At 64.6% G+C, this 228,242-nt stretch carries 217 protein-coding genes, 3 tRNA genes and 2 pseudogenes (2 of these 222 only partly in view); 93 read left to right on the plus strand and 129 right to left on the minus strand.

The features are described from left to right. Positions 1-568: the 3' portion of a YtxH domain-containing protein gene (locus GMOLON4_RS06265; protein WP_146137424.1), read on the plus strand. 161 nt of this gene lie to the left of the window's left edge; only the last 568 of its 729 coding nucleotides appear in the window; the start codon falls outside the window, past its left edge; its stop codon occupies positions 566-568. Between the two features lie 3 nt (positions 569-571). Continuing rightward, on the plus strand, positions 572-1,813 hold the full coding sequence (locus GMOLON4_RS06270) for a toxic anion resistance protein (protein ID WP_051266303.1): 1,242 nt from the start codon (positions 572-574) through the stop codon (positions 1,811-1,813). Between the two features lie 174 nt (positions 1,814-1,987). Here GMOLON4_RS06270 and GMOLON4_RS06275 read toward each other — a convergent pair whose 3' ends face one another. From GMOLON4_RS06275 to GMOLON4_RS06290, 4 genes are all read right to left on the minus strand, one after another. After that, positions 1,988-2,599 carry an MBL fold metallo-hydrolase gene (locus tag GMOLON4_RS06275; RefSeq protein ID WP_026936128.1) on the minus strand — a complete coding sequence of 204 codons (612 nt, stop codon included), beginning with the start codon at positions 2,597-2,599 and terminating at the stop codon, positions 1,988-1,990. Then, entirely contained in the window at positions 2,600-3,703 is a 1,104-nt protein-coding gene (locus GMOLON4_RS06280) for an S-(hydroxymethyl)mycothiol dehydrogenase (protein ID WP_026936129.1), read from the minus strand. A gap of 148 nt (positions 3,704-3,851) precedes the next feature. After that, the gene (locus GMOLON4_RS06285) at positions 3,852-4,055 is read right to left on the minus strand and encodes a CsbD family protein (RefSeq protein ID WP_026936130.1); all 204 of its coding nucleotides are present in this window, start codon (positions 4,053-4,055) and stop codon (positions 3,852-3,854) included. A gap of 127 nt (positions 4,056-4,182) precedes the next feature. Next, positions 4,183-5,820, minus strand: a complete 1,638-nt coding sequence (locus GMOLON4_RS06290) for an SAM-dependent methyltransferase (protein ID WP_026936131.1) — start codon at positions 5,818-5,820, stop codon at positions 4,183-4,185. A 66-nt stretch (positions 5,821-5,886) separates the two neighbouring features. On the opposite strand from GMOLON4_RS06290, the gene GMOLON4_RS06295 reads away from it, so the two are divergent. After that, positions 5,887-6,468 carry a helix-turn-helix domain-containing protein gene (locus GMOLON4_RS06295; RefSeq protein ID WP_026936132.1) on the plus strand — a complete coding sequence of 194 codons (582 nt, stop codon included), beginning with the start codon at positions 5,887-5,889 and terminating at the stop codon, positions 6,466-6,468. An 18-nt stretch (positions 6,469-6,486) separates the two neighbouring features. Here the strand turns inward: GMOLON4_RS06295 and GMOLON4_RS06300 are convergent, their stop codons facing one another. Further along, the gene (locus GMOLON4_RS06300) at positions 6,487-6,882 is read right to left on the minus strand and encodes a YchJ family protein (protein WP_026936133.1); all 396 of its coding nucleotides are present in this window, start codon (positions 6,880-6,882) and stop codon (positions 6,487-6,489) included. 113 nt (positions 6,883-6,995) lie between these two features. On the opposite strand from GMOLON4_RS06300, the gene GMOLON4_RS06305 reads away from it, so the two are divergent. The 3 genes from GMOLON4_RS06305 to GMOLON4_RS06315 all read left to right on the plus strand — a co-directional run bounded on the left by GMOLON4_RS06305 (position 6,996) and on the right by GMOLON4_RS06315 (position 10,690). After that, entirely contained in the window at positions 6,996-7,631 is a 636-nt protein-coding gene (locus tag GMOLON4_RS06305) for a TetR/AcrR family transcriptional regulator (protein ID WP_211222674.1), read from the plus strand. Continuing rightward, the gene (locus tag GMOLON4_RS06310) at positions 7,619-9,307 is read left to right on the plus strand and encodes an MDR family MFS transporter (protein WP_051266308.1); all 1,689 of its coding nucleotides are present in this window, start codon (positions 7,619-7,621) and stop codon (positions 9,305-9,307) included. The genes GMOLON4_RS06305 and GMOLON4_RS06310 overlap by 13 nt, the downstream gene beginning before the upstream one ends. A gap of 105 nt (positions 9,308-9,412) precedes the next feature. Next, positions 9,413-10,690 carry an ATP-binding protein gene (locus GMOLON4_RS06315; RefSeq protein WP_026936134.1) on the plus strand — a complete coding sequence of 426 codons (1,278 nt, stop codon included), beginning with the start codon at positions 9,413-9,415 and terminating at the stop codon, positions 10,688-10,690. Between the two features lie 93 nt (positions 10,691-10,783). Here GMOLON4_RS06315 and GMOLON4_RS06320 read toward each other — a convergent pair whose 3' ends face one another. Then, a complete protein-coding gene (locus GMOLON4_RS06320; protein ID WP_051266310.1) occupies positions 10,784-12,178 on the minus strand; it encodes a sensor histidine kinase in 1,395 nt (464 codons plus the stop codon). 86 nt (positions 12,179-12,264) lie between these two features. Here GMOLON4_RS06320 and GMOLON4_RS06325 point away from each other — a divergent pair, with 86 nt between their 5' ends. Together GMOLON4_RS06325 and GMOLON4_RS06330 are read left to right on the plus strand one after the other, a co-directional pair. Next, positions 12,265-12,909, plus strand: a complete 645-nt coding sequence (locus GMOLON4_RS06325; protein ID WP_026936135.1) for a response regulator transcription factor — start codon at positions 12,265-12,267, stop codon at positions 12,907-12,909. 180 nt (positions 12,910-13,089) lie between these two features. Beyond that, positions 13,090-15,330 carry an MMPL family transporter gene (locus GMOLON4_RS06330; protein WP_169516455.1) on the plus strand — a complete coding sequence of 747 codons (2,241 nt, stop codon included), beginning with the start codon at positions 13,090-13,092 and terminating at the stop codon, positions 15,328-15,330. 72 nt (positions 15,331-15,402) lie between these two features. Here GMOLON4_RS06330 and GMOLON4_RS06335 read toward each other — a convergent pair whose 3' ends face one another. Continuing rightward, a complete protein-coding gene (locus GMOLON4_RS06335) occupies positions 15,403-15,981 on the minus strand; it encodes an NADPH-dependent FMN reductase (protein WP_026936136.1) in 579 nt (192 codons plus the stop codon). Between the two features lie 173 nt (positions 15,982-16,154). Here GMOLON4_RS06335 and GMOLON4_RS06340 point away from each other — a divergent pair, with 173 nt between their 5' ends. Next, a complete protein-coding gene (locus GMOLON4_RS06340; RefSeq protein WP_026936137.1) occupies positions 16,155-17,744 on the plus strand; it encodes an aspartate:alanine exchanger family transporter in 1,590 nt (529 codons plus the stop codon). A 31-nt stretch (positions 17,745-17,775) separates the two neighbouring features. Here GMOLON4_RS06340 and GMOLON4_RS06345 read toward each other — a convergent pair whose 3' ends face one another. The 4 genes from GMOLON4_RS06345 to GMOLON4_RS06360 all read right to left on the minus strand — a co-directional run bounded on the left by GMOLON4_RS06345 (position 17,776) and on the right by GMOLON4_RS06360 (position 23,010). After that, positions 17,776-20,127 (minus strand): ABC transporter permease, encoded by a 2,352-nt coding sequence (locus GMOLON4_RS06345; protein ID WP_026936138.1) that lies wholly within the window; start codon positions 20,125-20,127, stop codon positions 17,776-17,778. Beyond that, a complete protein-coding gene (locus GMOLON4_RS06350; RefSeq protein WP_026936139.1) occupies positions 20,127-20,900 on the minus strand; it encodes an ABC transporter ATP-binding protein in 774 nt (257 codons plus the stop codon). The genes GMOLON4_RS06345 and GMOLON4_RS06350 overlap by 1 nt, the downstream gene beginning before the upstream one ends. Before the next feature lie 128 nt (positions 20,901-21,028). Next, on the minus strand, positions 21,029-22,291 hold the full coding sequence (locus GMOLON4_RS06355; protein WP_051266314.1) for a HAMP domain-containing sensor histidine kinase: 1,263 nt from the start codon (positions 22,289-22,291) through the stop codon (positions 21,029-21,031). Then, positions 22,288-23,010 carry a response regulator transcription factor gene (locus GMOLON4_RS06360; RefSeq protein WP_051266316.1) on the minus strand — a complete coding sequence of 241 codons (723 nt, stop codon included), beginning with the start codon at positions 23,008-23,010 and terminating at the stop codon, positions 22,288-22,290. The genes GMOLON4_RS06355 and GMOLON4_RS06360 overlap by 4 nt, the downstream gene beginning before the upstream one ends. Before the next feature lie 172 nt (positions 23,011-23,182). On the opposite strand from GMOLON4_RS06360, the gene GMOLON4_RS06365 reads away from it, so the two are divergent. After that, positions 23,183-24,052 carry a DUF1206 domain-containing protein gene (locus GMOLON4_RS06365; protein ID WP_084147342.1) on the plus strand — a complete coding sequence of 290 codons (870 nt, stop codon included), beginning with the start codon at positions 23,183-23,185 and terminating at the stop codon, positions 24,050-24,052. Positions 24,053-24,095: 43 nt separating this feature from the next. Here the strand turns inward: GMOLON4_RS06365 and GMOLON4_RS06370 are convergent, their stop codons facing one another. The 4 genes from GMOLON4_RS06370 to GMOLON4_RS06385 form a co-directional block, all read right to left on the minus strand. Beyond that, positions 24,096-25,433 (minus strand): L,D-transpeptidase family protein, encoded by a 1,338-nt coding sequence (locus tag GMOLON4_RS06370; protein WP_169516457.1) that lies wholly within the window; start codon positions 25,431-25,433, stop codon positions 24,096-24,098. A 261-nt stretch (positions 25,434-25,694) separates the two neighbouring features. Beyond that, a tRNA-Met gene (locus tag GMOLON4_RS06375) sits at positions 25,695-25,768 on the minus strand. A gap of 79 nt (positions 25,769-25,847) precedes the next feature. Beyond that, positions 25,848-28,898 carry a UPF0182 family membrane protein gene (locus GMOLON4_RS06380; protein ID WP_026936140.1) on the minus strand — a complete coding sequence of 1,017 codons (3,051 nt, stop codon included), beginning with the start codon at positions 28,896-28,898 and terminating at the stop codon, positions 25,848-25,850. A gap of 103 nt (positions 28,899-29,001) precedes the next feature. Next, entirely contained in the window at positions 29,002-30,135 is a 1,134-nt protein-coding gene (locus tag GMOLON4_RS06385; RefSeq protein ID WP_035731997.1) for a YlbL family protein, read from the minus strand. Positions 30,136-30,268: 133 nt separating this feature from the next. Between GMOLON4_RS06385 and GMOLON4_RS06390 the strand changes: the two genes are divergently transcribed. After that, complete coding sequence (locus GMOLON4_RS06390) at positions 30,269-31,678, plus strand: zinc-dependent metalloprotease (protein WP_026936141.1); 1,410 nt, start codon at positions 30,269-30,271, stop codon at positions 31,676-31,678. Between the two features lie 57 nt (positions 31,679-31,735). After that, a complete protein-coding gene (locus GMOLON4_RS06395; protein ID WP_026936142.1) occupies positions 31,736-32,608 on the plus strand; it encodes a hypothetical protein in 873 nt (290 codons plus the stop codon). Here GMOLON4_RS06395 and GMOLON4_RS06400 read toward each other — a convergent pair. Beyond that, positions 32,490-34,259 carry an ATP-dependent helicase gene (locus GMOLON4_RS06400; protein ID WP_084147344.1) on the minus strand — a complete coding sequence of 590 codons (1,770 nt, stop codon included), beginning with the start codon at positions 34,257-34,259 and terminating at the stop codon, positions 32,490-32,492. The genes GMOLON4_RS06395 and GMOLON4_RS06400 overlap by 119 nt on opposite strands. Then, positions 34,240-35,178 (minus strand): NAD(+) diphosphatase, encoded by a 939-nt coding sequence (gene nudC, locus GMOLON4_RS06405; protein ID WP_035732000.1) that lies wholly within the window; start codon positions 35,176-35,178, stop codon positions 34,240-34,242. Before nudC ends, GMOLON4_RS06400 begins: the two co-directional genes overlap by 20 nt. Positions 35,179-35,257: 79 nt before the next feature. Here nudC and GMOLON4_RS06410 point away from each other — a divergent pair, with 79 nt between their 5' ends. Continuing rightward, complete coding sequence (locus tag GMOLON4_RS06410) at positions 35,258-36,490, plus strand: phosphotransferase (RefSeq protein WP_051266320.1); 1,233 nt, start codon at positions 35,258-35,260, stop codon at positions 36,488-36,490. On the opposite strand, the gene GMOLON4_RS06415 is transcribed toward GMOLON4_RS06410, so the two are convergent. Together GMOLON4_RS06415 and GMOLON4_RS06420 are read right to left on the minus strand one after the other, a co-directional pair. Beyond that, positions 36,487-39,840: an ATP-dependent helicase gene (locus GMOLON4_RS06415; protein WP_051266322.1), complete on the minus strand. Its 3,354-nt coding sequence runs from the start codon at positions 39,838-39,840 to the stop codon at positions 36,487-36,489. The two genes, GMOLON4_RS06410 and GMOLON4_RS06415, sit on opposite strands and share 4 nt — an antisense overlap. Beyond that, positions 39,837-43,112, minus strand: a complete 3,276-nt coding sequence (locus GMOLON4_RS06420) for a PD-(D/E)XK nuclease family protein (RefSeq protein ID WP_026936144.1) — start codon at positions 43,110-43,112, stop codon at positions 39,837-39,839. Before GMOLON4_RS06420 ends, GMOLON4_RS06415 begins: the two co-directional genes overlap by 4 nt. A 93-nt stretch (positions 43,113-43,205) precedes the next feature. On the opposite strand from GMOLON4_RS06420, the gene GMOLON4_RS06425 reads away from it, so the two are divergent. Both GMOLON4_RS06425 and GMOLON4_RS06430 read left to right on the plus strand, forming a co-directional pair. Further along, complete coding sequence (locus GMOLON4_RS06425) at positions 43,206-43,424, plus strand: DUF3107 domain-containing protein (protein WP_026936145.1); 219 nt, start codon at positions 43,206-43,208, stop codon at positions 43,422-43,424. Between the two features lie 2 nt (positions 43,425-43,426). Continuing rightward, on the plus strand, positions 43,427-43,753 hold the full coding sequence (locus GMOLON4_RS06430; RefSeq protein ID WP_026936146.1) for a hypothetical protein: 327 nt from the start codon (positions 43,427-43,429) through the stop codon (positions 43,751-43,753). A 47-nt stretch (positions 43,754-43,800) separates the two neighbouring features. Here GMOLON4_RS06430 and GMOLON4_RS06435 read toward each other — a convergent pair whose 3' ends face one another. Next, positions 43,801-44,427, minus strand: a complete 627-nt coding sequence (locus GMOLON4_RS06435; RefSeq protein WP_026936147.1) for a hypothetical protein — start codon at positions 44,425-44,427, stop codon at positions 43,801-43,803. A 177-nt stretch (positions 44,428-44,604) separates the two neighbouring features. Between GMOLON4_RS06435 and GMOLON4_RS06440 the strand changes: the two genes are divergently transcribed. Next, the gene (locus GMOLON4_RS06440) at positions 44,605-46,089 is read left to right on the plus strand and encodes a DEAD/DEAH box helicase (RefSeq protein WP_026936148.1); all 1,485 of its coding nucleotides are present in this window, start codon (positions 44,605-44,607) and stop codon (positions 46,087-46,089) included. 153 nt (positions 46,090-46,242) lie between these two features. On the opposite strand, the gene GMOLON4_RS06445 is transcribed toward GMOLON4_RS06440, so the two are convergent. Continuing rightward, positions 46,243-47,100 carry a PHP domain-containing protein gene (locus GMOLON4_RS06445; RefSeq protein WP_026936149.1) on the minus strand — a complete coding sequence of 286 codons (858 nt, stop codon included), beginning with the start codon at positions 47,098-47,100 and terminating at the stop codon, positions 46,243-46,245. Positions 47,101-47,169: 69 nt separating this feature from the next. Between GMOLON4_RS06445 and GMOLON4_RS06450 the strand changes: the two genes are divergently transcribed. Both GMOLON4_RS06450 and GMOLON4_RS06455 read left to right on the plus strand, forming a co-directional pair. After that, positions 47,170-48,210, plus strand: a complete 1,041-nt coding sequence (locus tag GMOLON4_RS06450) for an endonuclease/exonuclease/phosphatase family protein (protein ID WP_051266324.1) — start codon at positions 47,170-47,172, stop codon at positions 48,208-48,210. A 36-nt stretch (positions 48,211-48,246) separates the two neighbouring features. Further along, positions 48,247-49,608: an aminopeptidase P family protein gene (locus GMOLON4_RS06455; protein ID WP_026936151.1), complete on the plus strand. Its 1,362-nt coding sequence runs from the start codon at positions 48,247-48,249 to the stop codon at positions 49,606-49,608. On the opposite strand, the gene GMOLON4_RS06460 is transcribed toward GMOLON4_RS06455, so the two are convergent. From GMOLON4_RS06460 to GMOLON4_RS06470, 3 genes are all read right to left on the minus strand, one after another. Next, complete coding sequence (locus GMOLON4_RS06460; RefSeq protein ID WP_026936152.1) at positions 49,605-50,600, minus strand: permease prefix domain 1-containing protein; 996 nt, start codon at positions 50,598-50,600, stop codon at positions 49,605-49,607. The genes GMOLON4_RS06455 and GMOLON4_RS06460 overlap by 4 nt on opposite strands. Positions 50,601-50,632: 32 nt before the next feature. Then, a complete protein-coding gene (locus GMOLON4_RS06465) occupies positions 50,633-50,959 on the minus strand; it encodes a PadR family transcriptional regulator (protein ID WP_026936153.1) in 327 nt (108 codons plus the stop codon). Between the two features lie 111 nt (positions 50,960-51,070). Then, a complete protein-coding gene (locus tag GMOLON4_RS06470) occupies positions 51,071-52,081 on the minus strand; it encodes a general stress protein (protein ID WP_156892031.1) in 1,011 nt (336 codons plus the stop codon). Positions 52,082-52,139: 58 nt separating this feature from the next. Between GMOLON4_RS06470 and GMOLON4_RS06475 the strand changes: the two genes are divergently transcribed. Genes GMOLON4_RS06475 through GMOLON4_RS06485 form a run of 3 tightly spaced genes read left to right on the plus strand, consistent with a single transcriptional unit; the run spans position 52,140 to position 55,204 of the window. Then, positions 52,140-53,447 carry a magnesium transporter MgtE N-terminal domain-containing protein gene (locus GMOLON4_RS06475; protein WP_026936154.1) on the plus strand — a complete coding sequence of 436 codons (1,308 nt, stop codon included), beginning with the start codon at positions 52,140-52,142 and terminating at the stop codon, positions 53,445-53,447. Then, positions 53,440-54,099 carry a DUF1003 domain-containing protein gene (locus GMOLON4_RS06480; protein ID WP_106486558.1) on the plus strand — a complete coding sequence of 220 codons (660 nt, stop codon included), beginning with the start codon at positions 53,440-53,442 and terminating at the stop codon, positions 54,097-54,099. The genes GMOLON4_RS06475 and GMOLON4_RS06480 overlap by 8 nt, the downstream gene beginning before the upstream one ends. Continuing rightward, the gene (locus GMOLON4_RS06485; protein WP_026936155.1) at positions 54,092-55,204 is read left to right on the plus strand and encodes an Mrp/NBP35 family ATP-binding protein; all 1,113 of its coding nucleotides are present in this window, start codon (positions 54,092-54,094) and stop codon (positions 55,202-55,204) included. Before GMOLON4_RS06480 ends, GMOLON4_RS06485 begins: the two co-directional genes overlap by 8 nt. Positions 55,205-55,721: 517 nt before the next feature. Here GMOLON4_RS06485 and GMOLON4_RS06490 read toward each other — a convergent pair. After that, a complete protein-coding gene (locus tag GMOLON4_RS06490) occupies positions 55,722-56,186 on the minus strand; it encodes a Sec-independent protein translocase family protein (protein WP_265576775.1) in 465 nt (154 codons plus the stop codon). 52 nt (positions 56,187-56,238) lie between these two features. Here GMOLON4_RS06490 and GMOLON4_RS06495 point away from each other — a divergent pair, with 52 nt between their 5' ends. After that, positions 56,239-56,871: an O-methyltransferase gene (locus tag GMOLON4_RS06495; protein WP_026936157.1), complete on the plus strand. Its 633-nt coding sequence runs from the start codon at positions 56,239-56,241 to the stop codon at positions 56,869-56,871. Positions 56,872-57,016: 145 nt separating this feature from the next. Here the strand turns inward: GMOLON4_RS06495 and GMOLON4_RS06500 are convergent, their stop codons facing one another. Then, positions 57,017-57,187 carry a DUF3117 domain-containing protein gene (locus GMOLON4_RS06500; RefSeq protein WP_084147346.1) on the minus strand — a complete coding sequence of 57 codons (171 nt, stop codon included), beginning with the start codon at positions 57,185-57,187 and terminating at the stop codon, positions 57,017-57,019. Between the two features lie 185 nt (positions 57,188-57,372). Here GMOLON4_RS06500 and GMOLON4_RS06505 point away from each other — a divergent pair, with 185 nt between their 5' ends. After that, on the plus strand, positions 57,373-57,969 hold the full coding sequence (locus GMOLON4_RS06505; RefSeq protein WP_026936158.1) for a superoxide dismutase: 597 nt from the start codon (positions 57,373-57,375) through the stop codon (positions 57,967-57,969). A 400-nt stretch (positions 57,970-58,369) separates the two neighbouring features. Here the strand turns inward: GMOLON4_RS06505 and GMOLON4_RS06510 are convergent, their stop codons facing one another. Both GMOLON4_RS06510 and GMOLON4_RS06515 read right to left on the minus strand, forming a co-directional pair. Beyond that, positions 58,370-60,181 (minus strand): AMP-binding protein, encoded by a 1,812-nt coding sequence (locus GMOLON4_RS06510; protein WP_035732003.1) that lies wholly within the window; start codon positions 60,179-60,181, stop codon positions 58,370-58,372. A gap of 68 nt (positions 60,182-60,249) precedes the next feature. Continuing rightward, on the minus strand, positions 60,250-61,539 hold the full coding sequence (locus tag GMOLON4_RS06515; protein WP_051266327.1) for a hypothetical protein: 1,290 nt from the start codon (positions 61,537-61,539) through the stop codon (positions 60,250-60,252). Between the two features lie 58 nt (positions 61,540-61,597). Here GMOLON4_RS06515 and GMOLON4_RS06520 point away from each other — a divergent pair, with 58 nt between their 5' ends. Beyond that, positions 61,598-62,506, plus strand: coding sequence for a DapH/DapD/GlmU-related protein (locus GMOLON4_RS06520; protein ID WP_026936161.1), 909 nt, complete (start codon positions 61,598-61,600; stop codon positions 62,504-62,506). 24 nt (positions 62,507-62,530) lie between these two features. Continuing rightward, positions 62,531-63,091 (plus strand): MogA/MoaB family molybdenum cofactor biosynthesis protein, encoded by a 561-nt coding sequence (locus GMOLON4_RS06525; RefSeq protein ID WP_245575363.1) that lies wholly within the window; start codon positions 62,531-62,533, stop codon positions 63,089-63,091. A 43-nt stretch (positions 63,092-63,134) separates the two neighbouring features. Here GMOLON4_RS06525 and mobA read toward each other — a convergent pair whose 3' ends face one another. Further along, positions 63,135-63,737, minus strand: a complete 603-nt coding sequence (gene mobA, locus GMOLON4_RS06530) for a molybdenum cofactor guanylyltransferase (protein ID WP_026936163.1) — start codon at positions 63,735-63,737, stop codon at positions 63,135-63,137. Positions 63,738-63,941: 204 nt separating this feature from the next. On the opposite strand from mobA, the gene GMOLON4_RS06535 reads away from it, so the two are divergent. The 5 genes from GMOLON4_RS06535 (at position 63,942) to narI (ending at position 72,054) form a co-directional block, all read left to right on the plus strand. Further along, complete coding sequence (locus GMOLON4_RS06535) at positions 63,942-65,153, plus strand: MFS transporter (RefSeq protein ID WP_026936164.1); 1,212 nt, start codon at positions 63,942-63,944, stop codon at positions 65,151-65,153. 69 nt (positions 65,154-65,222) lie between these two features. Beyond that, complete coding sequence (locus GMOLON4_RS06540) at positions 65,223-68,903, plus strand: nitrate reductase subunit alpha (protein ID WP_051266361.1); 3,681 nt, start codon at positions 65,223-65,225, stop codon at positions 68,901-68,903. A gap of 28 nt (positions 68,904-68,931) precedes the next feature. Further along, the gene (narH, locus tag GMOLON4_RS06545) at positions 68,932-70,542 is read left to right on the plus strand and encodes a nitrate reductase subunit beta (protein ID WP_035732013.1); all 1,611 of its coding nucleotides are present in this window, start codon (positions 68,932-68,934) and stop codon (positions 70,540-70,542) included. A gap of 1 nt (position 70,543) precedes the next feature. Further along, entirely contained in the window at positions 70,544-71,332 is a 789-nt protein-coding gene (narJ, locus tag GMOLON4_RS06550) for a nitrate reductase molybdenum cofactor assembly chaperone (protein WP_084147347.1), read from the plus strand. Continuing rightward, positions 71,329-72,054 carry a respiratory nitrate reductase subunit gamma gene (gene narI / locus GMOLON4_RS06555; RefSeq protein WP_026936166.1) on the plus strand — a complete coding sequence of 242 codons (726 nt, stop codon included), beginning with the start codon at positions 71,329-71,331 and terminating at the stop codon, positions 72,052-72,054. The genes narJ and narI overlap by 4 nt, the downstream gene beginning before the upstream one ends. 142 nt (positions 72,055-72,196) lie before the next feature. Here the strand turns inward: narI and GMOLON4_RS06560 are convergent, their stop codons facing one another. The 4 genes from GMOLON4_RS06560 to typA all read right to left on the minus strand — a co-directional run bounded on the left by GMOLON4_RS06560 (position 72,197) and on the right by typA (position 76,389). Then, positions 72,197-73,516: a citrate synthase gene (locus tag GMOLON4_RS06560; RefSeq protein WP_084147348.1), complete on the minus strand. Its 1,320-nt coding sequence runs from the start codon at positions 73,514-73,516 to the stop codon at positions 72,197-72,199. A gap of 136 nt (positions 73,517-73,652) precedes the next feature. Further along, positions 73,653-73,976 carry a ferredoxin gene (fdxA, locus tag GMOLON4_RS06565; RefSeq protein ID WP_026936168.1) on the minus strand — a complete coding sequence of 108 codons (324 nt, stop codon included), beginning with the start codon at positions 73,974-73,976 and terminating at the stop codon, positions 73,653-73,655. A 67-nt stretch (positions 73,977-74,043) separates the two neighbouring features. Further along, entirely contained in the window at positions 74,044-74,463 is a 420-nt protein-coding gene (locus GMOLON4_RS06570) for a DUF1129 domain-containing protein (protein WP_026936169.1), read from the minus strand. Positions 74,464-74,472: 9 nt separating this feature from the next. Next, positions 74,473-76,389, minus strand: a complete 1,917-nt coding sequence (gene typA / locus GMOLON4_RS06575) for a translational GTPase TypA (protein WP_026936170.1) — start codon at positions 76,387-76,389, stop codon at positions 74,473-74,475. 138 nt (positions 76,390-76,527) lie between these two features. On the opposite strand from typA, the gene GMOLON4_RS06580 reads away from it, so the two are divergent. Then, positions 76,528-77,301, plus strand: a complete 774-nt coding sequence (locus GMOLON4_RS06580) for a CPBP family intramembrane glutamic endopeptidase (RefSeq protein ID WP_245575364.1) — start codon at positions 76,528-76,530, stop codon at positions 77,299-77,301. On the opposite strand, the gene malQ is transcribed toward GMOLON4_RS06580, so the two are convergent. From malQ to GMOLON4_RS06605, 5 genes are all read right to left on the minus strand, one after another. Next, a complete protein-coding gene (malQ, locus tag GMOLON4_RS06585) occupies positions 77,298-79,523 on the minus strand; it encodes a 4-alpha-glucanotransferase (RefSeq protein WP_026936172.1) in 2,226 nt (741 codons plus the stop codon). The two genes, GMOLON4_RS06580 and malQ, sit on opposite strands and share 4 nt — an antisense overlap. A 32-nt stretch (positions 79,524-79,555) precedes the next feature. Then, positions 79,556-80,035, minus strand: coding sequence for a QcrA and Rieske domain-containing protein (locus tag GMOLON4_RS06590; RefSeq protein WP_084147350.1), 480 nt, complete (start codon positions 80,033-80,035; stop codon positions 79,556-79,558). Positions 80,036-80,161: 126 nt separating this feature from the next. Then, on the minus strand, positions 80,162-81,508 hold the full coding sequence (locus GMOLON4_RS06595; protein WP_026936174.1) for an MFS transporter: 1,347 nt from the start codon (positions 81,506-81,508) through the stop codon (positions 80,162-80,164). 66 nt (positions 81,509-81,574) lie between these two features. Then, the gene (locus GMOLON4_RS06600) at positions 81,575-82,123 is read right to left on the minus strand and encodes a hypothetical protein (RefSeq protein WP_146137425.1); all 549 of its coding nucleotides are present in this window, start codon (positions 82,121-82,123) and stop codon (positions 81,575-81,577) included. 59 nt (positions 82,124-82,182) lie between these two features. Further along, positions 82,183-82,698, minus strand: a complete 516-nt coding sequence (locus tag GMOLON4_RS06605; protein WP_051266332.1) for a hypothetical protein — start codon at positions 82,696-82,698, stop codon at positions 82,183-82,185. Positions 82,699-82,885: 187 nt separating this feature from the next. Between GMOLON4_RS06605 and GMOLON4_RS06610 the strand changes: the two genes are divergently transcribed. Next, positions 82,886-83,794 (plus strand): patatin-like phospholipase family protein, encoded by a 909-nt coding sequence (locus GMOLON4_RS06610; RefSeq protein ID WP_035732015.1) that lies wholly within the window; start codon positions 82,886-82,888, stop codon positions 83,792-83,794. A gap of 72 nt (positions 83,795-83,866) precedes the next feature. Here the strand turns inward: GMOLON4_RS06610 and GMOLON4_RS06615 are convergent, their stop codons facing one another. After that, positions 83,867-84,085: a dodecin gene (locus GMOLON4_RS06615; protein WP_026936177.1), complete on the minus strand. Its 219-nt coding sequence runs from the start codon at positions 84,083-84,085 to the stop codon at positions 83,867-83,869. A 47-nt stretch (positions 84,086-84,132) separates the two neighbouring features. After that, positions 84,133-84,651, minus strand: a complete 519-nt coding sequence (tpx, locus tag GMOLON4_RS06620) for a thiol peroxidase (protein ID WP_026936178.1) — start codon at positions 84,649-84,651, stop codon at positions 84,133-84,135. A gap of 142 nt (positions 84,652-84,793) precedes the next feature. Between tpx and GMOLON4_RS06625 the strand changes: the two genes are divergently transcribed. Together GMOLON4_RS06625 and GMOLON4_RS06630 are read left to right on the plus strand one after the other, a co-directional pair. Continuing rightward, entirely contained in the window at positions 84,794-85,843 is a 1,050-nt protein-coding gene (locus GMOLON4_RS06625; RefSeq protein ID WP_051266334.1) for a DUF808 domain-containing protein, read from the plus strand. A 116-nt stretch (positions 85,844-85,959) separates the two neighbouring features. Next, positions 85,960-86,919, plus strand: coding sequence for a diaminopimelate dehydrogenase (locus GMOLON4_RS06630; protein WP_026936179.1), 960 nt, complete (start codon positions 85,960-85,962; stop codon positions 86,917-86,919). 59 nt (positions 86,920-86,978) lie between these two features. On the opposite strand, the gene GMOLON4_RS06635 is transcribed toward GMOLON4_RS06630, so the two are convergent. Together GMOLON4_RS06635 and GMOLON4_RS06640 are read right to left on the minus strand one after the other, a co-directional pair. Further along, entirely contained in the window at positions 86,979-88,358 is a 1,380-nt protein-coding gene (locus GMOLON4_RS06635) for a hemolysin family protein (RefSeq protein ID WP_051266336.1), read from the minus strand. A gap of 34 nt (positions 88,359-88,392) precedes the next feature. Beyond that, positions 88,393-88,974: a hypothetical protein gene (locus tag GMOLON4_RS06640; RefSeq protein WP_026936180.1), complete on the minus strand. Its 582-nt coding sequence runs from the start codon at positions 88,972-88,974 to the stop codon at positions 88,393-88,395. A 124-nt stretch (positions 88,975-89,098) separates the two neighbouring features. Between GMOLON4_RS06640 and GMOLON4_RS06645 the strand changes: the two genes are divergently transcribed. The 3 genes from GMOLON4_RS06645 to GMOLON4_RS06655 are packed head-to-tail and all read left to right on the plus strand — an operon-like array spanning position 89,099 to position 91,594. Beyond that, a complete protein-coding gene (locus tag GMOLON4_RS06645; RefSeq protein ID WP_084147351.1) occupies positions 89,099-89,902 on the plus strand; it encodes a CDP-alcohol phosphatidyltransferase family protein in 804 nt (267 codons plus the stop codon). Further along, a complete protein-coding gene (locus tag GMOLON4_RS06650; RefSeq protein WP_035732017.1) occupies positions 89,899-90,570 on the plus strand; it encodes a lysophospholipid acyltransferase family protein in 672 nt (223 codons plus the stop codon). The genes GMOLON4_RS06645 and GMOLON4_RS06650 overlap by 4 nt, the downstream gene beginning before the upstream one ends. Positions 90,571-90,583: 13 nt before the next feature. Continuing rightward, positions 90,584-91,594 carry a phosphatidate cytidylyltransferase gene (locus GMOLON4_RS06655; protein WP_245575365.1) on the plus strand — a complete coding sequence of 337 codons (1,011 nt, stop codon included), beginning with the start codon at positions 90,584-90,586 and terminating at the stop codon, positions 91,592-91,594. Positions 91,595-91,599: 5 nt separating this feature from the next. Here GMOLON4_RS06655 and GMOLON4_RS06660 read toward each other — a convergent pair whose 3' ends face one another. From GMOLON4_RS06660 to GMOLON4_RS06670, 3 genes are all read right to left on the minus strand, one after another. After that, on the minus strand, positions 91,600-92,430 hold the full coding sequence (locus tag GMOLON4_RS06660) for an alpha/beta fold hydrolase (RefSeq protein ID WP_026936183.1): 831 nt from the start codon (positions 92,428-92,430) through the stop codon (positions 91,600-91,602). Between the two features lie 97 nt (positions 92,431-92,527). Then, the gene (locus GMOLON4_RS06665) at positions 92,528-93,295 is read right to left on the minus strand and encodes a PIG-L deacetylase family protein (RefSeq protein ID WP_051266369.1); all 768 of its coding nucleotides are present in this window, start codon (positions 93,293-93,295) and stop codon (positions 92,528-92,530) included. A 93-nt stretch (positions 93,296-93,388) separates the two neighbouring features. Beyond that, on the minus strand, positions 93,389-93,766 hold the full coding sequence (locus GMOLON4_RS06670; RefSeq protein WP_026936185.1) for a PH domain-containing protein: 378 nt from the start codon (positions 93,764-93,766) through the stop codon (positions 93,389-93,391). 341 nt (positions 93,767-94,107) lie between these two features. On the opposite strand from GMOLON4_RS06670, the gene GMOLON4_RS06675 reads away from it, so the two are divergent. Together GMOLON4_RS06675 and GMOLON4_RS06680 are read left to right on the plus strand one after the other, a co-directional pair. Beyond that, positions 94,108-95,754, plus strand: coding sequence for an amidohydrolase (locus GMOLON4_RS06675; protein WP_026936186.1), 1,647 nt, complete (start codon positions 94,108-94,110; stop codon positions 95,752-95,754). Between the two features lie 107 nt (positions 95,755-95,861). Continuing rightward, positions 95,862-96,323, plus strand: coding sequence for a hypothetical protein (locus tag GMOLON4_RS06680; RefSeq protein ID WP_026936187.1), 462 nt, complete (start codon positions 95,862-95,864; stop codon positions 96,321-96,323). A 35-nt stretch (positions 96,324-96,358) separates the two neighbouring features. On the opposite strand, the gene GMOLON4_RS06685 is transcribed toward GMOLON4_RS06680, so the two are convergent. From GMOLON4_RS06685 to GMOLON4_RS06695, 3 genes are read right to left on the minus strand one after another with little or no spacing between them, the layout of a single operon-like run. Next, positions 96,359-96,937, minus strand: coding sequence for a TetR/AcrR family transcriptional regulator (locus tag GMOLON4_RS06685; RefSeq protein ID WP_026936188.1), 579 nt, complete (start codon positions 96,935-96,937; stop codon positions 96,359-96,361). A 23-nt stretch (positions 96,938-96,960) separates the two neighbouring features. Further along, positions 96,961-97,710, minus strand: coding sequence for an IclR family transcriptional regulator (locus GMOLON4_RS06690; protein WP_051266337.1), 750 nt, complete (start codon positions 97,708-97,710; stop codon positions 96,961-96,963). Continuing rightward, positions 97,707-98,495, minus strand: a complete 789-nt coding sequence (locus GMOLON4_RS06695) for an IclR family transcriptional regulator (protein WP_026936189.1) — start codon at positions 98,493-98,495, stop codon at positions 97,707-97,709. Before GMOLON4_RS06695 ends, GMOLON4_RS06690 begins: the two co-directional genes overlap by 4 nt. A 204-nt stretch (positions 98,496-98,699) precedes the next feature. On the opposite strand from GMOLON4_RS06695, the gene GMOLON4_RS06700 reads away from it, so the two are divergent. From GMOLON4_RS06700 to GMOLON4_RS06715, 4 genes are all read left to right on the plus strand, one after another. Continuing rightward, complete coding sequence (locus tag GMOLON4_RS06700; protein ID WP_026936190.1) at positions 98,700-100,106, plus strand: MBL fold metallo-hydrolase; 1,407 nt, start codon at positions 98,700-98,702, stop codon at positions 100,104-100,106. A 146-nt stretch (positions 100,107-100,252) separates the two neighbouring features. After that, positions 100,253-100,531, plus strand: a complete 279-nt coding sequence (locus tag GMOLON4_RS06705; RefSeq protein WP_026936191.1) for a metal-sensitive transcriptional regulator — start codon at positions 100,253-100,255, stop codon at positions 100,529-100,531. A 74-nt stretch (positions 100,532-100,605) separates the two neighbouring features. Beyond that, positions 100,606-100,767 carry a hypothetical protein gene (locus tag GMOLON4_RS06710; protein ID WP_106486559.1) on the plus strand — a complete coding sequence of 54 codons (162 nt, stop codon included), beginning with the start codon at positions 100,606-100,608 and terminating at the stop codon, positions 100,765-100,767. Positions 100,768-100,938: 171 nt separating this feature from the next. After that, on the plus strand, positions 100,939-102,333 hold the full coding sequence (locus GMOLON4_RS06715) for a DHA2 family efflux MFS transporter permease subunit (RefSeq protein WP_026936192.1): 1,395 nt from the start codon (positions 100,939-100,941) through the stop codon (positions 102,331-102,333). A gap of 31 nt (positions 102,334-102,364) precedes the next feature. Here GMOLON4_RS06715 and GMOLON4_RS06720 read toward each other — a convergent pair whose 3' ends face one another. The 3 genes from GMOLON4_RS06720 to GMOLON4_RS06730 all read right to left on the minus strand — a co-directional run bounded on the left by GMOLON4_RS06720 (position 102,365) and on the right by GMOLON4_RS06730 (position 103,541). After that, positions 102,365-102,760 carry a type II toxin-antitoxin system VapC family toxin gene (locus GMOLON4_RS06720; RefSeq protein ID WP_026936193.1) on the minus strand — a complete coding sequence of 132 codons (396 nt, stop codon included), beginning with the start codon at positions 102,758-102,760 and terminating at the stop codon, positions 102,365-102,367. Beyond that, entirely contained in the window at positions 102,757-103,011 is a 255-nt protein-coding gene (locus GMOLON4_RS06725) for a type II toxin-antitoxin system Phd/YefM family antitoxin (RefSeq protein WP_035732019.1), read from the minus strand. Before GMOLON4_RS06725 ends, GMOLON4_RS06720 begins: the two co-directional genes overlap by 4 nt. A 98-nt stretch (positions 103,012-103,109) precedes the next feature. After that, the gene (locus GMOLON4_RS06730) at positions 103,110-103,541 is read right to left on the minus strand and encodes a VOC family protein (RefSeq protein WP_026936194.1); all 432 of its coding nucleotides are present in this window, start codon (positions 103,539-103,541) and stop codon (positions 103,110-103,112) included. Between the two features lie 153 nt (positions 103,542-103,694). Here GMOLON4_RS06730 and GMOLON4_RS06735 point away from each other — a divergent pair, with 153 nt between their 5' ends. Beyond that, positions 103,695-104,072 (plus strand): cupin domain-containing protein, encoded by a 378-nt coding sequence (locus GMOLON4_RS06735; RefSeq protein ID WP_035732021.1) that lies wholly within the window; start codon positions 103,695-103,697, stop codon positions 104,070-104,072. Positions 104,073-104,102: 30 nt separating this feature from the next. Then, on the plus strand, positions 104,103-104,402 hold the full coding sequence (locus tag GMOLON4_RS06740) for an MmcQ/YjbR family DNA-binding protein (protein ID WP_035732023.1): 300 nt from the start codon (positions 104,103-104,105) through the stop codon (positions 104,400-104,402). A gap of 113 nt (positions 104,403-104,515) precedes the next feature. On the opposite strand, the pseudogene GMOLON4_RS06745 reads toward GMOLON4_RS06740, so the two are convergent. Next, positions 104,516-104,776 (minus strand): annotated as a pseudogene (locus tag GMOLON4_RS06745) (NUDIX domain-containing protein); the annotation flags it as partial. A 189-nt stretch (positions 104,777-104,965) separates the two neighbouring features. On the opposite strand from GMOLON4_RS06745, the gene GMOLON4_RS06750 reads away from it, so the two are divergent. Together GMOLON4_RS06750 and GMOLON4_RS06755 are read left to right on the plus strand one after the other, a co-directional pair. After that, positions 104,966-106,033, plus strand: a complete 1,068-nt coding sequence (locus GMOLON4_RS06750) for a hypothetical protein (protein WP_026936198.1) — start codon at positions 104,966-104,968, stop codon at positions 106,031-106,033. Next, a complete protein-coding gene (locus GMOLON4_RS06755) occupies positions 106,033-107,106 on the plus strand; it encodes a hypothetical protein (RefSeq protein WP_026936199.1) in 1,074 nt (357 codons plus the stop codon). The genes GMOLON4_RS06750 and GMOLON4_RS06755 overlap by 1 nt, the downstream gene beginning before the upstream one ends. A gap of 23 nt (positions 107,107-107,129) precedes the next feature. On the opposite strand, the gene GMOLON4_RS06760 is transcribed toward GMOLON4_RS06755, so the two are convergent. The 7 genes from GMOLON4_RS06760 to GMOLON4_RS06790 all read right to left on the minus strand — a co-directional run bounded on the left by GMOLON4_RS06760 (position 107,130) and on the right by GMOLON4_RS06790 (position 112,963). After that, on the minus strand, positions 107,130-107,432 hold the full coding sequence (locus GMOLON4_RS06760) for a putative quinol monooxygenase (RefSeq protein WP_026936200.1): 303 nt from the start codon (positions 107,430-107,432) through the stop codon (positions 107,130-107,132). Positions 107,433-107,713: 281 nt separating this feature from the next. Then, positions 107,714-108,400 (minus strand): SDR family oxidoreductase, encoded by a 687-nt coding sequence (locus GMOLON4_RS06765; protein WP_026936201.1) that lies wholly within the window; start codon positions 108,398-108,400, stop codon positions 107,714-107,716. A gap of 166 nt (positions 108,401-108,566) precedes the next feature. Further along, positions 108,567-109,352, minus strand: a complete 786-nt coding sequence (locus GMOLON4_RS06770; RefSeq protein WP_211222676.1) for a GNAT family N-acetyltransferase — start codon at positions 109,350-109,352, stop codon at positions 108,567-108,569. Then, entirely contained in the window at positions 109,352-110,026 is a 675-nt protein-coding gene (locus tag GMOLON4_RS06775) for a lysoplasmalogenase (protein WP_026936202.1), read from the minus strand. Before GMOLON4_RS06775 ends, GMOLON4_RS06770 begins: the two co-directional genes overlap by 1 nt. 7 nt (positions 110,027-110,033) lie before the next feature. After that, on the minus strand, positions 110,034-110,840 hold the full coding sequence (locus GMOLON4_RS06780; RefSeq protein WP_026936203.1) for an SDR family oxidoreductase: 807 nt from the start codon (positions 110,838-110,840) through the stop codon (positions 110,034-110,036). Between the two features lie 40 nt (positions 110,841-110,880). After that, a complete protein-coding gene (locus GMOLON4_RS06785) occupies positions 110,881-112,347 on the minus strand; it encodes a succinic semialdehyde dehydrogenase (RefSeq protein ID WP_051266342.1) in 1,467 nt (488 codons plus the stop codon). A gap of 73 nt (positions 112,348-112,420) precedes the next feature. Next, positions 112,421-112,963: a protein-L-isoaspartate O-methyltransferase family protein gene (locus GMOLON4_RS06790; protein WP_035732118.1), complete on the minus strand. Its 543-nt coding sequence runs from the start codon at positions 112,961-112,963 to the stop codon at positions 112,421-112,423. A 146-nt stretch (positions 112,964-113,109) separates the two neighbouring features. On the opposite strand from GMOLON4_RS06790, the gene GMOLON4_RS06795 reads away from it, so the two are divergent. From GMOLON4_RS06795 to GMOLON4_RS06805, 3 genes are all read left to right on the plus strand, one after another. Beyond that, a complete protein-coding gene (locus GMOLON4_RS06795; RefSeq protein ID WP_026936205.1) occupies positions 113,110-113,382 on the plus strand; it encodes an acylphosphatase in 273 nt (90 codons plus the stop codon). 65 nt (positions 113,383-113,447) lie between these two features. Then, positions 113,448-114,986, plus strand: coding sequence for an MFS transporter (locus GMOLON4_RS06800; protein ID WP_026936206.1), 1,539 nt, complete (start codon positions 113,448-113,450; stop codon positions 114,984-114,986). Continuing rightward, entirely contained in the window at positions 114,983-115,558 is a 576-nt protein-coding gene (locus tag GMOLON4_RS06805) for a TetR/AcrR family transcriptional regulator (RefSeq protein ID WP_051266344.1), read from the plus strand. The genes GMOLON4_RS06800 and GMOLON4_RS06805 overlap by 4 nt, the downstream gene beginning before the upstream one ends. On the opposite strand, the gene GMOLON4_RS06810 is transcribed toward GMOLON4_RS06805, so the two are convergent. From GMOLON4_RS06810 to GMOLON4_RS06820, 3 genes are all read right to left on the minus strand, one after another. Continuing rightward, positions 115,488-116,624 carry a tellurite resistance/C4-dicarboxylate transporter family protein gene (locus tag GMOLON4_RS06810; RefSeq protein WP_084147354.1) on the minus strand — a complete coding sequence of 379 codons (1,137 nt, stop codon included), beginning with the start codon at positions 116,622-116,624 and terminating at the stop codon, positions 115,488-115,490. The genes GMOLON4_RS06805 and GMOLON4_RS06810 overlap by 71 nt on opposite strands. 25 nt (positions 116,625-116,649) lie before the next feature. After that, entirely contained in the window at positions 116,650-117,318 is a 669-nt protein-coding gene (locus GMOLON4_RS06815; RefSeq protein WP_026936207.1) for a DUF1801 domain-containing protein, read from the minus strand. Between the two features lie 68 nt (positions 117,319-117,386). After that, positions 117,387-118,778, minus strand: coding sequence for an MFS transporter (locus GMOLON4_RS06820; RefSeq protein WP_245575367.1), 1,392 nt, complete (start codon positions 118,776-118,778; stop codon positions 117,387-117,389). Positions 118,779-118,989: 211 nt separating this feature from the next. Here GMOLON4_RS06820 and GMOLON4_RS06825 point away from each other — a divergent pair, with 211 nt between their 5' ends. After that, entirely contained in the window at positions 118,990-119,493 is a 504-nt protein-coding gene (locus GMOLON4_RS06825) for an SRPBCC family protein (RefSeq protein WP_026936208.1), read from the plus strand. Here the strand turns inward: GMOLON4_RS06825 and GMOLON4_RS06830 are convergent. Next, complete coding sequence (locus GMOLON4_RS06830; RefSeq protein ID WP_084147355.1) at positions 119,435-120,295, minus strand: helix-turn-helix domain-containing protein; 861 nt, start codon at positions 120,293-120,295, stop codon at positions 119,435-119,437. The two genes, GMOLON4_RS06825 and GMOLON4_RS06830, sit on opposite strands and share 59 nt — an antisense overlap. 79 nt (positions 120,296-120,374) lie before the next feature. Here GMOLON4_RS06830 and merB point away from each other — a divergent pair, with 79 nt between their 5' ends. Further along, positions 120,375-121,127 (plus strand): alkylmercury lyase family protein, encoded by a 753-nt coding sequence (merB, locus tag GMOLON4_RS06835; protein WP_245575369.1) that lies wholly within the window; start codon positions 120,375-120,377, stop codon positions 121,125-121,127. A 64-nt stretch (positions 121,128-121,191) separates the two neighbouring features. Here the strand turns inward: merB and GMOLON4_RS06840 are convergent, their stop codons facing one another. Continuing rightward, positions 121,192-122,049 (minus strand): aldo/keto reductase, encoded by an 858-nt coding sequence (locus tag GMOLON4_RS06840; RefSeq protein ID WP_026936212.1) that lies wholly within the window; start codon positions 122,047-122,049, stop codon positions 121,192-121,194. 158 nt (positions 122,050-122,207) lie between these two features. Next, positions 122,208-122,654: a DUF6220 domain-containing protein gene (locus GMOLON4_RS06845; RefSeq protein ID WP_026936213.1), complete on the minus strand. Its 447-nt coding sequence runs from the start codon at positions 122,652-122,654 to the stop codon at positions 122,208-122,210. Between the two features lie 277 nt (positions 122,655-122,931). Between GMOLON4_RS06845 and GMOLON4_RS06850 the strand changes: the two genes are divergently transcribed. After that, positions 122,932-124,977, plus strand: a complete 2,046-nt coding sequence (locus GMOLON4_RS06850) for a sensor histidine kinase (RefSeq protein ID WP_146137426.1) — start codon at positions 122,932-122,934, stop codon at positions 124,975-124,977. Beyond that, a complete protein-coding gene (locus GMOLON4_RS06855) occupies positions 124,974-125,648 on the plus strand; it encodes a response regulator transcription factor (RefSeq protein ID WP_245575371.1) in 675 nt (224 codons plus the stop codon). Before GMOLON4_RS06850 ends, GMOLON4_RS06855 begins: the two co-directional genes overlap by 4 nt. 10 nt (positions 125,649-125,658) lie before the next feature. Here the strand turns inward: GMOLON4_RS06855 and GMOLON4_RS06860 are convergent, their stop codons facing one another. Next, positions 125,659-126,585 carry an alpha/beta fold hydrolase gene (locus tag GMOLON4_RS06860; RefSeq protein WP_026936215.1) on the minus strand — a complete coding sequence of 309 codons (927 nt, stop codon included), beginning with the start codon at positions 126,583-126,585 and terminating at the stop codon, positions 125,659-125,661. 190 nt (positions 126,586-126,775) lie between these two features. Here GMOLON4_RS06860 and GMOLON4_RS06865 point away from each other — a divergent pair, with 190 nt between their 5' ends. Both GMOLON4_RS06865 and GMOLON4_RS06870 read left to right on the plus strand, forming a co-directional pair. After that, positions 126,776-127,114, plus strand: a complete 339-nt coding sequence (locus tag GMOLON4_RS06865) for a PadR family transcriptional regulator (RefSeq protein WP_026936216.1) — start codon at positions 126,776-126,778, stop codon at positions 127,112-127,114. Further along, positions 127,111-128,061: a DUF1700 domain-containing protein gene (locus tag GMOLON4_RS06870; RefSeq protein ID WP_051266349.1), complete on the plus strand. Its 951-nt coding sequence runs from the start codon at positions 127,111-127,113 to the stop codon at positions 128,059-128,061. Before GMOLON4_RS06865 ends, GMOLON4_RS06870 begins: the two co-directional genes overlap by 4 nt. Here the strand turns inward: GMOLON4_RS06870 and GMOLON4_RS06875 are convergent. Together GMOLON4_RS06875 and GMOLON4_RS06880 are read right to left on the minus strand one after the other, a co-directional pair. Further along, complete coding sequence (locus GMOLON4_RS06875) at positions 128,058-128,621, minus strand: dihydrofolate reductase family protein (protein ID WP_026936217.1); 564 nt, start codon at positions 128,619-128,621, stop codon at positions 128,058-128,060. The two genes, GMOLON4_RS06870 and GMOLON4_RS06875, sit on opposite strands and share 4 nt — an antisense overlap. A 124-nt stretch (positions 128,622-128,745) precedes the next feature. Then, complete coding sequence (locus GMOLON4_RS06880) at positions 128,746-130,494, minus strand: SulP family inorganic anion transporter (protein ID WP_026936218.1); 1,749 nt, start codon at positions 130,492-130,494, stop codon at positions 128,746-128,748. 109 nt (positions 130,495-130,603) lie between these two features. Here GMOLON4_RS06880 and GMOLON4_RS06885 point away from each other — a divergent pair, with 109 nt between their 5' ends. Beyond that, on the plus strand, positions 130,604-130,999 hold the full coding sequence (locus GMOLON4_RS06885) for a VOC family protein (protein ID WP_026936219.1): 396 nt from the start codon (positions 130,604-130,606) through the stop codon (positions 130,997-130,999). 90 nt (positions 131,000-131,089) lie between these two features. Here the strand turns inward: GMOLON4_RS06885 and GMOLON4_RS06890 are convergent, their stop codons facing one another. Then, positions 131,090-131,335 carry a DUF2798 domain-containing protein gene (locus tag GMOLON4_RS06890; RefSeq protein WP_026936220.1) on the minus strand — a complete coding sequence of 82 codons (246 nt, stop codon included), beginning with the start codon at positions 131,333-131,335 and terminating at the stop codon, positions 131,090-131,092. 447 nt (positions 131,336-131,782) lie between these two features. On the opposite strand from GMOLON4_RS06890, the gene GMOLON4_RS06895 reads away from it, so the two are divergent. From GMOLON4_RS06895 to GMOLON4_RS06910, 4 genes are all read left to right on the plus strand, one after another. Continuing rightward, on the plus strand, positions 131,783-132,349 hold the full coding sequence (locus tag GMOLON4_RS06895; protein WP_026936221.1) for an NADPH-dependent FMN reductase: 567 nt from the start codon (positions 131,783-131,785) through the stop codon (positions 132,347-132,349). 2 nt (positions 132,350-132,351) lie between these two features. After that, positions 132,352-134,778 carry a flavocytochrome c gene (locus tag GMOLON4_RS06900; protein WP_026936222.1) on the plus strand — a complete coding sequence of 809 codons (2,427 nt, stop codon included), beginning with the start codon at positions 132,352-132,354 and terminating at the stop codon, positions 134,776-134,778. A 140-nt stretch (positions 134,779-134,918) separates the two neighbouring features. After that, positions 134,919-135,830: an FAD:protein FMN transferase gene (locus GMOLON4_RS06905; RefSeq protein ID WP_035732133.1), complete on the plus strand. Its 912-nt coding sequence runs from the start codon at positions 134,919-134,921 to the stop codon at positions 135,828-135,830. Between the two features lie 39 nt (positions 135,831-135,869). Continuing rightward, entirely contained in the window at positions 135,870-137,171 is a 1,302-nt protein-coding gene (locus GMOLON4_RS06910; protein ID WP_026936224.1) for a hypothetical protein, read from the plus strand. 64 nt (positions 137,172-137,235) lie between these two features. On the opposite strand, the gene GMOLON4_RS06915 is transcribed toward GMOLON4_RS06910, so the two are convergent. After that, a complete protein-coding gene (locus GMOLON4_RS06915; protein ID WP_026936225.1) occupies positions 137,236-138,039 on the minus strand; it encodes an SDR family oxidoreductase in 804 nt (267 codons plus the stop codon). 265 nt (positions 138,040-138,304) lie between these two features. Here GMOLON4_RS06915 and GMOLON4_RS06920 point away from each other — a divergent pair, with 265 nt between their 5' ends. Next, on the plus strand, positions 138,305-139,558 hold the full coding sequence (locus GMOLON4_RS06920; RefSeq protein WP_051266351.1) for an MFS transporter: 1,254 nt from the start codon (positions 138,305-138,307) through the stop codon (positions 139,556-139,558). Between the two features lie 21 nt (positions 139,559-139,579). Here GMOLON4_RS06920 and GMOLON4_RS06925 read toward each other — a convergent pair whose 3' ends face one another. The 3 genes from GMOLON4_RS06925 to GMOLON4_RS06935 form a co-directional block, all read right to left on the minus strand. Next, positions 139,580-141,373 carry a multicopper oxidase family protein gene (locus GMOLON4_RS06925; protein WP_051266353.1) on the minus strand — a complete coding sequence of 598 codons (1,794 nt, stop codon included), beginning with the start codon at positions 141,371-141,373 and terminating at the stop codon, positions 139,580-139,582. A gap of 64 nt (positions 141,374-141,437) precedes the next feature. After that, complete coding sequence (locus GMOLON4_RS06930) at positions 141,438-141,896, minus strand: type II toxin-antitoxin system VapC family toxin (RefSeq protein WP_026936227.1); 459 nt, start codon at positions 141,894-141,896, stop codon at positions 141,438-141,440. Continuing rightward, complete coding sequence (locus GMOLON4_RS06935) at positions 141,893-142,126, minus strand: FitA-like ribbon-helix-helix domain-containing protein (protein WP_026936228.1); 234 nt, start codon at positions 142,124-142,126, stop codon at positions 141,893-141,895. Before GMOLON4_RS06935 ends, GMOLON4_RS06930 begins: the two co-directional genes overlap by 4 nt. A gap of 313 nt (positions 142,127-142,439) precedes the next feature. On the opposite strand from GMOLON4_RS06935, the gene GMOLON4_RS06940 reads away from it, so the two are divergent. Continuing rightward, positions 142,440-143,705 (plus strand): hypothetical protein, encoded by a 1,266-nt coding sequence (locus GMOLON4_RS06940; protein WP_265415410.1) that lies wholly within the window; start codon positions 142,440-142,442, stop codon positions 143,703-143,705. Between the two features lie 76 nt (positions 143,706-143,781). Here the strand turns inward: GMOLON4_RS06940 and GMOLON4_RS06945 are convergent, their stop codons facing one another. From GMOLON4_RS06945 to GMOLON4_RS06955, 4 genes are read right to left on the minus strand one after another with little or no spacing between them, the layout of a single operon-like run. Continuing rightward, entirely contained in the window at positions 143,782-144,330 is a 549-nt protein-coding gene (locus GMOLON4_RS06945; protein WP_245575372.1) for a YtoQ family protein, read from the minus strand. Beyond that, positions 144,225-144,824 carry a pyridoxamine 5'-phosphate oxidase family protein gene (locus tag GMOLON4_RS16390; protein WP_407648538.1) on the minus strand — a complete coding sequence of 200 codons (600 nt, stop codon included), beginning with the start codon at positions 144,822-144,824 and terminating at the stop codon, positions 144,225-144,227. The genes GMOLON4_RS06945 and GMOLON4_RS16390 overlap by 106 nt, the downstream gene beginning before the upstream one ends. After that, positions 144,811-145,188, minus strand: a complete 378-nt coding sequence (locus GMOLON4_RS06950) for a hypothetical protein (protein WP_026936231.1) — start codon at positions 145,186-145,188, stop codon at positions 144,811-144,813. Before GMOLON4_RS06950 ends, GMOLON4_RS16390 begins: the two co-directional genes overlap by 14 nt. 55 nt (positions 145,189-145,243) lie before the next feature. Then, positions 145,244-145,639, minus strand: coding sequence for a RidA family protein (locus tag GMOLON4_RS06955; RefSeq protein WP_026936232.1), 396 nt, complete (start codon positions 145,637-145,639; stop codon positions 145,244-145,246). 254 nt (positions 145,640-145,893) lie between these two features. Here GMOLON4_RS06955 and GMOLON4_RS06960 point away from each other — a divergent pair, with 254 nt between their 5' ends. The 3 genes from GMOLON4_RS06960 (at position 145,894) to GMOLON4_RS06970 (ending at position 147,591) form a co-directional block, all read left to right on the plus strand. Next, positions 145,894-146,367 carry a hypothetical protein gene (locus GMOLON4_RS06960; protein WP_026936233.1) on the plus strand — a complete coding sequence of 158 codons (474 nt, stop codon included), beginning with the start codon at positions 145,894-145,896 and terminating at the stop codon, positions 146,365-146,367. Positions 146,368-146,529: 162 nt separating this feature from the next. Beyond that, the gene (locus GMOLON4_RS06965) at positions 146,530-146,892 is read left to right on the plus strand and encodes an SbtR family transcriptional regulator (RefSeq protein WP_051266355.1); all 363 of its coding nucleotides are present in this window, start codon (positions 146,530-146,532) and stop codon (positions 146,890-146,892) included. A gap of 300 nt (positions 146,893-147,192) precedes the next feature. Beyond that, positions 147,193-147,591 carry a polyketide cyclase gene (locus tag GMOLON4_RS06970; RefSeq protein ID WP_026936234.1) on the plus strand — a complete coding sequence of 133 codons (399 nt, stop codon included), beginning with the start codon at positions 147,193-147,195 and terminating at the stop codon, positions 147,589-147,591. Between the two features lie 148 nt (positions 147,592-147,739). Here GMOLON4_RS06970 and GMOLON4_RS06975 read toward each other — a convergent pair whose 3' ends face one another. From GMOLON4_RS06975 to GMOLON4_RS06990, 4 genes are all read right to left on the minus strand, one after another. Then, complete coding sequence (locus GMOLON4_RS06975; protein WP_026936235.1) at positions 147,740-148,099, minus strand: HepT-like ribonuclease domain-containing protein; 360 nt, start codon at positions 148,097-148,099, stop codon at positions 147,740-147,742. Then, on the minus strand, positions 148,099-148,572 hold the full coding sequence (locus GMOLON4_RS06980) for a nucleotidyltransferase domain-containing protein (RefSeq protein ID WP_026936236.1): 474 nt from the start codon (positions 148,570-148,572) through the stop codon (positions 148,099-148,101). Before GMOLON4_RS06980 ends, GMOLON4_RS06975 begins: the two co-directional genes overlap by 1 nt. A 101-nt stretch (positions 148,573-148,673) precedes the next feature. Then, complete coding sequence (locus GMOLON4_RS06985; protein WP_106486560.1) at positions 148,674-148,976, minus strand: hypothetical protein; 303 nt, start codon at positions 148,974-148,976, stop codon at positions 148,674-148,676. Positions 148,977-149,302: 326 nt separating this feature from the next. Beyond that, the gene (locus GMOLON4_RS06990; RefSeq protein ID WP_051266357.1) at positions 149,303-149,911 is read right to left on the minus strand and encodes a TetR/AcrR family transcriptional regulator; all 609 of its coding nucleotides are present in this window, start codon (positions 149,909-149,911) and stop codon (positions 149,303-149,305) included. Between the two features lie 167 nt (positions 149,912-150,078). On the opposite strand from GMOLON4_RS06990, the gene GMOLON4_RS06995 reads away from it, so the two are divergent. Both GMOLON4_RS06995 and GMOLON4_RS07000 read left to right on the plus strand, forming a co-directional pair. Then, positions 150,079-151,320 (plus strand): DDE-type integrase/transposase/recombinase, encoded by a 1,242-nt coding sequence (locus GMOLON4_RS06995; RefSeq protein WP_181244158.1) that lies wholly within the window; start codon positions 150,079-150,081, stop codon positions 151,318-151,320. Positions 151,321-151,444: 124 nt separating this feature from the next. After that, positions 151,445-152,644 (plus strand): MFS transporter, encoded by a 1,200-nt coding sequence (locus tag GMOLON4_RS07000; RefSeq protein WP_084147380.1) that lies wholly within the window; start codon positions 151,445-151,447, stop codon positions 152,642-152,644. A gap of 202 nt (positions 152,645-152,846) precedes the next feature. Here GMOLON4_RS07000 and GMOLON4_RS07005 read toward each other — a convergent pair whose 3' ends face one another. The 6 genes from GMOLON4_RS07005 to GMOLON4_RS07030 all read right to left on the minus strand — a co-directional run bounded on the left by GMOLON4_RS07005 (position 152,847) and on the right by GMOLON4_RS07030 (position 158,149). Next, on the minus strand, positions 152,847-154,340 hold the full coding sequence (locus tag GMOLON4_RS07005) for a hypothetical protein (protein WP_026936341.1): 1,494 nt from the start codon (positions 154,338-154,340) through the stop codon (positions 152,847-152,849). Continuing rightward, positions 154,337-154,966 carry an ABC transporter ATP-binding protein gene (locus GMOLON4_RS07010; RefSeq protein ID WP_051266450.1) on the minus strand — a complete coding sequence of 210 codons (630 nt, stop codon included), beginning with the start codon at positions 154,964-154,966 and terminating at the stop codon, positions 154,337-154,339. The genes GMOLON4_RS07005 and GMOLON4_RS07010 overlap by 4 nt, the downstream gene beginning before the upstream one ends. A gap of 102 nt (positions 154,967-155,068) precedes the next feature. After that, entirely contained in the window at positions 155,069-155,896 is an 828-nt protein-coding gene (locus GMOLON4_RS07015) for a nucleotidyl transferase AbiEii/AbiGii toxin family protein (RefSeq protein ID WP_026936339.1), read from the minus strand. After that, on the minus strand, positions 155,893-156,435 hold the full coding sequence (locus GMOLON4_RS07020) for a type IV toxin-antitoxin system AbiEi family antitoxin domain-containing protein (RefSeq protein WP_026936338.1): 543 nt from the start codon (positions 156,433-156,435) through the stop codon (positions 155,893-155,895). The genes GMOLON4_RS07015 and GMOLON4_RS07020 overlap by 4 nt, the downstream gene beginning before the upstream one ends. A 52-nt stretch (positions 156,436-156,487) precedes the next feature. Beyond that, positions 156,488-157,561 (minus strand): redox-regulated ATPase YchF, encoded by a 1,074-nt coding sequence (gene ychF / locus GMOLON4_RS07025; RefSeq protein WP_026936337.1) that lies wholly within the window; start codon positions 157,559-157,561, stop codon positions 156,488-156,490. Positions 157,562-157,588: 27 nt separating this feature from the next. After that, a complete protein-coding gene (locus tag GMOLON4_RS07030; protein ID WP_026936336.1) occupies positions 157,589-158,149 on the minus strand; it encodes a hypothetical protein in 561 nt (186 codons plus the stop codon). Between the two features lie 123 nt (positions 158,150-158,272). Here GMOLON4_RS07030 and GMOLON4_RS07035 point away from each other — a divergent pair, with 123 nt between their 5' ends. The 3 genes from GMOLON4_RS07035 (at position 158,273) to rmuC (ending at position 161,374) form a co-directional block, all read left to right on the plus strand. Beyond that, positions 158,273-158,887, plus strand: coding sequence for an exonuclease domain-containing protein (locus GMOLON4_RS07035; protein ID WP_026936335.1), 615 nt, complete (start codon positions 158,273-158,275; stop codon positions 158,885-158,887). Between the two features lie 30 nt (positions 158,888-158,917). Further along, positions 158,918-160,126 (plus strand): hypothetical protein, encoded by a 1,209-nt coding sequence (locus tag GMOLON4_RS07040; protein WP_026936334.1) that lies wholly within the window; start codon positions 158,918-158,920, stop codon positions 160,124-160,126. Positions 160,127-160,204: 78 nt separating this feature from the next. Continuing rightward, positions 160,205-161,374, plus strand: coding sequence for a DNA recombination protein RmuC (rmuC, locus tag GMOLON4_RS07045; RefSeq protein WP_051266421.1), 1,170 nt, complete (start codon positions 160,205-160,207; stop codon positions 161,372-161,374). A 9-nt stretch (positions 161,375-161,383) separates the two neighbouring features. Here the strand turns inward: rmuC and glpX are convergent, their stop codons facing one another. Further along, positions 161,384-162,328 carry a class II fructose-bisphosphatase gene (glpX, locus tag GMOLON4_RS07050; RefSeq protein ID WP_051266448.1) on the minus strand — a complete coding sequence of 315 codons (945 nt, stop codon included), beginning with the start codon at positions 162,326-162,328 and terminating at the stop codon, positions 161,384-161,386. 183 nt (positions 162,329-162,511) lie between these two features. Between glpX and fbaA the strand changes: the two genes are divergently transcribed. After that, positions 162,512-163,540, plus strand: coding sequence for a class II fructose-bisphosphate aldolase (fbaA, locus tag GMOLON4_RS07055; protein WP_026936332.1), 1,029 nt, complete (start codon positions 162,512-162,514; stop codon positions 163,538-163,540). Continuing rightward, positions 163,540-164,028 carry a DUF6264 family protein gene (locus tag GMOLON4_RS07060; protein ID WP_146137467.1) on the plus strand — a complete coding sequence of 163 codons (489 nt, stop codon included), beginning with the start codon at positions 163,540-163,542 and terminating at the stop codon, positions 164,026-164,028. Before fbaA ends, GMOLON4_RS07060 begins: the two co-directional genes overlap by 1 nt. A gap of 2 nt (positions 164,029-164,030) precedes the next feature. Here the strand turns inward: GMOLON4_RS07060 and GMOLON4_RS07065 are convergent, their stop codons facing one another. Beyond that, positions 164,031-165,065, minus strand: coding sequence for a 4-hydroxy-3-methylbut-2-enyl diphosphate reductase (locus GMOLON4_RS07065; RefSeq protein ID WP_245575382.1), 1,035 nt, complete (start codon positions 165,063-165,065; stop codon positions 164,031-164,033). Positions 165,066-165,158: 93 nt separating this feature from the next. Between GMOLON4_RS07065 and xseA the strand changes: the two genes are divergently transcribed. The 3 genes from xseA to GMOLON4_RS07080 are packed head-to-tail and all read left to right on the plus strand — an operon-like array spanning position 165,159 to position 167,269. Beyond that, entirely contained in the window at positions 165,159-166,367 is a 1,209-nt protein-coding gene (xseA, locus tag GMOLON4_RS07070; RefSeq protein ID WP_026936328.1) for an exodeoxyribonuclease VII large subunit, read from the plus strand. A 5-nt stretch (positions 166,368-166,372) separates the two neighbouring features. After that, positions 166,373-166,624 carry an exodeoxyribonuclease VII small subunit gene (locus GMOLON4_RS07075; protein WP_026936327.1) on the plus strand — a complete coding sequence of 84 codons (252 nt, stop codon included), beginning with the start codon at positions 166,373-166,375 and terminating at the stop codon, positions 166,622-166,624. 6 nt (positions 166,625-166,630) lie between these two features. Continuing rightward, complete coding sequence (locus tag GMOLON4_RS07080) at positions 166,631-167,269, plus strand: DUF4245 family protein (protein ID WP_026936326.1); 639 nt, start codon at positions 166,631-166,633, stop codon at positions 167,267-167,269. A 146-nt stretch (positions 167,270-167,415) separates the two neighbouring features. On the opposite strand, the gene GMOLON4_RS07085 is transcribed toward GMOLON4_RS07080, so the two are convergent. The 6 genes from GMOLON4_RS07085 to mca all read right to left on the minus strand — a co-directional run bounded on the left by GMOLON4_RS07085 (position 167,416) and on the right by mca (position 173,090). Further along, on the minus strand, positions 167,416-168,777 hold the full coding sequence (locus GMOLON4_RS07085; protein ID WP_051266445.1) for a class II fumarate hydratase: 1,362 nt from the start codon (positions 168,775-168,777) through the stop codon (positions 167,416-167,418). 85 nt (positions 168,778-168,862) lie between these two features. Then, positions 168,863-169,309: a prepilin peptidase gene (locus GMOLON4_RS07090; RefSeq protein ID WP_051266417.1), complete on the minus strand. Its 447-nt coding sequence runs from the start codon at positions 169,307-169,309 to the stop codon at positions 168,863-168,865. Between the two features lie 67 nt (positions 169,310-169,376). After that, complete coding sequence (locus GMOLON4_RS07095; RefSeq protein WP_051266443.1) at positions 169,377-170,711, minus strand: PhoH family protein; 1,335 nt, start codon at positions 170,709-170,711, stop codon at positions 169,377-169,379. A gap of 339 nt (positions 170,712-171,050) precedes the next feature. Next, positions 171,051-171,839, minus strand: a complete 789-nt coding sequence (locus GMOLON4_RS07100) for an isoprenyl transferase (protein ID WP_084147377.1) — start codon at positions 171,837-171,839, stop codon at positions 171,051-171,053. Between the two features lie 9 nt (positions 171,840-171,848). Further along, complete coding sequence (locus GMOLON4_RS07105; protein WP_051266415.1) at positions 171,849-172,217, minus strand: hypothetical protein; 369 nt, start codon at positions 172,215-172,217, stop codon at positions 171,849-171,851. Continuing rightward, on the minus strand, positions 172,218-173,090 hold the full coding sequence (gene mca, locus GMOLON4_RS07110) for a mycothiol conjugate amidase Mca (protein ID WP_026936322.1): 873 nt from the start codon (positions 173,088-173,090) through the stop codon (positions 172,218-172,220). 100 nt (positions 173,091-173,190) lie between these two features. On the opposite strand from mca, the gene GMOLON4_RS07115 reads away from it, so the two are divergent. Further along, a complete protein-coding gene (locus GMOLON4_RS07115) occupies positions 173,191-173,604 on the plus strand; it encodes a DUF4307 domain-containing protein (RefSeq protein ID WP_035732183.1) in 414 nt (137 codons plus the stop codon). Positions 173,605-173,718: 114 nt separating this feature from the next. Continuing rightward, positions 173,719-174,207: a transcription elongation factor GreA gene (gene greA / locus GMOLON4_RS07120; RefSeq protein WP_026936321.1), complete on the plus strand. Its 489-nt coding sequence runs from the start codon at positions 173,719-173,721 to the stop codon at positions 174,205-174,207. 81 nt (positions 174,208-174,288) lie between these two features. Here the strand turns inward: greA and ilvA are convergent, their stop codons facing one another. The 4 genes from ilvA to GMOLON4_RS07140 all read right to left on the minus strand — a co-directional run bounded on the left by ilvA (position 174,289) and on the right by GMOLON4_RS07140 (position 178,038). Further along, positions 174,289-175,545 carry a threonine ammonia-lyase gene (gene ilvA, locus GMOLON4_RS07125; RefSeq protein ID WP_026936320.1) on the minus strand — a complete coding sequence of 419 codons (1,257 nt, stop codon included), beginning with the start codon at positions 175,543-175,545 and terminating at the stop codon, positions 174,289-174,291. Continuing rightward, the gene (locus GMOLON4_RS07130) at positions 175,542-176,762 is read right to left on the minus strand and encodes an AI-2E family transporter (RefSeq protein WP_051266413.1); all 1,221 of its coding nucleotides are present in this window, start codon (positions 176,760-176,762) and stop codon (positions 175,542-175,544) included. The genes ilvA and GMOLON4_RS07130 overlap by 4 nt, the downstream gene beginning before the upstream one ends. 5 nt (positions 176,763-176,767) lie before the next feature. Further along, positions 176,768-177,343, minus strand: coding sequence for a LemA family protein (locus tag GMOLON4_RS07135; RefSeq protein WP_035732181.1), 576 nt, complete (start codon positions 177,341-177,343; stop codon positions 176,768-176,770). A 71-nt stretch (positions 177,344-177,414) separates the two neighbouring features. Beyond that, entirely contained in the window at positions 177,415-178,038 is a 624-nt protein-coding gene (locus GMOLON4_RS07140) for a TetR/AcrR family transcriptional regulator (protein ID WP_051266411.1), read from the minus strand. 140 nt (positions 178,039-178,178) lie between these two features. On the opposite strand from GMOLON4_RS07140, the gene GMOLON4_RS07145 reads away from it, so the two are divergent. Beyond that, a complete protein-coding gene (locus GMOLON4_RS07145; protein ID WP_084147375.1) occupies positions 178,179-179,687 on the plus strand; it encodes a DHA2 family efflux MFS transporter permease subunit in 1,509 nt (502 codons plus the stop codon). Between the two features lie 62 nt (positions 179,688-179,749). On the opposite strand, the gene GMOLON4_RS07150 is transcribed toward GMOLON4_RS07145, so the two are convergent. From GMOLON4_RS07150 to GMOLON4_RS07180, 7 genes and pseudogenes are all read right to left on the minus strand, one after another. After that, positions 179,750-179,822 (minus strand) — tRNA-Leu (locus tag GMOLON4_RS07150). Between the two features lie 75 nt (positions 179,823-179,897). Beyond that, the gene (locus GMOLON4_RS07155) at positions 179,898-181,256 is read right to left on the minus strand and encodes an NAD(P)/FAD-dependent oxidoreductase (protein ID WP_026936318.1); all 1,359 of its coding nucleotides are present in this window, start codon (positions 181,254-181,256) and stop codon (positions 179,898-179,900) included. A 104-nt stretch (positions 181,257-181,360) separates the two neighbouring features. Beyond that, entirely contained in the window at positions 181,361-181,888 is a 528-nt protein-coding gene (locus GMOLON4_RS07160) for a DUF501 domain-containing protein (protein WP_026936317.1), read from the minus strand. Further along, entirely contained in the window at positions 181,885-182,307 is a 423-nt protein-coding gene (locus GMOLON4_RS07165) for an FtsB family cell division protein (protein ID WP_169516476.1), read from the minus strand. The genes GMOLON4_RS07160 and GMOLON4_RS07165 overlap by 4 nt, the downstream gene beginning before the upstream one ends. An 18-nt stretch (positions 182,308-182,325) precedes the next feature. Further along, a pseudogene (gene eno, locus GMOLON4_RS07170) lies at positions 182,326-183,614 on the minus strand (phosphopyruvate hydratase). A 94-nt stretch (positions 183,615-183,708) separates the two neighbouring features. Further along, positions 183,709-185,025: a histidine--tRNA ligase gene (hisS, locus tag GMOLON4_RS07175; protein WP_026936315.1), complete on the minus strand. Its 1,317-nt coding sequence runs from the start codon at positions 185,023-185,025 to the stop codon at positions 183,709-183,711. Positions 185,026-185,032: 7 nt separating this feature from the next. Beyond that, entirely contained in the window at positions 185,033-185,767 is a 735-nt protein-coding gene (locus tag GMOLON4_RS07180) for a MazG family protein (protein WP_084147373.1), read from the minus strand. Between the two features lie 51 nt (positions 185,768-185,818). On the opposite strand from GMOLON4_RS07180, the gene GMOLON4_RS07185 reads away from it, so the two are divergent. Further along, entirely contained in the window at positions 185,819-186,355 is a 537-nt protein-coding gene (locus GMOLON4_RS07185) for a hypothetical protein (protein WP_026936314.1), read from the plus strand. Here GMOLON4_RS07185 and mfd read toward each other — a convergent pair. Beyond that, complete coding sequence (gene mfd, locus GMOLON4_RS07190) at positions 186,352-189,948, minus strand: transcription-repair coupling factor (protein ID WP_026936313.1); 3,597 nt, start codon at positions 189,946-189,948, stop codon at positions 186,352-186,354. The two genes, GMOLON4_RS07185 and mfd, sit on opposite strands and share 4 nt — an antisense overlap. 242 nt (positions 189,949-190,190) lie before the next feature. Here mfd and GMOLON4_RS07195 point away from each other — a divergent pair, with 242 nt between their 5' ends. Next, positions 190,191-191,024 carry an enoyl-CoA hydratase-related protein gene (locus tag GMOLON4_RS07195; RefSeq protein WP_106486606.1) on the plus strand — a complete coding sequence of 278 codons (834 nt, stop codon included), beginning with the start codon at positions 190,191-190,193 and terminating at the stop codon, positions 191,022-191,024. A 27-nt stretch (positions 191,025-191,051) separates the two neighbouring features. Further along, entirely contained in the window at positions 191,052-191,936 is an 885-nt protein-coding gene (locus tag GMOLON4_RS07200; RefSeq protein ID WP_026936311.1) for a 3-hydroxyacyl-CoA dehydrogenase family protein, read from the plus strand. Between the two features lie 55 nt (positions 191,937-191,991). Here the strand turns inward: GMOLON4_RS07200 and dtd are convergent, their stop codons facing one another. From dtd to GMOLON4_RS07220, 4 genes are all read right to left on the minus strand, one after another. Next, positions 191,992-192,429, minus strand: a complete 438-nt coding sequence (gene dtd / locus GMOLON4_RS07205; RefSeq protein WP_026936310.1) for a D-aminoacyl-tRNA deacylase — start codon at positions 192,427-192,429, stop codon at positions 191,992-191,994. 68 nt (positions 192,430-192,497) lie between these two features. Next, the gene (gene pth, locus GMOLON4_RS07210; protein ID WP_026936309.1) at positions 192,498-193,085 is read right to left on the minus strand and encodes an aminoacyl-tRNA hydrolase; all 588 of its coding nucleotides are present in this window, start codon (positions 193,083-193,085) and stop codon (positions 192,498-192,500) included. Positions 193,086-193,097: 12 nt separating this feature from the next. Continuing rightward, entirely contained in the window at positions 193,098-193,706 is a 609-nt protein-coding gene (locus GMOLON4_RS07215; protein ID WP_035732178.1) for a 50S ribosomal protein L25/general stress protein Ctc, read from the minus strand. Between the two features lie 144 nt (positions 193,707-193,850). Then, positions 193,851-194,816 (minus strand): EscU/YscU/HrcU family type III secretion system export apparatus switch protein, encoded by a 966-nt coding sequence (locus GMOLON4_RS07220; protein WP_146137468.1) that lies wholly within the window; start codon positions 194,814-194,816, stop codon positions 193,851-193,853. A gap of 115 nt (positions 194,817-194,931) precedes the next feature. Between GMOLON4_RS07220 and gndA the strand changes: the two genes are divergently transcribed. From gndA to GMOLON4_RS07235, 3 genes are all read left to right on the plus strand, one after another. Continuing rightward, positions 194,932-196,395, plus strand: a complete 1,464-nt coding sequence (gene gndA, locus GMOLON4_RS07225) for an NADP-dependent phosphogluconate dehydrogenase (protein ID WP_035732175.1) — start codon at positions 194,932-194,934, stop codon at positions 196,393-196,395. Further along, on the plus strand, positions 196,392-196,802 hold the full coding sequence (locus tag GMOLON4_RS07230) for an ankyrin repeat domain-containing protein (protein WP_026936305.1): 411 nt from the start codon (positions 196,392-196,394) through the stop codon (positions 196,800-196,802). Before gndA ends, GMOLON4_RS07230 begins: the two co-directional genes overlap by 4 nt. A gap of 87 nt (positions 196,803-196,889) precedes the next feature. Next, positions 196,890-197,918: an LLM class flavin-dependent oxidoreductase gene (locus GMOLON4_RS07235; protein ID WP_026936304.1), complete on the plus strand. Its 1,029-nt coding sequence runs from the start codon at positions 196,890-196,892 to the stop codon at positions 197,916-197,918. A 115-nt stretch (positions 197,919-198,033) separates the two neighbouring features. Here GMOLON4_RS07235 and GMOLON4_RS07240 read toward each other — a convergent pair whose 3' ends face one another. The 3 genes from GMOLON4_RS07240 to GMOLON4_RS07250 form a co-directional block, all read right to left on the minus strand. Continuing rightward, a complete protein-coding gene (locus GMOLON4_RS07240; protein ID WP_245575381.1) occupies positions 198,034-198,981 on the minus strand; it encodes a ribose-phosphate diphosphokinase in 948 nt (315 codons plus the stop codon). Between the two features lie 115 nt (positions 198,982-199,096). After that, complete coding sequence (glmU, locus tag GMOLON4_RS07245) at positions 199,097-200,572, minus strand: bifunctional UDP-N-acetylglucosamine diphosphorylase/glucosamine-1-phosphate N-acetyltransferase GlmU (RefSeq protein ID WP_026936302.1); 1,476 nt, start codon at positions 200,570-200,572, stop codon at positions 199,097-199,099. 32 nt (positions 200,573-200,604) lie between these two features. Continuing rightward, positions 200,605-200,676, minus strand: a tRNA-Gln gene (locus GMOLON4_RS07250). A 78-nt stretch (positions 200,677-200,754) separates the two neighbouring features. Between GMOLON4_RS07250 and GMOLON4_RS07255 the strand changes: the two genes are divergently transcribed. After that, positions 200,755-201,270, plus strand: a complete 516-nt coding sequence (locus GMOLON4_RS07255) for a MarR family winged helix-turn-helix transcriptional regulator (protein WP_026936301.1) — start codon at positions 200,755-200,757, stop codon at positions 201,268-201,270. Positions 201,271-201,286: 16 nt separating this feature from the next. Next, complete coding sequence (locus GMOLON4_RS07260) at positions 201,287-203,164, plus strand: ABC-F family ATP-binding cassette domain-containing protein (protein WP_026936300.1); 1,878 nt, start codon at positions 201,287-201,289, stop codon at positions 203,162-203,164. 31 nt (positions 203,165-203,195) lie between these two features. Here the strand turns inward: GMOLON4_RS07260 and GMOLON4_RS07265 are convergent, their stop codons facing one another. The 4 genes from GMOLON4_RS07265 to GMOLON4_RS07280 all read right to left on the minus strand — a co-directional run bounded on the left by GMOLON4_RS07265 (position 203,196) and on the right by GMOLON4_RS07280 (position 205,738). Further along, the gene (locus GMOLON4_RS07265; RefSeq protein WP_245575380.1) at positions 203,196-203,960 is read right to left on the minus strand and encodes an MIP/aquaporin family protein; all 765 of its coding nucleotides are present in this window, start codon (positions 203,958-203,960) and stop codon (positions 203,196-203,198) included. Beyond that, the gene (locus GMOLON4_RS07270; protein WP_051266406.1) at positions 203,957-204,634 is read right to left on the minus strand and encodes an arsenate reductase ArsC; all 678 of its coding nucleotides are present in this window, start codon (positions 204,632-204,634) and stop codon (positions 203,957-203,959) included. Before GMOLON4_RS07270 ends, GMOLON4_RS07265 begins: the two co-directional genes overlap by 4 nt. After that, positions 204,631-205,047: an arsenate reductase ArsC gene (locus tag GMOLON4_RS07275; RefSeq protein ID WP_026936299.1), complete on the minus strand. Its 417-nt coding sequence runs from the start codon at positions 205,045-205,047 to the stop codon at positions 204,631-204,633. Before GMOLON4_RS07275 ends, GMOLON4_RS07270 begins: the two co-directional genes overlap by 4 nt. A 70-nt stretch (positions 205,048-205,117) precedes the next feature. Then, positions 205,118-205,738: a phosphoribosylanthranilate isomerase gene (locus tag GMOLON4_RS07280; RefSeq protein WP_026936298.1), complete on the minus strand. Its 621-nt coding sequence runs from the start codon at positions 205,736-205,738 to the stop codon at positions 205,118-205,120. A gap of 103 nt (positions 205,739-205,841) precedes the next feature. Here GMOLON4_RS07280 and GMOLON4_RS07285 point away from each other — a divergent pair, with 103 nt between their 5' ends. Continuing rightward, positions 205,842-208,496, plus strand: a complete 2,655-nt coding sequence (locus GMOLON4_RS07285; RefSeq protein WP_051266436.1) for a cation-translocating P-type ATPase — start codon at positions 205,842-205,844, stop codon at positions 208,494-208,496. Here GMOLON4_RS07285 and GMOLON4_RS07290 read toward each other — a convergent pair. Next, a complete protein-coding gene (locus tag GMOLON4_RS07290; protein WP_026936297.1) occupies positions 208,493-209,053 on the minus strand; it encodes an RNA polymerase sigma factor in 561 nt (186 codons plus the stop codon). The genes GMOLON4_RS07285 and GMOLON4_RS07290 overlap by 4 nt on opposite strands. A gap of 220 nt (positions 209,054-209,273) precedes the next feature. Here GMOLON4_RS07290 and GMOLON4_RS07295 point away from each other — a divergent pair, with 220 nt between their 5' ends. From GMOLON4_RS07295 to GMOLON4_RS07310, 4 genes are all read left to right on the plus strand, one after another. Further along, entirely contained in the window at positions 209,274-210,176 is a 903-nt protein-coding gene (locus GMOLON4_RS07295; protein ID WP_026936296.1) for a hypothetical protein, read from the plus strand. Between the two features lie 101 nt (positions 210,177-210,277). After that, on the plus strand, positions 210,278-211,177 hold the full coding sequence (locus GMOLON4_RS07300) for a hypothetical protein (protein ID WP_084147372.1): 900 nt from the start codon (positions 210,278-210,280) through the stop codon (positions 211,175-211,177). A 104-nt stretch (positions 211,178-211,281) separates the two neighbouring features. Further along, entirely contained in the window at positions 211,282-212,589 is a 1,308-nt protein-coding gene (locus GMOLON4_RS07305) for a hypothetical protein (protein ID WP_026936295.1), read from the plus strand. Between the two features lie 103 nt (positions 212,590-212,692). Next, positions 212,693-213,262, plus strand: coding sequence for a hypothetical protein (locus GMOLON4_RS07310; protein ID WP_026936294.1), 570 nt, complete (start codon positions 212,693-212,695; stop codon positions 213,260-213,262). A gap of 46 nt (positions 213,263-213,308) precedes the next feature. Here GMOLON4_RS07310 and GMOLON4_RS07315 read toward each other — a convergent pair whose 3' ends face one another. The 10 genes from GMOLON4_RS07315 to GMOLON4_RS07360 all read right to left on the minus strand — a co-directional run bounded on the left by GMOLON4_RS07315 (position 213,309) and on the right by GMOLON4_RS07360 (position 227,348). Continuing rightward, on the minus strand, positions 213,309-214,739 hold the full coding sequence (locus GMOLON4_RS07315) for a dynamin family protein (protein WP_051266404.1): 1,431 nt from the start codon (positions 214,737-214,739) through the stop codon (positions 213,309-213,311). Positions 214,740-214,765: 26 nt separating this feature from the next. Continuing rightward, positions 214,766-217,000: an Hsp70 family protein gene (locus GMOLON4_RS07320; protein ID WP_051266401.1), complete on the minus strand. Its 2,235-nt coding sequence runs from the start codon at positions 216,998-217,000 to the stop codon at positions 214,766-214,768. A 64-nt stretch (positions 217,001-217,064) separates the two neighbouring features. Further along, positions 217,065-218,924, minus strand: coding sequence for a GTPase (locus GMOLON4_RS07325; protein ID WP_026936293.1), 1,860 nt, complete (start codon positions 218,922-218,924; stop codon positions 217,065-217,067). Positions 218,925-219,077: 153 nt separating this feature from the next. Beyond that, positions 219,078-220,142, minus strand: a complete 1,065-nt coding sequence (locus GMOLON4_RS07330) for a glutathione S-transferase family protein (protein WP_035732215.1) — start codon at positions 220,140-220,142, stop codon at positions 219,078-219,080. A gap of 107 nt (positions 220,143-220,249) precedes the next feature. Next, positions 220,250-221,167, minus strand: coding sequence for a 4-(cytidine 5'-diphospho)-2-C-methyl-D-erythritol kinase (locus GMOLON4_RS07335; RefSeq protein ID WP_106486607.1), 918 nt, complete (start codon positions 221,165-221,167; stop codon positions 220,250-220,252). An 11-nt stretch (positions 221,168-221,178) separates the two neighbouring features. Next, entirely contained in the window at positions 221,179-222,018 is an 840-nt protein-coding gene (rsmA, locus tag GMOLON4_RS07340) for a 16S rRNA (adenine(1518)-N(6)/adenine(1519)-N(6))-dimethyltransferase RsmA (protein ID WP_026936291.1), read from the minus strand. Beyond that, positions 222,011-222,958, minus strand: a complete 948-nt coding sequence (locus GMOLON4_RS07345) for a TatD family hydrolase (protein ID WP_026936290.1) — start codon at positions 222,956-222,958, stop codon at positions 222,011-222,013. Before GMOLON4_RS07345 ends, rsmA begins: the two co-directional genes overlap by 8 nt. Before the next feature lie 7 nt (positions 222,959-222,965). After that, positions 222,966-224,525 carry a methionine--tRNA ligase gene (metG, locus tag GMOLON4_RS07350; RefSeq protein ID WP_026936289.1) on the minus strand — a complete coding sequence of 520 codons (1,560 nt, stop codon included), beginning with the start codon at positions 224,523-224,525 and terminating at the stop codon, positions 222,966-222,968. Positions 224,526-224,768: 243 nt separating this feature from the next. Beyond that, positions 224,769-225,590, minus strand: a complete 822-nt coding sequence (gene rsmI / locus GMOLON4_RS07355; protein ID WP_026936288.1) for a 16S rRNA (cytidine(1402)-2'-O)-methyltransferase — start codon at positions 225,588-225,590, stop codon at positions 224,769-224,771. A 60-nt stretch (positions 225,591-225,650) separates the two neighbouring features. Then, on the minus strand, positions 225,651-227,348 hold the full coding sequence (locus tag GMOLON4_RS07360) for a dolichyl-phosphate-mannose--protein mannosyltransferase (RefSeq protein ID WP_169516473.1): 1,698 nt from the start codon (positions 227,346-227,348) through the stop codon (positions 225,651-225,653). A 97-nt stretch (positions 227,349-227,445) separates the two neighbouring features. Here GMOLON4_RS07360 and hrpA point away from each other — a divergent pair, with 97 nt between their 5' ends. Further along, a protein-coding gene (gene hrpA, locus GMOLON4_RS07365) for an ATP-dependent RNA helicase HrpA (RefSeq protein WP_026936287.1) crosses the window boundary here: on the plus strand, positions 227,446-228,242 show its 5' portion. Its footprint extends 3,274 nt past the window's final position; 797 of the gene's 4,071 nt are visible here — the first part of the coding sequence; it begins with the start codon at positions 227,446-227,448; the stop codon falls past the right edge of the window.

Below are 228,242 nucleotides of genomic sequence, written 5' to 3' on the forward strand. Positions count from 1 at the left end.
CGCGCCCTCGAAGCTCGAGATCGTGCACGCGACGCCGGTGACGGTCGAGGATTCGCTGAACGCCGTCCTCGACAGCGTCACCGCGATGTCAAACACGATGCGGCGGCTGCAGAGCCGCCCGCTTTGGGCGAATTCGGGTGTGGATGAGCGCATCAACCAGTTGCTCGGACGTGTTCGCTCGCTCGCGATGCTCCCCGAGCTGCGCTCGCGCAAGCAGGTCGACGGCGACGTTCACATGCTCTACGTGATCGGCACCGATTACCTCCCCACGGTCGTCAATCACGCGATCGAGAATGATCGGATGCACTCATCGTTCTCCGGCGCGAGCTCGCGTGCCCAGGTCGAGCAAAACGTTCAGTCGTTGGATGATCAGCTCGGCGTACTGTCAGAGGTGCTCGATCGCATCGAAAACGACATCGCGCGCGGTAAGACCCAAAGCATCCAGGAACACGCGGCATTCTTGAAGATGCGTTTCGAGCAGTCCGGCACGACCTCGGTGCTCGACCTCCAGCAACCGCTTGAGGCGCCGTCCGCCCATGAACTCCCGTCCAATCGCAAAAGTGAGTGATGAATGAACCAGAAGCTGCAGCCCCCGTCGCCCGAGGATCTTGAGCCCATCGAGGCCGCCCCGCCCGTGCAAGAGGTTGAGCCGGCCAAGGCCCACTCGATGCTCCCCGATGTCGACCCGAACACTGCCCTCGATCTCCAGCACCGCGCAGACACCTGGGTGGGCCACCTCGCCACGCTCAAGCCGAAGACACCCGAGTACACCGAGCAGGTGCGTGCGATCTCGCAGGTCGCCCGTCAGGAAATCCAGCAGACGACCAATGCCACCGGTCGCTTCTTCGAGCGGAGCCTGAACCAGGCCAAGACCGAGGGCGACGGCGGTCAGGCCGTCGAGGTCTCGAAGTCGCTCGTTGACCTCCGCAATGTGGTCGAAGAGCTGCAGCCCGAGCAGCAGAACGCGGTGGGCCGATTCTTCGGCAAGCTGCCCGGTTCGCGCGGGGTGAAGCGCTACTTCCGTCAGTACGAATCGAACCAGGACCAGCTCAACGCGGTGCTGCACGCGCTTGAGCGCGGCCAAGACAACCTTCGCAAAGACAACGCTGCGCTCTCGCTCGAGCGACGCACGCTGTGGGATGCGATGGGCGAGCTCAACAAGCTCAGCGCCCTTCTGACCGAGCTCGACCAGTCGGTGCTGCGCAAGATGGACCAGCTCAGCGCCCAGGGCCAGGTCGAGGAGGTCAAGGCGCTCGAGCAGGATGTGCTCTTCGCCATTCGCCAGCGCCACATGGATGTGCAGACCCAGCTCGCGGTGAGCGTGCAGTCGTACCTGTCAATGGATCTCATTCAGGACAACAACCTGAAGCTCGTTGACGGCGTCGAACGCGCGAAAACCACGACGATGACCGCGCTCCGCACTGCGGTGGTCGTGGCGCAGGCACTCGAGAACCAGCGGCTCGTCCTCGACCAGATCGACGCCGTGAACGCGACGACGAACTCGATGATCGAGAAGACCTCGGGGATGCTGCGCGATAACTCCGCGCGCATCCAGGAGCAGGCGGTCACTTCCGGCGTCACGATGGAGACGCTGCAGAAGGCGTACGACAACGTCTTCGCCGCGATCGACCAGGTCGAGCAGTTCCGGTCGACCGCGAACAAGAACTTCGCGACGTCGATCGAGTCCCTGAGCCAGCAGCTCGAGCGCGCGACCCCGTACATCGAGCGCTCCCGCGAGAACGAGCTCTCCCGCGAGGCCGAGAACAGCGGCCAGGTCGGCGCCGGCAAGCTGCCTCCGGAACTCACGCTCTAGCGCTGGTTAAGTAGCCGCAAAGCGGCGTATTGTAGCCCCGCAGCGCACAACGCGGGCCGAACGAGACTTCTCGTTCGGCCCGCGTTGTTTGTCTCTGCTGGTTTCGCCACAGGGCCGGTTTCGATACACGGCCTCCGGCCGCACTCAACCAGCGGGGCTCAGCCAGCGGGGTTGCTACACCCAGTCGCCCTGCTTCTCGGCGCCGATGGTGGTGTCGGGGCCGTGGCCCGTCTTCACGACGACGTCATCGCCGAGCGAGAAGAGCTTCTCGCGGATCGAGTCCTCGATCGTCGGTCGGTCGCTGTAGCTGCGTCCGGTCGCACCGGGCCCGCCCTCGAATAGCGTGTCGCCGCTGAACAGAACACCAAGTTCGGGCGCCCATAGGCACACCGCGCCGGGCGCGTGCCCGGGGGTTGCGATGACCTCGAGTCGCGTGCCACCAATCTCGATGACCTGACCGTCCGTGAGGTCGCCGTCAGGCTGACGCTCCGGGTGGGTCATGTCCCACAGCACGCGGTCCTCGGGGTTCAGCAGGATGGGCGCACCGGTCGCGTCTGCGACCTCCGGGGCGAAGCGGACGTGGTCATCGTGCGCGTGCGTGCACACGACGGCCTTCAGCGTGCGGTCGCCCACGAGCGCGAGGACGGCCTGCGGATCGTGCGGTGCATCGATCACGATGCATTCGCTGTCGTCGCCGACGACCCAGACATTGTTGTCGACATCAAAGGTCTGGCCGTCGAGCGAGAACGTGCCGCTCGTGACGACGTGGTCGATACGCGCGGTCATTTACTTCGCCTCCGCTGCATCCTCGAGGATGACAACCGACCGTAGGACCTCGCCGCGGCCCATCTTCTCGAATGCCGCGTCGATGTCGTTGATGCCGATCGTTTCCGACACGAACTTGTCGAGCGGGAAACGGCCCTGGAGGTAGAGATCCGCGAGCATCGGGAAGTCGCGCTCTGGCAGGCAGTCGCCATACCAGCTCGACTTCAGCGCACCGCCGCGACCGAAGACCTCCGCGAGCGGGAGGGTGATTTCCATGTCCGGGGTCGGAACGCCGACGAGCACGACACGACCGGCGAGGTCGCGCGCGTAGAACGCCTGCTCGTACGTCTCAGGGCGGCCCACCGCCTCGACGACGACGTCGGCACCAAAGCCGCCGGTGAGCTCGCGGATAGCCTCAACCGCATCCTCGACCTTCGAGTTCACCGTGTGGGTCGCACCGAACTCGCGTGCCTGCTCGAGCTTGCGGTCATCGACGTCGACCGCGATGATCTTGGTCGCGCCAGCGATTTCTGCGCCGGCGATTGCCGCGGTGCCAACGCCACCGCAGCCGATAACTGCGACAGACTCGCCGCGACGGACAGCCGCGGTGTTGATCGAGGCTCCGACACCGGCCATGATGCCGCAGCCGATGAGGCCAGCCGCTGCGGGCTCGACGCCTTCATCCACCTTGGTGCACTGGCCCGCGGCCACGAGCGTCTTCTCGATGAACGCGCCGATGCCGAGCGCGGGCGAGAGCTCCGTGCCGTCTTCGAGGGTCATCTTCTGCTCGGCATTCTTCGTCGCGAAGCAGTACCAGGGCTCGCCACGGTCGCACGCACGGCAGTCGCCGCACACCGCACGCCAGTTGAGAACGACATAGTCGCCAACCTCGACGTTGGTGACTCCCTCTCCGACCTGCTCGACGATGCCCGCGGCCTCGTGGCCGAGCAGGTACGGGTAGTCGTTACCGATGCCGCCCGAGACGTAGTGATAGTCGGTGTGGCAGACGCCGCACGCCTGAATGCGGACCACTGCCTCACCGGGGCCTGCGTCGGGAACATTGATGTTGACCAGTTCGACAGGGGCATCCTTGGCCCGCGAAATTACACCTTTAACCTGCTGCATCCTTGCTCCTTCAGTAGTCGTAACGACCCATTTTCTCGCGGGCGCGAAGATCGAGACGCGTCCGATGAGGGCGGGGTCAGGCCGGTTCCATCCTCGCATGCGAAACGGCCCCCACATTGCTGCGAGGGCCGTTCCATTGAGAGATTAATTAGTTGTTCTTCCCGCGAAGATTGTCGATAGCGTCGGTCACGCCGTCCTTGACGTCTTCGACCTTATCCTTTAGGCCAGCAGATGCTTGATCTGCCTTGCCTTCACGACGGAGCTCGTCGTTGTCGCTCGCGGCACCGAATGCCTCCTTGGCACGGCCACCGAGGTCTTCGCCCTTGTTCTCTAGACGGTCTTCGAAACTCATTTAGCTCCTCTCGATCCAGCGGTTGACGCAACTGCGTCATGAATAAGGTTTAGCTTCCCAGGCCCTCCTTGGCGTCACGTTTGGGCGCGGTGGGAATGACTGAGACTTGTCGCCTCAACTTGCATTTTCAGCTTCGCTGCAGCAAAAGTACGCCGTCTTCGAGTTCTGCCGGTGCTCCGTCTGGTGCCATCGCTGAGCGGATGCGCGCCTCGGCAATCACGACGCGCCAAGATGCAGGGTCGAGCGCCAGCGCCTCGAGCTCCTGTTCAGGGCTGAGGAAGGTGTGGTGATGGTTGTGCTTGTGCTTGTGCTTGTGCTTGTGCTCATGCTCGGCTTGGTCGGCGCCGCCAAACCACGGCGGCGGTGCGGCGTGGGTAATGACGAGAAGGTGTCCGCCCTGGCCTACAAGCTCACTCGCGCTGCGCAGGATCTCGGTGCGCGGCAGCGCCAGGGTCGAGTGCAGGAAGCTCGCGGTCACAAGGTCGAAGCGCTCGTCCAGTTGCAACGCGTCCGGGGATGCGAGGTCGACCACGCGGAAGCTTGCTCGGCCTCGCGCTGCCGACGTATCGGGCGCAGCCGAAGCGCCGAACGCAGCCGCCGCCTGTTCGGCCCGGGCTACCGCCACGGAGGAAATGTCGAGCCCGAGCGCATCCCAACCCTGGCTGGCGAGCCAGACCACATCCGCACCCTCTCCCGATCCAAGGTCGAGCGCGGCACCTGGTGCGAGGTCCGCCACGACGTCGACGAGCGTGGCGTTGGGACGACCCGACCACATCGCGGGCTTTTCGCCGTATCGACCGTTCCAGTAGTCGGCGGTCGCCTCCGAGGGCTCATTCGAAGCCGCCACCGCAAGATCGAAATCTTCCTCAACCAACGCCATGTTCAGCTGCGCCGCAGCGAACGCGGCATCGCCCGCGGCCTGCGGGACGGCGGCCCCTGGGTTCACGACGTTTCCGGCTGCCCACACTCGATTCGCACTAGTCTTGCCCGTCGCGTCCACCGCGATGAACGACCCCAACGGGGTGTCGTTACGCGTGAGTTCGAGGTCGGCCAGGAAACCATCATTCGGGGTCGCTTGCCCGAACGTGAAAATGGCGTCGAGCGGATAGCTCTCCCCCGAGGCCGTTCGCACCTCGTCGATGGTGTCGCCCTCGCCAAGCACTTCCGTGATCGGCGACTCGACGATGCGGATGCCCCGGGCCCGCAGCCTCTCGCCGAGCGGCTCGGGAAGCCGGACACCATCACCGAGGAACACCGTGAGGTCGTCGCTCCATTGGCGGATCATCTGAGCCTGATGGAAGCCGAACTCTGAGAGTACGAGAACGCCGAGCCGACCGTCGCGCACTTCCCAGCCGTGGCAGTACGGGCAGTGCAGCACCGTCTTGCCCCACCGCGAGCGCAGCCCAGAAATATCGGGCAGGATGTCGGTGAGCCCGGTTGTCACGACGGCCGCGCGAGCCTCGTGAATGTCACCCTCGGCGGTCTGCACTCGAACGCCGCGCTCGCGCTCGGTGACTCCCGCCACGCGCGCCTCGAGGAATTCGACGCCATACTCACCCGCTTGCTCGCGACCGGTGCGCACGATCTCGAGCGGCGGCACGCCGTCGAGACCGAGAATATTGTGCGCGTGGTCGGCGAAGCGGTTCCGTGGCAGGCCGCCATCGATCACGAGTGTTCGTCGGCGCGAGCGCCCGAGCGCGAGTGCTGCGCTGAGCCCTGCCGCGCCTCCGCCGATCACGATCGCGTCCCAAGTAGTTGTTGTCATGCATCAAGCTTGAGACTATGGTGCGATTATCGCAATCTAATTTGCCAAAACAGCAAGGAACCCCCGATGCCTCATTCAACGTTGGACCAGCTGGGCCCGCGGCTGCGCGCCGCGCGACAGGCGCGCGAGCTCACGCTGGCCGAACTCGCCGAACGGGCAAGAGTCTCCGTGAGCACGCTCTCCCGGCTCGAATCCGGCAAGCGGCAGGCGACGCTCGAGCTCCTGCTGCCCATCACCCGCGTCCTCGACATCCGCATCGACGACCTCCTCGCGGCGCACACGGCCGACCCGCGAGTTCGGCGCACTGCCGTCACCCGCAACGGCCACACGATCACGCCACTCTCCCCCGCGGCTTCCCCGATCGACACCTACCGGGTGACCTACCCGCCCGTCGACGAGCTCCCGACCCTGCGCGTGCACGACGGCTACGAGTGGCTCTACGTGCTCGACGGTCGCTTGCGACTGCGGTTGGGCGACCAGGACCTCGTGCTACAGCCCGGCGAGGCAGCCGAGTTCGACACGCGGGTACCTCACGCGATGTCGGCCGACGGCGATGAGCCGGCCCGAGTCATCAGCATCTTCAATTCCGCGGGGATGCGGATGCACACGCATGTCGCTGAGGCTGCGGTAGGAGGCGACCAAGGATAGCGAATCCCATCCCAGTCGCTAGGCCTCGCTCACGTAGTACCAGCGACCCGATTCGCGCACGAAACGGCTGACCTCGTGCTGCACGCCGCGTTCGATATCGCCCGACGCGGCGATTCCGCGATAGCACGCTTCGAACTCGACCACGCCGTCCGTGTCGAACGGGCCACCCGCATCCACCCGCACGACGTCTAGGCGACGCCACTGCACGACCGGATCCAGCTCGATGTGGGGCGGTCGCGTGGTTCGGTGCCAGGTCTCAAGGAGGTAATCCGGCAGGCCGAGTGCGAACGCCGAATAGCGCGACCGCATGAGGGCCTCTGCCGTAGGCGCCGCCTCCCCGCGATGCCAGCGGGCGCAGCATTCCCCATAGACGAGGCCAGTCCCGCACGGGCAACGCGTCGAGTCGTCAATCATGCATCCGAGTTTAGGAGCAACAACTAATGCTTGCAGCGCACATGGAACACCAAGCATGCACGCCTGCACCCTTTGCACTTGTGCAAACTTGCACGACTGCATACTCTGTATCAGTGCAAACTTCTGACTTAAGCCTTCGCGAACGTAATCGCGCCGACACGTGGGAGAGAATCCACAACGCCGCGGCAGAGCTTGCCCTCGAGCTCGGCTGGACAGCCACAACGATCGACATGATCGCGACACAGGCAGGTATTTCGAAGCGGACGTTCTTCAACTACTTCCCCAGCAAAGAGGACGCGATCCTCGGCGCGCTCGAACCGTCGATACCGGACGCCGCACTCGCGGCGTTCTATAAAAGCGACGAAGACCTCATCCACCGCACCGTGACGCTGACCCTCGCCGTCATGCGCGCGAGTTACCCGCACGAGGCTGGTCGCACCCGACGCCAAAAGCTCATCCAGCGGATGCCCGAGCTCAGTTCCCGCCTCAAGCATCTCTCTATGGGATTCGAACGGGTCATTGAGCCCGTCGTCCTCGGCGAAGTGAAGCGCATTGGGGAGGAAACCCAGCAGCAGTTCCGCAATACGCCGGAAGATGCGGCTCACGCGCTCACGCTCTATGCGCTCACGATCATCCGTTTCGCATTCACCAAAAACCCGGCATCCCTCTCAGAAGAGGGCGACGCGGCAGTGTCGTCGGCCATCACTATTTTTCGAGAGGTAATTCAGAGTTCAACATGGCTGAGTTAGAGAAATCAGGGTCGTCTTCGCAGAACGCGACCAATACGGAAAAATCGACCAGGCGATCGACTTCCGATACGCCCTCGGCCCGCAGCATTGTTCCGCTGTTCATCACCTTAATGGTGATCATGCTGCTCGCATCCCTGAGCCAGATGGTGCTCTCGAGCGCCCTGCCGACGATTGTCGGTGAGCTGCACGGCGTCGAACACATGATGTGGGTGACGACGGCATATCTGCTTGCCGCGACCATCATGATGCCGATCTACGGCAACGTCAGTGACCTCCTCGGTCGCAAGCCCGTGCTCATCGGCGCAATCACGCTCTTCCTCGTGGGCTCGATCATCGGTGGCGTCGCACCAACGATGGAATGGCTCATTGTCGCCCGCCTCGTGCAGGGCCTCGGAGGCGGTGGCCTGATGATCCTCTCGCAGGCCGCCATCGCCGACGTCGTCCCGGCACGAGACCGCGGCAAGTACATGGGCATCATGGGCGGCGTGTTCGCGTTTTCCTCGGTGGCTGGCCCGCTACTCGGCGGCTGGCTGACGGAAGGCCCCGGTTGGCGCTGGGCATTCTGGATGAACGTGCCCCTCGGCGCAATCGCGCTGGTGGCGACCATCGTGCTCCTGAAGCTTCCGAAACGCGCTCAGGATGAGCGTCCCAAGCTCGACTACCTCGGCATGGCACTGCTCGCGATCGCGACGAGCTGCCTCATCCTGTTGGCAACCTGGGGCGGTTCGACCTACGAGTGGGTCTCCCCGCAGATTATTGGCCTCGGCATCGGCGTTGTCGTATTCGGAGCGCTCTTCGTCTGGGCCGAGTTCAAGGCCGAATCCCCGATCATCCCCATGTCGATGTTCAAGAAGCGCAACTTCACGCTGCCCACGATCGCAGGTCTCCTCATCGCGGTGCCGATGTTCGGCGTGATCGGATACATGCCGACCTACTTCCAGATGGCGGTAGGCGCGAGCCCGCAAGAAGCCGGGTTCCTCATGATTCCGATGATGGCGAGCATGCTGATCGTCTCGATCATCATTGGTGCGTTAATCTCGAAGACGGGTCGGTATAAGATTTGGCCGTTGATCGGCATGATTGTGCTCGCCGCCGGCATCACCGGCATGTCGTTCATCACGGTCGAAAGTCCGGTCTGGGTCATCAGCATAGGGCTCGCCATGATCGGTATCGGTCTCGGCATGTCGCAACAGGTCCTGACGCTCATCGTGCAGAACACGTTCCCCAACCGGATCGTCGGCACCGCGACCGCGGCGAACAACTATTTCCGCCAGGTTGGCGGCAGCCTCGGCTCCGCGATCGTTGGTTCGCTGTTCGTCGGTCGGCTCAGTTCTATCCTCTCCCAGGATCTTCCCGCGGGCTCGACGCCAAATGACGGTGTAAATTCGCTCACTCCCGAGATCGTGAACTCGCTCCCAGAAGGCATCCGCTCGATCGTGGTGAACGGCTACAACGAGGCGCTGATGCCAATCTTCCTCTACATGGTGCCGCTCATCATCGCGGCGATCATCATGATGGTGTTCGTCCAGGTGGTTCCGCTCGCCACCAAGATCGAGCGCGATGAGGTAGTCCCGGAGAGCCTCGCAGATGGCCACCTTCCGGTTGCCACGGGAGCGATCCACATTAAAGAGAACATCACCTACGGTGAGGCAGAAGAGCGCGGCGTAGACAAATAGTCTTCGCGTAGCGCTCGCGCGAACCCTCGAGCGTCATGTGGCCCCACATTTCGTCGTACCCTAACGAGAACAACTCTCGAGCTACGACGAAGTATGGGGCCACACGTGACTAACTGGCGAATTCGCGACCTGCAGCCGACCGATGTTGACGGATTTCTCAAGCTCTGGGAGGAATACCGCGCGAGTGGCAATGAACTTGTCTACTCCCTCAGCGAGGTGCTCGCGTCCATCCGCGTTGATACCGCCGTCGCAGCCGTCGTTGGCGAGGAAGTCGTCGGCGTCACGGTCGCCCGGGCCGCGCACGACCAGGGCTGGATCGTCTTCAACGGCGTCAGCAAGCCCTGGCAGCGGCGCGGCATTAGCCGGGCAATGCTCGGAGCCGTCGAGCAGCGGCTCGCGACCCAGGGCATCCAGCGTGTGTCGATCCTCGTGCCCGATGGCGAAGAGCACGTGCAGTCGCTCACGCGCTCCGGGTTCGCGGACAAGGCGCACCTGCGGTACTTCGAGCGCACGATTCCGGTGAGCCAGCAGGAACTCGCGTTGCTTCGCGACCTGGGCGGGCGGATGCTCGCCCGCGACCGCTGGGACAATATCGGCGGGATGCAGGAAGAGAAGAACATCCTCGAGCGTCGGCTCGTGCTGCCGCTATCTGACCCGGAGCTCGCGCAGGGCTTCGGCGTGGTGCCGCCCCGTGCCATCGTGCTGTTTGGCCCTCCGGGAACCGGCAAGACCACGTTTGCGAAGGGCATCGCCTCGCGGCTGGAATGGCCGTTCGTCGAGGTCTTCCCCTCGCGCCTCGCGGCATCCCCCAAGGGACTCGCGGGCGAGCTGCGCGAGACCTTCGAGAAGATCGAACACCTCGACCATGCCGTCGTCTTCATCGACGAGGTGGAGGAGATCGCGGTGCGTCGCGGCGGCGAGCCGCCCTCGCCGATGCAGGGCGTGACGAATGAGCTGCTGAAGCTCATCCCGGCATTCCGCGAAAAGCCGGGTCGTCTGCTCATCTGCGCGACGAACTTCATTCGTGCGCTCGACCCCGCGTTCCTGCGCCACGGCCGCTTCGACTACGTCATTCCCATCGGGCTTCCGGATGCGGCGGCACGTCACGCGATCTGGGTCGGCTTCGTACCCGAGAAGGCCGCGGAGGGGCTCAACTTCGACGCGCTTGTGCAAGCTTCCGAGGGCTTCTCCCCCGCCGACATCGAGTTCGCAGCGCGAAGCGCGGCGCAGACCGCACTTGAGCGTGCCGTCACAACCGGAGACAAGTCCTCCGGACCGACGCTTGACGACTACCTGAACGCGACGGCACAGACACGCACAACAGTCTCGAGCGAGGTCAACGCCGAGTTCCAGGAAGACATCGAGGAGATCGCGCGGCTTTAGCGCCCCGGGAGTAGCCCAAAGAGCGTATCGACCGGTCCGGGAGTAGCCCGCAGGGCGTATCGACCGGCGCGACCTCGATACGTCCCTGCGGGACTACTCGGCCGGCGAGGGGAACGACTCGGTCAGCGACGGGGGCCGCTCGGCCAGCGGCGTCGCCAAGATGCGCGGGGAGTCGATCGTGATCACGGTCGGTCCGCCGCTCGGGCTGACGACCGTGAGGGTCGCGTCGAACGTGTCGAGGCGCCGGCGCACGCCGGCGAGTCCGCCCGCGCGATCCGGCGAAGCCTCCGCATCCATACCGCCGATCCCGTCGTCGATAACGAGGACCCGCACCGCATCGGCTCCGGCTCCGGCACGATCCTGGACATCCACCCGGATCGAGGATGCCCGGGCGTGCTTGGTGGCGTTCGTCACCAGTTCGGTGACCGCGAAATAAAGCGCCGACTCGAGCGGAGCCGCGAGGCGCACCTCGAGATTCGAGGTGACGGTCGTCGGCACGATCGCGTCCGCAGCCAGCGAGCGAAGCGCATCCACGAGGCCGCGATCGGCGAGGACCGGCGGCATGATGCCTCGGACGAGGTGCCGCAGCTCCCCGAGCGCCGCCGCCGACTCGTCCTTGGCCTGTTGCAGCAGTTCGATGGCCGCATCCGGGTCGTCGCGCACGAGCCGCGTCGCCTCACCAATCGTGAGCCCCGTCGCGACGAGTCGCATCTGCGCGCCGTCGTGGAGGTCGCGTTCGATGCGGCGCAGCTCGGCCTGCTCGAGGTCGAGTGCGTCGGCCCGCGTAGTCTCGAGCCGCGCGACCCGCCGCCGGAGCGCCTCGGTGTTCTCGACGTGCAGCACGGCACGGGTCCAAGCGCCAAGCGCCCGGAGCGTGGGTCGGGCGAGCCACCAACCGAGCAGAATCTGGAGGATCGACGCGATCGTCGTGGCGACCGCCAGAAGCGGGAGGCTGTCGGTCCAGAGTTCAAAGAGAAGCAGGTACGAGCCGGGGCGAAAGGCCGGGAAAGCGAGCTCAAACTGGAGCGCGGCAAGCTGCCACACGCCGTCGAGGGCGAGGCCGAACGCGAGCAGCCCGAGGAAGAGACCCACCACTGGGTTCGTGAGCTGCCACAGCAGGTCGCGGAGTACCGCGGGATCCCGCAGTCGCTGCCAGGAGTGGCGCACACCGGCGAACCCCGGCTCGCCTTCGACCGGCCGATACTCCGCGCGGACGTCGACATTCGCGAACTTTCGCGCGAGCCGCCGCGAGCGCTCCGCATTCTCGCGCGCGAACTGCAGCGCGCTTGGGACGAGCCACAGCCCCACCACGACGAAACAGAGCACGAGCACGATCGTGCTCCAGATAAGGCCCGCGAGGTCGAGCAGCGCCTGCACCGCGAAGCGCAGGTCTCGCCCCCACGCCCGGGGCGCCTTGGGGAGCGGTTCGTTCTCCGCGGGTCGCGCCGCCGCGTCGCGGTACGATGTGTCGGAAATCACAGTGTTCATAGCCCCAAGCTTGTCGCGGTAGTCGCGGCAGCTCGATGGTGCCAGCACCACTGTTCACCACGACATCTGATTCGAGGGTAGTGCCGTTGCGTGTCTTCATCGCGGAAGATCAACTGCTGATTCGGCGCGGGATCGAACAGCTCCTGCGGTCACATGGCATCGAGGTCGTCGGCACCGCCGAGAGTGCCGAGGGGCTCGAGGATGCGGTGCTCGCCTCGGGTGCGACGCTCGCGCTCTTCGATATTCGGATGCCCCCGACCCAGACTGACGAGGGGATCCGGGTGGGGGTCGAGCTGCGGCGACGCTCGCCCGGGTTTCCTGTCGTCGTGCTGTCGCAGTACGTCGAGCAGCTGTACTTCAACGAGCTCCTCGCCGATGACCGCGACGCAGTCGGGTACCTCCTCAAGGACCGGGTCTTCGATGACCGGCGCTTCGTGGGCATCCTGCGCGCCGTGGAGGCGGGCGATACCGCCGTCGACCCCGAGGTGGTCGCGCGCCTCGAGTCGCGACGGCCCGCATCCGGCCGCTTGGCCGAGCTCACCGATCGCGAGTATGAGGTGCTCGGCCACATGGCCAGCGGCTCGGCGAATCTGGAAATCGCCGAGCGGTTGTTCGTGACCGAAAAGGCCGTCGCGAAGCACATCAACGCCATCTTCGCGAAGCTCGGGCTAAGCGACCACAGTGTGAGTTCGCGCCGCGTCGAAGCGGTGCTGACGTACCTGCGGCGGTAAACGCGAGCGCCGCTCCGTTCGCGGGCAGTGGAAGTAGCCGCGAGCGCCGCGTGGTTCGCAGGCCCAGGTGGTGCTGGCACCACCCTTCGACCGAGGTGGTGCTGCCACCACCGCGCGAGCATTGCCTGGCGGCTGAGATCGGAAGTGACCCACTCGATCTCGCACGAACGGATGCAGCCCATGTTTTCCACTCGCACACTGCCGCACCCCACCACCGCCGAAATACCCAGCCCCCGCCGCGCCCCGAAGCCCAGTAGCTCACTAACCCGCAAGCCTCCGCCCTACGTCCGACTCGCCACCTGGAGCGCCGATCACCCGCGCTGGGCGCTCCTCGTGTGGGCGGTGCTCATCGCCGTAACTTTCTCGATCTCGATGTTCGCCGACACCCGGCAGGCCACCGAGCTCGAAATGATGACCGGCGAATCGCAGCGGGCGGCGATCCTCGCCGACGAGGCGGGGTACGTTGCGCCCGCGACCGAACTCATCCTGATTCGCGGCGACGCGAGCCCGCAGACGGCGCAGCACATCCAAGATGAGCTCGCCGCGACTCCGCACGTCGACGCGGTGCACGGACCGGTTCAGGAGGGTGGCGCCATGCTCTTCCAAGTCGAGCTCAGCGGCGACCCCGAGACGGCGGCCGACCGGGTCGGCCCGCTGGCCGCCACAACCGAGATGCTCGCGGATGCGCATCCTCAACTGGACATCTCGCGAACCGGTGACGTCTCAATCACCGAGGGATTCCAGACTTGGCTGGGTGACGAGCTCGACCGCGCCATGATCCTCACACTGGTCTTGACCCTCATCATCCTGCTCGTGGTGTTTGGCGCGGTATTCATGGCCCTGTTGCCGGTCGCGGTTGGGGCCGCAGCGGTACTTTCCGCCCTCGGGCTCTGGGCAACCGCCTCGCAACTCGTGCCGGATCAGGGCATCGTGCCCCACGTGATCGCGCTGATCGGCCTCGCCGTGGGCATCGACTACGCGCTGTTCTACTCGCGGCGATATCGCGAAGAGGTGCATGCACTCGAGTCCGGTCGACAGGGCGAGGCGCACCGGGATCGCACCACCGCGCAAATTGCCACCGAGATCGCCGCGCGCACCGCGGGCCACTCGATCCTCGTGTCCGGCACCGCGGTGTCCCTCGCGATGGCAGGGCTCTTCTTCCTCGGCGAGACGATCTACACGGGCATCGCGATCGGCGCCATCCTCGTCGTGCTCGTGGCCATGGCGTCGGCGGTGACCGCGATGCCCGCGCTCATGCGGCTGCTTCACCGCTTCATCGACCGGCCGCGCATACCATTCGTCTGGCGAATCACCGGCCGCGAGATTGCCGATGGCCGCCCGAACCCACTTGGTCGCATCCTGCATCGGGTCGCGCGACGTCCGTGGCTCGCGCTGGGGGCGACCCTGCTCATCCTCGCGATGCTTGCGGCACCGGCAGTCGGGATGCGGCTGACGAACACCACGATCGACGATTTCCCTCGCGCGTTCCCCGCGATGACGACGTACGACGAGGTCCTGGATGCGTTCCCCGACAATTCGAGCTCGGTCACCGTGGTGCTCCGCGCAGACGAGGCGGGAGATGCGTCGGCCGACGGCGGTACCCTCACGCTCGGCGCAGGCGACCTCGCGGAGGCTGTCGGCGCGCATCCCGAGCTATTCGGCGCGGTAGGCGGCCTCTGGCAGAGCCCTGCGGAATCCTCCGCCCAGATCGTCGTGATGACGATCCCTGTGCCACACGAGACCACCTCGCCCGGGGCCCGCGATGCGCTCGAGACGCTGAGGAGCGACGTGCTCCCGGATCTCCTTGCCGCGCATCCCGACATCGAATCGGCCGTGGGCGGACCGATCGCCGCGAACGTCGACGCATCCGCCAGCATTGCCCAGAAGATGCCGTGGGTGATCGGGATCGTCGTGTCGCTGACGTTCCTCTTCATGCTCGTCACCTACCGCTCGTTCGCGGTCGCGGGCATCACCGTGGTGCTCAACATCGCCTCAACGCTTGCCTCGTTCGGGATTCTGATGTTCATCTTCCAGGGCTCCTGGGCGGAGGATGCGCTGGGCTTTACCTCGAACGGCGGGCTCGTGTCCTGGGTGCCGCTGCTCCTTTTCGTCGTTGTCTCTGGACTGTCGCTCGACTATCACGTGCTCGTCCTGGGCCGCGTGCGCGAGTTTGCGGTCGCAGGCTTTTCGGCTCGGGATGCGGTGATCGCGGGGCTGTCGAAGACCGCGGGTATGGTCACCGCCGCGGCCGCGATCATGATCGTCGTATTCGCGGTCTTCGGTTCGATGTCCTTCATCGAGCTCAAGCAGATCGGCGTCGGGCTCGCGATCGCGACGCTTCTTGACGTCACGCTAGTGCGCGTCGTGGCGCTGCCGGCCGCGCTCCTGGCTTTCCGCCGCCAGCTGTGGTGGAAGTCGTAGCGGAATCGAAAAAAGCGAATCCCGGTGTCGGAGAGTCGACACCGGGATTCGCTGCGTGCGAGGAAGACGCGATTAGGCGTTCGCACCCTCGAGCGCGAACTGACCTGCGCGGACCGCCTCCATCGCCTTGGTCCAGACGATGAGCTGGTCGAGCATCGGCGCGAGCGATGCGGCGCCCATGTCGGAAGGCTTGAAGGTCGAGAAGTTCTCGATGTCGGTGAAGAGCGAGAACTGTGCGGCGTTGCGGACGTGCGCAACCTGTGCCTCGGAGAGCACGACGCGGAGGTTCTCGACCGCGCGGACACCCATTGCCGAGCCGTAGGACGCGAAGCCGGCGGCCTTGTTGTGCAGCTCAGGCTGGAGGTAGTCAAGCGCGTTCTTGAGCGCGCCCGAGATGCCGTGGTTGTACTCGCTCACGACGAAGACGAAGCCGTCAAACTCGGCCATCTTTGCGCTGAATGCCTTGCCCTGCTCGTTCGGAGCCTCGGCACCCGGAGCACCATCCCAAACCGGCAGGTTGAATTCCTTGATGTCGACGATCTCGTAGTCGGCGTCGCCGCGCTTGTCGGCTTCGGCCTTGATCCATTCGGCAGCCTGGATGCTGAGGCGGTTCGGGCGGATGCTCGAGGTGACGATCGCAATCTTGGTCATTGGGGCTCCTTGAAACTCAGTGAAGTGATTCGACCGGCGCGCGTTTCGTGCGCCGACAGAGAAGGTAACTACTTGCGCCTTTAACTTATTCCATGAATTTGCATCCAACAAGTTAGTTTCCGAAATTCGTCGCCGTTCACGTCTTCGTGACCGCGTGCCACTAGCGTAGAAACGTGGTCGATCTCCTTATCGCGTCACCGCTTCTGACACTGTTTCTCACCGCCGCGCTCGGCACCCTCCTCGGTGCCGTCCCGTTCGGCCCGCTGAAGTTCGGTGCCGCCGGCGCGCTCTTCGTCGGCCTCGCGATCGGTGCGCTCGATCCCCAGCTCGGCCAGGGGCTCGAGCTCGTCCAGTCGATCGGTCTCGCGCTGTTCGTCTACACCGTGGGACTCGCCTCCGGCGCGTCGTTCTTCCAGGACCTGCGCCGACAGACGCCACTCATCATCGGCGGCGTGGTGCTCATCCTTCTGTTCGCCGTCACCGCCGTTGCCGCAAACCGCGTGTTTGGGCTCGGAGGCGAGCTCGCCGCCGGCATGATGGCTGGCGCGCTCACCTCGACCCCAGCCCTCGCTGCAGCGACCTCCGCGGCCGGTGGCAGCGCCGAGCCCGCGGTTGGCTACGCCATCGCCTACCCGGTCGGAGTCATCGTCACCATGATCATCGTCACGATCGTCGCCCGCAGGCCGCTCCCGGCCAAGAACGACCCCAACCCCAACAACCTTGACGGGCTCGAGGCATGCACCGTCGCGGTCGAGCATCCGATGCGGGTCTCCGAGATTCCCGGCATTGCCGAGATTCCAGGGAGCGACACCGGCGAGGTGCGGGTCTCGTACCTGCAGCGGGCCGGAGAGGTGTCGGTCGCATCCCCCTCGGAGCTGCTCCGCGAGGGCGACCGCGTCGTGGTGGTTGGGGTACCGGATGCGGTGCGCACCGCCCAGGAGGCGCTCGGCAGCCGGGTCGAGGAGAACCTCGTCCATGACCGCTCGGTCGTCGACTACCGGTACTTCATCGTGTCGAATCACGAGCTGGTCGGGCGCACCGTGGCCGAGCTACTCATCCCGCTTCGCTTCGATGGGAAGATCACGCGTATCCGCCGCGGCGACCACGACCTTCTGCCCACCGCCGAGATGACCCTGCAGCTCGGCGACCGTGTGCTCGTCGTCGTCCCGCGCGAGCGCTTCGGCGAGGTCTCGAAGTTCTTTGGCGACTCCGAGCGCAGCATTACCGAGGTCGACTTCTTTTCAATCGGGCTCGGCATCGCGATCGGTGTTGCCATCGGCCTGATCTCTGTGCCGCTCGGTGGCGGGATGGGCATCGCACTCGGCAGCGCGGCCGGTCCGCTGCTGATCGGTCTCATCCTTGGTCGCATGGAGCGCACCGGGCCGATCGTGTGGACCATGCCGATGGCCGCCAACCTCACGATCCGCCAACTCGGTCTCGTGATCTTCCTCGCCGCGGTGGGGCTCGCATCCGGACAGGCCTTCGCACAGACGGCATTCACGCTCACCGGGCTCACCATCGCCGTCATTGCCACGGTGGTGCTCACGGCCATCCTGTTATTGCTGTGGTGGTGGAACCGCGTCACCGGCATGTCCTCCGCGCGCGCCGCGGGCGCCATCGCCGGATTCGTCGGTCAGCCCGCGATCCTTAGCCACGTGAATTCGCTGGTCGATGACTCGCGCACGAACTCGGGCTACGCGGCCCTGTTCGCGGTCGGCATCATCGTGAAGATTCTGCTGGTGCAGGCGGTCGTCGCGCTGTAGGTCGCGGTTGGAGACGGTCGGCCTCCCGACGTCAGGTTCGGACGAGTTCCACCGGGCTGATGCGGCGGATGCGCGAGGCCAGCGCGAAGACCAGCACAAAGGCGAGCAGAATGAGCGCCAGCACGAGCACAATCGCCCACGACACATCCACCGGGAGGGATGCTTGCACGAGGCCGATGCCGCTCAGCATTGCCGAGACGAGCGAATCGAGGAAGCCGAAGCCAGCCAAGGCACCGAGCACTCCCCCGAGCGCGACCACGGGCACGTACGCGAGGGCGGTCTGCACCGCGAGCTCGACCCACGTGTACCCGATCGCCCGACGGACGCCGAAATCGCGTCGCTGCTGGACCAACAGGGTGCTCACCATCAGGCTCAGGATGATCGCGATCACGGCGATGGTGATCCCGAGGATCGCTGCCGAGAGCCCCGCGGCCATCGACACGTAGGTGACCGATTGTCCCTGCACGTTGGCCCGGTAGTCGATGATTTCCGCGACCTCGGACGCGTACTGCTCCTCGATGTCGTCGATCACGGGGCCGGTCTCGTAGCCCTCCTCGAGGTAGATCGCGACGGTGTTGTGCTCGAAGGTGGCGTCGGCGCGGACCGCACCGGCCGTGGTCAAGCTGCCCTCCATACCGAGCGACCTACTCGACTGCGTGAGGCCGGTGATCAGGTAGTCCTCGGTGCCACTGTTGATCGTGACCGGAATCGTGTCCCCGACTCCCGCATCCAACACCTCGCTCGCCTTCGCGCCGATCGCGATCTCGTTATCGTGAAGGGGATAACGACCCTCAAGAATCGTCGAGAGGTCGAGCAAGTCGTAGTCGTCGGTCACCATGAGCGCGATCTGAGTCCCCTCGCTCGTGCCGTTGGCCGTCGATTTCGGGAAGGCCTTGCGCACGCCCTCCATCTGCGCGAGGTCGTCGGCGAAGGCGTCTTCCGCCGCGATGCCCTCTGCCGGGTACACGGAGACTGCCTCGTAGTCGCCCGCGATGAGGTGCGTGAACCCGACCGGGTCGTTCGCGATGTTTTTCACCGCGGCGAGTGCGAACATCGAGGCGAACGTCACGAGCGCGACGATGACCGTGATCGACACGACCTGCGCGGGGTTCTGCAGGAGCTGCTTGAGCCCGAGCGTCCCCAGCAGCGGCCCTCGCGTCGTCTCGAGCGGCAGAGGGTTGCGCTTGAAGCTGTGGGTGAGGATCCCGCCACGCAGCGCGGTCACCGGTGGGATGCGCTTGACTCGTCGGGTCGACAGCAGGGTCGAGACGACAATGGTGCCGACCAGGATGACGATCGCGAGTGCGAGCCCCAGCGGATTGAAGCTCGATTGCCACAGGATGCCGGACTGCGTCGAGAGCATGTTCTCGACGATCGGCATGAACGCGTACGACAATCCGACCCCGAGAAACACCGCGAGCAGACCGACCCCGGCAAACGTCACGAGGAAGCTCCCGCGGATCTGCGCCACGCTCACGCCGATCGCTTTCATCGTGCCGATACCCTGGAGGTCACGCTCGATCGTATTGCGGCAGACATATCGCAGCACGAGCGCGGTGACGGCCGCCAGGATGACCGCAAACGCGGTGAGGATGGCCGAGGTGACGTTGGAGCCGATCGTTGCCGCCATGCGCATCGTGTCGAGCGTGCTGCCGCTGAACGGCAGTTGCGTGTTCGCTGGAAGCGCCGCCAGAATCTCTTCGGACACGTCGGCGAGCACCGCCTCGGCGTCGGCGGGATCGTGGGTCATGGCGCTGATGAACGAGCCCATCGGCGGCGATTGCTCGGCCAGAAAGTCATCGTAGGCGTCAGTGTGGAGCGCGAGTCCCTGGTTCCCCATCGAGATGCTCCCGAGCGATGGGCTCTCGAAGAACCCCTGCACGGTAAACCGGTACGTCGCGCCGATCCCCTCGACCTTGAACGCGTCGCCCAGCGCATACCCGCCGCTATCGCGCCACTGCACCGGCACGTAGGCACCGTCCGCGAATTCCTCCGTCGCAGCCTCGACGACGCCAAGCCTCGAGAGCCCGCGGAACGCGTCCACGTCGAGCGCGGTCATGAGGGCGGTCTGCTCCGAGTCACCGAACGAGAAGGTGCCGAGAAAAACGGGAGCTGACTCAACCTGATACTCGGAGACACGGTCGTCGCCAGCGAGCGCATCCTCGGCGATCTCGGCCGATTCGTCATCGACCAGCAGCATTTCGAGGTCGGGGGTGCGCAGTTCGTCGAAGCGTTCCTCGAGCCCGCGCGGAAAGTCGACCGCGGTGACCACCCCGAGGTTGATGAGGGCGGCCGCCAACAGCGTCAATAGCCCCATGGCAATCACCTGCATGGGTTGCTTGCGCAGACTTCGCAGCGCCAGGAGCCACGTGGTGCCCATCATTACCAGCCCATCTCGTCGAGAAATCGAGTCAGCGCGTCGACGCGCGGCGAGTCGTCGGTGAGCGATCGCGGCAGCTCAAGCTCGCCGTTGATGACGCCGTCCCGGAGATAGCAGATGCGGTTTCCGCGAATCGCGGTGCGCACGTCGTGCGTGACCATGACGATCGTCTGGCCGCGGCCGTTGATGTCGGTCAAGAGGTCCAGCACCATCTCGCTCATCGCGGAGTTCAGCTGCCCGGTGGGTTCGTCCGCGAATACCACCTCCGGCTCGTTGATCAGCGCCCGCACAATCGCGGCCCGCTGCGCCTCACCGCCCGAGAGCATCCCGGAGAACTTGCCCCGCGCATCCTGATCGAGCCCGACGAGGTCGAAGAGCTCGTGAGCGCGCGCAACGACCTCCTTACGGTCACGATCGCCAAGGAGGCCAGCGGTGAGGACGTTGTCCATCACGCTCATCCCGTCGAGGAGGTACACCTGCTGAAACACGAAGCCACACCTGCTGCGGCGGAAGCGCGCGAGCTGCGATTCGCTGCGGTCGGTGAGCTCGGTCTCCCCGAAGCGCACGGAGCCGAGCGTCGGTCGGTCCATGCCCGATAGTGCGTACAGGAGCGTCGATTTTCCGGCGCCGGACGGGCCCATGAGCACCGTGAAGTCGCCCTCGCGGATGCGTAGGTCGAGGTTGCGCAGGACATGCTGCTGGACGCCACCGTGGCTGAACGTCTTCGAGAGCTTGTTCGTGACGATGACGTCGCGCGGTGCAGTTTGCGTGTCCATCGGGCTTCCTCCGGTCGGCGAATCGGACTGGGATTCGATTACCCTCACCGTATGTCGGGCCGAGATGAACAGTCCTTGCCAAATTCCTACGAGACTCTTAACGGCGCGGCGGCTTAACGATGCGGCGGCTAACGACTCAGTGGCAGCGCGAGGTCGACCTCGAAGCCGCCACCCTCGGCGGGCCTCGTCGCGAGCGAGCCACCCATCCGTTCCATGAGCCGCGCCGCCGTGTAGAGCCCGAGGCCGAAGCCCGGCACATCCGCCGCGTTCGAGCCCCGCACGCCCTTTCCCACCAGAACCGGATGCTCGTGCGCGGGCACGCCCGGGCCGAAGTCTCGCAGGCGCAACGCGAGATGCTCGCCCTCGATGTCGCGCTCTAGTCGCATCACGGTGCCGGCATACTTCGAGGTATTCGCGAACACGTTATCGAGCACCTGCGCCAGGCGCCGCGGGTCGACGTCGACGAGCGCGTCTGGGAGGGTGAATTCGCGAAGCAGCTGATTGACGTCGGCGGCCCGAATGATCGTGGCCAACTCCTCGCTCGAAATCGTTTCGGGGGTGATCGGGAGCTGCTCGATCTCGTCTGCATTCGCTTGGAAGAGCGTGGACATAAGCTCGTCGATCTGCCGTGTCTTCTCGACGACGAGCCGCAGTTTTGCCGCGCGGTCGTGGTCTGACTCCCCCAGTTCGAGCAGCTCCGCGGTCGCCCCGATCGTCGCCACAGGCGTCCGGATGTCGTGGCTGAGCTGGGCGATGAGGTCCTGCTTGTCGGCCCTCGCCTTCCGCTCGGCGCGGCGCGCCGCCGCGAGTTCAGTGCGCATGAGGTCAAATGCCTCGGTGAAAGCCCCGAAATGGTTTCCGCGATCCATCTCTAGTGGCACGCCGAGATCGCCGTCGGCGACGTGTGCCGCGAACTCGCGCAGGCGACGAAACGGCCAGAGAATGCGTCGCTCGATCCACACGAAGACGCGGATCAGCAGTATCGCTGCGCCAGCCAAAACACTCGCGATAATGCCGACGAGCATTCGTGTTTGCGCCTCGTAGACCTGCGTATCGGTGGATGCCACGAAGAGCTGGCCGACGGGCTCCCCACCGACCTCGACGGTGAGAGATCGCGCCCGCTCGCGCACGGCGGCCAACTCGTTTTCGATGAGGTCTCCGCGGCTGTAGACGACCGCACCGCTCACGTCGACAACCGTTAGGCTCGGCGCATCCGGCGGGTAGGAATCGTCGGTGAGCTCGCCCCAACCCGACTCCGTCCGGGCGAGCAGGTCATTTACCGCGGCGACGTCAGGGCCTGGGAGCGACCTCGTTGCGAAGCTCACCACCGCGAAGCCGCCGCCTACCAGCATCACAAGTGCCAGCGCCAAGACGATCAGCCGTGCCCTCACGCGCGAGCCTCGAGTCCGCGCCCTTCGAATCCGCGCCCTTCGAATCGATACCCCCTGCCCCACACCGTCTTGATGTATCGAGGATGCTCCGGGTCGGGTTCGATCTTCTTCCGCAACCGTCGCACGTGGACGGTCAGTGTACCGTCACCGACGAACGCATCCTCCCAAACGTGCTCGAAGAGCTCGTCCTTCGTCAGGACCCGGTCTTGCTCGCGCACGAAGTAGTCAAGCAGCCGGTACTCCATCGCCGTGAGCTCAAGCTCGAGATCCTCCACGAAGAAGCGCTGACCATCTGCGTCGAACCGCAGGTGGCCGTCGTCGTAGCCGGCCCGCGCATCCGTGTTGGGGCCCGTGTTATCGAGTCGTTCGAGAATGCGACGAATCTTCGCCACGAGGACACTGAGCGACACCGGTTTGCGGAGGTAGTCGTCCCCGCCGAGCGTCAGCGCGAGGATCTCATCGTCGTCGCTACCGCGCGCGCTGAGAAACACGATGGGAAGGGACTTGGACTCACGAACCTTGCGGCAAAACTCGAAGCCGTCCATGCCCGGCAGCCCCACATCGAGCAACAGCATCCGGGTGGGATGCGCGGCCAGGAACTCGAGCGCCGCCTCGGCCGAAGCGACCCAATCGGCTCGGATGCCGAAGGCGGCCAAATACTCCGTCGTGCTCGACGCGAGGGCCTCCTCGTCGTCGACCATCAACACGTCATATTCCATGCCACGCTCCCGGCGTCATCCCACTCAACCCAGAGTAGTGGCGCCGGGTAGCGTGCTCGTCAACGCCCACGCAGGACGGTGGCGACGCAGGACGGTGGCTACGTGCGGGCCAGCTCCTGCGCCCCGCCTCATCTTCGAGAAAAGTGGCAGTGTGCCGTTCTAAGCTGCCCGTATGGCTCACGGCTCGGCTTCCGGATCAGACTCCGATTTCTCAGCACAGCGCGCAAAGGATGCGGCCTCGCGCGCGCTCGGTGACGCCGCCGACAAGGCCGAGGAGGCGTCAAAGCATCCTTGGTTCCGACGAGCGGCCCGGGCGGGATATATCGCTAGCGGCCTGCTCCACATGGTGATCGGCGTCATCGCACTCAATCTCGCGTTCGGATCGGCGCCAGAGGATGCGGATCAGTCGGGGGCCATCGAGCTGCTGGCTTCGAGCCCGCTCGGGATCATCCTGGTCAGCCTGTGTGCCCTCGGCTGCGCGCTCCTCGGGCTCTGGCATCTCAGCGAGGCGATCTGGGGCAGGGACTCCGCCGTCAAGGACCGGCTCAAGGCTGCGGGCGAGGCGGTGATGTACTTCGCGATCGGTGGCGCGTTCCTGATCGCCGCATTCGGCGGCGATCAGGATTCCGGCGAGACCACGAGCGCGCTGTCCGCGCGGCTCATGTCGAATCCGTTTGGTGCGGTGTTGCTCATCCTCGTCGGAATCGCGATCGTTGTCATCGGTGCCTATCACGTGTACAAGGGCGTCTCGCGCAAGTTCATGGAGGATTTGCGGTCGTCGCGTAAGGACGAGATCAGGCTCGCGATCAAGATCGTGGGTATCGTCGGCTTCATCGCCAAAGGTGTTGTGCTTGCGCTTATCGGCGTGCTGTTCATCGTCGCGACGGTGCGCCACGACCCCGAGGACGCGACGGGAATGGACGGCGCCCTGCGCGCCCTCTTGGACCAGCCCTATGGCGAGTGGATGCTCGCAGCGATCGGCGTCGGCCTGATCTTTTTTGGCGTGTACTGCGTGATGCGCTCGCGCTACGAACGGCAGTAGCCGAGGCGATTGCCCCGGCTACTGGTTCATGTTTGTGATTTCGCTATTTGCGGATGATGACGTCGGTGCCCTCAGGCGCCCAGTCGTAGATCTGCTTCGCGCGGTCTTCCGGCATGCCCACGCAGCCGTGGCTCATCGGAGTGCCCCAGTTGTCGTGCCAGTACACGCCGTGGAAGGCCTCGTCACCGTTGAAGTACATCGGCCACTTCACATCCGGCTGCACATAGTCGTCCCCGTACATGGTCTGGATTTCCTGTCGCCAGCCAATCGAGTAGTGGCCGAGTGTCGTCGGGGTCAGGTCCGTCCCGGTTGAGACGAGCCAGGAGTCAACGACCTGCCCGTTTTCCTTCACGTAGAGCTTCTGCTCGCTGAGGTCTACCTCGAGCGTGTACTCCACCGTGGCGGTTTCCGCCGGAACCACGGTCGGTTCGACCGTGAACGCACTGTTGTGCTCCGCGAGCTGGGCGACAAATGCATCCGCGAGTCCGTCTGTGCTCTCGAGCGACATGCCGTCCACCGTGGGCTCGAGCGTCTCGAGGAACTCTCCGGCAGAGTTCACGATCGCCTTGCCTTTGACTGGTTCCTGATAGATGAGGTCGGGAAGCTGCTGCGCCAGCGAGTCGAGGGTCGCGGCGTCCGCGGTCACGGAGTATTCGAATACGCCCGCCTCGGGGTTGGGCGTGAGCTCAACCCAGGTCTCGAAGTCGGCCGACTCGATGGCAAGGATGCGCTCGTCGCCAACGTAGTATCCGGCGTCGCCAACCAGCGTGTTGAGTTCGCCCGCCGTCTCTTCTGCCGAAGCCGTCGTGATGTCGGCCTCGTGGGTGGTTACGGAAACTTCAGCGGCCGTTGCGCCACCGTCCAGCGCCACAGTGAACGCATCCTGCACCGTGGCCGGGTCAACGCCCTTGCCCTCCGATGCCGGGGTCACGACGTATTCGCCGTCCTGGAACGTGATCGACGCATCCACCGGGTCGATGGACTGGCTCGGGAACGCATCCCGGAGCGTGGAGTTGGTGGCGGTGTCATCGAAGGTCACGGCTGGGCGGATCTCCTCGCCCGACCAGGAGCCGATGTTCCAGAGCGGCCGCTCGGCCATCGTCTGATCGACGACGTTCTGCGCGTCAACGCTCGCGCCGAGGGCCGAGCCCGCAACGGCGACCGTGTTGTCGGCGACGGTGATTGAGGTCTCCGTGCCAGCGACGTGTTGCGTCACGCTTTCGGCGGCCGCCTGAGGCGTCATGAAGCTGACATCAACGCCGGCGATCTTCGTGCCGGGCGCGATGAGCGACATTCCGGCCCACGCGGCGACACCCGCAACGGCCAAAGTTGGGATGCCGACGGCGAGTAAGACGAATCCTGGTCGACGTGTTTTCGGCATTTCAGCTCCTTCCGAGCGTGATCTCATTCTTTTCAGTGTATCGACTACACCAAATTTCGCGAGACATCCAGGCGAAATTCATCCGAAAATCGTTACGTTCAGCATTCTGGTGGATGACGACGCCAACGGGCACGGGATCCCTGAGGCGTCTCCTGACAGTATTTCTGGGGTGCGCACTGTAGTGCAAGTTTTATCGACGGAAAGCAAAGAACCCGATCCCTCGAAAGGGATCGGGTTCCGGTGCCGCATCTGCGGTTTTCGTTGCGGGGGCAGGATTTGAACCTACGACCTCCGGGTTATGAGCCCGGCGAGCTACCGAACTGCTCCACCCCGCGGCACAAGAGATAACATTACCCGACGTTTACGAACTTGTCTAGTCGGCGTCAAAATCTCTTTGCCGCGAGGTCACCAAACCTACGGATTCAGCCGCGCCTCGGCCTCTGCGGCACGCTGCAGCGCCTCGGTCATCCGCGCATCCGCCTCGGCTGCGCCCACAAGGTCGTTGTTGGCGTAGGCGTCGGTGCGGTCCTGCAGCGCCTGGCTGGCGTCGTCGAGCGCGTTCTGAAGGTCGGTGTAGGCGTCACCCGAGCCTGCCGGCGGAGCGGTCGTCTCCGTCGGCGCGGTCGTTTCCGTCGGCGCGGGGGTCTCGGTAGCCGCAGGCGTTTCGGCCGGCGCAACCGACTCGGTCGGCACATCCGCTGGTGCATCCTCAGCCTGAGGCACCTCGACGTTCGGGTCCTGCATCACCTCGTCGATGTTGCCGTCACCGGCCTCTGCACCCGAGTCGCCCGCGAACAGCTTGTCAAGCGCCGCATCCAGGGTGTCTTCGAACGCGATCCGGTCACCGAAGGCGACGAGCACTCGGCGCAGCAGCGGGTAGCTGGTCTCACCAGTCGACTGCACGTACACCGGCTGGACGTAGAGGAAGCCCTCACCGACCGGCAGCGTGAGCAGGTTGCCTCGCAGCACCTGCGTTTGGCCACCGCGCTCAAGCAGGCTCAGCTGGTTCGCGACTGTCTCGTTCGAGTTGAAGATGTTCTGGACCTGACCGGGACCGTTGACCGAGTCGTTCTCGATCTCAAGCAGCGTCAGGGTGCCGTAATCCTCGGCGATCTCGCCATCGACGTTACCGGCGTTCGCGTTCGCCGACAGATATCCGGTCAGCACGTTTCGCGTACCCGATCCTGAAACCATCGGAATGAACGTCGAGTACAGCGAGAACGCGGGCTCCTGTCCAGGCATCTGCATGGTCAGGTAGTACGGAGGCTGACGTAGCTGCGCATCCGAGGATTCGGTCGGGTCAAGCGGCAGCTCCCAGGCGTTCGTCTGGTTGTAGTACTCGGCCGCGTCGGTCACGTGATAGGTCGAGAGGATCTCACGCTGCACCTTGAAGAGGTCTTCCGGGTACCGCACGTGGCTGAGGAGGTCACCCGACATTTCGGAGACCGGCTTCAACGTGTTCGGGAAGATCTTCTGCCAGGTCTGCAGGATGGGGTCTTCCGTGTCCCACGCGTAGAGTGTGACGCTACCGTCGTAGGCGTTCACCGTCGCCTTCACCGAGTTACGGATGTAGTTGACGGGCTTCGTCGGCAGAGTGGGGGCCGGGGTGTTCGAGTCGGCCGCGGCCTCCTCGATCGATACCTGCGTCGAGTACGGATATGCATCCGAGGTCGTGAAGCCATCGACGATCCAAACGAGCTGGCCGTCGACTACGGAGGCATACGCATCCGAATCAATCGTCAGATACGGGGCGGCAGCCTCGACGCGCTGAATCGGGTCACGGTCGTAGAGGATCTGCGACTCGGAGTTGATCGCGTCCGAGAGCAGGATCTGCTCCGACTGGAACTTGATCGCGTACACGAGGCGGTTGAAGAGGTTACCGAGCGATGGGCCACCGTCGCCGGTAAAGGTGGTGTACGTCTGCGAGGCGTCGCCTTCGCCCGAGATGTGGTCGAACTCCACCGGAGTCGAATCGGCCGGGGCGCCCACGATCGAATACGCGGGAGAGTTCTCACCAAAGTAGACGCGCGGCTCAAACTTCGGCAGTGCCTCGGCCTGCTGCGGCATACCGGATGCGAAGAACAGCGGCTGCCCGTCCGGGCCGCGCTGGTTGCCGTAGCCGGCGACGAGCCCGTAGCCGTGCGTGTAGACGATCGTCCGGTTCACCCAGGACTGCGCATCCGCGCCGAGACCGTCGACGTTGATCTCGCGAACTGCGGTCACCGCATCCTGCGTCTTGTCCTGGATCTGATAGCGGTCAACGTCGAGCTCGCCGGAGAACTGGTAGTACGCACGCTCCTGCTCGAACTGGGCGTAGGTCGGGCCCACGATCGAGGGGTCGAGGATGCGGATGTTCGCGGTCGTCTCGGCATCCTCACGAAGCTGGCCCGACTCGGCGGTCGTGACGCCGGCGTACGGCTGCACGTTGATCTCGCTGACGCCATAGGCGTCGCGCGTCGCGTCGATGTTGTTCTTGATGTACTCGGTCTCGAGCGACTGCTCGTTCGGTCCGACCTGCAGCTGCTGCACCGCCCACGGGTAGACCGCGCCGGCAACCAGACCGACGACGAGCAAACCCGCAACACCCACGACTGGGAGCGTCCAGCGACCCGCGATCGCGGCGAAAAAGAAGAGGAGCGCGACGATCACCGCGGCACCCGCGAAGATCGCGAGACCCGGGATGGATGCGTGCACATCCGAGTACAGCGCACCGGTCCACCGACCGTTCGACTCGGTCAGCGAGTTGTAGCGGTCGAACCAGAAGCTCACGCCCTGGCTCAGGACGAACAGGCCCGCGAGGATCGCGATCTGGATGCGCGCGGCCTTCGAGATGACGACCTCGCGACCCGTGACGCGGATGCCGCCGTAGAGGTAGCTCACCGCGACGGAGATGATGAGTGCGAGCAAGATCACCGCGCTCGCGAATGCCACGACGCCGCGCCAGAACGGCAGCTGGAAGACGTAGAACGCGATGTTGTTGTTGAAGACTGGATCCGAGTTCGTGAACGACGTCGCGTTGAAGAACTGAATCACCGTCTCCCACGACCCCGCCGTGCTGAGCCCAGCAAGCAAGCCGAGGAAGGCCGGAATCACGATGAACACGACCTTGCGAACCGGCTCGAGCGCGCGCTGATACTCGTTCAGCTGCTGCGAGAGCTTGGCGTACACCGGCCGGTTCCGATACGCGAGCTGCAGCACCAAATAGATGGGCGCTGCCATACCGATGAATCCGACCAGGAACATCACGGTCGTCGCGATCCACCGCGTATAGAGGACTTCCGAGTAGCCGAGCTGGTTATACCAAAGAATGTCGGCGTAGAACCCGGTGAACCAGAAGAAGACCAGGATCAGCGCGACGACAATGGCGATTGTTGCGGCGAGGGGGCCGAATCTACGGCCGCTGGTTTCTGATGACCCGGATGGCGGTTTGGCGGAACTTGGCTGTGGTGCTGCGGTAGAACTCACTGATTACCCGTCGTGCTCGAGAATGTAAGGTGCCGCACCGCGTGAAGTTCGTCGCACGGTGGCGGCGTTGCGGCAAGTCTACCCGGCGGGATGCGCCGCCAATTTACACCTGCGGCACGTTCGCGGCCAGCGCATCCTCACACGTGCGAATGCCGTCGAGCTGGTCCGTGCCCTCGGCCTTGACGGTCGCGAGTGCTTCGTCGAGGTCGGCGATCGCGTAGATCGGAATCTCGTCGGCGACGCTAGCCTGCAGCGCCTCCTGACAGTTGGCCTCTGGCGCGAGGAAATAGTCCGAGTCGATCTCCACAGCGGTGTGCACCTTCTGGCGGATGCCACCGATCGGCCCCACTGTGCCGTCGGCCGCCATCGTGCCGGTGCCCGCGATGCTCTCGCCCGAGGTGAGGTCGCCCTCCTCGAGCAGGTCGATCGTCGCGAGCGTGAAGATGAGTCCCGCGCTCGGTCCGCCCACGTCGCCGAGCTCGATGTCGACGTTGATCGGGAACTTGAAGCCGTCCTGCACCAGGATCCCGAGGATCGGGGTGTCGCTCGTGTCGGTCTTCTTCGGCGTGATCGTGACCGTCTGCGCTTTGCCGTCGCGCAACACGGTCACGTCGGTTGGCTCTTCGGTGAACGGCTCCGCCTGCAGCGACGCGTAGTCGGTGATGGTGCGATCCCCCACCGCGGTGATCACGTCGCCCTCGGCAAGAATGCCGTTCGCGGGGCCATCCTCGTTGACGCCCATTACCGTGAGCTCGGCTTCGACCTCGTACCCCTGCTCGGTGAGCGCGGCCGCGATCGCGGCGCCCTGCGACTGCGTCATCATCGCCGCGTTCTCCTCGCTGCGCTGCTCTGCCGTCACGCCGTCCGGGTAGTACGCCTCGATCGGCAGCACATCCTTGTCGGGCTGTAACCATGCCGCGGCCGCGGTAAACCAACTCGGCTGGTACTGCGGCGTACCCGTGACGTTGACCGTCATCACCGACAGCGTGCCCGCATCGGGGGCGATACGATCCGCGCCGTCGATGCTGATCACATCCACTTCCTGGGTCTCGCCCGCGTCGTCCTTAACCTCGGTCGTACCGAGCGCGTCGAACGACGGCCCGGGTGTGCGGATTACGTACGGTGAGGGCGAAAACGCCAGCACTACAAGCAGGACGAGGCCTACTGCCAAGAGGCTCAAGCCCACCCGCGTGCGCTTAGGTTTGGGTTTGGCTGCAGGCTCAGAAAATTGGCTCATATAAGGGGTCTTGGCTTTCGACAGAGGCGGGGATGCGCGTGAGTCCGCTATCAGTGAAATGGCCGCGCCTCGCGGCCGATGCACGGAACTCCAAAGCTACTCTAGAACCGACCCCCTGAGAGGAGTGGCGCTAATGAGCGACCAGGATACGCCCCGTAACAATGAGGGCAACCAACCTGACGACGAACTTCGTCGCATGCTTGAGCAGCTGCTCGGCGGCGGAATGATCAACCCCGACCAGCTCGCTGGCGTCGCGGGGCTGCCCGCCGACCCCCAGGCACTCTCTCAGATGCTGATGCAGCTGCAGCAGGCCATGCGCAACCCCACCGAGGGCATCAACTGGCAGGTCGTGCGCGACGCAGCGCGCCAGACTGCGGCCGAAAACCGCGAGGTATCGGCCGAGGAAGAAAAGGAATACGAGCAGGCATTTGGGCTCGCCCAGCTTTGGCTAACCGAAGTCACGACCGTGGGCTCAACGGTCCTCCCCGAGCAGCCGCGCGCGATCACGCGCTACGAATGGCTGAACCTCAGCCACGACACGTGGGCCGAGATCAGCGGTCCGGTGGCGGAGAGCATCTCGCGCGCCCTCGTCGACATGATCAACGAGCAGGCGCCCGAGGAATACAAGTCCATGATCAATCAGTCGCTGCCGATGGTGCGCTCCATCGGCCAGGCGATGTTCGGGATGCAGCTCGGGCAGGTCCTCGGCCAGCTCGCCAAGGAAGTCCTCTCCGGCGGCGACATCGGTATGCCCGTCCTCGAGCACGGCAAGGCGGCGCTTCTCCCCCAAAACCTCTCGTCGTGGTCCGAAGGCCTCGAGATCAAGCCCTCCGAGATCCTGCTGTACTTCGCGGTGCGCGAGCTCGCGCACGCCCACCTCTACATGCACGCCCGCTGGCTGCGCCTTCATCTCGTCAATGCCGTGACGGAGTTCGCCCGGGGAATCCGCATCGACACCGAGCAGATCGAGGACACCGTGCGCGGTATGGATGTCTCGAACCCGGAGGAGCTGAAGAAGGTCCTCCAGTCTGGGCAGCTCATCCCGCCGCGCACCCCCGAGCAGGAAATCGCGCTCGAACGCCTCGAGACGATGCTCGCGCTCATCGACGGCTGGGTCGACGTCGTGACGCAGGATGCGACCTCCCGCCTGCCAAACGCGGATGCGATCGCCGAGATGGTGCGTCGTCGGCGCGCGACCGGGAACCCCGCCGAGAAGGCATTCGGATCCCTCGTAGGCCTCGAGTTGCGCCCACGCCGACTGCGCGAGGCGACGAGCATGTGGCGGCTGGTCACCGAGAAGCTCGGCGCGGATGCTCGCGATGCGCTGTGGGACCACCGCGACGCCCTGCCGACCGGCCAGGACATCAGCGACCCGTTCGCCCTCGTCGAGCGGCTCAGCGGCTCGAGTGAAAACGTCATCACGGACGAACTCGATGACGAGCTCGCGCGCCTCCTCGGCGATCCAGACTCCTTCGGTGAGGCGCCGCAGGGTGGCGAGGATCAGGGCGACGCGGGTTCCGGCCACGAGAAACCACGCGGCTAGCGCGCGGATTGTGGATAACTCCGGTACCGAGTACCGGAGTTATTTCATGATGGAGGCGTGCGCTATCAACTGCCCGTCGGGGTCCCCGTCACCTGGTCGAGTTCGGCCGAAGTCCGCGTTGGCGGCAGCCACCTCGGTCGCGTCTTCCCCGACCACCCGGCGGTGCACGCGATGCTCGATGCGCTCAAGCTCGGCACCGACGAGAAATTCCTCCGCATCCTGGCGAAGTCCCACGGGCTAGGACGCGAGCGCGTCGATGCGGTCGTCGAGGGGCTCATCGCTATCTCGGTTCCGGTGACCGTGCCCACGACCGGTTCGCGACGCGTCATCGTACGAACGCCACCTTCCGCGGAGTCGTTCGCGCGCATTGTGGTGCGCGAGTTTGCTCGCCGCCACCACGGCACAGCGCTCGTCGGAGCCGATTCTCGCGATGGCCTCGATGCCGCAGACCTCGTCGTCGAGGTCGCCGAATTCGTTATTCCAACCCGCCGCTATCTGCCGCTGCTCGCCGCGGATGTGCCCCACCTCGCGCTGATCCGGGATATCGATGGCCTGCAGGTTGGGCCGCTCGTCGTGCCCGGCCAGACGCCGTGCCTGCGCTGCGATGACCTGTGTCGCTTAGCCGAGCATCCCGAGTGGCCAGCCGTCGCGACGCAACTCGTTGACTCCCCACCGGTCACGTTGCCCGCCGAGATCGACTGGCTCGGCGCCTTGCATGCGGGACTCATCGGCGGTGCCTACCTCGGACCGGGCGAGGATGCCCCACCCCTCGGCACGCGCCGAACGCTCATCCACCCAAAGACCGGCGAGGTCAGCGTGCTCCCGCGAAGTTTCCACGCTGGATGCGGTTGCCAAGTTCCGCCAAGTACCGAGACTGTGGCCCCACCGACTGCGGATACGAAAGGTACAGGTATTTCCGTGCTCGCGTGAGCGCGACGTAGAAGAGTCGCCGTTCCTCGTGGATATTCTCGGCCGTGACCGCCTGCGCGATCGGCATCCTGCCCTCCGCAAGCCCCGTCACGAACACCCGATCCCACTCGAGGCCCTTGGCGCCGTGCATCGTCGAGATCGTGACCGCCGCCACCTCGGGTTCGTGCTGATGCTTGGCCCGGCTCATGAGGTCGTTCGTGAACTGCTCGAGGGTGGTGCCCGGCGCGGCGCCGTCGGCGAGGCGCATGATGGCGTCGAGCGCACCCCACGCCTCGCGGGCCGGGCCCGCCTCGCGTGGCGGCTCGACCGTCCAACCGCGACCACGCAGGACGTCACTCACGGATTTGAAGAGCGGTCCCGCATCCTGGCTTGCCACCACCGCGGCGCGCAGGCCCGCCACCGCCGCGCGAACCTCGGGTCGCTTGAAGAACGGCTGCCCGCCGGCGACGCGATAGGGCACCCCGACGTTCTGAAAGGCCTGCTCGAGTGGTGCAGACTGGGCGTTCGTGCGCACCAAGACCGCGACCTGTGCGGGCTGCTCCCCGGCCGCGATCGCGTCGGCAACGCGCTGCGCGATGCCGCGCGCCTCCGAGAACTCGTCCGGGTACTCGAAGAGCTCGGGGAGCGGCGAACTCGTCTCGGTCTCGACCGCGCGCTCGAGCTGCAGGGCATGCGGGATGTGCTTCGCGAGCGAGTTCGCGACCGCGATGATCGGCATCGTGGAGCGGTAGGAGCCCTCGATCTTGACGGTGCGCGCATCCGGAAACTCGTGCCCGAAGTCGATCAAGTAGCGGTTAGTCGCGCCCGTGAACGAGTAGATCGTCTGGGCCGGATCGCCCACGACGCACAGGTCGCGGCGTTGCCCGAGCCACAGCGTCAGCAGCTTGTGCTGCAGTGGCGAGATGTCTTGGTACTCGTCGACCACGAAGAAGCGATACTGCTCGCGCACCTGCTGGGTGATCCAGGGTTCCGATTCGAGCATCCCCGCGGTCGCGAGCAGGATGTCCTCGAAATCGATGACGTGGCGATCATCCTTCACCTGCTCGTAGGCGCGGATCACCTCGACCGCCTGCTCCGGCTTCAGGCGTGCCGGAGGAGTGCGCGCCCCTGACTCGAGCGCCGCGGCGTACTGCTCATACGTGAGTTCGGAGACTTTGCGCCATTCGACGTCCTCCGCGATGTCCCGCACGTCGGTCGGATTGACCCGCAGCTTCACTCGCTCGGCCGCCTCGGCCACCACGCGCGACTTGGATGCGGAGATCTGCGGCATCTCGCCGCCGATGGCGTGCGGCCAAAAATAGCCGAGTTGCCGCAGCGCGGCGGAGTGGAAGGTGCGCGCCTGCACCGCGTGTGCGCCGAGCCGCGCGAGCCGGCCGCGCAACTCCCCCGCAGCGCGGTTCGTGAAGGTCAGCGCGAGCACGCGCTCCGGCGTGTACACCCCGGCCTGTACGCCGTAGGCGATGCGGCGGGTAATCGTGTGGGTCTTGCCCGTTCCGGGCCCGGCGAGGATGCACACCGGGCCCACGACCGACAGCGCGGCCTCGCGTTGCTGCGGGTTGAGGTCCGCGAGCAGACTCGCGCCTGCGCTTCGCGGGCTGGGCTCGGTTGAATCGCCGGGGAGGTCGCTCTCGCTAGTCGAGGGGGCCGCCATACCACTCCTCGATGATGGCTCGAGAAATCGAGATTCGAGGGGGCAGCAGGTCGATGTTCTCGCGGATTTCCTCGCGGGTGAACCAGCGCACCTCGGCGATCTCCTCGTTATCGGGCCGAACGGTTGCCGGGTCCTGCTCGGGGTCGAGCTCGCCGAGGAAGCCGATCATGACGCTCGCCGGGAACGGCCACGGCTGCGAGCCGAGGTACCGGTGGTTCACGATTCGCGCGCCGGCCTCTTCCATGACCTCGCGGGTCGCGGCCTGTTCGAAGGATTCGCCCGGCTCGACGAAGCCGGCGAAGGTCGAGTACCGCTTCGGTTTCCAGTTCACGTTCGCGCCGAGCAGGATGCGGTCGTCCTTGTCGACCACGCCGATGATGATCGCGGGATCCACGCGCGGAAACACCGGCTGCCCGCCGTCCTCGGGCCGCACGACCCAGCCGCCGTGCTCCATCGCGAGCCGCTCGCCCGTCAGCGGGGAGTGCTGGTGGTTGCGATGAAAATTACGGATGGCGAGCGCCTCCGCATACAGACTCGCGTCAGTGCGGTCGAGCTGCAGGCCGCTCTCGTTGAGCATCGGCCAGCGGTCCGCCTCGGGCTCGAGCTGGCTCGCCTCGAAATCCTCGATGGCGACGGCGACGATCGGCGTACCCGTTTCGTCAACGCGACCGTCCGGGTTCTCGCGGGGCTCGACGAGCTTGCCGAGGTAGATCGGGTCGCGATACGACGGCAGGTTCTTGTTCTCGCGCAGGTCGAGCGCGAGTCCCCCGCCTCGCGGAGCGACGAGCGCGGTGTCGCGCCGCTGCACGAGGATGCGCGTCCCCGGGTTCTCGAGGAGGCCATCCGCCGACTTGCGGCCGAGGTCATCACGGTCGATGCCGCTGAGGGCGAAGGGCAAGCGCTGCACGAAGTCATTCATATTCAAGCCATCATAGGTTCGCTCGCCTGCGCGGTGTGGCAGTTCCTCGATTCTCTGTCGGCCTCGTAGTCTGGCGCCTATGGGTGCGCACTATTTGGAGTTGGCCGGCTACGCGACCGCGGCGATTGACGACCTTGCCGTGGTGGGCGCGAACGAGTGGACCTTCGGCGCCAATGGCGACTACGACTCGGCCATCCTGCGCACGGCGGATGACCGGATGCTCATCGCCCGATGCCCCAACTCCGCCGCGGCCGCCGGCGAACAGGCCGCGATTTCGCGATCCCTCGCGAGCCTCACGCCGGGCCTTCGCAGCCGACTCCCGTTCACCATCCCAACCGAACTCGGTCGGCTCGACGGCGCCGACGGTCAGCTCGCGGTGTACGAGTTCATCCCGGGCACAACGTGTGACCGCGTGCGGCTTGAGCACGACTCTATGCTCGTCGCCGACATCGGTCGCGCCGTCGCCGCGATTCACTCGCTGCCGAGGCAGTACGTCGAGTCGGCCGGGTTGCCGGTGCAGAGCGCGAACGATTCGCGGGATGCGGTCGAGCAGCTGATGGCTAAGGCTCGCGACACGGGTCGGCTACCCGCCGCGCTCGATGACCGCTGGGGTGGCGCGGTTGATGACGTCAGCCTGTGGAGCTTCGTCCCGAGCGTAATTCACGGCTCGCTCGAGCGCGGCTCGTTCCTCACCAACGGTGCGGGCGTCGTAGGCGTGCTCGGGTGGGGCGACTTGCGCATCGGGGATCCCGCGCGCGACATGTCTTGGCTGCACGCCCTCGACGGCGCCGTCACCCGCGCGGTGTTCGACGAATACGTCGAGTCACGTGGTGCCACGGTCGACCGGCAGTTGCGGCAGCGTTCGACGCTCTACGCCGAGCTCGAGCTCGCACGCTGGCTCGTGCACGGCGTCGAGACCGGGAACGACGCGATCATTGCCGACGCCGAGCAGCTGCTCGACAGCCTCGTCAACCGCGTGCGCGCGCTCGAGCAGACGGAGCTGCGCCACGAGACGCTGCCTGTGCTCGATCTCGTCGAGGTACAAGAGCTGCTCGCGGACGCCGGCTCGAAGAATCGCCACCCCGAGCAGCGGCTTCTTCGGCCCGAGGACGCCGAGCATCCTTCGGGCGAACTGCAGCCGGGCGAGGACTTCGAGGGCGCCGACGGCTACGAGGCCGAGGAGCTCGACGAGGAATCGACCTTCGAATCCGACGACGAGCTGCACGCCGAGGTCAACGCCGAGCAGGAGGCCGGGAGCCGTTCCGACCACGATCTCGGCATCGACCCGGCCCTCCGCCCGCCGCGCGCCTAGCTCCGCGAAACCTTTCGCTGCGCATCCTCGAGCTTCTGGATGAGCGCCTCGCGGCTGAGCATGTCCTCGACCGTGATCTCCTCGTCGCTCGAGACGTAGTAGAGCGTTGCGCGGATGCGCTCGAGCGGCACGTCAAAGCCCGCCGAGTAGGCGTGCGCGTAACACATAAGCTGCAGCTCGCGGCCTTCGCGCTCGTCGGCGGAGCGGGGCGCACGACCGGTCTTCCAGTCGACGATCTCGACCTCCCCAGTTGCTTCGTCGACGTACACGGCGTCGAGCTTGCCGATGATCGTGTGGGCGCCGAGCGGGCTGTTGATCGCCAGCTCGACCGCGCTCGGCCGCTTACCGTCCGCCGCGAACCGGCTGCGTAGGAACGTCGCCTTGAACTGCTCGAGGCGCTCCCGGTCGGCCTCGCCCGCGGTCGTGAGTCCCGCATCCGCCCGGTCTTCGTCGTCGAGATCAGCACCCTCGAGGGTGGCGCCGCCACCACCGACGTCCGTATAGAGCGACTCGACCCAGCTGTGGAACAGGTTGCCGATGAGCGTCGCGCGGAACGGTTCCTGCGGCATCGGGCGACGCCGCTGGCGCGCGATCGCGACCGGGTCGTCGAGGAGGTCGTGCAGCAGGGATGCGCCGAATCGCTCGGGCAGCCGCAGCTCGGCCTCGTCGTCACCCGCGTCGCGCTCGGCGAGCAACAGGTCGATGAGCGGGTCAAAGGCGTGGCTTCCCGAGGGTTCTGCCGCCTGCCCTTGAGCCGCGAGTTCCACGACGCGTTCGCCCGCGGCACGGAGCCGCGCGAGTCGCGGCGCGGCCATCGGCGGCCGCGGCCAGACCTGATACTTGCCGCCCTCGTTGGGATTGACCGCGAGGGTGTCGTTGATTTCCGCACGCTCGTCTGCCGTCTGAGCCGCGGTAAACACGACTCGTTCGTCGTCGATGAGCGCGTATGGCTCGCTGCCGGGCGGGCACGCGAGGGTCACGTCGCCAACTATTTCGTGGAAGAAAGGCGAGGGGAAAAACGGTCGGGAGTTGCGACCGCGCCAGCGTGCACCGGTCAGCATCAGCCGCGAACGGGCACGCGTGACGGCCACATAGGCGAGCCGGCGGTCCTCGTTCAACGAGTGAATGCGCTTCTGCGTCGCGAATGACGGCCGCTCGCCTACCGGGGGTGGCAGCACGCGGGTCTTGTTCTCGTTCAGCTCGTGCTTGATCTCGTCCAGGGTTTCGGCGTGCTCCCAGTCGAACTGCGGGAGGTCGCGGTGGTCGTCGCGGAGCTCGTAGGGCAGTGCATCCGAGGGAATCCATGTCGAGCTTCCTGATGAGCCTGGCAAGACCTTATCGTTCAGCTGCGGGATCGAGACGTAGTCCCACTCGAGCCCCTTCGCCGAGTGCATCGTCGTGAGCTGTACGACACCCTTCTTTTCGGCGACCTCCGTGACCTCGGCGTGCTTGTCGTCGCGCTCGGCGAGATCAACCCAGTCCAGGAACTCGTGGATGTCAGCGCTCGGGTTCGCCGCCGTGTAGCCCGCCACCGCGTCGACATACGCCTCGAGATTCGCGCGGCCGACGGCTCGGCTCGGGTTCGCGACTGTCTCAATATCGAGCCGCGCCCGGCGAATCGTGAAGTCGACCAGGTCGGTGAGCGGCAGCGTGAGCCGGATGCGCACCTCGTGGAGGAGCTCGGCCGCTTCCCGCATCCGCGCCTCGCCCAGCTCGCTGAGGCCCCACTCACGGAAGGCACCCGGCTTCGAGCTGCGCACCACGTCCAGGGCGTCGACCAGGCTTTCGCCGCGGTCCTCCGTCTTGGCGTCGCTCCGTTCCACGGCAATGCGCTCCTTGGAAAGGGGTCTGCCATCAGCGTCGCGCTTCGCTTCTCGCCGCGCGATCGAATTCAGCGCCACGATGTCCGCGAGGCCCACCTCGAATTGCGCGCCCACGAGCAATCGAATCAGCTCGTTCCCTGCCTGCTCGTCGGCGGCGGCTCGGAGGATCGAGTTGAGGTCGACGATCTCGGGCGTGCTAAACAGTCCCCCGAGCCCGAGCACCTGGAACGGCACATCCGCGTCACCCAGCGCCTTCGCGATGATGGCCATGTGGGACCTCGCGCGGACGAGCACCGCGGCCGTGCGGTCTTTGCCAGCCTCGTCCTCGACGAGCAGCCCCCTGAACCATCCCGCGATGTGCGCCGCCTCGTCTCCATCCGTCAGCAGATACTCGTGTTCCACGGTGCCTTGTCCGGCGCCCGGCCGCGGACCAAGTTCCTTCGCGCCGATCGCCTCGGGCAGAGGCGCCGCGACCCGGTTGGCAGCCTCGAGGATGCGCTCGTCATTGCGCCATGACACCGACAGTTCGAACCGCTGCCCGCGGCGCGTGCCGTAGAAGTCGTCACCGAACCGCTTCATATTGGCGGCACTCGCGCCCCGCCACCCGTAAATCGACTGCTTCGGGTCCCCGACCGCCATAACGTTGTGGCCTTTGAACAGGTTCGAGAGGAGTCGGATCTGCCCCACCGAGGTGTCCTGGTACTCGTCGAGGATGACCACTTCGGCCTGTTCGCGTAGCTCCCCCGCAATCGATGGATCGAGCTCGAGAATCTCTGCGGCGGTCGCCACCTGATCGCTGAACTCCACGACACCAGCGTCTCGCTTCCGCGCCTCGTACCTGTCCGCAATACCGGCGTAGAGCTTCAGTCGCTCGAGACGCTCCAAGATCTCGTCTGTCGCTTTCGTCGTGCGGCCGGGCAGCGTCGGGAGCCGCTCGAGAACGGGATCAACGCGAATCCGGACCTCAGCCGCGTCGAGCCGCATCTCGCGCATCCCGCGAGCGATGCTGAGTGCGACCCCGGCCATGTGGCCGACCGACGGCTTGTCGAATGAACGTAACGCCGCGTCGTCGTGCTCGAGCAGCGTCTGGCGCATCAGCGAGAACGCTCCGGGCTCGTCGAGCAGGACGGCATCCGGGTCGCGGCCGACGAGCAGCGCGTACTGCGAGTAGATGGCATTCGCGTAGGAGTTATACGTCGACACCTGCGGCATGTCGAACTCGTCGATGGTGATGAGCTTCGCCGACCGCAGGCCGTCGAGACCCGTTTCGATGCGTTCTTGCAACTCGCCGGCGGCCTTTCGGGTAAAGGTGAGGCCAAGGATCTGCTGCGGCGCGATCTGCTCGTTCGCGATGAGCCACAGGATGCGGAGCATCATCGTCTGGGTCTTGCCGCTTCCGGCACCCGCGACGACGAGCGCCGGATCGAGCGGCGCCTCGATGATGGCCTGCTGCTCCTGCGTGGGCAGGTAGAACTTTCCGTCCGTCGACAGGGCACGGGCGATGTCTTCGTGGGTTACGCGGCTCATTCGGTCACCTCGGCAATCGCGTGGATGTGGCAGTTTCGGTTGTTCGACAGGCAGTGCTTGTCGTGATCGGAAAGGTAGGTCGGCGGGGCGTCGAGGTCGGGGTCAAGGCCCGCCATCGGGAAACCTGCCTCGCCGAGTGCGGCGTCGAGGAAGTTGTCCTCGACGAGGTCAAGCTCGTCCGCATCGAACGCATTCTGCTCGGCGAGCGACCAGAGCTCCTTCTTCGCCGGAATGCGCGGGAAGAGCAACGCGGCGGTTTCCACCTTGATTGCCCCGGCTTCCTCGGGGAGGACGCCCTCTCGATGTGCGAGCTGATAGGCGCGCAACTGACGGTTCTCAAAGAGCTTTTCCTTCGAGGGCTTCGTGGCGCCCGTCTTGATGTCGATGATCCGCAGGCCGGCCTCCGTCGCTTCCATCCGGTCGATTCGCCCGGACACCGTGACCTCGGCGCGCACACCGGAATCCAGTTCGCGCTCGAGCAGAAATCGGAAGGCGTACTCGTTCGCGATCACCTCGGAGCCGTCACGCCGCAGATATGTCCAGAGCGACTCGGCGGCGTCGCGCACCGTCTTGGCTTGGATTTCCTCGACCCAATCTGCGTCGAAGTTCATTTCGCGCAGCTTCGCCTCCGCAAAATCCATCATCTCGACGCGGTCCGCGAACGCGGCCTCGCGTTCTGCCGCGAGGTGCAGGATGTTTCCAATCGTCATCGCGTCGCTCGGGGCGCTGCCCGAGTATTGATCGAGGAACCAGTTCACCCCGCATTCGAAGAAGCTGTCGATGCCCGAGGGATAGAGCTGCAGTCGAAGCACGCCGTCCTCGCTCTGCTCCAGCGGTGCAACGGTCGATCGGCCTCGCACCCCGAACCAGGAGTCGGGGTGCGCGCCCGTCACCCCGGCTTCAGAGAGCCGAGCGAGGGCGTGTTCGCTCGCCTCGTGGGACGCGGAGTCCACCGCGATGTCCCGCCGCAAAACCGCGACGAGCCCCTCGAGGGTGAGCTGCGCGTACCCGAACTGCTCGGTGCCTCCAAGGGCGAACTGGCTCGGGAGATCCTCAAGCCTGAGCGTGTGCAGGTATCGCGAGGGCTGCGTGTCCTCTCCCGAGGTCGCGGTCACGAGGATGCGCTCACTCGCCTTCGACAGCGACGCCGTGAGCATCCGTGTCTCATCGTTCAGTACCTCCGCACGACGGTCGATGATGCTCAGCGGCGCCTCGCCGCGGGCCTCGTCGAGCCGGCCGGCGCCGAGGAGCGAGTCGCGCACCTTGAGGTTCGGCCAGACGCCCTCGTTGACGCCTGCGACCACGACGACCCGCCACTGCCTCCCCACGGCGCCGGCGGGCGTCGTGAGCGCAACCGCGCGGCGCCCGGAGGGACCGGCGAGTGAGTCATCCACCACGGAGTCGCGCTGCCACTCGGCGAGGAACGCGGCGAGGGATGCGTGGGGCTCGCGCTCGACGAAGCGCTTGGCGCGGTCGAACAGCACGGTGAGGGCGTCGAGTCGCCGGTTCATCGCGACAGCCCCGGAGTCGTTCCCGAGCGCGATTTCCTGCCACTTCTTGGCCCGGGCATCATCGCGCCACGCCTCGTAGAGAGCGGTGTCGATCGGATCGCCGTCGCGTAGTCGCCCCATCATGCGGGTGAGGACTTCCGCCACGCCGCGGATCGCGCGGGCCCCGAGCCAGCCGTGGGACTCGGCGAGCTGCGTCAGCGTCGCCTCGCCGATCACATCCGCTTCACCCCGGAGGCGTGCGTTGACCGTGTCCGTCATCACCTGCGCCCCCGAGCGCCCCTCCCCCTCGAGATCGGCGAGGTAGTGGGCCCGGCGCATCCGCCGAAGCTCGAGCGGGTCCAGCCCGAACAGCGGCGAGCGAAGCACGGACTGCAGCACTTCGGGGGTGATCGAGCCTGCGACCGCCGCCTCGCCGAGCGCGATGATCGCGCGGACGGTCGCGTCCTCAGCTGCCGGCAGCGGCGTCGACGTCGAGGTTGGAATCCGTGCCCGGTCAAATGCCCGCGCGAGGCTCGGCAGCCGCGCGCCGCTGCGGGTGATGACGGCCATGTCGTCCCAGGCGACGCCCTCGAGCAGATGCAGCCGGCGCAGGTAGCCGGTCAAGACCGCGAGTTCCTCAACCTCGCTCGGCGTAATCGCCTGCGCCGCGATCGGCGTGTCGTCGGTGGCACTCTCGGAGGCGTCGGTCGCCGCAGAGGGCGACTGACGCTGGGTTCCCGCGAGCGCGCTGCCGAGGCCGGCGCTCGCGCGCTGTACGACGCCGCGGAGGGTCGGGCCGTGGCGGTGCACCGCCTCGAGCACGACTCGCTCCGGCGCTGCCTCACCCTCACCGCGCCAATTCACCGCAAGATTCGCGCGGCCGCCGTGGAAGGCACCCGTGGCGATGTCGGGCTCGCCGAAGGTGACGATTTGCGCCCCCTGACGCTCGAACGCGCGAATCAGCCGGGCGGCCGGCTCGGTAAGCTCCTGCGAGTCATCGACGACGACGAGCCGGACTTCATCGAAGACGCGTCGTTCCAAGCCTGCAGCATCACGCTCCAGCAGAATCTGCGCTGCCTCGCTCAGTGCCTGCGCCGAGTCAAAGGCTCCCTCGTAGGCCTGATCGAGGACATCGAAATACTGTTGCGCCAGCTGTGCCGCGCCGCCCCACAGCATGCGGTGCCGGGTGCCGGCCGCCGGCTCGCTCTCGGGTGACAGCGCAAGGGCGGCGAGCTCAACCGGCGAGATACCATCCTCGACCATGCCGGTGAGCAGTGCCCGCATCTCGTCCCGGAAACCGCGCAGCTCGAGCGTCTCGGGCCTGAACCAGTCCGGCCACTGTGACTGTGCCCGGAACGCCGCGCCCGGGGCTTCCGGGTCGAGCAGGCCGGCAATGAGATCGGCCAGGATGTCGTCCTGCTGCGAGCCCGTGAGTAGTTTGGGCGCTGGCTGCCCGAGCCGCGCGTGCTCGGCCGCGATGATCTCAATTGCGATCGATGCTGCGGTGCGGCCGAGCGTGCCGCCCGAGGCCGCAACCCGGACGCGTTTTTCGAGCCGGTCGCGTAAGTCGGCGGCGAGCTTACGATTCGCCGCGATCGCGAGGATCTGTTCGGGCCGGTAGCCGTCGGCGATTCGCTGCGCCACGAGTTCGATCAGCGTCGAAGTTCGCCCAGACCCTGGGGCACCGATGACCGCCAGAGACTTTCCGGGGGCCGCCTCGACGATTCCCTGTTGGCTCTCATCAAGGTCAAAATCGCGGCCGGTCCTACTCTGTTCGCTCATGGCCCAAATCTATCGGCAGCCTCCGACATGATTCTCGAATCGCGGTCGGTAGGCTGGTGCTCTACCGCCCAAGACCTAGTGAAAGGTGCGCCTGTGGAAATTCGTATTGGCGTTGAAAACTCGCCCCGCGAGATCAGCTTTGAGTCCAACCAGTCTGCCGCTGAAGTTGAGAAGATCGTGACCGACTCGCTCGAGTCCGGTGTCGCCCGCTTCGTCGATGACCGGGAGCGCGTCATTCTCGTAAACTCCGCCAAGATCACCTTCGTCGAGATCGGCGAAGAGTCGCAGCGCCGCATCGGGTTCGTCGCGTAGCGATGGAGTTGCTTTTCGTCGGGCTGTACAGCCTCGCGATCGCGCTCGCTGCCTCGGCCCTCGCGAAGCCTCGCGAGATGGTCGGCCCGGCGTTCATCCCCGCGATCGGAACCGCCAGCGGCCTCGCATTCTGGGCGATCGCGACGTGGCTGCTGAAGGTACCCGCGTTCTCGTGGCTTTCCTATGACCGCGGCGTCATCTGGGTGCTGCTCGTCTTCGTCGTGGCGGCCGTGTCGGTTTCGCTCGCCCTGACGCTTCCGCGCAAGCGCAAGGCGGAGGACGACGAGTTACTCGATCGCCTCAGCCACGCCGGGGCCTCGGTGCTCTAGCTCGCGCTCACGTAAAGTCGCACGTAGCGACCACCCGCAAAGCGGGGCTACGCCGCGAGCGCGAGTGCGTTCATCCGCCGCGAATGCTGCGCGAACAGTTCGGTGACCATCGCCTCGACGATCTGATCGGCTCCGTCGATCACGTCGTCGGGGCTTTGTCCTGCCTCCACACCGACAATACGGCGCGACCATAGGACGGCGGCTCCGGCGATGCGCCGACCCCACATGGCGATGCGATCGTCCAGGGTGGTGTCCAGATCGAAGAGCGTCTTGAATACCGCAACGAGCGATTCCTGGCCTTCATCCCAGCCGAGCAAGTCGTCCAGCTCGCTGCCGCCCCAGTGCCGCAGCGCATCCTCAATAAATCCCGCGTTGAGGTACACGCTGAACAGCTGTTCGTGCTGGTCTCGGCCGCGGGTCTCGCGCCAGAGGTCGGCGAGCAGCGCATCGAACTTCGCATGGGGCTCTACGCCCTCGCTCTCCCGAGCGCGATCTGCCAGACCCGTATAGAGGTCTGCGGCATTCCCCACCTCGAGCGCGACCGACAGCGACGCGTATTCCTCGCGAAGCGCATCCAGTTCTCGTTGGATGCTGATGAGCGCTCGGGCGGCGAAGATACGGAGCTCGCTCGTGGCGGGAACGAGCGCGGCATAAATCTCTGTTTCGCGGGTCACAGGCCCATCCTACGCAGTTTGCACAGGCAGTTATCGGCTACCCATTGCCGGGTCAAAAGGAGCCCACAGGGTACGCTGATTACTTATTGCCGCAGATGGCACTTGCGCGCCCACGGTAAACGGGCGCCACTTCCAACACATTTCATTTGGCATTCCCGTAATTGTTAGGCGTATTTTTTGGTTACTTTCTCCGAACTCGGAATTGATTCCGACATCGTCGAGGTCCTGTCGGAAAACGGCATCACCGAAGCATTCCCCATCCAGGCCGAGACCATTCCGATCGCCCTGCGCGGCCAGGACATCATTGGCCAGGCGAAGACCGGTACCGGTAAGACCCTCGGTTTCGGCCTCCCCCTGTTGCAGCGGCTTGGTGCGAACCCCGAGCCGGGCGTGCAGGCGCTCGTCGTGACGCCCACCCGCGAGCTCGCGGTGCAGGTGCACGAGGACCTCAAGCTCGCGGCCTCGAAGCGCGGCACAACCGTCGTGCCGATCTACGGCGGCAAGGCGTATGAGGAGCAGATCGACCGGATCAAGGACGGCGCGCAAGTCATCGTCGGCACCCCCGGCCGGCTGCTCGACCTGATGAACCAGCGCATCCTGACCCTCAAGAACGTCAAGGAAATCGTCCTCGACGAGGCCGACCGGATGCTCGACCTCGGCTTCCTGCCCGACATCGAGCGCATCTTCCAGGCGGTTCCCGCCGTGCGCCACACGATGCTCTTCTCGGCGACGATGCCCGGCCCCATCCTGAATCTTGCGCGCCGGTTCATGTCGAACCCCGTGCACATCCGCATCACCGACCCGAATGAGGGCGTGCTGCAGTCGAACATCAAGCACCTCGTCTACCGCGCGCACCCGCTCGACAAGGATGAGATGATCGCGCGCATCCTGCAGGCCGAGGGGCGCGAGAAGGTCGTCATCTTCATGCGCACGAAGCGCGCCGCCGCGAAGCTCCTCGAAGAACTCAAGGACCGTGGCTTCAAGGCCGCCGCCGTCCACGGCGACATGGATCAGAGCCAGCGCGAGCGGTCGATGACCCAGTTCCGCGAGGGCAAGAAGGATGTGCTCATCGCCACCGACGTCGCCGCACGCGGCATCGACGTCGATGATGTCTCGCACGTGATTAACCACTCGATTCCCGAGGACGAGAAGACGTACCTCCACCGCGTAGGCCGCACCGGTCGTGCCGGGCGCACGGGCATTGCGGTGACGTTCATGGACTGGGAGGACCAGACCCGCTGGACGCTCATCGCGAAGGCTCTCGAGCTGCCCGACTCCGAACCGGTCGAGACCTACTCGTCCTCGCCGCACCTCTTCGCGGACCTCGGCATCCCCGAGGGTACGAAGGGTCGCCTCCCCGGCGCGACCACTCGCGGTAAGGATGCGCCGCCCAAGGAAGCCGGCGAGGGTTCCGGCGAGCGCTCGAACGGCAGCAGGTCGCGGTCCCGCTCGCGCAGCCGTCGCCGCAGTGAATCGGCGCAGCCCGCCTCGCCGGAAACGCAGGACGGAAATGAGTCGACGGCGAATGGCGACTCGGCCGAGGCCGCGGACGCCGAGCGCGCACCCCGCAAGCGTCGCCGCCGTCGCCGTGTCTCGGGGTCGTCGCAGGGTTCCGCTCAGCGAGATTCGGCGGCTTCGGAGGCTTCCGCTTCCGAAGAGTAGGCGGAAGCCGGCTTCGATACGGCGCTTCGCGCCTACTCAGCCATCGCTGCGGCGCAATCGCTCAGCTACCGTCGCGGTGCTGGGCGCCTACTCGGGCATCGCCAGGGCGCTAGTCGGGCATCGCCAGGGCGCCAGCACACAGCATTCGCGCGCTTAGCGCGCCTGCGTGTCCGTCGCGCGATCGAGGATGCGCTGCAACTGTTCCGGCTCGGTGGAGTTCTCCCCGAGCCGGTTCGGTTTTCCGTCACCGTGATAGTCGCTCGAACCGGTGATGATCAGGTCGTACTTCCGCGCATACCTGTGCAGCAGCGCGCGGTTCTCCTCGTCATTCTCGCGGTGGTAGATCTCCACTCCGTCGAGCCCGGCCTCGACGAGCTGGGGGAACATTCCATCTCGGAGACCGCCGCGGCCTCGGCTACCGGGATGCGCGAGCACCGCGACGCCCCCCGCATCCTTAATCAGTCGGATCGCCTGCACCGGATGCGGGGCGTGGTGTGGCTGGTAGTAGCCGCCCTGCCAGTGCAGAATTCCCGCGAAGGCTTCGTTGCGGTCGGAGACGATGCCCCGGCGCACGAGCGCGTCGGCGATGTGCGGACGCCCGATCGTCGCTCCGGCCTCCGATTCGTCCAGCACGTCCTCCCAGGAGATCGGGAAATCCATCCCGATGCGCTCGACCATTCGCTCCGCTCTCGTGAGCCGGCTCTCGCGAACCCTGGTCATGGTGTCGCACAGCGGCCGGTTCTCCGGGTCGACGAGGTAGCCGAGCATGTGCACCGATGCTCGCTCCACCTGGGTCGAAAATTCCAGGCCCGGGATGAACGTCAGCCCGAGATCCACTGCGGCCGACGCCGCCTCGTCCCAGCCGTCGAGGGTGTCGTGGTCGGTCAGCGCGATCGTGCCGAGGCCCGCATCCGCCGCCGCCCGCATCACGGTCGCCGGTGGCTCAGTCCCGTCCGACACATTCGAGTGCGTGTGCAGATCGATCGGCAGATCCGCGGGAAAACCAGTCATACCTCAGCATCCTAGGCCCGCGGCGATTGTTCAGGGTTTTTCAATCGATGCGGTTAAGGTGGGGCGGTCATGCCATCACGAAAAAAGATCTCACCCGCCTGGGCAATTTTCGGCACCATCTTCGGGCTCGCCGTGTTCATCGCAGGGGCGGTGTTCATCTGGCCGCAGTGGTTCGGTCTCCAGCGCGAGCTGCTGATCAGCCAGGCGATCTCTTTCCGACTCGTGATCCTCATCGGCATTGCCGCAGCGCTCGTGGTTGTGTTGCTCATCCTGCTGACCTCGCGCCGCATCCGGGCACTGTTTGCTGGCACCGCGATTGCCCTCAGCATCCTGCTCTTGGCGGGCGGCTTCAACTACCTCAGCCGTGGCATCTCTCCCGCGACGCCCGCGACCGGCGCGGAGGAGGCGATCCGTGTGCTCGCTTGGAACACGCTCGGCAACGAGCCCGGCTCCCCCACGATCGCGCAGCTCGCGCTCGATTACGACGCGGATGTGATCATGCTGCCCGAGACGACGCAGGACATGGGCCTGGAGATCGCGGGTCTCCTCAAGGAGCAGGGCAAGCCCATGTGGGTCATCTCGAACACGGGCGCACCCGGTTATCGCGCTGCGGAGACGACGCTCCTGATTTCCGCCGACCTCGGCGAATATCAGATCAATATGGAGTACGGCGACACCTCGGCCCTCGCCACCGTCATCGCCGAGCCGGTGGACGGCGACGGCCCCCGCTTCGTCGCGGCCCATCCCATCGCACCGACGCAGGAATACATGGAGCAATGGCGCAGTGACCTCGAGTGGCTGTCCACCATTTGCGAGGGCAACACGATCATGGGCGGCGACTTCAACGCGACGCTCGACCACATGTCGGGCCTCGAGAACCCGGATGCGCCTGGCGCCGACTTCGGCGCGTGCCGCGACGCCGCGCAGGATCTCGGTGGGGCGTCGATGGGCACCTGGACAAGCGGTCGCCCGCCGCAGTTTGTGCCCGCGATCGATCACGTGATGTCGACCGAGCAGTGGGAGACCACCGGTTTCGAGGTCATCCAGCGCGAAGACCGCGCGGGTTCCGACCACCGCCCGGTGTTCGCGGAGCTCACCCCGGTGTCGTAGCACCCGCCTCCCAACGACCTCTGGGACAATGGTGGGATGAGTGACAGCAACCGTTCGACCACGCCCGCATCCGACACGTTCCGTGAGTTCATCACGCAGGGATGGGCGCCGCGCGAAGATGCTCCGGCCCTCGAGGCCGAGGTGGCCCCGTTCGCAGCCGCGCGTCGGGCAAAGGTGTCGGCGGCGCATCCCGGCGAGCGAATCGTCATCGCCGCCGGCGAACCAAAGCCGCGTTCGAACGACGTCGACTACCCATACCGGGCGCACACCTCGTTCACGTACCTCACGGGCTGGGGCTCCGACACCGTCCCCGGCGCGAAGCTGGTGCTCGACCCCGTGGTTGGCGGGCACGAGGCCACCCTCTACTTCCGCGAGGGTGCGGGCCGCGACACCGACGAGTTCTACGCGAACTCCGCGATCGGCGAGTTCTGGACCGGTCCGCGTCCTTCCCTCGCCCACGTGAGCGCGCAGCTCGACATCCCGACGAAACACATCGACGAGTTCGAGCACCGCCGTGGTGACTTCGAGCTTGACACCCCGCAGCTCGCGCAGGAGCTGAGCGAGCTGCGACTCGTCAAGGACGAATGGGAGATCCAGCAGATTCGTGAGGCCGTCGCCGCCACCGCGCGCGGATTCGACGACATCATCCAATACCTCGACCGCGCGAGCGAACATCCTCGCGGCGAGCGCATCGTCGAGGGTGCCTTCCACGCGCGCGCCCGTCTCGACGGCAACGCGGTCGGCTACGACACGATCGCCGCCTCGGGTGCCCACGCGTGCATCCTGCACTGGGTCGACAACGATGGTCCCGTGACGCGGGGCGACCTCATCCTCGTGGATGCGGGCGTCGAGGTCGACTCCCTCTACACCGCCGATATCACCCGCACGATGCCGATCGATGGCGCGTTCACCGAGGTCCAGCGCCGCGTCTACGAGGCGGTGCGGAAGGCCGCCGATGTCGCGTTCTCGATCGTGCGGCCAGGCATCACGTTCCGTGCGGTGCACGACACGGCGCTGCGCTCGATCGCGGTGTCGCTCGACGAGTGGGGCTTGTTACCGATGTCGCTCGAGGATGCGCTGCAGCCCGGCAACCAGCCCCATCGCCGCTACATGGTGCACGGCACGAGCCACCACCTCGGTCTGGACGTGCACGACTGCGCCCAGGCCCGTCGCGAGATGTACCTCGACGGCATCGTGGAGCCCGGCATGGTGTTCACGATCGAGCCGGGGCTGTACTTCCAGCCCGACGACCTCACCGTGCCCGAGGAGTATCGCGGCATTGGCGTGCGGATCGAGGACGACATCCTCGTCACGCAGGACGGTGCGGAGAACCTCTCGATCGAGATCCCCCGCACCGCGGATGACGTTGAGGCGTGGATGCGCCGGGTGCGCGGCTAGCGCCGCACGGCCTTCCGGCCGTCGCCAGAGCCGAACCAGGACCCAACGCTCACCGCAATCAGCGCGAAGAGTACACCGGAGATCGGCCATACGATCCAGCTGCGATCCCAGGCGTCGCCGATGAAGCCCCACGCGAGAAAGACCACCAGGACAAGCATCCAGTACGGCCCCGCAAGGCGGCCGATGAGGTCGTTCTCCTTGCGCTTTTCGGGGTCGTAGTCGCCTTCCGAGGTCAATCGATCGAGCGAGCCGCGGCGCATCCCGCCGACTACGAGCACGCCGACGCCGATGCTGATGATCAGCGGCATGACGCTCGCCCAGGCTTCCGCGGCATTCCCGTCGCCCCATTGGTTGAACACGAGTCCGGTGACTGCACCGACCCCGAATCCAATAATGATGAGGGTGACGCCGGTCACGATCGACGCGACGTAACGCCCCTGTTCTGACTCGCGAACTTCGCGATAGTGGTGAAGCGTGCTCTCATCGAGCCGGAGCGAGTGTTTTTCAAATCGGTCGTAGCGGTTCAGCGACATTCCTCCGACGATGAAAAGTGCTACCGCGATGATGATGCCGATGAAGAACAACACCAGCGAAATCGCATTCGGATTTCCGGATTCCGCGCCAGCATTGAACCAAATCATCTGGGTCACGCCGAGCAGAATCACGAAGATTCCGAGGGCGATCAACCGCGCTCCGCGGCCCCGCACTCGCAGGAATCGCTCGGCCTCTTCGCGTGACAGGTCGATTGCATCGTCGCTGGAATCCACACCGTCGAGTTCGCGGCGAATGCCGAGATCATCTGCAAGTTCGTCAAGATTGCCGAACTGGGTGATGACTCGGCCGACGGCCTCGTTGTCACTCATACCCTCGGCGCGCAGCTCGTTGTAACGGTCCTCACACATTTGTTGCAGTTCGCGTTGGGCCCGTGAGACTTCGTCGGTTTTGGGCAATCCCCGGAACATGTGGTCGATGTAACTGTTGATGGCGTCCATGGGATCTCACTCCTTGAGTTGGACTTGCGCCGCTATGGCAGTCGGACGAATCGTCGCACGAGGTCCACCGTCTCCTGCCACTCCAAGCAGCGTTCACGGTAGTGTGCGTGACCCAGCTGCGTGAGCTCGTAATAGGTACGTGCCCGTCCCTGGGACTGCGTGCCCTTGAACGAGGAGATCACTCCCTGCTTTTCGAGCCTGCGCAGCGCGGAATACAGCGTGGTTTCTTTGAGCTCGTACTTGCCCTCCGAGACCTCCTCGATGCGCTTGGAGATCGCGTAGCCGTACGACGGTTCGTCGAGCAAGGCTTCGAGCACGAGTAGATCAACATAGCCACGAATGACTTCCGCGCTGATCATGACGCACTCCCTTGCCTAACGTAGTAATTACTATACGTAACGTACTACGTCAGATCAAGTAGTTGGTCTGGGCGATTCCTGACCGGTGCCGCGGCCCGCAGACGCAGTTATTCAGGCCTTGCCCTCCGAGGATTCGTCGCCCGGGCCAGGCTCCTGGGACTGCTGAGACTGTTGCGCCTGCTGAGACTGTTGGGCCTGTTGCGCTCGCTGCGCCTGTTGCTCACGTTCCAGCCGTCGCTGTTCATCCTGCATCTCGCCAAAGGTGCGAGGTGGATGCGCGGGCTGAGCTGGCTGCGCGGGCGGCTGACCCTGCCCTGCCACAGGCTGTCCGCCCTGCTCCGTACCCTGCCATTGGGGCGGTGCCTGCCACTGCCGGTCGGCGGGTGCGTACTGACCCTGCCCCGCAGCCTGGCCCTGCCCCGCATCCTGACCTTGCCCTGCATCCTGACCCTGCCCCGCATCCTGACCTTGCCCCGCATCCTGACCTTGCCCCGCATCCGGCCCTGCGGCCTGACCCGCCCCGGCCGACTGCCCAGCCGACTGCCCCGCTCCCGGCGCGTAGGCGGGGCCCTGCGCCTGACCGGGCTGCTGCCATTGACCCGGAGCCGGCGACTGCTGCGATTCCTGCGGCCGCGACCACGTGCCGCCACGCTGGAGCGTGTCTCGCACCTTGGCACTCATACTGTGCGGCACCACGATGTCGAACCGCGAGGCCGTCACCTGCATCATCGAGGTGAACTCGCGCTTCTGCGGCGAAAGCGCATAGGCGAGGATCCCCCAGATAACACCGAACGCGAGCGACATCACGAAGACGCCGATGATCGCGACAAAATCCGTGGCCGGGAAAAAGATCAGCCACAGGAGCGACAGGAACATACCGATCATGACGCCGTTCCCAAGCCCGTTAAGCGCCGCGCGCCCGTAGTTCATCCGGCCGGTGATCCGCTCCACCGATTTGAGGTCGCTCCCGACCACCGAAATCGACGACACGTCGAAGCCTTCGTTGCGCACGAGGACGTCGACGGCGCTGCGCGCTGCTTCGTACGTCGGGTACGACGCAACCACGTCTCCCGTCGGAATAGTCGGAAGTCCAACTTGACCCATGTTTCTCGGCGAACTCATGCTCGTATTATTGCCTCTGCACCAGGGGAGTTTGCTGGGGCACACGTAGGATGGTCGGGTGAGCGCTTCCAAAGTTTTCGTGGCCCGACTTGCGAACACACCCGTCTATGACTTGGACGGCGACCGCGTCGGTCGGCTTCGCGACCTCATCGTCAACTATCGCTCCACTCATGCCCCACGCGTCAGCGGCATTCTGGTCGAACTCCTCGGTGCCACGCGCAAGCTCGTGTTCGTGCAGATGAAGGACGTCACGGCGATCGGTTCCTCGCAGCTCATCGTGAACTGGGACGAAAACGAGCAACGTCCGTTCGAGCAGCGCGGTGAGGAAGTCCGCGTCTTCTCGGAGCTCCTCGACCGCTCGGGCACTCTGCGCGAAACCGGGGTTCGCGGCGTCATCGAGGACATCTCGATCGTCGAGGACGACGCTGGCGATTGGTCGGTCGGCCAACTCTATGTCCGGCTCCCCCGCACCTCGCTCAATCCATTCGGCAAGGCGCCCACGGAGTACGTCACGTGGGATGAGATCGACCTCGATCTCGATCCCGAGGGCGATACCCCGGCGACGCAGTTCCTCACGGCTCACTCCGAGATCGGGCCAAGCGACCTCGCGGATGCGCTGCTCGACCTCCCGATCGATCGGCGCCTCGACGTCGTCGAAGAGCTCCCGGATGCCCGACTCGCGGATGTGCTCGAGGAGATGTACGAGGACGACCAGGTCGTCATCATCCAGCACCTCGACGAGAATCGCGCGGCGGGCGTCCTCGACCACATGCAGCCAGACGACGCGGCCGACCTCGTGGGCCGCCTCGACGCGAACAAGTCCGAGTCCCTCCTCGCGCTCATGGAGCCGGAGGAGGCGGAGGACGTCCGCATGCTCCTCGAGTTCGAGCCGAACACCGCGGGTGGCCTCATGACGACGGACCCGATCGTCGTGTCACCGGATGCGACGGTCGCCGAGGCGCTCGTACTCATCCGCCGCTCGGAGATTGCCCCGGCGCTCGCGACCGCGGTCTTCGTCACCGCATCCCCCTACGAGGTCCCCACTGGCCGCTACCTCGGACTCGTACACTTCCAGCGACTGTTGCGCTATCCCCCGCACGAGCGGGTCGGTTCGATCCTCGATAAACGCATCGAGCCCGCGCATACAACCACGAAGGATGTAGATGTCGTGCGTTCGCTAGCCCGATACGACCTCGTGGCGCTGCCAGTGGTGGACGACGAGGATCGCTTGGTCGGCGTCATCACGGTCGACGACGTGCTCGACCACATCCTGCCGGACGACTGGCGCTCGGTACCGACCGAGACCTATCCGGAAACCGGAATCATCACTCTGCCCACAACCGACTCGGGAGGTGCTCATGGCTGAAATCAACGAAAACGACGACGTCCTGAGTGTGCCGAAGTCCGAGTCGCGTCGCCGGCCTCGCCGTGCCGACGGCGGGTCTGACGACAAGAAGCGTGGCCGTCGCCGCGACCGGAAGAAGGAGCAGCGCGAGGAGGATCGCGAAGATCACGACGTGCTCGGCCGCGTCATGGAGGCCATCGCGCGCGCCATGGGGACGCCCGCGTTCCTCATCGGCCTGACGCTTTTCGTCGGCGGCTGGATCGCCTGGAACACGCTCGCGCCCGACGCGTGGCGCTTCGACTCCTCCGATCTCGGGTTCATCGCGCTGACCCTCGCGCTGTCGCTGCAGGCGTCGTACGCCGCGCCGATGCTGCTGCTCGCGCAGAACCGGCAGGATGACCGTGACCGCGTGCAGATCGAGCAGGACCGGCAGCGTTCCGAGCGAAACACCGCCGACCTCGAGTATCTCAGCCGCGAGGTCGTTGCCCTGCGGATGCGCATGAACGACATGGCCTCGCAGGACTTCATTCGTGCCGAACTGCGCGCGCTCCTCGACGAGATGGACGAGCGCGCCGCCCTCTCGACGACCGCGGCGACGACTAAGCCCGCGGCGGGCGCCACTGCCGGTACCACAGCCAACCCCGAGAGCGAGACCGACGAACACCGTGCCTGACCCCCGCATCCAGCGCATCCGCCAGGAACTCGGGCAGGTCATCGATCCCGAGCTGCGTCGCCCCATCACCGAGCTCGGGATGGTCGGCGAGATTTCTGTGCCTGACAATGCGCCGATTCAGGTCGACATTAAGCTCACGATCGTGAGCTGCCCCCGAGCCGACGACATCGAGAAGGATGCGCGTGCCGCGGTTCGCCGCGCTGTCGGCGACGACCCTTACGTGGTTTCCGTGGGCGTGATGTCGCGCGAGGAGCGCCGCGCGCTCACCGAGCGACTGCGCGGCTCGAAGCCGAAGGAGCATCCGTTCGGCAAGGACTCCCTCACGCGCGTGATTGCAATCACGAGCGGCAAGGGTGGCGTCGGCAAGTCAACCGTGACCGCGAACCTCGCCGCGGCGATGGCCGCCGACGGGCTCGACGTCGGCGTCATCGACGCGGACGTGTTCGGTTTTTCGATCCCGTCGCTGCTCGGGATGGCGCCCGGCACGCAGCCGACGCAGGTCGGCGAGATGATGCTGCCGCCGATCGCCCACGACGTGAAGGCCGTCTCGATCGGGATGTTTTTGCAGTCGCCAGATGAGATCGTCGCGTGGCGCGGGCCGATGCTGCATCGCACGCTCGAGCAGTTCCTCAAGGATGTGTACTTCGGCGAGCCGGACGTCCTCCTGCTCGATCTCCCACCTGGAACAGGCGACGTCGCCCTGTCGCTTGGCCAGTTGTTGCCGCACAGCGAGGTGGTGGTGGTCACGACGCCGCAGCCCGCTGCCGCGGATGTCGCGTGGCGATCCGGGGCCGTCGCGAAGAAGACCGGTCAGCGCGTCGTGGGTGTGATTGAGACGATGTCGCCGGCGATCGGCCCAGACGGCACCGAGTTCGCGCTGTTCGGTTCGGGCGGTGGTGAGGAAGTGGCGCGCCGATTCGGCGTTCCGCTGCTCGGGAACGTGCCGCTCTCGGAACAACTGCGCAGCGACGGCGACGCCGGGACGCCGATCGTGCTCGCGCATCCTGACGACCCCGCCGCGGTCGCCCTTCGGGATGCAGCGCGCCGCCTGTACCAGCGCCCACGCGGGCTCGCGGGCAAGCCGCTCGGCGTCTCCGTGAACTAACCGCTTCTGCCGGGCTGGTGCCTTGGCGCCGTGGTGCCTTGGTGCCCGGGAGCCTTGGTGCCCTTGTGCCCTGACGCCCTGGACCCCTGGAGCCTTGGTGCCCGGGAGCCTTGGCGCCCTTGTGCCCTGACGCCCTGGACCCCTGGAGCACTTGTGCCCTAGCGCCCTGGCGCCCTAAAGCACCGCAAGGCTCAGCCGTGTCGCCCCGCCCGGCTTGAAATTTCAAGCCACCCACCCAGCCCGACTAGAAATTTCAAGCCACCCGCCCCGCCTGGCTTGAATTTTCAAGCCACGCAGAACCTGGTTTGAAACTTCCTGCCAGATAGTGTCCAGCGAGGTGATATCCCCTCGCTGGAGACTCCTCGGCCTGAAGTTTTAAGCCCTAGAAATCACGGCTTGAAAATTCAAACCCGATCCAGGTCAGGGCTTAAACTTTCAAGCCGCGAAGGGTGGTTAAATGCGCGGCTCGGCGCCAGCCAAGTGCAACCGGGCGCTAGGAGAAATGTGTGGCCGGGCGCTAGGTGGCCTCGGAATCGAACGGAGCCTGGCCCGGGACCATCGGGGCCGTTTTCACCGTGCTTGTCGCCCATGCTGGGGCCGATCCGCCAGCTACTGCGCCGGCGGCCATCGCAGCGCCGCCCACAGCCGTGCCTGCTATAGAAGCAGCCGAACCCACGCCCGCGCCAACGCCACCAGCACCAGCACCAGCACCAGCACCAGCACCAGCGGCGACACTGCCACCCGGCCCAGCGTTTGGATCGGCATCGTTCCAGGCATCGCGGATGATGCGGCGCGGGTCGTACTGGCGTGGGTCGAGCTTGCGCCAGTCCTCGCTCGTGAAGTCGTCACCGAGTTCCTCCGACACGCGCGATTTTGCGTCTTCCGTCCAGGCACGGGCACGCTTGATCAGGTTCGCAAGTTGGGTTGCGAGCGTAGGGAGGCGCTCCGGTCCGAAAATGAAGACGGCAATGATTCCTATCAAAAGGAGTTTTTCGAAGGTAAGGCCGCCCATGACTCCAGGGTAACCTGGTGGAATGTCCGAATTCGAGTTGAGCATGCGCTTTACCGACGAACAAATCGTCGAGCAACCCGCACAGCAGTCCGCTCGACGCTACGCTCTCGAGCTCGGTCTGCCAACAATCTCGCGGACCCTCGGGGCGCACCTCGCGTTCGTCGCCGCATCCACCCGTGCCGAGCGGATCATCGAGATCGGTTCAACCGGGGGCCTCACGACGACCTGGCTCCACCGCGGCGCGCCCAAGGCGACCATCACGTGCATCGACAACGAGCCCGAGCATCTCGCGCAGACTCGTCGCGCGCTGCTCGAGGCGGCGCATCCCGCGACCGCGATTCGCTGCATCTCTGGTGACCCGCACCGCGTGCTTCCCCGCATGAGCGAAGACACGTATGACCTCGTACTCATCACCGGTCCGCTGCAACACGTGTCGGCGCACTTGCAGCACGGGCTTCGCGTCGTGCGCCCGGGTGGAACGATCCTCGTACTCAATGCGCTGAACCAAGGTCGCGTCGCCGACCCTGCGCGTCGGGATGCGATCACCACGTCGCTTCGCCTCGTGATTCGCGAGTTTCAGCGGCAACCGGATCTCGTGACCTCCGTCATCCCGATCGACGGCGGGCTGCTGCAGGTCACCGCGCTACCGCAGTAGCTGCGACAGCGCCGACCCGCGCGGTAACGCGGCGGCAGCACGGGCCCGTCGCGCAAAGCGCCAACATTGCGGGTAAGCAAATCGGGTTAAGCAAACACTGCGGGCTCCCCGATAGGGGCACCCGCAGTGAACTCGAAGCAGTTATCTACTTGCTGATTGCGCCGTTGAGCGCGTCCGCAAGCTCCTTCGCCTCATCGTCGTTGACCGACACGACAAGTCGGCCGCCGCCTTCAAGCGGAACTCGAACGATGATGAGACGTCCCTCGCGAACGGCCTCCATGGGGCCATCGCCGGTGCGGGGCTTCATTGCAGCCATTTACTCTGCCTCCTGTGTAGTGCGAACCTTCCTATTATCTCACTCTTCACGCGCAGGGCTCGTAACAGCGGGTAATACCCGACTCGCGAATGACGCGTGGGGAATACCTGGATGGTTGCCTAGGTTGCCTTTCAGAGGTGCGGGTATCGTCAATCTCGCATCTCACACTTCACGAAAGGAACACCATGGCAGAGTTCACACTCCCCGACCTTCCCTACGACTACTCGGCACTTGAGCCGCACATCTCGGCCAAGATCATGGAGCTTCACCACTCGAAGCACCACGCAACCTACGTGAAGGGCGCAAACACCGCGCTCGAGCAGCTCGCGGAGGCTCGCGACAAGGGCGACTTCGCGAACATCAACAAGCTCGAGAAGGACCTCGCGTTCAACGTCGGTGGTGTCAACAACCACTCCATCTTCTGGACCAACCTCACCCCCGACTACGCAGAGCCCGCCGGCTCGGCGAAGGACCTCCTCGACAACGAGTTCGGTGGCCTCGACAAGTTCCAGGCACAGTTCACCGCTGCTGCCCTCGGCATCCAGGGCTCGGGCTGGGCGGTTCTCGGTCGCGACAACGCAACCGGCAACGTCTCGACCTTCCAGCTCTTCGACCAGCAGGGCAACGTGCCGTTCGGCGTCACCCCGCTGCTCATGCTCGACATGTGGGAGCACGCCTTCTACCTCGACTACGTCAACGTCAAGGCTGACTACGTCAAGGCGTTCTGGAACATCGTGAACTGGGCGAACGTCGCCGAGCGCATCGACTCCGCACAGGCGTAAGTCTCAGGGTCGTAAATCTCAGCGTCATAAAGAGGCCGCTTCCCTTCTGGGAGGCGGTCTCTTTCATTTCTGGGCGGCCGCCCTTGCCGGTAGCGCTCAACATGGCGGCAGGCGCATCGCATCATTGCCGGTAACCCTCAGCATGTGCCGTACTCCGGCAGGGGTGAGCGCTACCGGCAAGGGCCGGCAAACGGCAGGTATCAGCGCAGCGGCAAGCTCATCCCATCAATGCCGGTAACGCCTAGCATGTGCGGTACTCCGGCAGGGGTGAACGCTACCGACAAGGGTTGTCAAGCGGCGCGCATCAGCGCAGCGGCAAGCTCATCCCATCATTGCCAGTAACCCCCAGCATGTGCCGTACTCCGGCAGGGGTGAGCGCTACCGGCCAGGGCCCAGACAACTACACCCGCGTCTTCAGCGCGGGGAAGTCCTCCTCGCGCCACTCGTTCGGGATGCGCTCGTTGCGGCGCGCGAACTGCTGCTCGCGATCGCGCAGCTCGACGCGACGAATCTTGCCCGAGACGGTCTTCGGCAGGTCATAGAACTCAATGCGGCGCACGCGCATGTACGGCGGCAGCGACTTGCGGGCGTGCAGGAGCACCTCAAACGCGGTCTCGTCATTCGGTTCGAAGCCCGCCGCGAGCACGACGTACGCCTTCGTGATGTTCAGACGCGTCGCATCCGGTGCGCCGACGACCGCCGCCTCGACCACGGCCGGATGCTCGATCAGCGCCGACTCGACCTCGAACGGCGAGACCTTGTAGTCGCTCGATTTGAAGATATCGTCGGTGCGGCCGACGAATGTGTAGCGGCCAGCCGGGTCGCGCTGCGCCACGTCGCCAGTGTGGAAGACGCCACCCTCCTTACGCCGCTCGGTGGCCTCATCATCCCGGTAGTAGCCCGCCATGAGGTTCAGCGCGCGGCCAGCGCCGAGGTCGAGACAGAGTTCGCCCTCGGCCCGTTCGCGGTCGGCGGGGATGCGCTCCCCCGTGCGCTGATCGACGAGGCAGATGTTGACGCCAGGCAGTGGGCGGCCCATTGATCCTGGCTGGACGATCTCGCCAGGCGAGTTCGCGAGGATGGCCGTGGTCTCGGTCTGGCCATAGCCGTCGCGGATCTCGAGGCCCCACCACTCCCGGATGCGCCCGATGACCTCGGGGTTCAGCGGCTCGCCCGCAGACAACGCTTCGCGCAGGCCACGCGGCTTGGGCGAGTCGCCCTGCTGGATGAGCATGCGCCACACGGTGGGCGGGGCGCAGAACGTATTCACCTCGGCGCGGTCGAGCTGCTTGAAGAGTTTCGCGGCATCGAACTTCGCGTAGTTGTAGACGAATACCGTCGCGCCCACGTGCCACGGCGCGAAGAACGCGCTCCAGGCGTGCTTTCCCCAACCCGGCGTCGTGATCACCATGTGCGTGTCGCCGGGCCGCACACCGAGCCAGAACATCGTGGAGAGGTGCCCGACGGGGTAAGACACGTGCGTGTGCAGCACCATCTTCGGCTTCGAGGTCGTCCCCGACGTGAAGTAGATGATCGCCGGGTGGTCCCCACCCACCTGGCGCTCGATCGGCGCATCCGATCGCTCCTGGCCCGACGCATCCACGAAGGCGTCGGCGAACGGGATGCGCGGGCGGTTGAGGTCCATCGTCTCGTTCCTGAGGCCGATCGCGACGCGCTCGGCGCCGCGGGCACCGCCAACGGCGATGAGCTGAAAGTCGCCCTCGAAGCCGTCGAACTTCTCCGCATCCGCCTCGTCGGTAATGACCCAGCGCACGCCCGCGCGGTCGACGCGATCCCCGAGCTCCTCCGCGCCGAGCACGATCGCGGTCGGCAGCATCACGGCGCCGACCTTCATAATGCCGAGCATCGCTTCCCAAAGTTCGACGCGGTTCGCGAGCATCAGCATGACGGTGTCGCCGCGCTTGATCCCAAGCTCGGTGAGCCAGTGCGCGACCTGGTTGGAGCGTCGCCGCAGCGTCTCGAAGGAGTACTTCGCCTCGGATTCATCATCCTCAACGATCCAGAGCCCGGTGTCCTCGTTGCCATCCGCGATGACGTCGAACCAGTCCTGCGCCCAGTTGAAGTCTTCGCCAACCTCGGGCCACTCGAATTCCGCGCGAGCTCGGTCGGCATTCCCCTGCAGCGATAGCAACCCGTCACGTGCCGCTTTGAACGCCGCTGCACCGTCTGTCAATGTTGTTGAACCACTCATTCGGCAATTCAAGCACTCATTGAAGAGCCGAACCATCGGCACACGCGTTCATTCAGGCGGTTTTGCGACTACGGCGGCGTCCAGTCGTGGCCGATGACGAACCACATCCAGTGCAGCCACGCGACCTGGGCGGCAACGGCCGCCAGCGAAATGCCGACACGGTACACCGGCGACTGCGGCAGTGCGAGCGGCGCGGTAGCCGGGAACAGCGGGAAGAGGATGCGGAAGAACGAGGACTGTGGGTAAAACACGGCGAAGATGTAGGCCGTGTAGGCGATGCCCCACAGGCGGATCTCGATGCCGAAGCGGCGCATCACGGGCGCCGCGAACCAGCACACGAACAACACGATGACCGCGATCACGGTGATCGCACCCTCGGGCTGACCGAGCCAGAAGCCCCCCGCCCAGAACCAGCCGGTAAACGGCGGCGTGTGTTCCCCAGCGGTGTACGCGCGGCGCCACGCGAACTCGGTCTCGAGGTACGCATCCCACTGCCCCGTGATGAGCCCCGCGATGATGAGCCACGCGAGCCCCATCACGCCGGAGAACACGGCCACCGACCACACCTGCTGCTGCTCCTCGCGGTCGAAGCGCTCGAGCCGGGCAGCGAACCGGTTCCAGTAGCGATACAGGATGTAGAGCAGGAGCGTGAAGGCGAACGCGAGCCCTGTGGGTCTCGTGAAGGACGCGATCACGATCAGCGGCAGCATCGCCAACCAATTCCGGTCGACCATGAGGTTCAGCAGGAGTGCGATCAACCAGAAGTGGAGTGCCTCGGCGTAACCGACCTGGAACATGGGCGAGATCGGGCCGATGCAGAGCAGAAACACCGCGAACATCGCCACGTTACCGCCGACGAAATTGCGCAGGAGTCGGTGCAGCGCGAACATCGTGCCGAGGCTGGCGATGAGCGAAATCAGCACGGTCGCCATCTCGAAGGTCACGAACGGGATGAGCGACACGAAGCGGGCGAGCATCGGGTACACCGGCATAAACGCCCACGCGTTCTCGGCGACCTGACCCTGATCGGTATACGGGAGCTCCGTCGGATAGCCCGCGTTCGCAATCCACGCGTACCACTTCGCATCCCAAATGTTCGCGAAGGAGAAGTAGTCGGGATTCGCGTCGGTCTGCCAGGTCGCTTCCTGCCTGGAGGCGTAGAAGAGCATCAGCGCGGTGGTGAACGCGCGCGTCAACACGTACAGCAGCACGAGCTGCGCCCAAGTCGGCAGCGCCCGCCAGGCGCGGCCGAGCGCTGACCGGCTCTGCTCCCGAGCCACGCGCACGTCGCGGTTATCAATCGCGGGGTCGCGATACCGCGTTGGGAGCGTCGGGACTTCGGCGCGTACTGCAGGCATGCGCTCCAGTGTACGGATACCGCAGAAACCGCTCGCGCCGAGCGCTAGGGTTGAGGGCATGAGCGCGCAAGACAGCCTGTGGGCGTGGGGCGACGGCCTCGCCACGATCACCGACTCCGGCAAGATTCTCGACTGCTGGTTCCCAGAGCCGAAGCTCGGGCGCGTCCCCGCAGACCGCGACTGGTACGTCGCGCCGAAGGCCCTCGCTGATGAGGCCCACGAGGATCCTCGACGCGGTGTGCGACTCCATCCGCTGGTCGTCGAGAGCGACTTGAGCGCGCCGGTGCAATCCACCCAGGATGCGTATCTCCGGCTCCACCTGTTGTCCCACCTCCTCGTGAAGCCACACGGGCAGAACCTCACCGGCCTGTGGGATCACCTCCCCGCGAACGCCTGGACCGACCTCGGCCCGATGGATGCGGAAGAGATCTCGACGCGGCTGCCGGCGCTTCGTCGCGGCGGCGTGCAGGTCTACGCGATCGACAAGCTGCCGCGGCTTCTCGACTACCTCGTGCCAAAGGGCGTGCGGATCGCCGACGGCGGCCGCGTCCGTCTCGGTGCTTACCTCTCCCCCGGCACGATCGTGATGCACGAGGGGTTCGTGAACTGCAACGCGGGCACCCTCGGTCCGAGCATCATCGAGGGTCGCCTCTCGCAGGGAATCGTCATCGGCGCGCACACGGACATTGGTGGCGGCGCATCCGTCATGGGCATGGTGGCCACCGACAGCCCGCAGCGGGTCTTGATCGGCGAACGGTCGCTCATCGGCGCGAACGCGGGTGTCGGCTTCGGCCTCGGCGATGATTGCGTGGTTGAGGCGGGGCTCTATGTCACCGCGGGCACGAAGGTCACCGTGGTCGCCGAGCAGCGCAACGTGAAGGCTGGCGAGCTCGCGGGCGTACCGAACCTGCTATTCCGCCGCAACTCCCTGACGGGCGCCGTCGAGGTGTTCTCGCGTAACGGCTAGCGTCACCGTTGTAGAGAGGTAGGCATGATGGAGAACTCCCCTGCAAACCCGAAATCCTCGCTGGCTGCGAGCGAGGATGCGCTTCGGCCGCTTGGCGACGGACGCTCGGCCGCTGTGATCGTTGCTTCGACAAGCGCCGCGGCCGGCCAGTCAGAGGACAAGACCGGGCCAATGCTTGTGTCCTGGTTCCGAGATCTCGGATACGCGTGCCCGGAACCGATCGTCGCCGCCGACGGCGCCCCGGTTGCGGATGCGCTCTCGCGGCTTCTCCAAGGCACCGCACCACGATTCATTGTCACGACTGGCGGGACGGGCCTGAACCCGGACGACCGGACGCCGGAGGCCACCGCGAAGCTCGTCGACTTCGAGGTGCCCGGAATCATGCATGCGCTGTGGTCACGTGGGCTCTCAAGCACACCATCCGCGGTCATGAGCCGGGGCGTCGCGGGCGTCACCGGCCAGACATTCATCGTGAATTTGCCGGGCTCGCGCGGCGGAGTGCGCGATGGCATCACCGTCCTCACACCGCTACTGTCACACATCCAGGAGCAAATCGAAGACGTGCACGGTCACGGCACCCGCTGACCCGCGCCCGCCGCACTCACGGCTACGGCTACCACCGCCGCGCCTATCGAGACCGCTGCCACCGCTCAAGGTCTTCGGGCGTGTCAACATCCGCGATCAGCCGTTCGCCCAAGGTGACTTCCGCAAGCTCAACGCCTCGCAGTAAACGGCGCACCGGTTGATTCTCGACAGAATCGAGCGCCCCAAGCCGGGCCCGGAGTAGGCCTTCCGGCCAGGCGGCAAACAGCACCTGCGGGTACCCGGCAGCGTCGATCGGTACGGCCACCGTGCCCCGCCTCTCGCTCGACTCCACCAACTGGAGCAGCGAGTCCTCGGTCACGAACGGCAGATCACCCGCCAACACGAGCACCGTCGCGTCGGCATCAACCGGCAGATGCGCGACACCCGCAGCGATGCCGGCGAGCGGCCCGCTGAAGGGCGGCTCTTCGCGGACCACCGCGACTTCGGCTCCGGTCAGCTCGCTCACGCCGACACCCGATCCGGCGATGACGATCTCGGGCGACACGCCGAGCGCAGCACCCGCACCCGCCACGGCTGAAACGATTCGCTGCAGGATTGATTCACCATCGATCTGCACTGCTGGCTTGTGGCGTCCACCGAACCTGCTCGAGCGTCCACCGGTCAAGACAATTGCTCGCAACACCATGACGCGAGCCTAACCGCACCCGATCTTTGCTACGCTGCATATCAGTGTTTCGGGACGCGAAAAGAGCGCCCTGACCTGGGTAAATTAGGTAAGGTTTACCTTATCTTCTGCTGCCCACGGTACCTGCTCCGCGGGCAACCTTAGCTCCGCGATGCAGGCGCCGCCGCCGAACTACTCGTGTGGATTCAAAGGTCTGGCATCACAATGTCGAATCAGCCAACGTCGGTTTCGAAACGTCTACAGGTCACCGCCCTCACTATGGCCATGCTGGGGTTCGCCCTGAACTTTTGGGCGTGGTCGCTGCTTAGCCCACTCGGTCCGATCTTCGTGAGCGAGGGACTGACGGACGATTCCTCGCTGTTGGTCGCCATCCCCGTCCTCGTCGGATCGCTCGGTCGCATCCTCGCCGGCGCCTACACCGACCGATTCGGCGGCAGGTTCATGATGACGCTGATCTCGCTGCTCACCGTGATTCCGGTGCTCTTCATCGGGCTGGTCGGCCAGTACCAGCTCTGGACGCTTCTCCTCGGCGGCTTTTTCCTTGGCTTCGGCGGCACGTCATTCGCAATCGGCGTCCCCTACGTCAACTCGTGGTTCGCCAAGGAGCAACGCGGAACCGCGATCGGCATCTACGGCATGGGTATGGGTGGAACCGCGATCGCGGCGTTTACGACTGTGCCGCTGTACAACATCAATGAACGCTTGCCATTCCTCATCGTCGCGGCCGTGCTAGTCGTATACGCCATTGCCGCCTGGACGTGGATGCGCAACTCCCCCGACTGGACGCCGTCGAAGCGAAGCCTCGGCACGCAGCTTGCCGACACGGCGAAAATCCCGTTGACCTGGCAGGCCTGCTATCTCTACGCCCTGTCGTTCGGCGGTTACGTCGCGTTTTCGGTCTACCTCCCCACGATTCTGCACCTGGCATACGGCCTCGAGACCTCGGACGCCTCGCTGCGCACCGCGGGATTCGTCATCGCGGCGGTGCTCATGCGCCCGCTCGGCGGCATCCTCTCCGACCGCATCGGCGCCGTGCCGACCCTCACCGTCGCCTACTCGATCGTGATCGTCTGTGCCATCGTGCTCGCCTTCGACCCACCGCTCATGCCCATCGGGACGATCGCATTCATCGTCATGTCGGTGGGTCTGGGGCTCGGCTCCGGGGCAACGTTCGCGCTCATTGCGCAGGTGAGCGATCCGAGCAAGGTCGGTTCGATCACCGGCTTCGTAGGCGCAGCCGGTGGCCTCGGCGGCTTCGTGCCACCGCTACTGCTCGGCGTGCTCTGGAAATCCTTCCAGAACTACACGCTCGGCATCGTCCTCCTCGCGGTCTTCACCGTGGTCGCGCTCCTCATCACCCTCCGGATCGGTGCCGCGCAGAAGCGCGCGAGCGCCGCCGCCACCGTTAATTCGTAAGCGAAAGGCCTCATCGTGACGCTGCAAAATACCGGTCAGACCGAAGCACCCGGCATCGACAACGCCTTCATGGACGGACTCGTCGGGGTACGCAAGTTCTTCGGGTCACGCCGGAATATCACCGAGGACAATCGCGAGCTCCACCTGCGTGGCGGCCGTCAGGGCGATGCTTTCTATCGCAATCGGTGGGCACACGACAAGGTCGTGCGCTCGACGCACGGGGTGAACTGCACCGGCTCCTGCTCCTGGCAGGTCTACGTCAAGGATGGCCTGATCACGTGGGAATCCCAGGCCACAGACTACCCGAGTGCGGGCCCCGACATGCCCGAATACGAGCCCCGCGGCTGCCCCCGCGGGGCGTCGTTTTCCTGGTACACGTATTCGCCGACGCGGGTGCGCTACCCCTACGTGCGCGGCGCGCTCATGCAGCTCTTTCGCGAAGCCAAAAAGCAGCACGGCGACGACCCGGTACTTGCGTGGAAGTCGATCGTGGAAGACCCGGAGAAATCCCGCCGCTATAAGTCGGTACGAGGCAAGGGCGGCCTCGTGCGCGCCACGTGGGACGAGGCGGTCGAGATCGTCGCTGCGGCCTATGTCTACACCGTGAAATACATCGGCCCCGACCGTGCGACCGGCTTCTCGCCCATCCCCGCGATGAGCCCCGTATCGTTCTCTTCGGGCGCGCGCTTCCACCAGCTCATCGGTGGGTCGATGCTGTCGTTCTACGACTGGTACGCCGACCTGCCGCCCGCATCCCCGCAGGTATTTGGCGACCAGACCGACGTTCCCGAGTCGGGCGACTGGTGGAACTCGAGCTACCTGATGATGTGGGGTTCGAACGTCCCGCTGACTCGCACGCCGGATGCACACTGGATGGCCGAGGCGAGGTACCACGGCCAGAAGGTGATCTCAATTGCGCCCGACTACGCGGAGAACGTCAAGTTCGCCGACGAGTGGCTAGCCCCCGCGACAGGCACGGATGGTGCCCTCGCGATGGCGATGGGCCACGTCATCCTCAAGGAATTTTTCGTCGACCAGACCACGGAGCAGTTCGATCGCTACGTGAAGCGCTACTCCGATCTCCCGTTCCTGGTGGAACTCGACCAACAGCCAGACGGGAAATACTCCCCCGGCAAGTTCGTGGTCGCATCCGACCTCGGCGAGGCTGAGACGCCGGAGGCCGCCACTGAGCACGCCGATTTCAAGCCCGTGATGTGGGATGCGGCGATCGACCGCCCAGCGGTACCAAATGGCACGCTCGGGCACCGCTATGCAAAGGATGCGGAAGGCCGGTGGAATCTCGACCTCGGCGACCTCGATCCCCGGCTGACACTCATCGACGGCGCGGATGCGTCGGTCGAGATTGAGCTGCCCCGGTTTGACACCGCTGCCCAGGGCGAGATCGACACGGTCACGCGCGGGGTACCGGCGCGTCGGCTCGGCGACCGACTCGTCACCACGGTGTTCGATCTGCTCCTGGCCGAGTACGGCGTCGGTCGCGACGGCCTCCCCGGACAGTGGCCGACCGGCTACGACGACGCGACGAGCCCGAACACCCCGGCCTGGCAGGAGCGGATCACGACCGTCCCGGGGCAGGCCGCGGCACGCATCGCGCGCGAGTTCGCCGAGAATGCGCGCGACTCCGGCGGCCGATCGATGATCCTGATGGGCGCAGGCACGAACCACTGGTTCCACTCCGATCAGACCTACCGCACCTTCCTCACGCTCACGACCCTGTGCGGCACTCAGGGCGTGAACGGCGGCGGCTGGGCGCACTACGTCGGGCAGGAAAAGATTCGCCCGTTTACCGGCTGGATCAACATGGCGAACGCCCTCGACTGGTCCCGCCCGCCGCGCCAAATGACGCAGACGACGTATTGGTACATCCACACGAATCAGTGGCGCTACGACCAGTTCGGCGCCGACACCCTCGCCGCCCGCGCGGGCAAGGGCAAGTTTGCTGGGATGTCGACGGCGGATGCGGTGGCCCAGGCCACGCGGCTCGGCTGGCAGCCGTTCTATCCTTCCTTCGACCGCAACCCGCTCGACATCACGGACGACGCAGCGGCAGCTGGCAAGTCGAGCGTGGACTACCTCGTCGATTCGCTCAAGGACGGCTCGATCAACTTCGCCGTCGAGGATCCGGATGCCGAGAACAACTACCCGCGGATCTGGTCGATGTGGCGGGCAAACACCCTCGGCTCCTCGGCGAAGGGCGACCAGTACTTCCTCAAGCACCTCCTCGGCGTCGACAACACCGTCTCGGCGCACGAGACCCCCGAGCACGCCCGCCCGCGCGACGTGAAGTGGCGAGAAGACGCCCCGATCGGCAAGATCGATCTGCTCCTCACACTCGACTTCCGCATGACCACGACGACGCTTCACAGCGACGTGATCTTGCCAGCGGCAACGTGGTACGAAAAGCACGACCTCTCGACGACCGACATGCATCCCTTCGTCAATGTCTTCACCCCCGCGATCTCGACGCCGTGGCAGTCGCGCACCGACTGGCAGACCTGGGCAACGATCGCGAAAAAATTCTCGGAACTTGCGCGCACACACCTCGGCACGCGCAAGGACATCGTCGCGTTCCCGCTGCAGCACGACACCCCCGATGAGGTGAACACCCCGCACGGGCGGGTCAAGGACTGGAAGTTCGGCGAATGCGAGCCGATCCCGGGGGTCACCCTCCCCTCGCTCGTCGAAGTCGAGCGCGACTACACCGCGATCTACGAGAAATACACGTCGATCGGCCCGCTCCTCGAGTCGAAGGGCATGACCACCCGCGGCATCACCTACGACGTGAAGCACCACGTCGAGCGGCTGCGACGCCTCAATGGCACCGTCAAACGCGGCGTCGGCAAGGGCCAGCCACGGCTCGACGAGGATCGTCACGCCGCCGACTACATCCTGGGCCTCTCGGGCACGACGAACGGGCTCATGGCGACCGAGGGGTTCAAGCACCTCGAGAAGCGCACGGGTCAGCAGCTTCACGATCTCTCGGCGGAGCACGAGGGCAAGCAGGTCTCGTTCGAGGATGCGAAGGCCGCGCCCGTGCCCGTGATCACCTCCCCGGAGTGGTCGGGCTCGGAGTCAGGCGGCCGCCGCTACTCGCCGTTCACGATCAACGTCGAGCGGCTGAAGCCCTGGCACACGCTCACCGGCCGCTTTCAGTTCTATGTCGACCACGACTGGTTCCAGGAGATGGGCGACGCGCTACCGACGTTCCGCCCGCCCCTCGACATGAACGCGCTGTTCGGGGAGCGCAAGGTCGGCGACACCGACGGGCACTCCATCTCGCTGCGGTATCTCACCCCGCACAACAAGTGGGCCATCCACTCGATGTATCAGGAGAACTTCTTCATGATGAGCCTCGGGCGCGGTGGGCAGACGATATGGATGAGTGTCGAGGATGCGGAGGCAGTCGGGATCCAGGACAACGACTGGATCGAGGCGGTCAACCGCAACGGCGCCGTCGCGGCGCGCGCGATCGTGTCGCACCGGATGCCGAAGGGCACCGCGTACATGCACCACGCGCAGGAGCGCACCGTGAACGTACCGATCTCGGAGACAACCGGTCAACGCGGCGGCATCCACAACTCCCTCACGCGAATCATGATCAAGCCCACCCACCTCGTCGGGGGCTACGGGCAGTTGTCGTACGGCTTCAACTACTACGGGCCGACCGGCAATCAGCGTGACGAGGTCACCGTGATCCGCAAGCGCACCAATCAAGACGTCGAGTACTAGAGACCGCGGGAAGACAGAGGAGCGAATCATGCGAGTCATGGCACAAATGGCAATGGTGATGAACCTCGACAAGTGCATCGGCTGTCACACGTGTTCGGTCACGTGTAAGCAGGCCTGGACAAACCGCAAGGGCACCGAGCAGGTCTGGTTCAACAACGTCGAGACCCGCCCAGGACAGGGCTACCCGCGCGGCTACGAGGACCAGGAGAAGTGGCAGGGCGGCTGGGCGCTGAGCCGCTCGGGACGGCTCAAGCTCAAGGCCGGCGGGAAGTGGAAGAAGCTCGCCCAGATCTTCTCCAACCCGAAACTCCCCGAGCTCGACGACTACTACGAACCGTGGAGCTACGAGTACGAGAACCTGCTGAACGCCCCCGAGCAGAAGCAGATCCCCACCGCCCCGCCAAGATCGCTCCTCACCGGCGAGCGCATGCAGATCAAGTGGTCGGGCAACTGGGATGACGACCTCGGCGGCACGTACGCGGTGGCTGACAAGGACCCGATGCTCAAGGGCCTCGAGGACAAGGTCAAGCTGGAATTCGAGCAGACCTTCATGTTCTACCTGCCGCGCATCTGCGAGCACTGCCTCAACCCGTCCTGTGCCGCATCCTGCCCGTCGGGCGCGATCTACAAGCGCGAAGAGGACGGTATCGTCCTCGTCGACCAGGACACGTGCCGAGGCTGGCGGATGTGCGTGACCGGCTGCCCCTACAAGAAGATCTACTTCAACCACCGCACCGGCAAGGCCGAAAAGTGTACTTTTTGCTATCCCCGCATCGAGAACGGTGAGCCGACGGTGTGTGCCGAGACCTGCGTTGGCCGACTCCGCTACATCGGGCTCGTGCTTTACGACGCCGATCGCGTGACCGAGGCCGCATCCACCCCCAACGAGAAGGATCTCTACGCGGCGCAGCGCGATCTCATCCTCGATCCCTCAGACCCCGAGGTGATGAACGCCGCCGAGCGCTCGGGTATCCCGCACGACTGGATCGAGGGCGCCCAGAAGTCGCCAATCTACAAGCTCATCAAGGAGTACGAGGTCGCGCTGCCGCTGCACCCCGAGTACCGCACGATGCCGATGGTCTGGTATATCCCGCCGCTTTCACCCGTGGTGGATGTGGTCAAGGATGCGGGGTACGACGCCGAGGACTCGATCAACCTCTTCGCCGCAATCGAGGACCTGCGCATCCCCATCGAGTACCTCGCGAACCTCTTTACCGCTGGCGACGTCGATATCGTGGCGGACGTGCTCCGCCGCATGGCCGCGATGCGCTCGTACATGCGCGACATCAACCTCGGCGGCGAGGGAGATGCGTCGATCCCCCACTCGGTGGGTATGGACCCCGACTCAATGGAGGAAATGTATCGGCTGCTCGCGATCGCGAAGTACAACGAGCGTTACGTGATCCCCGCCGGCCACGCCGAGACCGCGCATAACCTCGAGGGCATCAATACCGACTGCCCGCTCAATGACGATGGCGGGCCCGGCATGGGCGGCATGTGGGATATGCCGAGCGAGACCGGGGTGCGTGAGACCGGTTCTGCGCGCGCCGACCTCGCGGGACGGGTAAACCTCCTGAACTGGGATGGCAACGGCACGCCGAAGGGCCTCTTCCCGACCGCACGACCGAGCGAGGCATAGCATGCTCGTCCCGCTCAAGTTCCTCAAGAAATGGCGCGAACGCGCGGACCGCGCAGGTACCGACGCACTCGAGACCGCGGTGCCGCTCACCGAACCGGAGATGCGCGCGGTCTGGCTCATCGCATCCTGGCTCATCGGCTACCCGAGTGACGCGCTCTATGAGCGGCTCGGCCGGATGCGGGGGCTCGCAGGCACGCTCCCGGTCGGCGTCGGCGGCCCGCTCGTCGAGGTCATCCGCGCGCTCGAGGAAGACGACCAGTTCGAGGTGCGGGCTGACTACGTCGAGACCTTTGACACCCGCCGGCGCGGCTGCCTCTACCTGACCTACTTTATGAACGGCGACACGCGAAAGCGTGGGATGGCACTCCTCGAGATCAAGGAGACCTACCAGCAGGCGGGGCTCGATGTCTCCGACGACGAGCTCCCCGATCACCTCTCGTACGTCCTAGAGTTCGGTGCCGCACACGATCTCCGGGCGGCCCTCTCGATTCTGCTGAAGAACCGCGCCGGAATCGAGCTGCTGCGCATCCACCTCGTCGAGACGGGATCGCGGTGGGCCGGGGCCCTCACGGCCCTGTGCGCGACACTGCCGCCGCTTGATACGAGCGATATCTCAGAGGTGCAGCGACTCGCCGCCGAGGGACCGGCCGAAGAGCGCGTCGGCCTCGCTGGCTACGGCGACGACGGCTCGCTCGACATGCCGCCCGCCGACATGACGCCATACCGCGTGCCGTCCTCCTCGACCTCCGCATTCATCCCGCTCGAAGACGTGAAAGGCCCACTGCAATGAACGACACCCTCGGCCTCATCATGTGGGTCATCATCCCCTACATGGCGCTCGTGAGCTTCATTCTCGGACACGTGTGGCGCTACCGCTACGACGGCTTCGGCTGGACGACGCGCTCGAGCCAGATGTACGAGTCGAAGCTGTTGCGGATCGGCTCGCCACTTTTCCATTACGGCATCATCTTCGTGTTTCTCGGCCACGTTGTCGGCCTCGCGATTCCGAAATCATGGACAGCCGCGGTCGGTATCTCCAACGAGGTCTACCACTTCATGGCCGTGACGATCGGCCTCGGTGCGGCCGCCGCGACCGTCGGCGGCCTCGCGCTGCTCATCTACCGCCGCCGCACGAACAATCGAGTGTTCGGCGCCACCACCAAGATGGACAAGCTGATGTACCTCATGCTCGCGATCACGATCCTGGCGGGCGTCTACTCGACGATCTTCGAGTCGCTCATCGGCCACTACGACTACCGTGAGGGCATCTCGGTGTGGTTCCGCCAGTTCTGGATCTTCCAGCCGGATGTTGGGCTCATGACGAGCGCGCCGGTCGGGTTCCAGGTCCACGTGATGTCGGCCATCCTGCTCTTCGCGCTGTGGCCCTTCACACGTCTCGTACACGTGTTCACGGTGCCGCTCGGGTACCTCACGCGTCCGTACATCGTCTACCGGTCGAAGGATGCGGTGCGCCAGCCCGAGCGTCGCGGGTGGGAGAAGGTGGACTTCTAGCGTTGGCGTCTCGCTGGAAATGCCAGAAGCTCCGAAACGCAAGCTGCCCGGTCGAATGACCGGGCAGCTTGCGTTTCTCCGTGCCGCCGCTTCGATACGAATCGCTGCGCGATTCACTCAGCGGGCGGGGCCATGAGGCTTATTAGCTGAAGCTGCGGCCCTCAGGGTAGTCACGGGCGGCTGCACCCGTGTACAGCTGCTGCGTGCGGCCGATCTTCGACTTCGGGTCGCGGCTCTGCTCGCGCCACTGAGCGATCCACCCGGGAAGGCGACCAATCGCGAACAGCGGGGTGAACATCCGGGTCGGGAAGCCCATCGCCTTGTAGATAATGCCGGTGTAGAAGTCGACATTCGGGTACAGGCGGCGGTCCTGGAAATACGAGTCGTTGAGTGCGTACTGCTCGAGCTCAAGGGCGATCTCGAGCAGCGGGTCGTCAACGCCGAGCGCGTCGAGGACCTCGTCCGCCGACTCCTTCACGAGCTTCGCGCGCGGGTCGTAGCTCTTGTAGACACGGTGTCCGAAGCCCATGAGCTTCACGCCGTCTTCCTTGTTCTTCACGCGCTCGACGAAGCGGGCCACGCCCTCGCCGGACTCCTTGATCTCCGAGAGCATGTTGAGGACGGCCTCGTTCGCACCACCGTGCAGCGGCCCGTACAGCGCCGAGATGCCGGCCGAGATCGAGGCGTAAATATTCGCCTCGGTCGAGCCGACGAGGCGAACTGTCGAGGTCGACGCATTCTGCTCGTGGTCGGCGTGCAGGATCAGCAGGCGCTCGAGCGCCTTCGAAAGGACTGGGTTCGGTTCGTACTCCTCCGCGTACGTCGCGAAGTTGAGCATGAGGAAATTGTCAACGAACCCGAGCGAGTTGTCCGGGTACATGAACGCCTGGCCGATGGACTTCTTGTGCGCGTACGCAGCGAGCACCGGCAGCTTCGCGAGGAGGCGAATCGTGTTGATTTCAACGGCCTCGTCGTCGTGCACGTCGAGGCTGTCCTCGTAGTACGTGGCGAGCGCGGCAACGGCGCTCGAGAGCACCGACATCGGGTGTGCGGAGTCGGGCAGTGCCTGGAACAGTGGCTTGAGGCCCTCACGCAGGAGCGTGTGCCGACGAATCTTCTCGGTGAAGTCCGAGTACTCGGTCTCAGTCGGGAGCTCCCCGTGGATCAGCAGGTAGGCGACCTCAAGGAAGGTCGACTTTTCAGCCAGCTGTTCGATTGGGTACCCGCGGTACCGCAGGATGCCTTCATCGCCGTCGATGTAGGTGATCTCCGACTTGGTCGAAGCGGTGTTGACGAAGCCGTAGTCGAGGCCCGTGTAGCCAGTCTGCTTCGTGAACGTGGACAGGTCGATCGATCCACGTCCTTCCGTAGCCGGCAGGATGGGGAACTCGGCAGTGCCGCCGGGGAAGGTCAGGGATGCGACCTGTGGCGCGTCATTCGTTTGGTCGAGCTGCTCGCTCACGGAACCTCCTGGAACGCTTTTGTCAGTTGCGCCGCGCACTTCGTGATGGCGACACCAAGGACTAGCCTAAACGGTGGTGGACTGTCTTCATGACAACCACAACAAATCAGGCTTTGGGTTGCTCTTAGCTACAAGCTTACTCATGGGACTGCGGCGGGAGCGCCGCAATCAACGGGTGATCGAAGTCGTACGGACCAACCTTCGCAGCGCCGCCGGGCGAACCAATTTCCTCGAAGAAATCGACGTTGGCCTGGTAGTAGTCGCTCCACTCATCCGGGACATCGTCCTCGTAGTAAATGGCCTCCACCGGGCAAACCGGCTCACACGCACCGCAGTCGACGCATTCATCGGGGTGGATGTAGAGCATCCGTTCACCCTCGTAAATGCAGTCCACTGGGCATTCATCAACACATGCGCGGTCCTTGAGATCAACGCAAGGTAGTGCGATCACGTAGGTCACGACCGAACCACTCCCTCTCTCCCGACAAACGTCCCTCTAGTCTAGTGCTGTTTGGAGGTGAGGCCGGTCAGCCCCGCGTGGCGCGAGAATCCGCGGATTGGCGCTTTTCGGGCGTCCGGATGCGCGGCCAGAGCACCGGCACGAAGACCAGTATGGCCGAGCCATACATCCAGATCTCGCTCACGCCGAAGCCATTCTGGGATGCCGGGAGGACGACCGAGGCACCCGCGCCCGAGGTCGTAAACATCGCAACAACCCCGGCGACGCCGATCGCGAAGGCAAGCCCGGGCATCCGCTCATCGAGGTAATACCGAAGGCCAAACGCGACGCAGCCGATCGCGATGAGCGCGAGCGGCAGGCCGATCCACCACGCAGTATCGAAGAGGGCGATGCGCCCCCGGTGCGCGAACGTCCCCACCGTTCCCGCGAGTACCCCGAAGACGAGGTACGCGAGGAAGGTGAGGACGGATTCGACGTTGCGAGCCAACGGGATCGATTAGCCTTCGCGCTTGCGGCGGGAAGCCTCGCGGCCACGCGTCGTGGCATCGAGCTGCAGCTTTCGGATGCGGACAACCTCGGGGGTGACCTCGACGCACTCGTCGTCGCGAGCAAACTCGAGGGCCTCTTCGAGGGTGAGCAGGCGCGGCGGGGTGAGCTTCTCGAACTCATCCGACGAAGCCGCACGCATGTTCGTGAGCTTCTTCTCCTTGGTGACGTTCACATCCATGTCGTCGGCACGCGTGTTCTCGCCGATGACCATGCCCTCATACACCTCGTCGCCGGGCGAGACGAAGAAGGACATGCGCTCCTGCAGACCAATCATCGCGAACGGCGTCGCGGTGCCCGAGCGGTCGGCCACAATCGAGCCGTTCACGCGGGTCGTGATCTGGCCAGCCCAAGGCTCGTAGCCAGCGGCCAGCGAGTTGACGATGCCAGTACCGCGAGTCAGCGTCATGAACTCGCTGCGGAAACCGATGAGGCCACGCGATGGAACGGTGTACTCCATGCGCACCCAGCCCGAGCCGTGGTTCTCCATGCCGTCGAGGCGTGCCTTGCGGGCCGCCATGAGCTGCGTGATCGCGCCCAGGAATTCCTCCGGGACGTCGATCGTGGTGTTCTCGTACGGCTCGTGCTTCTGGCCGTCGATCATCTTCGTGACCACCTGCGGCTTGCCCGCGGTGAGTTCGAAGCCCTCGCGGCGCATGTTCTCAATGAGCACCGAGAGCTGCAGCTCGCCACGGCCCTGGACTTCCCACGCATCCGGGCGACCAATGTCGTTCACGCGGATCGAGACGTTACCGATGAGCTCGCGGTCAAGGCGGTCCTTCACCATGCGCGCGGTGAGCTTGTGTCCCTTGACCTTGCCGACCAGGGGCGAGGAGTTCGGGCCGAGCGTCATCGAGATCGCGGGCTCGTCGATCGTGATGGTCGGCAGCGGACGAATGTCGTTCGGGTCAGCGATCGTGTCACCGATGGTGATGTCCTCGATACCCGCGATCGCGACGATGTCACCCGGGCGAGCCTGGTCGGTCTGCACGCGCTCGAGGCCCTTGGTCTCGAGCAGCTCGGTGATGCGGAGGTTCGTGGTCTCGCCCTCGTGGACCCACGCGACGGTCTCGCCCTTCTTGAGCGTGCCGTTGTGCACGCGCAGGAGCGCGAGTCGGCCGAGGAACGGCGACGAGTCGAGGTTCGTGACGTGCGCCTGCAGCGGTGCCTCGGGGTCGTACTTCGGTGCCGGGATGTGGTCGAGGATCGCCTTGAAGAGCGGCTCGAGGTTGTCGTTGTCCGGCAGCTCGCCGTTGGCGGGCTTGTTGGTGGATGCGGCACCTGCACGGCCGGATGCGTACAGCACCGGCAGGTCGAGCAGCGAGTCGATGTCGAGGTCCGGGACGTCCTCTGCGAGGTCACCCGCGAGGCCGAGCAGGAGGTCCTGCGCCTCGCCAACGACCTCGTCGATTCGAGCGTCGGGACGGTCGGTCTTGTTCACGAGCAGCACGACGGGCATGAGCGCCTCGAGTGCCTTGCGAAGCACGAAGCGAGTCTGCGGCAGCGGACCCTCGGAGGAGTCCACGAGCAGCACAACGCCATCCACCATCGACAGCGCACGCTCGACCTCGCCACCGAAGTCGGCGTGGCCCGGGGTGTCGATCACGTTGATGGTGATCGGACCGTCGGTCGCGTGTTCGCCGTCATAGCGAATCGCCGTGTTCTTGGCAAGGATCGTGATGCCCTTTTCGCGCTCGAGGTCGTTGGAGTCCATGACTCGCTCTTCATCGGCGTGCTGGGAATGGTCGCCGAAGGTGCCAGTCTGCTTCAGCATGGCGTCCACGAGCGTGGTTTTGCCGTGGTCTACGTGAGCAACAATTGCTACGTTGCGGAGGTCGGAGCGACGGGCGAGCGAGGGGTTGGTCATACGGGGGTGACTTTCTTGTAGAAATGTCGGACGCTCCAGTCTACGCGCTTAGGGCAGAATTGGCGCGTGCCTCCTAGCAATCGGGCCCCGGGCGCCCAAGTTTTTGCCCACCGTTCCCCTCGTATTCACCTCGCGCGGGTGCGTTTGCGCTGGGAAATCTGGCTCGTGCTCGGGCTCTCACTCCTCCCTTCAGCGCTCACCGCAATCGTTCGACTCCTCGAACTTGCCGCCCAGCCGACGCCGCTCGGCGATTCTTCCTCTGCGCTGAACCCGAGCGCATCCGAATTCCCCGTGTTCGATGTGGCATACCGCCTCATCAGCATCGGCAGTACGCTCGTACCCGTCGCGCTCGTGATCTGGCTGCTGTGGTCGCGACACGAGTCCGGCTTCCGCCGCATCGGGTTGGATGCGCACTGGCCGGGCGACCGGTTCGGCCCGCTTCGCGATTTCGGCGGCGGCCTGCTGCTCGCAGCCGGGATCGGCATTCCAGGGCTCGCGCTCTACGCAGTCTCCCGCGCGATGGGCCTTACCGTGCAGGTAGTCGCGGGCGATACGTCGATGGCGTGGTGGACGGTCGGGCTGCTCGTGCTGTCGGCGCTGCGGGCCGCGCTCCTCGAGGAGGTCGTGGTCGTGGGCTACCTCGCCACGCGGCTACACACTCTGGGCTGGGGCCGGTGGTCGATCATCCTCGCCTCGGCAGTACTGCGCGGCTCGTATCACCTATACCAGGGCGTGCCAATGGCGTTCGGCAACGTCGTGATGGGCATCGTCTACGCGTACGTCTTCACGCGCAAGCGGCGCGACGGCAAGCGCCCTCGCGTCATGCCGCTCGTGATCGCGCACTTCCTGCTCGACGTCGTGTCTTTCCTTGGGTACCCCCTGGCCGCCCAGTGGTGGCCAGGGTTGTTCTAGCGGACGGAGGCCTTCGCGAGGGTTTCGGCGTACGGGTCCGCGAGGACATCCTCGAGGAGGCGCACCTCGCCGGTCGGCCCCGCGAGCGGCAGGCTCCAGTTGGGGTACTCCCGGTAGGTTCCCGGCTGATTGATCGGGCGCCGGTCCCCCGCGAGATCGGCTAGGGCCACCTGAAAGAGCTGCGAGGCGCCGCCCGCAATGTACTCGTGCAGCGCAGTGACGACCTCCTCGGTCGTCGGCTCATCGCCGATGAGACCTTGCTCGCGCAGGAGCGCGCGGTAGGCATCGATCGTCGCGACTTCGTCCGCTCGCTCATCCTCGACCGGTCGGGTGAGCAGCCCGAGCCGCTCACGCAGGTCGACGTGCGCGAGCTCGAGGTACCCAGCCGTCGGTGGGAGGTCGTGCGTCGTCACCGAGGCCAGGCATTCGACGCGGTAATCCTCGGGACGCTTGGGCGAGCCATCTTCCGCGCGCTCGAACCACATGATCTGCGTGCCGTAGACGTGCCGCTCTGCCATGACCTCGCGGGTCAGGTCAGACACCGTGCCGAGGTCCTCGCCGATTACGAGCGCGCCAGCGCGCTCGGCCTCGAGCAGCAGCACCCCGATCATGGCCTCGTGATCGAACGTGACGTAGGTACCCTGCGTCGCGGGCATCCCCGCCGGCACCCACCACTGTCGGAACATGCCGAGGATGTGGTCAATGCGAAGCGCACCGGCTCCCACAAAGGCCTTGCGGAGCATGTCGCGCAACGGAGTGTAGCCGGTGGCCTCGAGCGCATCCGGGCGCAGCGGCGGCTGCGACCAATCCTGTCCAAGCTGGTTATATGCGTCCGGCGGCGCGCCGACCGAGACGCCGCGCGCGAGCGAATGATTCAGCGACCACGCGTCAGCGCCCGAGGGATGCACGCCGACCGCGAGGTCGTTCATGACGCCGATCGACATGCCCGCGGTCCGCAGCGCATCCTGCGTGCGAACCTTCTGCTCCTGGAGTGCAAACTGCACCCAACAGTAAAACTCGATGCGGTTGGCGTGCTGTTGACGGAACTCGTCGACTGCGGGCCCGCTCGGGTCCTGGAATTCGACCGGCCAGTCGCGCCAATTGCCGCCGAGCTGCTCGCACATCGCGCTCCACGTCGCGAAATCGATGAGGCTCTCCCCCTCGGTCTCGCAGAACTCCCCGAAGACTCGCCAGCGCTCGTGATCGCCGCGACGGGCGGCCTCAAAGCAAATGCCGAGCGCCTCGCGCTTGGCCAGCCAACTCGCGTCACGGTCGATCGAATCCACGAGATTCATGGCCTGGCCGTATGACGCGAGCTCGCGCATCCGCTGCTCTTCAGGCTCCTGCAGGTCGAGTTCCTCGACGAGGTCTTCGATGTGGATGAGGCTCGGGTCGCCGAAGCGACGGCTCGTCGGGAGGTACGGCGAGGGCTCGATCGGGGTCGTGACCGACGGCGCGTGGAACGGGTTGACCAGTACGAAGTCGGCGTCTTGCTCCGCGCCCCACTCGCCGAGCGCGCGGAGATTGTGGAGGTCGCCGATGCCCCAAGAGTCGGCGCTGCGAGCCTGGTAGAGCTGCGCCATGATTCCCCACGCCCTGCGGTCGAGGTTTGAGCTCGCCGAGTCGGGCGCGACGATCAGCGTCGCGGTGTGCTCGTTCTCGCGGCGGCGCGAGCGGCGCGCGGGGCGCGCGGGGCGGTGTGAGGATGCGCGTTCTGCGGTGTCTTCGCCGGCCGTTTCGGCGCCTTCGCCCGCTGACTCGGGGGTCTGCGCCGAACCGACAACCGCGACAATCTCATGCCAGCCGATCGGGAGACTAGCTGGGAGTCGGAACTTCGCCTCACCCACACTCGCACCGTCAACCTCCCGCGGGGCCACGTTGTGCTCGACCTGCTCTGCGTCGACGACGGCGCCGTCTTCAAGCCGGACGGTCACTGTGACTGGCGATCCCGCCGGGACGTGCACCAGGAATTCCTGCGCTCGACTCGGCCGGGTCACGGTGGTCGGTGGCAAGGTCTCGCGCCACGGGCGATCCTCGACCGCGGCGAGCGCGGCTTCGGCCGCCTCATCGGTCGAAGCATCCACATCGAGCGCCGCAAGCACGGCAACGAGTGTCTCGGGGGCTACGTCAACGTAGTTCCCGAGCCAGTCGTGGTAGGACGCGGAGATGCCGTAGCGCTCCGCGAGCTGAGCAAGAACCTGGGTGGCCGACAATGCACTCACAATGTTGAGTGTATGTGCATGATCTTTCTTGTCTAGCCGATCGTGAGTGTGTCGCCGGAAACCGCGACCGGAATACTCGTGAGGGGTTCCTGCGCCGGTCCCGCAACCGGCTCTCCCGTCGAAATGTCGTAGTAGCTTCCGTGGCAGCCGCAGTGCGCGCCACGATCCTGCACGTCGGTGAGCACGCATCCTTGGTGCGTGCAGATCGCGGTGAAGGCGAGGAACTGCCCTTCCGTCGGTTGTGTCACAACGACCTCGCTCGCCTTGATCACGACTCCCCCACCAACGGGAACCTCGGCCGCGGGCAACGTCACCGGCTCGGCGACCGGTGCTGCGGTCTCGCCCGCGTCCTGGCTACCGCTGCTGCACGCGCTCAGCAGGAACGCGGCGGCGGTACCGCCTCCGATCAGTGCCGCACTGCGGATGAATACGCGCCGGCTCGGGCCCGTGGGGTCCTCTCGGCTACCTGCCGAAGTGGATGGCACCGTGTCCGAAGGCAATTGCTCAATCATGTCCGATCCCCGCTCCCGACCCGCCGTTACTGACCCGCTCATGCATACGACCCGGTTATGGCAACCGAGATGGCAATAGTTTAGGACTCGGAGGGCGCCGAGACTTATTAATCGGCGAGTGCCTTGCTAATCCGCGAGAGCTTTGCCCTTTTGTTCGGGCAGGAGGAACGCGGCACCGGCAGCGATTGCGAACGCGATCGCGAAGACGGTAAACACGAGCACCGTTCCGCCACCGCCCGCGGTGATGAGCACCGGCACGAGCAGCGGCGCGATAATCGACGCGATCCGACCGAAGCCTGCTGCGGCTCCGGCACCCGTGCCGCGAATGTTCGTCGGGTAAAGCTCCGGACCGATCGCGTAGAGCGCGCCCCAGGCCCCGAGGTTGAAGAACGAAAGCAGGCAGCCCGCGAGGATAATGAGCCACTCCTGCCCCGCGATCCCGGAGTAGCCATAGAGTGCGGCCGCAAACGCCGAACCGATGAGGAAGACCGCGAGTGTGCCACGGCGTCCCCAAACCTCGATGAGCCACGCGGCGGCGGCGTATCCGGGCAGCTGCGCGAGCGTGATGATGAGCGTGAATTGGAACGACTTCACGAGCGGGAATCCGGCCTCGACGAGCAGGCTCGGAATCCAAATGAACGCGCCGTAGTAGCTGAGGTTGATGCAGAACCACACGATCCACAGGCCGGTCGTGCGCCTCCGCATCCCCTTCGACCAGATCGATGGCGCATCCTCGCTCGCATCGTGCGTGGTTGCTGGCTGCACCGTAAGATCGATCGGCCCCGCGGCCTCGAACTTGCGTACCGCGGCCTCGGCCTCGTCCTCGCGCCCCTTCGATTCAAGGAAACGCACGGACTCGGGAAGGCCGAGGCGCACGACCAGGGCGTATACCGCCGGCACCGTACCGAGCGCGAGGGCCCAGCGCCAGCCGTCCTCGCTCACGGGAACGACGAACGTGCCGATCAGCGCGGCAAGAATCCAGCCGACCGCCCAGAACGCCTCAAGCCACACGACCATGCGTCCGCGAATCTTGCGCGGCGCGAATTCACTCACCAGCGTCGAGGCAACTGGGAGCTCGGCACCGAGGCCGAGGCCGACGATGAACCGGAAGGCCATGAGCATCGCGACCGACGTCGACAGCGCCGATGCGCCGGTCGCCAGCCCGTAGATGAGTAGGGTCAGCGCAAAGACCTGGCGGCGGCCGATCTTGTCGGCGATGAGGCCGCCGAAGGTCGCGCCGAGCGCCATTCCCACGAAGCCAATGGATGCGATCCAGCTCGCTTCGGTCGCGGTGACGAGCTGCTGGGCGCTGAGTGCCGCGATGACGAACGAGATGAGCCCGACGTCCATCGCGTCAAGGGCCCAGCCGACTCCGGAACCCCACAGCAATTTGCTGTGCTCTCGGTTGGGCTTGAGCCGATCGAGTCGTTCGGATCGGGTGAGGACCGGGGTCTGTTCAGCCGCTGAAGTCACGTGACGCTCCTGGCTCAGGCGGAGTACCGCGCTGGTTTGCTATCGGCTGATTACGATACTCGCTTGCTACTCGGTATCGAGCGCCTCGATGAGCTTTCCTGCCGATTTGCCACCGATGAGGCCAACGTGCAGGGCGAGGACCGAGTGGTCCTTGAAGGCAATGACGACGCGGCCGGGCTCGAGGAATCGGGAGCGCTTCCAGATGCGCACGATGTCACTACGCTCCGCCGACCACTCGGGTTCGATCTCGTCCACGCCATTAACGTCGACGACCATGAGTCGCTGGTTGGTGACGAGAATCTCGCTCGTGGGGACGTCGAGCGCCTTGCGGAGCCCGGCCGCCTTGCAGCCGGTGCAGCCGAGGTAGGAGCCGCCATCGAGCTGCTCCTGGACGATCCGCTCAAATTCCTTGTCGTACGGGTTAAGCTCGGCAAGTTCGATGCGCGATTGCGCGTCGAGGTTCTCCGTCTCGGGTTCCTCATCATTTTCAAAGCGGTCGTCCTCGAGATCAATCTCGGACTCGATACAGCGAGCGGGCTGCATCCACTTTGGCTCTTCTCCTTCGCGCATCAGATGCGCGACTTGGCGAGCAATCACATCGGTCGTAGTAGGCACGGCCATATATGTTGGCACGAATTCCGAGGATTCGCACTCTGTTTTCTGATAGCGATCGACTATGTGGCACCTTGCGGTGGATGCATGAGCAGGTCGACTCGTTCGCTGAGATACCTGGCCAAAGGAATTGCGCTGATCAGCGGCGTGTTCGTGTGCCACCTCACGACGAGTTCACCGTCCCGTAACGAAACGGGACCCGTTTCGTTAATTACAACGCTCTCATCGATTAGCGCCGTGTCGAAGTGGACTGTCTCACCTTCAGCGAAGCCGCCGCGGATGGCAGCGTGCCGCATGGCGTCGCGCCGGCGCGCCGATTCCGATGCGTACCCCAGAATCGGTGGGGGTTCGTGCGCACGCAACGTGGCGCCCGCCGCGCGCACATTCCCATCCTCGTCAATGAGAAGAACACCCAGGCGCCAGGCGCGAGTGAGCGGCGCAATCCGCTCGGGCCGGAGGATCAGAAATCGCCGCCGCGGCGCCTCGTACTCTCCGACCGCCTCGGTGGCGATGCCTGCGGCGAGCAGCGCATCCCGGTGAAGGGTCGCCAGGGAACGGAGACGTTCGCCAACACTCATGCTCACGAAGATACTCCGGGCATGTATTCGCGGGCGCTTTGAGCACTGAACGTCCAAATCTTGTGCGGGCCAGCCCTGACCCCGCGAGCTTGTCCGGGCAATCTGGTCGGGCCATCTTGGTCGGGCCATCTTGGTCGGACCATACAAGATCCCTGGGCGATTCAGACTCGGGTGCCAAAATGATCGGGTGACCGCCCAAGATTCTGCCCTCCCGGCCCTCGAGCCGAATATCACTGACACCGCGCTCATCTTCGAAGGTGGCGGGATGCGCGCGAGCTACACGTCGGCGGTAGTCTCGTTGCTCCTCGAGCAGGGCATCTATTTCGACTGGGTTGGGGGCATTTCGGCTGGCGCGAGCAACACTGCCAATTATCTTTCCCGCGACGTCAAGCGCAGCTACGAGTCGTTCGTAGAGTTCGCGGCGGACCCGAACTTTGGCAGTATGCGAACGTGGGTCGAGGGCAACGGCCTGTTCAACGCGCCCTATATCTATGAGCAGGCCGGGGTAGCCGGTGCCGCCCTCCCCTACGACTGGGACACGTTTCGCGCGAATCCCGCCCAATTCGCAGTCGGTGCGTTCGAAATGGAAACCGGGAAGATGCAGTACTGGGGGCGCGAGAGCATAGACGAGCTGCACGATTTCATGCTGCGGGTCCGCGCATCCTCGAGCCTGCCGGTGCTCATGCCTCCGGTCGAGCTCGACGGCAAAACCTATGTGGACGGCGCGCTCGGCCCAACCGGCGGATTCGCACTCGATGCGGCGCGTGCCGCCGGATACACGAAGTTCTTTGTCGTGATGACTCGGAGCCGGGAGTACATCAAACCTCCCCAACGCGTCAGCGGTTTGTACAGACGCCTCTTCCGGAAGTATCCCGCCGTGATCAACGGCATCCTGCACCGACCACACCGGTACAACGAGAGCCGCGCCGAACTCTTCGAGCTCGAGCGCAAGGGCGAGGCCTATTTGTTCACGCCGGAGCACCTCAGCGTGTCGAATTCCGAGCGGGATGTGCGAAAGCTTCGCCGCTCATACGAGCTCGGCGAGCAGCAGGCGAGGCGCGAGCTCCCCGTCATGCGCGAGTTCCTCGGCATCTGAGCTCCAGACGCGCGAACGCGCCGGGGGCTTCTGCCACCCGGCGCGTTCGTAGCGCCGTTGTCTTCGGGCGAACTAGCTCGCGTCTTCGACCTTGAAGCCGACCCGCAGCGTGACCTGGAAGTGCTCGACTTGGCCGGAGTCATCGATGACGCCGCGAGTCGAGACCATCTCGAACCATTCCAGGTTGCGAACAGTCTGCGCGACTCGTTCGAGTGCGTTCTTGATCGCTTGGTCGGTGCCATCCGAGGAGGAACCGACGACCTCTGTAATTTGATATGTGTGGTTGGACATGGCCTCACGCTATGCGCGAACGCTCCAGGACTGCTGTGCGTCGGAGACTAGGAACGCGCCTCTTCGAGGTCGTTCAATGCGTCAAGCGCGGCCTCGTAGTTCGGCTCCTGACCGGTCACGGGAACCTGCTCCGTGTACAGAACCTTCCCGTCCTCGTCGATTACGACGACGCTTCGTGCCAGGAGTCCCGCGAGCGGACCATCCTGCTGAATCACGCCGTAGTCCTCGCCGAAGCTCGAGCGAAAGGCCGAGGTCGTGACCACGTTCTCAATGCCTTCGGCGCCGCAGAAGCGTCCGAGCGCGAACGGGAGGTCCTTCGAGACGCCGACGACGACGGTGTTGTCGAGGTCCGCGGCGAGTTCGTTGAACTGGCGCACCGAAGTCGCGCAGACGCCGGTGTCGATCGACGGGAAAATGTTGAGGACAACTCGCTTACCTCGGTAATTCTCGAGGGAGACGTCGCCCAAGTTGTTATCCACGTTGGTGAAGTTCGGTGCGTCGCTGCCAACTTCGGGGAGCTCGCCGGAGGTCGTAACTGAAATGCCACTGGTGATGATGTTTGCCATGGCGTCATCCTCGCATCCATTCGTGAGCGGGGAGCTGAGCGACGAGCCGAGCCGCCCGCGATTCCCATTCGATCGTCGCTGAGATTGCGCTGTCGTTTGCTGCCACTATTCTTATTCCGACTTTTCGGAAGGGACCACACTCATGGCCGGTGGCTTCGTAGCACTCCTCGATGACATTGCTGCCCTCGCGCGTGCCGCGGCCGCGACGCTCGACGATGTCGGGGTAGCCGCGGCGAAAGCATCGAGCAAGGCCGCTGGCGTCGTGATCGACGACGCCGCTGTGACTCCGCAATACGTGGATGGCTTGAAGCCCGAACGGGAGCTCCCGATCATCTGGAAGATCGCGCGTGGCTCGCTCTTCAACAAGATCGTGATCATCCTGCCGCTCGCGCTCCTGTTGAGCGCGTTCGTTCCGTGGCTCCTGCAACCGATCCTCATGTTGGGCGGCGCGTTCCTCTGTTTCGAGGGTGCGGAGAAGATCTGGGAGAAGATCCACGGCCGCAACGTCGAGCAGGAGGCTCCTGCGGTTGCCAAGGAAGGCGAGAAGGACGAGAAGCAGATCACGAGCGGGGCGATTCGCACCGACCTCATCCTGAGTGCCGAGATCATGGTGATCTCGCTCAACGAGGTCATCAACGAGCCGTTCTGGAACCGAGTGATCATCCTGATCGTCGTCGCGATCGGCATCACGGCCCTGGTCTATGGCGCGGTGGCACTCCTCGTGAAAGTCGACGACTTCGGCCTCAGCCTGATGCAGCGCGATTCGAAATTCTCGCAACGCTTCGGCAAGGGGCTCGTCAACGCGATGCCGCACGTGATGGATGTCATCTCAATCGTCGGCACCTTCGCCATGCTGTGGGTAGGTGGTCACCTCATCCTCGTCGGCGCGGATTCCCTCGGCTGGCATGCACCGTACGAACTCGTGCACACGCTTTCCGCGCCCGCCGCGGGGATTGCCGGAATTGGCGGCTTCCTCGCGTGGCTCATCGACACGCTCTGTTCGATGATCCTCGGCTTCATCGTCGGCTCGATCATCGTGCTCGTCGCGCATTACCTGCCATTCGGCCACGGCAAGGATGGGCACGGCAAAGACGGCCGCACCGAGCACGAGAAGGCGGCGGATGCACCGGCCACGGGCGGCGACTCGGCCGATCCTGACGCCAGTGAGGCCTCCCAGTCGAGCGCAAACTGACGGATTCCCCAGGCCACTCCTGTTGTACTCATGGCAACTGGTGGTAGCCTTCTTGCTTTGTGGGATCAGCGTGTGATCCCAATGAGTAATCCCTAGTACGAGGTGGTCCCGACTCAATGACAATCACTACCGCAATCGTCGGCTACGGCAACCTGGGCCGCAGCGCCGAAACCCTGATCAAGGCACAGCCTGACCTTGAACTCTTCGGCATCTTCTCGCGTCGTAGCGAGCTCGACACCAACACCCCGGTCTACCCCGTTGACTCGATCAACGATTACGCCGACAAGATCGATGTCCTCTACCTCTGCCTTGGCAGTGCGACCGATATCCCCGAGCAGGCACCAGCCTTTGCGAAGAACTTCACGACGGTCGACACCTACGACAACCACAAGCGGCTGCCCGCGCACTACGCGACGATGGATGCGGCGGCCAAGGAGTCGGGCAACGTTTCGATCATCGCGACCGGCTGGGACCCGGGCCTCTTCTCGCTCAACCGCGTGATCGGCGCATCCGTGTTCCCCGAACCGCAGCAGAACACGTTCTGGGGCCGCGGCCTCTCGCAGGGTCACTCAAACGCGATTCGAGGCGTCGAGGGCGTCAAGTATGGCGTGCAGTACACGATTCCCCGCGAGGATGCGATCGAGGCCGCAAAGGCCGGCAACGGTGCCGACATCGACAGCAAGGATGCGCACCTGCGCCAGTGCTGGATCGTCGCGGACGAGGCGGACCACGACCGCATCACCGAGACGATCGTGAACATGCCCGACTACTTCGTTGGCTACAAGACTGAAGTGCACTTCATCGGCGAGGAGGAGTTCCTCCGCGACCACCAGGGTCTCCCCCACGGTGGTCGCGTGATCACCTCCGGCCAGCTGGGCGACACGAAGAGCACCGTTGAGTTCGTACTCGACCTCGAGTCGAACCCCGACTTCACCGCATCGGTGCTCGTCGCGTACGGCCGCGCCGCAGCGCGCCTCAAGGCCGACGGCCAGACTGGCGCGTTCACCGTCCTCGAGGTGCCCCCGTACCTGCTGTCGACCAAGTCCCTCGACGAGCTCATCGCGCAGGACCTCTAGACCCGCTCAATGGCCTGCGGCCTGGCTCCAGGATTGGAACCAGGCCGCAGGCATTTTCGTTAGGGGGTTTCGGACTCGGTCTCCGGTTCGAGCCCCTCACGGTCATCGGCATCCGCTACCGTCTTGCGCAGCTTCACCTCGGCGATGCGGTTCCCATTGAGCTGCGCAACCTCGAGCTGATACCGCACGCCATTCGACGTGAGGTCGTCCTCGTAGTCTTCGGTCTGGTCCGGTTCAATCGGCACAATGTCGTCGGCGCGAGCGAGGCGCCCGAGCTGGTCGAGCATCCACCCGGCAATGGTTTCGTAGGAGCCTTCCGGCAGGTGGATGCCGGTCGCCTCGGCAAAGTCTTCGAGGTTCATAGAGCCGTCAAACGACCGGCTCTCGTGGAGGCGCAAGATGGCCCGCCGCTCGACCGAGTCGTACTCGTCCCAGATCTCCCCGACGAGCTCCTCGAGAAGGTCTTCGAGCGTGACAATGCCGTCCGTGCCGCCGTACTCGTCGATGACCACCCCGATGTGCGTCGCCGTCGCACGCAACTGTCGCATCGCATCCGGCACCCGAACCGTCGACGGGAAATAGGCGATCTTGCGCATGAGCGAGCTAATCACCGAATCGCCATGCCCCGACGCCGCGTGCTGCAGAATATCGCGCACGTGAACGAAACCGATGATGTTGTCGATGTCGCCATCGAACACCGGATAGCGCGAGTACGGCTGGTCGACGAGGCCTTCGGCGACCTCGGTGACGGTACTCGAGGCCTCGAACGCGACAATATCGCTGCGGTGCCGCATCACCTCGACCACGAGCATGTCGTTGGCGTCGAAGACGTCCGCCAGGAGCTTGCGCTCGTCGTCGCCGAGGCCCTCGTGCGTCGTGACGATCTCGCGCACCTCTTCGTTCGACATTTCCTCGGTGCGGGCATTCGGGTCGAAACCAAGGATGCGCAAGAGCAGGTTCGAGGAGGAGTTTACGATCCAGATCAGCGGCGTCATGAGCTTCGCGAAAATGTTGAGCGGTGGGGCGACCGCGAGGCTCACGGTGGCCGCCTTCTGCATAGCGATTCGTTTCGGCACGAGTTCGCCCAGGACGAGGCTGAAGTAGGACACGAGCAGGGTGATGGCCACGAGCGCGATCGCATCCGCCGCTCCCGGCGCCATGCCCCAGCCGACGAGCACTGGGCTCACCTGCGGCGCGATCGTGGAGGCACCGAATGCTGAGGATAGGAATCCGGCGAAGGTCACACCGATCTGCACCGCCGAGAGGAATCGGCCCGAGTCCCGGGCGAGACTCGCGACGGTGCGTGCCGCCTTGTTACCCCGTTCGAATTGCTTGATTTGTGACTCGCGCAGCGAGACAAGTGCCATCTCGGTCGCCGCAAAGATCCCACCAATCAAAACGAATAGCAGCACCAAAAGCAGATCGAGAAGTATACTCACGCTGTCATTCTGTCAGGTTCGAAAACTCCGCACCTTAGTGGGCGTTCGAGCCGGTGCGCGGCTCTCGACCGACCACGCTGAGGTACCAGCTGTAGAACGCGATCCAAAAACCAAGGTGGATGCGGGGTGCCAACTTCTCGGTTTGCCCGTCCGGCAGTATCTTCCGGGCCCCGGCGATCAGCCCCATCGAGAGGGCGACGACGAGCAGGAACCTCGGGATGCGCGCCGGGACCGACCAAGCGAGGAATCCGAGGAACGACTGCCGCTGGGTGCCCGCAGCCCGAGCGTAGATCTTGTACGGAACGCCTCGGAGCGGGCCCCAGAGCATCCCGCGGTTGCCAACCCGGGCGACCTCCGCATCCGCCTTGTCGATCATGTCGCCGGAGATCGCGGGAAGCTTCCGCAGCAGTCGCTTCGACTCGCGCGGAGTGGTGTTTTGACTCCAGAAGAACGTCGCGACGCCTCCGGCGAGCGCTCCCCCGAGCGCGGCGAATGCCGCGGCGACCCCGCGCTTTGGGGAGTGAATCGTCGCTCGGGTGATCCACACATCCGGCACGATGAAGAAGCAGGTGGCCTCGGCCGCGCCCCAGGCGGCGGCGATGATACTGCTCGCCACCGGGCCGCCTCGGCGCTGAGGTCGTTTCGTTGCACGCGTCATGGTTCGCAAGCGTAGAGGAGGATGCGCAGATGAGCGTGAGGGCTGATGCCGTCGTGTGCCCCGGGATTCTAAACTCACGGTCATGGCCGGGGAGTATGTAGACGAGGGCGATGCTGGAACGAGTGGTGCGGGGCGCGAAGCCGCGGCCCATGGTCTCGAGCGGCGCAATATTCCGCAGCGCTCGACCGGATGGGCGAAGCGAGCCGCCGACCTGCTCTACGCCGCAAGACTCACGCCGAACAGCATCTCGGTGTTGTCGGTAGTGATTGCGTTCATCGGCGCGGTTGCGCTCGGGCTTTCTGGTTTCGTCCCCGCGCTCGATATCCCCCGGTGGGTGCTGCTCGTCATCGCCGCCGTGTGCATCCCACTGCGCCTGCTGTGCAACATGTTCGACGGCATGCTCGCCGTCGAGAAGAGGATGCACTCGCCGACCGGTGACCTCTTCAACGAGCTACCCGACCGCATTGCTGATGTGGCGCTGCTCGTTGGTGCTGGCTTCGCGACAATCGGTCTGTGGCGCTCGGATGGCGCGGCCTGGGGCACCGGTGTCGACTGGGGGCTCGCCCTCGGCTGGCTCGCCGCGGTGCTCGCGATACTTACCGCGTACGTGCGGACGCTCGGTGCCGCGAACGGCGTCGGCAACTTCTTCGGTGGTCCGATGGCGAAGCCGCCACGGATGTGGCTGCTCGTCATCGGTTCTCTGCTGTCTATCGCCGAGCCCGGCCTTGGCCTGCCGCGCGGCATCGTGCTCGCGATCACGCTCGGAGTCATCGCTCTCGGATCGCTGATGACGGTGATCGTTCGATTGCGCAAGATCACGCTCGCGCTGCGGGCGGCGTCGCAGGCGGATGCGGCTGATGCGGCTGATGCGGCTGGCCGACCATGACACGAATCATTCGCGAACTCCTCGCGGGGCTCGTCCGCCTGATCACCGGCGCGCGTCCGGTCGTGGACGAAGGGCTGTCGCCACGCGCCAGTGTCCTGGACCTACCCCCGCAGATGGTGCTGTATGCGAATCACTCGAGCCACCTCGACTTCGTGACGGTCTGGGCGGTCGTGCCGCGGCGCATACGAGACCGCTTACGCCCCGTCGCCGCGGGTGACTACTGGGGCTCCGGCCTGAAGCGCTGGCTGGCCACGAATATCTTCAATGCTTACCTCGTTGATCGAGGCGGTGGGAGGGGCGGGAGCAACAGCAACGGGAACAGCAATAGTCCCGGCACCGACCAGATTGCCGATATGCTCGCGATTCTCGACGACGGTGACTCCCTCCTCATCTTCCCGGAGGGCACGCGCGGGGACGGTACCGACGTTGCCCGTTTTCGCTCGGGCCTTTACCGCCTCGCCCAGGCACGGCCCGACGTACCCGTCATTCCCGTCGCGCTATCAAACCTTGGCAGGATGCTGCCCAAGGGCGCGGTCGTGCCCGTGCCGCACCTCGTCACGGCGACGTTCCTCACGCCCGTTCGCCTCGAACCGGGCGAGGATCGGGCGGAATTTCTCGAGCGGGCGCGGCTTTGCCTTGCTGAGGTTGTCCGGGAGGCCCAGACATGATCGGGGACACAGAATGATGGCCGGTTGGCAGTTCGGTTTGCTCGATGAGACCGGGTTAAGGCTCTTCGCCGGTGTCGGAGCGGTGCTCATACTCGCGACAGCCATCACCTTCGTACTATCGATCACCTTGCGCGCCGAGCGGCACGCAGGCCTCATCTCCAACTTGAGGCTGCGGGTCGGGGCCTGGTGGGTCATGGTGATCATGCTCTACGCGGTGCTCGCGGGCGGCGAGACGGTCACCATCCTCTTCTTCTTCGTGCTGTCCTTCTTGGCGCTGCGCGAGTTCATCACCATCTCTCGGACGACGCAGCGCGATCACAGTGCGCTCGTGTGGATGTTTTGGATCATCCTACCGATCCAATATTTCGCCGTATGGCAGCACTGGTACGGGTTCTTCGCCGTGTTCATCCCGGTGTACGCGTTCCTCTTCCTGCCAGCACGGAACGCTCTCGCCGGCGACACGAAGGATTTCTTGCGCCGCACGGCGACGACGCAGTGGGCGCTCATGGTGTGCGTCTACTGCGTGAGCTATGCGCCCGCGATCCTGCAGCTGCCGGTCGCGTTAGAACTTGGCAAGGTCGCGGCGGATGGCTCACCGATCGGCTCGGGCGGCCCGGCGGGCGCGAACCTTCTCATGTTCCTGCTGATCGTGGTGCAGGGAAGCGACGTCTTCCAGTACATCTGGGGAAAGACACTCGGCCGGCATAAGATCGCGCCCAACGTGAGCCCGAACAAGACCGTCGAGGGCTTCGTCGGCGGCATCCTCACGGCGACCGCGCTCGGTGCCGCCCTGTGGTGGATTACGCCGTTCGAGTGGTGGCAGGCCGCAGCGCTTGCGTTCGTGTCCTGTCTGCTCGGTTTCGCGGGCGGGCTCGTGATGAGTGCGATTAAGCGCGACCGCGGCATCAAGGACTTCGGTGCGCTCATCCCCGGCCACGGCGGCATCATGGATCGCATCGACTCGCTGTGTTTCGCCGCGCCCGTGTTCTTTCACCTCGTGCGCTTCTTCTTCGCGGCCGCGTAAGCGCGTTACCCCGCGAACGTCTGCCCCAAGAACGTTTTCAGCACGTGCAGGAAGGATGCTGGCTGTTCCGAGTGCACCCAATGCCCCGCATCCTTGATCGTGATGCGGTTGGTGCGCGGGAACAGTCGCTTCATGAGCGGGAGCTGGTCGGTGCTGACATAGTTCGACTTCGCGCCACCCATCCACAGCACGGGGCCGTCGAAGTGCCCTTCGCCGTAGTCGGGCTCGCCGCCGATGACATCGAGCGACGCATACAGGAGGTCGAGGTTCGGCTCCCACTCGAAACCATCGCGGCCGCGCTTCAGATTCTGCAGCAAGAAACCCCGCACGGTGCGGCTCGGAATGTGTTCGGCGAGGGCCTCACCCGCCTCACCACGGCTGTTGATCGTGGAAAGGTCGAGGGCCTTCAGGCTCCCGAGCAGGTGAGTAAAGTCCGTGTTCTGGCCTCGATCCGGCCCAGGCGTCGCGCCCGGCCCCATGTCGACGATGACGACGCGTTCGAACAGCTCGGGATGCCGGGTCGCAAGCACCATTGCCATCTTGGCACCCATCGAATGACCGACGAGATTGACCGGCACATCCTTGGCATAGCCGCCCGCAAGCACGGCTGCGAGGAGGTCGGCCTGCTCCGCATAGTCGAACCGCTCGGTCCAGCCCGACTCGCCGTGGTTGGGCAGATCGACTAGCAGGCTCGTGTGCGTCTCAGCCAGGCCCTTAGCCGCGGTCATAAAGTTCTTGCCGCGCCCCATCAGACCGTGGAAGAAGACGACCCGCCCGCTTCCCGTTCCAACCTCTTGCGTCTTGATGTGAAAAGACTCGGGCAGCAGTTCAGTCATGAGGGTGTTGGCCTTTCGTGCGGGTGCTTTCACGGTAGACGAAAGGCATGCGGTTCGCGCTATTGCCGTCTACTCCCCTTCCCCCCCCCCGCCCCCGCTATTTCGCCTCGGTTTGGCACGCTTCCGCTTCGAGGATCCCCGCGAGGTCGTATGCGCGGAAGAGGACACTTCGGTCGACATTGGCGGCCGCGCCCATGTCTCGCAGCATCGGTGGGATGAAGTCCGCCGGCTTCGGATGCGCCGGCAAGTCGGCGAGATACTCGCGATGGCAGGCGAGCGAGGCGACGGCCGCGGCCTCGTCGTCCGCATCGACCGACACAAAGTGAGTCGGCTGGGGTGGTTGTGCCGTGAGCAGGAGGCTCACCGACCACGGTTCCAGCCCCTGCTCGATCTGGTCGCGGAATACCCAGCGGTTGGATGCATCCCGCGCACCGTCGAGCGTCGCGAGACCGGCGGCGCGATGGTCGGCCTGGTCGAGTCCCCACAGCGCCTCGAGTTCGTGGCTGCTGCCGATCACCACGGTTGGGCGGAACTCGCGAACTCGGCGCGCGATATCCCGCCGCAGATCGAGTCCGTACACGAGATGCCCGTCGGGGTGACTTAGGATCGTGAGGTCATCGACGTTGACGGCGCGACAAGCGTTGCGTTGCTCAACGCCACGTATCGGGCCGGCCTCCTCCGGCGAGCACTGCATCCCCGCCTCGCCTCCCGTGAGCAGCAGGTACGCGACCTCAATACCGCGTTTCGTCCACGAGTTCACGGCTGCCGAAAGCCCGTACTCGGCGTCGTCCGGATGCGCGACGACAACGAGCACGCGCTCCCACCGGCATACGTCCAATTCTTTGAGGCTCGTTGACCCGCTCACTTCTTGCTCCTTCTTTACAAGCACCCGCTCACCGCAAGTTTGTAAGGCAAGTGTGCCGTCTCGTCATCCGAGCCCGCCCAGTGCCGCGGCTATTTAGAACGCACCGAGCACCGCACTTGAGATGAGGTGGTCCAGCTTCCGAATGTCAACTCCCTTATTAAGTTTCAGCTTGAGATGGCCAGCCTTCGTCCACAGCTCGAGCTCGGCATTGAAATCGAGAGTGCCAGCGTTCTCCGATGACCACATCACCACGGACGAGTATGGAATCGAATACATCTCGACCTTCTTCCCAGTAATACCTTGCGCATCTCGAATCACGATTCGCTTGTTCGTGAACACTGCGCTGTCGCGCATGGTCGCGAAGGCCATAATTGGCTGTTCGCCAGCGACGAGTACGTTCCCAATATCGTTGGGTATCGGAACTTCACGAACCAGTGTCCATGCGGTGATCGCCGAAACTTCGTTCACAATTGCTCTTTTCTTCTTTGTCTCGCGGCGTCGCACTGCAAACCGCGAATATAGTCGGGGCACCGAGAACCTTGACCTCGGTTGCCAAGTCACACTTCAGCACTGGCCTCCGACATCCAGTCGTCGACAAGGCGTGTGCTGGCAAAGCGCGCGCTCCAAGCAAACTCGAACCCTCTGAAACTTCGCCTTGCCGCCGGTACCGAACAATTTGCCCTTCGATGCAGAGCCGTTGCTGGGCGATGCAGTATTGGGGAGTCTGGTTGAACCGACTGCGGCGCGCTGAAAGGCTAGCGAGACAGGCCGCCGCTAAGCGAGTGCGGCCGTCGATCTACAAGGGAGTATCAATGACGAACTCGACCACGATCTACACCGGCAAAATCTGGACCGGCGCTACCGACGACAGCTTGATCGAGGCGTTCGCGGTGCGGGACGGCAAGATTCTCGCGACCGGAAGCGTCTCAGAGGTCACCGAATCGGCCGGGGCAGATCACGAGGTGGTCGAGATCCAGGACGGGATCGTCATGCCCGGTCTCATCGATGGTCACCTCCACCTAAGCCTCGGCGGCACGCAGCTCGCGCACGAGCTGCCTCTCGACCCGGTCGATGACGCCGACGCCATCCTCGCCAAGGTCTCGGCGTGGGCTGAACGGCTCCAGCCCGGCGAGTGGGTCATCGGCGGCATCATAGGTAGCGGCACGCTCCCAAGCCTGAACAACGTGGGATTCCTCGAGAAGCTGGATACCGCATCCGCCGGCCACCCCGTGCTGCTGCGCGACGACACGATGCACAACCGCCAGATCAACTCGGCGGCGTTCGAGGCGATGGGCGTTACCGCCGACACGCCCAATCCCGAGGGCGGCACCTACGTCCGTGATGAGCGGGGGCGCCTGACCGGCGCGTTGTGGGAGCTCGCTGGCTCGGTCGCCGAGGGCGTCGCCGCCGCCTCGCACCAGGATCCGAAGGGCCGCCAGATGGTTGCGCTGCAGACGGCGCTCGACCGACTCGCGTCGCTCGGCATCACCACGGTGCAGGATGCGGCGACCATGCTCCCGCATTTCGAGGGGCTCGCGGCGCTCGACGCGGCCGGAGAGCTGCGGATGCGTGTGATCGCGTCGATGCCGATCCGTCCCTTCATCGAAGCGGGCACGGTCGGCGAGGATTTGTTTGCTGCGGGCAAGGCATTCGAGAGCGTGCACGTCAAGCCGCGCTTTGCGAAGTTCGTGCTCGACGGCGTGCCGACCACGCTCACCACGGCGCTCCTCCAGCCCTACAAGTGCGTGCACGGCAACACCGACCCGGAGTTCCGCGGCGAGCTCTACTGGACGCTCGACGATCTCGTCGCGTCGCTCCGCCGCTGCGCCGAGCTCGGACTCGGTGCGAAGCTGCACGCGACCGGTGATGCTTCGGTCCGACAGGCGCTGGATGCGGCGGAGATCGTCCGCGCGGATGCAAACGGCGGCCCTGCGATGCAGATCGCGCACATGTCGTTCATCTCGCCCGAAGACCTCGGCCGCTTTGCCGAACTGAATGTCGCCGCGGACGCGTGCCCGTTCATGTGGTTCCCGAGCCCGCTAACGGATGGCGTCGGCGAATTCGTGTCCGACGACACGATGGCAAGCATTTGGCCGTTTAAGGATCTGCTTGAGACCGGCGCGGTCGTCGCGGGCGGCTCGGACTGGCCGGTTGGTCTCCCCGTCCTCAACCCTTGGCTCGGCATCGAGGGCATGGTGACGCGTAAGGGCGCGGTCGAGGACGGCGACGACCGCAGCGTAAACATCGACCAGGCAATCACACTCCCCCAGGCCCTCGCCGCGTTCACCCGCGAGTCGGCGAAGGCCCTGGGCATTTCGGCGGAAACCGGCACGATCGAGCCGGGCAAGTCTGCCGACTTCATTGCGCTCGAACAAAACGTGTTCGAGGTACCGATCGAGGATGTTCACCACACTACGGTCGCAAAGCGCTGGGTCGCGGGAGTATCCACGAACGACTAGCCCGTTTGGTGGCCCGGTGCGCGAGTTTACTCTCCTGTACCGGACCAGATGCCGCGATCGTCGAGCCATCGATACCTCGACCGCGCATGCGTGGTTGACTGGGTGGCATGGGCGATGCGGTGATGCTGGTGGTGCTTGGTGGCGCGGTACTGATTGCCGTCGTCGTCAAGGGATTCTCCGCGCTGCAGCGCAAGCTCGCGCCCGTCACCGAGGTCTGGGAAGGCGACATTGTCGCGGCGGTCATTCGGTTTGAGCAGGATCCGCGAAAGCCGGGCAGCGTGACCCCGCAGAGTGCCGACGTCGTGATTCGGCGGCGGTCGGATGGGATCGAGCAGTCGAGTTTCGTCGGGGGTGTCGAGAGCTTGCCCGAGTCCGTGCGCGAGCAGGTAGCCGTCGCGGTCCGCACAAACGCGGCAGGGCAGTCCGATTCGCCGCGCTCCGAAACATTGCGCTTCGACGCGGCCATGTTCGCCGGACACGGTGGCGTTCGCGTGAACATTCCCACGCGGGTCGCAGTGCAGGTTGAGGAAGACGACCGCGGCGCGCTCCACTGGACCCCGCTCTGGTGACGGCAGAGTTCGGGCGCCCGAAGTGCGCATTGTACCTAGCCAGCCACGAAGACGCTGAGTTCCGCCTTGAGCTGCGCTTCGAGCGACTCTCGGCTGCCGTTCACCGAAGGCATCAGTACTGCCGAAACCTGCGCGCCCGTCACGAAGGTGAGCAGCGCATCCACCTCGGACTCCCACGATCGACTGGGATCAATCTCGGCACATACGCCGAGCATCGACTCTTTCCACTTCACCATCGATCGCTCATGCACGCGCTTCGCTGTCTCATCCGTGATCGCCTCGCCCCAGAATGCAATTACGACGCGGGCCTCGTCGAACCGATTATCGTCGAGCGGCAGGATCTCGCGGCACACCGCGTTGAGCGCGTCATATCCTCGCAGCTGCCCGACCAACGCGTCCGTGCGCTCATTCGTGCGCTGGAACACGTATTCATAGGTTGCGAGGAGCAAGTCAGCCTTCGTTGGAAAATAGGGTTTGAGCGCCCCGTTCGCGTACCCCGCCTCACTCGCGATCTGGCGCATCGTCGCACCAGCCATCCCCCGACGCGCGATGATCTGCCACGTCGCTCGCACGATTTCTGCGCGACGCTCATCATGATCGACCGTCTTCCGCACTGCCTTACTCCACTCCCGAGGCGTTAATTCGAAACCTGCGCGAGGTTACCAAGTCGCGCCGCCGCATCCTGCAACACCTCGAGGATCGCGTCTTCGCGACCGGCGAAGTGCTCGTCCAGCCCCGAGACGGTGAGCGAACCTGCGATTTTGCCTTTCGAGCCCCGAACCGGAACGGCGATCGCCGTAATCCCGTCGGTAATATCGCCCTCCGAGATTGCATAGCCGCGCTGCCTGGTCAGCTCGACGTCGGCGCGAAGCTCGTCGTCGGTGAGCAGCGTGCGGTCATTGAAGCGCTGTCGTTTCGGGTTGCTTTCGAGGTAGCCCTCGAGGTCTGTGCCGTACGCGAGCACGACGCGCCCCGCGGCCCCCGCGTGCATCGACAAGCTCCGCCCCGGTTTTGTCTCCACCACGCCGATCGTGTTTCCCTGTTCCCACGCGACGCACACGGCCTCGCCATCGCGCGGCACCGTGATGTAGGCGGTCTGCCCGGTCCGCTCGACGAGATCGGTCAGCACCTGATCCGCGCCGCGCCACTCCCGCATCGCCTCGCGGGCCGCATCCGCCATACGCAGCCAGCGCAGGCTCAGCCGCGTCTTCGAATCGCGTACCGGCTCGGTGAAGTCGATCGAGCTCAGCCCATCAAGAAGCCGGTAGACGGTCGGCCTCGGAAGGTCGAGTTGTTCCGCGATTTGGGCCGGCGAGAGGTCCCCCTCGTGTGCGAGCAACGCGATGATGTCGTCGGAGTTCGCGAGCGTGCGAATCGGCTGTTTCACGCCACGGCCTCCTTCGCGGCCGGGTAGCCCAGTGCTTCGCTGGAGCGGCGGGCCGCTTCGAGCACCTCGTCGGCGGTATTGCTCTCAGGGGCGAGGATGCGCTCACGCAGCCCGCTGAGGGAAATCGCCCCTGCAAGATCCCCACGATGGTTGTAAATCGGGGCGCCGAAGGCCATGATTCCCGGGGTGACGTCCGCATCCGACACGGTGAAGCCTGCCTCGCGGGCCATGCCGATCTGATCGCGCATGATGCCGGGGTCAGGCACCCGCTCCCCTTGCTTACGAAGCTCCGTAGCCCGAGCGAGCAGCTCCTCTCGATCAGCCTCCGGCAGGAACGAAAGGATCGCGCGCGGTGCAGCACCGCGGTACAGCGGATAGGAATCGCCGACTCGCATCGCGAGGTCCTGCACATCCCGACCGCCGAGACGCTCGACGCACACCGCGTTGTCGCCGCGTCGGAAACACAGGAATGCGGTATTCCGGGTGCGATCTCGTACCGACTCGAGGACAGGCAGGATCGCACGGCGCACGTCGAGTCGGTCTTCGAGCAGTGCGCCGATACGCAGGATGTGCAACCCGAGTCGGTATCGACCTCGCGTCGCGGTCTGGTCAACCCAGCCCAGCGCGGAAAGCGAACCGAGCAGCCGATACGTTGAACTCACCGGTTCGTGAACGGCCGCCGCGATCTCCGTCGCGCTTGCCTCACCAACCTTTTCGAGCAGGGTCATCACGGACTCCGCCTTGCGGAGAATCGTGATTCCTGACGCATCGTTCTCAACGGTCATCCCTGGATTGTCTCACGTGCAGGCCAAATGTCCGCGTCACGGAAACAAGCAATCACGGTCGCAGGCTCACTGCTGCATCCCATGCGCATCGGTCAAGCTCTGCAGTGACATGTAGTTTGATTCCACCATTGCATACCCCCTGGGGTATATGGCAAGCTAACTTCATCAGCCACAGCACACGCAAATCGACACGGAGGATCTGCAATGCTCTTCGAACGTATCTATGACGAAGACCTGGCCCAGGCTGGCTATTTCATCGGCTGCCAGGCAAACGGCGAGGCCGTCGTGATCGACGCGCGCCGCGACATCACCGACTACCTCGAGCTCGCCAAGAAGAACGGCATGAAGATCGTGGCCGTCACTGAGACCCACATCCACGCCGACTATCTCTCGGGTACTCGGGAACTCGCGAACGCCACCGGCGCCGAGATCTATGTCTCGGGCGAAGGCGAAGACGACTGGCAGTACGGCTTCGACGCCACCCGCCTCTACGACGGCGACGCGATCACGATCGGCAACATCACCGTCCAGGCTCGCCACACCCCCGGCCACACGCCCGAGCACCTCGCGTTCCTCGTGACCGATGGCGCGTTCGCCGACCAGCCCGGCTACATGGTCTCCGGTGACTTCGTGTTCGCTGGCGACCTCGGCCGCCCGGACCTCCTCGACGAGGCCGCCGGTGGCGTCGACACCCGTTTCGGCGGCGCACACCAGCTCTTTGCGAGCCTGCGCGATGTCTTCCTGAAGCTCCCCGACCACGTGCAGGTGCACCCCGGCCACGGTTCGGGCAGTGCGTGCGGTAAGGCACTCGGCTCAGTACCGTCGACCACTGTCGGCTACGAGCGGATGTTCTCGTGGTGGGCCAAGTACCTCGCGAACAACGACGAGCAGGGCTTCGTTGACGAGCTGCTCGAGGGCCAGCCGGATGCGCACGCCTACTTTGGACGCATGAAGCGTCAGAACAAGGAAGGCCCGGCCGTCCTCGGCCAGGTCACCCCCATCGCTGAGCTGCCGCAGGATGAGGTCATTCGTCTCGTCGAGTCGGGCGACGCCATCATCGTCGACACCCGAAACAACCGCGAGGTTCACGAGGGTACGGTCGAAGGTTCGCTCAACATCCCGGGGCCTGCCAAGGCCGCGACCTACGGTGGCTGGGCCGTAGACCCCGAGCGGAATATCAACTCGCTCATCCTCTACGTGAAGGATGCGGAGAAGGCGCAGGAGATCCGCGATCACCTGATGCGAGTCGGTATCGACAATGTCATTGGCTACACCACCTCGATCGAGGGCCTCCCCACGATGAAGCCGAAGACGATTGCACCGGCCGAACTCGAGGCCTTCGACGCCGCACTCCTGCTCGATGTTCGGAACAAGACCGAATACGCCGACGGGCACATCCCGGGCGCAAAGCAGCTCAGTGGCGGGCGTGTCCTGTGGCATCAGGACGAGCTGCCGCGCGAGGGCACGATCGTCTCCTACTGCCAGTCCGGAGTCCGGAACTCCGTTGCCGCGAGCGCACTGCGCCGCGAGGGGTTCGACGTCGTCGAGCTCGAGGGCAGCTACAACGGCTGGACGGCCTTCGAGAACGAGCGCGAGACGGTCGCTTCGTAGCGAGGGCTCAAGTCCCGAGACCAACCTGCCAGCGGATGCGGCGCGCGAAACGAGGCGCCGCATCCGATGGCGAGTGACGCACCACCACGTCCAACTGGCCAACTCTCCAAACGCATCCCCAACGCATCCCCAAGAAAGAACAACTCATGAGAACTGCCGATGCCGCAACCCAGCGCAAGATCCTCAACCGCCTCAAGCGAGCGCGCGGCCAGCTCGACGCCGTGATCAACGCCGTCGAGGATGGCGGCAGCTGCCGCGACGTCGTCACGCAGCTCTCCGCGGTCTCGACCGCGCTCGACCGCGCCGGCTTCGCCATCGTGGCGAACGCGATGCAGTACTGCGTCACCGAGCCTGAGGCGACCGCCGAGGCCGAGGACGGCCTCACGACCGAAGAACTCGAGAAGCTCTTCCTCTCGCTCGCGTAGCCGCGCGTCCTTTCCCTCCCCAAAACCCCAACACCCTCCCTTTAAAAGAACCCTCAACCCGAAGGAAAATTCATATGTGTCAAGCAGTCGCCTGCCGGAAATGCGGAAAGACGACCTGGGCCGGTTGCGGCCAGCACGTCGACCAGGTCATGCGCGGCGTGCCCAAGAGCGAACGCTGCGAGGGTCACGAGAACGAGCCGAGCACCGGCTTCCTCTCGAAGATCTTCGGCCGCTAGAACCAAAACGACCGGTGCGACACCCTCCTCAGTGTCACCGGTAGCTCGCACAGCGCACAGCCCAACCGCACAGCCGCACCGCACGGACCCCCGTCGCGTCACCGATTCAGGTGGCCGGCGGGGGTTCTTTGGTTGCGCCCAGGTGTTTGAATCAGGCCTAGGGTTGACGCGATGATTACGAGCGCCGTACCCGAGATCCCGAAGCAACAAGCGTGGCGCGCGCTCACCGCCTTGTGCATCGGCCTCTTCACCACGATGGTCGATCAGTCCCTCGTCGCCGTCGCGATTCCCCATATCCGGGAGGACCTCGGGGCGAGCGTGAACCAGGTTGTGTGGGTCTCGTCGATCTACCTGCTCATGTTCGCCGCTCCCCTACTCGTGACCGGCAGGCTCGGCGATCGCTTCGGACAGCGCAACGTGTACGCCGTGGGGCTCGCGCTATTCGTGGGCTCCGCGCTCGGCTGCTTTTTCGCGCCGAACGTCGAATCACTCATCGTGATCCGCGCGGTGCAGGGGCTGGGTGCCTCACTCATGAATCCGCAGCCATTCAGCGTGATCAATCAGATCTTCCCGCGGGAACGCCGAGGCGCGCCGATGGGCGTCTGGAGCGCAGTCGCGGGTTCCTCGGGCCTCGTCGGCCCGGTGCTTGGCGGACTCATCGTCGGTGCGGCCGGATGGCGTTGGGTGTTTCTTCTCTACGTGCCGCTCGGGCTGCTCGCGCTCGTGATGACGCTTCGTTGGGTGCCTAAGCTGCCGACCAGCGTCGCGCGGATCGACCTCGTCAGTGTGATCGTGTCGATCGTGTCGGTGTTCGCCGTGGTGTTCACGCTGCAGCAGGGCCCGGACACCGGCTGGCCAGGTTGGCTGTGGTTGGTCCTCGCGGCCGGGGTGATAGCTGGAATTGTTTTCGTCTGGCTGCAGCGTCGCGCTTCGAGACGCGGTGCGGATGCGCTCATGCCACTCGAGCTGTTCTCGATCCGCAATTTCGCACTGGGCGTGGTGTCCGTGACGACCCTCGGGTTCACCGTGTACGCCATTCAGCTGCCCATCATGCTGCATCTGCAGTCAGGCGCGGGCCTGTCCGCCGAAGTCGCTGGCCTCCTCATCATGCCGATGGCCATAATCTCCATCACGCTCGCGCCCGTGGTCGGCCGTCTCGCTGACCGCCTCCGCCCGGGCGTCATATCGACGATCGGATTCTCGACGCTCATCTCCGCGATGGCACTCTTTGCGCTATTGATGCGCCCCGGCGTCCCGGTTGGCTGGATGCTCATACCGATCGTGCTGCTCGGCGCGTCGAACGCGCTGTGTTGGTCATCGAACTCCACTATTTCAATGCGCGGACTACCCCGGGAACTCATCGGCGCCGGTTCGGGCGTCTACAACACCGCGCGCCAGGTCGGTGCCGCCGTGGGTTCCGCTTCGCTCGGCGCGGTCATGCAGATCGGGGTGCAGGTCACCGACATCTCCTCCGCGATGGGTAACGCGATGCTCTTGCCGATCGGCGTGCTGCTCATCGGACTCATCGCGGTCTCGCAGTTCCGCTCGGATCTCAGCGCCAGGTAGCAGCGGCTCTGCGAGAGGAACGCAGCTAGCTCTACTCGACGGCCGATATCGGGTCGTACGTTGCGAGTCCCAGCTGTTCAGCAACACGCCTGAGCGCGTCATCGTGACTCACCACGACTGTGTTTGCTCCCAAAGTGACGGCAGTGGCCAAATGAATGGCATCCAGGGTTTTGACGTGCTCGGTGATCGCCTCCGCCATCGTCAACACAGTCTCGTTCATTGGAACGATGGAAATCTTCCCAAGAATGTCCTCTCGTTCGAGGACGGGACGGCGCTCCCGCCGGAGCACCCGGGTGAGCTCTGTCTGTAACAAACGCGAAGAAATCACGTCATGATTCGCCGTGGCGTCATCAAACCAGTCAACAGCAGCGGCCACACCCTCAATAGCGAAGATTGCCGTGGAGGTCTCCAGATAGAAACGAGTCACCGGTCAGACGCCATTTCCCGAATGAGCGCCTCGACTTCAGCCACAGACTTCCGCGGCAGGTCCTTCCGATCAGCCAGCTTTGGTGCGCGCGGGTTCCGCGGTGGGATGATCTGCACTGCGTCATCGTCGATGGGCGTAAGTCGGGCCACAGGATGCTTGTGTCGAGTCACCACGTAGGTTTCGCCGTTCGCCACGTCTTCAATCGCCGCCGTCGGATTCTGCCGGAGTTCAGCCACGCTGATTGTCTTCATGCGGAAATTCTAGACACTTAATCTACTCAAATCTACCTTTTTTTTGGGGGGGGAACCGAACACTTATCGTTTGGGCGCAGTGATCCGCCCCGTTCTTATCACCGGAGGTCCTCGGCGAGCATCACGATGATGCCGCTCGGCCCGCGCACGTAGGTGAGCTTGTAGACGTCCTCGTAGTTCGCGACGCCGCGCAGCGGGTAGCAGCCGTGTTTGGCTGCCGTCGCCAGCGCCTGCTCGATGTCGTCTACTTGGAACGCGACCCGGTGCATCCCAATTTCGTTGGGTTGGGTCGGCGTCGTCTCGATTGCTTCGGGATGGATGTACTCGAACAGTTCGAGGCGACCGTGACCGTCGGGGGTGCGAAGCATCGCGATCTTCGCGTGATTGCCGTCGAGTCCGACGGCGGTGTCTGCCCACTCACCGCTAACCGTCTGACGCCCCTCGAGCTCGAGGCCGAGGTCGGTGAAAAACGCAATCGCGGCCTCGATGTCGCGCACGGCGATGCCCACGTTGTCGAGCTTGATAGTCATACGAATCACGCTAAATGGTCTGCCCGCGAACGACATGCGAACGCGCGGCTCCGACTCGCCCGCAGCGACCCTCGACATCCTCGCAGGAACCGCGACAGTTATCCCCTGGTGCGCGATCTAGCCTGATGGACCAAGCCGCTTTCGGAGGTCATCATGTCTGATCCCACCGTGTCGAATCCGAACTTCTATCGAGTCGTGTTCGAGAATGACCGCGTGCGGGTGCTCGAGTATCTCGACCATCCGGGAGACGCAACCACGCCGCACGATCATCCCGACTCGGTCATGATTACGCTCAGTTCATTTTCTCGTCGGCTCAAGAGCGGCGACCGGCAAGTCGAGCTTGAGATTCCAGCCGAGCAGGTTCGCTGGTTGGATGCACAGGAGCACTCGGGTGAGAACACCGGCTCAACAGATACGCGGGTCATTTTTGTCGAGCTGAAAGAGCCAAAAGGTGACAGTGCTGTGTCTGCCGGTGCGGATGCTCCCGCTGATGCTGGGCCATCGGGTGCACCCCTCGGTCCGAGCCAGTGACGCTGTAGGAACGTTGAACCGGGACAGATCATGGAAATCGACGTCCGCGAAATAGCGCTCGCCTTTGACGGCGCCGTTGAACAACCTCACCACGGTTTTCCATCATTTCGGGTCAAGAATCGAATCTTCGCTACGCTGCCCGAGCCCGACACACTGCGGATCATGCTCGACGAATTCGGCATCCGCACGGCGGTGCTCGAGTACCCCGAGTTCTGCAGCGAGCTTTATTGGGGCCGCCGCCTCGCCTGCGTGGAGATCGACGTCTCCGTAGCTGAAGAGATAGTCGTTCGTGGTTTGCTCGAGGATGCTTGGGCGTTGAAGGCGGCTTGAGCCGGTTTCGAGACACTCAAGGAACGAAAGGCGATGCGCTCCAAGCGCGCATAGTGACGCCGCCAGGGACCCAAGAATCCGCGGCCAAAAGGCTGTCGTGAGCCGCAGTGCAGTCAATCCGTCACGACGCCGGCTCGCACCAAGTATTTCCGGAGGTTATGCGTCAGCGGCACCGAATCGACCTCATCGCCACGAAACCAGCGTGCATCCGCAGCATCGTCGCCCGCGCGCAGACTCCCGCCAACCACCCGCGCCACAAAATCATGCACCTCAACCACGCGCCCGTCGTCCGTCGGGATGTCAACGACCCAAAGTTCGCGCCCGAGCTCGATGACGAGCCCGGTCTCCTCGCGCGCCTCGCGGACCGCGGCCTGAGCGGGCGACTCGCCGGGTTCCGCCTTGCCGCCCGGGAACCGAAAGTCGCCATTGCTCGGGAAGCACTATCCCAATGGCAACTGCTGGCGGATTCCCCGCCTTCATTCGATTGCTAGCCTGGCCGGGTGCCAACGTCCACCTGTACCCACCGTGTTGCTCCGTCGCGGTTATCCACGCATGCGGTGATAGTGGGCGCCCTCATCGGCGCGCTGCCGCTCGCCCTCGTGGGTTGTGCATCCGCCCCGGGGGAACTGCGATGGGAAGACGTCATCGAGGATCGACCGTTCGTCGAGCTGACCACCCCGCTCGCCGGCTTCGAGAGCACGCCGGTCGACAAATCAGCCGCGAACCGAGTGGACACGGTGAGTCACGTGTATCGGGTCGAATCGGTGCACGTCAGCGATCTCGTGACGGCTGAAGTGCTCGCCGACTACGGTTTTGGGAACACGCGTTATGAGCGCGAGATCCCCACTGAAGGGCTCGTCGCGCCCGACGGCTACGACTTTGCCGCGGCGAGGGTCACCGTCGATTCGAAACCGTACGCCCCGGTGACGACGCACCTGGCCGAAGGCACCGTTCAGCTCGTAGTCGCCAATGAGAATGGCAGCGAGACGTATTCGATCAGTCAGCCTCGCCTCGACAACACGTTCCTCTTCCTTGTTCCCGAAGACGCCGAACCGAACGACGTTGTCTTGGAAGTGACGTCCCGTGGGTCGAGTCAACAACTGAGTCTGCTCGACGGTTCACGCGTCCGCTCCGACAATGAAGAAATGTACGGCTGCATCAATGTCGTCGGGTTCGTGGCTGGCCAGGACGCCTACGCCAGCGCGACTGACGAGTACGGCAATGTGGACGAGCTCTACGCCTACGTCCAGTCAGCAGATCTCTACCCTGCATCGGATGCGTACGGCATTCCGGAATCGGGACAGGTGTTCCTCCGAGTTCAAGTCGTCGTAGGTCAATCGTTCTACACGGCTACTAGCCCGTCGGGGTCGTTCAGCAACATCCCTCCTTCGCCCGCGAGCACCGCGTCCCTCCGCCTCGACGACGGCGCCTCGATCGAGGCCTTCGCGGTGAAACCAATCGGAGGCGCCGGGGAAGTCGAGATCTGGTTCGAGATCCCAAACACCCTCGAGTCAGGCGAATTCGTGGCCGATCTGTCCCCCTATCCGCGACGAGACGGACTCGACGAGGCGTTCGGTGACATCGCCCTGGAGGCATCCTTATCGTTCACCTATGACGAGGGGACGCACTAATGGCACACGTCGCGATGCACCCTCGGCGCTCGACTCGGATCGCCGCTGCAATAGCGCTCGCTTCGGGACTGTGGCTTTCCGGGTGTTCTGCCGACTCGGCCACCGAGGCAGCGCCACTGTCCGGCACCACCATCTCGGCAACGGGAGCTCTGCCGCGAACCACCTACGATGCGCATCCTCACGACCGCGAACACGTGCTCGAGGTTCCGGGTGCCGCATTCTGGGTCAACCAGACGGCCCTCACCGATTCGGTGCCGTGGGATGTGGGAGCGGATCTTGTCGAATCGTTGCCCGAGGATGCGGAGCCGACATTCGACTCCATTCATTCCTCCGCGGGCGAGGAGTTTCTCATCGTGCAGGTCCTGGGCGCGGCACCGACGACGATGCCGCAAGAGCCGCTGTACTTCCCGCATGAGTCTCGCGTCCTCGTCGACGGCGAAGAAGTGCCCGGACTGCACGGCGCCATCGCGCTCGAGAGCAGTGGTGGTCTCAGTGGCACGAGCGAAACGTGGCTCCTGGTGTCGGTCCCGGAGGGGAGCGCGCCGGACAGTGTTGTACTCGAGTTCACTCAGGACGACCGCACCCAGCGACTGAGTCTGATCGACGGCACTCGCGTCGAATCGGACGTAGAGGAGTACTACGACACGGTCCTCACGACCAGCCACGAGGAGGTGTGGTGGGAGTACCGCGACGAGACTCTCCGCGGAGACCTCATCATCACGGCGGGACTCGTCACCGGCGCCCAAGTCACCCCAGCGCTCGCCCCAGCCGGATGGGCCGAGCCAGGATATACATACCTAGGCGTCGAGCTGGGGCACACCTCGCAGGTACGGGAGTTCACGCACACCGGCCAGATCACGCTCACGTTCCAGGACGGCTCCCAGTTGGAACCAATCGATCTCGGCGGCCAGCCAGCCGGCACCGCGCAGGAATCGACGGTGTGGTTTTCCGTGCCGCTCGACACCGGCTCGGCGACGGTGAGCATCGAGCAAACCGGATCGCTGGACGGTACGAAGCTCGATTTCGGCGTCACCGAGTTCGGGATCACCCTTGAGCCACGTCCCGCATCCTAGACAGCGACCCGGTCTCATCTAGCTCAGTCCCGAATCGGCGATCCCTGCACGTCGAACTGGAACCCGCCAAACTCGCCAGAGAGGATGGGCCTCGCCGACTCGATGGCGTCGCGCACTTCCTGGAGCTGCAGCGACGCCTGATGCGCATCCGCCGACTCCCAGAGCTCGACAACATAAACCGTGTCGGGATCCTCGTTGTTCGTACCAACCTCGTAAAGCATGCAGCCAACCTCGCGGAGCGCATCGTTACGCGCCGTCAGGATGGCCACCAGTTCGTCACGCTTCCCCGGAATCGCACCGAGCGTACCTACGTTCGCGAATGTCATGGCCGCAACGTAAACGGACGCCATGTCGGATGGCTGAACGTCGGATGGCTGAACAGCGACTCGGTTTAGCCGGCCTTCCGTGTTAGCGCACCCAGGGAGGACCCTCTCGGTCTCCACTAGCGAGCAAGGCGGTTGCGCTCGTGATTCGCCCCTAGATTGCGATCGGCGTGCTGATAAATCAAAGTGTAAATTTGGCGATCGGTCTCGAATTACCGCTGCGCGCAAAGACCCGGACAGCCTGAAATTCGCAGGGTTGTCCGGGCCTACTCTCCTTCTGAGACTTAGCGGATGGCTTCCGCGATCGGGGTCTCGCCTTGGTAGAAGTTCACCGTCTGGTCGATCGCGGCGTTGTTCGCGACCACGTGCGTGATGACATCGGCGACGAGCTCGCGCGGGGTGTCGGTTTCCCCAGCGGCCGGCTTACGGCCATCGATGTTCGCGTGTTCGTCGGCGATCACGACCTTTCCGGTCGACGGCTCGAGCGTGAGCATGCCCGGCCCGAGGATCGTGTAGTCGAGCCCGCTCTTGCGGAGGTATGCATCCGCACCGTGCTTCGCCTTGGCGTACGGGTAGAACGAGTCGCTCGGGTCCAGTCGGTCAAGATCGTCGCCAACGGATGCGTAGGACACGATGACGTACCGGGTCACGCCGGCCTGCGCCGCGGCATCCATCGACCGCACCGCGGCCTCGTAGTCGACCGCGTTCGTGCGCGCCGGATTCCCACCGCCCGCACCAGCGGAAAAGACGACCGCATCCGCGCCGGCAAAGGCGCCCGCGAGCGTCGCCGTGTCGGCCGACTCGATGTCGAGCACGACCGGGTTGGCACCGACCGCTTCGACGTCATCCGCGTGATCGGGGTTCCGGACGATGGAGTACACCTCGTAGCCGGCATCCTTGAGCTTCGGGGCGGCAAGCAGGGCAACCTTGCCGTGTCCGCCGATGATCACTACGCGCTTGGAATCTGTCATGAGGTGCTCCATTCTGCGCCGATGGGCGCCGTTTGGTTTCCGCATTGGTGGACCGGCGCTCGGTATGCGTCGGGAGTCGCGGCTTCCACCGAATACAACGAGGCCGATCCTGAGCTATTCCAGAAATCTCGGAAGAACGCGCAACTTCCGGTCAGAGTTCTCGCTCTTAGAGCTTGTCCCAGGTAATGAACACCGACGCGGTATCGACCGTCGCACCCATCGACTGATAGGTCGCGATCGCCGGGCCATTGGCCGCTTCCGTGCCGGTCCACATCCCCGTGCATCCGCGGCTACGGGCCTCGCCTCGAAGCGCGCCGAGCAGTGCTTTCGCAACGCCTCGACGGCGCCAATCCTTGTCGACCCCCAGCTCATAGACGAACATTTCGGGTTGTTTGTCTGGATGCCGCATTTCGACTCCGGAGACGAAGCCAACCCCTTCGCCATCCGGCGAGAGGGCAAGAAACAGGATGTGCCCGGGCCGCGACAGGAAGTCTGCCGCCCCTTCCGCGCTCACCTGGTGATCAAACAGTGCCGAGTTTGCGACAAGCGTGGCCGGATCGTCGGCGGTCACGATGCGGAGGTCGTGCACCGTCGCGCGCGCGGGTCGTTTTTTCTTCGGTAGCGACTCCACAACGAGTTCGTAGGCATTGATGACCAGGTCCTGCACGAGATCGTCGGTGATGGATGCGCCACCCGCGATCGTGATCCAGTGCCGCTTGTTGAGGTGGTAGCCGGGGACGATCGACTCGTGTTCTTGGCGAAGCGCCGTCGCGTATTCGGGTTCGCACTTCAGCGTGATCACGGGCTCGGCATTGACATCTGAGGCGAGCAGGAACATTTTGTCCGCGACTTTGAACACCTCCGAGTCCGGACCAAACGGGTTTGTCTGTGTCACTTCGGGAAATTCGAGCGCGATGCGCATCGCGAGCGACTGTATTCTCTGGCCCTCCATCAGGACTCCTTCTTCGTCTGCTGTTGTGTACACCGCATCACCGCGACGACGATCAGCGCCTGTCCCAGCGAATACGTGAGCATGACCCAAAAGCCACTCGCGGGCGGTGCGATGTCGGCGAACGTGCGCAGCGCGATCATCGCGTCCGAGACGAAGAAGATCGCACCGCCGAGGCCCGCCACCCGCCCGAGGCCCGTCGACAGCACCGCCATGGTCACAAGCGCGATGCCATAGATCACCACAGGAACGAGCAACGACCCGGCTCCCCCGGCGCAGAACACGACAAGGAGCGCAAACGCTGCGAGGTACGGCAGGAGGAGCAGCGGCTGGCGCACCACCGACCGACGCCAGCTCGGCGCGAACGCGACGATGTACCAGACCTGCGCGATGAGGAAGCAGCCGACCATCGTCAGGAAGCCAGCATCGCCCGCAACGAACCGTGGCAGCACATCCCCGAGCCACGAGAAGAACAGCGCGACAATGACAGCCCAAACCAGCCGCCCGCGCGGCCGCACGGTGCCGGCCCAGAGCGCAGCCGCGAGCAGCGGCATCAGCAGCGACTGGGTCACGTGGGCGAACAGCTCGCCGGGTGCCACAAACTGGGCGATCAAGTGCAAGACCGTGACCGCGGCAAACGAAATCAGCAGCGCCACAGCGGAGGCTCGGAGCTTCATCACGGCGTCATTTCTCGCGCCGACCGGTGAACGCATCCATGGTGTTGTTGATGCCGAAGAAGTCCATCATTCGATCGAACACTGGGGTCGGAAGCATTCGCACGATAGGAACCACGCGCACGAACGCGGGCAGGACGAGCTGGGACTGGCCCCGTTCGATCGCGCGGATGATTCGCTCGGCCGTGTCGTCAGGGTCGAGGATCGGCAGAAGCCGCGGGAAGCGTGTGTGCACCCCTTCGAACATGCCGGTATCGATGTAGTACGGACAGACGGTGAGTGTGCGGACGCGGGTACGTTCCTTCCGTAGCTCCTGCCGCAGCGACTCGGTGAACCCGAACACCGCGAACTTGCTCGCCGAATAGTCGGTCTGCTTCGCGACGCCGACGAGGCCCGCCGCGCTCGAGATCGTGACGACCGTGCCTCGCTTGCGCGCGATCATCCCGCCGAGGAAGGCCCGCGTCACCCAGTACAGCGCGAGCAGGTTTACGCGGTACGTGCGCTCGATGTCGGCATCGGATGCGTCGAGCAACCGCTTCCCCGTGACCACGCCGGCGTTGTTGATCAGCACATCCACGTCGCCGGTCTCGAGGGCCACGCGCGCCACGGCCTCGCGGTCGGAGACGTCCACAGCGAACGATTCGGCCCTCGCGCCGCGCCCTCGCACCTCGTCACGCACGGCCGCGCCGGCCTCCTCAGAGAGATCCCAGATGACCACGCGCGCTCCGCGCTTCGCGGCTTCGAGCGCCATCAGCCGCCCGATGCCGCTTCCGCCGCCGGTGATCAGCACGGTTTGGCCGCGCAGTCTATGCCCCATTGGTTCTCCTCGTTGAGTGGGTCGTGCTGTGAGCGAGTCGCTACGGAATCCGCCGCAGGATGCGCGCTCCGGCAGACATCACGCCCGCCCAGCGCTCGTGCCCGAAACCGTCGGGTCCCGCGATCGGGATGAGTCGCTGGCGCGAGATCGTCTGCGCATCCGTGTACTTCAGGATGCCCGCAGTGCCGTGTCGCCGCCCGAGGCCGGACTGCTTCATGCCGCCCATCGGTGAGGCGTACGAGCTCCATGTCGCGGCGTAACCCTCGTTGATGTTGACGGTTCCCGCCCGCAGCCTGCGTGCCACTGATTCACCGTTTCGACGCGACCACACGCTCGCGTTGAGGCCGTACTCGCTGTCGTTCGCGAGCGCGATGGCCTCGTCATCGGACTCGACGCGGTAAAGGCTCACGACCGGGCCGAAGGTCTCTTCGCGATGGGCGATCATGCCCGGGCCGACATCCACGAGCACGGTCGGTTCGTAGAACAGTTCCCCCAGATCCGGCCGACGCCTGCCGCCTGCGAGCACTCGCGCGCCCTTGTCCACAGCATCCGCCACATGGGATTCGACGGTCGCAAGCTGCCGCTCGCTAATCAGCCTGCCCATGTCGATGCCCCAGTCGTATCCGGGGCCGAGACGCAGCGCCTCGGTGTGCTCGACGAACTTCGCGCAGAACTCATCCCAGTGCGCAGCGTGCACGTAGAGCCGCTCCGTCGAGATGCAGAGCTGCCCGGCGTTCGCGAAGCTCGCGCGCACGGCCCCGGGCGCGGCGCGATCGACGTCCGCGTCCTCGAGCACGAGGAGCGGGTTCTTGCCGCCGAGCTCGGCCGAGAATCCGATCAGCCGCTCGGCGCACTGGCGGGCGACGACTCGCCCCGTTGCCGTCGAGCCCGTGAACATCACGAAGTCGGCCCGCTCGATAACCGCGCCACCGATCTCGGCGCCCGGTCCGTGCACGATCTGCAGCACGCCCTTGGGTAGCCCGGCCTCCAGCAGGAGTTCGAGCAACCGGTCGGCAATTCGCGGGGTGAGCCGATCCGGCTTCAGCACGACCGCGTTTCCCGCGATGAGCGCAGGCAGTGAGTCGGTCGCTGGCAGCGTGAACGGGTAGTTCCACGGCGTAATGATGCCGACGACGCCCTTCGGCACCCGCACCTCGGTCGTAGTCGTGAGCAACGGAATCGCGCCGCGCTTGCCCCGCGAGCGCAAAAGCGCCGGGCCGTGGTTCGCGACGTGGCCCGACCACAGCACGACATCCGTGAGCTCTTCGAAGGCGTCGCGCCGTGACTTGCCGGTCTCATGCTGGATGAGGTCGAGGAGCTCGGCCTCGCGGTCGAGCACGAGTCGGCCAAACGCCAGGATGATGCGCGCGCGCTCGCGCAGCGAGGACTGCGCCCAGAGGCGTTGGCTGCGACGAGCCGTTTCGAAGGCGGCTTCGACATGGGCGATGGTCGAAGAAAGCTGCTCGTCGGGCTCGTTTTCAGCGGCGAGATTGACAGTCGTTGTCATGCCCCGATGGTATGGCTCGCTGTTCCGAAACTCCCGATGGCCGTGGCGACCGTACAATTTCGGCGGATCGAGCTCACCCCTCAATCAGTGGCACGAACAGATACGCGCCGTGGGCGGAGACCTCGATGCCGCTCTCGTCCTTCGTCACCAGCAGCATGCGCGAGCGCACGGGAATCACCATCCGACCATCCACCGCGAGCTGCTCAACGAGTTGTTCGGGCAGCTCCCTCGCCTCCGCCGACACCAGGATGCGGTCAAAGGGTCCATCCTCTGGCCAACCGAGGGTGCCGGGCAGCGCCTCCCGGACCTCGACCCAGGAACGACCCCGCGCATCCAGCGCCTCCCGCGAGCGCACAACAAGCTCGGGGACGCGCTCAACGCCGATCACCGTGCCTTCAGGCCCCACCAGCTCGCCGAGGAGCGCGGTGGACCAGCCCGACCCCGAACCTACGTCGAGGACGCGCTGGCCCGGCTGCACATCGAGCAGGCGCAGCATGTTCGCGACCGTTCGCGGCTGCGAGTTGGTCTGGCCAAAGCCAATCCGAATCGGCCCATCGAAACCGGCGCGACCGCGCTGCGAACTCGGCAAAAACGCGGCGCGGTCGACCTCACGCATAACCCGCACCACCGTATCCTCGCCGTGTTTCGCCATCGTCACCGCCGACTTTCGAGCTCAGTACTTATGCTCGAGTATCCCAGGCCTGGATCAGCAACAGCAGGAGGCCAACTACGCAATCCCACCCCTCGCAATCGAACCGCGCGGTGCACGTGCGCATCACCGGCGTCGTGCAGGGCGTCGGCTACCGCTACTCGTGCCGCGCGGCCGCACTCGAGCGGGGCGTCTCCGGCTGGGTGCGGAACCGCCCCGACGGGAGCGTCGAGGCGGTTTTTCGCGGGCCGCGGCCGGCGGTGGATGCGCTGCTCACGTGGTGCGAGGCCGGCCCGCCCGCCGCTCGAGTCACGGCCGTCGAGGTGACCGACGAAGCCACGGCCGAGACCAGCAGCATCCCGGGCGGCGCATTCGAGATTCGCTAGCAACCGACCACACCGCCAACCAAAACCCCTCGACTACCGACCATCTGGTCTGTACTATTGACCACATGTTCGAATTGAATCCGCCTTCGCCGCGCGCCGGTGCCCGAGAATGGGCCGCGCTCGGCGTCCTCGTCCTTGCGGTTACGCTGCTTGCCGTCGACGGCACGGTGCTGTCACTGGCGGTCCCGGCCCTGAGCGCAGCCCTCGACCCCACGGCGAATCAGCTGCTGTGGATCGGCGACATCTACTCATTCGCCCTCGCCGGCCTCCTCATCACGATGGGTAACCTCGCCGACAAGATTGGTCGAAAGAAGCTCCTCCTTATCGGCGCCGTCGGCTTCGGCCTCGCGTCCGCACTAGCCTCCTTCGCGCCAAACGCCGAGACGCTCATTGCCGCCCGCGCTGTGCTCGGGATCAGCGGCGCGACGCTCATGCCCTCAACCCTCTCCATCGTGCGACACATGTTTGCAGTGCCGAAGGAACGCACGCGGGCGATCGCCATCTGGTCGGCCGGTGCTGCAGGTGGTGCCGCGCTCGGCCCGCTCGTTGGCGGTTTCCTCCTCGAACACTTCTGGTGGGGCTCCGTGTTCCTCATCAACATCCCGGTCATGCTCGTCCTCGTCATCGCCGGGCTTTTCCTCCTGCCCGAGTCGAAGAACCCGAATCCCCAGAAGGTCGACTGGCTCTCGAGCATCCTCTCGATCGCCGGGATCGTGCCGCTCGTCTTCGCAATCAAGCGCGTCTTCAGCGCGCAGTTTGATTGGGTGCTGTTCACGTCGATCGTGATCGGCCTCGTGGCGAGCTGGCTGTTTGTGCGACACCAGCAGCGACTCCCGGTCCCGATGCTCGATCTCGAGCTGTTCAAGGTGCCCGCCTTCCGCGGCGCCGTGATCTCGATCGGATTCGCAATCTTCGCGCTCAGTGGCCTGCTGTTCTTCTTCTCGCAGTACCTCCAGCTCGTGCGCGGCCTCGAACCGCTCCAGGCTGGCCTGACCGAGCTCCCCGCGACGATCGCCATGATGGTCGTGGTCGTGCTGGTGTCGTTCGTCGTTTCCAAGCTCGGCGTGGGCGGCGCGACCGGCTTCGGCCTCATCCTCACCGGTATCGGCCTCGCGATCCTCGCGTATGCCGAGGGCCTCGAGGGCTTCACCGGTATCATCATCGCGCTGCTGATCACCGGCTTCGGCATCGGCCTCGCCGAGACGGTGGCGATGGATACGGTGGTCGGTTCAGTCCCGCGCGCTCGCGCGGGTGCCGCGTCGGCGATCTCGGAGACGGCCTATGAGCTCGGCGTCGCCCTCGGCATCGCGGTGCTCGGTTCGCTGCTGACCGCGCAATACCGGATGCGCCTGCCGGACCTCTCGGGGCTATCCTCGGCCGAGCAGCAGTCGGCGCACGAGTCGCTCGCCTCGGGAATCGAGGCGCTGAGCGACAGCCATCCCGACGTCATCCACCTACTCCAAGAGAGTTTCACCGGCGCAATGCAGGTGACCGCGCTCGTCGCCGCCGGATTGCTCATCCTCACGGGTATCTTTGCGTGGCGGACAATCCCCCGCCGCATCAGCGTGAGCGAGGACACCGGCCAGATCGAGGTAGTGAAATGACAGAGGGCGACGGCTCCCGGAATACGGAGCGCACGCGCACGGCCATCCTGGCGGCAGCTCGCGAGTTGCTCACCGAGCGCGGTACTGCGACGACGCTGCAGCAGATCGCCGAGGCCGCGGGGATTTCCAAGAGTGGGCTACTGCATCACTTCGCCAACAAGAACGAGCTCCTGCGCGCCGTCCTACGCGATTATTACGAGGGGCTCCAGGCGGCCGTGCGCGCCCGGGTAGATCTCTCGGAGAACTACCCGGGCAAGGCCCTGCGCGCCTACGTCCACGCGCTGTGCGGCCCCGACTCCCCCGAGCGCGCCGAGTTCGCGAGCTATGCCGATTTCTCAACGTACCTCGAGGGCGTTCCTGGCATCGACGAGCTGAACCACGCCGACACCGAGTATTGGCGCGAATTCCTCGCGCAGGACGGACTTGATCCGGATCGAATCGCGATCGTTCGTTACGCGGCCGAGGGGCTCGCCTCCGCATCCGCGTATGACGAGAAGGTGCTCACCGATGATCTCCCCCGGGCGTATCCGCGGCTGCTGAGGTTGACGCTTCCCGAGCATCCGGAGCCTTGACCCGCGCATCCCGCGCTTCCCGCGCATCCACCCCGCGACGAATGACGCTCCCGATGAGGCCTGCGGCCACGAGCAGCCATGCCAGCACCGCGATCCACAGGAAGCTCGTGCCGATCACCTCGATCCACGGGATGCGCTCGACTCGCCCGAGGCGCATCGACGCGACCGCAAACATTCCGAGCGGGAAGACCATCGACCACATCCCCGGGGAGTAGCGAAGCGGAATCCCGTTCAGGACGTGGCGCCAGAATCCCGCGCCCAGCAGCATCGGAATCAGCCAGGATGCAAAGCACCAGAAGCTCACCACCGTGCCGCCGATGAATGACGCGGCGGCCTCGACCATCGGGGTGGCCGACATGTTGACGATTCCCGTTCCCGCGACGACCGAGATCGCGAGCGCACCCATCGACACCCAGTACGGCGGTTGAAACTGCTCGGGGGTGAGGCCGAGATGCACGATGCGCAGGATGATGAGCACGGCGATCCCCGCGTACAGCAGCGCGCCGACGGACCACGAGAGCACCGCAAGCATCCCGATCAGCACGGACGCCGACGGCACGAGCGGCTCGATGCCCGCCAGACCGACCGCAAGTGACTGGGACGCAACCGACCACACGAACCACGTGCCGTTCGTGCGTTCGAGGATTGGCTTTCCGTCGCGCTGCATGAGCACGAACCAAGGGATCGCATATCCCAAGACAAACCACAACAGCGCGGCAAGCACGACGAGGGCGACGGATACGATCGCCAGCGCCGTGTCGAGCAGGCCGGTGGCGACGACGCCCGTGCCCGCGACGATCGTGAAGTAACCGAACGCCTGCTCGGGGTTTCGAAGGTCGCTCATGACCTCGGCGGGATACCGGAACCAACGGATCGAGTAGAGCGCCGCGAGCACGACATACGCGATCGCGGCCAGCACGAGCAGCGCACGCCCCGGCCAATCGAATCCCGCCTCGGTCAGTCCAATCGAGACGATGCCCGTCGCCATCACGAGCGCGAAGTATCCGGGCGAAAGGGCTTTGACGGCTCGGTCGGCGCGCTCGAGCGTCCGGTTCAATGTTGTCACTCCGTCGGGATGCTTGTCGGAGCGCCTAGCACGCGCCCGGCTCAGAATTCCAGGCCAGGCCGACGAGCTCAGCCAGCACTTCGAGATCGATGTCCTCGGGCTTATTCACGTAAAGACACGAAGCGCCGACGGAATGCTTGCCGAGCCGGTTCAGGTACTGCTCGCCGCCATCAATGCCGGTGAGTCCGTAGAGCGACAGCTTTGCCTTGCGCGGGCTGAAGCCGAGCTTGAATGTGTCGCCCTCGCGCCCCGTCGCGTACTTGTAGTGCACCTGCCCGTAGCCGATCATCGACGGTCCCCACATCACCGGCTCTTCGCCAGTGACGCGATTAAAGAGTTCGAGCAGCAACCGACCGTCCCGGACCCGCCGCTCCGAGTCGAGCGATTCGATGTACTCCTCCGGGGTTTCGGCGGTCTGTGTCGTTTTGATGTCGGCGGCGTTCTTACCGGTGTGCCCCTCGGTATACACGGCGTCGCGAGATGCAGGCTCAGGTACTTCGCCGCCCAGGCTCTTGCCGGCTGCGTTCAGTGCCGACTGCAGCCGCTCAAGACTTCGCGCACCGACCCCATGCAGGTTCGCAATGTCTTCGTACGGAACGCCGTCGAGGGACTCGAGGTCCGAGTAGCCGGCGCTCGCGAGGGCCCTTCGGGCCGGAGCCGCAACGCCGGGAATCGTGTCGAAAGAGGTTGCCATGGTGCCGATTGTAAGTGTTGCCCCGACCGCCGGATGAGGGCGGGCGGGGCAACAGGCGTTTGGTGTGTCTACTTGTTACTGGCGGTGCCGACCGCTGTCGGGTCCGGGTCCCCCTTGCGCCAGTGTGCCCAGTGCCCGTCGTGCTCGAATTCAATCGAGAGCGGGATGCCGGTGCGGTCGCGCAGCAGCAGCGTGCCGATCACCGAGATCACGATGGTCGCGAGCAGGTACCAGACGATCGCCCACGTCGTGCCGGTGGCCTGCAGCAGCGCCTGCGCGATCGTCGGCGCGAAAGCACCACCGATAACCGCACCGATCGCGTACGCGATCGAGACGCCGGAGTATCGAACGGATGCGGGGAAGGACTCGGCGTACCAAGCGGCTTGGGCCCCGTATGTCAGACCGAGGCCGACGCCGAGGATCGTCACGGCCCAGCCGACACCTGCAACGCCCGTTGCCGAGAGCGCGAACAGCGGGATGACGCCGGCGGCAAGCACGACCCAGCCGATGAGGTAGAGCGGCTTACGGCCGATCTTGTCGGAGAGCCAACCGGCGAGGAACGTGAATACGAGCCACGACACTGCGCCGCCGAGGTTCGCGAGCTGCACGCCGACCGGGTCGAAGCCGAAGCCGCCCTGGTCGATCGGTCGTGATGCCAGACCCTGAACATAACCACCGGTCGTCATGTAGCCGACCGCGTTGTTGCCCATGAACACGAGGGCGCACAGGAGCACTACGACGCCGTAACGCTTGAAGACCTGCACGATCGGCGCCGATTCCTGCTGCGCGGTCTCCTTGATCTCCTGGAAAACCGGCGATTCCTCGACCGCGCGACGCACCACGTAGCCGACAATCACGAGAATGATCGAGAGGAAGAACGGGATGCGCCAGCCCCACTCGAGGAACGCGTCACCCGGGAAGAGCGCGCGGACCGCGGCCAGGACGCCGGTCGCGAGCAGCATGCCGATCGGCACACCCGACTGCACGAACGAGCCGTAGAGACCACGCCGGTGAACTGGCGAGTGCTCGATGGCCATGAGCACCGCACCGCCCCATTCGCCACCGGCCGAAAGGCCCTGCAGGATGCGCAGCAGCAGCAACAGGATCGGCGCCGCGATGCCGATCATGTCGTAGGTCGGCAGCGCACCGACGAGGGTGGTCGCGGCACCCATGAGGAACAGCGTGATCACGAGCATCGGGCGACGACCGATCCTGTCACCGAAGTGCCCAGCGAGGAACGCGCCGAGCGGCCGGAACAGGAATGAAATGCCGATCGAGACGAGCGAGATGATCTGCGCGAGTCCAGCGCCTGCCGGCTCGAAGAAGAGTTGAGCGAACACGAGGTTCGCCATGAATGCGTAAATGAAGAAGTCGTACCACTCGATCGTGGTTCCGACCACTACCGCAGCGAGGACTTTGTTCCGTTCCCGTGCGCTTGTTTGTGCTGTGTGGTGGGTCACGCTGACTCCTATGTCAGATTGTCCAGGTCCTGGGAATTCAGGGCACATCAGGAACTTAACGGTATCACTCAGGCTTTCGTTCATGTTGATCCGATACGCATCGTGACCGCAGCAAAATTCGCAATTTCGAGAAGCCCGTCACGCCGAGTCCGGATGACGGCAGCGACTACGGTCACAGATCAGCGCATGTAACGAGAACCGAGGAGTCATAATGACCGCCCGACCAACACCTCACGGCAAGCTCGTCCCTGTCCAGGAGGGTAGCGAGCTGCAGCTCCAGCGCACGTTTGCCCTTCCGGCCGAAACAGTCTGGGCAGCGGTGACCGAGTCGGATCGGCTCGAGCAGTGGATCGGTCGCTGGGAGGGTGACACCTCGACCGGTCAAGTCTCGTTCTTCATGACCGCCGAGAGCCCGGATGCAGAGGCCTCCCCCGTCACCATCCACGAGTGCGCTCGGCCTCACCGCCTCTCGATCGACACGGGTGCCGGTGAGATGCTTTGGCACCTTCGCCTCGAGATTGCCGACGTCGAGGGCGGGACCGTCCTCACCTTCGTGCATCTGCTTGGCGCGAATGACCAGGTCGAGAACGTCGGCCCGGGCTGGGAGTACTACCTCGACCGGCTCGTGGCCGTGCTGACTGGCGGGGATGTCGCAACTATTTCCTGGGACAACTACTACCCCGCGATGAGCGCGTACTACGACTCGCTCGCGTAGGCGTCCCGTGCCCAGCGAGTCGATCTCGGTACGCGGCGATCGCCGATGGTGTAATCCCCAGAACCCGTCGAAAGTGTCGCGTCAAATGTGCCTGATCGTGAAATCCCGCGAGGGCCGCCGCATCTGCAGGGCGATAGCCCTCCGCGAGCAAGTGACGCGCGAGATCCACCCGACGCCCCACGAGATATTGGTGCGGCGGAATGCCGTAGGCCTGCGAAAACACGCGCACGAGGTGGCTCGGATGCGCACCGAGCTCAGCTGCGGCCTCAGCGATGGTGAATGACTCGGTGAGTCGATCATCCAGCAGTTCCCGTAAACGCCGCGCGAGCGGAACATCCCGAGTAATGTCACCGGGGCGGCCGAGGTGCTCTAGCACCTTGTCGTGGATGTTCAGGAGCCAGTGTTCCGCGGCGAGAAGGTCGCCGGGCTGTTCGAGCGCGCTATGGATGCGGCGCACCGCCGCGAGCGCCTCCGGCCCGGCAAGCGTTGGCCTGCGCACCGCCATTCCCGTGACCGCATCCGGGAGCCATTCCTGGTCAAGATACAAGACCCGCTTCCGATAGCCACCACCGTCAACCGCCGAGCGGCCGTCGTGGGGGATGCCCGGTGGTAGGAGCGTGACAGAGCCGGGCTCGGCGTGATGGTCGCCTTCGTCTAGTCGATAGGACACCGCGCCCCGGTCAACGAGCATCACCGCCCAATCGTCGTGCGTGTGCATCGGGTACGCGTGGTCGAAATTCGCGTGGTAGACCTCGCGCAACGACGGCACCTCGGGGTGCCAAGCCTTAACGCGATCAACCATGCAAGAAACGTACAAGACAGCGGTGGGAGTCGTCCACGAAGCTTGCGTCACGAACTCTTCCCGAAGGATGCGACGACGAATGACGAACCCAACCAGCGCTGCTTCGAACGGCGATGCTTCAACCACCACCGGCGCGGGAACCACCGACGCGATGCACGACCCCGCGAGCCGCCATCTGCGTGACCTCGTGTATGAGACCCTCGCGAACGAGGGCCGAGCGCCCTCGATGGGCGAGCTCGCGACCAAGACCGAAAGCACTCCGGCGGAGGTGCGAAGCCGGATGCAAGCCCTTGCTGACGAGCACGCTCTCGTGCTCAACGACGAGGGCGACGCGGTGCGAATGGCGCATCCGTTTACCGCCGCACCGATGGCGTTCGTCCTCACGCCCGTCGACGGGTTTGACGACCGCCGCTGGTGGGGCGGGTGCGCGTGGGACTCGTTTGGAATCAGCGCGGCGCTCGGCCTCGACGTGCGCGTCGAGACCGCGTGCCCACATTGTGCCGCCGTGATTTCATTCGTGACCGGCCCGGAGACCGCTCCTCCGGAAGACCTCGCGGTCCGATTCCCTCGCCCCGCGGCCGAGTGGTGGGAGGACGTGGTCGCAACCTGCACGAAGATCCGGATGTTCTGCTCGCGTGAGCACGCCGAGTCCTGGACCGCACAACACGCCCCCGGCGAGGGGTACATCGCGCCAGCCACCTCGGTATGGAGCCTCGCGCAGCCCTGGTACGGCGACCGCATCCGCGCCGACTTCGAGCCGCACACGAGCGAGCACAATCAGGCACTCCTCGAGGAGCGCGGGTTCACCGGCGACTTCTGGAAGCTGCCGTAGGCGTCCCGCAAACACGAGTGCCTCGATACACGCACTGTGGATCGGGGCACCGGTGTCTACGGAACTACTTCCCGCTGTAGACGGGGAACACGCTGTGCTCGCCGTAGTCGCGAGCGTCGAGGCTGCGAAGCTTTTCCATGTCCGCTGCGCTGATCTCGAAGTCGACCTGTGCGTTCTCGCGCATGTGATCGGGGTTCGCCGTCTTCGGCAGCGACTGCGTACCAAGTTGCAGGGTGTAGCGGATGCTCAGCTGCGGGACCGTCACTCCGTACTGCTCCGCAATCGCGGCGACCTGCGGATTCGTCAGGATCTCGCCGTGGGCGATTGGCGAGTATGCCTGCACGAGGATGTTCTTGCTCACGCAGTAGTTGAGGAGCTCGCTCGGGGTGTTGCCGACGTGCACGAGCACCTGGTTCACGTGCGGGGTCACGGTCGCCGTCTCGAAGACATTCTCGAGGTCCTCCTGCAGGAAGTTCGAAACGCCGATCGCGCGCAGCTTGCCGGCCTTGAATGCATCCTCGAGCGCCCGCCACGCCTCCCGGTTGCCGTCCGCGTAGTCGCCGCCGCGGAAATCGTCCCAGGGCTGAGGGGCATGGATGAGCATCAGGTCGATGTAATCGAGCCCCATGGTTTCGAGCGAACCATCGATGGCGGCAACCGCCGCGTCGTAGTCCTTAATCTCGGCCGCGAGCTTGGTCGAGATGAAGAGCTCCTGGCGCGCGACCCCGGCGGTGCGCACGCCTTCGCCGACGCCGCGCTCGTTGCCGTAGGCCTGTGCGGTGTCGATGTTGCGGTAGCCGATTTCGATCGCGTCGCGAGCGGCCTGGGCCGCCTTGTCGTCTTCGATGAACCACATACCGAGCCCAAGCTTCGGGATCTCGACGCCGTTCGAGAGGGTATAGGTCTCATTGAGAATCGTCATGCGCAAAAATTCCTTCCGCTGCTCCAGCATGGACGTTGCGCCATGCACGACAACTACTGTCGCGCGCAAAAATCTACGCTGTGCAGCGGAAGGAATTATCCGGGGAGGGATCTGACCCACCCGGCGGGGATGCGCATCCCGGATTTCAAGCGCGGACTTTAGGCGGCGGCGGCTCCCACTGCCTCCTTCTTTGCCGGCGCGCCGAACGCGAGTTTGCGTGCGCGCAGCATCACAACGGTGCCCACCCAGAGGATGAACATCGGGTTGAGCGCGTGGAGGCCAACGGTGAAGTACGCCGCGACAGGGGCGCTCGTTGAGTTTTCGTCAACGCCGAAGATCGCACCCGTGAGGATGAAGATCAGCGTCTGCATGATGAGCAACACGAGCATGAGCACGGTGAGCCAGATCGTGCTTTTCCCGGCACGAGAGACCGCGGCCGCGATAATAAGCAGAATGAACAGGACCGGTAGGACGATTCGCCCGACGGTTCCGTGAAGGGCGAAGCCTTGCTGCCCCTCGGAGAAGAAGCCAACTCCGGCCATGTAGTACTGAAGTCCGACACCAATGAGAACGAGAATGCTGAGGACAAAAAATACCTTGCGCATGACGATTCCTTTCACGCAAAGGGATTGGTGATATCGACGGTATTTCACCCCCTCGCCCGCGAACATCCCGCGGAGTCCCCAGTGCCGGTAGTGCTAGCAACACCTTCCGATGCGGCCCACCACGTCTCAGATCGAATCAGGGCGCACACTTCGCTATAACCAGGCCTTTTATGAACAATCATGCTTGACAGCGGCGGTCAACCCGCGGGGAAAATGGAGTATGGGTCATCCCCCTGCACCGTTGGTTTGGTCACTGGGGGCGATCACCGCGTCCGCTGTGACCGCCACCTTCTTTACTGTGCTCTACGACGATCCGGTTCGCTGGCTCGTAATCCTCCAGCTCCTCCTTGTGCCCATCCCCTTCCTCGCGGTGGGGTTCGTGCTACTCGCGAAACGCCACGTCGCGGGGCGCTACCTGCTCCTTGGTGCGAGCCTCGGGCCAGCACTGACCGCCACCCTAGAGTTTTGGCTCACTCGTCGCATCGCCGAGACCGGTACCGAGGCATGGATGCCGTGGGCCGTCATCGCTGAGGGCAGCATTGGCACAGTCGGAACCGCGGCCTTTGCCATCTTGACCTGCCTGTTCCCGGCGTGCACGCCAGCGACGAACGGGCAGCGGTGGTTCGTGCGGGTGATGTGGCTCCTACCACTCCCGGTCGCGCTCGCGTTCGTGGCGCATCCAACCGTGCTCACCGAGCGTGTCGCGTATGGCAGTCTCCCGGAGTTTGCTAACCCAATCCATCTCGACGCGATTTCAGGCCTGGCACCGTTCCTCCCCAACGTGCGAGTAACTTTCTACCTCTCCATCGCCGCAGCACTCGTCATTCTCGTACTCCGGTACCGACATGCGAAGGCGGATACCCGTCGGCCAATTCGGTGGGTCCTGTTCGGTAATGCCACGGCAGTATTGATCGCGGCAATGCCGTTTCTCGTGCACGCCATCGCCGCGAACAGTGCGGCCATCGACAAATCCGTTGTCGCGCTGAGCTCGCTCGCGATTCCAGTCATCCCGCTATCGATCCTGCTCGCGCTCGAACCGCCCGTGTGGCTGGACGCCGATGCGGTCATCCGCAAATCCTTCATCTACGGCGCGATGACGTTTGGCATCATCGCTATCTACGCTGCGGTCGCTGCCGGGCTCGGACTCACGGCGGGGGTCGGGATGCCCGTCGAACTCGCGATTCTCCTCACCGCCATCTTCGCCGTAAGCTTTCAACCCGTCCGGGAACGGCTTCGCGCGATTGCGGACCGCTGGGTGTTTGGCCAGCAGCAGTCATGGGAGGCCGCAGCACTCGAGGATGCTAGCCATGGAAATCACGGCGACCGACATAGCGATGGCAACGGCAACGGCAACGGCAACGGCAACGGCAACGGCAACGGCAACGAGCTTCCGGATGCTCTCACCGGCGGCGCACCCGAGGCCGACCCCACCGCGGCTGGCCAGCGCCTCGCCCACCTCGTCCGCGCCGCGCTGAGGCTGCACTGGGTAACCGTGTCGATGCCGCCGAACGTCGAGTGTTCGGCCGGTATCGCAAGCGGCAATCCGGTACTGCGCGTGCCGTTATTCGTCGAGGATGCGCAGGTCGGCGAGATTCGATGTGGCCAGAAACTTACTGGGCGGCTGAGCGATCGCGAAGTGCGGCTTGTCGTCGCGCTCGGCGACCAGTACGCGCTCTCGGTAGCGAACGGTCGCCTCGCCGGGCGGATCGTGCAGGTGCAGGAGGCCGAACGGCGCCGCATTGAGCGAAATCTTCATGATGGTGCACAGCAGCAGCTCGTGGCGTTGATCGCGCAGCTCGGGCTCGCGCAAACCAGGCTCGACCGCGAAGGCATCGGAGCCGAGCTCCTTGCCGACTTCCAAGACCAAGTGCGCACTATCCTCGCGGATGTCCGCAGCCTCGCCCAGGGCATCCACCCGACGGTTCTCACGGATGCGGGCCTCGTCGAGGCGGTCGAAGATCGCTGCAATCGGCTGCCGCTCAGCATTCGAGTGCACGCATCCGATGGCCTTCGCGGTGCACGCTTCAACGACGACATCGAGGGCGCCGCGTACTTCTTCGTGGCCGAGACCCTCGCCAATGCGCTGAAGTACGCGCAGGCGAAGCACGTCTTCGTCGATCTCCTTCGCGATGGTCCGGTGCTCGCACTCACTGTCACCGACGACGGAGTCGGGTTCGATTCGAGTCACGTCGTCCCACGCGGGCTCGCGGGCCTCGCCGATCGGTTCACGGCGCTCGCGGGCACGGTTGCGACGGACTCGACCCCGGGAGTCGGGACGACGGTACGAGGACGGCTGCCAGTGCTTGCCGGAGGTGCGGGATGATTGACGTGGTTATCGCGGACGACCACTATCTCGTGCGCGAGGGTACTCGGCAGCTGCTGGAAGCATCCGGCGAGGTGCGCGTGAGCGCGGCTGTGGCCGACGCGGAGGAGCTACTCGCCGCAGTGGATGCTTTGGACCCTGACGCGGTCGTCGTCGACATTCGCATGCCACCGACACATCAGCTCGAAGGCGTCCTCGCGGCGCGCGCCATCAGGGCCACACACCCGAAGGTCGGCGTCGTGGTGCTCTCCCAGCACGCAAACTCGATGTACGCCTTCGAGCTGTTTCGGGACGGCACGGACGGCCTCGCTTACCTGTTGAAGGACCGGGTCGGGGATCTCCAGCAGCTCCTCGAAGCACTCCGGCGCGTGATTGCAGGCGGCTCAATCATCGATCCGTTCGTGGTCCAGTCGCTCCTCAACCGGCAGACCTCGGCCGCTGATCAGCTCCTCGAGCAGCTCTCTGCCCGCGAGCGCGAGGTCCTCGCGTCGATGGCCGCAGGTGCCTCGAACGCTGCCATCGCCCGCGAGCTCTACCTCTCCCCATCCGCCGTTGCCAAACACATCAACGCCATCTTCGCCAAGCTGGGCCTCTCCCCTGCCGCCGAAGAAACCCACCGTCGCGTGGCCGCAGTGCTCGCATTCTTACGGGCAGAAGTGCCTGGGCAATAGCCTTCGCTGTCTAGTCAGTGGGCTCGCCGATGGCACTGGTCGCCGCGTCCCAATGCACGATGTCGCGCGTGAACCGCCGATCTGAAAACAAGCGTAGGTGCCCTATACCGGAGTACTCGATGTGCGTCGCCCGCGGAATCGCAGCCGCCGTCGCACGCACCGCTTCCGGCGGAAAGAAGCGGTCCTCCTCGGCAGAGATGATCAGCACGGGAATATCGATACGGCCAAGCACATCGGTTGCATCAAACCTCGCTTCCGCTGCCGTCTCGACGACGAAGTCTCCCGGCGACGTGTGCATCCGCCCCATCGACCTGACGACCAAAGGTGCCAATAGCTGCCGCAGACGGGCGAACCTCGGGCCCTCCACGACGTACTCGAGGAGCGTCGCAGCCGCTTCCCGATGCCTCCCGGCCGCCTTGTGTTCGGCGAACCGCAAATCGATGTCAATGATGTCCGGGGCGATTTTCGCCGCGGCTCCCGCGATGACGATTCGCTTCGCAACCTCAGGATGATTAGCCGCGAGGTAGAACGAGACCAAGCCGCCAAACGACTCACCGATAATCAGATCGACCGGACCACCAATGACATCACGAATGAACTTCGCGTAGTCATCCGCCATATCCGCCACGGAATGCCCGTGTGGCATGTTTCGAACACGCGTCGCGACCCAAACGGAGTACCCCTCTTTGCTGAGCGGGCGAATGGTGCTCGCCGACATACTTGCCATCGCGCCACCGGAAATCTCACTCCCCGGTCCGCCCGGGATCAGAAGTACCGTCTTCGGCCCGTCGCCGACCACGATATATTCCATTCCGCTCACCGAGGTTCCGGTTCGCGTCGGCGAGGCCGCTCTGCGTTTCGCCAGCATGACTGTCACGAGGGCGGCCGCCCCGACCAACGCTGTCGCTGCGAGTGCCGCGCGAGACGATTTCGACATCTTGGTTCCTTCGTGTCGTCGGTGCCTTCTCTCAATGACAGCAGTCCCAAATGCGAGGAACACCGCCGCGCGGTCGGTTTGAGGAAGAGCCGCACTCGCGACGGAGGAAAGCCGGAGGAACACAGCGACTTTTCTCCATTCTCGGCAATCTTGCTATACAAGTCTTGCTACACAAGGTATCGTGTGAAGCATGAATAGTGACCAGGAGCGAGTCGCCACCAACATCCGCAAGGGTGTGCTTGAGTTCTGCGTGCTCGCGCTCCTGTCGCGCCGCGAAATGTACGGACTCGAGCTCGCGAACGAGCTCACCGAGCGCCATCTCACCGCGAGCGAGGGGAGCCTCTATCCCCTGCTCTCGAGAATGCGCACGGCAAGGACTGTCGAAACCCGGTGGGACACGCCCGACGAGGGTCGCGCCCGCCGTTATTACACGATCACCGACCGTGGTCGGCAACAGCTCCAGACCTTCGCCGGTGTCTGGGGCACCATCGCACCGCAGGTCAGCGGGCTTCTCCAGGAGGAATCATGATTCGCGAACACAACGCCGCCGCACGCTACCTCACGAGCCTTGCGACCGAGCTCCGCGGGTTGCCGGCAGAGACTCGGGGCGAGATTCTTGCCGACGTGCGCGCGCACATCGACGAGGCCACGGAAAGCGGGCGAGACATTGACGAAGTGCTTACCAAGCTCGGCGACCCCGCCGACGTCGCCACGGATGCACGGGAGCAGCTGGGCGGCGATTCCTTGCGTGACCCGGCTGAGCGACCAGAGCGGATGCTCCGCATCGCCGCACTCGTCCTCGCCATCGTGTCGGCTGTGGTCGTCTCGTTTCTCCTCCCCTCGTACGCGATCGAAGAAGTTGGCACCGCCGGCGATGCGACCGGATCGACGCTACAAAGCGCATCCAATCTCTTCGAGAGCTATGGGCTCGGCGTGGCGCTGCTCCCCCTGCTCCCCGCGGTGCTCGCCGTGCTGCCGCTCGTGCTCCCGCCGCGATTTCGTCGGGCCATGGGCTGGGTCAACGCCGTGCTCATGTCGCTGTTTTCGGTCGTGGGAGGCTTTACTCTCGGCGGGTTTTTCGCGCCGCTCGCGCTGTTGATGTGGGCGGCAGTGTTCGTACCGTTATGGCTTCGACAAAGTCGACCCAAGGCATTCGGCCTAACCGTGCGAATCCTCGGAGCAGTGATGCTCATTACGCCTACCGCGTTTGGCGTCATCGGTGCACTCACGGGCACCTTCATGGATCCGGATTGGCGCTTCTGGCTCGCCGCCGCACTCACGTTCGCCCTCGGAGTGCTATTCGCGATCAGGCTTCGCTATGCCGACGTCGTCGTCGCCGGCCTCGGCGCCGCACTGATGCTCCTCGCGGTAGTCGATGCGGGTCTCCTCGCCCTCGCCGTCTGGTGGATGGGCGGGCTCTGGTTCGTCATCGGGCTGAGCGCCATCGCGGCCAGGATGCGCCCAGCCCGCAGCTAACTGGCGCCGTAGTGCAAATAAGCGGTGCCGTTGTCGAAGACGCGGTCCTCAATGAGTCGCAGGCCGAGGTTCGCACCCTCGGGAAATGCGCGCAACCCACCGCCGACGAGCTTCGGCACGATGAAGAGTCGAAGGTCATGAATCATGCCCGCCAGCATGGCCGGCGCGGCGGTCGTGGGGCCGAAGATTTCTACCTCGCCCGGTGCATCGGCGACGATCTGCGCGAGGGTCGAAAGATCGAGTGACCGAACGAGACGTGCGTGATCAGAATGAAAGTCCGTCTCGGTCAGCGTCGACGACACGACAACGAGCGGCAGTTCCCGCCAGCGTCGCGCGAACGCGTGCTCAAGTTCGCCCCAGGTCTCGTCCTCCGGCTCACGCTCCCAATACCGCATGAGCTCAAAGGTCTTCCGCCCGAGCACCTCAGCCGCGACCGCATCCATCCGGTCGACATGCAACTGAAAAATCTCTTCGCTCGGCGCGGCCCATTGGAAGTCGCCGTTCGCATCCGCGATGTAGCCGTCGAGCGACATCGCCGTCGTAAAGCTCAGGGTGCCCATAGGACATCGCCTTCTCCCCTGCCCGCGCGAGACCGCGACTGCGAACTCGCATCACTTGTCGCGAGCGTACGCCCGCGTACTGGCAATAGCCCGCACGAAAGCGATTCACCCGCGCGCGGCTGAGTCAGTCCTCGAGAATCTTGGGCGGCACGCCCTCCGGCAGATCGCCATGCTTTTTGCGGTACTCCCGCGCATACGCGCGCACGGCCGTCGGGAGCGTCGCAAAAATATAATTCCCGCCGACCTCTTCGAGGAATCCGGTCGGTTCTAGGCTCCTCGCTAAGTCCTGCTTCACGCGGGCCATCGCGAACCGCACACCCCGCTTCTCGAGCTGCTTTCGTAGGTCCTGGAGCGCATCCACCGCGGTGAGGTCGACCTCGGTATTCGCCTCGGCGTTGAGTAAGAACCACTCCACCGGCGGCTCGGCTTCGTCGACGGCATCAAGCGCCCGCTCGACGAAATCATCGGCGTTGGCGAAGAACAGCGGTGAGTCGTAGCGGAAAACGACGAGACCCGCGACCGCGGTCGCTTCGTCATAGTCTTCGAGGCTGTGCATCCCGGGTACCCCCGGGGCGTACCCCAGCACATCCGCGTAAGGCCGCGTGATGCGCCGGATGAGGTCGAGGATTGAAAGCCCCACGGCGACGCCGATGCCGACGAGGACGCCGAAGAACACCACTGCAGCGGCCGTCACACCGGTGATGATGAGCTCGCTGCGACGGAAGCGACCAATGCGGCGAATCTCTTTAGCATCGATGAGTTGCGTCGCCGCGAAGATCACGAGGGCGCCGAGCGCCGCATCCGGGAACGACTCGAGCACCGGCCCGGCAAACAGCAGCACCATGATCACCGAAACGACGACGACGATGGCGTGCACCTGCGTTCTTGCCCCGGCCGCGTCCCCGAGCACGGTGCGCGAGCCGCTCGAGGAGACCGGGAAACCCTGCAGGAAGCCCGTCGCGACGTTCGCCGCGCCGAGCGCGAGCAACTCCTGGTTCGGATCGATCACCTCACCCTTCCCGGATGCGAATGCCCGCGCGGTGAGGATGTTGTCAGAGAACCCGACGATGGCGATGCCCATTGCATAGGGCAGCAAGGCCCACAGGTCTACGTCGCCGAGGTTTGGGATGCGCGGCTCTGGAAGTTCCTGAGGCACCTGCCCGATGACTTCGAGGCCGTACCGCTCGAGCCCGAACAGCGCCACGACCCCGGCTGCGAGAAGCAGTGTGATCAGGGACGAGGGTGCCCGCGGGACGAGCCAGTTGGAGAGATAGAGCACAATCAGCACCGCCACGCTCAGCAAGACCGTCGGCAGGTGCGCCTGGCCCAGCTGGCTCACAAGCGACACCGCTTCTTCCCACGTATTCGCGCCGGAGACGTCGATCTTCGTCACCTTGCCGAGCTGACTCACGATCATGAGCACGGCGATCCCGACGAGGTATCCGATGAGCACCGGTCGCGAGAGGAGTTTGGTGAGGAAGCCTAGCCGCGCGATCGATGCGACGAGGCAAATGATGCCGACGGCAATGGCCAGGATCGCGGCGACTTCGGCGTAGCGCTCCGGCCCGCCGGCGGCACTCACGAGCGCGCCAACCCCTGCCGCGGTCATGAGCGCGGTCGTAGACTCCGGCCCGATCGACAGCTTTCGCGAGGTGCCGAGGAAGAAGTAGATCACCATCGGCGCGAGGACGGTCCAGAGCCCGACCACCGCCGGGAGCCCCGCGATGACGGCGTACGCCATGACCTGCGGCACGAGATAGGCCGCGACGGTGATGCCCGCAATGATGTCGCCACGCAGCCATGAGCGCTCGTAGTGCTGAAAAACGGCGATCCCGGGGAAGAAACGCTGCCATCGTGGTCGTTCGTCTGGCATGCATTAACGGTACTCGCCTTCACACCCATCGCGCCCTCACGGCGGCACCGAGGGTGGCGCTGCGATACTAACCGCGGTCCGAGTCGGGCCACCAGGCAAAGGAGACCTCATGTCGCGTCCCGTTCATTTCGAAATTCACGCCACCGATGTCGAATCGACCAAGGAGTTTTATGCCGCATCCTTCGGGTGGGAGTATGACGATTACTCCGAATACGCCGGCACGCCATATTTCGGCGTACGCACCGGGCCTGAGGAGGCTCCGGGGATCAATGGCGCGATCATGCAGCGACGGGAAGACGCACTGACACCCGGTGTGCCCGTGAACGGTGCGGTCCTGACCATGGGAGTCGAGGACTTCGATGCCACGGCGGCCGCGATTCTCGCCGCAGGCGGACGCGAGGCGCTGCCGAAATATGCTCTGCCCGGGATGGCGTGGCAGGGGTACTTCCTTGACCCAGATGGCAACGTCTTCGGCATCCACCAGCCCGACGAGAACGCCGCGTAGCTGCACCGTATACGAGGGGTGGTCGATCGAGACCACCCCTCCGACGCGCGCCTTGCCCACCGCCGTAATGCGATGGGCAACGCGTCACGATTAGCCTTCGCGGGTGTTGCTGCGCGAAATCCGGTTCATGATTGCTCCGCTAAGCGCCATGGAGGCAGGCCAGGCGAGCATCGTGAGCGCGAACGCAATCGGCCAGGCGATAATGAAGGTCTTTGGCCATGCGGCCAGCCACTCTATCGAAGGGCCGGTCATGATCAGGCCCATGAGGCCCGACATGACCCCGGCCATGATGAACGTCATGATGATCTGGGTGAGAATGGCGCGCTTTTTATCCAACGTCAAGTTTCCTTTTCCGGGATGACGTCGTCGACACCAAAAGGATGCGGCGGCACCATCCGCATCGTTGTGGGTAGGCGCCTCGGGTTCGCGCAAACGCACGACTTCATCTCATAAATGAGGGCCGGAATAACCACACCGGCCAGCATCTTTCAGGCCTGGACATCGTATACGTTTCTTCGGCGTCATGCCAAGCGTGAATTGATAGTTTTGTGCCATGCCTCAGAACGGGCGGCATGTCTCCGGTTGCCCCAAGGTCACGCGGGATCTGCCGTCCATCTCAGCCAACCTTGCGGAACTGGGTGATAGTTTCGCGCCCATATGGTGACCCACCATATGCAATGTTCCGCACGGTATCCACAAACAAATCCACAACTCGACCTCGCAATTAGAACGACGCACCGGTAATACCTTCAGACCCCACTCCCCCTCAACAAGGAATGCGATATGAAATACGTAGGGATCATAGGCAATAACTCGACGGAATCAACGAACCGAACCCTGATGCAATACATTGCGAGGCAGTTCGCGGACCAGGCCGAAATCGTGGTATTTGAAATCCGGCCGATGCCACCGTTCAAAGCATCCGAGGACCGAACCGTACCCGCCGAGGTGCAATCGCTCGTTGACGCCATCGCCGATAGCGATGGCGTCATTATTTCGACACCCGAATACGACCACACGATCCCCGCCGCACTCAAGAGCGTGTTGGAGTGGCTCAGCTGGTCGTCCGAAGTCATGCGCGACAAGCCCGTCATGATCGTTGGCGCATCCTACGGTCGTCTGGGCACCTCCCGCGCGCAGGATCATCTGCGACAAATCCTCACGAGTCCCTGGCTCCGGGCGCGCATCCTCACCTCGGAGTTTCTCCTCGGAGGGTCGCAGCAGGCGTTCGACGAAGAAGGCAACCTCACGCACGAAACAGACGTCGAGAATCTGCGAACGCATTTCGCCGAGTTCAAAGCGTTTACGGAAATCATGAACGAAATCGAGCTAAAGGAAGCGGCGGAATAACCATGAAGATCGTCGGTATTGTCGGCTCGAACGCCGAAAAGTCTTATAACCGGACCCTGCTGCACTTTATTGCCACCCAATTTTCGGATGACGTCGAGTTCGAGGTCTGTGAAATCGCGGACCTGCCGATGTTCGATGCGAGCAGCGATCAAGCCGAAAGCGAGCCAATGGCGTCGCTCGCCGAAAAGATCGAGCAAGCCGATGGCGTAATCCTCGCGACCCCCGAATACAACCACTCGATTCCCTCCACACTTAATAGCTTCATCGAATGGATGTCGTTCAAACTGCATCCATTCCAGGGAAAACCGGTGATGATCGTCGGCGCGTCAAACGACGTTCAGGGCTCATCCCGTGCGCAACTCCACCTCCGACAAATCTTGGATTCACCTGGCGTGAACTCGCTCGTCATGCCCGGCAACGAGTTCTTGCTCGGAACCGCACACGAGGCCTTCGATGAATACGGGAAACTTAAGGATGAGGACACGGTCGCGTTCCTCAGCTCCTGCCTCAAGCGATTTGTGCGGTTTATCGGCGTCGCAAACCTCCTGAACCTCCCCGAGGACATCGAGTTCGAACCCGGTACCTATCAGGTAAGCGCGGTCGGCTACCACGGCAAGCTACCGATGTCCGTGACCTTCGGTCGGGACCGTATCGAAGACATCGAGATCGACACCTCGACGGAAACCCAGGGCATCGCCGATGTGGTGTTCACGCGCATCCCCGAGCAGATCATCTCGGGGCAGACCCTCAACATCGACACGATCTCGGGCGCCACCGCGACCAGTCAGGGCGTGCTCAACGGCGTCGCCGACGCGGTCGAACTCGCCAACGCCGATCCGGAGATCCTTCGCAATCGCCCCAAGCCGAGCAAGGCATCCCAGTCGGCCCCGATTACCCTCGACACCGATGTGGTCGTCGTCGGCGCTGGGGGTGCCGGCCTGGCGGCCGCAGCTTCGGTGCTGCAAAACGGCAAGCAAGTAATCGTGTTGGAGAAGTTCCCGGCGATCGGTGGCAACACGGTGCGGACCGGCGGCCCCATGAACTCCGCGGACCCGACGTGGCAGAAGGAGTTTGCTGCCCTGGCCGGTGAGGACGCGACGCTCCGCGGAATCTCTGAGACACCCGAATCAGAGATCGATGCCGAGTACCTCGACGACTTCCGCGCCCTCCAAGGTGAGATCAGCGCATACTTCGCCGAAGTCGAGGGCAAGGACGAGTACCTCTTCGACTCGAGCCTGCTGCACCGCATCCAGACCTACCTCGGTGGCGTGCGCACCGACCTGACCGGGACGCGCACCTACGGCACCTACGAGCTCGTCAAGCTGCTCACCGACAACGTGCTCGATTCGGTCCATTGGCTCGAGGACATCGGGGTCGAGTTCGACTACGAGCAGGTCTCGATGCCGGTCGGTGCGCTGTGGCGTCGCGGCCACAAGCCGATTGCGAACGAAGGCTTCGCGTTCGTGCAGGCGCTGTCGCAGTGGGTCGAATCGAATGGCGGCGATATCCGTACCGAAATGGACGTGCAGAAGCTGCTCATCGAGGAAGGGCGCGTCGTCGGTGTCGAGGCGCGCAACGGCGATCAGCGCGTGATCGTTCGCTCGAAGGCCGTGGTCCTGGCGAGCGGTGGATTCGGTTCAAACACGAAGATGCTGCAGCAGTACAACACGTACTGGCAGGAGATCGCCGACGACACCACCACGTCGAACTCCCCCGCAATTCAGGGCGACGGCATCAACCTCGCGCTGCAAGCCGGCGCCGCGCTCGTGGACATGGGCTTCATCCAGATGCTGCCCACGTGCGACCCCAAGACTGGCGCGCTTTTCACCGGGCTGCAGGTACCGCCCGCGAACTTCGTCATGGTGAATCAGCAGGGGCGACGCTTCGTCAACGAGTTCGGTAGTCGCGACGAGATCTCGAAGGCCGCGATCGAAAACGGCACCCTGTATTACCTGATTGCCGACGACGAGATCAAAAAGACGGCGTTCAACACGAATCAGGAAATGCTGGATGCGCAGGTCACCAAGAACGACGGCACGCTTTATCGCGCAGACACGCTGGAGGAGCTTGCCGAGCAGATCGGCATCGAGCCGGCCGTGCTGGTGGAAGAGATCGACAAGTACAACTCGTACGCGGACGCCGGTGAGGACCCGGAGTTCCACAAGTCGGCCTTCGACCTCAAGGTGGTCCAGGCGCCGTTCTACGCCACGCCCCGCCGTCCAGCTGTGCACCACACGATGGGTGGCGTGAAGATCAACACGAAGACCGAGGTGCTAAACACGGAGGGCAACGTGATTCCCGGCCTGTACGCGGCGGGTGAGGTTGCGGGCGGTATCCACGCCGGCAACCGCCTCGGCGGCAACGCGCTGGCGGATATCTTCACCTTCGGTCGGTTCGCCGGAGCGAACGCGGCGAACGGCCAGGCCTAGTCCTGGACAGTAACACCGGTGAGCGCTCGGGCGGCGGCATATTTTTGTCGCCGCCCGCGACTCATCGGCCGTGTATTTCGAGTTCTCCGAGTCGCGGGTGAGGGGTAAGGGTGCCGATCGAACAAGCTGAGGTCCACCTGATGGGGACCATTATTGAGCTCCAGGTCGAGGCCGAATCGACTCGCGAGATCCTCACCGAGGCCGTGCGCCGACTTCGCGTCTACGAGCACCGTTTTAGCGCAAATGACCCGAGTTCCGAGCTGGGTGCGATCAACCGCGACGCTGGTCTGCGTGCCGTTGCCGTGCATTCTGAGCTGTTCGAACTCATTGCGTTGGGGGTTGAGCACAGCCTCCCCGCCGACTCCATGCTCGATATCGCCATTGGCCCACTCGTACAACTCTGGCGAATCGGTTTTGCGGACGCGAGAGTTCCAACTCCGAGCGAGATTTCCGAGGCATTGGCGCGCATCGACCCGTCGAAGATTGACTTGGACGAGGGCAAGGGACAAGTGTTTCTGCGCCAGCCTGGGATGAAACTTGATCTCGGGGCGATCGCCAAGGGCTATATCGCGGACCGACTTGTCGACTACTTTCGCGAGCAGGAGGTGACGTCGGCGTTTATCAATCTCGGCGGCAACGTGCTGACGTATGGTCACTCACCCCGGCAGGATGACGGCCGCTGGCGGATCGGCCTCCGACACCCACAGCATCCGGATGACCAGCTCGCGGGATACCTGTCCGTCGCGCAGCAGTCGGTAGTCACCTCGGGCGTATACCGGCGCACCCTCAACCGGAACGGAAGATCCTTTCACCACATCCTCGATCCGGCGACCGGATACCCGATCGAGACGAATGTCGCGTCGCTGACGATCGTGTCCCCGCAGTCGGTCGATGGGGAAATCTGGACGAGTCGACTCTTCGGCCGGCCAGCCCCTGACATCCTCGCTGCGATCGGGGCGGAGCCAGGTCTGGCCGCCGTCGTGATTACCGATGGTTTGCGGGTGTATGCATCCGGCGACCTAGGCGATCAACTGGTCGTTGGTACCACATAAATACTCACCGCTTGGAGCAGATATCTTGGAGCAGAAATAGTGGAGACGCGCCTCACCGACGAGATTGTCGAACGCGCGCTCGGGGCGCTACCCGCGCATCCGCCTGGGGCAGACCAGGAAGTCGTGCGAGAGGTGCTGTCGAGTACAGGACTACCCGAGGCCCCGACCTTGAGCGCACTCCTTGCCCGGACGAACGGCCTCGACCACGCTGGCATCAATGTGTTCGGGGTCGGCGAAAGCTCAGTGGATGCACTGGCTGACTGGTCGGAGTCGCTCGCGCCCCTTATCCCGGTTGGCCTCGGCGGCAACGCATTCGGGTGGCATCGGGTCGAAGAATCCTGGGTCGAAATGACCACCTACTCTCGGGATGTCGTGCAGCGATATGCCAGCGATGCCGAGCTGCTCCACGACCTCTTCTGCAGGCACCTGCCCGGTTATGTCCCAGAGCCAGAAGCGATCGGTGCTCCGCCACTCGAGGATCTTCTCTCGCGAGTACCAGTCCTGACCGAACCCGCCGCACCAAAGGATATTTCCCGTGCCGCTGCGACATTCATGAAACGGACTGGTGTGAGCGGCCAAGAACTGAGGAAGCTTTGGCAGCGCACGGACGGAGTCGATCGAGACGGGTTGGTGATATTCGGGGCCAGGCAATTCTCGGAAGCGTCGTGGGATGCGGATCCCGCTTGCCAGTGGGCGATTCAAGCTGGGCATGCGGGTCGCGAGGCCATCGTGTTCAACAGCCGCGAGCGGCAGTGGCAGCTCGTCGCCGGCCCGTATAGCTGGGTACTTCCAGAGCGGCGATTCTCGAGTTTGGCCGATCTGATCGCTGCGGTGTTCGGGGAGGGCGACCCGGAGCATCCTCCCGCGCCAGATCAGCTCGACCCGTTGGAGTCCGATTCACCCGTCGATACGCGGCGAAGCGGGAGCATCGATTCCGTGGCTGACGTTTCGGATCTTCTCGAGTCGCTGCCGCGCGGTATTGCGAGGCCGCCCGCGGGCGGTTCCGCCACACGTCACGCAACCACGTTCTTCGCCCGCCGAACTGGCCGTCAACCGGGCGCAGATCTCGAAGAGTTTCTCGGGCTGTGCGACGGATTCGAATGGAATGGGCTCATCCTGCACGGCTCCGAGGCCATGCTGCGTGTACAAGACGACCTACCCGAGCATCTCTTTGCCGTAGGACAGATGGACGACCGGATCCTTGTCTTCGATGCGTCGGAGCACTCGTGGAATCTTCTCGATGCGGGTGCGCTCGACATTGATCAGGATGCTGATCGCTTCCCGTCATTCACGATGCTCGTCGCTGAGGCAGTGAGTCGCCGAGTCTCAGATTCACCCTGAAACACGTTGTCGCGTCTTCCAGACGAGCGGAAGCCGCGACAACGTGTGGTTGGAACGTGTGGCGTTACTGGTCCATTGACTTCGGCGCGTGCCAGATGTCTTCGCCGCGACGGATGGAATCGAAGCCACCGTCGATGTAGATGATCTGGCCGGTCATTGAACGGTTAAGACCCGAGACGAGGAAGACGAGCACGTCAGCAACGTCCTCGGGGCGAAGCGCACCGTTGTAGGGAGCCGGCATGGCGCCGAAGGCGAGCGCGCGCCCCTCTTCGGTTGACAGCAGTTCCGTGGTCATGGGGGTCGCAACGACGCCGGGGCCCACCGCATTGATGCCGATGCCGGAGGCGGCGAACTCATCGGTCGGGGCGACTCGACGTACCCAGGTCGCGATTGCGCGCTTCGAAGCCGAGTAGTTCGTGTAACCGATCTCCGGACCCTGCTCCTGCAGCGACTTGCCGTATTCAATGGCCTCTTCGCGCTTGTCGTCGAGCAGCAACTGGACGAGGTTCGTGTCGGTCGGCTGCAGGCTGGCACCGGATGCGGTGATAGCGACGCGCGCGTTCTCCGACTTCTGGAGTAGTGGCAGGAACGCTCGCACGGTGTCCACGGCACCGAAGTAGTTGACCTTGAGGTCGAGCGGCGAGTTCGTCTGCGTGCCCGCGTTCGCGATTACGCCGTCGACGGTGCCGTACTTCGCCGAAACCTGTTCGACGACCTGGGCGATGGAATCCTGGTTCGAGAGGTCGACTTCGAACTCCGCGTTCTTGAGGTCGAGGCCGATAGCAACATCGCCTCGCTCCACGACAAGCTTGGCCGCCATCTCACCGATGCCGGATCCTGCACCGGTCACCACAATATTTCTCGACATGGTTCTCCTTCTCTGCGCGGCTAGCCGAGCGTACTTCGGACAATCTCACCGCGATCTGCCGTTTTGAGCTCGAACGAGCCCAACTACATACCTACTCCCGCATCCTCGGAATTCCAGAGGCGGGTGCTCCACCAGGCCTGCTACAACGCGTCGTCAAGCAGTCAGCGAGAGTCAGTGGTGCGGCTACGAGGCCACGCTCGCACGAAGTGCACGGAGTGCAGATTCACGACAACCGTCGATTTATGAACAGGACTAGTCTGTCCTCGTGAAGAGTACGAACTCATCGCCCACTCCCCGACTCCGCCCCTGGCAGATGGTGACCGGGCTCGGCCTCGTCAGCCTCTTTGCCGACATGGTCGCCGACGGTGGCAAATCGCTATACGGCCCGCTACTCGGTTCCCTCGGCGCATCCGCCCTCGTGGTTGGCCTCGTGACCGGCGCTGCCGAGGCCGTGTCTTTGCTACTGCGGCTAGTTGCCGGCCCCCTCGCCGACAAAAAAGGCAATCACTGGACCTGGACGATCGCCGGCTACGGGCTCACCGCGCTGTGCATCCCCCTCCTCGCGGTGACGCCCGCACTCGGCACCGCTGGCGTAATCGTCGCCTCGACGCTCATCATCGTCGAGCGCGTGGGCAAGGCTTTCCGAAGTCCCTCGAAGTCGGCGCTACTCGCCCAGGCGTCGAGCGGGATTGGCCATGGCCGCGGGTTCGGCGTCCATAAGTCGCTCGACATGATCGGAGCGGTCTCGGGACCGCTCCTCGTGGCCGCGGTGCTGGCGTGGCGCGGAGAGGTCTCGCTGGCCTACGCGGTGCTCATCATCCCCGGCATCATCACGATGGCCATTCTGTTCTACCTCCGCAAGCAGGTGCCCGACCTCTCGGTTTATAACCCCGAAGTTCCTCTCGAGGATGCTCCGAAAGCGACGCGCAAGAGCGGCTACCTCGACCTGGCGCTCGGGCGAGACCTTCCGAGGAGCTTCTTCGTCTACGCACTCGCCGCCGGTCTAATCTCGGGAGGACTCGTTTCCTGGGGCATCGTCTCGTACCACCTTGAGCGTTCCGGTATGGTGCCACTTCCCCTCATCCCGACCGTCTTCGCCGTCGCGATGGGTTTCGGCGCGATCGCTGCGCTCGGCAACGGCTGGATCTACGACAAAGTCGGCACCCGGGTGCTGCTCGTCGTCCCCGTACTAACCGCGCTCGTACCGGCCCTGTCGCTGAGCGCTTCACTGTGGTTGGCACTACTCGGCATCGCCCTCTGGGGTATGGCCACGGGCATCCAGGATGCGACGATCAAGGCCGTCGTCGCAAAGCTCGTCCCGCAGTCGCGGCTCGCGGGCGCGTACGGCGTGTTCGCCGCGATCCAGGGCTTGGCTGCGCTTATTGGCGGCCTCGTGGTCGGCGCGCTCTACGATGTCTCGCTCCCCTGGCTCATCGTTGTGGTGGCATTGGGGCAGGCGATTGCCTTCGTACTCCTCCTCGTGACAGAGTCGCGCGCGTCGAAAAACGCGCCACGCTAGGTCGGCCGGTGCCCTGCAGCGCTACGACATAAACGGCATGAGTTCCATCGGCATCGTGACGAACGGCCGCATCATGTCGCGGTCCTCGTGCTCGAGGATGTGGCAGTGGTACATGAACCGGCCGGCGTAGGTGTGGAACCGCACCGCGATCTCGACGATCTCGTTGGGATTGACCCGGACCGTGTCCTTGAGGCCGCGCTCATTGTCGTCAATACCGTGATCGAGACCATCGTCGGGGCCCCGCCCGATCGTCACCTCGGCGGTCAGATCGCGATCGCCAATTCCACCGTCTGGAATGGACCAGGTAATTGGCCGACGCGCCACGATCTGGAAGGGGTCCAGATGCACGTGAATCGGATGCGTGTCTTCGGTGAGATTGATGAGCTGCCAGATCTCGTACTCACCGAGCATCGGAAAGAACGTCGTCGTGTCCTCGAAGTGCGCGGCAACCGAGCGATACCGCGTGACGTCATCGCCGTCGCTGATCTTGACGAGCGATTCCGTCGACTCGGCTCCATCCCCCACTGCTTCGAGCTCACGCATCGTGAGCATATTGGGCATCCCAGCCATTTCGCGCTCGACTAACGCAATCGCGCGACGCGGGGCACCGTCAAGTTCCTCGTCACGGACCCGGACGTAGTCGGTCGCGAGCTTGTGCGGTACCGGCTGTGACTTCACCTCGCCAGGGCCCACGCGAGGCCCCACGCGAAACTGCATCACTTGCGGGAATGGAAGCATCGCATCGAGATCCGCCGCATCCTCCGCCTCGGCGGCGGGGAACGGCGCACCATCGAACGGTGCACCCGCGGTGTTGTAGAGGGTGAGCACCGTCCCCTCGGGAAGGTCCGAGAAGTCGACCAGCAAGTCTGCCCGCTCCGCAGACGCGAGGATGAGCCCGTCTTCCGGTACCTCGACTGGCTCGCGCAGAAGGCCCGCGTCGGTGCCAATCTGCGTGATGCGTCCGTGGTCGGGTGCTCCGTCTCGAAGCAGCACGAGCCGGAACGTGCGCGCGTTCGAACCATTTAGCGCTCGGAATCGATAGGTCGTTGGCTCGACATTGAGAAACGGCCATACCTTGCCATTGACGACAGTGAAGGGGGCGAACGCCTCCATCACTCCAGGGTCTGTTTTATGCACGAGACGACCGGTGAGTGTTCCGTCCGCGCCGACCCCGAAGTTGCGATCCTGAAGCAACAGCGGAACCTCATATGGGCCGCCCTCCGGCAGACCAAGTTCGCGTTCGCGCTCGTCGCGAATGATCCACAGCCCTGCGAGCCCCGCATAGACATTGAAGCGGGTGACGCCCATGACATGGTCGTGGTACCAGAGCATCGAGGCCCGCTGCTTGCCGGGGTAGGTGTTGTACGCATCCTGACCGGGCGCGAAAAGATTCTCGGTCCAGCCGTCATAGACCGCGGGAGTCAGCCCGCCGTGGAGGTGCACCACCGAGTACCCGCTCAACGCCGAAACGTTATCGTCTGGCGTGCCACCGCTCAAGCCAGGGAGGCACTGCACAGGCACTCCTTCAGCGTCGACCTCGTCAGGTGCAATTGTCACGTCGACGGGGAACTCGCCATCGAGTTCATTCCGCCACCGGACGCGCACCTGTTCGCCGCTCTCAACCTCAATCGTTGGGCCCGGAGCGGTTCCCTCGTAGCCCCAGACCTGCGATGACGGCAGGTCTCGGTGGAACGAATGCGCGCCCGACCGAATGCTCACGCTCAACTCACCGCCGTGCTCAGCGGCGATCAGCCGCCGAGGTAGCGGCAATGGATCAACGAATGGGGTCAGCGGGAATTTCTGCGACTTCGCCATGCATCCGACCATAGTTGTGGCCCGCGACAGTTACCGTCAGAACACGCAGCCGCCGTTCAGCGACTCACAAGTGCGTCAGTCCTAACGTCGCGCCTCGGCTGCTATTGCCGCCCCACGGGTCAAACAACTCAATGCCCGTCTCAAGGAAATCCTTGACATTTCTCGTCGCGCAGACGGCCCCGTGTACCCGACAAATAGCGGCGATCTGAGCATCGGCCATACTGATCGGCCGCCCGATGCTGTTTCGCCGTGTCACCACATCCGCGTATGCGCGCGCCGCGTCCTCATCAAATGCGAGCAACGACTTCGTGTGGCGATACGGCTCAATGGCTCCTTCGATGGCCGACATCAGCTCGGTCCGACGCCGACCCTCAGGAAGTTGATGAACGCCCGCAAGTAGCTCGGCCAGCGTGATTGTGGTGATCGCGACATCGTCAGTCAACGACTCGAGCCAACCAATCACCGTCGCGTTTGGCTGTGACCGGAACAGCTCCGAGACCACGTTGGTGTCGAGAATAATCATTCGAAATCGACAACTCGGGCAGCGTCGGTACGCTTCGGGATCTGGAGGTCGTCCACACCACCGACCTGGCGGGCAGCCTGAGCCAAGGCGAGGCCGATGTGCGGACGTGTCGCAGCCCGCGTGAGAATGTCACGAACTTCCGCTTCCATGGAACGACCGTGTTCCTTGGCTTGTTCAGCCAGGCGTCGTTTCACGGAATCGTCGAGACCACGAACAATGATTGATGACACGTGACCACCTCCTTCTTGATATCAATGATGATATCAATCATGCCAACAGTAGACCACTGAACAGTTGTGACTCAATTGCTCAATGTCGAGGCCGGTGACGGCCATCCACGAGCATCCCCCATACGCAGCTGCCGTTCAGCGACTCACAAGTGCGTCAAGAAATGCGGGCCTAGCATTTCTTGGGCAACACCTCCCAGGATGCTTCCGCGGCACCCCGCGGGTTTCAATACCTTGAAGGGACAGCGGCACGATGAATGCAATAACAGTTCACGACTCGGCAGAATTGGCCAAGGCACTCAGTGAAGGAGCCCCGGTGATCGAGGTGGATGGGGAAATCTCCGGTTCGCCGATGATCACCCTGCCGCCAGGGACGACATTGCGTGGCGGCACCCTTCGGTTTGGCGCGCGAGGCGTGCGGCTCACCGCTGACAACACGCTCGAAGACGTCACCATCGTGGTACCCGACCATGAAACCGCAATTACGAACGACACCAGTGTGTCGGATCTGGGGACCCTGACGCTGCGCAACGTCACGACCCACGGACAGGTCCTCATCCTCGCCAAGGATCAGGTGCGATCCGGTCACGTCCAAGTTGAGGGCGTCCACGTGGCGAGTGCGGATGTCCGTGGTCGCGCCGCTCGGCCGCACGGGTTCGGCGTTGACGCGCTGCAGGGTGGTTTCACGCTGTGGAATATGCAGGCCGACCCGGGGGTGTCGCTGACGGCGGAGTTGCTGGACATCTCCGCCGGTAGCGCCGAAACTCCCATTCGAGGTTCGGGCGTATTCGTGGGCGGCCACGGCGACTGGGATGGAAAAGCGGACGGCGGGACGATTCGCGTCGCTCGACTGCGTACCGGGGAGATTCACACGGATGGTGGCATTCCCGAAGGCACACCCGACCTGATCTCGGGTGGAGTATTCGTCATCAGCGGCGCCACCGTCGAGAACGTCGAGTCCGTCGGGCCCGTCACCACCTACGGCCAAAACGACATGGTCCTCGATAACTGGGGTGCCGTGCACGCGTGGACCGCGACTGCGCCCGTGACCTCGCACGGCCCCAGCGGAATCGGATTCGTGAACTTCGGCGACATTGGGGTCCTCGACGTGCAGTCCCCCATCGTGACGACCGGCAAGGGTGCGCGGGGTTTCAACCTCTATGACGGCAGCCTCGACGAGGCGCGTTTTGAGAGCATCGCCACGACCGGGGATGGGTCGATCGGCATCCAGGTCAGCAAGCCGCTGCGTCGGCTCTCGGTTGCGGGCGATGTTACGACAACCGGGGGCGAGGGCCTGAGCCTAGTCAAGGGCGTACAGGTGACGCTCCAGGCCATCGCGCTCAGCGTGAAGCGTGCCGGTTACATCGAGATGCTCGAAATCGGCGGCAAGCTCGCGACAGGAGGCGACAACGTCCCGACGCTGGAAGTCGAAGGCACTGTCGACACCTGCAACATCGGCGGCGGCGTGTTTGCCAGCGGTCAGAATGCGGATGCAGTACATCTCAACGGCGGTCAGATTAGTCTCGACGGGGTGGAGCTATCCGCCGCACATGGCGAGGCGATTCGGGACACTACTTCCTAATATCGCGCCGCGGTCGACGGAAGCCTTACATGCTTACGTCAGCGTTTTTCGTTGTCCGGACGACCGTCAGGATGGCTTACGCCTTCAGCACATACTTCAGTGTCTCCACTACCTGGTCGGTCGTCGTGCACCAGGCCTGCGCCGCGGCATCCACTTCCTTAAGCGGATGCACGATATCGGTATCGTGCAACGTCACGTACGGCTTTCCGAGCGCCGCACAGTAGCCGGCATCAAATGCGGCATTCCACTGCTTGTACTTATCGCCGAAGCGCACGACGACCAGGTCACTCTTCTCGATCAGGGTCCGCGTCCGGATGGCGTTCACCTTCGCCGACTGGTGATCGCGCCAAAACTGACTTTCCGTCTTGACCAGGTGATCTCCCGCGGCATCGCTCGCCGGGTGATCGGTCACGGGTGCGGTGAAGGTCACATCCAGCCCCGCGGCCTCTGCCCCGCGTTGCACCTCGGCACGCCACTCGGTGTGTATCTCGCCGGATAGATAGACAATAAAACTCATAGCTAACGGCTCCTCTTTGGTGTATCGATTTCTGGTGTCATGGATCCCATCCAGATCGGCTCCACGTATTCGATCTTGACGTCGCGGGCGATTGGTAATGATGTCCACATCAGTTTCCCGCCACGAGTGCGCAGTAGTGGGCCGACGAGTCGATGGAATCGCCGGACCTCGCTCGGGGTGGATCGGCGCGGCGGCCCGACTGTTCCCGTCATTCGAATTCCAGGCGGTCTGGTGAAGCGGCCTTTCATTAGCGACCGTGCCCACATGAATGGACCGCTATCTACCGCGAGAATCGAAACCCGGGGGTCGCGTCTTAGATTCGCCGCGAGTTGGACGTTGAATGCGTCGAAATAGATTCCGTGACCGTTGTCAGTTGGAAGAAACGATCCAATCGGACTCACGTGGGGCGAGCCGTCCGGGTTCAACGAAGTGATGCTGCAGTGCAATGAACTGCGAATTGTCCGCGGCACGATTCGCCGAACGACGCTCCAGTCTTCTTGAGAGATGGTCACCGGTATTCCTCCACGTCTAGGTGCGGAATGCGCCTTGGCGGTGACCATACCAAGCGTGATGTAAAGATTCGTATGTTCAGATCTTTCCATCGCGGGCGGTGAATGGAATTTCGCCGATGAGCATGCCCTCGTGTGTGACGGTCGCGCCGATCACGTGCCCCCGACCATCAAGAAATATGACGTCCACGTCACCTAACCCAGTCCAATGCTTTGGATTCGACTCGTCGGGGAAGAAACCACCGAGACTCTCGATCGCTCGGATGATGTCGCGGTCATAGGCGTATCGGAGCGTCACCGAGTTCGGTCGTTCCTTAGCGTAGCCATTACCGGGCCCGACCCCGACTGTTCGCGTCGAGTGCAAGTGCGCGAGCATGCTGCTCAGTGGATGCTCGGTGTCGGCTCCGTCATTGAACACAAACTCAACATAGGCAGTGCGCGTGCGGAGCGATTGCATCCACGCCAGCTGTTCCTCTCGCGACGCGACTTCAGCGAGATCACGATCTACCGCGTTAGTCCTCGTACGCAACGACTCGAATTTCGATGAGTTGACTCGGCCCGCCCGGCAGACTCGCTATTCCAAGAAGCGTGGCCGCTGGCCGATGCTCGCCCAAATACTCCTTGAAGATTGCATTAAAGAGTGCGTGATCCCGTTGGACATCGGTCAGGAAGACCTGCACTTCGGCGATATTCGATTTGGCGACCCCGAACCCCGCCAGCACACGATCAATGTTTTCCAGCGTCTGTCGCGTCTGCGCTTCGATGTCGCCCTCGCCAACAAAATTGCCTTGCATGTCGTGCGACATTTGCCCCGAAACGTAGATCGTGCCGTTGACGCTGTAGCCAGCGCTAAGGCCCGCGGCTTCCTCTTGTGGAACACCATGACTGTACGTCCTGATACTGGCCATTACTTCGTTCCTCCGATTTCGGTTTAATCAGGTTCGCTATTCAAACTTGATCCGACGGTACCAAGGTGATTCTTCGTGTGCGCCAATACGCTTTCGCCAGGCCGCTTCAACATCGCCAAGATGGTCAAGCGCGTGTTGAGAGCACTCACCCGTTTGGTACCGCCCCTCCCATGACTGCCGATGGAAGGAACGCAACGGATGATATCGCTCGCGGCATCGCGGCCATAGGCGAGCCCCAGGTCTACGATGACGGTATGAACGCAAAGCCAGTCTCTTTCAGCGAAGTCACCACCGAAGGTCTCGACTCCTCGCCCGTCGCTGAGGCCCTGGCCGGCCTGCGCGCCAACGAGGCACGCTACTTCTCGACGAAGTACAAGCACACCTTCGCAGTCGCGCCCACCTCCGAGGCGAGTGAGGAGCTCGAGTGGGTCGAGGAGATCCTCCGCTCGGAGCGCGACATAGTCCCCACTTCTCGCGCGCTCGAAGTGAGCGTCAACGAAGTCGAGGGCATCTATTGGGTGCACGTGTTCTACGAATCTGGGCTCGCGGTCAACGTCCTGTGGACGCGTGAGGACGGCGGCAAGCGCGCGGTGGGCTTTAAGCTCTCTGAGGGAATGGATGTGCCGCCCGAGCTCTCTTCCTTCAAATTCGCCCGGCAGCGCTCAAAATTGGAGGGTGAGATCCGCGGCTCATACTTTGTGATTAAGGGCGACCACCCGCTTCCTTAAGACGAGCAGCAGGGTCGCGAACCAAGGGGCGCGCTCGGTCGAGGCTCGATCAGAATTCGAAGACACCGAAACCCCTTTTCAAATAAGTCGCGCGCAGTCGCTGTTCCGTCAGGCGTTCGCTATCTCGAGCGGTCCCTTGCCCTGCAGGCCAAAGACCGAGGAATGGCCCAGATCTTCGCCGGACGACACAGTCGCCCCGCAAAGTACGACGAGAGTCGGGACCGGTTGGCGCCATTGGTCAACCAGGTGGCCGAGCGTGCGCGCGACGCGGGGGCGCTGCGCCCAGACGCGACGGGCACGGATCTGATCTTCCTCCAGATCGCGTTCAGCGCGGTGGCTGCCGTCGCCCAGGATGCTCCTCCAATCGAGGGACGCGAGGACGCCGAGCAGCTCTCTCGCCGGTACCTGTGGATCACCCTCGACGGGCTACGCGCGGACGGCCGCAAATCCGAACTGCCCATCCAATCGCTGACCACGGCCCAAACCCACGCACTGCTCCAGCCGACGAGGAAGGAGCAAGACTAAACTTGCCGTCCGGCTGCGAAGAGCAGATGCCTTACTTATTAGCCCGAGCTTCAGCAGTGTCGCCCGTTGCACCGCGCGATCGACGCCCTCGACAATCTGCTCACGCCAGATGCTCTTGGTGTCCTTGCTCCCGATCGATCTGATCATGAATCCAGTGCATGACGGAACCCGTCAATGACGCTAGACACTCAACCGGAACTCCACCAAGACGCCACACGTTGGACAGTCCGCTGCCAGCATGTTGACGCGAGGCAGCTTCACTTTTCCTGCAGCAGTTGCAGAAATGACAGAATGGTGCCCATGAAAAGCCGCCATCTCAGCACCGTCATCTCGGCGAGCCCGGACGCTGTCTACGCGTTCGCTGCCGCCCCAGAAAACCTGCCCAAGTGGGCAGCCGGTCTAGCGGAGGCTGCGGCGGAAGTCCGGGAGGACCAGCTCGTCGTGGCCTCGCCAATGGGTGAGGTAACCGTGAAGTTCGTGCCGCCCAATGACTTCGGTGTACTCGATCATGAAGTCACGCTGCCCACAGGTGCGGTGGTGGCCAATCCGCTGAGGGTGCTCACCCATCCCGACGGTGCGGAGGTGGTTTTCACGCTCCGGCAGCTCGACCTGAGCGATGACGACTTCGATCGCGATGCCGCGATGGTCGAGGCCGACCTCGCTCGGCTCAAGAGCATCCTGGAAAACAAGCCTGCCTGAGCCCCCTCCATGCGGCCCGGGCTACATGATCTGCAGCACGCAATACAGCTCTGACCCGGAGTTCACACGTTGAACCGGAACTCCACCTAGTCACGTCACGTAAGTACGCCTTGAAAGCAACCCAGACCGACCCGATATTCACCTAATTTCAACCTTCGGAGTTGAGCACCGTTCGAGCCTTATTGAAGAGCGAAGCCAGAGACGATTTCCACGACGGAAGGTCAGCCGACAACGTCAGCCAGGTGAGCTGGCGGTCGATCTGGTCGTATTGGTGGATGATGAAATTGCGGTTAGCGACAGCCAGTGCCCACTCAACGCCGTCGGGCGCAAGCACATCTAATTTCGCGAGACGGTTCGCCGCCTCACCAACCTTCATCATCAGCGAGTCACCCGCCTCTTGCAGGAGCGCATCCGACAAGTAAGCCTCTTCACCCCGCGCCACAATCTCGGCCGACCGCTCGAGCCATCCCTGAACATGGAGCAGTTCTTTAGCCGCCCTGTCTTGCATCACAACAGCACCGCGTCTCGACGGATGTCACCATCAGCCTTCGGCGACAGACCGCCATACGTGATCATGTCGACCTCACGCCCGAGAACCTCCTCAACCAAGCGCTTGAACCCTAGAAACGCGAACGACGAGGTCCCCGCCGGTGCGTCGACGATGAAGTCGAGATCGGATTCTTGGCGCGCTTCACCGCGCGCAGCCGACCCAAATACCGCCAGCCGCTTGTATCCGTGCTCTTTTGCGACTTGCTTCAACACCGGTGCTGACGCTTCAAGAACATCTGCAGGATGAATGCTGGCCAAGTCGGGCGCAGATCGCAGCTGCTGGCTCACCGCAGATTGCGAAATACCGAGCCTTTCGGAGATCTGGCGTTGGTTCATCCCCGTGGCAACCAAGGCACGCAATGCGAAGACACGATGTAGCCGCGCGATTTCCTCATCATGTCGCGCATCTTGGTATTCCGCCAGCAGGCTCATAAGGCAACCTTATCCGGCCTTGCCGCCGTAGAGTAGGACACGGCCTAATCGTTTAATCTAAATTCGAACGCGTACCGGTACGCACCGACCCCTCACGTTACTCACCGCTCGTCAGAAGCGCCCTCGGGCCGCAGCTCTACGACAATGCTCTTCCCGGTCTCTGGACGAGACTCCCAAGCCCAGGATTCCTCGAACCGGACCCGTCCGGCGTCGATTACCACGATCTTACTCTCGCAGCGGTCCGTCGCCGTCGTGCCACCCTCACCGAGGTGGACGTAGCGGGAGGAAAGCCTATCCCCCGCACGCGTTCCCACGAGGTACCCTCTTCCGACCTCTCCGCCCGAATACTCGGCCCAGATCTCGTCAGCCTCCTGGTGGTAGTCGAAGCGAGTAGATACCCCCACCTGACCGGTCTCCGCGTTGGTGACGCCAGCGAAGGTCTTGCCGTCGAGCGGAACAGTTGCACCCGTGTGTGGAGAAGACTTCAGGGCAGGCTAGCAGCATTCGTGCAGACGGAACAATGCCCGCCACACCAACAGAACGACTCCCCACCGAAGCAGACAGTGCCGTCAGTGACGCGTTAAGGTTCAGACGTTGAACCCCAACACCACCACGTTACTGCGTCAAATAACCCTCACACACCAACAAGGTCACCCGCAGCAACTTCAGGATCGGTCACCTCCTACACAGTCACAACTCGACCGCGAGTGATTCCGCCTGCGTTCGTGGGTCAAACGGAGGGACAGATTTCGGACCCGCTATCTTGAAGCAGGCGCGCGATCGCGCCTCGCGCCCGTGCGAATAACGAATCGTTGCCCTCGATGCCTTGGTGGGAGATCGCCCCCTCCAGCAATAAAAACACATGATCAGCGAGCTCCTCAGCGTTAGCGGGATGACTCTCGCGGATGAGTGCGCGTACTTGCTGGCGCACGGCGTGCTTATGAGCCTGAACGACTCGAAAGCCTGGGTGGTCGGCAGACAGTTCGGCCGCAGCGTTAATAAACGCACAGCCGCGACTTGTTGACTCGGCATCCTTGAAGTAGGAATCGAACAGCGCGAGCACCGGTGACGACGGCTCCTCAACGAGCCGTTGCGTCATGCAGTCCCACCAACGGCGGTGACGTGCTTGCAGGTATGCCGCGACGAGGTTTTCCTTCGAACCGAACCGGTCGTACAGAGTCCGCTTGGTGATACCCGACTCCGCAGCGATGGTATCGACGCCAACCGCATGGATTCCACGGCGATAAAACAGCTCACCGGCCACGTCAAGGATGCGTCGCGCACCGGGGGTGAGCTCGGGCACTCGTAGCACCTCGACAAGGTCGTCCTCGGACACCATGTTCGCTCCTCCCCCCACATTGACTTCACAGATCAGTATACGTAACGTGAGCAAGGTTCACAAGTCTGCGACAAGACTCACTTCAAGTGCCCGCGAAACACCCTCGATGCCTCACATAAAAAGGCCCGTGAAACGGTGACGCTCAAGGCATGGGAAGTGAGTTGTCAATGGCCGCCCGAATAGAGATCACCCGGAAGTATGCCCGGCAGTACGCCAACGCCTCGAAAAAGGACCGTGGCCGGCTGTTGGACGAGGTCGTCGCGGTCACGGGCTGGTCCCGCGATAACGCCCGACGCCGACTCGCGAAAGCCTCCAAACCAGGACCACGGGCCGTTACGACCGAACGCAAACCACGGCCACGGAAGTATTCCTACGACGCGACCAAGGTACTGCAGCGGGTGTGGGCCGCGACCGGCGGCCAGTGCGGCAAATACCTCGCCGTCTCCATGCCACTACAGCTCGATGCCCTCGAACGCCACCACGAACTCGTTCACGGCCAGCAGCGGTACTCGCCCGACGTACGCGAAGAGTTGCTCGCGATGAGCGCGGCCACGATCGACCGGTACCTCGCCCCGGCCCGCGCCAGCGACCCGCTGCGCGGGATCAGCACCACAAAACCCTCACCCTTGCTGCGTTCCTCGATCCAGATCCGCAAAGCCGGTGACGAAGTCGAGGACGAGCCCGGGTTCTTCGAGGGCGACACCGTCGCGCACTGCGGCCCCACGCTGAAGGGCGAGTTCGCACGGACATTGAACCTGACCGACATGCGCACGGGGTGGGGGTTCACCCGCTCGATCCGGAACAACGCGACTATCCACATCCTCGCCGCGCTCGACGCAGGTGTCACCAGCATCCCGTTCGAAGTCACCGGCTTAGACTTCGATAACGGCAGCGAGTTCATCAACCACGAAGTGATCGGTTGGGCCGCGGACCGGAAGATTTTCTTCACCCGCTCACGCCCGTATAAGAAAAACGATCAGGCCACGATCGAGTCGAAGAACAACCATCTCGTGCGGCACTACGGCTTCTACTGGCGGTATGACACCCCCGAAGCGCTGACGCTACTGAACCAGCTGTGGCCGCTGGTCAATGACCGGTTGAACTATTTCACACCCACGATCAAACCCACCGGCTACAGCACCGACCGCGTCGGCCGCCGCAAACGGGTGTACGACGACCCGCGAACCCCGTTCGATCGGCTCCTGGACGCGGAAGTGCTCGCTCCCGCGCAGATCGCGGAATTGACCGCGTACCGCGACAGCCTGAACCCCGCCGAACTCGCCCGCCGGATCGTGTCCCTCCAACGCCGGTTGACCGGCCTCGCGCAGCGCCCGACGCTGGAGTTGGAAGCCGCGACCGTGAAGCCACTGCCTGACACCAGTCGTGGGGTGCGTCGCAAAGCGAGCTAACCCGTGCCCGCGAAACCCTGGCCCGGGTTGGGCACGATTTCGCGGGCATTCACAAGTGAGGCATGGAGATCATTTCGCGGGCATATTGACATGAGGCATCTCGGTCTGTGAGATTGGAGCGAGTGTGCGAGGACGAGATGCGGCGACCGAGAACAGTACGTCTGGGCTGCTGAGCCGACGAGAGACCCTCTGGCTGACCGGTGCGGGACTCTCGCTGATCGCGGTCTGCTACGGCCTGGCCCGCTTCGCCTACGGCCTGTTCGTGCCGGTCTTCCGCACGGAGTTCTCCCTCGACTCGACCACAGCGGGAGGGATCGCCTCCGGCTCGTATGTCTCCTACTGCGTGGCGATCGTCCTTGCCACGATGCTGACCCCGCGGTTCGGCGGGCGCGTCGTCGCCCTCGCCGCCGGAGCGATCGCCACCGCCGGCATTCTCATGATCGCGGCAGCACCCAACACGGTCGTACTGGCGGTCGGGGTGCTCATCGCCGGGTCGAGCACCGGAGTGGCCTCCCCACCGCTGGCGCACGCCGTCGCGCATACGGTCCGTCCGTCAGTGCGAGATCGGACGCAGACAGTGATCAACGCCGGCACCGGTGTCGGCGTCGCGATCGCCGGCCCGGTCGCGCTGCTCACGCACGAGCACTGGCGAGCCGCCTGGCTGATCTTCGCCATTCTCTGCGCCATGGTGACCATCTGGGTCGCCGTCGCGGTCTCCTCCGGCCCGGCGGACCGTTCCGGCCAGGACTCGGTGGCCGCTCTGCTCCCCCGCCCGCTCCTACCCGCCGGAAGCGGCAGGCTGACCGCCGCCGCCGCACTCATGGGAGTCGCCAGCTCCGCCGTCTGGACGTTCGGCCGCGACGTTCTCGTCACCGTCGGCGGCATGGGCGAGACAACTTCGACGATCGCGTGGATCTTCCTCGGTGTGTTCGGCGTGCTCGGTGCCGCAGCAGGCGATCTCACTCGCCGATTCGGAATTCACACCGGATGGACGGCGACGATGCTCATCATGGGAACCGCGACCGTGCTGCTCTCCACCCTCCCATCTCTCGCCTGGATCGCTGCGGCAGGCTTCGGAGCCGCCTACATCGGCCTGACCGGGCTGCTACTGATCTGGGGAACCGCGGTCTACTCCCAGACCCCAGCAGCCGGCGTCGGACTCGCATTCCTCGCCATCGCAATTGGCCAATCCGCGGGAGCCCCCATCGTGGGTGCCCTCTCCGAAGCCATTGGACCACCCGCGGCGTTCACTGCAGCCGCCTTGATAGCCTTCGCCGGAGCCTTCATCCGCCCCGTGCGCACACCCGGTCAACTGATCAACTGATCCATTGACGAGCAGGCCGCTCATGCCATTGCAAGGGACCGAGTAGCCAGACGCTACACATTAAATCTAAATTCGACCGAGTTCCGGAACATAGGTACATCTAGGTTGTGCAGATTCGCAGCGCCAACTCGTTAATTCCTCGAATGCTCGCAAGCGCGCAGCCTTGTTGAGAGCCGATTCCCAGCGACTTGATATGTCGCGATCACGCTCTTCGCCGCCAGCGGTGCACGGTTGTGCAGATGAGCGCGATGGTAACTGCAACGGGCAACAGTGTGGACAGAGTCAGTAGCGACGCTGAAGCACCAATCAGGGCAGCAAAAAGAACACCATCGATAGCCCACGCGAGCCGCGCGATGACGCTGACATCACCCATGATTGTCGGGACAGGGGTGAGTAGCGAAGGCGGTAGCGGTCCCTTGAGCGCGGCACTCACCCGTGCGATGACGGTGAGCACTCCGAGGGCTACCGAACTGATAGCGGGCGCGGCCCCTCCCACGCCCAGAACTACCGAACACAGGAGAGCGGCCGCAATCAACACGATGACGGTGACCGTAAGCGGGAAAATTGCATGGTTGACGAGCAAGCGCTCATCGCTTATTCCGTACAGCGGCAAGTCTGCCGCGACCGTCGCGGCATGTCTGACGCCATCAGTGAGCGGACCGAGCCCCGCAAACAAGACCACCCCAGCAATCGCACCAACTACCCAGCCCGCACTATTGAACGTTGTGGCGAGCGTGACAAGAATTCCTGCTGCAGCGATGCCGAGTATCCCAACAACGAATCGACTCGGAGTTCGACGTGCCCCGATTGCGTCACGAACAAGGAACCGCCACATTCCACCTCCGCTAAGTCGAACAGCACGTTGGTTACGGCCAGCACCTGGTTTACTTCGGTAAACCGCCGCAGCGGCACCGAATTCCATACCGGCCGCAAGACTCGATACCGACTCCCACCGCGCGGCCTGGGCTACGAGCTGAGCAACGCCAAGACGATTCATTAGCGATGGGATGATCGAGATGGCCCCGGCGGCTAAAAGCGCGAGCGGCACCATGAACTCAAACGTTCCATGACCTGGGTAGGCGAGACCGGCCCATCCCCATGGCATAAACGATAGGGCACCAGGAAACGCGAAAGTGGCCACGCTCAGCGCAATCACCGCCACGGCGGCTGGCACGGCAACACGAGGAAATACTTGACCTGCAAGCCATGAAACCGCCGCTATGAGTCCGACAAGCATGCCTGCCAGGGCAAATATCACCGCGTCAAAGAGATCTGTCATCCCATTGCTGACCAAGCTGCTGCCGATCAAGGCAGCCACGCCAGTGGTCGCCGCGACTACAACTAAACCAGCGCGAAAGAACGGCGAACGAAACGATTCATAGGGAGGAATATCACTGTTCGCGAGCGCATACGTTGGGAACACGTGACGCAATGCGGGGCCACGCTCCCGTCCCAGTAGCAACATTGCACCCCAGAGAACTGCGACGATTATCGATGTCATGCTCGGCGCGACCGCAGAGGACAGGACAGCTAAGGATTGCTCGCTGGTGGTGCCCACCCACACTGCTCGTACGGCAGGAACGATTGTCACGAGCGCGACCATAATGATCACGTAGACGAGGTAAGCCTGATCACCAATACTTCGGACGCTGCGGTCCCGCCAGACGGCGACCGATTGCGAAACGCGGACGTTCACCTGGCCACCTCCAAAAGCAGCGTCCGGTCTGCAAGTTTCTCAGCAACGAGGGGGCTGTGAGTAGCTACGACCACGGTCGCACCCTCATCGCGCCGGGAACAAAGGGCCTTGATCACAGTATGGATGCGGTCGAGATCTAGCCGCTGCTCCGGTTCATCCATGACCAATACTTCGAATGGTCGTGCCAGCACCAGTGCGATACCGAATAGCTGTGTCTGACCAGAAGAAAGCTCGTGAGCGAACCGATGGCCGAGTTCTTGCAGGCCCAATTCTTCGATGACACTGTGCGCCAGTGCTACTGCCTCGCGAGGTTCATCTAGCCATGTTGTCGCGACCAGAGAGACGTGATCGAGCACAGTGAGATCCGGGGCCATCGGCGGTAAACCAATCATCGCCGCAACATGACGACGAAAACGACGGTCACGCTCTCGCACGACAACTCCATTAATCCTCACTTCGCCGCTCGACGGCGAACTGGCCCCCGCGATCAGGCGCAGTAGCGTCGATTTACCCACACCATTCTTGCCGCGGACGACCAGCGCTTCACCACGCTGAACTGAAGTTGAGACTGGCGGAAGAAGTGTCACGCCCCCAACAACGACACTTGCCTCGTCGATCTCGATCATGCTGACCATCTTCTCAGACCAGGAATATTCCCTAGATCAGGGCCTGAGTCGATGTGACGATCGTCATTCGTCCATTAGTCGGCAACTACACTGTGTGGCCAATCACCTCGATGCAGCGATTCGCTTCACGAAGACATTGACCCAATCAAGCGCCATTTCGAGCGTCTCCAGCACGTCCAGCCCCTCCGCCGCTTCCGCGTATAGCGTGCTCCATTGCTCCTCAGCAACAATCAATGGCGGCCAAGCGTGTTGCTGTCGATAATCGAAAAGACGAACGCAGGTTGCCGCGACCTGCACAAGGTCAAGGTCTTCGCTATTGGCGAGGAGTTGCAGGTCCACGAGGTCGCGCGCACGTTCGCTACCATTCGCGGAAACTGCATGCAGCTTTTGCGCAATTTGGTGATCGGCCCGCATCACTGACACCGGCTTGGGTGCCTCGAGTCCGACGTCGGTGAACATCGTGGCGAGATCGGTAGCGAGTCGAAACTCTGGCACTTCCGCGTCACCGATCTCGTTGTGACCCAGCTCAAACGAAACGGTGCACCATGGCCGCCCACGATAATCGAGCTTTACGTCGAAGGGCCGCATGACATACGCGGTTGGCACTGCTTGCGGTCGAGGTGCCTTCTTTTCGATCAATCGACCGGTGAACCCCGACCATCCTCGTGCCAAGGCTTCTTCAAAGTCACTTCGAAAGCGAGACAGCGTCTGCACTCGCGCGGCATCGAGATCACGGGTAAACCGAGTCTCCCGTCCGTAACGCAATGCCATCGCACTGCCCCCTTTAACCGCACCTTCCGGGAGAAGCTGACCGACTACCACTAGCGCCATGCTCACTCGGCGACGAAGTACCAGTCCTTCGTCGCCCTCAAGATTACGGAGACGCTGCTCCAACGACCGAACGCTCGCGGGCATGCTCGAATAGGTCATAGCTGCAACCCCTTGATTGTCTCTCGCCATTCGGTTGTCGTTAGCAAGCCAGCCGATCGTGCCTGCTTCGCAGCGACCAAGAGACGATCGTTCTCGATGCGTCCACCACATTCGAGAAGAGCATCAACAAGTGGTTGCGACTCAATCCCCTCATACATGAGGGTACGCACCTCATTTTTCACCCAAGTGAGATCGACGAAAGCCGGTAGCTTTGAACGAGCCCGCCGGGGAGTCGCGACCTGGATCTGTCGAGGATTCACATCGGCAAGTTCAAGCAACGCCAACACCGATTCTCCGTGAAGGTATGCTTCCGGCCCTACTCGCAGGAGAGCCTCGGCGAATTGATCGAATCGGGTCGGAGGGATGTCCGGTACGCGGTACAGCCCGTATACGACGTTTTGAAGCCCGCCTCGAGCAGCTAGTTTAGGTAGCTCAACTGCGGGGACTCCCGCGGCGACCGCGTCTCGCGTGGTGACATACCCGTACTGATCGAGCGCGATCTCGCGCACGATGTCCCGATACTTCAGATCTGCAGGCATGTCACAACACTACCGAAAACGGTAGAGTTGTGACACCAATTTCTATGCGGATTTACACATTAAACCTAAATTCCACCACATCTCCGTCTTGCATGACGTAGTCCTTGCCTTCCATGCGCACCTTGCCGGCGGCCTTCGCATCCTGCATCGAGCCCGCGGCCGAGAGGTCCTCGAAGGAGACAATTTCGGCCTTGATGAAGCCGCGCTCGAAGTCGGTGTGGATGACGCCCGCGGCCTGCGGGGCCTTGTCGCCCTTATTGATGGTCCACGCGCGGGCCTCCTTCGGGCCGGCGGTTAGGTAGGTCTGCAGTCCGAGCGTGTCGAAACCGACACGGGCGAGCTGGTCGAGACCCGACTCATCCTGACCGAGCGAGGCGAGCAGCTCCGCGGCCTCTTCCTTCGGAAGATCGATAAGCTCAGACTCGGTCTGCGCATCCAGGAACACGGCCTTCGCAGGCGCGACCAGCGCGGCAAGCTCCGCCAGCTTCGCCTCGTCCCCCAGCACATCCTCATCGATATTGAAGACGTAAATGAACGGCTTGGCCGAGAGCAGCCCAAGCTCACGAATCGGCTCGAGATCGAGCGCGGACGACGAGAGCAGCTTGCCCTCGTTCAGGATGTCGCGGGCGGCGTTCGCCGTGTCGAGCACGCTCGCGTCGATCCTCTTGCCCTTGAGTTCCTTCTCGTACCGCGGGATCGCCTTTTCCAGGGTCTGCAGGTCGGCGAGGATGAGCTCCGTGTTGATCGTCTCGAGGTCGCTCTTGGGCGAGACCTCGCCGTCGACGTGGACGACGTCGGGGTCGTTGAAGCCGCGCACGACCTGCGCGATCGCATCCGCCTCGCGGATGTTCGCGAGGAACTGGTTGCCGAGGCCCTCACCCTCAGAGGCGCCCTTCACGATGCCCGCGATGTCGACGAACGATACGGTCGCGGGCAGGATGCGCTCGGAGCCGAAGATCTCGGCGAGGCGCTCGAGGCGCTCGTCGGGCAGTTCCACGACACCGATATTCGGTTCAATCGTCGCGAACGGGTAATTCGCGGCGAGCACCGTGTTCTTGGTGAGCGCGTTAAAGAGGGTTGACTTGCCAACGTTCGGCAGACCGACGATTCCAATAGTAAGAGCCACGAGGAGCCAGTCTAGTCGCGTCTGAGGCTAACCGCCGTGATGTACAGATGGCGACCCAACCCGAAGCACGAACACGGCCGCCGAAATCACGGCGAACACGAGCAACGAGATGCCCATGAAGGGGCCAACCCGTCGACTCGTCGCGTGCTCGTCTGTTCGCAAGCGAAGCAGCAACACGAAGAGCCCGAGCGTCTGAATGAGTCCGAGAATCGCCATCGAGAGGTCTTGTAGCAGCAGCGCCATCGGGATGAAATGCACCGCGACGACGAGCGCGATCCACCAGGCGGTCCAGCGAGATAGCTCGCGAAACGCGAGAGCGATGGCTCCTGCTGCAGCCAGGAGCACCTCCGAGCCGACAAGTATTCCGTACAGGTGCCAGTTCCCATCCAGCGCACTTCCGTCCCGCCAGTGCAGGAAAACGGTGAAGCCGAATATCCCGGCGAACCCGAGGCCGAGAATCGAGCCAGCGCCGAGTTTCCAGCGGTTCGACGGCTCGGGGTCTTCCTGCGCCCAGCCGAGCCAGACCATTGTCATGAGCCCGAACCAGGCGATCGAGAACGCGTGGTCGCGAATAAATTCAGTGAGCATCCTTGCCACCTCCTCGGGCGCCCCCATTGCTGACAACACCCGTAGTGCCAGGCTACCGAGTCGAACCCTCTTTTGAACCGTCCCATGGTTGGTTGTCGGATGCTCATGACACCATGGGTGGTCATGCCAGTAGATTTCGTCGCGATCGACTTTGAGACCGCAAACCGCTCCCCCGCGTCTGCCTGCCAGGTGGGGCTACTGCGCGTGCGCGACGGTCAGCCGGTCGCGAGCGAGGAGTGGCTCATCCACCCTCCCCAGGGGCACGACGATTTCGCTCCCTTCAACGTAAGGCTGCATGGCATCGACGCCGCCATGGTCCGTGGTGCGGCCGACTGGCCCGAGACCCTTCGCCGCATCCTCGATTTCGTGCGGGATGACGTCCTGGTCGCACACAACGCACCCTTCGACATGGGCGTATTGGTTGCCGCGACACGCGCGTCGCGGCTTCCCATTCCGCAACTGCGCTATTTCTGTTCCCTCCGACTCGCCCGCCGCAACTATGTCCTGCCGTCGTACGCACTGCCGAAAGCATCCAAGGCCGCCGGATACAACCTCACCCGCCACCACGACGCGCTCGCTGACGCCGAGGCGTGCGCTGCGATCGTCGTTGACGTCGCTCACACCCGTGGTCGGCTTAACATTGAAGAGTTGAGCGACGCAACCGGCGTTCAAATTCGCAGTTTGCGACCGGCAGACCCACCGGCGCTCGATTCCCTCGTGGCAGGCGCCACGTTCTGACGCCACTCGATCAAGACCAGGAGACGCACCGTGGATACGCCCCGCTGGCAACAACTGCTCGCTCACCCCGACCAGATTGACCCCACGGGAGTGGATATCGAGGTCATCGCCGACGCTGGAGATGCGGCCTATCGGGCAGTGCTCAAGAGTTGGAATGCCCTTCGTCTTGGCGACGACCGCGACGCGCACACCTCGATCGCCTACGTCCTCGCGACCGCGTTCGACGACGTTCGCGGCCTCGAAGAAATCGCCGCGCAGTGGCCCGAGGCCTTCCCCCAGGAAATCGCCTGGCGGACGATGCTTGCGGAGCCCTCACCCCGACTGACCGAGGTCTTCGGCCCCAAGCTCATCGCCGAGCTGCGTCGCTGGCTCGAGTCGAACGGCAGTGAGCCGCTGCCGAAGGAGGCCGCCCGCGCGGCGCGACTGCTTCATCCAGACGACAATGGCGAGGTCTACCTCGAGCTCCGTCGAATGCTCGTTGCCAACGCGGAACCCGAAGAGCTCGACGCGGCCGAACGCGTCGCCGATGACCTCCTTATCGCCGCGGCTGCGGCTACCCCCGATCGTCTCGAGGTGCGGCAAACCGTCCTCGCATACTGGGGCGAGGAGCCACCACTCGACGAGGTCCCGACTGCCGAGCCAGACCCTGGCGAGTCCCCGGCCTCGTGGGATGCGACGTGCGAGCTGATCGCCCGCACCACCGCCCCATCGTTCGCGGACCGGGTCATCGCAATCGTGTTCGGCGATGACGAGTCGTGGAACGGGCCCGGCAGCGACGCTGATGCGCTCGTGCGCGCGCTCGGCTCGTCCACGGGCAGCACGGCGGATGCGAAACTCCTCGAGATCGCGAAGGCACAGGTCCCGATGTCGGGGCTCGCGGTGCGCACGCTCGCGGCCCGTCGACGACGGCTCGCGGGCGCCGAGCCCGAGATGATGGAGCGACTCAACACGATCGTTCGTGGGATGCGCGAGCACGGCATCTTGGACTCGACGCCAGGCCACCGCACGCGCCTCGCGCTCGCCAAGGAACGAACTGCTGATGAAGACCCGTTACGCACCGCGATGACCGTGGCGTCCGCGCTCGGCCGACCGACCGGCGACGAGCTCGCACCCGAATGGGCCGCGTTCGCCGGTTGGCTCGATACCGTCGAGCTCCCCGGTCCCACTCCGGTGCCCGCGGCGCCCGGACGGAGACCGGGAGAGGAACGCGGGCGACGCAGGCTTTTCGGCCGCCGGTAACGATCCGCCAAGCGCCCAGGTTCGGCATGCCGAGGCGGATGCGCCGAAAATGTCGGGGGCTCGTGCGACGCTACGCGCATGGACATCCTCTGGATTTTTCTCGCTCTGATCATCGGCCTCGCCGTCGGCGCCGTCGCGACGCTCTTGGTGCTTCGATCGAGAGTCGCGGCCGAGGCCGGGCGCGCTGACGTCGCCTCGGCCCGCGCCGACGAGCTCCGCGAGCAGCTTGAGCTGCAGCAGGGTCAACGCGCGAGTCAGGACCAGGTGCTGCGTGAGCTCGCCCCGGTTCGCGACGAGCTCACGAGGATGCGCAATGTCGTGCGGGAGATCGACCAGGAGCGCAACGAACTCAACGGGCGCATTTCCGAGCAGCTGCGCATCCAGGCCCAGTCGGATGCCGAGCTGCGCGCTTCCACCGACCAGCTGACGGCCGCGCTGCGCTCTAACACCGAGCGTGGCTCGTGGGGCGAGGCGCAGCTGCGCAACCTGATGGAATCGGCGGGGATGCTCGAGCGCGTCGATTTCGACGTGCAGCAGCAGTTCGCGGGTGAGGATGCTCGGCTCCGGCCGGATGCGATCGTTCACCTCCCCGGGGAGCACTCCCTCATCATCGATGCGAAGGCTCCAATGAACCGCTACCTCGAGGCGATGCAGCTCCCCTCGCCCGGCGACGAGGCCGATCAGCGGCGCCGGAAGCAGCTCCTCGCCGAGCACGCGCGCACCGTGCGAGGTCACGTGGATGCGCTGCGCACGCGCAACTACCCCGCGGCGGTCCCCGGTTCCCCACGACTCGTCATCGCATACCTGCCGAGCGAGTCGGCGCTCTCTGCGGCCGTCGCCGCTGACCCGATGCTTCTCGACTATGCCTTCGGGAAAGACGTCGCGCTCGCCTCCCCGGTGACGCTATGGGCGATCCTGCGCGGGGTCGCCGCGTCCTGGCAGCAGGAGCGCATCACCGACTCAGTCGAGGAGGTGCTTAGCCTGTCGTCGCAGCTCTACAACCGCCTCGGCACCGCCGCGAACCACCTCGCGAAGCTCGGCAAGCAGCTGCGCGGGTCGGTCGAGGCGTACGACAGTCTCGTCGGCTCGCTCGAGACCCGGGTGTTCCCGACCGCCCGAAAGCTCGGCCAGTTCGATGCATCCGCGAAGCCACTCCAGCAGAGCATCCAGGTGGAAATGACGCCTCGCCCGCTCAGCGCTCCGGAGTTCACGGATAAACTCGAAGCCGCCGAACGGGCGAGGGCGTAGTCGCGGGGCCTACTCGTCGTCGCGCAGCCACTTGTCGCTGCGGTGAACGGCCGTGACACGGCGGAATGTGCCCGAACGTGCTCGCAGCACGACCGAGTCGGTCGTGATCTGGTTGCGCTCACGGTTCACGCCGCGCACAAGGCCACCATCGGTGACGCCGGTGCAGACGAAGAACGTGTTGTCAGTGCGCACGAGGTCGTCCTGCGTCAGCACGCGGTCGAGGTCGTGCCCGGCGTTGATCGCGTTCGAGCGCTCCTCGTCGTTGCGCGGGTGGAGGCGGCCCTGCATGACGCCGTCGAGACCCTTGATCGCGCACGCCGTGATGATGCCCTCAGGGGTGCCACCGATACCGACGCACATGTCGATGCGACCGGTCTCGAGTGCGGCGTTGATGCCACCGGCGACGTCGCCGTCGAGCATCAGTTCGGTGCCGGCACCCGATGCGCGAACGTCGGCGATGAGCTGCTCGTGGCGGGGGCGGTCGAGGATCGCGACGTTCATGTCCTCGATGTCCTTGCCGAGGGCCTTCGCGAGGTCTCGGATGTTGTCGCCGATCGGGCGCTCGAGGTCGATGATGCCCTTACCGGCGGGACCGGTGACGATCTTGTCCATGTAGAACACCTCTTTGGGGTTGTACATGGTTCCGCGGTCAGCAACCGCGATCACGCTGAGCGCGTTCTGGCGGCCAGCTGCGGTGAGGCTCGTGCCGTCAATCGGGTCGACCGCGATGTCGCACAGCGGTCCGCGACCGTTACCCACGATTTCGCCGTTGAACAACATGGGCGCCTCGTCCTTTTCGCCCTCGCCGATTACGACCTCGCCCTGGAACTCGACGGTCGCAAGGAACTTACGCATCGCATCCACGGCGGCGCCATCGGCGGCATTCTTGTTGCCGCGACCGATCCAAGGAACAGCGCGAATCGCAGCCGCCTCTGTGGCGCGGACGAGCTCCATGGCGAGGTTACGGTCAGGGTGCTCGATCAGTTCCGGCTGGTGCGCGGCTGAGTCAATGGCTTCGGTCACGTTGAACCCTTTCGACGTTGTTCATCTATGTCCTCCAGCCTATTCGGTAGCGCTCGGGAATCGGTGAACGAGCCTCGATAGACTGCGCATGTCGTCCGATACAGAGGAGCAACTATGCCAATTGCAACGCCCGACCAGTACGCGGAAATGCTGAACCGCGCAAAAGAAAACGGTTTCGCCTACCCCGCCATCAACGTATCCAGCTCGCAGACGGTCAACGCCGTCCTCCAGGGACTCACCGAGGCAGGCTCGGACGGCATCATCCAGGTGACCACCGGTGGCGCCGACTACTTCGCTGGTCAGACTCGCACGGCACGCGCATCCGGTGCCCTCGCCATGGCGGCGTTCGTGACCGAGGTTGCGAAGAACTACCCGATCACGGTCGCGCTGCACACCGACCACTGCCCGAAGAACGCGCTCGACACCTTCGTCCTGCCGCTGATCGAGGCCTCCGAGGAAGCCGTCAAGCGCGGCGGCGAGCCGATCTTCCAGTCGCACATGTGGGATGGCTCGGCCGTGCCGCTCGAGGAGAACCTGCAGATCGCCAAGGAATTGCTCCCCCGCATCAAGAACAACAACCAGATCCTCGAGGTCGAGATTGGTGTTGTCGGTGGTGAAGAGGACGGCGTTGTCGGCGACATGAACGACAAGCTCTACACCGACCTCGAGGACGCGATTGCGACCGTCGAAGCCCTCGGTCTCGGCGAGCAGGGGCGCTACATGGCCGCGCTAACCTTTGGCAACGTGCACGGTGTCTACAAGCCCGGCAACGTGAAGCTCCGCCCCGAGATCCTCGCGGACATCCAGGCGGGCCTCGCCGAGAAGTACGGCACCGCCCCGAAGCCGCTCGACCTCGTCTTCCACGGTGGTTCGGGTTCGAGCGACGAGGAAATCGCGACCGCGGTCGCGAACGGCGTCATCAAGATGAACATCGACACCGACACGCAGTACGCATACTCGCGTTCGGTCGCCGACACCGTCCTCAAGAACTACGACGGCTTCCTCAAGATCGACGGCGAGGTCGGCAACAAGAAGGTCTACGACCCCCGCTCGTGGGGCAAGAAGGCCGAGACGGCCATGGCCGCTCGCGTCATCGAGGCCACGCAGCAGCTCGGTTCGCACGGCCAGTCGCAGTCCATCTAGTGTCACAACAGGATCCATCCGGGCCTCGGGGCAACGCTCCGGGGCCCGGCCCCGTTCTCTCCCCCGAAGAGATCCGCAAGATTCGGCTGCGCAGCGACCGGATGATCGGCATCATGCTCTTCATCATCGGTGGCTTCGCGACGGTCGTGCACATGGCGACCCTCCTGCCGGATGCGCTAGCACAGCAGGCGGCGCTCGCCTTCGAGGCCTACGGGCTGGGCGACTATCACCGCGCCGCAGGTCTCGAGGACTTCGCGTGGGTCGGCATCGTTCTGCATCCGCTGAACTACGGGGTGTGGCTGTACGTCGCGCTCAAGCGCTGGCAGAAGAAGAAGTACGGCAGCTGGTGCGCGTTCGCGGGCGCCGGTGTCGCGCTCATCATCAGCATGACGGTCATGGTGATCGCGTTTGCGATGCATCCCGAGATCCTCGCGTGGGTTGAAAGCGGCTCCCCGATGCCGACGCCGACCCCAGCTCCGACTCCGTAGCCCTAGGTGCGGATGCGGCCGCCGAGCGCGCGATCGTCGTCGCCGAGGTCCTGGCGCAGCTCCTTCGGGAGCGAGAACATGAGGTCCTCGACCGCCGTCTCGACCTCCTCGATGTCCGAGTACCCGGCGGTTGCGAGGGCCGCGAGCGTCTCCTGCACAAGCACCTCCGGCACGGATGCACCCGAGGTCACGCCGATCGACGCGACGCCATCGAGCCACTCCTGGCGGATCTCGTCGGCGAAGTCGATTCGGTATGCGGCCTTCGCGCCGTACTGCAGCGCAACTTCGACGAGCCGCACCGAGTTCGAAGAGTTCGCCGAGCCCACCACGATCACGAGATCCGCCTCAGCCGCAATGTTCTTTATCGCAGCCTGCCGGTTCGTGGTGGCGTAGCAAATATCGTCCGACGGCGGATCCTGCAGGTTCGGGAACCGCGCCCGGAGCCGGTTCACCGTCTCCATCGTCTCGTCGACCGACAGGGTGGTTTGTGAGAGCCACACCACGTTGTCCGGATCGTCGACCGCGACGGTATCGGCTTCATCCGGGTTGTTGACGATGGTGACGCGCTCGCCGGCATGGCCAGCGGTCCCTTCAACTTCCTCGTGGCCGTCGTGGCCGATCAGCAGGATGTGTTGGCCCTTTTTCGCGAACCGCGTCGCCTCCCGATGCACCTTTGTGACAAGCGGACAGGTTGCGTCTATCGTCTGCAACTCGCGCTCGGCGGCCGCATCCTTGACCATCGGCGAGACGCCGTGGGCCGAAAACACGAGGTGCGATCCCTCGGGGACCTCGTCGACCTCCTCCACGAAAATCGCCCCGCGAGCTTCAAGCTCGCTCACCACGTGCTTGTTGTGGACGATCTGTTTACGCACATAAACCGGCGCGCCGTACCGTTCGAGCGCTTTATCCACAGCCACGACCGCTCGGTCGACGCCGGCACAGTATCCTCGAGGGGCGGCCAATAACACGCGCTTGGGACCGTCTACAGGACGATTCTCGAGTACCACCGCGGGTCGTGGCACCCGCGGCGTGGGCAGAAGCACTACGGGGTCAGTCACCCCGCTAGCCTACGTCAGTCGTCCGCAGGAATGACCGTCACTACCAGCCACAGATCAGGGAATGGGATGCACATGGCAGCGCCGTCGAGCCCCGAACAGCCGTTTCAGGTGAGCTTTATCTCGCAATCCGTGCGCGAGTGGGTGGGCAGGCTTGGCGCCGCGTGGATCGAGGGCGAGCTCACGAGCTACGACGTCCGCGGCGGCCACGCGTACGCGAAGCTGCGCGACCTCAACGAGGATGCATCCGTATCCCTCACCATGTGGCGCAGCGTCCGCGAGCGCCTCGACGGCGAGTTCAAAAAGGGCGATCGCGTCATCGTGAACGCAAAGCCCGACTTCTGGGTCAAGGGCGGCACGCTCTCCTTCCAGGTCTACGACATGCGCCAGGCCGGCGTCGGCACCCTCCTCGAGCAGCTCGAGAAGCTGCGTCGAAAGCTTACGGCCGAGGGCCTCTTCGCACCCGAGTTGAAGAAGCCCCTCCCGTTCCTCCCGCAGAAGATCGGCCTCATCACCGGACGCGAGTCGGATGCCGAAAAGGATGTGCGCCGCAACGCAGAGCTGCGGTGGCCAGCGGTCGAGTTCCGCACCATCCACACGCGCGTCCAGGGCGACAACACCGTGCCCGAAGTCATCGCCGCGATCCAGGCACTCGACGCCGACCCCGAGGTCGACGTCATCATCATCGCCCGCGGCGGCGGGGACTTCCTGCACCTGCTGCCGTTTTCCGATGAGGCGCTCGTGCGCGCCGCCGCGAGCGCGCACACGCCCATCGTCAGCGCGATCGGACACGAGGCCGACCGCCCGCTGCTCGACGAGGTGGCAGACCTGCGCGCATCCACCCCGACGGATGCGGCGAAGCGCGTCGTCCCTGACGTTGCTGAGCAGCTGAACCTCGTCGAGCAGGCCCGCGCGCGCATCCGCCGTAACGTCACCGAGAAGATCAGGGTCGAGACCCAATACTTCGAGTCGCTGCGTAGCCGCCCAGCTATCGCCAACCCGGTCTGGATGGTCGACCAGCGTGGTGAGGACCTCATGCGGCTGACGGCGCGGGGCGTGGAGCTCGTCGAGCGGCGGCTCGATTATGCCGCCGACGTGACGAAGAGTCTGCGCCTGCGCCTGAACTCGCTCTCCCCGCTCGGCACCCTGCAGCGCGGCTACTCGATCGTCGAAAAGATCGAGGAAGGCAGCGCCAGCGTCGTCACCGCGACCGACCAGGTCGCCCCCAACACCAAGCTCAGTATCCGAGTCACCGATGGACGAATCGAGGCAACCGTAGAATGAACTCCATGGCAGCATCCGAAACCCCCGCATCCCGCCCCGTCGAGGAGCTGAGTTTCGAGGAGGCTCGCGACGAACTCGCGGGCATTGTGCAGGCTCTCGAGCAGGGCTCGCAGACTCTCGAGACGTCGCTCCAGCTGTGGGAGCGGGGCGAGGCCCTCGCCGCCCGCTGTGAGCAGTGGCTCAAGGGTGCACGCGAGCGGCTCGAGCGAGCTCGCGAACAGCAATCATCACCGGCCGAATCGGCCGACAAGGAGTAAGAGAACTTGGCTAAGCGCCCTAAGAAACCCGCAGTCGTCGCCGAGCTCGGTCGCCCCGAGACCCCGGAGGAGACCGCGGCCCGCAAGGCGGAGAGCTCTCGCCTGTATCGCGCGCGGAAGACGATCAACAACCTCGCCGCAGCGCTCGGAGTCTCACTCCTCGCCGTGGCGGTGATCGTGTTTATGGTGCCGCGCGACGACTCCGAGAAGCTCCGCGACGTCGATTTCCACCAGGTCGCGAGCGAGGCACAGCCGGGGTACGAGGTCGAGCTGCTGAACCCGGAGGTACCGTCGAACTGGCAGTCGAACCAGGCCGAAATTCGTCACGGTGCCGACGGTGTCTCCGAGTGGTACATCGGCTTCATGCTGCTCGACGGGGACCAGGCAACCGAGTTTGTCGGCCTCAGCCAGGGCATCAACGCGAACGACACGTGGACCTACGAGAAGGTCGATCGCCGCAGCCCAACCGGATCGATTTCGATCGATGGCAACGAGTGGATTGAGTACGACTACACCGACCTGCCGACGACTGAGGCGGGGAACACTCGCTACTCGCTGGTACGCGAGGATGCGGGGTCGACCATCGTGCTCTACGGCTCGCACACCGCCGAAGCCGTGCAGGAGCTCGCTTCCCGCATCCAGTAGGTCCACGATCCCGGAGCAGGCGCGCGAAGCGAGCCGTATCGACGGGTAGCTGACGGTTCGATACACGGCTGCACCGCACTCACCGACCGCAATGAGAAACCGCGGTGGTCACTTCGTGACCACCGCGGTTTTTCATGTGCCGAAACCTAGAGGTTCGGGCTCGTCATCTTGAGGACGTCGAGCTTCGCGTCGAGGTCAGCCTCGGTGATCTCGCCGCGCTCGACGAAACCGAGGTCGATCACGGCCTGGCGAACAGTGATCTTGTTCGCAACGGCGTGCTTCGCGACCTTCGCGGCCGACTCGTAGCCGATCACGCGGTTGAGCGGGGTCACGATCGACGGCGAGGACTCGGCGAGTTCGCGAGCGCGCTCGACGTTCGCCTCGAGGCCATCGATGGTCTTCTCCGCGAGGACCTTCGAAGAGTTCGCGAGCAGGCGGATCGACTCGAGCAGCGCGGTACCCATGAGCGGGATCTGCACGTTCAGCTCGAACGCGCCGGATGCGCCACCGAAGGCAATCGCAGCGTCGTTACCGATGATGCGCGAGCAAACCATGAGCACGGCCTCGGGAACGACCGGGTTGACCTTACCCGGCATGATCGACGAGCCCGGCTGGAGGTCCGGGAGCGCAATCTCGCCGAGACCCGTGTTCGGGCCCGAGCCCATCCACCGGATGTCGTTGTTGATCTTGACGAGCGACACGGCGATGGTGCGCAGCGCACCCGAGGCCTCGACAAGGCCGTCACGAGCCGACTGTGCCTCGAAGTGGTCTGCGGCCTCGTGCAGGGGCAGGCCCGTGTTCTGCGCGAGCTCGGCGATGACCTGCTCCGAAAAACCCTTGGGCGTGTTGATGCCGGTACCCGTCGCGGTACCACCGAGCGGCACTTCGGCGACACGCTCGATCGTCGCGTTGACGCGGTCGATGCCGAGGCGGATCTGGCGAGCGTAGCCGCCGAACTCCTGGCCGAGGGTGACCGGGGTCGCATCCATGAGGTGGGTACGACCCGACTTCACGACCGTCTTCCAGGCGTCGGCCTTGGCCTCGAGCGAGGTCGCGAGCTGGTCCAGGGCCGGGATGAGGTCTTCGAGTAGCGCGCCGGTCACGGCAACGTGGACCGAGGTCGGGAAGACGTCGTTCGACGACTGCGATGCGTTCACGTGGTCGTTCGGGTGAACCGTCTCGCCGAGCGACTCGGTCGCGATGTGGGCGATGACCTCGTTGGTGTTCATGTTGGAGGAGGTTCCGGAACCGGTCTGGTAGACGTCGATCGGGAACTGGTCGAGGTGCTGACCCGCAACGATCTCTTCGGCTGCGGCGACGATGGCCTTCGAGCGGCCCTCGTCGATGATGCCGAGTTTCGCGTTCACGATCGCGGCCGCGCGCTTGATCTGTGCGAGAGCAATGATCTGGCGGTCCTCGAGCCCCTGGCCCGAGATGGGGAAGTTTTCGACTGCACGCTGCGTCTGCGCCGCATACAGGGCGTTCTTCGGAACGCGAACCTCGCCCATAGTGTCGTGTTCAATGCGGAACTCGGAATCCTGATTTTCCACCACTGTGAAACCTTTCGATGAGGGGATGCGGATCCCCACCAGGTTACGCGAAATAGCCAGCCCAGTAGCCGAGCAGCAGGAAGGGCCCGAACGGGATCTTCGTTCCGCGACGCCGGTGGCGGATGAGCGTGACCGCCGCGACAATGCCTCCCGAGATGATCGCCACCAGCGCGGCGAGGAGGGCGGCCTCAATGGCGAGCAGCCCCAGGCCGACTCCCAGCGGGAAGAGCAACTTGACATCGCCCATCCCGAGCCAACCCGTGAGCGCGCCGAGAAACGCGATTGCAAACGCGACGAGACCGCAGACGAGCGCCGCGGCAGGGAACGTGCCGTCGAGTAGCCATGCCGTGACGAGGCCAATCGCGGCGATGCCCCAACCCGGCATGACGATGCGGTTGGGCAGACGGTGCTCGGTGATGTCGGCGTGCATGAGCTGCGGGGTCACGAGCGCGACCCAGCAGGCGACGAAGACGGCGGCAAACAACTCCACCCGGCACACGCTAGCGACTTGCGTGAACCGGGCGGAGAGTTATTCACATGCTTCGATGGGCGGCCGCCTACACGATGTTGTAGTCCTCGAGCAGGTCGGTGACGAGCGCGGCGATATCGCTACGCTCTGAGCGCGCGAGGGTGATGTGCCCGAACAGCTCGTGTCCCTTGAGCGTCTCGATGACGGATGCAATGCCATCGTGGCGACCGACGCGCAGGTTGTCGCGCTGGGCCACGTCGTGGGTCAGCACGACGCGGGAGTTGATGCCGATGCGCGAAAGCATCGTCAGCAGCACGTTGCGCTCGAGCGACTGCGCCTCGTCCACGATCACATACGCGTCGTGCAGCGAGCGCCCGCGGATGTGCGTAAGTGGCAGGATCTCGATGATGTCGCGATCCATGACCTCGTCGATCACGTTGTCCGACACGATCGAGCTGAGGGTGTCGAAGACCGCTTGGCCCCACGGGTTCATCTTCTCGTCCTGGTCGCCCGGCAGGTAGCCCAGTTCCTGCCCACCAACCGCGTAGAGCGGGCGGAAGATCATGATCTTCCGGTGCAGGCGACGCTCGAGCACACTCTCGAGACCTGCGGCGAGCGCAAGCGCCGACTTACCGGTACCCGCACGGCCGCCAAGCGAGACGATGCCCACGGTCGGGTCGAGCAGGAGGTCGATCGCGAGGCGCTGCTCGGCGGAGCGGCCGTGCACACCAAACACCTCGCGGTCGCCGCGAACGAGGCGCACCGTTTCCGGGGCGATCACGCGGCCCAGCGCCGAGCCACGCTCGGACTGGATCACGAGCGAGGTGTTCACGGGCAGCCCGTCCACCGCGAAGGTCTCGAGCTGTTCGTTGTCGTAAAGCTCAGCCATCTCGTCGGCTGCGAGGCTAACCTGGGCGTAGCCGGTGTAGCCAGCGTCGACCGCGAGTTCGTGCCGATACTCGTCGGCGTCGAGGCCGATCGAGGATGCCTTGATGCGCATCGGAAGGTCCTTCGACACCACCGTGACACTGTTGCCCTCGGCCTTGAGGTTGGCTGCGACGGCGAGGATTCGCGAGTCGTTGTCGCCAAGCTGCATGCCTCGCGGGAGCACCTCCTGATTCGAGTGGTTCAGCTCGACGCGGAGGGTGCCTCCCTCGTCGCCGACCGGCACGGGGTCAGAGAGCTGACCGTGCTTGACGCGGAGCTTGTCGAGCAGACGCAGCGCCTGGCGCGCGAAGTAGCCGATCTCAGGATCGTGGCGCTTCTTCTCCAATTCGATGACGACGGTGATCGGCAACACCACTTCGTGTTCCTCAAACCGATAAATGGCCCGCGGGTCACTCAACAAAACGGAGGTATCGAGTACGTAAACCACCAGATCAGTTGGGGTTTCCGTCGATACCTCCGAATTGGAAGACTGCAGCGGATTTTGGATGCTTGTGCTTGTCACGACGCTCGCGCTCCTCTCGATCGAAACATAGTTGTTTCGATGCGAGCAACGTAACGCTCATCCACTCCCCGAACGCTGTACGGAAGGCGGTGTTACCGAAGATTAACCCCGCGTTTAGGCACTCTCAGGTGCCAGTGTGACTGATGTGAAAAGAGTTAATCAGTGAGGGCGAAAAACACGCCAAACCCTCATCCACCACTTGAGGTCGACACGCTGAACCGCGCCGGTCGGCGTGTCAGAGCGTGCTGCGTGTCGGACAGTGCTGCGTGTCGGACATTGCCGCGCGCCAAACAGACTTGCTTGTCGAAGTACCTACTGGCCGTACCGACGCGATCGACTCGCGTAATCGCGCAACGCGCGCAAGAAATCGACCTCGCGCAGGTCCGGGCCAAGCGCCTCCACGAAGTAAAACTCCGAGTGCGCCGATTGCCACAGCATGAAGTCGCTCAGCCGCTGTTCTCCCGATGTACGGATCACGAGGTCCGGATCGGGTTGACCGCCGGTGTACAGGTGCTCCCCGATCAGCTCAGGCGTGAGGATTTCAGCGAGTTCCTCGAGCGACCCACCCTTATCCGCGTGCGAGCGCACGATGCTGCGCATCGCATCCACAATCTCTTTGCGGCCGCCGTAGCCAACCGCGAGGTTCACGTGCGGCCCACTCCCCGCACTCGTGTCTTGGGAGATTTCCTCGAGCGTCTCCGCAAGCGCCGGGTCGAGTCCCTCCGTCGAACCGACGTGCTGGACCTGCCAGCGCTCGTTACTCGCCAGGTCGCGGGCGAGTTCCGCGATGATTCCCATGAGGTCCTTGAGTTCTTCCGGCGTGCGTCCCCGTAGATTGTCCTGCGACAGCAGGTACAGGGTGACCGTGCCTATCCCGGCCCGATCGCACCAGGAAATGAACTCGATCATCTTCGCGGCGCCCGCGCGATGCCCGGCCGCCGCATCCTGCAGCCCAAGCTGTTTCGCCCAGCGTCGGTTGCCGTCAATGATCATCGCCACGTGCTGTGGGCGTGCGTGCGTCCGCTGCAAGGAACGCCAAAGGTTCCGCGCATAGAGCTTGTAGAGCCACGCGGGAGCGCGGAAACTCAGTCGACGCCTCACTCGGGTGACCTACTTCCCGGCTTTCGGTGGTCGGGAGCCGCTCTCGCCGGCACCGGCATCCTGAGTGCCGTTTACCCCAGAGGAATCCGCACGGGTATCCCGGCCATCCGCCGACGCAGCGGCCGCCGCATCCTCGGCCGCCGCCTCCGCCTCGAGCTGCTCGCGAATCGCCCACCGCTCCTGCACACGCGCCGAGCGGCGCATGAGGCTCATCGCGATGAGCCCCACCGCGACAAAGAGGAACACCGTCGCAAAGAAGCCGATCGGCCCCGGGGTCACGTCATTGGGGTCGAACGATTCCTCGGGCGTCGGGGTTGGCGTCACCGAAGCGAGCCAAATCATCCCGCGCTCGAGCGCGGCCACATCAAGGAGCTGCAATTAGTTGATCCCTTCGAGTTTCACTCCGGCGAACAGGTCGGTCTCCGGAAGCTGCGTCGGTACCCGGCTCTCGACGAGCTCGTACGCGTCGTACGGATACGCGACCAATTCGAGGTCGCGCGGGTAACCGAAGAAGAATTCGTTGTCCGGGGCCACCTGGCTCGCGTGCGCGCGCAGCGCGTCGTCGCGCTGGTTCAGGTACTTGGAGATCTCGATCTTGGTGGTCCGCTTGCGGTGCTGCTGCATCATCCGAGTCAGCGCCATTTCCATGCGGTCCTTGAGGTGCTCGAGCTCCGGGTGATCCTTGAGGTGGTCGAGCATCGACTTCGCGCGCTCGTCGTTCATCGTGCGATCGAAGTAGAGCTTCTGCGGGGTCCAGGGCGCGCCCAATTCGGGGTACAGGTCGCTCCCTGCTTGTTCCCACGCGAGCATCGACACCTCGTGGGTGCGGATGTGGTCAGGATGCGGGTATCCGCCGGTTTCGTCGTAGGTGACGAGCACGTGGGGCTGGAACTCGCGGATGAGCTGCACGAGCGGCCGCACGCTCACCTCGACGGGAATCGCGGCGAAGGATCCGGCGGGCAGCGAACCGTCCTCTCGCGCCATACCGGAGTCGCGGTAGCCGAGCCAGCGGTGCTCGATGCCAAGTACGCGCTGCGCCTCTGCCATCTCGACACGCCGCAGCCCAGGCAGGTCTCTCTCGGCGTGCGCGCGCGACGGGATGGCCGTGTTCAGCACATCCCCCGCCTCGCCGCCGGTGCAGCTCACGACCATGACCTCGTCGCCACGGTCTTCATAGGCCGCATACGTACCCGCCCCCTTGCTCGATTCATCGTCGGGATGCGCGTGAACGGCGAGAAGTCGAAAACTCATCGAGTACTCCTGTCGGGGCGGGCCAAATCGCTCGGCTTGATCGTGACTCAGATACGCTAGATCAAGCCAAGAAATAATCTTATCGCGAGAGAGTTGGTCGTTGTCCGATCTTGCAGCGCGTTACGGGACATCCCGGCGCCAGTCCCCCAAACCACCAAGCGCCAAAACCACGAAGTGGGTCTCGATCGGCTTCGTTATCGCACTGACACTTGGCACGATTGGGTTCTGGGCACTGACCTTCAACAACGCGGACACCACGATCGAGTCGCAGACCGCACGCTTCTCACCAATATCTGACACCGAGGCGTCGATCCAGGCGCGAGTCTCGGTGCAGCCAGGCACACCGCTCGCGTGCGCGTTCGAGGCGCAGAATGACATGAAGGCCGTCGTCGGCTACGAGGTCGTCGAGCTTCCGCCCAGCGCCGAACCCCACCAGGTGGTCAACCTCACGCTTCGCACGACGCAGCGCGCCGACAACGTCAGCGTTCGCGAGTGCTGGATCCCGGGAGCCTAACTGCAGCATGCCTGCCGGGACGGCGCGCATCCATGCCCCGTCACATCGATTGGGTATAATGCCCTTTTAGCCCTGACAGTGGTCGGGGCTTCCGTCTTATATGAGGAGATGTTCATGACCGCCCAGTCCGACTCAACTTGGCTTACCCAGGAGGCGTACGACCGCCTGAAGGACGAGCACGAGTGGCTGACGACGACACGGCGTCAGGAGATAACCAAGGAGATTCAGGAAGCCCGCGAGGATGGCGACCTGAAGGAGAACGCAGGTTACCACGCGGCTCGGGAAGAGCAGGGACGCATCGAAGCTCGGATCACCGAGATCGAGTACACCCTCAAGCACTCCGTGGTCACGGAGGCGCCTGAGGCGGACGGTACGGTCGTGCTCGGCACCGTCGTCACCGCCAAGATCGGCCCGCGCGAGCAGAAGTTCCTCTTCGCGAGCACCGAGCTCGAGAGCCAGACCGACCTTCGCGTGTTCTCCCCCGACAGCCCGCTCGGCCAGGCCATCGACGGCCTCAAGGTCGGCGACAAGGCGTCCTACGAAGCACCGAACGGTTCGAGCATCGAGGTCGAGGTCCAGAACGTCGAGACCTTCCGCGGCTAACGCGCGCAAGGTACTCACAGCAACAAGGATGCGCTGCCCAGCCTCTCTAGGCCGGGCAGCGCATCCTTGTTCGTATGGAAGTTAGAGCGACGCGTTCGGGTCGACGCGCGGGTTGTAGCCCGCCTCCCGCAGCCGCTCGAGCACCTGTTGCGCGTGATCGGTGCCGCGCGTCTCGACGGCGATCTCGAGCTCGACCTCCTGGATCTGCAGGCCCTTGTTGTGGCGCGTGTGCAGCACCTCGATGACGTTGGCGTTGATCTCGGCGAGGATCGCCGCAATGCGCGCGAGGTGGCCAGGGGTGTCACGTAAGCCGATGTTGAGCTTCATGTATCGCTCGGAGGCGGTGAGACCGGATGCGATCACCTTTTCGAGCATCATCGGGTCGATGTTGCCGCCCGACAGCACCGCGACGGTCGTGCCTGGCTCCTTGATCTTCCCAGCCATGATCGCCGCGACGGGCGTCGCGCCAGCGGCCTCCACGACGAGCTTCGCGCGCTCGAGCAGGAGCAGGATCGCACGCGAGATGTCGTCTTCGGAGACCGTGACGACCTCATCCACGTACTTCCGGACGAGCTCGAACGAAAGCGAGCCCGGCACATCCACCGCGATACCGTCCGCAATCGTCGGCTTCGCGTCGATCTTGACCGGGTAGCCCTCGGCAATCGAGACGGGGAACGGCGCCGAGTTCTCGGCCTGCACGCCGATAACACGCACTTCGCGGCCCGACTTTGCGGCGAGCTGCTTCGCGGCCGCGCCGACGCCCGCGGCGAGCCCGCCCCCGCCGATCGGCACGATAATCGTGTCGATCTCAGGCTGCTGCTCAAACAGGTCGAGCGCGAGTGTCCCCTGGCCCGTGATGATGTCGGGATGGTTATAGGGGTGGATGAAGACCGCACCGGTCTCTTCGGCGAACGTCTGCGCGCCGAGGAGCGCCGCGGCGACGTCCTCCCCCTCGAGGACGACGTCCGCGCCATAGTTACGCGTCGCCTCCAGCTTCGGGATGGGCACCCCTGTCGGCATGAAAATGGTCGCCTTGATGCCGAGCTCGCGGGCTGCGAAGGCAACGCCCTGGGCGTGGTTGCCGGCGGAGGCTGCGACGACGCCGCGGGCGCGCTGTTCCTCGGTCAGCTGCGAGAGGCGGTAGGTCGCGCCCCGGATCTTGTACGAACCCGTGCGCTGCATGTTTTCGCATTTGAGGTACACCTGGCCGTCGGTGAATTTCTGCAAAAACTTCGCGGAGTCGAGCAGCGTGACGCGCGTGGTGCGGTGCACAATGTCCCGAGCACGCTCGATCGACTCGAGTGTGGGTTCAAAGTTGATGTCAACGGGATCTATCACGCTGCAGTTTCCTTCCGTTTTCTTCGTCGTATCACGAGCGGGCGTCGAGCGGGAACCTTCAATGAGTCATCGTCATCGTCGGGATCGTCAAGTCCCGCGGTCGGGTCGGGTTGGCCGCGCCAACGACCCGAGGCAATGTATTTCACCATGGTTTTCGTCGCCGCGACGAGCGGTACCGCAAAAACCGCGCCGCCAATGCCAGCAAAGAGCGATCCGGCGCTCACCGAGATGAGCACCGCAAGCGGATGCAGCTTCATCGCCGGTCCCATGATCAGCGGTTGAAGCACGTTCGACTCGATCGCCATCACGGCGACGACGATGACCAGCATAATGACGGCGTTCCAGAAGCCGTTCGCAAGGAGCGCCACAATGACGGCGAGCGCGCCGGACAGGAACGCACCGACGAGCGGTACAAACGCGGCGAGGAACACGATGATGCCGATCGCGAGGGCATACGGCACTTGCAGAATCACGGCACCCAGGAAAATGCCGACGGCGTCAATGAGCGCGACAACGACCTGCACACGAACGTAGTGACCGGTGGAGATCCAGGCGCGCTCTCCTGCCCCGTCGACTGCCGCGCGGACGTTTCGAGGAAAGAGCGAGACGATAAACAGCCAGATTCGGCGACCGTCGAAGAGATAAAAGACGACCGCGAGCAGCGTAAAAATTGTGCCTGTCAGCACCGCTGCAATGGCGCCACCGGCCGACAGCGTGCTCTGGATGAGCGTGGTTGCGTTTGCTTGCAGCCACGACACGGCTTCGGCAAGCGCGTTGTCGAGCAGCTCTTGGCTGATCTCAAGTGGCGTGGATTCGAGCCACGCGAGGAACTCCCGGTAGCGCCGCAGCAAGTCGTTGACATCGAATTGCTGGCCGCTGCGGAACGCGAGCACCGCCAGCAGGACCAGCGCAGTGATGGATGCGAACAGCACCAGCATGCCGACGATCATCGCGAGCCATTTGGGCCAGTTGAATTCGTTCGTCAGCTTATTCGTCAGGGGGACGAGCAAGGCCGTAAGCAGTAAGGCAATGAGCAGCGGGACGACGATGATCGCTGCCTTGCCGATGAGCCAGATGATGGGCAGCACGGCGAGCACGATGACGATGCCTCGCCAGCTCCAGGCCGCGGCAATCCGTACAGGTCGGGAGACGAAGTCCGCTTCAGTTTCTCGCTCCGGCAGGTTCCCCGGCCGAGGCACGCGTGTCGAGCCCGACATACGGGCTAGAACTGAACTCGGGGTGGCTCCGAGATCGCGGCACGGTCGGCGACCTCAAAGAACTCGCGGTTGTGGAAGCCGAGCGGGCCCGCAACCAAGTTGTTCGGGAACGACTTCACAGATGTGTTGAGCTGGCGGACGCTGCCGTTGTAATAGCGACGCGAGGCCTGGATCTTGTTCTCGGTCTGGACGAGGTCGCTCTGCAGTTGCGAGAAGTTCGAGGATGCCTGCAGCTGCGGGTATGCCTCCGCGACCGCGAACAGGCTGCGCAGTGCGCCCTGGACATGGTTCTCGGCTGTGGATGCCTCGGACGGCGACTGTGCGCTCAGCGTCTCGCTCCGAGCCTGCGTGACGTCATCGAACACTTTCGATTCGTGCTTCGCGTAGGACTTCACTGTCTCGACGATGTTCGGGATGAGGTCGGCCCGGCGCTTGAGCTGCACCGTAATATCGCTCCACGCCTCGTCAACGCGAACGTTGAACTTCGTGAGTTTGTTATACGTGATCCAAACCCACACCAAAAGCGCAATAAGGAGGACGACAACGATTCCTACCGGGATTATCCAACCGAGCTGATCCATAGGCACCACTCTAGCGACGGCTGATTACGACTAGCGGCGTATCTCGCGTTCGAATTGCTCGTGAGCGATGCCTATTCTCGGGTCGTCTGCCGCAGGATTCCGGCGAGCTCCTCTACCGCGCTCGCGGCGGCCCCTCGATGCCCTTCAATTGTGGATGCGAGGACGCTGCCATCGAGCACTGCCGTGACGAGACTCGGCGCGACGTTCGAGAACCCACACCGGCGTAGGAGGACGCGCAACTGGTCGTGCGACGCCTGCCGCTGTTCAGCCAATAGCTGCGCAAGACGACTGCCCTCGCGCGAACAATCCAGATAGGTCGCAAGCATCCCCGTGACCGTATCGTCAGCGGTGTCGGCACCGTAATACACGCTGAGTGCCCACGACGCGGTCTGCTCCGGGGATTGCTTACCAGCGGATACCTCGTCGAGCACGCGCTCAGCCTGCGCCGATCTCGCCTCTTCGAGGGAGTTCAAGCATTCGACGAGCAGGTCTTCGCGCGTACGAAAGTAATACCGGACCGCCCCGGGAGAGGAATTGCTCGCGTCGGCAACTCGGCGATGCGTGACGCCCGCACTGCCGCTCGAAACGAGAAGCGAGACGGCGGCATCCAGCAGCTGCCCCTTTCGCTCAATCGACCGTTTCTGCTCGGGTGCGATTGGGGAACTCCCCTGGCCGGCGCGCTCGTTCATTCCCATACCGAGATTGTCCTCCAAACATTTACCAAAAACTAATGCAGGTGCATCAGTTTACGCGCAGACTCTCGAGGTCGATGCCACGAGCATCCGAAGATCTCCCCTATTTCGGGGCTGCACCAACCCAAAGGTTGACGCCAACCATGACGAATCAGTCCGCAAACGCTGCCGAACAGCCAGCTACCGCCAACACCCCAACAACCGCGCGCCAGGGCGCAATCCCGCGCTCCACGATGACGGTGCTCGCCGTCCTCGTCATCACCGCGTTCGTGATGATGCTCAACGAGACCACGGTTTCGGTCGCCCTGCCGTCCATCATGGAAGATTTCGCGATTTCCGCGACGACCGGGCAGTGGCTCCTCACCGGCTTCATGCTCACGATGGCAGTGGTGATGCCCATCACCGGATGGATGCTCGAGCGATTCACAACGCGGTCCGTGTTCATTTTCGCGACGGTCATCTTCCTCATTGGCACGATTGCAGCAGCGGTATCGCCAAACTTCACCGTAATGCTGCTCGCGCGAGTGGGGCAGGCCCTCGGCACGGCCGTCATCATGCCCCTGCTCATGACCGTCTCGATGACGCTCGTGCCCGCGAACCGGCGCGGCACCGTGATGGGCCTCATCGCCGTCGTCATGGCAGTCGGCCCCGCGCTCGGCCCGACCGTCGCAGGTGTCGTCCTCAGTTTCACGAACTGGCACGGCATCTTTTGGGTCATGGTGCCGCTCGTGGCAGTCGCCGCGGTGATCGGCGGCATCAAGCTCACCAACATTGGCACTGTCCGCAAGGCCCCCTTCGACGTTCTGTCGCTCGTCCTGTCCGTACTCGCGTTCGGAGGCCTGGTCTACGGCCTCAGCTCGATCGGGATCATCTTGGCGGGCGGCACGGATGCGCTTATCGCCATCATCGTCTCGGCCGTCGGTGTGGTCGGACTAGCACTGTTCGTTTGGCGCCAGATCGTGCGCGGCAAGGAGGATAAGGCACTGCTCGATCTGCGCCCGCTTGGGGTCCGCAATTTCACGTTCTCGCTCATCGTGCTCATGACCCTGATGGGCGCGATGCTCGGAGTCATGAACACGCTGCCGCTGTATCTCCAGGGATCCCTGCTGGTCTCGGCCCTCGTCACCGGCCTCGTGCTCTTGCCAGGCGGCCTGTTCGAAGGCGTCCTATCCCCGTTCATGGGACGAATCTTTGACCAGTACGGCCCTCGTCCGCTCATCATCCCGGGCATGCTTGTCATCGTTGCGAGCCTGTTCTGGCTGGCGACGGTGGATCAGAATACGAGCGTCTGGCTGATCGTCGCGATTCACGTGATCTTCTCGATCGGCCTCGCCGCCCTGATCACGCCACTCATGACGACCGCACTCGGTTCGCTTCCCAAGAACCTCTACGGCCACGGCTCGGCAATTCTCAACACGCTGCAGCAGCTCGCCGGCGCTGCCGGCACCGCGGTGCTGATTGCGGTGTACAGCGGCGTGAGTGCGGCGGCCATGGCCGGCGGTGCTGCCGAAACGGCGGCCCTCGGCTCGGGCGCTGGCGCCGCGTTTCTCACCGCAGCGATCCTGTCGATCGTTGCGTTCGTATTCGCGCTGTTTATCAAGCGCGTACCAACTGGAACCGAGACCGGCACCGTCAAAGTGGACACTAAGTGACGAGTAAGTGCTGAGTTGGCGGCTTAGTTTCAGGTGAAACCTAGGTAATTACTGGCCAACAGTCCCCTCGGCGGGACTCGAACCCGCACTGAATCGATTTTAAGTCGACTGCCTCTGCCATTGGGCTACGAGGGGAAGCACGAACACGAACGCGTCGCTGCCGTACCTACTCGAGGATACGGCAGCGACGCGTTTATGCGTTAGCTGCGACTACTTCGCGGCGGCGGGCTCAGGCTTTGCCTCGGCTGCCGGACGCGGGCGTGCCGCGTAGCGCTCGAAGAATGCCTTCGGCTCGTCGACGTCGGGGAGCGACACGAAGTCGCGGCCAAGCGCGAGCTGGCCAGCCCAGTCACCGAACACGCGAACCTTGCGCTCGATGGTCGGGATCGCCATGCCGTGGTAGCCGCGGTGCATCGCCCAGGCGGGGAAGCCGGTGATGCCGGTCGCACCCGACTGGAATGCGCCAACACCCATGCCGAGGCCAGCGACCGCGCCGAGGTTCTCGTGGTAGTAGTCGGTCGGGGTGTCACCGCGCAGGGTCGCCACGATGTTCTCGGCGAGAACTGCCGCCTGACGAACCGCGTGCTGGGCGTTGGGTACGCAGTACCCGGCAACCCCACCGCCCGATAGGTCGGGTACCGCAGCGACATCGCCGGCGCCCCATGCATCCTTGACGACGCCCTCGTCACCTTCCACGCGCAGGTCTGCGCGGGTGCGCAGGTTGCCGCGCTCGTTGACGGGGAGGTCGGTGAAGCCCTTGACGAAGGGGTTCGCCATCTGACCGGCGGTCCAGACGAGAACGTCGGTCGGGAACACGTCACCAGCCGAGGTCTCGACGTTGCCGTCGACGGCCGACGAGCACTGGGTGTTGAGGTGCACGGTCGCGCCGCGCTCAGCGAGGTTCTTGATGACCCACAGCGCGGTCTCTTCCGAAACCTCGGGCATGATGCGGCCAGCAGCCTCGATGAGATGGAACTGCACGTCATCGAATTGCAGCGACGGGTAGTCGGCCAGCAGTGCGGTCGCGAGCGAACGCATCTCGGCGAAAGCCTCAATACCGGCGAAGCCGCCGCCGACGACCACGAAGGTCAGCAAGCGCGAGCGCTCGGGGCCAGGTGCCATGGTCGAGGCACGGTTGAAGTTGTCGATGATCTTGTCGCGAATCCAGATCGCCTCTTCGACGCGCTTCACGCCGATGGCGTTGTCAGCGACTCCCGCGATCGGGAACGTACGGCTGACGGCACCGGCCGTCACCACGACGATGTCGTAACCGAGCGTGTACTCGTCGGCGTCCTTCGGCTGGATCGTTGCGGTCTTCGACGCGTGGTCGATCTTCGTCACCTCGGCCGTGATCACGCGGGTGCGCTTCAGGTGGCGGCGGTGCGAAACAACAGCGTGGCGGGCCTCAATCGAGCCGCCGATCACTTCGGGAAGGAAGGGCTGGTAAGTCATGTAGGGCAGCGGGTCGACAAGGGTCACCTGTGCTTCACCCGGGTTGAGCTGCTTTTCCAGCTGGCGTGCAGTCGTAAATCCTGCGTAGCCACCACCAACAATCAAAATCTTGGTCACGCGTCCACTCCTCACTGTGGGTATTCTCAAATGAGATCAACCTAATCGTAGTCGTCTCAAGGTTTCGCTTCCTGGCTCGTTCTCGGCCAGCGATCTTGCGATCCCTATGCGGGGCTCGCGGGTAAATCTGCACCGGGGTTGGTGCACTGACAAACGGTTGGGCTCCAGGAAGATTCATGCAGCGCCCAATCGCCGATGGGGTTCACACCCGGGCCGGCGGCGAGCGCGTGTGCCGATAGGGCGTGCAGGCACTTCACCCGGGTCGGCATCCCGCCCGCGGTCACGTGGGCGATCTCCTCGACGTGCTCGACCTGCTCTCGGTCGGCCAGGTACTGCTCGTGCGCACGCTGGTACTGGGCCTGTAGCTCCTCATCCTGGGCGAGCGCATCCTGCATCTCGACCATGAGGTGCGCGCCTTCGAGTCGCGACATTTCTGCCGTCGCCTCGGGATGTGTCAGGTAGTAGAGCGTCGGGAACGGCGTGCCGTCCTCGAGCCGCGGCGCCGTAATCACGACGGTCGGGTTGCCGCACACGCAACGCGCACCGATCCCGAGCACACCGCGGGCCTGCCGCCCGAGCTGTTCCGTGACCACCGCGATGTCGTGTTCGCTTGCGGGTGGGAATGTCGTCACGGGGTCTCCTGCGGGGCGTTGGCGGTGGATGCTCGGATGAGCGAGTCGAGATAGAGCTGACCGGAATCGGTCTTCGTTTCGTGCACTTCTACCGCGACTTCGACCGGCTCATACGGTGCCTGCGGCGTCGACTCATCGACGACGACGTAGGTCGTATCTCCCGGCTCAACAAAGAGTAGTCGCCCTCGGGCCTGGGCCCTGACATAAGCGGGGTCGTCCCAGCGCGCCTGCGCCTGCTCGAGCGCGTCGATATCCTCCGAAGTCGTCGCGATGTCTTCCTCGAGCTGGGCGATGTGCTGCCGCTGGCCGATGAGTTGTTGGACTGTCGGGCTCAGCGTCGCGACGGCAACAACGAGCGCGACGAGGATGAGCACCGACCCACCCGTGGGACGGTGCTCATTCCTTCGCCGCTTACTCAACGTAGACAGGTTCCTCGACTACGCCTCGGTTACCTGAAAACGCGGGAACGCGTCGACACCGGCGTAGATTGCCTGCTCGCCAAGCTCTTCCTCGATGCGCAATAGCTCGTTGTACTTCGCGACGCGGTCGGTACGCGCGGGGGCACCGGTCTTGATCTGGCCACAGTTGGTCGCGACCGCGAGGTGCGCGATCGTGGTGTCCTCGGTCTCGCCCGAACGGTGCGAGAGGATTGCCGAGTAGCCATTACGGTGTGCGAGGTTCACGGCGTCGAGGGTCTCGGTGAGGGTACCGATCTGGTTGACCTTCACGAGGATGCTGTTTGCTGCACCCGACTCGAGGCCACGCTGGAGGCGCTCGGGTTGGTCACGAAGAGGTCGTCACCAACGAGCTGGACCTTGTCACCGATGCGCTCGGTGAGCTCGGTGTACGCATCCCAGTCTTCCTCGGCCAGCGGGTCCTCGATCGAGACGATCGGGTACTCGGCGATGAGCTCCTCGTAGAAGGTAATGAGCTCGCTCGCAGTATGGTCCTTGCCCTCGAACTTGTAGACGCCGTCCTCGAAGAACTCGGTAGATGCGACGTCAAGGCCGAGCGCGACGTCGCGGCCCAGCTCGAAGCGGGTCTCGCCGATGGCCTCGGTGATGAGGTTCAGGGCGTCGCGGGTCGAAGCCACGTCCGGTGCGAAGCCACCCTCGTCGCCGAGGCCGGTCGACAGGCCCTTCGCCTTGATGGTCTTCTTGAGCTGGTGGTAGATCTCCGCACCCCACTGGAGTGCCTCACGGAAGGTCGATGCGCCGATCGGGAGGATCATGAACTCCTGCACGTCCACGCCGTTGTCGGCGTGCGCACCACCATTGATGATGTTCATCATCGGCACGGGAAGAACGTGCGCATTCGCGCCACCGACGTAGCGGAACAGCGACAGCTCGCTCGACTCTGCGGCAGCCTTCGCGGCGGCGAGGCTCACACCGAGGATTGCGTTCGCGCCGAGGCGCTCCTTGTTCGGGGTGCCGTCGAGCTCGATCAGCTCGGCGTCGAGCGCGCGCTGGTCGGTGACGTCGAAGAACTCGATCGCGGGGTTGATCTCGTCGGCAACGCCCTGGACTGCCTTCTCGACACCCTTGCCGAGGTAGCGGTCGGCCTCGCCGTCACGCAGCTCGTAGGCTTCGAAGGCGCCGGTGGATGCACCAGACGGAACTGCGGCGCGACCCATTGCGCCGTTGTCGAGGGTCACCTCGACCTCAACGGTCGGGTTGCCTCGGGAGTCAAGGATTTCACGGGCAAAGACGTCAACAATGAACGACACGGGTGCTCCTCCGATGTGGAATGTTTTGCGGTAGCGGAATGAGTCTAGCGAGGGTCCCGAAACTCTCGATTCAGGATGGCCGGGATTCTGGCAGTTACGCGCTCTCGCCGAGGGGTTCGAGCGTGATTGTCGACGGATCTGCCACCTGTTCGTCGCGAATCTGCGCGACGTGGGTGAAGCCTTCCGCGGTCGCCCGGTCGAGCAGATTGCGCACATTCTTGGGGCGGCGCTCGATGCGCACTCGACGGCCAGGGATAAGCAGCTCGCGCTTGACGCGCATCACGTCGGCCACGGGTAGCTTCTTGTCGACGAGCACCACGACGGCCTCGTGCTCGGCCTCGGGCAGCTCGGCGACGAGGTCGACGATGCGCTCGAACCCGATCGAAAAGCCGCAGGCTGGCACATCCTGCCCGAGGAATCGACCGATCATGCCGTCGTAACGACCGCCACCGCCCACCGAAGAACCAGACTCGGGGTGAGCGACCTCAAAAATTGTGCCGGTGTAATAGCCCATGCCGCGCACGAGCGTCGGGTCGAACACGAGCGCGAGGGCGCCTCCGCCCGCCTCGACCGCTTCCGCGACCTCGCCGAGCGATCCGGCGGCCTCGATCACGCCGGGACGCTCGCGCAAGCCCTCGGGCAGCGATGCGAGGATGCTCTCGGTCGACAGCGGGATCCCCGCCTTGATGCCCTCGGCCCAGTTGTTCAGCGCCTGGTGGATGCGCTCGGCGGCCTGCGGGTCCGACTCGGCGAGCTCGGAGACGACGCCGTTCGTGCCGATCTTGTCGAGCTTGTCGATCGAGATGAGCGCCTGCGGCTGCCGCTCTGGCTCGAAGCCGCACCAGTCGAGCAGCTCATTGAGCAGGCGACGATCGTTGACCCGGATCGTGCACGTGTCGAGGCCGAGCGAGACGAGGGCCGCGGAACCGGCGAGTAGCAGCTCTGCCTCCGCGAGCTGCGAGGGCTCCCCCAGGATGTCGATGTCGCACTGCACGAACTGGCGATAGCGCCCCTTCTGCGGGCGCTCGGCACGCCAGACCGGACCGATCTGCAGGCTTCGGAATACGTTCGGCAGCGTGCCCTTGTGCGTCGCCATGAAGCGCGCGAGCGGCACCGTCAGGTCGAAGCGCAACCCGAGGTCGCTCAGCGCGAGCGGGTCGCCCGAGTCTGCCGCGGCCTGAAGGTCGGAGGCTTCGAGTCCGCGACGCATGATCGCAAACGAGAGCTTCTCGTTGTCGCCACCCATCCCCGAGTGCAGCCGCTCGGAATCCTCGACGACCGGTGTCTCGATCTCCTCAAACCCATGGGCTGCATACGATTCGCGAATCTTCGACAGCACGCGCTCACGGCGACGCTTATCGGCGGGCACAAAATCGCGCATTCCGCGCGGAGGGTTAATCTGAGTGGCCATCAGTCCATTATGACTGCTCGCGGCTTGTCCCGGCCTCGTGTTCCCGGATGCGGTATTCGAGTCGGCGAACCGCGCCCCGCAGCGCCCGTTCCGAGTCGAAGGCAGCCGCGCGCGCGGCTGAGACAGTCGCGAGTAGCGAGCCACCGAACTTGTCCTCTTGCTCCTCCTCACCTACCGCTAGGGCGGCCAGCTGCTCTGGCGATACATCCATCCCGAGTTCTTCGGCGCGGCCGAGCACCTTGGCTGCGAGCGCGAGCGCGGGCATTGCGTGTGAAATCCCGTCGAGCACTGAAGTGCGATGGCGCTTCTGCTCCGCTTTGCGTTCGTGCCACAACCGGATGATCTCATCGACATCGCGCGTCGGGGTATCGCCGAACACGTGTGGATTGCGGTGCCGGAGCTTCGCGGCCTGCTCGCGCGCGACATCCTCGAGCGTGAACTCCCCCGCGGCTTCGGCGATGTCCGAGTGAAAGAGCACCTGAAACAGCAGGTCACCGAGCTCCTCACGAAGGTCCGCGGGAGTGCCGGTCTCGATCGCGTCGATGACCTCGGCCGATTCCTCCGTGAGGTAGGGCACGAGAGATTCGTGCGTCTGTTGTTCGTGCCACGCACAGCCGTGCTCGCCGCGGAAGTCACGCATCAGCTCCGCGAGGGCAACGAGCTCCGGGTGACTTACCGGATCGGGCTCGCGATCCTGTTCCGCTCGTGGACTGGATTCCTTGTCCGTACGCTCTGTCTGCATGCGCACCAGGCTAGCGCCCGACCGCATCCTGCCGGGGGCTAGCCTTGAGGCATGCCCAAGCTCCGTCGCGTCCCGAACTCAGTCTTTCTCGTCATGGCCATCACCGCCGTGCTCGTCGCACTCAGCATCGGTGCAGCTCTGTGGATCGAGGCGAGTGAAAATCAGCGCGTCGCGGATGGTGGCGCCGCCGATCTGCAGACCGGCATCGGGTACTCAATATTCGCCGGATTCATCCCAGTGATGGTGATGATCGCGGCATGCATCTATTCCGGCATTGCGCTCACCAAACGCACGCGGCAGCGGCAAGATGCGGGACTCACTCCCGCAGGCTGGGGCACGCGGGCGGGCACCTCGCTCGGCACGCTCATCGTGCTTCTCGCGGGAGTCTTGCTTGTCGTCTGGCTGCTCTGGTTCGGCTTGCACGTGCTGCTGCTGCAGGTCTATGACGACCAAGTGATTGATGGCGCACGGATGGCGGGGAGCTTCACTACCGTACTCGGGCTCGTGTTTGGCCCCGGCCTGACCGGCGGGCTGCCCGCGATCCTGATGACCGCGAGCGCGCCGACCCCGGAAGAGGAAAACGCCTAGCGTTCGATCGCCTCGTCAGCCTCGGCATCCTCGACCGACTCCTCGGTCGCGTCGAACATCGCGCGGAACACGCCGCGCACCCACTCGATGATTTCCTCGTCGCTCGGCGATTCCCCCATCCTGCCCGCCGGAAGCGGCAGGTTGAGCACGTGTCCGGCCTCGAGGTACTTCGCGCCCGGGTACATCCGCCGCAGCCGCAGTTGCTTCGACTCGGCGAGCGTGACGGGCGTGATCCGCAGGTTCTTGCCCATCGCCACGACCTCCGAGAGGCCGAGCTTGACCGCCATTCGGCGGATGCGCGAGACCGCGAAGAGCATCTCGACCTCGGCCGGCGGCTCACCGTAGCGGTCGCGCAGCTCGTCGATCACGAGATCGATCTGGCCGGGCTTCGCGCCCGGCGAGGCCGCTGCCGAGAGCTTCTGATACGCCTCGAGGCGCAGCCGCTCGGAGTCGATATACGTGTCGGGGATGCGCGCATCCACCGGCAGCTCGAGCCGCAGCTCGGTCTGAGCCTCGGGTAGCTCGCCCTTGAACGCATCCACCGCCTCGCCGATCATGCGCAGGTAGAGATCGAAGCCGACGCCAGCGATGTGACCCGACTGCTCGCCGCCGAGGACGTTACCCGCGCCGCGAATCTCGAGGTCCTTCATCGCGACCTGCATGCCCGAGCCGAGCTCGTTGTTCGCGGCAATCGTCTCGAGCCGATCGTGTGCGGTCTCGGTGAGTGGTCGGTTGCCGTCGTAGAGGAAGTACGCGTAGGCGCGCTCGCGGCCTCGGCCGACGCGGCCGCGTAACTGGTGCAGCTGGCTGAGCCCGTAGCGCTCGGCGTCGTCGATGATGAGCGTGTTCGCGTTCGGAATATCAAGCCCGGTCTCGACGATCGTGGTCGTCACGAGCACGTCGAACTTCCGCTCCCAGAAGTCGACAATCACCTGCTCGAGGCTCTTCTCGGAGAGCCGCCCGTGAGCCACGGCGATACGGGCCTCGGGCACCAGTTCGGAGAGGTGTGCGGCGACCTTGTTAATCGTCGCCGTGCGATTGTGCACGTAGAACACCTGTCCCTCGCGCAGCAGCTCGCGACGCACGGCGGCGGTGATCTGCTTGTCCGACTTCGGGCCCACGAAAGTGAGGATGGGGTGGCGATCCTCGGGAGGGGTGGCGAGCGTCGACATCTCGCGGATGCCCGTGACGGCCATCTCGAGCGTTCGCGGGATCGGCGTCGCGCTCATCGACAACACGTCGACGTTCGTCTTGAGCGACTTCAGCTTCTCCTTGTGCTCGACACCGAAGCGCTGCTCCTCGTCGATGATGATGAGCCCGAGATCCTTGTAGGTAAAGGTGTCCGAGAGGATGCGGTGGGTACCGATCACGATGTCGACCGAGCCGTCGGCGAGCCCCTGCCGCGTGTCTTCAGTCTCCTTCGCCGTCTGGAAACGGCTCACCGCACGCACCTGCACGGGGAACCCCGCCATCCGGTCGGTGAAGGTCTCGTGGTGCTGGCGCACGAGCAGCGTCGTCGGCACGAGAATGACGACCTGCTTGCCGTCCTGCACTGCCTTGAACGCGGCACGCACCGCGACCTCGGTCTTGCCGAAGCCCACGTCGCCTGAGAGCAGTCGGTCCATCGGCAGCGGGCTCTCCATGTCCCGTTTGACCTCTTCGATGGTCTGCAGCTGATCGGGCGTCTCGACGAACGGGAACGCCTCCTCAAATTCGTGCTGCCAGGGCGTGTCCTGCGAGAACGCGTAGCCCTTCGAGGCCGCGCGCGCCGAGTAGAGCTTCACGAGGCCGACTGCGATGTCCTTCGTCGCCTTGCGGGCCTTCTGCTTCGTCGCCGCCCAGTCGCTGCCGCCCATCTTCGACAGCGACGGATCTTCGCCACCGACGTATCGGGTGAGCTGCGAGAGCTGATCGGTCGGCACGAGCAGTTTGTCGCCAGGGTGACCGCGCTTCGACGGCGCATACTCGATCACGAGATATTCGCGAACCGATTTCTTGCCGCGTGTGCCGGGCACCGGCACGTCGCGCTGCTCGAGGCGGAGGAATTTGCCGACGCCGTGCTGGTCGTGCACGACGTGATCGCCGGCCTTGAGCTGCAGCGGGTCGACCACGGCGTTCGCGCGCCTGCGCGCAAGCTTCTTCGGTGCGGATGCACCGTAACCGACGGCTCGGCCGTAGAAATCCGATTCGGTGACGAGCGCGATCTTCTCTTTCGGCAGTTGAACACCCGCGGTGAGCGGCGCCTTGACGAGATAGACCACGCCGGTCTCGAGCCCCTCTGCGGGAAGTTCGTCCACGGGGCGCCCTGCCGAGCCGCGCTCGGCGAGCACCTGCTGCGCGCGCTCCACCAGGCCCTGGCCGTTCGCGGCCATCACGACGGTCCAGCCGTCCTCCACGAGCCCCACCGTGTGATCGATCGCGCCGTCCGAGTTGCCGGCGAACGAGGGAACCGGGTCGCCGTTCACATGGAACGTCCCCGCCTCGTCAACGCCGAAGGGTGAGAACGTCCACCACGGCCGCTCCCCCTTGAGGTCCCGCAGCTCCTTGACGGAAACGTAGTCCCCGCCCGAGAGGTCGATCGGCGCATCCGCGCCCGCGGTCACCGCACTCCACGCCGCCTCGAGGAACTCGTGGTTCGTCTCTCGCAGATCGGATGCGCGGCTCGCCACCCGCTCCGGTGCGAGGACCCCGATGGCCGCGTCCTCGGGCAAGTAGTCGACGATCGGCACGAGCTTCTCGACGAGCGCGGGGGCGAGCGATTCCATGCCCTCAACCGGGATGCCTTCGGCGATCTTCGAGAGCAGTCCCTCGATATTCGGGAACTCCGGCGCCATTTCCCTCGCGCGATCGCGTACCGACTCGGTGAGGAGGAGCTCGCGGCTCGGCGTCAACACCGCCTCGTCGACAGTGTCCTCATACGTGCGCTGGTCGGCCACGCCGAATGGCCGGATCTCGTCGACCGCGTCGCCGAAGAAATCGACGCGCAGTGCGTGGCCCGCATCCGGCGGAAAGACGTCGAGAATGCCACCGCGCACCGCGAATTCGCCTCGCCGGGTGACCATGTCGACGCGCTGGTACGCGAGCTCAACCAGTCGATTCGCGATCCCCGTCAGGTCGTGCCCGCGCGAGCCGGCCTTGAGCGTGATGGTTGTGGGTTCATCGAGCCCCGGCATGAGCGGCTGCAGCGCCGCTCGGACCGAGGCGAACAGCACGAACGGCCGCTCCGGGCTCGTTTCTCGACGCCAGTTCCCGAGCTCGCGCATCGCCGCGAGGCGACGCCCCGTGGTGTCGGCCGAGGGGCTGAGCCGCTCGTGCGGGAGCGTCTCCCACGCTGGAAACTCGACGATCTGCGCATCCGGGAGGAAAGCTGCGAGGTCGCTCGCGTACTGCTCGGCCTCGCGGCTCGTCGCCGTGATCGCGAGCACTATGGGCGAGTGCCCGAGGATGCTCTGACGCTCTTCAATGAGGGCCGCGATGAGCGGGGCTCGGAGGCCGTCAACGAGCGTAAAATCGGCATCCCGCCCGGCCCGTCTCGCAGCGTTCGCGAAGGTTGGAGACGTCTGAAGTGCAGCTACTAATCCGTGAAGACTCACCAGTAAAGTCTAGGCGATACGGGAGTCGGACCAGGGCGCTGGCACCGCTGCGCGTTCCGAGGCGAGCGTTACCCGAGAACCACCCATCGCGCCTGGGCCCGGAATGGACTTCGCATCCGAACAATACTAAGAACTCTTAAGCATCAGTCAATAACGGCTGCTCATTGGACATCATTACGGCGCAAACGTAGCGTGGCGAGAGCTGGCGCCATGACCGCCCCAACGATGTCGGCTCGTCACGAATGGAGACCACTGTGTCACTGGAAGACCTCAACAGCAGCTTCGAAGCACTTCGACTCGAGATCGGTGCAGACCGCGTCGTTGCCGTGATGGATCGGCCGCAGTCGCGGAACGCGATCGATCAGCAGATGATCGACGAGTTCCACGCCCTGTGCGAGCACCTCGAGCGCGAACCGCGCATCCTCATCATCACCGGCACCGAAGTGGTCACCCCCGCGAAGGACGGCGGCGAGGAGAAGCGCCGCGGGATTTTCGCGTCCGGCGCCGACATCGGCCAGCTTCGCGAGCGTCGCCGCGAGGATGCGCTTCGCGGCGTCAACTCGAACGCGTTCGACCGCATCCATCGCCTCCCGATGCCCGTCATCGCGGCAATCGACGGCTTCGCCCTGGGCGGCGGCGCGGAACTCGCCTACGCCGCGGATTTCCGCATCGCGACGCCGAGCCTGAAAATGGGTCAGCCCGAGGCCGGGCTCGGCATCACCGCGGCCGCTGGCGCTCAGTGGCGACTCAAGGAGCTCGTCGGCGAACCAATCGCGCTCGACCTGCTGCTCACCGGCCGCATCCTCGACGCCGAAGAGGCCCTCCGCCTCAACCTCGTCACCGAGCTGCACGAGCCCACCGAACTGCTCGGAGCGGCCCACGCCCTCGCCGATCGCATCGCGGCGCAGGACCCCCTCGCGATTCGGCTCTCGAAGCGCGTTTTCCACATGCCCCGCGAGGCGCACCCTGCCATCGACGACATTGCCCAGGCGATCACGTTCGAGTCGCAGGCGAAGTTCGACCGGATGCAGGCCTTCCTTGACCGTTCAAAGTCGCGGTCCAAGGGCGACAAGTAGTCAGCACAACCTCAGGAGAGAAATTCGATGACAACCACTGAATCGGCCGGAGCCGGATTCGTTCCCGACAACGTTGGCGTGCTTGGCGGAGGGCGTATGGGCGCGGGTATCGCGCACGCGTTCCTCATCTCGGGCGCCACCGTCACGATCGTCGAGCGCGACGAGGCCGCAGCTGATGCCGCGCGCGAGCGGGTCGAGCGCGACATTGAGGCGTCGCTGAAGCGCGGCGTAATCACCGGCGAGGCCGAGGAGTGGCACGCGAAGCTCATCGTCACGACCGACCAGGCGGCATTCGCCGGTTCGGACCTCGTGGTCGAGGCAGTCCCCGAGAACCTCGATCTCAAGATCTCCTCCCTCACCTCGGTCGAGTCGCACCTGCGCGAGGATGCGTGGCTCGCGTCGAACACCTCGTCGCTGTCGATCGACAAGATCGCCGAGAGCCTGAAACGCCCCGAGCGCTTCTGCGGCCTGCACTTCTTCAACCCGGTGCCCGCGTCCAAGCTCGTCGAGGTCGTCATCGGCGCCCAGACCGGCGAGGAACTTCGCGAGCTGTCGGCCCAGTGGGTCGCCGGCCTCGGGAAGACCCCGGTGGTCGTCAAGGACGCGCCGGGCTTCGCATCCTCGCGCCTCGGCGTCGCGATCGCGCTCGAGGCGATCCGCATGGTCGAAGAGGGTGTCGCAAGCCCCCAGGACATCGACAACGCCATGGTGCTCGGCTACAAGCACCCCGTCGGCCCGCTCGCGCTAACCGACATCGTCGGCCTGGATGTGCGCCTCGGCATCGCGGAGTACCTCGAGTCCCAGCTCGGGCCCCGCTTTGCGCCGCCGCAGCTCATGCGCGACATGGTCGCGCGCGGCGAGCTCGGCCGGAAGACCGGCAAGGGTTTCTACGACTACTCGACTGAGCAGTAGCCCGCTCGAGCGATGCCGCGCGCTGCGTGTGCCCCGGTTCGGCTGCCCGTTGCCGCTACGCGATTTCGGCGGAGTCGAGCAGCACCGTGAACGGCCCGTCGTTCACCGAGGCGACGCGCATCATCGCGCCAAAGACGCCAGACTCGACGTGCAGACCGTAGCCTTCGAGCATCCCTTGCAGCCGATCAATCAGTGGCTCGGCGACTGCGCCAGATGCAGCGGCAGACCATGACGGCCGCCGACCCTTTCGCGCATCCCCGTAGAGCGTGAACTGACTCACCAACAACACCGGCGCGTTGAGATCAGTCGCGCTCTTCTCATCCTCAAGGATGCGCAAGCCGGCGATCTTGCGGGCGATCTTCTCGCATTCACGCTCGTCGTCGGTATGCGTCACGCCGATGAGCGCGAGGAGCCCGGAACGTGGGAGCTCGCCAACGATTTCACCGTCGACCTCCACCGAAGCCGACGAACAGCGAGTAACTACCGCTTTCATGCAACCGCCCCTAGCAAACCATCGGAGCCAGAGAAAAACGCCATAACAAGGCCATCACCGCGAACGCCCTAGCGAACCTTCGAGTGCACGACCTGCTGCGCGTCGACCAGGCCGCGCTCGGCAATGAGCTCGACGGCATCGGCGGCTTCCTGAACGAGCACGCCAACGGTGTCTCGCTGCGTGCTGTCGAAGGGCTTCAAGACGTAGTCGGCCGGGTCCTGACGACCAGGTGGGCGCCCGATGCCGACGCGCACCCGCAGATAGTCGGGGCCGAGCGCCGAAGAAATATCGCGCAGCCCGTTGTGGCCGCCATGGCCACCGCCGCGCTTGAGCTTAATGGTGTCGAACGGCAGGTCGAGTTCGTCGTGGATGACGATAACGCGATCGTTCGGCACCGAGTAATACTTGGCGAGCTGCGAAACCGGCCCGCCCGAAGTATTCATGTACCCGTGCGATTTCGCCAGCACGAGCTTCGGGCCGCCCGGAACCGGGCGACCCTCCACCACGCTGGCGTTTGCTCGCGGGTGGCGGCGGAATGACTCCCCCAACCGACCAGCGAGCTCGTCAACCACCATGTGGCCGACGTTGTGGCGGGTGGCTCGATAGCGGTCTCCGGGATTCCCGAGACCGACTGCGAGCCACACATCCGTTGCCATACCTGAAGAAGACTACTCTGCGTCCGCAGCTGCGTCTTCGCCCTCGGCAGCCTCGCCGGCCTCTTCCTCAACCTCTTCCTGCGGCTCCTGGATCGAGAGAAGGACGATGTCGACCTCGGCGTCCGGCAGGGTCGAGCCAGCAGGCAGCTTCACGTCCTGGATCGCGAGCGACGAGCCAGCAACGAGACCCTCAACCGAAACCTCGATGAACTCGGGGATCGAGGTTGCGTCTGCGAGGACGGCGATGGTGGTGGCGTCCTGCACAACGATGGTTCCGGGGTAAGGCTCGCCCACAACGTGAACCGGAACCTCAACCTCAACCTGCTCGCCCTTCTTCACGAGGAGGAGGTCGACGTGCTCGATGATCTGGCGAACCGGGTCACGCTGGACGTCCTTCACGAGCGAGAGCTCCTTGGTTCCCTCGATGTTGAGCTCGATCAGCGCGTTGGCGCGACGGAGCAGAAGCATCGTCTCGTGGCCGGGGAGGATGATGTGCTGCGGGTCGGTGCCGTGACCGTAGAGCACTGCGGGGATCTGGTCGTTCGCGCGGATCTTGCGAGCCGCACCCTTGCCGAACGAGGTGCGAACCTGTGCGTCGAGCTTGTTCTCAACAGCAGCCATGATGGTGTCCTTTCAATGGGATGAGTTCCCGTGTGAGTTGCGGCGCAACGCACGCGAACGCGTGGATGCGCCAGTTGAAAGGCTCCACTCGACCGCGTCGATAACGGATGCGGTGCATCCCTCGCCGAAGTACAGCTACCTATCTTACATGCCTCGGGAGGATGCGCGAAGCGCCTTCCGTGCGCCCGCTCCCCTCGCGAAATGTGCGCCGATTCCAGCGCCAATCATGAGCAAGGAAAGAGGGAAGAGAACGGGAAGCGCAAAGCTGAGGAAGTTACCCATAGCATTCAAGTTCGAGAACCAGGGAATCGTCGCGCCCGCCATGCTGAACAGGAACAGGAGCAGCCCCATAATCGTCATCCCCAACCCTGACAGCGACAGGGTGAGACCGGCGATGAGCGCCAACACACCGATGACGATCGGCACGACGTTGACCCTGAGCAGGAGGGGCAGATCGACTATCGTCGCGACCCAGCTGTAGACCACAGACTCGCCCCGCGCCGAGACTGAGTAGTCCCACAGCAACACCACGATCCCGACCGCGAAGACGAGATTCAAGATGAGCGAGCCAAGTCGCGCACCCGCCGATGGTGACTTCTGTACGTAGGCCGGCTGTTCCTGGTACACCGGCAGCGGCTCATACGTGGGTTTTCGATGCGCGGATTGTTGCGGTTGCTGCTGGTACGCCGGCTGCTGATACTGCGTCGTCGGAGCTTCCTGCTGCCGCGACGCCTTGTCGCGCGAAGGGCGGTCGCCCGCGGGCTGGTCGGCCGCCGGATGCTCGGCCACGGGGTATGCACGAGTGGGTTCATCGCTGCTCGACACGGTCTGTTCGTAGCCGGGCGTCGGCGTGAAGGCTCGGGTCTTCGTATCGTCGGCGGACGAACTGGAGTAGCTGCCTGCGCCATACGCGTAACCACCGCTCGACGTTCGGCCGCTTCGGCTGCCGTGGTCCTGGTCCTGCTCGGACGAAGTGACGGGCATCGCCCGCGTGCGGTCATTTTGTTGCGGGAGCTCGAGCTCATCGGTGGGAGCCTCGCCGCCGCTCGCCTGCGTCCAGTCGAATTTTGCAGTCTTCTCAGAGTCGAAATCTCCACCCGTATGACTCATGTTCATGCCTCCTCAACTCGACTGCTCCTAGACTGAGACCTTATGTGGCCAGGCTAACCCCAGCTGCCGACATCAACCGGATAATTGCACCCATTGGACTACCGAAAGGCCAAGAATGACATCCACCGATTCTGTGCAGAGTAACGAAGCCACCGCCAATATCGGTGTCGTCGGCCTCGCCGTCATGGGCGCGAACCTTGCACGCAATCTGGCCTCCCGCGAGGGGAACACCGTCGCCGTCTACAACCGCTCCCCCGAGCGCACGCACACGCTCGTCACCGAGCATCCGGAAGCGGGTTTCGTCCCGTCCGAAACCATCGCGAACTTCGCCGCATCCCTCCAGCGCCCCCGCACCGCGATCATCATGGTGCAGGCGGGCAAGGGCACCGATGCCGTAATCGACCAGCTCACCGAGGTCTTCGAGCCCGGCGACATCATTGTTGACGGCGGCAACGCTCTGTTCACCGACACGATCCGCCGCGAGGCCGCGGTTCGAGCCCTCGGCATCCACTTCGTCGGCGCTGGCATCTCCGGCGGGGAGGAGGGCGCCCTCAATGGCCCCTCGATCATGCCCGGCGGTACCGTGGAATCCTACGAGACCCTCGGCCCCATCCTCGAGTCGATCGCGGCTCGGGCTCCCGAGGACGGCACTCCCTGCGTCACGCATATCGGCACCGACGGCGCGGGCCACTTCGTCAAGATGGTGCACAACGGCATCGAATACGCCGACATGCAGCTGATCGGCGAGGCCTACGACCTCCTGCGCCGCGTCGGCGGCCTCTCCCCCGCGCAGATCGCCGATGTCTTCACCGAGTGGAACGAGGGCGAGCTCGAGTCATACCTCATCGAGATCACCGCGGAGGTGCTCCGCCAGGTGGATGCGAAGACCGGCGAGCCGCTCGTCGACGTCATCCTCGACCGGGCGGGCATGAAGGGGACCGGCACCTGGACGGTGCAGAACGCGCTCTCCCTCGGCATCCCTGTCTCGGGCATCGCGGAGGCGGTCTTCGCGCGCGGCGTTTCCGGACGCACCGCGCAGCGCGAGGCGGTTCGCCCGACCATCACGTCCCGTCCCGAGCCGGTCGCGATCGATGACGACTTCGTCGAGGACGTCCGCCGGGCGCTGTACTCGTCGAAGGTCATCGCCTACGCTCAGGGCTTCGACCTCATCCTGGCCGGTGCCGAGGAGTACAACTGGGACATCAACCCGGGCGCCGTCGCAAAGATCTGGCGCGCGGGCTGCATCATCCGCGCCCGTTTCCTCAACCGCATCGCGGAGGCGTACGACCGCAACCCTGAGCTGCAGTCGCTCATTGCTGACCCGTACTTCGCTGGCGAGGTAGCCGAGGGTGACGCGGCCTGGCGCCGCGTCGTCGCCGTCGCAGCTCAGTCCGGCGTGCCGGCACCTGCATTCGGCGCGACGCTCTCCTACTACGACTCGCTCGCGAGCGACCGCCTCCCCGCGGCGCTCATCCAGGGGCAGCGCGACTTCTTCGGCGCGCACACCTATGGTCGCATCGATCGCCCGGGCGTCTTCCACACCAACTGGTCGGGTGACCGAAACGAGGTCGAGCTGTGACGAGCCCGTCCGACGACACCATCGAGCTCGCCAATCGGCTGTTTGATTACGCGCGCCAGGGGCGCACGGAAGAACTCGCCGCGTACCTCGACGCGGGCGCACCCGTCAACATGCGCAACGCATCCGGCGACACGTTCCTGACCCTCGCGGCATACCACGAGGCGCCCGCGACCGTGCAGATGCTCATCGAGCGCGGCATTGACATCGAGGCGGCGAATGATCGCGGCCAGCGCGCCCTGACATGCGCCGTGTTCAAGCAGGATGCGGAGAGCACGCGAGTGCTTTTGGTCGCGGGCGCGGATCCGGATGCTGGCCAGCCCTCCGCACGCGGGACCGCCGAGGTCTTCGGCTGGCCCGCGTTCGCCGAGATCCTCGCCTCGGTCTCCGCTGGCAACGAATCGACGTAGCGGCGGAAACGGAGCCTGTCGCGGAGTGAACCGCACAGCTCACAGCCCATCACCAGGCCAATACACGGAAGAGAAAGCAAACCGCTCATGACAGCAACGCGCGCACCCGAGCGACTGGGATTCATCCACCTCGTGCCCACCTCGCGGAATAACCCGCGCCAGGGTCTCGAGGACGCCATCGAGCTCTTCAAGTTCGCCGAGGAGCTCGGCCTCGACAGCGGTTGGATTCGCACCCGCCACATGCAGTACGGCCTCGCGTCGCCGGCGGTCCTCCAGGGCGCGCTCGCGCAGCACACCGAGCGCATCCGCCTCGGCAACGCCGTGATCCCGGTCGGCTACGAGAATCCGTTCCGCCTCGCCGAAGACCTCGCGACGGCCGACCTCCTGGCGGGCGGTCGGCTCGAACCGGGACTGAGCGTGCATGGGCCGCGCTACCCGAGCGACGAGCTGAACGACCTCGTGTACGACTCGGGCTGGCGCGAGGAAGACTACACGTACGGCCGCATTGAGCGGCTGCGCTCGTTCCTGCGCGGAGACCAGGTGCGCGAGAAGCCGCCGTACATCGGGTTCGGCGGCGACGTCGACTCAGAACGCGTCGAGCCCCACAGCCCGGGGCTGCACGAGCGCCTCTGGTACGGCGGCGGCTCGTTGCGCTCGGCCGAGTGGGCGGGTGCAAATCGCTTCAATTGGCTGATGAGCAATATCTCGTCGACCGAGAACGGCGTGCGTGAGTTCGGGCTCGCCCAGAAGCAACAGATCGACACGTATCACGCCGCGGCACCCGAGGGATACGCGGGGCGCGTCTCGGTCGCGCGCGTCATCGTGCCGACGGACGGCGCGACCGATCACCAGATCGCCCGCTACCGTGAGTACGTCGAGGGGCGCACGCCCCGCACGAAGCGCATCCACGGCGAGAACACGATCATCGCGATGGACGTACTCGGCTCGATGGACGAGATCCTCGAGTTCATCGCGGCGGATGCTGCGTTCCAGTCCGGCGACGACTACCTCTTCGAGCTGCCCTTCGAGCTCGAGCTGGATGAGTGGAAGCAGATGCTGACGCAGCTCGCGACGCGCATCGGCCCGGCCCTCGGCTGGGAGCCCGGCAAGGCGTAGCCGCGCGCGACTCCTCCAACGCCAAGTAGCGCCGTACGAGGCAACGCAAATCGGTCGCTCCCTGCATCCCAACGAAGGTTGGATTGCAGGGAGCGACCGATTTAGCGGGGTGGGTTTAGGCTGCGCCGTCGAACATCGAGGTCACGGAGCCGTCTTCGAAGACCTCGTGAATGGCGCGCGCGAGCAGCGGCGCGATCGAGAGCACCGTGAGCGTCTCGAAGCGCTTCTCCGCCGGCACGGGCAGCGTGTCGGTGACGACGACCTCGTCGATCGCGTCACAGTGGAGTCGTTCCTTGGCAGGTCCCGAGAACACGGCGTGGGTCGCGGCGACGATCACCTTGGATGCGCCGCTCGCCTTGAGCGCCTCGGCCGCCTTCTGGATGGTCCCACCGGTGTCGATGAGGTCATCCACCATGAGGCACGTGCGGCCCTCGACGCTACCAACGATCTCGTGCACCGAGACCTGATTGGCGACCTTCGGGTCACGACGCTTGTGGATGATCGCGAGCGGCGAGCCGAGTTGGTCCGACCAGCGGTCGGCGACGCGGACGCGACCCATGTCGGGCGAGACAACCGTGAGGTTCGGGTCGTCGCCGACCTTCTCCTTGAAGTAGTTCATGAGCACAGGCATCGCGAACAGGTGGTCGACGGGGCCGTCGAAGAAGCCCTGAATCTGCGAAGCGTGCAGGTCAACCGACATGATGCGGTCGGCACCAGCGACCTTGAACAGGTCTGCCATGAGGCGTGCCGAGATGGGCTCGCGGCCGCGACCCTTCTTGTCCTGGCGCGCGTAGGGGTAGCACGGCATCACGACGGTGATGCGCTTGGCCGAGGCTCGCTTGAGCGCGTCGACCATGATGAGCTGCTCCATGATCCACTCGTTGATGCCGTCGGTGTGCGACTGCAACACGAAGGCATCCGCACCGCGAACCGACTCGCTGTACCGGGCGTACAGTTCCCCGTTCGCGAAGGTACGAGTCTCGGTCTCCAGCACCTCGGTGCCGAGGTGCTCCGCGACATCTGCAGCCAGCTGCGGATGCGCGCGCCCCGATACAAGAACCATTCGCTTTTCACCGGGGTGAGAAATTCCAGACACCTAGAACCGCCTTTTTGCTGATCGCGTCTTGAGAGAAGGGAGGGAAGAATAATTCACGAAAAATTCAGATTCCAGCGTACTCTTACTCGCCGGTCGCGGCCGACTCTTCGGCCGTTTTGTCCTCGGCCGGCAGGGATGCGCCAGCAGCCTCAGCGGCCTCGGCGGCGGGAGTGCCGGGACGGTTCTTGAGCGTCCAGCCTTCGATGTTGCGTTGCGGCGCGACGTTCAGTGCGAGCGCACCGGCGGGCACATCCTTGCGGATCGAGGTGCCGGCACCCGAGTAGACGCCGTCGCCGATCGTGACCGGGGCGACCAGCACGTTGTCGGAGCCGATCTTGGCCCAGCGGCCCACAACGGTACGGTGCTTGTTCTGGCCGTCGTAGTTCGCCGTGATCGTGCCGGCACCGAGGTTGGTGCCGTCGCCGATCTCCGCGTCTCCGACATAGGCGAGGTGCGGGACCTTCGCGCCCTTTCCGAGCGTCGAGTTCTTCGTCTCCACGAACGTGCCGACCTTTCCGCCCTCGCCAATTACCGAGTTCGGGCGGAGGTAACTCCACGGGCCGATCGTCGCGTTCGCGCCGATCACCGAGAGCGTCGCGTCGGTGCGCTTGACGGTCGCGCCCTGGCCGACCTCGCAGTCGACGAGCGTCGTGTCGGGCCCGATCACCGCATCCTCGGCGATCGTCGTGGCGCCACGAAGCTGGGTGCCCGGAAGGATCTCGACATCCTGGCCGATCGTGACGTCGGCATCGATGATCGTGGTGTCGGGGTCGACAATCGTCACGCCGTCCCTCATCCACTGAATCAGAATGCGGCGGTTGTACTCGCGGGCGGTCGCGCCGAGCTGCGCGCGGTCATTGATGCCCTGCACAAGCCACGGGTCGGTCACGCCGATTGCCTCGATGCGGCCGCCGTCGCGTTTGATGACCTCGGCAGTGTCGGTGAGATACTTCTCGCCCTGCGCGTTCGCCTGCTCGATCTGCGCGAGCGCCGTGCGGCACGCGCGTACCGAGAAGGCGTACACGCCCGCGTTGATCTCGTTAATGAGTCGCTGGTCATCGGTGGCGTCCTTGTGCTCGACGATCGAGTCAAACGAGCCGGATGCGCCACGCACGATTCGGCCGAAGCCGGTCGGGTCGTCGTAGAACGCGCTGAGCAGCGTCAGGTCATCCTGCTGCTCGCGGTGCGTGTCGATGAGGCGACGGAGCGTCACCGAGTCGAGCAGCGGCACGTCTCCGGAGAGTACGACAACGTCGCCGTCGAAGTCCCCGGGCAGCGCGTCCAGGCCAACCTCAACGGCGCGGCCGGTACCGGGAACGTCGTCCTGGTCGGCGATCAGGACATCGGGTGCGAGCGACGAGATCGCGTCTACCACCTTGGTGCGCTCGTGACGCACCACCGCGACGGTGTGCGTGGGGTCGAGCGCCGCCGCCGTCCGAAGCACGTGCCCGATGAGCGGGATTCCGCCGAGCGAGTGAAGCACCTTCGGTGTCTTCGACTTCATGCGCGTGCCTTGGCCTGCGGCCAGGATGATAATTGCGAGATTACTGTCGTTCACAAGTCCTCCAGTTCAGCGGCCGCATGGTCGCGCTCCTCCCCCAGGATTCGAACCTGGACCTAACAGCTCCAAAGGCTGTCGTGCTGCCGTTACACCAAGGAGGAATAAATTGACGCCCACTAGTCTGCCATGAGTTTAAGTCTGACATTCCTGAATTGCGTATCTGCGCCATAATGAAAGGTATGTCTACGCCAGAAAACGATGTGGTCGATGCCATCGTCCGCGAGTGGTCAACCGTCCGCTCCGACATCGATGCGACCCCGCTTGCCGTTTTCTCGCGCATTAAACGCATCTCGAAGCAGCTCGATCTGCTGCGTCGGCAGTGCTTCGCGAAAGCCGGTCTGGAGCCGAGCGAGTTCGATGTGCTCTCCGCACTCCGCCGCTCGGATGACCCGCTGGGCCTCACCCCGAAGCAGCTCCTCGCGTCCAACCTCGTGTCCTCCGGCACGATGACGAACCGCATCGACCGCCTCGTACGCCGCGGACTGGTAACGCGCGAGCACGACCCGACCGATGGTCGCAGCATCCTGGTGCGCATCACCCCGCTCGGTATCGAGCTGGTCGACGAAGCCATCACCCTCCTGCTGCGCGAGGAAGAGGCGCTCCTCGGCGGCGTCGATTCCGACGACGTGGAGGCGCTCGCGCGCGGGCTGCGCATCCTTGCCCTTCACATGGGCGAATCAGAAATCGAAATTTAGGTAGAACCGCACTTTTATGGCACACCTGCTCGGCGCAGAGAGAATTTCCCTCGAGTACCCCACCAAGGTCGTCTTCGAAGACATCACGATCGGCATCGGCGAGGGCGACCGCATCGGCATCGTCGGCCGCAACGGCGACGGCAAGTCGACGCTCATGAAGATCGTCGCCGGGCGGATCGAACCGGATTCGGGTCAAGTCACGGTGCGCGGCGGCACGACGGTCGGGATGCTCGACCAGGCCGACACCGTCGACGAGACGCTGACCGTTCGCGAGGCGATCGTCGGCGACATCCCGGAGCACGAGTGGGCCGGGGATGCGAAGATTCGCGACATCATTCGCGGCCTCGCGTCGGACCTCGACTGGGATGCGCTCGTCGGCACCCTCTCGGGTGGTCAGCGCCGCCGCGTCGCGCTCGCGAAGCTGCTGATCGGCGACTGGGACATCCTGCTGCTCGACGAGCCGACCAACCACCTCGATATCGAAGGCGTGTCGTGGCTCGCGCGACACCTGAATTCGCGCTGGCCGAAGGGATCGGGAGCGCTCGTGGTCGTGACCCACGACCGTTGGTTCCTCGACGCCGTCTGCAACACGACCTGGGAGGTGCACGACCGCATCCTCGAGCCGTTCGATGGCGGCTATGCCGCCTACATCCTGCAGCGCGTCGAGCGCGACCGGCAGGCCGCGGCCGTCGAGCAGAAGCGCCAGAACCTGATGCGCAAGGAACTCGCGTGGCTGCGCCGCGGCGCGCCCGCGCGCACCGCGAAGCCGAAGTTCCGCATCGAGGCCGCGAACGAGCTCATCTCGGATGTGCCGCCCGTGCGTAACCCGATCGAGCTCACGCAGCTCGCGACCGCGCGCCTCGGCAAGGACGTCGTCGACCTCGTCGATGTTGCCGTGTCGTTTGATTCAACGCCGCTGTTCTCGGACGTCACGTGGCGGATCGCGCCAGGCGAGCGCACCGGCATCCTCGGCGTGAATGGCGCCGGCAAGTCGACGCTGCTGCAGCTGATCTCGGGCGACCTCGAGCCGACCTCCGGGCGCGTCAAGCACGGCAAGACCGTGAAGATCGCCAAGCTCACGCAGCAGCTCGGCGAACTCGCCGAGGTCGAGAATGACAAGGTACACGAGATCATCGCGCGCCAGAAGAAGAGCTACGTCGCGGCGGGTCAGGAGCTCACGCCTTCGATGCTGCTCGAGCGGCTCGGATTCACGTCCGCGCAGCTCCAGACGCCGGTCAAGGACCTCTCGGGTGGCCAGCGACGCCGCCTGCAGCTGCTGCTCATCCTGCTCGAGGAACCGAACGTACTCATCCTCGACGAGCCGACGAACGACCTCGACACCGACATGCTCGCTGCGGTGGAGGACCTCCTCGACACGTGGCCCGGCACGCTGATTGTCGTCTCGCACGACCGCTACCTGCTCGAGCGCGTCACCGACCAGCAATACGCCGTGATCGGCGGCACGCTCCGCCATCTCCCCGGCGGCGTCGACGAGTACCTGAAGCTCCGGGATGCGGAAGAACGCGCAGGTGCCGCTGGCCGAGCGACTTCCGCCGGCCGAGCGCGTGTCGATGGCCGAGTAGGAGCCGAAGGCGCCGTATCGAGGTCCACCGCATCCGATGACCGAGTGGGTGCTGGAAGCACCGTATCGAGGTCAGCCGACCCGACCCTCACCGGCGCCGCTGCCCACGCCGCGCGCAAGGAAATCGGCGCGATCGAGCGCAAGCTCGAAAAGCTCGGCAAGGAAACCGCGGCGTTCCACGCCAAGATGGCCGAGCACGACCAGTCGGACTTCGAGGGCCTCGGCAAGCTCACTCAGGAACTGCAGGCCCTCGAGGCCGAGTCAGAGTCGCTCGAGGAGCGCTGGCTCGAGCTCTCCGAACAGCTCGACTAATCGCCGGGCTGCTCGGCCCCGGGCTCAGCAGCTACTTGGCCGACCGGTCGACTTTCGTCGGGTCTCCAGCAGCCGTAGTCAACGCATCCTGCTTGCTCGGAAACAGCGCAACCGTCAGCAGGACCGCGAGGGCAGCTCCAACGAGCTGCGCGAGGATGAACGGCAACACCGATGAAGGCGCGATGCCCGCAAAGGTATCGCTAAAGATTCGGCCGATGGTTACCGCAGGGTTCGCAAAGGAAGTCGAACTCGTGAACCAGTAGGCCGCGCCGATGTACGCGCCAACCGCGGGTCCGATCACGATCGCTGGTTGCCCCTGTCGCACGAGTCCGTTGATCAGCAGCACGAGGCCTGCGGTCGCGACGACCTCGGCGAGCAACACTGCGGGAGTTGCGCGTTCGTTCGTCGCGATTGTGGTGGCGACACCGAACATCGCGTTTGCAAGTACCGCACCGCCAATACCGCCTAGGATCTGCGCGACCACATAGATCCCGACCTCCCCCACCGATAGCCCTGTGCCGCGTCGGCGGCCGAGCACCGCATCCGCGAGCGAGACCACCGGATTGAAGTGGGCCCCTGAAACGGGCGCGAGCAGCACGATCAGCACCGCGAGCCCGAGCGTCGTGGCGAGCGAGTTCTCGAGGAGCTGCAGGCCCGCATCCGCCGACAGCCGCTCCGCGAAGATACCGGACCCGACGACGATCGCGACGAGAAGCCCGGTGCCGAGGAATTCCGCCAGCGCACGCCGCCAGGCGCCGGGGCGGATCCCCGACGCCTGGCTTGTGCTTGCGGTCACGAATTCGCTTCCGCGACGTCCCCGAGCTTCGACTCTTGACCAAGCTCAGCGAGGAGGTGCTCGATTTGCCGCTGAATCTCGTCGCGAACCTTGCGAGTGCCATCGAGGTCGAGGCCCGCCGGGTCGGCGAGATCCCAGTCGAGGTACCGCTTCCCGGGGTAGAGCGGGCACGCGTCGCCGCAGCCCATGGTGACCACGGCATCCGCCGCGCGCACGACGTCATCCGTCAGTGGCTTCGGGAAGGCCTCGTCCATCGGAATGCCGATCTCGGCAAGTGCCTCGACGACGTTCGGCAGCAGGCTCGCTGCGGGCTGCGAACCCGCCGAGCGCACGTGGACCCGGTCGCCCGCAATGTGCTTCGTGAGGGCGGCGGCCATCTGCGAACGGCCCGAGTTCTGCACGCAGACATAGAGGATCTCGGGCACCGTCTTCGTCACGAGCCCCTGCGACTGTGCGAGCGCGGTAAGGCGATCGCGCGCGAACTTCTCGGCTAGCGATGGCAGGTGTGTGGTCACGGTCGCCGTGCGGGCGAGCGCCGTGTAGGACTCGAAGACCACTCGTTCAACGGTCTCCGGGCTGAAGATGCCTTCGAATTTATCCGTGAATCGCGCGGCCACACGATTCAGCACTGGTTCTGGGGAAGCAATCGCTTCTTGTCCCGGTCGCTCATTCATGATGCCCTCCCCGCGGGCAGCAGCTCACCAATCAGGGTCTGCACCCGCTGCTTAATGTCGTCGCGGATCACGCGAACGGACTCGATGCCCTGACCGGCCGGGTCGTCGAGTTTCCAGTCTTCGTAACGCTTGCCGGGGAAGATCGGGCAGGCGTCACCGCAGCCCATCGTGATCACCACGTCGGATTCCTTGACAGCCTCCGTCGTGAGAATCTTTGGCGTGTTGCCTGCGATGTCGATGCCTTCTTCCGACATCGCCTCGACCGCGACGGGATTGATCTGGTCCTTCGGTTCGGAGCCTGCCGAGAGCACCTCGACCTGGTCGCCGGCGAGTTCCCGCAGGTAGCCCGCGGCCATCTGCGATCGTCCGGCGTTGTGGACGCAAACAAAGAGAACGGTGGGTTTTTCGGTCATGGTTGCGCTCGCTTTCTCGTTTTCTTAAAGCATAGATGATTGTCTATGTTTTCAAGAGGGTTTGGAGCTGCTATTCCCCCGAGTCTTTCGCCTCCGATGCGGCGCGGGCCGCCGCGACAAAACGATGGATGCGCTCGTGGTCCTTCACGCCCCGCGTCGCCTCGACGCCGCTCGAGACATCGACGCCCCAGGGCCTCGCCGACGCAATCGCCGCACCGACGTTGTCGGGGTTGAGTCCCCCCGCCAGGATCCAGTGCCCCTCGGGCCGAGCGTCGAGCGACTCGAGATCCCAGGTCTCGCCCGAGCCGGGCGTATGCGCATCCAACAGCAGCGCATCCTCACCGAACGCCCCAACGACCGACGAGCCCCGCGACGCCGAAGTCGCCCGCCAGACTTCCATCCCCGAAACCGAAGCGGCCTTGCGCGTGTCCGCCTCGCTGTAGTCGTGGAGCTGAAGCACGTCGACACCAGCCTGCTTCGCCGCGGCAATCGCGTCATCGATCGAAAGGTCGTGGACGACGAGGACCGTCTTCAACTCTCCCGCGGCCGCACGCACGAGTTCGGCGGCCTGCTCAACCGGGATCGCGCGGACGCTCGTGTCACTCATGACCATGCCCATCGCATCCGCCCCCGCGGCCTTCACCGCCTCGACATCGGCAACTGTCTTGAGCCCGCAGATCTTCACTAGCATGTGGCGATCCTAGCGAGCGTTCAAGGACGGATCCGGTCAATTTCTATACTGGAAGTCCGAGGTCCGCTGCCCCAGGAAGCGAGTGATCACCGTGACCTCCCCGGTGTCTAGCCCACTGCCCACCTCCGACTCGACGCCCGAACCCCAATGGCACGCCCTGACGCCTGCCAAAACCCGCGCCGCGCTCGACGTCACGAAAGACGGGCTCAGCGCCGCCGAGGTGGATGCGCGACTCGAGCGATTTGGCCCGAACGAACTCGAGGCTACCGAACCGGATTCGTGGATCGTCGTCTTGCTCAGGCAGTTCCGCTCGCCCATGGTGCTGTTCCTCCTCATCGCCGCGGTGATCACCGCGCTCCAACGCGAGTGGTTCGACACCGCGGTGATCGCACTCACGCTGCTGCTCAATGCCTCGATTGGGTTCTGGCAGGAGCGAAAATCTGATTCGGATGTGCGCGCCCTCCAACAGCTCACGCTCACCGAGGCGACGGTGGTTCGTGACGGCACGGCCCACCGAATTCCCGCATCCGGGCTCGTCCCCGGCGACACGATTCGACTCGAGTCGGGTGATCAGGTCCCCGCCGACGCGCGGCTCGACGAGGTCAACGGGCTCCAGATCGACGAATCGATGCTGACGGGCGAGGCGCTGCCCACGCTGAAATCCGCCGACCCGCTCGACGAAGCAACCGTGATTGGCGACCGCGAGAATATGGCGTTCTCGGGCACGCTCGTCGTCTCGGGACGCGCGAGCGCGATCGTCGTCGACACCGGCACGAACACCGAGATCGGCGAAATCGCCGAATCCGTCCAGGGCGAATCGGGAAAGACCCCGCTGCAGCACCTCACGGATCGGCTCGAGAAATTCATCGCGGTCGCCGTGGTCGGCATGGCCCTGCTGATCTCAGTCGCCGCGGTGTTCATAGGTGCGCCGCTGTCCGAGGCCTTCCGCACGATGGTGGCGCTCATCGTCTCCGCGCTCCCCGAGGCGCTCCCGATCGTGTTGACCGTCGCGCTGGGCGTCGGCGTGTCACGGATGGCGAAGCATCACGCCGTGGTCCGCCGCCTCCCGAGTGTCGAGACGCTTGGGTCGACCACCGTCATCGGGTCGGACAAGACCGGCACGCTCACGATCAATCGGATGACCGTCGAGCAGCTTTGGACGCCGGACGGCGAAACCCTCGACGTCCTCGCCGCGGCCGACGACGGCCGGGATCTCGATCGTGGCCAGATCGCGAGCCTTCGCACCGGCTCGCGCACGAATGAGTCGGTGCACCGCCCGGATCACGAGGTCGAGCTCCTCGGCGACGCGGTCGATGTCGCGATGGCAGCGGCAGCCCTGTCCACCGGCGCAACTACGGCGGAGGAGCTCGCCGAACGCCCGGTCGCCGACATGCCGTACGAGCCGGAGCACGCCTACTCGCAGAGCGTCTATCGCGAGGGCAACCGCTACATCCTGCACGTGAAGGGCGCGCCCGACACGATCCTCCGCTTCTGCCACGACATGGCGGCCGGGAACGAACGCGTGGCGCTCGACCCCAAAAAGGTTCGGGATGCGAACCTTGCGATGGCCCGCAACGGCCTGCGCGTGATCGCCACGGCCACCGCCGAGGTTCCCGAACCGGCTCAGGATGCGCCGCTCCCCACCCCTCGCGGCCTCACCTTCACGGGGCTGCAGGGAATGATGGATCCGCCCCGCCCGGGCGTCGCGCAGGCCATCGCCGACTGTAAGAGCGCCGGTATCCACGTGATGATGATCACTGGCGATCACCCGGCGACCGCCGAGTCCATTGGCAAACGCCTCGGCCTCGAGGGAGGCGCTCCCCCGCTGACGGGCGCCGAGATGGCCGAGCTCGATGATTTCGATCTCATCGACCGCCTCCACGAAACCTCGGTCGCGGCCCGGATGAGTCCCCAGGACAAGCTGCGCATCGTGCGCGTGCTGCAGAGTGACGACGAGATCGTCGCCGTAACCGGTGACGGGGTGAACGATGCGCCCGCGCTCAAGGCCGCATCCATCGGCGTCGCGATGGGGGCATCCGGAACCGACGTCGCGCGTGAGGCCGCCGACGTCGTGCTCACCGACGACAATTTCGTGACGATCGTCGAGGCGGTGAAGCAGGGGCGCGTCACGTTCAGCTCGATCCGCAAGGCCACCTATTTCCTCCTCGCGAACGGGCTCGCGGCGCTGCTCGCGGTCGCGGTCAATACCTTCACCGACCTGCCGCTCATCTTCCTGCCCGCCACGCTCATCTTCATGAACGTCGTGACGAACGGCGTGCAAGATATCGCGCTCGCGTTCGAGCCTGGCGAGGGCGACGAACTCAAGCAGAAGCCGCGCCCGCAGTCGGAGGGCATTCTCGGCACGACGATGTGGCTGCGCACCGTCATCACGGGCATCTGGATGGCCGCGGGCACGCTCGTGGTCTACCACGGTGCCTTCGCGATGAATCTCAGCGTCGACCACGCGCGCACCCTCGCGCTCATCACGATGGTGATGTTCAACTTCTTCAATGTCTTCAACGCGCGCGCCGAGCGCCGCTCGGTCTTCTCGCTCAACCCGCTCGGCAATCCGCTGCTGTTCTTTTCGGCGATCGTGGCGCTGCTGCTGCAGTGGGGCGCGACCGTGTGGCCGGTGTCGGCAAACCTCATCGGCCTCGAGCCGCTCAGCGCCGCCGAGTGGCTCATGTGCACACTCGTCGGTGCGACCGTGATGGTGATCGTCGAGCTCGAGAAGCTCGTGCGCCGGCTGCGCGGCTAGGCGCCGGCCTGCTGCAGCTCGAGCACGGCCTCTTTGAACTGCTTGCGGGCGCGATTCAGCCGAGAACGCACCGTCTGCACGGGAACCTTTTGATACTCCGCAATTTGTTCGTACGTGTAGTCACCGTATTCGCGCAGGACGAGCGCGACGCGGAAGTCCTCACCAAGCTTGGCGAGCGCGAGCTGCACCGTGTCGCGCATTTCATGGTCGGATGCGAAATCGTTCCCCGGCTCGTCCGGCTCGAACACTGACTGCGACTGCTCGTCGTCGCCAACCGTGATCTCGCGGCGCTTGCGAATCACCGCGAGCGCCGCGTTCGTCGCAATGCGGAACGCCCACGTGCCGATGGAGGCTTCGCCCCGGAACTTCGGCAGGTTTTGCCAGATCGCAATTAGCGCGTTCTGGAGCGCATCCTCGGCATCGGCCCGATGCTCGGTCGTGCGCAGACACGTTGCCCAGAGTCGGTCTCGGTAGGGCTGCAACAGCGCATCGAACGCCCGGCGGTCGCCTGACTTTGCTCTCGCGAGTAGGTCTCGTTCGTCGGCGAATGGTGCCACATCGCCTCCAGGTGGATGCGTGGAAGTCCGGTCATGCGCGCTCACGGCGCGCGTCTTCTGGATGCTATCCCCTGCGCCTTAAAGGGACGGCACTGGGACTGCGGGAATACTGCCAGAGGATGACCCGAAAAAAACTTTTCTCGGCCCGGGAACTTTTCGTAACCCCGACGCATCCAATCATCGACCGCAGGAACGATGCACCGGAAGGAACATTCGAACAATGACTACGAACCAGCCCGCAACGAACGACGCACCGGCCAACGACGCAAATCAGGGCTACTCGTCGGCGGAGGCATTCGACCTCGACGGTGACGGCCTCATTGACGTTGTCGAGTACGACACCGATGGCGACGGCGTCGCCGACGAATTCCACTACGACGCAGACGGTGACGGCCAGATCGACAACGTCTACACCGACCTCGACGGTGACGGATACCTCGACGCGCGTTTCATCGACACCGACGGCGACGGCGTGCTCGACTACGCCGACGTCGACACGGACGGCGACGGCATCATCGACACCACGATGTACGACACCGACGGCGACGGCAAGCTCGACCAGGCCAACATCGACACCGACGGCGACACCTACGCGGACACCTTCTCGAGCGCCGACGGCGACTACTACGCTACGCAGGTCGATCCTGGCAACGCGATGGATGCACCCGTCGGCGACGCAGGCGACGCCGAAAGCACGGATGTGCCGCACACCGATGACCCCGCTGGTGACGGCCAGCCGATCGGTGGCGAAGGCCAGGGCAACAGCGAAAGCATCCCGCCCACCGGCGACAGCTCGACCGGCGACACCGCAACTGACGGCGATGAGATCGACTACAGCGACGCGGAGTCCGCGGACTCCTATGTCGAAGGCGAAGCCACGGTGGACAGCGACGGCGACGGCATCAACGACTCCGCCGTGCTCGACCTCGACGGCGACGGCGTGGACGACGCCCTGCTCACCGACCTCGACGGCGACGGCATTGGCGAATCGCTCTCGGTCGACACCGACGGTGACGGCGTGTACGACGTCTTCGGCACGGATGCCGATGGCGACGGTGTCATCGAGGACTTCCAGGCCGACACCGACGGTGACGGCATCGGCGACACCGCGATCGACTACTAAGGAAATCCGCGAGCCGGTTCGGGAACTTTCTGGCAGGCCGCGGCATCTAATCACTGAACCTCACGAAAACAACCACCACCCACTCCCGAAAGGCCGCAGCCATGAGCACCAACGACAGCCCGTTCCAGTTCCAGACCACCGACGGCGTCCCGCAGGAAGAGCTGCAGGACGACACCACGACCCAGGACGACACGACCGAATCGGAAGCGATTCCCGAGAGCAACGACTCGACCGAGCCAGCCCCCACCGAAACCGAGACCGACACTGAAACCGAGTCGGAGACCGGCACCGGCCAGGCAACCGACTCGACCCAGAGCGTCGACACGAACGAGTATGGTTCGACCGAAGCCGAGCCGATCTACGCATCCGACACGACCCCGACGAGCTACGACTCCTCGGTCGCCTACGACGTCGACGGCGACGGCGTCGCCGAGATCATCGACTACGACACCGACGGCGACGGCTACGTCGACCAGTCGAACGTCGACAACGACGGCGACGGCCTCACCGACCAGGTCTTCATCGACGTCGACGGCGACGGCTACACCGACATCGTCGCCACCGACACGGACCTCGACGGCGTTATCGACTACATCGAGGCTGACACCGACGGTGACGGGTACGTCGACACGACGCTGCGCGACACCGACGGCGACGGTGTGCTCGACACCGCCCTGATTGACACCGACGGTGACGGCGTTGCCGACACCGAGGTTGACCTCACCGAGGAGCCCACGATCCCAAGCCCGGCCATGGGCAACCAGTTCGACCTCGACGGCGACGGCGTCTACGAATCGAACTACGTCGACCTCGACGGCGACGGCGTCGTGGATGCGCTCGGAAGCGACTGGGACGGCGATGGTCTCGCCGAAGAGGTCTACCAGGACACCGACGGTGACGGCGTGTACGACACTGTCTACGTCGACAGCGACGGCGACGGCGAGCTCGACACGGCCTACACCGGGGACGACACCTCCGGCGCTGCCGACGCGGCTCTCTAAATCCGCAAAAAAGGATGCGCGGGGCGGGAACTTTCTTCCCGCCCCGCGCATCCAATCTATGAACACACCACGCGGAACATTCCTCCTCAGCAAAGGATTTCGACATGACCACGAACCAGCCCAACGAGTACCTCGACCTGAACAACGACGGCATCTCTGACGCCCAGACCGTTGATGTCGACGGCGACGGCGTCGTCGACGGCATGAAGGTCGACCAGGACAGCGACGGAGTGACCGACTACGCCGTCTACGACGCGGACGGTGACGGGTACGCCGAATCCACCATTCTCGACACTGACGGCGACGGCAACCCCGACACCCTCCTCGTCGATGAGGACGGCGACGGTTACGCCGACAGCTCCGCGGCGATCAACCCCGATGGCTCGCTCGCCGATGGCGGCAGCGAGGCCGGAGACACCGGCACGAACGACGCCACCGAGCCAGTCACGAACACCAACTCAACCACCAACACCACCACCGAGACCGAGGGCGTCACGACCGAAGACCTCGACGGCGACGGCTACGCCGAGACGGTCTTCATCGACGAGGACGGCGACGGCTACGCCGAGACGATTGCAATCGACTCGAACGCTGACGGCGAGATTGACATGGTCGACTACGACTACGACCAGGACGGCACCTCAGACGAGATCTACGTCGACTCGGACTTCGACGGCGACTTCGATACCGTCTACACGGACGCCGACGGCGACGGTCAGTACGAGGCCTCGACAGACGGCACCACGCCTGACCCGGTCGGCACCCCAGGCGGTGGCACACCACCGGCAGACACCAACTCGCAGCAGGTCGACACCTCGGGCACCGGCGAGACCGTGAGTGACACCGGCGAATTCACTTACGACTCGGACGGCGACGGGGTGAATGACTCCGGCTACTTCGACATCGACGGCGACGGCGTGGACGACACGTTCGGCACCGACTCGAACGGTGACGGCTACGTCGACTCGGCGATCATCGATCTCGATGGCGACGGTACCTACGACGTGTACGCCGAAGACACCGACGGCGACGGCATCCTCGACACCGAGACTGACATGTCCGGCGGCAGCTCTTCCTCGGCAACGCCCGTCAGCGACACCGGCACGTCGACCAGCGACGGCTCATCCTCGTACAGCGACCTCGGCACCCCCACCGTCGACGTCGACGGGGACGGCGTGATCGAGTCGGTCGAGTTCGACGTCGATGGCAACGGCGTGACCGACACGCTCGTTTCGGACCTCAACGGCGACGGTGTGGCCGACGCTGTCTTCATGGACACCAACAACGACGGACACTTCGACGTCACGGGTGCCGACACCGACGGCGACGGCTACCTCGACTCCTATGACACCGACGGCGACGGCGAGTTCGACACCTTCGACTTCGACGGCGACGGCGTCGCCGACGCCTAGACCGGCCAAACCCAACTCCTCCCCACGGTGTGCTGTCGGGTGACCACGACATTCACCCGACAGCACACACCCCCACTCTTTTTACTCACAAGGAGCCTCGAACATGGTTAGCGAAAACAGCAGCCCTAGTGCCTCGGAAGAGCCGCTGCTCGGCGCCGCCCCCACACTTCCCGATGAGCAGTGGGGCCAGCTGCTTGACTCGGTATTCGAGGCACCTCCCGGCTACGCCGACGACATCGTGGATGCGTTCAATGCACCAGAGAGCGCGGACGAAACCGTCGACACGGATGACCACACGATCGACTTTGACGCCGTCGCCGGTGGCGCTGGGGAAACCGGAAGTGCAGGCGCAACCGGCGGCGCGAGCGACGCTACTTCCGTCGACGACGACTCCCTCATCGACGTGGACGCGGCCGAGGAAGACAGCAATGCGGCCGCTGGTACGCAAACCGCAACAGCGAACGGTTTTGCCGCCGAGGCCGAATCCGGATTTTCGGTCGACACTGCGTTTACGGTCGACACTGCGGCCGCCACCGAGGACGACCTCGGCTTCGAAGACACGGGCGCCGATGCGGACTCGGAGTTCTCGATCGACACGGCCGATCTCGATGCCGAGGACCTCGGCGACGGGCTCGATGGCGACACCTTCGACACGGGCGAATACTTCGTGTAGGCCGGTGGAGTTGAGGCCGGTTGCGCCGAGGCAGGAAGGGTCGGACCTAGCGTCCGGCCCTTCCGAGTTTCATCGCCAACAGCGTGAACGAACGGTCGAGCACGTTGTACGCGTTCTGCCGCTCGGGGTACGGCTCGACGACTGAGGCGCGCCGTGCCTCCATACTCCACGTGAGGGCCTGCTGTCGCAGCTGATCGGGCGTGCTTGCCGGCGAGAGCGCGAGCCGCTCGGCATCGTTTCGACCCGACAGCTGGCGGTCCAGCATCCCGACGAGCGGGTGGTTGGGCTCGATCGCAGCCAGCCGCTCAAGCGCATCCAGCTCTTGCAGCGGATGCAACTCCGGCTTGAGCTTCGCCTCGGCCACGAACCCGCGCAGCGGCGGTGGCGCGCCGTTGGCCCACGCAAGGCGCTGCAGCCGCTCCATCGCGCGGCGCGTCTTGACGTGCACGTAGCGGCCCACGTAGCGCACCGCCAGTGCGCGGCGCAGCTCGTCGATGCCGGAAGATTTCTCGAGCCAGTGGCTCAGTGCCCGCGCGCCGTTTCGCGCCGGCTCGCGACCGAAGCGGATGCCGTACTCGCCGATGAGCTCGGCAAGCCGCGACACCTCGAGGTTCAGGATGCCGGGGGCGAGTTCGCCGAGATAGTTGGGGTCACGCAGCTCCAGGTCGAGCTCGTCGACGCCGCCGAGCTGACCGAGCATCGCCGCGTCATGCTCGCGCACGAGACCCGCTCGCGCGGCCTGCGCCATGTTACCGGCGACCGCGACGACATTGCCGAGGAGCGCACCGTGCTGCTGGGCAAACTTCGCGGCGCCCTGCCGGGCCATTTCGATCGGGTCGTCCCCGCCCCACGGCGAGCCGCCGAACGTGTCGGCGTGCGTAAGCACACCGATCGCGTGCGAGGCCGCCTCGGCTGGCGTATTCGTCACCGACGCCCACTCGCGCAGGAAATCGACATCATCCCGCATTGGCATGTCGTGGAACACCACGAGCAGCGCATCCGCCGCCCGAACGCCCTCGTGGCCGAGCACGGTGCGCCGGGTCGCGTCCTCGTTCGAGGTCGTGGTGGTCGCGAGGCCCGGGGTATCGATAAGCGTCATGTCGCGCAACACCTCGGACTGCAGGTACACCACCGCGTGCTGCACGTGCTCGGGTGGGACGGGCAGCCGCTCGGGCAGGCAGCCGTTGTACAGGTCGAACGGGATGCGCCGACCGTCGCGCGTGAAGACCTCGCCACGCTCTGGGCCGCCGAACGTGTAATGCGTCGTGACCTTCGTGCACTCGACCGCTGCGGTCGGCGCGACGACGCGGCCGACGAGGGCGTTTACGAGCGTGGACTTACCTGCCTTCACGCGCCCCACCACCGCGAGCCGGATCGTCTCGTCAAGCGAGCGCCGCACCATGTCGGTGACGCGGCCCGTGCCGGGGCGATCGACGCGGTCAAAGGCATCGCAGAGCTCGAAAATGGCCCTGCGCATCCCCTGACTAGTTTCGATCGACCCGCTCATACGCGCTCGGTGGTGGCCACTGCGTAGGCGACCTCGCTGAGCGGGCGCATGGTGAATCGATTGCTGAAGTCGTTGAGGTTGTCGTGGTTGCCGTGCGACGGGTCATTGTCGAGCCGCACGAACAGCCCGAAGGGCTGGCCCTCATACAGATAGACGTGCGAGTAGCCGCCGCTGCCGTCGGTGAATTCGCCTTCCCAATGCGGGCCGGCAGGCTCGCCGTTTACCTCCCACGTGCCGGGATCCTCGTTGTAGAGGCTCTCGGCGTAACCGACCGCATCGTCATAGGAGTTGAACTCCATGACGTAGACGAAGCTGTTCGGGCGGTCGTACCAGGAGCACTCCTTCTGCATCGAGTCGCCCGCAACCTCCTGGCAGGAGGCGCCGTCAAAGGACACGAGCCAGTCGAGCGCTGCCTGACCGGTCAACCGGTTGCAGTTCTCCTTCGCACCGGCGGATGCCCCATCCCAGCACTCGATCTCGCCTTCGGCCACCACGATCTCTTCGACCGTCGGGGTGTCGGTGGGGTCGCCCGTCGCGATCGAGGAGCCACCGCCACCGAAGATCGAGGTTGCGCCCCAAATGACGCCGACGACGACTACGATCGCCGCGAGGATGCCGAGGACGAGCTTGAGCGGGCTCTTCTTCTTGCCGCCCAGCGCTCCGGCCGACTGACTGACGGCCTGCCCGCCCGCCGGGCCCTTACCGTAGCTGCCGCCCCCGGCCTGGGTGGCAGGGCGCGCCGCGCCCATGATGCCAAACGGCTGCGTTTGCGCGGGCGATTGATTCGGTGCCGGGCGCTGCCCCGGTGCTACTGGTCGGGACTGCGCGGGTGGTCGAGACTGCCCGGGCGACTGTGCCGGCGGTCGTGCGGGCCCCTGCCCCTGAGGCGGGCGCTGCACCTGGCTCGGCGAACCGGTCGCGGATGCACTCCCCTGCGCGCCCTGGAAAAGGCCCGGCTGCGCGACCGCGGGGCGCTGCTGGCCGGGATGCGCGGGCTGGCCCGGTCGGGTCATCCCGGCTACCGGCCCAGTCGCGCCCGCAGGCGGCGAGAACGGAGCGCTCGCCGGCGGATTCTGCGAGGGCTGCGCGGACACTGGCGCCTGCGTCGGCGCCGGCGTGGAAGGCTTGAGTGGCTGGGCGGCGCGGACGGCACCGAGCGGCGCGACGTGCAGCGCGCCCTCCGCGACGACCAGCTTCGGGTCGTCGAGGGTCGCAATGCGGATGCCGGTTCGCTCCCGAATCATGTGACTGATCGCCGGTGTCCGCGAGGAACCACCGGTCAGGTACAGCACCTCGGGTGGCGGGCCGCTGACCTGGGCGAAGACGTCGGTGAGGAGCTTGCCCGCGCGATCGAGGTCATCCGCGATGAGCTTCTCGTATTCCTTGCGGGTGATGGTGACCACGGCATCCTCTTCGCCGAGACTCACTGCGATATCGGCGTCGGGACGGGTAGAAAGCTCGATCTTGGCAGAGGTCACGGCGCGGCTCAACGTGGTCTGCGCGCGCAGCTCAGACATCGTCTTGGGGCGGTGGAGGCGGTCGGCGAGCTCCGAGTGGCCGCGGCGCGCGAGCGTCTCGAGGGCCCAGTCGAGCAGGCGAGCATCAAACGTGCGACCGCCGAGCACGGGGTCGCCGCCGTAGGCGAGGACGCGATAGCCCTCGGGCAGCTGGGGCGCGCGCTCGAGGACCGCGAGGTCGAGAGTGCCGCCACCAAAGTCGAACACCGCAACGCGCGAGCCGGGGGCTGCGCGGTGGTTTCGGGCGTAGTGCGCCGCCGCCGCGATCGGCTCGTTCACGGTCCGGATGGTCTCGGCGGCGAATCCCGCCGCAACGGCGCCCTCGCGGAGCGCCTCGATCTGCGACGGTGCCCAAGCGACCGGGTGCGTCAGCCAGACCTCGGCCGGGGATGAACCGTCCTGGCGGCGCAGCGCCGCTGCTCGCACGTACGAATAAATCTCCCGCACGATGTCATTCGGGCTGACGATCTCGCCGGCAAGCACGACCTCGCCGCGGCCGACGAGCATCTTCGGCGAGCGTTCGAAGCCGTCGGGGTGACGCAGCTGGGCGTTGACGGCCTCCTCGCCGACGCGGAATCCGCTGGGAGTCAGCACGATCGCGGAGGGCATTGAGGTGCCGCTCTCGCTGAGCGAAATGGGTCGGACGGCTCCCTGCGCATCGATGGCAGCGGCGGTATTCGACGTGCCGAAGTCGATTGAGAGGCGCCAGGCCATATGAAGCATTCCTATCTTGCGGGTTCAGAATCTCGAGACTGCAAACTGATACGAGGATACGTGGTTAGGGACCTGGTGCCGAAGCGCGGTCCGTAAGTCGCAAGATTTCGTCGTGCGCGGCCGCCATGGCGGATTCGATTTGCTCTATCTTCGGGTCGATTTGCGCGAGCCGACGCTCCCGCTCCGACTCGCTCGCGCGCTTGGCCGATTCGAGCCGCGCAAGCTCCGTTTTCGCATCCGTCACCGACTGCCGCAGGTCGCGGTCGAATACCTTGCGCGCATCCGTCGAGACGACGCCGAGGACGCCCCGCACCGCGCGATCGAGGGTCTCGCGCAGCTCGATCGTGGCGTCATTCGCCGTCTGCATCACCGACTGCCGCTTCGCCTGCCGCCGCGCCAGGATGATGCTGAAACTGCCCATCACCGCAACGCCGATCACCGGCATGAACACGACCGAGGTGATCGCGGTGAGCATGCCGCCGATACCCGAGCCCATCAGCACGCCCGAGACCATCATGCGCGGATCGATCGAGGCCGTGCCACGATCGAGCCCACCGCGAGGCCCCGCATCCGCCTCGAGCGCCCGCCGCTCGACCTCCTGCAGGAGCCCCTGCTGGGGATCCATGCCCGCCGCGGCATACAGCTCGGAGAGCAGGCTCGTGCCGCGCTGCACGATCCCTCGCAGCGCGCGGCCGACCTGCACCTCAATATCAGCCGCCATCTCGTTCATGAGCGCGACGCTCTGCTTCTCGCTAATGCCCGCGCCGTATTTTTGCAGCCGGTCCTTCCAGTGCGCCCCGAATTCGCGGGACAGCCGGGCATTGGCGGCCGTGAGCTCGACTCGCACGCGGTCGACCTGCGCGTTCCAGTCGTACTTCGAATCCTCGAAGGTGCGCAGCAGCTTTTCGCGGTGATCGCGCACGGCAAGCAGATTGTCGTGCTTCTCGACGATCCCGCCCAGCGCCTCGCGCTCGGTCTCCAGCTGGATGAGCGGCTTCTCGAGCATCGCGATCCCCTGCCGGAGCGCGTTGAGCGTCGGCAGCTTCGAGCCGCGCTCGAGCGGGGCCCGCAGTGCGCGAATCAGCTCGTGGACATTGCTCGACCCGTAGAGCTTGCGGCGTCGCGCCTCGTCGGGCTCGGCGGCCGCGCGCTCGCCCCAGGCGCCCGAAACAGGGATGATCGGGATGTTCGCGAGCCGCGGGTCGCGCGCCGCGAGAACCTGCCGATTCTCTTCCAGCACGGCCTGCCAGTGCCCGCGATAGAGGTCGATCTTCGTGACGGCGAGGACGACTGACTCGACCATCGTGCTGCAGTGCACGAGAAACTCGAGCGCGGGCTTCGTGATCCGGCCGGCGGCGTCGGTGACCATGAGCAGCACCGATGCATCCTGCGCGCGGGCGATCGCGCGCATCACATACGCCTCGCTGAGCCCGCCCGAGCCGGGCGTATCGACGATCGTGACGCGACCTAGCGGTGACTTCTTCACGGCGCGGGATGCCTGCAGGGGCGGCTCCTCCGCATCCAGCAGGGTCGGCGAGTCGATCCGCACCCACTGCGGCAGCTCCTCGGCGGGGATGCGGCGCAGCCGCGGCTCGGATGCGTACTCCAGCTCCGCCTGCCCGAACGGGAAGTTCTCGCTCTCGGGCACGTAGCTCACCGAAAGCCCCGTGGTCTCCGTCGGCCCGACCGGCGAGGTTCCGGGGGCGCCGAGGATCGCGTTGATGAGCGTGGACTTGCCGCGATTCATCTCACCGACCACGACCACGCTCGGCTGTCGGCCCTGCGAATCCTTGATCATCCGAGCGATCGCCGCGAATTGCTCGCTGCGATCATTGGCCTTCGCCGCGGCGCCGAGTTGCCGGAACGCAAGCGTCGCCGAGTTCGGCTTTGGCTTGGTCTCGGTTTTCGGGGCCTCTGACGTCATGCCATTACCGTAGTGCGTTTGCGCGACGGCCCACCACCTCCCGGCGGCGCAACACGCGTACATCCCTGCGCCGACTCGCAGGCCACGGCGTCGGCGCCGGACGCGTCGACACAGGACGGGTCGGCGCGGGGCTGGTCGGCGCGGCGCTGCGCGTTAGGCGTTCTGCTGCGCGATGAGCTCTTCGATCGAGTGACCGGGCTCGAGCGGCTCGCGGACCGGTCCGGGAGCCGTGCCCGTGCCGAACGGGGAGCCGCCCATTTCCTCGCGGTGATGCGCGGTGAGCCAGTTCGCGAAGTTCGGGCCCTTGGGGACGATCTTCGTCGGGTTGATGTCCTCGTGCACCTCGTAGTAGTGCCGCTTGATGTCGACGAAGTCGGTCGAGTCACCGAACCCCGGCGTCTGGAACAGGTCTCGGGCGTAGGCCCACAGCACCGGCATCTCGCTGAGCTTCTGGCGATTGCACTTGAAGTGTCCGTGGTAGACCGCATCGAAGCGAGCGAGCGTCGTGAACAGCCGCACGTCGGCCTCGGTGATCGTGTCGCCCATGAGGTAGCGGCGCGTCTCAAGCCGTTCCGAGACCTTGTCGAGCGCGGTGAAGAGGCGGTCATACGCCTTGTCGTACGCATCCTGCGAACCGGCGAAACCGCAGCGGTACACGCCGTTGTTGATCTCGGTGTAGATGTGCCGCATGACCGACTCCATCTCGTCCCGCAGCGGCTCCGGGTAGAGGTCGGGTGCACCGTCGCGGTGGAATTCGGTCCACTCGGTCGAGAAGTCGAGGGTGATCCACGGGAAGTCGTTCGTCACGACGGCCTTCGTCGGCACGTCGACGATCGCCGGGACCGTGATGCCCTTCGGGTAATCCGAGAAGCGAGCGAAGTATGCCTCCTGAAGCCGCTCGTAACCGAGCACCGAGTCACGGCCGTCCGGATCCTTGTCGAAGGTCCACGAGCGAACATCGTGGGTCGGTCCGCAGATCGCCATCGAGATCGCGTCCTCGAGGCCGAGCAGCCGGCGCACGATCGTCGCGCGGTTGGCCCACGGGCACGCCCGCGAGACAACAAGTCGGTAGCGGCCCGCCTCGACGGGCCAGGTCTGGATGCCCTCGCCAACCGGGCGGGCATCCTTCGTAATGCGATCGGTGATGTAGGCGGTGTCGCGGGTGTATTCCTCACCCGTCTTGGTGTAGGCACCCTTGGTCGAATTCTCGTCGCTCATGCCGTCAGTGTAGACGGGCGCGTGATTAATCATCCTGATCGCACCTCTTAAGCCGCGGATCGCAGGATGCGAGGCCGACGCACTGGCTGCAGAGTAGCGGAGTCGGTTCAGTGCGCGAGCGCGCCCGCCGTGGGACCGCTCGCTCGCAGGGCACGGTGGCCGTCGGCGAGGAACGCGCGGTGCAGGGCATCCGCGGCCGCCGCATCCTCCGCGAGAAACGCGAGGGTCGGGCCGGAGCCGGAGACGATCCCCGCGAGGGCGCCGTGCGTCTCGCCGAATTCGAGCACCTCGGCGAGGTCGGGGCGCAGCCGCAGCGCGGGCGCCTGCAGGTCGTTTTCGAGGAGGTCCGCGAGCGCCCGCACGTCGCCGCCTCGAAGCGCGGTCAGCACTACCTCGGGCACCTCGGGCTCGTGAATCGGCCCCAAGGATGCGGCGTGCTTGTCGCGGTGCTCGTCAAGCGCCCGGTAGGTGGCCGGGGTCGACATGCCCTCGTCGCTGAACCGCAGCACCCACTCGAAGCGGCCCTCGGCGAGCGCACTCGTGAGCTCGTCGCCGCGCCCGGTACCGACCGCGACGCCCCCGCACATCGCGAACGGCACGTCGCTGCCGAGCTTCGCGCCGAGCGCACGGAGATCCTCGGCGGTGAGGTTCGTCTCCCACAGCGCGTCGCACGCGACGAGCGTGGCGGCCGCATCGGCCGAGCCGCCGCCCATGCCGCCCGCGATCGGCACGCGCTTCGTGATTTCGAGCGCCGCCTCGGCCGGATGACCGGTGGCCTCGGCAAGCAGGCGCGCAGCTCGGATCGCGAGGTTCGCCTCCCCCGTGTCGAGCCCGGATGCATCCACCGGGCCGTCGGTGTAGACGAGCGAGAGACCCGCGGCGGCGGTCGCCACGACGTCCTCGTAGAGGTCGAGCGCCATGAACGTCGTCGCGAGCGGGTGATAGCCATCCGCGCCGACCGGGCCCACCGCGAGCGTGAGATTGACCTTGCCCGGGGCACGGACCGCCACCCGCTTCGTCGTCATGTCAGCCGACCCTATCGGGCGAGCCGGATGAATTCCTCAATACCGAGCGCCTCGCCGCGCGCCGTCGGGTCGATTCCCACCTCTTCGAGCGCCGCGCTCGCCTCGGCCGCCGAGCCGTAGACGCTCGAGAGCGCCTGACGAAGCATTTTCCGGCGCTGACCGAAGGCGGCATCCACGATTCTGAACAGACGATCGCGCATCGATGTGTCGCCGGGTAGCTCGTCGTGTGCCGCGAAGCCCACGAGCACCGAGTCGACGTTGGGCACCGGCCAGAAGACCTTCCGGCCCACGAGGCCCGAGGTTTTCCACGTGCCGTACCAGGCCGCCTTAACGCTCGGCGAGCCGTAGACCTTCGAGCCCGGCCTCGCCGCGAGCCGCTCGCCGACCTCGTTCTGCACCATCACGACGCCGCGCTGCAACGACGGCAGCTGCGCGAGCAGGTGCAGCAGCACGGGCACCGACACGTTATACGGCAGGTTGGCGACGAGCGCGACCGGCTCCCCCGGCACATCCTGCACCTTGAGCGCATCCTCGTGAATCACCGTGAGGCGATCCGCGACAGGCGCGGCGAACTCAGCGGCGGTGTGCGGCAGCTGCTCGGCGAGGCGGCCGTCAATCTCGATCGCGGTGACGCGCGCATCCGCCTCGAGGATGGCTAGCGTGAGCGAGCCGAGCCCCGGCCCGACCTCGAGGATGTGTTCCCCCGGCTGGACCTTCGCGGTCGCGACGATGCGGCGGACCGTGCCGTGGTCGTGCACGAAGTTCTGGCCTAGCTTCTTCGTCGGCTGCACGTCGAGCTTTTCTGCGAGGGCGCGGATCTCGTTCGGGCCGAGCAGTCGCACGTCAGCCACGGCGGGCCTCCAGCCATGCGGTGCGTTCGGTCGGGTCGAACGGGCCGTAGAGGCCGAGCGTGTTCTCGGCGACGCGGGTCGCGAACTCGTCGACCTCGACGCCGAGGTGATCCGCCATGAAACGAATCGTGTTCGGGATGACGTAGGGCGCGTTCGGGCGCCCGCGCAGCGGCACCGGGGTGAGGAACGGCGCGTCCGTCTCGACGAGCACGAGCTCGGGCGGGAGCACCTCGAGCGCGTCGCGCAGGTTCTGCGCGTTCTTGAACGTGACGTTGCCGGCGAACGAGCAGTACCAGCCCTCGGCAGCGGCGATCCGTGCCAGCTCCGCATCCCCCGAGAAGCAGTGAAACACCGTGCCCGCGGGTGCGCCGACGCGCCGAAGAGTCTCGACGACCGCGTCGTGCGCATCCCGATCGTGGATCTGCATCGGCAGCCCGCACGCCTTCGCGATCGCGATGTGCGCCTCGAAGGATTCGTATTGGGCCGCGATCGCCTCATCGCCCGAGGTGCGGAAGAAGTCGAGGCCGGTCTCGCCGACGGCCGCGACCCGCGCATCCTGTGCCAGCTCGGCGATCTGCGCGAGGTGGGCATCGAGGTTCCCGGCCGCCGCGACATGCGGCGCCTCATTCGGGTGGATCGCGACGGCGGCGAGGAGGCGAGCATCCTCGTTCGCGGCCCACACCTGCCAGCGGCTCGAGGCGACATCCCCGCCGACCGTGATGGCGCCGAGGATGTTCACCTGCTCGGCAAGGTCCATGTGCTCGCCGATCTCGAGGCCGGTCTCGCCGTCCTCGATCTCGAGGTGGGTGTGATTGTCGTAGCAGGGCACCGCGAGCGGCTCGGGCAGATCCGGGTACTTCAAATCACGCCGCGCGCCGTTCTCGGCCTTCGCTTCGCGCTTGCGGGGATGCTGGCTATCCGTCGTCGAGAGATCGGCCACGACTTGATTAGTTTTCTTGCTCGATGCGCGGGAACAGCGACGCGAGGTCGCTCACGCGGCCGTTCGTGCGCCACTCGAGCGCGGTCTTCGGGGTGACGTCGCCGAGCGCGCCCTCGCCACCGATCGCAGCCCAGAGCTTCTCGGTTGCGATCGGGGTGATCGGGTTGAGGAGCACGGCGAGGACGCCGAGGCCCCGGACCGCGGTCGCGAGCACGGCGGCGAGCCGGTCACGGTTCGCGTCATCCTTCGCGAGCACCCACGGCTGCTGATCGGTGATGTAGAGGTTCAGGGCATCGACGAGCTTCCACACGGCGGCGATCGCCTGGTCGATAGCGAACCGGTCGACGGCCTCCTCCGAGTCGCGGATCGCCGTACGGGCGATCTCAAAGATCGCCTCGTCATCAACGTGCGACTGCACGTCGGCCGGGATCTCCCCGTCGAAGTACTTCTTGACCATGCTGATCACGCGCGAGGCGAGGTTGCCGAAACCGTTCGCGAGCTCGGCGTGGTAGCGCGCGCTCAAGTCCTCCCACGAGAACGAGCCGTCCTGGCCGAGGTGAATCGCGCGCATAAAGTAGTAGCGGAACGCATCCGAGCCGAACACATCCGTGATCTCGGTCGGCTCAATACCCGTGAGCTTCGACTTCGACATCTTCTCGCCCCCGACGAGCAGCCAGCCGGTCGCGAACACGCGCTTCGGTGGCTCGATGCCCACCGCGAGCAGCATCGCGGGCCAGATCACCGCGTGGAAGCGCAGGATGTCCTTGCCGACAATGTGGTTCGCGGGCCAGCGACGCTCGAACTGGCCGTCGCCATCGCCGTAGCCGATCGCGGTGAAGTAGTTGAGCAACGCATCCACCCAGACGTAGACGACGTGGGACTCGTCCCAAGGCACCTTGATGCCCCAGTCGAAGCTCGTGCGCGAGATCGACAGGTCGTGGAGGCCCGACTGCACGAAGCTGACCACCTCGTTGCGGGCCGAGGTTGGCATGATGAAATCGGGGTGCGCCTCGTAATAGTCGAGCAGCGGCTGCTGCATCGCCGAGAGCTTGAAGAAATAGTTGCGCTCCTTGAGCAGCTCCAGCGGCTTCGAATGGATCGCGCAGACCTTCTGCCCCTCGTACTGGCCCTCGCCCATGACGATCTCCGACTCGGGCTTGAACTCCTCACAGCCCACGCAGTACAGCGCCTCGAACTCGTCCTCGTAAATGAAGCCGGCCTCGTAGAGCTGCGTCAGGAACTTCTGCACGCGCGTCTCGTGGCGCTCTTCCGTGGTGCGAATGAAGTCATCGTTCGAGAGGTTCAGCGTCTTGAGCAGCGGTCGCCACGCCTCATTAACGAGCTTGTCCGCCCACTCCTGCGGCTGCATGTTGTTCGCCACCGCGGACCGCATGATTTTCTGCCCATGCTCGTCGGTTCCGGTGAGGAACCAGGTGTCGTCCCCACGCTGACGGTGCCAGCGCGCGAGCACATCCGCAGCCACCTCCGCGTACGCGTGACCGATGTGGGGCACGTCGTTGACGTAGAAGATGGGAGTAGTGACGTAGAAAGATTCGCCAGAAGCCATGCGGATCAGTCTAATGCTTGCGCTCTCACGCAATTACCACGTTACGAGGGTGGTGTGGGTGTGTTGGCTGGCGCGTTGTTGCCGCCCTCCGCAAAGCCGTCACTCGATGCACTCCGGGGCCTGCAGAATGCATCCAGCGACGGGCCTGCGCGGGAAGCCTCCGCAAAGCCGTCACTCGATGCACTCCGGGGCCTGCAGAATGCATCCAGCGACGGTCCTGCGCGGGAGGTCTCCGCAAAGCCGTCACTCGATGCGATCGGCGGCGAGGGCAGCCTCGTAGAGGTCGCGCTTGCGCAGGCCCGTCGCCGTCGCGACTTCGGCCGCCGCGTCCTTGAGCCGCATCCCCTTGGACTGCAGCTCGAGCACCCGGACGAGCGCCGCATCCTCATCGACGGCACCGGGCTCGGCGCCGGCAACGAGCAGCACGATCTCGCCGCGCACTCCTTCGCGCGCCCATTCGGCAAGCTCGGATGCGCTGCCCCGCACGGTTTCCTCGTGGAGCTTCGTGAGTTCGCGGCATACGACCACCTGGCGGTCAGGATGCGCGGCAGCGAGACCTTCGAGCGTCGCGGCAAGGCGATGCGGCGATTCGTAGAAGATGCTCGTGCGCGGCTCGTCGCCGAGCGCCGCAACCACGGCAGCGCGCTCCCCCGCTTTCCGCGGCATGAATCCCTCGAACGTGAATCGGTCGGTCGGCAGGCCCGACACCGCGAGCGCGGTGATCACGGCACTCGGCCCGGGAACCGAGGTCACCGCCACATCCGCCTCGATGCACGCGCGCACAACGGGGTACCCCGGATCGGAGATCGCCGGCATGCCCGCATCCGACACGAGCACGACATCCTGCGTCGACGCGAGCTGCGCAATCTCGGCGGCGAGCTCGCGCTCGTTGTGCTCGTGCAGCGCGATGAGTCGCGGCCGCGACTCGATCTCGAGGAGGTTCAGCAGCTTCGCGGTAGTGCGAGTGTCCTCGCACGCCACAATCTCGGCCGCGCGCAGCGTCTCGATGAGGCGCGTCGAAGCATCGCCGAGATTTCCGATCGGAGTGCCAGCGAGGATGAGCATGAGGTCGTCTTTCTGAGGTGGAGCCGAAAAATATGGAGGCGGAGATGAGGAGACCCGCCCCTACTCCCACCCCGGCAGCCAGTGTGTGAGATGCCAGTACCACGTGGGAATCTGGATGCCGCTCCAGACCGGGTAGAACATGAAGGACACGAGTACCCCGAGCCCGAGGAAGATCGCGACGGCCGTGACCGCGGGCGTGCGGCTGCGTCGATCATCCTGCGGCGAACCCGCGAGCGTCTGCAGCGCGAGCGCCGCGGCGAGGAACATGAACGGCAGCCACGCGATCACGTAGAAGTGGTAGACCGCGGTGCGCCCGGTAATGAGCCACGGCAGGTAGCCCGCCGCGTAACCGATGACCGGCGCGACCGTCTGCCAGCGCCGATGCACGAATAGCATCATGATGAGGAACACGATCGCGATCGTGCCGAGCCAATAGAACAGCGGATTCGACAGCGAGGTGATCGCCTCGACGCACTGTGTCGATGCGCAACCGTGCTCACCATACGAGTAGTAGTCGTAGGAAAATGCCGTGGGCCGCAACAAGAACGGCCACTGGACCGGGGCGGATGCGTATGGATGGTCGGCGCCGAGGCCCGAGTGGAACTTCAAGACCTCGGACTGGTAGTGCCAGAAGTTCTGGAACGACAGCGGCACCCATTCGAGCATCCCGCCCCACGCGCGCGACGCCTCCTCCTGCACCCAGTTCGCGTAGTAGCCGGCGCCGGTGCGGAACCAGCCGAGGAACGTCACGAGGTACAGCACGATCGAGATCGGAATCGTGAGCAGGAACGAGGCCCAACCCTGCTTCAGCACCGCGCCCGAGAGCCAGAACGTGATGCCGGCTTCCTTGCGCGTCGCCGCATCGATGCCGATGGTCACGACGCAGAAGATCGCGAGGAAGTAGGCGCCCGACCACTTGATGCTCGCGGCGGCCGCGAGCGAGAGCGCCATCGCGACGAGCCAGGGCCGATTCCACAGGATCGGTCCCCAGTCGGGCCCCGGCACGCGGTCCGCGCGCGGTCGAATCGTGAGCGACCATTTGCTCCGCGGCGCCTCGAGCGGGATGCGCGGGTCCTTCGCGTGCTCTCGCTCGCGCCACGCCTTGGTCCAGCCCAAGATCTGTCGCCGCTGATCGTCGCGGTCATAGAGCAGGAAGAGGAATCCCAGCAGCACGAAGAACATGAGCAGGCCATCGAGAATCGAGATCCGACTCGTGGCGATCGCGTGGCCGTCGAGCGCGAGGAACCCCGCCGCGATCGCGGCGAGTCCGATCGAGCCGAACAACTTCTTCCCGACGAGGTACAGCAGCGGCACTGCAAGCGAGCCGAATACTGCGACGGCGATGCGCCACGCGAACGCGTTCTCCGCGCCGAAGATGAGCATCCCCCAGCCGATGAGATATTTACCGAGGGGTGGATGCACGACATACGACGGGTCGGTCGTATAAGCATTGACGTCTCCCGCGGCAAACAGGTCGCGACCGTTCTCGGGCCACTCCGCCTCGTAGCCGAGGTTCGCGAGCGTCCAGCCGTCGAGCACGTAGTAGACCTCGTCGAACACGAGGTTTGCGGGATGCCCGAGGCGGATGAACCGCGCGAGCGCCCCGATGAGCGTGATGATGCCAACGAGGATCCATTCGGTTCGTCGTTGCAACTGCGGGGTCGCCGTCCACCGCTGCCAGAGATCGTCGGCCCAGGAACCGGTCGGCGGCTTGATGCGCCGTGATCCGGTCCGCTGTAGATTCGAGGTCGCGCTCACCCGCCCCATCGTAGGCGTTCCTCGTATTGAGGCGAGTCCGACGCGAGTGCGACGCCGTACCCGCGCGACGTACCCCGCGACGTAAGATTGAACATCCATGCTTGAGATCACGTACCCGCCCGAGCTCCCCGTCTCGCAGCGCCGCGAAGAGATTGCCGCGGCCATTCGCGACCACCAGGTCGTCATCGTCGCGGGCGAGACCGGCTCCGGCAAGACGACGCAGCTGCCGAAGATCTGCCTCGAGCTCGGCCGCGAGTCGATCGGGCACACCCAGCCCCGCCGAATCGCGGCGCGCACGATCGCGGAGCGCGTCGCCGAGGAACTCGATACCGAAGTCGGCGACCTCGTCGGCTACCAGGTGCGCTTCACCGATGAATCCTCGAAGGCGACCAAGGTCAAGCTCATGACCGACGGCATCCTGCTCGCGGAGCTGCGTGGCGACCGCAACCTGAGTCGTTACGACACGATCATCATCGACGAGGCGCACGAGCGCTCCCTCAACGTCGATTTCCTCCTCGGCTACCTCAAACGGCTGCTGCCGAAGCGCCCGGATCTTAAGGTGATCATCACCTCGGCGACGATCGACCCCGAGTCGTTCTCGAAGCATTTCTCGGATGCGCCGATCATCGAGGTCTCAGGCCGCACCTACCCCGTCGACGTGCGCTATCGGCCGCTGCTTGCCGATGCCGAAGACCCGGATGCGCCCGGTCAGGACCGCGACGTGTTCGAGGGCATCGTCGCGGCGCTCGATGAGCTCGAGGGCGAGGCGCCGGGCGATGTGCTCGTCTTCCTGCCCGGCGAGCGAGAGATTCGGGATGCGGAGGATGCAATCCGCGGGTCGCTCACTGGCCGTCGCCGCGCGGCAACCGAGGTGCTCCCGCTCTACGGCCGGCT

Source organism: Gulosibacter molinativorax (assembly GCF_003010915.2).
GTDB lineage: Bacteria > Actinomycetota > Actinomycetes > Actinomycetales > Microbacteriaceae > Gulosibacter > Gulosibacter molinativorax.

Coding starts and splice junctions, on each gene's coding strand:
- GMOLON4_RS06320 (WP_051266310.1), bottom strand. CDS start 12,178: ATGAACACTGTGATTTCCGACACATCGTACCGCGACGCGGCGGCGCGA.
- GMOLON4_RS16390 (WP_407648538.1), bottom strand. CDS start 144,824: ATGGAAAGATCTGAACATACGAATCTTTACATCACGCTTGGTATGGTC.
- GMOLON4_RS07185 (WP_026936314.1), top strand. CDS start 185,819: ATGCCCAAGCTCCGTCGCGTCCCGAACTCAGTCTTTCTCGTCATGGCC.
- glpX (WP_051266448.1), bottom strand. CDS start 162,328: ATGGAGCTCGTCCGCGCCACAGAGGCGGCTGCGATTCGCGCTGTTCCT.
- GMOLON4_RS07300 (WP_084147372.1), top strand. CDS start 210,278: ATGAGCACCAACGACAGCCCGTTCCAGTTCCAGACCACCGACGGCGTC.
- GMOLON4_RS06510 (WP_035732003.1), bottom strand. CDS start 60,181: ATGAGTGGTTCAACAACATTGACAGACGGTGCAGCGGCGTTCAAAGCG.
- narJ (WP_084147347.1), top strand. CDS start 70,544: ATGCTCGTCCCGCTCAAGTTCCTCAAGAAATGGCGCGAACGCGCGGAC.
- GMOLON4_RS06660 (WP_026936183.1), bottom strand. CDS start 92,430: ATGACTGAACTGCTGCCCGAGTCTTTTCACATCAAGACGCAAGAGGTT.
- GMOLON4_RS06770 (WP_211222676.1), bottom strand. CDS start 109,352: ATGGAGGGCCAGAGAATACAGTCGCTCGCGATGCGCATCGCGCTCGAA.
- GMOLON4_RS06645 (WP_084147351.1), top strand. CDS start 89,099: ATGGCCGGGGAGTATGTAGACGAGGGCGATGCTGGAACGAGTGGTGCG.
- GMOLON4_RS06800 (WP_026936206.1), top strand. CDS start 113,448: ATGTTCGAATTGAATCCGCCTTCGCCGCGCGCCGGTGCCCGAGAATGG.
- GMOLON4_RS06990 (WP_051266357.1), bottom strand. CDS start 149,911: ATGGTGTCCGAGGACGACCTTGTCGAGGTGCTACGAGTGCCCGAGCTC.
- GMOLON4_RS06450 (WP_051266324.1), top strand. CDS start 47,170: ATGCCATCACGAAAAAAGATCTCACCCGCCTGGGCAATTTTCGGCACC.
- GMOLON4_RS07315 (WP_051266404.1), bottom strand. CDS start 214,739: ATGCGCAGGGCCATTTTCGAGCTCTGCGATGCCTTTGACCGCGTCGAT.
- GMOLON4_RS07020 (WP_026936338.1), bottom strand. CDS start 156,435: ATGCCTGCAGATCTGAAGTATCGGGACATCGTGCGCGAGATCGCGCTC.
- GMOLON4_RS06785 (WP_051266342.1), bottom strand. CDS start 112,347: ATGACAACGACTGTCAATCTCGCCGCTGAAAACGAGCCCGACGAGCAG.
- GMOLON4_RS07130 (WP_051266413.1), bottom strand. CDS start 176,762: ATGTCGGGCTCGACACGCGTGCCTCGGCCGGGGAACCTGCCGGAGCGA.
- GMOLON4_RS07275 (WP_026936299.1), bottom strand. CDS start 205,047: ATGACCGAAAAACCCACCGTTCTCTTTGTTTGCGTCCACAACGCCGGA.
- GMOLON4_RS06870 (WP_051266349.1), top strand. CDS start 127,111: ATGATTCGCGAACACAACGCCGCCGCACGCTACCTCACGAGCCTTGCG.
- GMOLON4_RS06495 (WP_026936157.1), top strand. CDS start 56,239: ATGTCCGAATTCGAGTTGAGCATGCGCTTTACCGACGAACAAATCGTC.
- GMOLON4_RS07305 (WP_026936295.1), top strand. CDS start 211,282: ATGACCACGAACCAGCCCAACGAGTACCTCGACCTGAACAACGACGGC.
- GMOLON4_RS06960 (WP_026936233.1), top strand. CDS start 145,894: ATGAACGCAAAGCCAGTCTCTTTCAGCGAAGTCACCACCGAAGGTCTC.
- GMOLON4_RS06360 (WP_051266316.1), bottom strand. CDS start 23,010: ATGGAATATGACGTGTTGATGGTCGACGACGAGGAGGCCCTCGCGTCG.
- GMOLON4_RS07255 (WP_026936301.1), top strand. CDS start 200,755: ATGTCTACGCCAGAAAACGATGTGGTCGATGCCATCGTCCGCGAGTGG.
- GMOLON4_RS06385 (WP_035731997.1), bottom strand. CDS start 30,135: ATGAGCCAATTTTCTGAGCCTGCAGCCAAACCCAAACCTAAGCGCACG.
- GMOLON4_RS06650 (WP_035732017.1), top strand. CDS start 89,899: ATGACACGAATCATTCGCGAACTCCTCGCGGGGCTCGTCCGCCTGATC.
- GMOLON4_RS06825 (WP_026936208.1), top strand. CDS start 118,990: ATGACCGCCCGACCAACACCTCACGGCAAGCTCGTCCCTGTCCAGGAG.
- GMOLON4_RS06465 (WP_026936153.1), bottom strand. CDS start 50,959: ATGATCAGCGCGGAAGTCATTCGTGGCTATGTTGATCTACTCGTGCTC.
- GMOLON4_RS06765 (WP_026936201.1), bottom strand. CDS start 108,400: ATGACAGATTCCAAGCGCGTAGTGATCATCGGCGGACACGGCAAGGTT.
- xseA (WP_026936328.1), top strand. CDS start 165,159: ATGGCAGCGCCGTCGAGCCCCGAACAGCCGTTTCAGGTGAGCTTTATC.
- GMOLON4_RS07075 (WP_026936327.1), top strand. CDS start 166,373: ATGGCAGCATCCGAAACCCCCGCATCCCGCCCCGTCGAGGAGCTGAGT.
- GMOLON4_RS06840 (WP_026936212.1), bottom strand. CDS start 122,049: ATGACGATTCTCAATGAGACCTATACCCTCTCGAACGGCGTCGAGATC.
- GMOLON4_RS06285 (WP_026936130.1), bottom strand. CDS start 4,055: ATGAGTTTCGAAGACCGTCTAGAGAACAAGGGCGAAGACCTCGGTGGC.
- GMOLON4_RS07270 (WP_051266406.1), bottom strand. CDS start 204,634: ATGAATGAGCGACCGGGACAAGAAGCGATTGCTTCCCCAGAACCAGTG.
- GMOLON4_RS06480 (WP_106486558.1), top strand. CDS start 53,440: ATGGCTGAAATCAACGAAAACGACGACGTCCTGAGTGTGCCGAAGTCC.
- GMOLON4_RS06330 (WP_169516455.1), top strand. CDS start 13,090: ATGTTTTCCACTCGCACACTGCCGCACCCCACCACCGCCGAAATACCC.
- GMOLON4_RS06675 (WP_026936186.1), top strand. CDS start 94,108: ATGACGAACTCGACCACGATCTACACCGGCAAAATCTGGACCGGCGCT.
- GMOLON4_RS07310 (WP_026936294.1), top strand. CDS start 212,693: ATGGTTAGCGAAAACAGCAGCCCTAGTGCCTCGGAAGAGCCGCTGCTC.
- GMOLON4_RS06370 (WP_169516457.1), bottom strand. CDS start 25,433: ATGCCGAAAACACGTCGACCAGGATTCGTCTTACTCGCCGTCGGCATC.
- GMOLON4_RS06270 (WP_051266303.1), top strand. CDS start 572: ATGAACCAGAAGCTGCAGCCCCCGTCGCCCGAGGATCTTGAGCCCATC.
- GMOLON4_RS06420 (WP_026936144.1), bottom strand. CDS start 43,112: ATGAGCGAACAGAGTAGGACCGGCCGCGATTTTGACCTTGATGAGAGC.
- GMOLON4_RS06730 (WP_026936194.1), bottom strand. CDS start 103,541: ATGACTATCAAGCTCGACAACGTGGGCATCGCCGTGCGCGACATCGAG.
- GMOLON4_RS06335 (WP_026936136.1), bottom strand. CDS start 15,981: ATGACCAAGATTGCGATCGTCACCTCGAGCATCCGCCCGAACCGCCTC.
- GMOLON4_RS06625 (WP_051266334.1), top strand. CDS start 84,794: ATGGCCGGTGGCTTCGTAGCACTCCTCGATGACATTGCTGCCCTCGCG.
- GMOLON4_RS06905 (WP_035732133.1), top strand. CDS start 134,919: ATGGGGACCATTATTGAGCTCCAGGTCGAGGCCGAATCGACTCGCGAG.
- GMOLON4_RS06520 (WP_026936161.1), top strand. CDS start 61,598: ATGAGCGCGCAAGACAGCCTGTGGGCGTGGGGCGACGGCCTCGCCACG.
- GMOLON4_RS06445 (WP_026936149.1), bottom strand. CDS start 47,100: ATGACTGGTTTTCCCGCGGATCTGCCGATCGATCTGCACACGCACTCG.
- GMOLON4_RS06470 (WP_156892031.1), bottom strand. CDS start 52,081: ATGAGTTCGCCGAGAAACATGGGTCAAGTTGGACTTCCGACTATTCCG.
- GMOLON4_RS07215 (WP_035732178.1), bottom strand. CDS start 193,706: ATGGCTGCTGTTGAGAACAAGCTCGACGCACAGGTTCGCACCTCGTTC.
- GMOLON4_RS06540 (WP_051266361.1), top strand. CDS start 65,223: ATGGACGGACTCGTCGGGGTACGCAAGTTCTTCGGGTCACGCCGGAAT.
- metG (WP_026936289.1), bottom strand. CDS start 224,525: ATGGCTTCTGGCGAATCTTTCTACGTCACTACTCCCATCTTCTACGTC.
- GMOLON4_RS06955 (WP_026936232.1), bottom strand. CDS start 145,639: ATGGCCAGTATCAGGACGTACAGTCATGGTGTTCCACAAGAGGAAGCC.
- GMOLON4_RS06895 (WP_026936221.1), top strand. CDS start 131,783: ATGAAATACGTAGGGATCATAGGCAATAACTCGACGGAATCAACGAAC.
- GMOLON4_RS07140 (WP_051266411.1), bottom strand. CDS start 178,038: ATGGGAATGAACGAGCGCGCCGGCCAGGGGAGTTCCCCAATCGCACCC.
- GMOLON4_RS06345 (WP_026936138.1), bottom strand. CDS start 20,127: ATGATGGGCACCACGTGGCTCCTGGCGCTGCGAAGTCTGCGCAAGCAA.
- GMOLON4_RS06830 (WP_084147355.1), bottom strand. CDS start 120,295: ATGGTTGATCGCGTTAAGGCTTGGCACCCCGAGGTGCCGTCGTTGCGC.
- GMOLON4_RS06430 (WP_026936146.1), top strand. CDS start 43,427: ATGGAGTTGCTTTTCGTCGGGCTGTACAGCCTCGCGATCGCGCTCGCT.
- fbaA (WP_026936332.1), top strand. CDS start 162,512: ATGCCAATTGCAACGCCCGACCAGTACGCGGAAATGCTGAACCGCGCA.
- GMOLON4_RS06780 (WP_026936203.1), bottom strand. CDS start 110,840: ATGGGGCATAGACTGCGCGGCCAAACCGTGCTGATCACCGGCGGCGGA.
- GMOLON4_RS06915 (WP_026936225.1), bottom strand. CDS start 138,039: ATGTCGAGAAATATTGTGGTGACCGGTGCAGGATCCGGCATCGGTGAG.
- GMOLON4_RS06760 (WP_026936200.1), bottom strand. CDS start 107,432: ATGACATTCGCGAACGTAGGTACGCTCGGTGCGATTCCGGGGAAGCGT.
- GMOLON4_RS06590 (WP_084147350.1), bottom strand. CDS start 80,035: ATGATTGAGCAATTGCCTTCGGACACGGTGCCATCCACTTCGGCAGGT.
- GMOLON4_RS07235 (WP_026936304.1), top strand. CDS start 196,890: ATGACAGCAACGCGCGCACCCGAGCGACTGGGATTCATCCACCTCGTG.
- narI (WP_026936166.1), top strand. CDS start 71,329: ATGAACGACACCCTCGGCCTCATCATGTGGGTCATCATCCCCTACATG.
- rsmI (WP_026936288.1), bottom strand. CDS start 225,590: ATGCTCATCCTCGCTGGCACTCCGATCGGAAATCTCGGCGATGCTTCG.
- GMOLON4_RS06295 (WP_026936132.1), top strand. CDS start 5,887: ATGCCTCATTCAACGTTGGACCAGCTGGGCCCGCGGCTGCGCGCCGCG.
- GMOLON4_RS06300 (WP_026936133.1), bottom strand. CDS start 6,882: ATGATTGACGACTCGACGCGTTGCCCGTGCGGGACTGGCCTCGTCTAT.
- GMOLON4_RS06280 (WP_026936129.1), bottom strand. CDS start 3,703: ATGCAGCAGGTTAAAGGTGTAATTTCGCGGGCCAAGGATGCCCCTGTC.
- rmuC (WP_051266421.1), top strand. CDS start 160,205: ATGGACATCCTCTGGATTTTTCTCGCTCTGATCATCGGCCTCGCCGTC.
- gndA (WP_035732175.1), top strand. CDS start 194,932: ATGACATCCACCGATTCTGTGCAGAGTAACGAAGCCACCGCCAATATC.
- GMOLON4_RS07200 (WP_026936311.1), top strand. CDS start 191,052: ATGACAACCACTGAATCGGCCGGAGCCGGATTCGTTCCCGACAACGTT.
- GMOLON4_RS07325 (WP_026936293.1), bottom strand. CDS start 218,924: ATGACGTCAGAGGCCCCGAAAACCGAGACCAAGCCAAAGCCGAACTCG.
- GMOLON4_RS06415 (WP_051266322.1), bottom strand. CDS start 39,840: ATGAGCCGCGTAACCCACGAAGACATCGCCCGTGCCCTGTCGACGGAC.
- GMOLON4_RS06925 (WP_051266353.1), bottom strand. CDS start 141,373: ATGGCGAAGTCGCAGAAATTCCCGCTGACCCCATTCGTTGATCCATTG.
- mca (WP_026936322.1), bottom strand. CDS start 173,090: ATGAGTTTTCGACTTCTCGCCGTTCACGCGCATCCCGACGATGAATCG.
- GMOLON4_RS06805 (WP_051266344.1), top strand. CDS start 114,983: ATGACAGAGGGCGACGGCTCCCGGAATACGGAGCGCACGCGCACGGCC.
- tpx (WP_026936178.1), bottom strand. CDS start 84,651: ATGGCAAACATCATCACCAGTGGCATTTCAGTTACGACCTCCGGCGAG.
- hisS (WP_026936315.1), bottom strand. CDS start 185,025: ATGGCCACTCAGATTAACCCTCCGCGCGGAATGCGCGATTTTGTGCCC.
- GMOLON4_RS06275 (WP_026936128.1), bottom strand. CDS start 2,599: ATGACCGCGCGTATCGACCACGTCGTCACGAGCGGCACGTTCTCGCTC.
- GMOLON4_RS06390 (WP_026936141.1), top strand. CDS start 30,269: ATGAGCGACCAGGATACGCCCCGTAACAATGAGGGCAACCAACCTGAC.
- GMOLON4_RS06950 (WP_026936231.1), bottom strand. CDS start 145,188: ATGCAATCGCTCCGCACGCGCACTGCCTATGTTGAGTTTGTGTTCAAT.
- GMOLON4_RS07320 (WP_051266401.1), bottom strand. CDS start 217,000: ATGGCCTGGCGCCTCTCAATCGACTTCGGCACGTCGAATACCGCCGCT.
- GMOLON4_RS06725 (WP_035732019.1), bottom strand. CDS start 103,011: ATGAAGACAATCAGCGTGGCTGAACTCCGGCAGAATCCGACGGCGGCG.
- GMOLON4_RS06875 (WP_026936217.1), bottom strand. CDS start 128,621: ATGGGCACCCTGAGCTTTACGACGGCGATGTCGCTCGACGGCTACATC.
- GMOLON4_RS06775 (WP_026936202.1), bottom strand. CDS start 110,026: ATGAAGCTCCGAGCCTCCGCTGTGGCGCTGCTGATTTCGTTTGCCGCG.
- GMOLON4_RS07010 (WP_051266450.1), bottom strand. CDS start 154,966: ATGATCGAGATCGACGAGGCAAGTGTCGTTGTTGGGGGCGTGACACTT.
- typA (WP_026936170.1), bottom strand. CDS start 76,389: ATGACCAACCCCTCGCTCGCCCGTCGCTCCGACCTCCGCAACGTAGCA.
- GMOLON4_RS06615 (WP_026936177.1), bottom strand. CDS start 84,085: ATGTCCAACCACACATATCAAATTACAGAGGTCGTCGGTTCCTCCTCG.
- GMOLON4_RS06965 (WP_051266355.1), top strand. CDS start 146,530: ATGGCCCAGATCTTCGCCGGACGACACAGTCGCCCCGCAAAGTACGAC.
- merB (WP_245575369.1), top strand. CDS start 120,375: ATGACGAACCCAACCAGCGCTGCTTCGAACGGCGATGCTTCAACCACC.
- GMOLON4_RS06655 (WP_245575365.1), top strand. CDS start 90,584: ATGATGGCCGGTTGGCAGTTCGGTTTGCTCGATGAGACCGGGTTAAGG.
- GMOLON4_RS06885 (WP_026936219.1), top strand. CDS start 130,604: ATGTCGCGTCCCGTTCATTTCGAAATTCACGCCACCGATGTCGAATCG.
- GMOLON4_RS06865 (WP_026936216.1), top strand. CDS start 126,776: ATGAATAGTGACCAGGAGCGAGTCGCCACCAACATCCGCAAGGGTGTG.
- GMOLON4_RS06845 (WP_026936213.1), bottom strand. CDS start 122,654: ATGCGCAAGGTATTTTTTGTCCTCAGCATTCTCGTTCTCATTGGTGTC.
- GMOLON4_RS06900 (WP_026936222.1), top strand. CDS start 132,352: ATGAAGATCGTCGGTATTGTCGGCTCGAACGCCGAAAAGTCTTATAAC.
- GMOLON4_RS06290 (WP_026936131.1), bottom strand. CDS start 5,820: ATGACAACAACTACTTGGGACGCGATCGTGATCGGCGGAGGCGCGGCA.
- GMOLON4_RS06515 (WP_051266327.1), bottom strand. CDS start 61,539: ATGCCTGCAGTACGCGCCGAAGTCCCGACGCTCCCAACGCGGTATCGC.
- GMOLON4_RS06755 (WP_026936199.1), top strand. CDS start 106,033: ATGGCACACGTCGCGATGCACCCTCGGCGCTCGACTCGGATCGCCGCT.
- GMOLON4_RS07085 (WP_051266445.1), bottom strand. CDS start 168,777: ATGGGCGAGGTTCGCGTTCCGAAGAACGCCCTGTATGCGGCGCAGACG.
- GMOLON4_RS06605 (WP_051266332.1), bottom strand. CDS start 82,698: ATGAGTGTTGGCGAACGTCTCCGTTCCCTGGCGACCCTTCACCGGGAT.
- GMOLON4_RS07180 (WP_084147373.1), bottom strand. CDS start 185,767: ATGCAGACAGAGCGTACGGACAAGGAATCCAGTCCACGAGCGGAACAG.
- GMOLON4_RS07220 (WP_146137468.1), bottom strand. CDS start 194,816: ATGAGTCATACGGGTGGAGATTTCGACTCTGAGAAGACTGCAAAATTC.
- GMOLON4_RS06350 (WP_026936139.1), bottom strand. CDS start 20,900: ATGGACACGCAAACTGCACCGCGCGACGTCATCGTCACGAACAAGCTC.
- GMOLON4_RS06525 (WP_245575363.1), top strand. CDS start 62,531: ATGATGGAGAACTCCCCTGCAAACCCGAAATCCTCGCTGGCTGCGAGC.
- mobA (WP_026936163.1), bottom strand. CDS start 63,737: ATGGTGTTGCGAGCAATTGTCTTGACCGGTGGACGCTCGAGCAGGTTC.
- GMOLON4_RS06410 (WP_051266320.1), top strand. CDS start 35,258: ATGGGTGCGCACTATTTGGAGTTGGCCGGCTACGCGACCGCGGCGATT.
- pth (WP_026936309.1), bottom strand. CDS start 193,085: ATGGCAACGGATGTGTGGCTCGCAGTCGGTCTCGGGAATCCCGGAGAC.
- GMOLON4_RS07280 (WP_026936298.1), bottom strand. CDS start 205,738: ATGCTAGTGAAGATCTGCGGGCTCAAGACAGTTGCCGATGTCGAGGCG.
- GMOLON4_RS06460 (WP_026936152.1), bottom strand. CDS start 50,600: ATGGACGCCATCAACAGTTACATCGACCACATGTTCCGGGGATTGCCC.
- GMOLON4_RS06880 (WP_026936218.1), bottom strand. CDS start 130,494: ATGCCAGACGAACGACCACGATGGCAGCGTTTCTTCCCCGGGATCGCC.
- GMOLON4_RS07015 (WP_026936339.1), bottom strand. CDS start 155,896: ATGACCTATTCGAGCATGCCCGCGAGCGTTCGGTCGTTGGAGCAGCGT.
- GMOLON4_RS06700 (WP_026936190.1), top strand. CDS start 98,700: ATGCTCTTCGAACGTATCTATGACGAAGACCTGGCCCAGGCTGGCTAT.
- GMOLON4_RS06815 (WP_026936207.1), bottom strand. CDS start 117,318: ATGGCAACCTCTTTCGACACGATTCCCGGCGTTGCGGCTCCGGCCCGA.
- GMOLON4_RS06535 (WP_026936164.1), top strand. CDS start 63,942: ATGTCGAATCAGCCAACGTCGGTTTCGAAACGTCTACAGGTCACCGCC.
- GMOLON4_RS07135 (WP_035732181.1), bottom strand. CDS start 177,343: ATGGATCAGCTCGGTTGGATAATCCCGGTAGGAATCGTTGTCGTCCTC.
- GMOLON4_RS06735 (WP_035732021.1), top strand. CDS start 103,695: ATGTCTGATCCCACCGTGTCGAATCCGAACTTCTATCGAGTCGTGTTC.
- GMOLON4_RS06710 (WP_106486559.1), top strand. CDS start 100,606: ATGTGTCAAGCAGTCGCCTGCCGGAAATGCGGAAAGACGACCTGGGCC.
- GMOLON4_RS06740 (WP_035732023.1), top strand. CDS start 104,103: ATGGAAATCGACGTCCGCGAAATAGCGCTCGCCTTTGACGGCGCCGTT.
- nudC (WP_035732000.1), bottom strand. CDS start 35,178: ATGAATGACTTCGTGCAGCGCTTGCCCTTCGCCCTCAGCGGCATCGAC.
- GMOLON4_RS06400 (WP_084147344.1), bottom strand. CDS start 34,259: ATGGCGGCCCCCTCGACTAGCGAGAGCGACCTCCCCGGCGATTCAACC.
- narH (WP_035732013.1), top strand. CDS start 68,932: ATGCGAGTCATGGCACAAATGGCAATGGTGATGAACCTCGACAAGTGC.
- GMOLON4_RS06695 (WP_026936189.1), bottom strand. CDS start 98,495: ATGACCGTTGAGAACGATGCGTCAGGAATCACGATTCTCCGCAAGGCG.
- GMOLON4_RS07330 (WP_035732215.1), bottom strand. CDS start 220,142: ATGAGCGACGAGAATTCGACCAAGGGTGCCTACACCAAGACGGGTGAG.
- greA (WP_026936321.1), top strand. CDS start 173,719: ATGACCGCCCAGTCCGACTCAACTTGGCTTACCCAGGAGGCGTACGAC.
- GMOLON4_RS06680 (WP_026936187.1), top strand. CDS start 95,862: ATGGGCGATGCGGTGATGCTGGTGGTGCTTGGTGGCGCGGTACTGATT.
- GMOLON4_RS06310 (WP_051266308.1), top strand. CDS start 7,619: ATGGCTGAGTTAGAGAAATCAGGGTCGTCTTCGCAGAACGCGACCAAT.
- GMOLON4_RS06630 (WP_026936179.1), top strand. CDS start 85,960: ATGACAATCACTACCGCAATCGTCGGCTACGGCAACCTGGGCCGCAGC.
- GMOLON4_RS07195 (WP_106486606.1), top strand. CDS start 190,191: ATGGAGACCACTGTGTCACTGGAAGACCTCAACAGCAGCTTCGAAGCA.
- dtd (WP_026936310.1), bottom strand. CDS start 192,429: ATGAAAGCGGTAGTTACTCGCTGTTCGTCGGCTTCGGTGGAGGTCGAC.
- GMOLON4_RS07030 (WP_026936336.1), bottom strand. CDS start 158,149: ATGCTCACTGAATTTATTCGCGACCACGCGTTCTCGATCGCCTGGTTC.
- GMOLON4_RS06860 (WP_026936215.1), bottom strand. CDS start 126,585: ATGTCGAAATCGTCTCGCGCGGCACTCGCAGCGACAGCGTTGGTCGGG.
- GMOLON4_RS06705 (WP_026936191.1), top strand. CDS start 100,253: ATGAGAACTGCCGATGCCGCAACCCAGCGCAAGATCCTCAACCGCCTC.
- GMOLON4_RS07335 (WP_106486607.1), bottom strand. CDS start 221,167: ATGACGACGAAGCGGGTGGCGGTCCGTGCCCCGGGCAAGGTCAATCTC.
- GMOLON4_RS06715 (WP_026936192.1), top strand. CDS start 100,939: ATGATTACGAGCGCCGTACCCGAGATCCCGAAGCAACAAGCGTGGCGC.
- GMOLON4_RS06975 (WP_026936235.1), bottom strand. CDS start 148,099: ATGCAAGACAGGGCGGCTAAAGAACTGCTCCATGTTCAGGGATGGCTC.
- GMOLON4_RS06365 (WP_084147342.1), top strand. CDS start 23,183: ATGGCTCACGGCTCGGCTTCCGGATCAGACTCCGATTTCTCAGCACAG.
- GMOLON4_RS07260 (WP_026936300.1), top strand. CDS start 201,287: ATGGCACACCTGCTCGGCGCAGAGAGAATTTCCCTCGAGTACCCCACC.
- GMOLON4_RS06855 (WP_245575371.1), top strand. CDS start 124,974: ATGATTGACGTGGTTATCGCGGACGACCACTATCTCGTGCGCGAGGGT.
- GMOLON4_RS06995 (WP_181244158.1), top strand. CDS start 150,079: ATGGCCGCCCGAATAGAGATCACCCGGAAGTATGCCCGGCAGTACGCC.
- GMOLON4_RS06970 (WP_026936234.1), top strand. CDS start 147,193: ATGAAAAGCCGCCATCTCAGCACCGTCATCTCGGCGAGCCCGGACGCT.
- GMOLON4_RS06980 (WP_026936236.1), bottom strand. CDS start 148,572: ATGAGCCTGCTGGCGGAATACCAAGATGCGCGACATGATGAGGAAATC.
- GMOLON4_RS06930 (WP_026936227.1), bottom strand. CDS start 141,896: ATGATTATTCTCGACACCAACGTGGTCTCGGAGCTGTTCCGGTCACAG.
- GMOLON4_RS06790 (WP_035732118.1), bottom strand. CDS start 112,963: ATGCGTGAGGTCGACCGCGCCGCGTTTTTGCCGAGTTCGCAGCGCGGT.
- GMOLON4_RS07295 (WP_026936296.1), top strand. CDS start 209,274: ATGACTACGAACCAGCCCGCAACGAACGACGCACCGGCCAACGACGCA.
- GMOLON4_RS07035 (WP_026936335.1), top strand. CDS start 158,273: ATGCCAGTAGATTTCGTCGCGATCGACTTTGAGACCGCAAACCGCTCC.
- GMOLON4_RS06500 (WP_084147346.1), bottom strand. CDS start 57,187: ATGGCTGCAATGAAGCCCCGCACCGGCGATGGCCCCATGGAGGCCGTT.
- GMOLON4_RS07145 (WP_084147375.1), top strand. CDS start 178,179: ATGACGAATCAGTCCGCAAACGCTGCCGAACAGCCAGCTACCGCCAAC.
- GMOLON4_RS06455 (WP_026936151.1), top strand. CDS start 48,247: ATGAGTGACAGCAACCGTTCGACCACGCCCGCATCCGACACGTTCCGT.
- GMOLON4_RS06505 (WP_026936158.1), top strand. CDS start 57,373: ATGGCAGAGTTCACACTCCCCGACCTTCCCTACGACTACTCGGCACTT.
- GMOLON4_RS07240 (WP_245575381.1), bottom strand. CDS start 198,981: ATGGTTCTTGTATCGGGGCGCGCGCATCCGCAGCTGGCTGCAGATGTC.